184 protein-coding genes and 1 tRNA gene (1 of these 185 only partly in view) are annotated in these 215,081 nt (G+C 47.4%); 134 read left to right on the forward strand and 51 right to left on the reverse strand.

Features of this window, described 5'->3' with window-relative positions; all coding sequences use genetic code 11:
- From VLX91_02975 to VLX91_03015, 9 genes are all read left to right on the forward strand, one after another.
- Positions 1–720, forward strand: partial view of a sugar ABC transporter permease gene (locus VLX91_02975; protein ID HUI29154.1) — the 3' portion only. 180 nt of this gene lie to the left of the window's left edge; the window shows 720 of its 900 coding nt (coding positions 181–900); the start codon falls outside the window, past its left edge; the stop codon is at positions 718–720.
- Between the two features lie 50 nt (positions 721–770).
- Positions 771–2,258 (forward strand): MFS transporter, encoded by a 1,488-nt coding sequence (locus VLX91_02980; protein ID HUI29155.1) that lies wholly within the window; start codon positions 771–773, stop codon positions 2,256–2,258.
- 205 nt (positions 2,259–2,463) lie between these two features.
- Entirely contained in the window at positions 2,464–2,964 is a 501-nt protein-coding gene (locus VLX91_02985; GenBank protein HUI29156.1) for a hypothetical protein, read from the forward strand.
- A 103-nt stretch (positions 2,965–3,067) separates the two neighbouring features.
- Complete coding sequence (locus VLX91_02990) at positions 3,068–3,907, forward strand: alpha/beta fold hydrolase (GenBank protein ID HUI29157.1); 840 nt, start codon at positions 3,068–3,070, stop codon at positions 3,905–3,907.
- 103 nt (positions 3,908–4,010) lie between these two features.
- Complete coding sequence (locus tag VLX91_02995) at positions 4,011–4,328, forward strand: hypothetical protein (GenBank protein HUI29158.1); 318 nt, start codon at positions 4,011–4,013, stop codon at positions 4,326–4,328.
- Between the two features lie 102 nt (positions 4,329–4,430).
- Entirely contained in the window at positions 4,431–5,177 is a 747-nt protein-coding gene (locus tag VLX91_03000; protein HUI29159.1) for a hypothetical protein, read from the forward strand.
- A 162-nt stretch (positions 5,178–5,339) separates the two neighbouring features.
- A complete protein-coding gene (locus VLX91_03005; protein ID HUI29160.1) occupies positions 5,340–5,630 on the forward strand; it encodes a hypothetical protein in 291 nt (96 codons plus the stop codon).
- Positions 5,631–5,795: 165 nt separating this feature from the next.
- Positions 5,796–6,257 carry a DUF6790 family protein gene (locus VLX91_03010; protein ID HUI29161.1) on the forward strand — a complete coding sequence of 154 codons (462 nt, stop codon included), beginning with the start codon at positions 5,796–5,798 and terminating at the stop codon, positions 6,255–6,257.
- 155 nt (positions 6,258–6,412) lie between these two features.
- A complete protein-coding gene (locus VLX91_03015; protein HUI29162.1) occupies positions 6,413–6,931 on the forward strand; it encodes a transposase in 519 nt (172 codons plus the stop codon).
- A gap of 83 nt (positions 6,932–7,014) precedes the next feature.
- Here VLX91_03015 and VLX91_03020 read toward each other — a convergent pair whose 3' ends face one another.
- Positions 7,015–7,293, reverse strand: coding sequence for a hypothetical protein (locus VLX91_03020; GenBank protein HUI29163.1), 279 nt, complete (start codon positions 7,291–7,293; stop codon positions 7,015–7,017).
- 361 nt (positions 7,294–7,654) lie between these two features.
- Between VLX91_03020 and VLX91_03025 the strand changes: the two genes are divergently transcribed.
- The 5 genes from VLX91_03025 to VLX91_03045 all read left to right on the forward strand — a co-directional run bounded on the left by VLX91_03025 (position 7,655) and on the right by VLX91_03045 (position 13,436).
- Entirely contained in the window at positions 7,655–8,746 is a 1,092-nt protein-coding gene (locus VLX91_03025; GenBank protein HUI29164.1) for an ATP-grasp domain-containing protein, read from the forward strand.
- Between the two features lie 63 nt (positions 8,747–8,809).
- A complete protein-coding gene (locus VLX91_03030) occupies positions 8,810–9,874 on the forward strand; it encodes an ATP-grasp domain-containing protein (GenBank protein HUI29165.1) in 1,065 nt (354 codons plus the stop codon).
- Positions 9,867–10,346, forward strand: a complete 480-nt coding sequence (locus VLX91_03035) for a GNAT family N-acetyltransferase (protein ID HUI29166.1) — start codon at positions 9,867–9,869, stop codon at positions 10,344–10,346. The genes VLX91_03030 and VLX91_03035 overlap by 8 nt, the downstream gene beginning before the upstream one ends.
- A gap of 3 nt (positions 10,347–10,349) precedes the next feature.
- The gene (locus VLX91_03040) at positions 10,350–11,585 is read left to right on the forward strand and encodes a KamA family radical SAM protein (protein HUI29167.1); all 1,236 of its coding nucleotides are present in this window, start codon (positions 10,350–10,352) and stop codon (positions 11,583–11,585) included.
- An 81-nt stretch (positions 11,586–11,666) separates the two neighbouring features.
- Positions 11,667–13,436 (forward strand): glycoside hydrolase family 13 protein, encoded by a 1,770-nt coding sequence (locus VLX91_03045; protein ID HUI29168.1) that lies wholly within the window; start codon positions 11,667–11,669, stop codon positions 13,434–13,436.
- A gap of 12 nt (positions 13,437–13,448) precedes the next feature.
- On the opposite strand, the gene VLX91_03050 is transcribed toward VLX91_03045, so the two are convergent.
- The 5 genes from VLX91_03050 to dnaG are packed head-to-tail and all read right to left on the reverse strand — an operon-like array spanning position 13,449 to position 19,125.
- Positions 13,449–14,348, reverse strand: a complete 900-nt coding sequence (locus VLX91_03050) for a DMT family transporter (GenBank protein ID HUI29169.1) — start codon at positions 14,346–14,348, stop codon at positions 13,449–13,451.
- Between the two features lie 31 nt (positions 14,349–14,379).
- Positions 14,380–15,780: a polysaccharide deacetylase family protein gene (locus tag VLX91_03055; GenBank protein HUI29170.1), complete on the reverse strand. Its 1,401-nt coding sequence runs from the start codon at positions 15,778–15,780 to the stop codon at positions 14,380–14,382.
- Positions 15,777–16,943, reverse strand: coding sequence for an NAD(P)/FAD-dependent oxidoreductase (locus tag VLX91_03060; GenBank protein ID HUI29171.1), 1,167 nt, complete (start codon positions 16,941–16,943; stop codon positions 15,777–15,779). Before VLX91_03060 ends, VLX91_03055 begins: the two co-directional genes overlap by 4 nt.
- Complete coding sequence (locus VLX91_03065; GenBank protein ID HUI29172.1) at positions 16,940–17,164, reverse strand: 4Fe-4S binding protein; 225 nt, start codon at positions 17,162–17,164, stop codon at positions 16,940–16,942. Before VLX91_03065 ends, VLX91_03060 begins: the two co-directional genes overlap by 4 nt.
- 56 nt (positions 17,165–17,220) lie before the next feature.
- Positions 17,221–19,125 (reverse strand): DNA primase, encoded by a 1,905-nt coding sequence (gene dnaG / locus VLX91_03070; GenBank protein HUI29173.1) that lies wholly within the window; start codon positions 19,123–19,125, stop codon positions 17,221–17,223.
- A 214-nt stretch (positions 19,126–19,339) separates the two neighbouring features.
- Between dnaG and VLX91_03075 the strand changes: the two genes are divergently transcribed.
- The 10 genes from VLX91_03075 to VLX91_03120 all read left to right on the forward strand — a co-directional run bounded on the left by VLX91_03075 (position 19,340) and on the right by VLX91_03120 (position 35,127).
- Complete coding sequence (locus VLX91_03075) at positions 19,340–20,035, forward strand: hypothetical protein (protein HUI29174.1); 696 nt, start codon at positions 19,340–19,342, stop codon at positions 20,033–20,035.
- Complete coding sequence (gene nadD / locus VLX91_03080; protein HUI29175.1) at positions 20,035–20,631, forward strand: nicotinate-nucleotide adenylyltransferase; 597 nt, start codon at positions 20,035–20,037, stop codon at positions 20,629–20,631. Before VLX91_03075 ends, nadD begins: the two co-directional genes overlap by 1 nt.
- A 180-nt stretch (positions 20,632–20,811) precedes the next feature.
- The gene (locus VLX91_03085; protein ID HUI29176.1) at positions 20,812–22,323 is read left to right on the forward strand and encodes a tetratricopeptide repeat protein; all 1,512 of its coding nucleotides are present in this window, start codon (positions 20,812–20,814) and stop codon (positions 22,321–22,323) included.
- A gap of 116 nt (positions 22,324–22,439) precedes the next feature.
- Complete coding sequence (locus VLX91_03090; GenBank protein ID HUI29177.1) at positions 22,440–22,754, forward strand: DUF3467 domain-containing protein; 315 nt, start codon at positions 22,440–22,442, stop codon at positions 22,752–22,754.
- 245 nt (positions 22,755–22,999) lie between these two features.
- Positions 23,000–25,099, forward strand: a complete 2,100-nt coding sequence (locus VLX91_03095) for a hypothetical protein (GenBank protein HUI29178.1) — start codon at positions 23,000–23,002, stop codon at positions 25,097–25,099.
- Between the two features lie 14 nt (positions 25,100–25,113).
- A complete protein-coding gene (locus tag VLX91_03100) occupies positions 25,114–26,625 on the forward strand; it encodes a DUF5723 family protein (protein HUI29179.1) in 1,512 nt (503 codons plus the stop codon).
- A 155-nt stretch (positions 26,626–26,780) separates the two neighbouring features.
- Positions 26,781–30,035, forward strand: coding sequence for an ATP-binding protein (locus tag VLX91_03105; GenBank protein ID HUI29180.1), 3,255 nt, complete (start codon positions 26,781–26,783; stop codon positions 30,033–30,035).
- Between the two features lie 98 nt (positions 30,036–30,133).
- Positions 30,134–32,767, forward strand: coding sequence for a [protein-PII] uridylyltransferase (gene glnD, locus VLX91_03110; protein HUI29181.1), 2,634 nt, complete (start codon positions 30,134–30,136; stop codon positions 32,765–32,767).
- Positions 32,764–33,612, forward strand: a complete 849-nt coding sequence (gene murI / locus VLX91_03115) for a glutamate racemase (GenBank protein ID HUI29182.1) — start codon at positions 32,764–32,766, stop codon at positions 33,610–33,612. The genes glnD and murI overlap by 4 nt, the downstream gene beginning before the upstream one ends.
- Before the next feature lie 87 nt (positions 33,613–33,699).
- Positions 33,700–35,127, forward strand: a complete 1,428-nt coding sequence (locus tag VLX91_03120) for a hypothetical protein (protein HUI29183.1) — start codon at positions 33,700–33,702, stop codon at positions 35,125–35,127.
- A 36-nt stretch (positions 35,128–35,163) separates the two neighbouring features.
- Here the strand turns inward: VLX91_03120 and VLX91_03125 are convergent, their stop codons facing one another.
- Genes VLX91_03125 through VLX91_03145 form a run of 5 tightly spaced genes read right to left on the reverse strand, consistent with a single transcriptional unit; the run spans position 35,164 to position 41,568 of the window.
- The gene (locus VLX91_03125) at positions 35,164–35,637 is read right to left on the reverse strand and encodes a GNAT family N-acetyltransferase (GenBank protein ID HUI29184.1); all 474 of its coding nucleotides are present in this window, start codon (positions 35,635–35,637) and stop codon (positions 35,164–35,166) included.
- 49 nt (positions 35,638–35,686) lie between these two features.
- Positions 35,687–37,948, reverse strand: coding sequence for a UvrD-helicase domain-containing protein (locus VLX91_03130; GenBank protein ID HUI29185.1), 2,262 nt, complete (start codon positions 37,946–37,948; stop codon positions 35,687–35,689).
- Positions 37,949–37,970: 22 nt separating this feature from the next.
- Positions 37,971–39,356: an argininosuccinate lyase gene (gene argH, locus VLX91_03135; GenBank protein ID HUI29186.1), complete on the reverse strand. Its 1,386-nt coding sequence runs from the start codon at positions 39,354–39,356 to the stop codon at positions 37,971–37,973.
- Positions 39,357–39,358: 2 nt separating this feature from the next.
- On the reverse strand, positions 39,359–40,318 hold the full coding sequence (locus VLX91_03140; GenBank protein ID HUI29187.1) for an aminotransferase class IV: 960 nt from the start codon (positions 40,316–40,318) through the stop codon (positions 39,359–39,361).
- An 8-nt stretch (positions 40,319–40,326) separates the two neighbouring features.
- The gene (locus VLX91_03145) at positions 40,327–41,568 is read right to left on the reverse strand and encodes an argininosuccinate synthase (protein ID HUI29188.1); all 1,242 of its coding nucleotides are present in this window, start codon (positions 41,566–41,568) and stop codon (positions 40,327–40,329) included.
- Positions 41,569–41,737: 169 nt separating this feature from the next.
- Between VLX91_03145 and VLX91_03150 the strand changes: the two genes are divergently transcribed.
- The 5 genes from VLX91_03150 (at position 41,738) to VLX91_03170 (ending at position 49,254) form a co-directional block, all read left to right on the forward strand.
- Positions 41,738–42,016, forward strand: coding sequence for a hypothetical protein (locus VLX91_03150; protein ID HUI29189.1), 279 nt, complete (start codon positions 41,738–41,740; stop codon positions 42,014–42,016).
- Positions 42,017–42,028: 12 nt separating this feature from the next.
- Positions 42,029–42,805: a hypothetical protein gene (locus VLX91_03155; protein HUI29190.1), complete on the forward strand. Its 777-nt coding sequence runs from the start codon at positions 42,029–42,031 to the stop codon at positions 42,803–42,805.
- A gap of 120 nt (positions 42,806–42,925) precedes the next feature.
- Entirely contained in the window at positions 42,926–43,894 is a 969-nt protein-coding gene (locus VLX91_03160; protein ID HUI29191.1) for a PhoH family protein, read from the forward strand.
- Between the two features lie 154 nt (positions 43,895–44,048).
- Complete coding sequence (locus VLX91_03165; GenBank protein HUI29192.1) at positions 44,049–47,975, forward strand: DUF2334 domain-containing protein; 3,927 nt, start codon at positions 44,049–44,051, stop codon at positions 47,973–47,975.
- On the forward strand, positions 47,968–49,254 hold the full coding sequence (locus VLX91_03170; GenBank protein HUI29193.1) for a glycosyltransferase: 1,287 nt from the start codon (positions 47,968–47,970) through the stop codon (positions 49,252–49,254). Before VLX91_03165 ends, VLX91_03170 begins: the two co-directional genes overlap by 8 nt.
- 87 nt (positions 49,255–49,341) lie before the next feature.
- On the opposite strand, the gene VLX91_03175 is transcribed toward VLX91_03170, so the two are convergent.
- The 5 genes from VLX91_03175 to VLX91_03195 all read right to left on the reverse strand — a co-directional run bounded on the left by VLX91_03175 (position 49,342) and on the right by VLX91_03195 (position 53,574).
- Complete coding sequence (locus VLX91_03175) at positions 49,342–49,734, reverse strand: transcriptional repressor (GenBank protein HUI29194.1); 393 nt, start codon at positions 49,732–49,734, stop codon at positions 49,342–49,344.
- Positions 49,735–49,763: 29 nt separating this feature from the next.
- Complete coding sequence (locus VLX91_03180) at positions 49,764–50,369, reverse strand: DUF3501 family protein (GenBank protein HUI29195.1); 606 nt, start codon at positions 50,367–50,369, stop codon at positions 49,764–49,766.
- A 64-nt stretch (positions 50,370–50,433) separates the two neighbouring features.
- Positions 50,434–51,717: an anaerobic glycerol-3-phosphate dehydrogenase subunit C gene (locus tag VLX91_03185; GenBank protein ID HUI29196.1), complete on the reverse strand. Its 1,284-nt coding sequence runs from the start codon at positions 51,715–51,717 to the stop codon at positions 50,434–50,436.
- A gap of 61 nt (positions 51,718–51,778) precedes the next feature.
- Positions 51,779–52,204, reverse strand: coding sequence for a rubrerythrin family protein (locus VLX91_03190; protein HUI29197.1), 426 nt, complete (start codon positions 52,202–52,204; stop codon positions 51,779–51,781).
- Positions 52,205–52,605: 401 nt separating this feature from the next.
- Positions 52,606–53,574, reverse strand: a complete 969-nt coding sequence (locus VLX91_03195; protein HUI29198.1) for a phosphatase PAP2 family protein — start codon at positions 53,572–53,574, stop codon at positions 52,606–52,608.
- A gap of 197 nt (positions 53,575–53,771) precedes the next feature.
- Here VLX91_03195 and VLX91_03200 point away from each other — a divergent pair, with 197 nt between their 5' ends.
- The 3 genes from VLX91_03200 to VLX91_03210 all read left to right on the forward strand — a co-directional run bounded on the left by VLX91_03200 (position 53,772) and on the right by VLX91_03210 (position 57,144).
- Positions 53,772–54,695: a DUF362 domain-containing protein gene (locus tag VLX91_03200; protein ID HUI29199.1), complete on the forward strand. Its 924-nt coding sequence runs from the start codon at positions 53,772–53,774 to the stop codon at positions 54,693–54,695.
- Positions 54,692–56,302, forward strand: a complete 1,611-nt coding sequence (locus VLX91_03205; GenBank protein ID HUI29200.1) for a 4Fe-4S dicluster domain-containing protein — start codon at positions 54,692–54,694, stop codon at positions 56,300–56,302. The genes VLX91_03200 and VLX91_03205 overlap by 4 nt, the downstream gene beginning before the upstream one ends.
- Before the next feature lie 317 nt (positions 56,303–56,619).
- Positions 56,620–57,144: an outer membrane beta-barrel protein gene (locus tag VLX91_03210; protein ID HUI29201.1), complete on the forward strand. Its 525-nt coding sequence runs from the start codon at positions 56,620–56,622 to the stop codon at positions 57,142–57,144.
- Between the two features lie 75 nt (positions 57,145–57,219).
- Here VLX91_03210 and VLX91_03215 read toward each other — a convergent pair whose 3' ends face one another.
- Positions 57,220–58,374 (reverse strand): tetratricopeptide repeat protein, encoded by a 1,155-nt coding sequence (locus tag VLX91_03215; GenBank protein ID HUI29202.1) that lies wholly within the window; start codon positions 58,372–58,374, stop codon positions 57,220–57,222.
- A gap of 166 nt (positions 58,375–58,540) precedes the next feature.
- Here VLX91_03215 and VLX91_03220 point away from each other — a divergent pair, with 166 nt between their 5' ends.
- The 14 genes from VLX91_03220 to VLX91_03285 all read left to right on the forward strand — a co-directional run bounded on the left by VLX91_03220 (position 58,541) and on the right by VLX91_03285 (position 77,357).
- Positions 58,541–60,370: a homocysteine S-methyltransferase family protein gene (locus VLX91_03220; protein HUI29203.1), complete on the forward strand. Its 1,830-nt coding sequence runs from the start codon at positions 58,541–58,543 to the stop codon at positions 60,368–60,370.
- A 63-nt stretch (positions 60,371–60,433) separates the two neighbouring features.
- A complete protein-coding gene (locus VLX91_03225; GenBank protein ID HUI29204.1) occupies positions 60,434–62,209 on the forward strand; it encodes a vitamin B12 dependent-methionine synthase activation domain-containing protein in 1,776 nt (591 codons plus the stop codon).
- Positions 62,210–62,215: 6 nt separating this feature from the next.
- The gene (recN, locus tag VLX91_03230) at positions 62,216–63,952 is read left to right on the forward strand and encodes a DNA repair protein RecN (GenBank protein ID HUI29205.1); all 1,737 of its coding nucleotides are present in this window, start codon (positions 62,216–62,218) and stop codon (positions 63,950–63,952) included.
- Positions 63,949–65,421 (forward strand): cysteine--tRNA ligase, encoded by a 1,473-nt coding sequence (gene cysS / locus VLX91_03235; protein HUI29206.1) that lies wholly within the window; start codon positions 63,949–63,951, stop codon positions 65,419–65,421. Before recN ends, cysS begins: the two co-directional genes overlap by 4 nt.
- Positions 65,418–65,597, forward strand: a complete 180-nt coding sequence (locus VLX91_03240; GenBank protein HUI29207.1) for a hypothetical protein — start codon at positions 65,418–65,420, stop codon at positions 65,595–65,597. The genes cysS and VLX91_03240 overlap by 4 nt, the downstream gene beginning before the upstream one ends.
- 38 nt (positions 65,598–65,635) lie before the next feature.
- On the forward strand, positions 65,636–67,024 hold the full coding sequence (locus VLX91_03245; protein HUI29208.1) for an amidohydrolase family protein: 1,389 nt from the start codon (positions 65,636–65,638) through the stop codon (positions 67,022–67,024).
- A gap of 90 nt (positions 67,025–67,114) precedes the next feature.
- Positions 67,115–67,891, forward strand: a complete 777-nt coding sequence (locus VLX91_03250) for a YjbH domain-containing protein (protein ID HUI29209.1) — start codon at positions 67,115–67,117, stop codon at positions 67,889–67,891.
- 346 nt (positions 67,892–68,237) lie between these two features.
- Positions 68,238–69,245 carry a hypothetical protein gene (locus tag VLX91_03255; GenBank protein HUI29210.1) on the forward strand — a complete coding sequence of 336 codons (1,008 nt, stop codon included), beginning with the start codon at positions 68,238–68,240 and terminating at the stop codon, positions 69,243–69,245.
- A 115-nt stretch (positions 69,246–69,360) separates the two neighbouring features.
- Entirely contained in the window at positions 69,361–70,857 is a 1,497-nt protein-coding gene (locus VLX91_03260) for a hypothetical protein (protein ID HUI29211.1), read from the forward strand.
- Positions 70,858–70,865: 8 nt separating this feature from the next.
- Positions 70,866–71,561 (forward strand): hypothetical protein, encoded by a 696-nt coding sequence (locus tag VLX91_03265; protein ID HUI29212.1) that lies wholly within the window; start codon positions 70,866–70,868, stop codon positions 71,559–71,561.
- A 141-nt stretch (positions 71,562–71,702) separates the two neighbouring features.
- On the forward strand, positions 71,703–74,030 hold the full coding sequence (locus VLX91_03270) for a penicillin acylase family protein (protein ID HUI29213.1): 2,328 nt from the start codon (positions 71,703–71,705) through the stop codon (positions 74,028–74,030).
- On the forward strand, positions 74,027–74,779 hold the full coding sequence (locus tag VLX91_03275; GenBank protein HUI29214.1) for an NAD-dependent deacylase: 753 nt from the start codon (positions 74,027–74,029) through the stop codon (positions 74,777–74,779). Before VLX91_03270 ends, VLX91_03275 begins: the two co-directional genes overlap by 4 nt.
- A 10-nt stretch (positions 74,780–74,789) precedes the next feature.
- Complete coding sequence (gene pyk, locus VLX91_03280) at positions 74,790–76,205, forward strand: pyruvate kinase (GenBank protein HUI29215.1); 1,416 nt, start codon at positions 74,790–74,792, stop codon at positions 76,203–76,205.
- Positions 76,206–76,463: 258 nt separating this feature from the next.
- A complete protein-coding gene (locus VLX91_03285; protein HUI29216.1) occupies positions 76,464–77,357 on the forward strand; it encodes an SPFH domain-containing protein in 894 nt (297 codons plus the stop codon).
- A gap of 65 nt (positions 77,358–77,422) precedes the next feature.
- On the opposite strand, the gene VLX91_03290 is transcribed toward VLX91_03285, so the two are convergent.
- From VLX91_03290 to ilvB, 15 genes are all read right to left on the reverse strand, one after another.
- Complete coding sequence (locus VLX91_03290; protein HUI29217.1) at positions 77,423–78,520, reverse strand: hypothetical protein; 1,098 nt, start codon at positions 78,518–78,520, stop codon at positions 77,423–77,425.
- 75 nt (positions 78,521–78,595) lie between these two features.
- Positions 78,596–79,003, reverse strand: coding sequence for a c-type cytochrome (locus tag VLX91_03295; GenBank protein HUI29218.1), 408 nt, complete (start codon positions 79,001–79,003; stop codon positions 78,596–78,598).
- A gap of 133 nt (positions 79,004–79,136) precedes the next feature.
- Positions 79,137–80,441, reverse strand: a complete 1,305-nt coding sequence (locus VLX91_03300) for a hypothetical protein (GenBank protein HUI29219.1) — start codon at positions 80,439–80,441, stop codon at positions 79,137–79,139.
- A gap of 17 nt (positions 80,442–80,458) precedes the next feature.
- Complete coding sequence (locus VLX91_03305) at positions 80,459–80,995, reverse strand: spore maturation protein (protein ID HUI29220.1); 537 nt, start codon at positions 80,993–80,995, stop codon at positions 80,459–80,461.
- On the reverse strand, positions 80,992–81,939 hold the full coding sequence (locus tag VLX91_03310) for a nucleoside recognition domain-containing protein (GenBank protein HUI29221.1): 948 nt from the start codon (positions 81,937–81,939) through the stop codon (positions 80,992–80,994). Before VLX91_03310 ends, VLX91_03305 begins: the two co-directional genes overlap by 4 nt.
- Positions 81,940–82,168: 229 nt before the next feature.
- The gene (locus VLX91_03315; protein ID HUI29222.1) at positions 82,169–83,233 is read right to left on the reverse strand and encodes a 3-isopropylmalate dehydrogenase; all 1,065 of its coding nucleotides are present in this window, start codon (positions 83,231–83,233) and stop codon (positions 82,169–82,171) included.
- Between the two features lie 71 nt (positions 83,234–83,304).
- Complete coding sequence (locus VLX91_03320) at positions 83,305–83,871, reverse strand: 3-isopropylmalate dehydratase (protein HUI29223.1); 567 nt, start codon at positions 83,869–83,871, stop codon at positions 83,305–83,307.
- A 58-nt stretch (positions 83,872–83,929) separates the two neighbouring features.
- Positions 83,930–85,225 (reverse strand): 3-isopropylmalate dehydratase large subunit, encoded by a 1,296-nt coding sequence (locus VLX91_03325; GenBank protein ID HUI29224.1) that lies wholly within the window; start codon positions 85,223–85,225, stop codon positions 83,930–83,932.
- Between the two features lie 38 nt (positions 85,226–85,263).
- Positions 85,264–86,823 (reverse strand): 2-isopropylmalate synthase, encoded by a 1,560-nt coding sequence (locus tag VLX91_03330; protein ID HUI29225.1) that lies wholly within the window; start codon positions 86,821–86,823, stop codon positions 85,264–85,266.
- A gap of 41 nt (positions 86,824–86,864) precedes the next feature.
- Positions 86,865–87,095 (reverse strand): hypothetical protein, encoded by a 231-nt coding sequence (locus VLX91_03335; GenBank protein HUI29226.1) that lies wholly within the window; start codon positions 87,093–87,095, stop codon positions 86,865–86,867.
- Between the two features lie 35 nt (positions 87,096–87,130).
- On the reverse strand, positions 87,131–88,747 hold the full coding sequence (gene cimA / locus VLX91_03340) for a citramalate synthase (protein HUI29227.1): 1,617 nt from the start codon (positions 88,745–88,747) through the stop codon (positions 87,131–87,133).
- Positions 88,748–88,788: 41 nt separating this feature from the next.
- The gene (gene ilvC / locus VLX91_03345) at positions 88,789–89,844 is read right to left on the reverse strand and encodes a ketol-acid reductoisomerase (protein HUI29228.1); all 1,056 of its coding nucleotides are present in this window, start codon (positions 89,842–89,844) and stop codon (positions 88,789–88,791) included.
- 37 nt (positions 89,845–89,881) lie between these two features.
- Positions 89,882–90,052, reverse strand: a complete 171-nt coding sequence (locus VLX91_03350; protein ID HUI29229.1) for a hypothetical protein — start codon at positions 90,050–90,052, stop codon at positions 89,882–89,884.
- Complete coding sequence (gene ilvN, locus VLX91_03355; protein ID HUI29230.1) at positions 90,049–90,540, reverse strand: acetolactate synthase small subunit; 492 nt, start codon at positions 90,538–90,540, stop codon at positions 90,049–90,051. The genes VLX91_03350 and ilvN overlap by 4 nt, the downstream gene beginning before the upstream one ends.
- Entirely contained in the window at positions 90,537–92,270 is a 1,734-nt protein-coding gene (gene ilvB, locus VLX91_03360) for a biosynthetic-type acetolactate synthase large subunit (GenBank protein HUI29231.1), read from the reverse strand. Before ilvB ends, ilvN begins: the two co-directional genes overlap by 4 nt.
- Positions 92,271–92,961: 691 nt before the next feature.
- Between ilvB and VLX91_03365 the strand changes: the two genes are divergently transcribed.
- From VLX91_03365 to VLX91_03440, 16 genes are all read left to right on the forward strand, one after another.
- On the forward strand, positions 92,962–94,533 hold the full coding sequence (locus tag VLX91_03365; GenBank protein ID HUI29232.1) for a bifunctional response regulator/alkaline phosphatase family protein: 1,572 nt from the start codon (positions 92,962–92,964) through the stop codon (positions 94,531–94,533).
- A 15-nt stretch (positions 94,534–94,548) separates the two neighbouring features.
- A complete protein-coding gene (tsaE, locus tag VLX91_03370) occupies positions 94,549–94,998 on the forward strand; it encodes a tRNA (adenosine(37)-N6)-threonylcarbamoyltransferase complex ATPase subunit type 1 TsaE (protein HUI29233.1) in 450 nt (149 codons plus the stop codon).
- A 2-nt stretch (positions 94,999–95,000) separates the two neighbouring features.
- Positions 95,001–95,732: a tRNA (adenosine(37)-N6)-threonylcarbamoyltransferase complex dimerization subunit type 1 TsaB gene (gene tsaB / locus VLX91_03375; GenBank protein HUI29234.1), complete on the forward strand. Its 732-nt coding sequence runs from the start codon at positions 95,001–95,003 to the stop codon at positions 95,730–95,732.
- Positions 95,732–96,571, forward strand: coding sequence for an acetyl-CoA carboxylase, carboxyltransferase subunit beta (gene accD, locus VLX91_03380; protein HUI29235.1), 840 nt, complete (start codon positions 95,732–95,734; stop codon positions 96,569–96,571). The genes tsaB and accD overlap by 1 nt, the downstream gene beginning before the upstream one ends.
- 7 nt (positions 96,572–96,578) lie before the next feature.
- Positions 96,579–97,484 (forward strand): arginase, encoded by a 906-nt coding sequence (rocF, locus tag VLX91_03385; protein HUI29236.1) that lies wholly within the window; start codon positions 96,579–96,581, stop codon positions 97,482–97,484.
- 5 nt (positions 97,485–97,489) lie between these two features.
- A complete protein-coding gene (gene panC, locus VLX91_03390) occupies positions 97,490–98,356 on the forward strand; it encodes a pantoate--beta-alanine ligase (GenBank protein ID HUI29237.1) in 867 nt (288 codons plus the stop codon).
- A 77-nt stretch (positions 98,357–98,433) separates the two neighbouring features.
- Positions 98,434–99,087 (forward strand): CoA pyrophosphatase, encoded by a 654-nt coding sequence (locus VLX91_03395; protein HUI29238.1) that lies wholly within the window; start codon positions 98,434–98,436, stop codon positions 99,085–99,087.
- 66 nt (positions 99,088–99,153) lie between these two features.
- Positions 99,154–100,971 carry a hypothetical protein gene (locus tag VLX91_03400; GenBank protein ID HUI29239.1) on the forward strand — a complete coding sequence of 606 codons (1,818 nt, stop codon included), beginning with the start codon at positions 99,154–99,156 and terminating at the stop codon, positions 100,969–100,971.
- Between the two features lie 57 nt (positions 100,972–101,028).
- Complete coding sequence (gene gap / locus VLX91_03405) at positions 101,029–102,042, forward strand: type I glyceraldehyde-3-phosphate dehydrogenase (protein ID HUI29240.1); 1,014 nt, start codon at positions 101,029–101,031, stop codon at positions 102,040–102,042.
- A 220-nt stretch (positions 102,043–102,262) separates the two neighbouring features.
- Positions 102,263–102,937 (forward strand): hypothetical protein, encoded by a 675-nt coding sequence (locus VLX91_03410; GenBank protein ID HUI29241.1) that lies wholly within the window; start codon positions 102,263–102,265, stop codon positions 102,935–102,937.
- Between the two features lie 40 nt (positions 102,938–102,977).
- On the forward strand, positions 102,978–104,171 hold the full coding sequence (locus tag VLX91_03415; protein ID HUI29242.1) for a phosphoglycerate kinase: 1,194 nt from the start codon (positions 102,978–102,980) through the stop codon (positions 104,169–104,171).
- A 129-nt stretch (positions 104,172–104,300) separates the two neighbouring features.
- Complete coding sequence (locus tag VLX91_03420) at positions 104,301–105,218, forward strand: rhomboid family intramembrane serine protease (GenBank protein HUI29243.1); 918 nt, start codon at positions 104,301–104,303, stop codon at positions 105,216–105,218.
- A 92-nt stretch (positions 105,219–105,310) separates the two neighbouring features.
- The gene (gene ispG / locus VLX91_03425) at positions 105,311–106,435 is read left to right on the forward strand and encodes a flavodoxin-dependent (E)-4-hydroxy-3-methylbut-2-enyl-diphosphate synthase (protein ID HUI29244.1); all 1,125 of its coding nucleotides are present in this window, start codon (positions 105,311–105,313) and stop codon (positions 106,433–106,435) included.
- A gap of 94 nt (positions 106,436–106,529) precedes the next feature.
- Positions 106,530–106,874, forward strand: a complete 345-nt coding sequence (locus VLX91_03430) for a histidine triad nucleotide-binding protein (GenBank protein ID HUI29245.1) — start codon at positions 106,530–106,532, stop codon at positions 106,872–106,874.
- A gap of 6 nt (positions 106,875–106,880) precedes the next feature.
- Positions 106,881–107,144: a hypothetical protein gene (locus VLX91_03435; GenBank protein HUI29246.1), complete on the forward strand. Its 264-nt coding sequence runs from the start codon at positions 106,881–106,883 to the stop codon at positions 107,142–107,144.
- Between the two features lie 46 nt (positions 107,145–107,190).
- Positions 107,191–108,276, forward strand: coding sequence for a type II CAAX endopeptidase family protein (locus VLX91_03440; protein ID HUI29247.1), 1,086 nt, complete (start codon positions 107,191–107,193; stop codon positions 108,274–108,276).
- Between the two features lie 80 nt (positions 108,277–108,356).
- Here the strand turns inward: VLX91_03440 and VLX91_03445 are convergent, their stop codons facing one another.
- Both VLX91_03445 and VLX91_03450 read right to left on the reverse strand, forming a co-directional pair.
- Entirely contained in the window at positions 108,357–110,060 is a 1,704-nt protein-coding gene (locus tag VLX91_03445; GenBank protein HUI29248.1) for a SpoIIE family protein phosphatase, read from the reverse strand.
- A 196-nt stretch (positions 110,061–110,256) separates the two neighbouring features.
- Positions 110,257–111,126, reverse strand: coding sequence for a hypothetical protein (locus VLX91_03450; GenBank protein ID HUI29249.1), 870 nt, complete (start codon positions 111,124–111,126; stop codon positions 110,257–110,259).
- 243 nt (positions 111,127–111,369) lie between these two features.
- On the opposite strand from VLX91_03450, the gene VLX91_03455 reads away from it, so the two are divergent.
- The 9 genes from VLX91_03455 (at position 111,370) to VLX91_03495 (ending at position 122,210) form a co-directional block, all read left to right on the forward strand.
- Positions 111,370–111,453, forward strand: a tRNA-Leu gene (locus tag VLX91_03455).
- Between the two features lie 492 nt (positions 111,454–111,945).
- Positions 111,946–113,190, forward strand: coding sequence for a site-specific integrase (locus VLX91_03460; protein HUI29250.1), 1,245 nt, complete (start codon positions 111,946–111,948; stop codon positions 113,188–113,190).
- A gap of 235 nt (positions 113,191–113,425) precedes the next feature.
- On the forward strand, positions 113,426–113,899 hold the full coding sequence (locus VLX91_03465; GenBank protein HUI29251.1) for a hypothetical protein: 474 nt from the start codon (positions 113,426–113,428) through the stop codon (positions 113,897–113,899).
- Between the two features lie 205 nt (positions 113,900–114,104).
- Positions 114,105–114,701, forward strand: coding sequence for a hypothetical protein (locus VLX91_03470; GenBank protein HUI29252.1), 597 nt, complete (start codon positions 114,105–114,107; stop codon positions 114,699–114,701).
- Positions 114,702–115,013: 312 nt separating this feature from the next.
- A complete protein-coding gene (locus tag VLX91_03475; GenBank protein HUI29253.1) occupies positions 115,014–115,802 on the forward strand; it encodes a hypothetical protein in 789 nt (262 codons plus the stop codon).
- 415 nt (positions 115,803–116,217) lie between these two features.
- A complete protein-coding gene (locus tag VLX91_03480; protein ID HUI29254.1) occupies positions 116,218–116,553 on the forward strand; it encodes a hypothetical protein in 336 nt (111 codons plus the stop codon).
- Positions 116,554–117,280: 727 nt separating this feature from the next.
- Positions 117,281–118,648 carry a tetratricopeptide repeat protein gene (locus VLX91_03485; protein HUI29255.1) on the forward strand — a complete coding sequence of 456 codons (1,368 nt, stop codon included), beginning with the start codon at positions 117,281–117,283 and terminating at the stop codon, positions 118,646–118,648.
- Positions 118,649–118,666: 18 nt separating this feature from the next.
- Positions 118,667–120,925 carry a T9SS type A sorting domain-containing protein gene (locus VLX91_03490; GenBank protein ID HUI29256.1) on the forward strand — a complete coding sequence of 753 codons (2,259 nt, stop codon included), beginning with the start codon at positions 118,667–118,669 and terminating at the stop codon, positions 120,923–120,925.
- A gap of 352 nt (positions 120,926–121,277) precedes the next feature.
- Positions 121,278–122,210 carry a DUF72 domain-containing protein gene (locus VLX91_03495; protein ID HUI29257.1) on the forward strand — a complete coding sequence of 311 codons (933 nt, stop codon included), beginning with the start codon at positions 121,278–121,280 and terminating at the stop codon, positions 122,208–122,210.
- A 156-nt stretch (positions 122,211–122,366) separates the two neighbouring features.
- Here the strand turns inward: VLX91_03495 and VLX91_03500 are convergent, their stop codons facing one another.
- Positions 122,367–123,485 carry an SGNH/GDSL hydrolase family protein gene (locus tag VLX91_03500; protein ID HUI29258.1) on the reverse strand — a complete coding sequence of 373 codons (1,119 nt, stop codon included), beginning with the start codon at positions 123,483–123,485 and terminating at the stop codon, positions 122,367–122,369.
- A 360-nt stretch (positions 123,486–123,845) separates the two neighbouring features.
- Between VLX91_03500 and VLX91_03505 the strand changes: the two genes are divergently transcribed.
- From VLX91_03505 to VLX91_03520, 4 genes are all read left to right on the forward strand, one after another.
- Positions 123,846–125,360 carry a tetratricopeptide repeat protein gene (locus tag VLX91_03505; protein HUI29259.1) on the forward strand — a complete coding sequence of 505 codons (1,515 nt, stop codon included), beginning with the start codon at positions 123,846–123,848 and terminating at the stop codon, positions 125,358–125,360.
- Between the two features lie 109 nt (positions 125,361–125,469).
- Positions 125,470–126,795: a serine hydrolase domain-containing protein gene (locus VLX91_03510; GenBank protein ID HUI29260.1), complete on the forward strand. Its 1,326-nt coding sequence runs from the start codon at positions 125,470–125,472 to the stop codon at positions 126,793–126,795.
- Positions 126,796–126,899: 104 nt separating this feature from the next.
- On the forward strand, positions 126,900–127,538 hold the full coding sequence (locus VLX91_03515; GenBank protein HUI29261.1) for a DUF998 domain-containing protein: 639 nt from the start codon (positions 126,900–126,902) through the stop codon (positions 127,536–127,538).
- A gap of 59 nt (positions 127,539–127,597) precedes the next feature.
- Positions 127,598–127,828, forward strand: coding sequence for a hypothetical protein (locus tag VLX91_03520; GenBank protein HUI29262.1), 231 nt, complete (start codon positions 127,598–127,600; stop codon positions 127,826–127,828).
- Between the two features lie 120 nt (positions 127,829–127,948).
- Here VLX91_03520 and VLX91_03525 read toward each other — a convergent pair whose 3' ends face one another.
- From VLX91_03525 to galB, 3 genes are all read right to left on the reverse strand, one after another.
- Positions 127,949–130,660, reverse strand: a complete 2,712-nt coding sequence (locus VLX91_03525) for a PAS domain S-box protein (GenBank protein ID HUI29263.1) — start codon at positions 130,658–130,660, stop codon at positions 127,949–127,951.
- Positions 130,657–131,259, reverse strand: a complete 603-nt coding sequence (locus VLX91_03530; GenBank protein HUI29264.1) for a hypothetical protein — start codon at positions 131,257–131,259, stop codon at positions 130,657–130,659. The genes VLX91_03525 and VLX91_03530 overlap by 4 nt, the downstream gene beginning before the upstream one ends.
- A gap of 309 nt (positions 131,260–131,568) precedes the next feature.
- Positions 131,569–134,019, reverse strand: coding sequence for a beta-galactosidase GalB (galB, locus tag VLX91_03535; GenBank protein HUI29265.1), 2,451 nt, complete (start codon positions 134,017–134,019; stop codon positions 131,569–131,571).
- A gap of 325 nt (positions 134,020–134,344) precedes the next feature.
- Here galB and VLX91_03540 point away from each other — a divergent pair, with 325 nt between their 5' ends.
- Complete coding sequence (locus tag VLX91_03540) at positions 134,345–136,021, forward strand: AMP-binding protein (GenBank protein HUI29266.1); 1,677 nt, start codon at positions 134,345–134,347, stop codon at positions 136,019–136,021.
- Between the two features lie 115 nt (positions 136,022–136,136).
- On the opposite strand, the gene VLX91_03545 is transcribed toward VLX91_03540, so the two are convergent.
- Entirely contained in the window at positions 136,137–138,953 is a 2,817-nt protein-coding gene (locus VLX91_03545) for a TIM-barrel domain-containing protein (protein ID HUI29267.1), read from the reverse strand.
- 197 nt (positions 138,954–139,150) lie between these two features.
- Here VLX91_03545 and VLX91_03550 point away from each other — a divergent pair, with 197 nt between their 5' ends.
- The 14 genes from VLX91_03550 (at position 139,151) to VLX91_03615 (ending at position 156,904) form a co-directional block, all read left to right on the forward strand.
- Positions 139,151–140,647 (forward strand): DUF362 domain-containing protein, encoded by a 1,497-nt coding sequence (locus VLX91_03550; GenBank protein ID HUI29268.1) that lies wholly within the window; start codon positions 139,151–139,153, stop codon positions 140,645–140,647.
- 90 nt (positions 140,648–140,737) lie between these two features.
- Complete coding sequence (locus tag VLX91_03555) at positions 140,738–142,216, forward strand: DUF362 domain-containing protein (GenBank protein ID HUI29269.1); 1,479 nt, start codon at positions 140,738–140,740, stop codon at positions 142,214–142,216.
- A gap of 161 nt (positions 142,217–142,377) precedes the next feature.
- A complete protein-coding gene (locus VLX91_03560; GenBank protein ID HUI29270.1) occupies positions 142,378–144,957 on the forward strand; it encodes a two-component regulator propeller domain-containing protein in 2,580 nt (859 codons plus the stop codon).
- A gap of 605 nt (positions 144,958–145,562) precedes the next feature.
- On the forward strand, positions 145,563–146,081 hold the full coding sequence (locus VLX91_03565; GenBank protein ID HUI29271.1) for a hypothetical protein: 519 nt from the start codon (positions 145,563–145,565) through the stop codon (positions 146,079–146,081).
- Positions 146,082–146,094: 13 nt separating this feature from the next.
- Positions 146,095–146,730 carry a hypothetical protein gene (locus VLX91_03570; protein HUI29272.1) on the forward strand — a complete coding sequence of 212 codons (636 nt, stop codon included), beginning with the start codon at positions 146,095–146,097 and terminating at the stop codon, positions 146,728–146,730.
- A 10-nt stretch (positions 146,731–146,740) separates the two neighbouring features.
- Complete coding sequence (locus VLX91_03575; GenBank protein HUI29273.1) at positions 146,741–148,201, forward strand: hypothetical protein; 1,461 nt, start codon at positions 146,741–146,743, stop codon at positions 148,199–148,201.
- Between the two features lie 204 nt (positions 148,202–148,405).
- Positions 148,406–148,642: a hypothetical protein gene (locus VLX91_03580; GenBank protein ID HUI29274.1), complete on the forward strand. Its 237-nt coding sequence runs from the start codon at positions 148,406–148,408 to the stop codon at positions 148,640–148,642.
- 153 nt (positions 148,643–148,795) lie between these two features.
- A complete protein-coding gene (locus VLX91_03585) occupies positions 148,796–149,794 on the forward strand; it encodes a hypothetical protein (GenBank protein ID HUI29275.1) in 999 nt (332 codons plus the stop codon).
- A 250-nt stretch (positions 149,795–150,044) separates the two neighbouring features.
- Complete coding sequence (uvrB, locus tag VLX91_03590; protein HUI29276.1) at positions 150,045–152,081, forward strand: excinuclease ABC subunit UvrB; 2,037 nt, start codon at positions 150,045–150,047, stop codon at positions 152,079–152,081.
- Positions 152,078–152,791: a ComF family protein gene (locus VLX91_03595; protein ID HUI29277.1), complete on the forward strand. Its 714-nt coding sequence runs from the start codon at positions 152,078–152,080 to the stop codon at positions 152,789–152,791. The genes uvrB and VLX91_03595 overlap by 4 nt, the downstream gene beginning before the upstream one ends.
- A 48-nt stretch (positions 152,792–152,839) precedes the next feature.
- Positions 152,840–153,808, forward strand: coding sequence for a M28 family peptidase (locus tag VLX91_03600; GenBank protein ID HUI29278.1), 969 nt, complete (start codon positions 152,840–152,842; stop codon positions 153,806–153,808).
- Positions 153,809–153,813: 5 nt separating this feature from the next.
- Positions 153,814–154,665, forward strand: a complete 852-nt coding sequence (gene prmA, locus VLX91_03605) for a 50S ribosomal protein L11 methyltransferase (protein HUI29279.1) — start codon at positions 153,814–153,816, stop codon at positions 154,663–154,665.
- Entirely contained in the window at positions 154,662–155,603 is a 942-nt protein-coding gene (locus tag VLX91_03610) for a Ppx/GppA phosphatase family protein (GenBank protein HUI29280.1), read from the forward strand. The genes prmA and VLX91_03610 overlap by 4 nt, the downstream gene beginning before the upstream one ends.
- Positions 155,600–156,904, forward strand: coding sequence for a hypothetical protein (locus VLX91_03615; GenBank protein ID HUI29281.1), 1,305 nt, complete (start codon positions 155,600–155,602; stop codon positions 156,902–156,904). Before VLX91_03610 ends, VLX91_03615 begins: the two co-directional genes overlap by 4 nt.
- A gap of 76 nt (positions 156,905–156,980) precedes the next feature.
- Here VLX91_03615 and VLX91_03620 read toward each other — a convergent pair whose 3' ends face one another.
- Both VLX91_03620 and VLX91_03625 read right to left on the reverse strand, forming a co-directional pair.
- The gene (locus tag VLX91_03620; protein HUI29282.1) at positions 156,981–157,268 is read right to left on the reverse strand and encodes a hypothetical protein; all 288 of its coding nucleotides are present in this window, start codon (positions 157,266–157,268) and stop codon (positions 156,981–156,983) included.
- Between the two features lie 221 nt (positions 157,269–157,489).
- Positions 157,490–158,656: a cysteine desulfurase family protein gene (locus VLX91_03625; GenBank protein HUI29283.1), complete on the reverse strand. Its 1,167-nt coding sequence runs from the start codon at positions 158,654–158,656 to the stop codon at positions 157,490–157,492.
- A 164-nt stretch (positions 158,657–158,820) separates the two neighbouring features.
- On the opposite strand from VLX91_03625, the gene VLX91_03630 reads away from it, so the two are divergent.
- The 4 genes from VLX91_03630 to VLX91_03645 are packed head-to-tail and all read left to right on the forward strand — an operon-like array spanning position 158,821 to position 163,141.
- Positions 158,821–159,504 (forward strand): Crp/Fnr family transcriptional regulator, encoded by a 684-nt coding sequence (locus VLX91_03630; GenBank protein ID HUI29284.1) that lies wholly within the window; start codon positions 158,821–158,823, stop codon positions 159,502–159,504.
- Complete coding sequence (locus tag VLX91_03635) at positions 159,501–160,367, forward strand: PHP domain-containing protein (GenBank protein HUI29285.1); 867 nt, start codon at positions 159,501–159,503, stop codon at positions 160,365–160,367. Before VLX91_03630 ends, VLX91_03635 begins: the two co-directional genes overlap by 4 nt.
- Positions 160,367–160,822: a 6,7-dimethyl-8-ribityllumazine synthase gene (gene ribE, locus VLX91_03640; GenBank protein ID HUI29286.1), complete on the forward strand. Its 456-nt coding sequence runs from the start codon at positions 160,367–160,369 to the stop codon at positions 160,820–160,822. Before VLX91_03635 ends, ribE begins: the two co-directional genes overlap by 1 nt.
- 60 nt (positions 160,823–160,882) lie before the next feature.
- Positions 160,883–163,141 carry a hypothetical protein gene (locus VLX91_03645; GenBank protein ID HUI29287.1) on the forward strand — a complete coding sequence of 753 codons (2,259 nt, stop codon included), beginning with the start codon at positions 160,883–160,885 and terminating at the stop codon, positions 163,139–163,141.
- Between the two features lie 45 nt (positions 163,142–163,186).
- Here VLX91_03645 and VLX91_03650 read toward each other — a convergent pair whose 3' ends face one another.
- Positions 163,187–164,629 (reverse strand): hypothetical protein, encoded by a 1,443-nt coding sequence (locus tag VLX91_03650; protein ID HUI29288.1) that lies wholly within the window; start codon positions 164,627–164,629, stop codon positions 163,187–163,189.
- Positions 164,630–164,977: 348 nt separating this feature from the next.
- Here VLX91_03650 and VLX91_03655 point away from each other — a divergent pair, with 348 nt between their 5' ends.
- From VLX91_03655 to VLX91_03680, 6 genes are all read left to right on the forward strand, one after another.
- Positions 164,978–166,171 carry an aminotransferase class I/II-fold pyridoxal phosphate-dependent enzyme gene (locus tag VLX91_03655; protein HUI29289.1) on the forward strand — a complete coding sequence of 398 codons (1,194 nt, stop codon included), beginning with the start codon at positions 164,978–164,980 and terminating at the stop codon, positions 166,169–166,171.
- Positions 166,172–166,217: 46 nt separating this feature from the next.
- The gene (locus VLX91_03660) at positions 166,218–167,336 is read left to right on the forward strand and encodes a hypothetical protein (GenBank protein ID HUI29290.1); all 1,119 of its coding nucleotides are present in this window, start codon (positions 166,218–166,220) and stop codon (positions 167,334–167,336) included.
- 17 nt (positions 167,337–167,353) lie between these two features.
- Positions 167,354–168,277 (forward strand): branched-chain amino acid transaminase, encoded by a 924-nt coding sequence (locus VLX91_03665; protein ID HUI29291.1) that lies wholly within the window; start codon positions 167,354–167,356, stop codon positions 168,275–168,277.
- A 63-nt stretch (positions 168,278–168,340) separates the two neighbouring features.
- Positions 168,341–168,886, forward strand: a complete 546-nt coding sequence (locus VLX91_03670) for a cyclic nucleotide-binding domain-containing protein (GenBank protein ID HUI29292.1) — start codon at positions 168,341–168,343, stop codon at positions 168,884–168,886.
- A 9-nt stretch (positions 168,887–168,895) separates the two neighbouring features.
- Positions 168,896–169,366, forward strand: a complete 471-nt coding sequence (locus tag VLX91_03675; protein HUI29293.1) for a universal stress protein — start codon at positions 168,896–168,898, stop codon at positions 169,364–169,366.
- Between the two features lie 148 nt (positions 169,367–169,514).
- Entirely contained in the window at positions 169,515–170,690 is a 1,176-nt protein-coding gene (locus VLX91_03680) for a redoxin domain-containing protein (GenBank protein HUI29294.1), read from the forward strand.
- 23 nt (positions 170,691–170,713) lie between these two features.
- On the opposite strand, the gene VLX91_03685 is transcribed toward VLX91_03680, so the two are convergent.
- Positions 170,714–172,027: a sigma-54 dependent transcriptional regulator gene (locus VLX91_03685; GenBank protein HUI29295.1), complete on the reverse strand. Its 1,314-nt coding sequence runs from the start codon at positions 172,025–172,027 to the stop codon at positions 170,714–170,716.
- Entirely contained in the window at positions 172,024–173,892 is a 1,869-nt protein-coding gene (locus tag VLX91_03690; GenBank protein ID HUI29296.1) for an ATP-binding protein, read from the reverse strand. The genes VLX91_03685 and VLX91_03690 overlap by 4 nt, the downstream gene beginning before the upstream one ends.
- Before the next feature lie 293 nt (positions 173,893–174,185).
- Between VLX91_03690 and VLX91_03695 the strand changes: the two genes are divergently transcribed.
- The 10 genes from VLX91_03695 to VLX91_03740 all read left to right on the forward strand — a co-directional run bounded on the left by VLX91_03695 (position 174,186) and on the right by VLX91_03740 (position 184,628).
- The gene (locus tag VLX91_03695) at positions 174,186–174,551 is read left to right on the forward strand and encodes a hypothetical protein (GenBank protein ID HUI29297.1); all 366 of its coding nucleotides are present in this window, start codon (positions 174,186–174,188) and stop codon (positions 174,549–174,551) included.
- 267 nt (positions 174,552–174,818) lie between these two features.
- Entirely contained in the window at positions 174,819–177,494 is a 2,676-nt protein-coding gene (locus VLX91_03700) for a cytochrome c3 family protein (protein ID HUI29298.1), read from the forward strand.
- Positions 177,454–177,846 (forward strand): hypothetical protein, encoded by a 393-nt coding sequence (locus VLX91_03705; protein HUI29299.1) that lies wholly within the window; start codon positions 177,454–177,456, stop codon positions 177,844–177,846. Before VLX91_03700 ends, VLX91_03705 begins: the two co-directional genes overlap by 41 nt.
- Before the next feature lie 77 nt (positions 177,847–177,923).
- Positions 177,924–178,475: a cytochrome c family protein gene (locus tag VLX91_03710; protein HUI29300.1), complete on the forward strand. Its 552-nt coding sequence runs from the start codon at positions 177,924–177,926 to the stop codon at positions 178,473–178,475.
- Between the two features lie 255 nt (positions 178,476–178,730).
- A complete protein-coding gene (locus VLX91_03715) occupies positions 178,731–180,011 on the forward strand; it encodes a hypothetical protein (GenBank protein HUI29301.1) in 1,281 nt (426 codons plus the stop codon).
- Positions 180,012–180,022: 11 nt separating this feature from the next.
- Positions 180,023–181,282 carry a cytochrome c3 family protein gene (locus tag VLX91_03720; GenBank protein HUI29302.1) on the forward strand — a complete coding sequence of 420 codons (1,260 nt, stop codon included), beginning with the start codon at positions 180,023–180,025 and terminating at the stop codon, positions 181,280–181,282.
- Positions 181,283–181,284: 2 nt separating this feature from the next.
- Positions 181,285–182,181: a CxxxxCH/CxxCH domain-containing protein gene (locus VLX91_03725; protein ID HUI29303.1), complete on the forward strand. Its 897-nt coding sequence runs from the start codon at positions 181,285–181,287 to the stop codon at positions 182,179–182,181.
- A gap of 245 nt (positions 182,182–182,426) precedes the next feature.
- A complete protein-coding gene (locus VLX91_03730; GenBank protein HUI29304.1) occupies positions 182,427–183,221 on the forward strand; it encodes a TIGR01458 family HAD-type hydrolase in 795 nt (264 codons plus the stop codon).
- A gap of 30 nt (positions 183,222–183,251) precedes the next feature.
- Entirely contained in the window at positions 183,252–183,875 is a 624-nt protein-coding gene (gene upp / locus VLX91_03735; GenBank protein HUI29305.1) for a uracil phosphoribosyltransferase, read from the forward strand.
- Between the two features lie 24 nt (positions 183,876–183,899).
- Complete coding sequence (locus VLX91_03740) at positions 183,900–184,628, forward strand: methyltransferase domain-containing protein (GenBank protein ID HUI29306.1); 729 nt, start codon at positions 183,900–183,902, stop codon at positions 184,626–184,628.
- Here VLX91_03740 and VLX91_03745 read toward each other — a convergent pair.
- Complete coding sequence (locus VLX91_03745; protein HUI29307.1) at positions 184,625–185,362, reverse strand: VIT1/CCC1 transporter family protein; 738 nt, start codon at positions 185,360–185,362, stop codon at positions 184,625–184,627. The two genes, VLX91_03740 and VLX91_03745, sit on opposite strands and share 4 nt — an antisense overlap.
- A gap of 225 nt (positions 185,363–185,587) precedes the next feature.
- Here VLX91_03745 and rplM point away from each other — a divergent pair, with 225 nt between their 5' ends.
- The 6 genes from rplM to frr all read left to right on the forward strand — a co-directional run bounded on the left by rplM (position 185,588) and on the right by frr (position 189,540).
- Positions 185,588–186,028, forward strand: coding sequence for a 50S ribosomal protein L13 (gene rplM, locus VLX91_03750; GenBank protein ID HUI29308.1), 441 nt, complete (start codon positions 185,588–185,590; stop codon positions 186,026–186,028).
- A gap of 12 nt (positions 186,029–186,040) precedes the next feature.
- A complete protein-coding gene (gene rpsI, locus VLX91_03755; GenBank protein HUI29309.1) occupies positions 186,041–186,439 on the forward strand; it encodes a 30S ribosomal protein S9 in 399 nt (132 codons plus the stop codon).
- Between the two features lie 174 nt (positions 186,440–186,613).
- On the forward strand, positions 186,614–187,381 hold the full coding sequence (rpsB, locus tag VLX91_03760; GenBank protein HUI29310.1) for a 30S ribosomal protein S2: 768 nt from the start codon (positions 186,614–186,616) through the stop codon (positions 187,379–187,381).
- Positions 187,382–187,482: 101 nt separating this feature from the next.
- A complete protein-coding gene (tsf, locus tag VLX91_03765) occupies positions 187,483–188,088 on the forward strand; it encodes a translation elongation factor Ts (protein ID HUI29311.1) in 606 nt (201 codons plus the stop codon).
- Positions 188,089–188,214: 126 nt separating this feature from the next.
- On the forward strand, positions 188,215–188,952 hold the full coding sequence (gene pyrH, locus VLX91_03770) for a UMP kinase (GenBank protein HUI29312.1): 738 nt from the start codon (positions 188,215–188,217) through the stop codon (positions 188,950–188,952).
- Positions 188,953–188,982: 30 nt separating this feature from the next.
- Positions 188,983–189,540, forward strand: coding sequence for a ribosome recycling factor (gene frr / locus VLX91_03775; GenBank protein ID HUI29313.1), 558 nt, complete (start codon positions 188,983–188,985; stop codon positions 189,538–189,540).
- A 94-nt stretch (positions 189,541–189,634) separates the two neighbouring features.
- Here the strand turns inward: frr and VLX91_03780 are convergent, their stop codons facing one another.
- Positions 189,635–191,128: an ATP-binding protein gene (locus VLX91_03780; protein ID HUI29314.1), complete on the reverse strand. Its 1,494-nt coding sequence runs from the start codon at positions 191,126–191,128 to the stop codon at positions 189,635–189,637.
- Positions 191,109–191,792 (reverse strand): response regulator transcription factor, encoded by a 684-nt coding sequence (locus tag VLX91_03785; GenBank protein ID HUI29315.1) that lies wholly within the window; start codon positions 191,790–191,792, stop codon positions 191,109–191,111. The genes VLX91_03780 and VLX91_03785 overlap by 20 nt, the downstream gene beginning before the upstream one ends.
- A 207-nt stretch (positions 191,793–191,999) precedes the next feature.
- On the opposite strand from VLX91_03785, the gene VLX91_03790 reads away from it, so the two are divergent.
- The 4 genes from VLX91_03790 (at position 192,000) to VLX91_03805 (ending at position 196,177) form a co-directional block, all read left to right on the forward strand.
- Positions 192,000–193,679, forward strand: a complete 1,680-nt coding sequence (locus VLX91_03790; protein HUI29316.1) for an aldolase/citrate lyase family protein — start codon at positions 192,000–192,002, stop codon at positions 193,677–193,679.
- Between the two features lie 129 nt (positions 193,680–193,808).
- Positions 193,809–194,588, forward strand: a complete 780-nt coding sequence (locus tag VLX91_03795; protein ID HUI29317.1) for an enoyl-CoA hydratase-related protein — start codon at positions 193,809–193,811, stop codon at positions 194,586–194,588.
- Complete coding sequence (apt, locus tag VLX91_03800) at positions 194,588–195,109, forward strand: adenine phosphoribosyltransferase (protein ID HUI29318.1); 522 nt, start codon at positions 194,588–194,590, stop codon at positions 195,107–195,109. The genes VLX91_03795 and apt overlap by 1 nt, the downstream gene beginning before the upstream one ends.
- Before the next feature lie 171 nt (positions 195,110–195,280).
- Positions 195,281–196,177: a phosphoribosylaminoimidazolesuccinocarboxamide synthase gene (locus VLX91_03805; GenBank protein ID HUI29319.1), complete on the forward strand. Its 897-nt coding sequence runs from the start codon at positions 195,281–195,283 to the stop codon at positions 196,175–196,177.
- Positions 196,178–196,188: 11 nt separating this feature from the next.
- Here the strand turns inward: VLX91_03805 and VLX91_03810 are convergent, their stop codons facing one another.
- Positions 196,189–197,190 (reverse strand): glycosyltransferase family 9 protein, encoded by a 1,002-nt coding sequence (locus VLX91_03810; GenBank protein ID HUI29320.1) that lies wholly within the window; start codon positions 197,188–197,190, stop codon positions 196,189–196,191.
- Between the two features lie 114 nt (positions 197,191–197,304).
- Between VLX91_03810 and VLX91_03815 the strand changes: the two genes are divergently transcribed.
- The 13 genes from VLX91_03815 to VLX91_03875 all read left to right on the forward strand — a co-directional run bounded on the left by VLX91_03815 (position 197,305) and on the right by VLX91_03875 (position 209,092).
- A complete protein-coding gene (locus VLX91_03815) occupies positions 197,305–198,846 on the forward strand; it encodes a hypothetical protein (GenBank protein HUI29321.1) in 1,542 nt (513 codons plus the stop codon).
- A 2-nt stretch (positions 198,847–198,848) separates the two neighbouring features.
- On the forward strand, positions 198,849–199,526 hold the full coding sequence (locus VLX91_03820; GenBank protein HUI29322.1) for an MBL fold metallo-hydrolase: 678 nt from the start codon (positions 198,849–198,851) through the stop codon (positions 199,524–199,526).
- Between the two features lie 84 nt (positions 199,527–199,610).
- Entirely contained in the window at positions 199,611–200,717 is a 1,107-nt protein-coding gene (locus VLX91_03825; protein HUI29323.1) for a VWA domain-containing protein, read from the forward strand.
- Between the two features lie 261 nt (positions 200,718–200,978).
- The gene (locus VLX91_03830) at positions 200,979–201,680 is read left to right on the forward strand and encodes a T9SS type A sorting domain-containing protein (GenBank protein ID HUI29324.1); all 702 of its coding nucleotides are present in this window, start codon (positions 200,979–200,981) and stop codon (positions 201,678–201,680) included.
- 48 nt (positions 201,681–201,728) lie between these two features.
- A complete protein-coding gene (locus VLX91_03835; protein HUI29325.1) occupies positions 201,729–202,091 on the forward strand; it encodes a hypothetical protein in 363 nt (120 codons plus the stop codon).
- Between the two features lie 487 nt (positions 202,092–202,578).
- A complete protein-coding gene (locus VLX91_03840; protein ID HUI29326.1) occupies positions 202,579–203,274 on the forward strand; it encodes a hypothetical protein in 696 nt (231 codons plus the stop codon).
- A 74-nt stretch (positions 203,275–203,348) separates the two neighbouring features.
- Positions 203,349–203,915 carry a transposase gene (locus VLX91_03845; GenBank protein HUI29327.1) on the forward strand — a complete coding sequence of 189 codons (567 nt, stop codon included), beginning with the start codon at positions 203,349–203,351 and terminating at the stop codon, positions 203,913–203,915.
- Between the two features lie 69 nt (positions 203,916–203,984).
- The gene (locus VLX91_03850) at positions 203,985–204,413 is read left to right on the forward strand and encodes a hypothetical protein (GenBank protein HUI29328.1); all 429 of its coding nucleotides are present in this window, start codon (positions 203,985–203,987) and stop codon (positions 204,411–204,413) included.
- 15 nt (positions 204,414–204,428) lie between these two features.
- On the forward strand, positions 204,429–204,752 hold the full coding sequence (locus VLX91_03855) for a hypothetical protein (GenBank protein HUI29329.1): 324 nt from the start codon (positions 204,429–204,431) through the stop codon (positions 204,750–204,752).
- Positions 204,753–204,838: 86 nt separating this feature from the next.
- Complete coding sequence (locus tag VLX91_03860; GenBank protein HUI29330.1) at positions 204,839–205,147, forward strand: hypothetical protein; 309 nt, start codon at positions 204,839–204,841, stop codon at positions 205,145–205,147.
- A gap of 363 nt (positions 205,148–205,510) precedes the next feature.
- Positions 205,511–206,827 carry an ATP-binding protein gene (locus VLX91_03865; protein HUI29331.1) on the forward strand — a complete coding sequence of 439 codons (1,317 nt, stop codon included), beginning with the start codon at positions 205,511–205,513 and terminating at the stop codon, positions 206,825–206,827.
- On the forward strand, positions 206,817–207,800 hold the full coding sequence (locus VLX91_03870; protein ID HUI29332.1) for an O-methyltransferase: 984 nt from the start codon (positions 206,817–206,819) through the stop codon (positions 207,798–207,800). The genes VLX91_03865 and VLX91_03870 overlap by 11 nt, the downstream gene beginning before the upstream one ends.
- Entirely contained in the window at positions 207,797–209,092 is a 1,296-nt protein-coding gene (locus VLX91_03875) for a site-specific DNA-methyltransferase (protein ID HUI29333.1), read from the forward strand. The genes VLX91_03870 and VLX91_03875 overlap by 4 nt, the downstream gene beginning before the upstream one ends.
- Before the next feature lie 124 nt (positions 209,093–209,216).
- Here VLX91_03875 and VLX91_03880 read toward each other — a convergent pair whose 3' ends face one another.
- A complete protein-coding gene (locus tag VLX91_03880; protein ID HUI29334.1) occupies positions 209,217–209,477 on the reverse strand; it encodes a hypothetical protein in 261 nt (86 codons plus the stop codon).
- Between the two features lie 288 nt (positions 209,478–209,765).
- Between VLX91_03880 and VLX91_03885 the strand changes: the two genes are divergently transcribed.
- Complete coding sequence (locus VLX91_03885) at positions 209,766–213,017, forward strand: PDZ domain-containing protein (GenBank protein ID HUI29335.1); 3,252 nt, start codon at positions 209,766–209,768, stop codon at positions 213,015–213,017.
- 147 nt (positions 213,018–213,164) lie between these two features.
- On the opposite strand, the gene VLX91_03890 is transcribed toward VLX91_03885, so the two are convergent.
- Together VLX91_03890 and VLX91_03895 are read right to left on the reverse strand one after the other, a co-directional pair.
- Positions 213,165–214,112 carry a CPBP family intramembrane glutamic endopeptidase gene (locus tag VLX91_03890; protein ID HUI29336.1) on the reverse strand — a complete coding sequence of 316 codons (948 nt, stop codon included), beginning with the start codon at positions 214,110–214,112 and terminating at the stop codon, positions 213,165–213,167.
- 9 nt (positions 214,113–214,121) lie between these two features.
- Positions 214,122–215,081 (reverse strand): hypothetical protein (locus tag VLX91_03895; protein ID HUI29337.1); only part of this gene is annotated, 960 nt, incomplete at its 5' end.

The raw sequence follows: 215,081 nt of genomic DNA on the forward strand, positions 1-215,081 counted from the left end.
GATAGATTGCTGTCGACTTCATTGAGAGTGATTCCCGCCGACGCTTCGTTCCACTCTTACAAAGTTTTATTCACCCAGACTCCCTTCATACATTGGTTCTTTAACTCGGTTATTATTGCCGTCGTCGTGACATTGACCGGAGTGGCGCTTGCATCGACTGCCGGTTACGCCTTCAGCCGATTCGATTTCTACGGGAAGAAAAGTGCGATGGTCGGACTTCTTGTGACTCAGATGTTTCCGCCGACGATGCTCCTTCTGCCGATGTATATCATGCTTCTCAAGCTGCACTTGATAAACAGCTACTTAGGGATAATTGTCATTTACACTTCGACTGCGCTGCCGTTTTGTGTCTGGCAGATGAAGGGATATTATGACACCATTCCTTTCAGCCTTGAAGAAGCCGCGCGAATCGACGGATCGACCCGCTGGGGAGCGTTTACGAAAGTTGTGCTGCCGCTCGCGGCCCCAGCCCTCGTAATAACCGCGCTTTTTTCATTCATGACCGCGTGGGCCGAGTACGTCGTTGCGGCTCAGGTGCTCCAGGATACGAGTCTGTTCACTCTTCCTCTTGGATTGAAACAATTCGAATCGAGCATGTCGACGGAGTGGGGCCTTTATGCGGCGGGTTCTTTAATTATTAGCATTCCCGCCGTAGCTTTATTTTTATTCCTGAGTCGATGGTTGATCTCCGGACTGACGCTCGGCAGTGTAAAAGGATGACAGACAGGTTTAAGCTGATGGCTGACCGCTAAATCAAATTTGGTAAATACATGAAAAAGCCTCGATTGAGTTTCTGGCAAATATGGAACATGAGCTTCGGGTTCATGGGAATCCAGTTCGGCTTTGCGCTTCAGAATGCGAACGTCAGCAGGATATTTGAGACGCTCGGCGCGAAGATAGATGCCATTCCGATTCTATGGATCGCGGCACCGATCACCGGCCTGATCGTTCAGCCGATAATCGGCCACATGAGCGACAAGACGTGGAACAAACTCGGCAGGCGGCGCCCGTATTTCCTGACCGGGGCGATCCTGGCTTCCGCCGCTTTGTTCATCATGCCGAACTCGCCGGTCCTTTGGGTTGCGGCGGGAATGCTCTGGATCATGGATACGTCGATAAACATTTCGATGGAGCCTTTCAGGGCTTTCGTCGGCGACATGCTGCCGTCGGAACAGAGGACCATCGGATTTTCCATGCAGAGTTTCTTCATTGGCATCGGAGCTGTCGTCGCTTCTGCACTTCCGTATATCATGACGAACTGGTTCGGCGTGAGCAACACTGCGCCGGAAGGGATGATACCTGTGTCCGTCAAGCTGTCGTTTTACGTTGGTGGAATAATCTTCTTTGCCGCAGTTTTGTGGACGGTAATTCGCTCGAAAGAATATCCGCCGGAGGAATTGAAGAGATTCAGCGTGGAAGGAGGAATGCCGCGCCGGGAAACAAATCCGATTGCTCACTCGAAATTTCTAAAAAACGGAATCGTCTGGACGATCATTGGCATTCTGCTGTTTCTGATTTTCTTTTATTTCATATACATGGATTACGGGCTCGGAGTTTTCTTTGGAGGCATAGCGGCGTTCGGATTATTACAGATTGCTGCGGGATTGATCACTAAGAGAAACGGCGCAGAGACCGGCCTGGTCGTCGTCATGAACGACCTCTTCAAGATGCCGAAGACGATGGTGCAGCTTGCGTACGTGCAATTCTTCTCGTGGTTTGCACTCTTTGCAATGTGGATATACACGACTCCGGCAGTTGCGCATCATATTTACGGCGCGACGGACACAGCCTCGGCTTTGTACAACGATGGTGCGAACTGGGTGGGCGTTCTCATGTCGGTATATAACGGCTTCGCCGCAGTCATGGCATTTGTGCTAGTCTGGCTCGCGAAGAAGACGAGCAGGAAGAGCGTCCACGCCATCAGTCTGCTGTGCGGCTCGCTCGGCCTAATGTCGTTCTATGTGATCAAAGATCCGAAGCTCCTCCTGGTTTCGGAGCTCGGGATCGGGCTGGCGTGGGCGTCGATTCTCGCGATGCCTTACGCGATACTTACAGGCTCGCTTCCCGCGGAGAAAATGGGGACGTACATGGGGATATTCAATTTCTTCATCGTCATTCCGCAGATCACAGCGGCGGCAATACTCGGTTTCTTCGTGAGGAGTCTGTTCCGTGGTGAGGCGATTTACGCTTTGCTGCTCGGCGGGCTGTCGCTGGTTGCGGCGGCGCTTCTTGTGATGAAGGTCGAAGACAGGGCGTAACAGAATACCGGAGTTTATTCCTTACCGGGCGTTGCGTCGTCAATGGTACAGGAGAAACAAACCTGTTGCGACAATTCCCCGCTGATGCGGCATCTTCGACATGAACTGACGCTATGATATTGATTGCCAGGACCGGTGACCGTAAACGGTCATAGAACCTTTGCACCATGGAATCGTCAAGATGTAGTAAAGGAGGTTGTCGAACATGCAAACGACGTTACCTTGCAGATGGAACCTCGCGACAGGAAGCCGTATTTTTTCAAGCGTGCTAGTTTTCATCGCTGTCCTTCTTATTCCCCTTGTGTTCCTCGGTTGTGATGATTACAGCTGGGTAAACCCGGTGGATGGAAGCGGAGATGATGGAGGGGTGCCATACTTTGACAACTCGGATAACGCTTTCTATTATGAGTATGACGCGACCGATTACAGTTCCAGCGCGACGTATTCTCTCACATTCTATTCGAACGACGTAACCTGTTCACTTGCGGTGGACAATTACGAATCGGGAAGCGTTACCGTGTCCGTCTTCGACGGCGGTGGAATTGCCTGGAGCGATCGGGTTTCATCCGGAGTGAATGAGTCGATGAATGTCTACGTGCCGACTCAGACGTATTGCACCATAACGTATGACGATTTTACGGGACATGTGAGTTTCTCCTGCACGGGCAGTGCTTACGTTGTCGCCGGCAATCGCGAAAAAACTTGAATTGTGGGAGGAGAATGTTAAACTAGTAAAACCAAAGCAAGAAGAAACTGTGCTGAAAATATAAATCCGTTAATAACAACACGATCCTGATTAGAATATTTCTATGAAGAGATTTTATTCCATCCTTATCATTCTGACATTTACGGCAGTGAAACTGTGGGCTGGCAACAATGAGATAAAGACCCAACACATCTCGTTTTCCTGTTCGATAGATGGGAAGAATTATCGCCTTGAAGCCATGCTCTATTTCCCTTCGGATTCCGGGAATCAACATTCGTTGATAATCATGACGCACGGGAGAAACGGACCGAATCCGCCGATCGATAAGCGGGAGGTTTTTAGATATCGGCCTCTATGTGAGGCACTGGCGAACAAAGGTTTTGTGGTGATGATGCTTGTGCGTCGCGGGTATGGTAATTCCGAAGGTCCGGATTGCGAGTATCTGGAGACTGCCGAAGAATCCGGTCTAGCAGGCGCGCAGGATGTGAAAGCCGCGGCGGACTATATGAGCACCGCACCTTATGCATCAAATGGGCGCGTCGTGGTCATAGGCCAGTCGCAGGGCGGTTGGGTGGCACTCGCGGCATCCACACTAGGAATCAAAGGAGTCCTCGGTACTGTAAATGTTTCAGGAGCTACGAATTTTCGACGTGCATCCGGGTTTTCAATAAGGTCTTCCATGGTTGAGGACCAGTTGGATAATTCGGCAGCGGCATACGGCAAATCATCGAAAGTACCGACTCTCTGGATCTATGCGGAAAATGATAATCATTTGCCTGCGACTGTAAAGAGATGGTTTGATTCATATAAGCAGGGCGGCGGTCGAGGAGAGCTCGTGATCAAACCGGCTTATGGAGACAACGGACACAAGATTGTCGGTGAACCCGATCTTTACATTGACGACATCCTGAATTTCTTCAAGGAGATCGGTTTCAGCAAATAAACTCTTTAAGGACACAGGGGATCCAGAGTTTCCGGCAGGCTAGATACGACATAGTTTTGTTGAACAGATTCCCGGGACGGAGACGCAGGTTGTCGGGAAGACGATGCAAGTAGTTCGGACGACGGTGCAGGTCGTCGGGATGAGGACGCAAGTAGTCGGGAAAGAGATGCAGGTAGTTGGGACGAAGATGCAGGTAGTTCGGACGGAGATGCAGGTAGTTCGGACGAGGATGCAAGTAGTCGGGAAAGAGATGCAGGTAGTTCGGACAGAGATAAAAGTAGTCGGGACGACGAACCTAGTCGTTGGGAAAGCCGACCTAATTGTTGGGACGACAAACCTGGTCGTTCGGACGACGGCGCAAGAAGCCACGGGGAGAAGATTGATTATGTGGAGTGGGGGGATTAGATTTTTGGGGAGATGAAAGGCGTGGGGATGGAAGAAAGGAAGGCTCATTCAAGCCTAATCAATACAATTCGGTAGACTGCTTGAAATAAATTTGACAAAACCATGAAAGGGCAAAATCATGAAAGTAATCACTCTCTCATTTCTCCTGACTCTGACCCTCCTGATCAGTCCGGAGAGGAGCTTTTCGCAAGCACCTGATTCGACATCCGCTTCGTTAACTTTTGGCAATGCGCTGCAGTTCCAGCTAATCGGGGGCGTGGGACTGAACTACCTCGGTGAGTTGAATTCATCCTCTTACTTTCGCATCGGCGCCGATTTGTCTTTGAGTCACTCGAACCAGTCAGGTTCTCAGAGTAACTCTGAGGTGGAGAGCTACGCTCCGCCGTCGGTCAACTCCGATACCATTGCTACAAATCCTGACCAGACATCGAATTCATACGGTATCACCCTGTCGGGCTTGTATGTTCGGAAACTGGCAGAGTATCGAAATACTATTCTCTACCTTGGGGCCGGCCCGGAAGTGACTTATTCATGGACGAAGTCGTCGGATGATGAACCGGGGACGAGGACAAGCGGGGGCGTGAGTGCTTCGGAGGGAACCGATAATGAGAGCACGAACAAAACCGCCGGGATTGGTCCGGTGGCCGTCCTGGGTGTAGGAAGCAAAATTATCGAGCAGGTCAGTCTGACCGCCGAAATCGGAATCTCTGCTCTCTACGAATGGAACTCGTCTTCATCGGGATACATCTACAGCTTAGACCAGCCGTCTTATCAATACACAGAGAGGTCCAATAGCAGCTCGCATATCACCGGCTGGGTCATCTCGCTCGCCAATGTGAGGGTCGGAATCCTCATTGGACTGTAGTCGATTTATTGCGGTTGGACGCAATTGACCGCGGCGGCGGGGTGGTTGACTAAATGGTGGAGAGGGAGTAGACTTTCTAAGGAGAAAATGCGTGGGATGCAAAAGGGAAGCGCATATGATCTTATTCAATTCTGTGAGGCGACCGTATGAGAAGAGTAATCAATGATAACACCTGAAGAAATCGTTCCGACGCTTGAAAGCATACTCGCGGATGAGGCGGTGTTTATCTCCAAGCTTCAAATGATGAAGCCTCGCAGCAAAACCTCCGACGAGGTGAGGGAACTTGAGGAAGAGGTTTTTCCGATCTGTGAATCCATGACAGAAATGGTAGAGGCACTGGTCTCAAACAGGCCCGACCCGAAGCCCATCGGCGATAAGTTTAAGATTGCGTTCAATAACGTTGGAGTTATCTATGAGCTTCTTACCGGTCTCATCGACAAGCCGGCGAAGTGAGATGATGTATGCCGGTGTGGAGTCCGGATTTGCGATGGCGTGGGCGGGATTTCCATCCGGAACAGAGATCGGCGGCCTGTCAGGAGAGAACTCCTGCTTTCACGTCTAAGAATGTGAGAAATGGATTATGCCAACTTTCAGAATAAATAACATCACGAGGAAAGCATGTACATACTAACTGTTGTTTTGCTGGCATTCGTATTTCCAGTTATCTCTATTCTCACAGACGTATTCCTTTTCAAAAGCGCATCGAGTACTATGTACCTCGTCGGGAAGTGGTTCGTGTTCTGGGGAGTCGGGATTAGATTCTTCACTGCAGGGCTGCGACAGTCGATAACTCCGAGGTTCACGGCGGAAAAAATATTCGGGTTCAAGACCGATGAACCGCTGGTATTCGTGCAGGAGCTAGGATTTGCAAATATATCGTCAGGATTGTTGGGCATCCTCACCATCTTTGATGGCAACTGGATCCTACCCTCAGCAATCATCGGCGGCTCCTTTTATGGTTTGGCCGGGATAAAACACCTGACAAGAAGCGGAAGGAGTTCCACTGAGAATGTAACGACGTATTCAGATCTTCTGATGTCTATTATCCTTCTGGTGTATGTTGCCAGGTCTATAATCTGAAGAAGTATCATGAGCAGAGCTCATTCTCAAATGTTCTCCGGAGATTTCCATCCAGGCCGGGAACCGGCAGGTTGTCGGGAGGGAACTATTGATCACGCGATTAACGGCGCCATATGAAATACGATCCTGACAAACATCACCGGCGGTCAATTCGATTGAAGGATTACGATTATTCGACTGAAGGTGGGTATTTCGTTACAATGTGTGTTCAGAACCGGGAATGTTTGTTCGGCGAGATTGTCGATTCGGAAATGAAGACGAATCGGTTTGGAGAGATCGTTAGAGAATGTTGGGATGATATCCCGAAGCGTTATCAAAACGTTGCGATAGATGAATTCGTCGTGATGCCAGATCATGTGCATGGGATAATTATCATTGAAGATTCGGGAGGGGCAATTCATGAATTGCCCCGACTCGAACAAAGAAAAGATGAATTGCCCCGACAAACAGACAAAATGATGCAACGACGACAGATGTTATTGCCGAAGATTATCGGAAGATTTAAAATGAATTCAGCAAAACGAATCAATGAAATAAGAAATTCGCCTGGTGAGCGTGTATGGCAGCGGGATTATTACGAACACGTCATCCGCAATGAGGGAGAATTGATTCGTATACGTGAGTATATCTCCAATAATCCGGCACGGTGGTTACAAGATGAAAAATCCGTGTGATCGATTCTCATGGTATGGTCGGATTTCTTTTCCGACTACGAACCGGCAGCGCGTCGTGCCGAAATGCTTGGGTTCCAATTTTTTTACCCTCTTCTTATTTCTTTCCCCATCTCCCTCAGCTGCTGCGCAACTTTTGTTGCGACACTCTCGATTGTTTCTCCGTTTGTTAGTCTCACACCTGATACTCGCACCGCTTCATCGATCGTCGGTATTGTCCCCATCAGGTAGCGGTATATATGATAACCGAGCCTGTTGTTGTCATTGAATTCTCTCGTCGAAAATTGCTCCGCAATTTTATAAGCGACCGCCTCCAAGCTGTCGTCTGCGAATTTATTTACCTGCGCCGGCGCTTTCGATGTCATTTCGTCTCCGTCTTTACTGTAAGTTAATGGCGGCGCGTTACATCTTCAATGATCGTCATGCATGCAGTGAGAAGCGAGAGGCAAGAGGTCGGGGGTAAAATGCTGAAGACAAAATGTTGAGAGAAAACATTTGATGCTCCGCCAACTCTTCTGATATCTTCCTGCTGGCCTCCTTCTCCGACACCCGATCTCTGGCTCCCTGCGTCTCGTCTTCGTCGTCAAAAAGTGTACCACTTTGCTTGACAATTAATAATAAAATCTTATATTTAACACAAGGAATGATCGCTTCATTGACATACAGGTTGCCCGACCGACAAGCTCGGCGGACCAAGTTGAAGTCGAACCAGTGTCGGAAGACTTTATGAACGTTGCTCTTGCCTTCAACGTCAAGAAAGAGAGCACCATCGAAGTCGAATCCGCCTCTTCTCCCTCCAGTCCTGTTCCACCATCTCCAAATGAAATCTCCCCTCAAATCGAAGTTGATTCCGAAAAAAAAGTCATAGATAAATTTGCCGAGTGGGATACTCAAGAGACAATAGATGCGGTCGCACGCGCGTTGTCCCTGTACCACGATGTTACCCTTGTCGAGGCGGACGAGAATGCCTACGACAAACTTCGTGACGGAGATTTCGACATAGTCTTTAATATCGCCGAAGGAATGAACGGCGTCAGCAGGGAAGCGCAGGTTCCGGCCATGCTTGAGTTCCTCGGGATACCCTACACCGGCTCCGACCCTCTCACCCTTGCGATGTGCCTTGATAAATCGAGGACAAAAGAGATTTTAAGCTATCATGGGATCCCGACCTCAAAATTTGTGGTAGCAAATTCGTTCGGGGAGGCGGCGAAGGCATCGCTGCGTTATCCCCTCTTCGTCAAGCCGCTCCATGAAGGTTCGAGCAAAGGAATTTACAACTCATCCTATGTGGAGAACCCGGCAGCTCTCCAGCGGGAAGTTGAACGGATACTGAATGATTACGAGCAGCCTGCGCTCATAGAGGAATACTTGCCCGGGAGGGAATTCACCGTCGCGCTCCTCGGTAACGGGAATGAGTTGAAAGTTTTGCCGCCGGTCGAGATAAGATTTGATTCGCTGCCGTCGGAAGCTTTGCCGGTATATTCTTACGAAGCAAAATGGTTGTGGGACACGAGAGAATCTCCGATTGAGGTTTTCAAATGTCCGGCACCAATCGATGATTCTTTGAGTGCAAAAATAGAATACGTCTGCAGGAAAACGTTTGAAGTTCTGAACTGCCGTGATTGGTCGAGGATAGATTTGCGCCTGGATGGTTCGGGCGAACCGAACGTAATAGAGATCAATCCTCTCCCGGGAATCTTGCCGGATCCTGAAGAGCATTCCTGTTTCCCGATGGCTTCAAGAGCCGCGGGTTTGGATTATGATCATATGATGAACGCAGTTCTCGATGCGGCATTGAAAAGAACAGGTAAATTATAGCGGAGATGCAAGATGCGATGTCGCTATAATTCGTTGTATTTGTTGAACTTATAGAGGCGGCTCATGCCAAGAAAAAAGAAGGTGTGCGTTATCTATGACGAGTCAGCTTTAGACATCACGTCTGAACTGGAATTGGCCTTCAATGGAAAAATAGCTGCAGAAGCGAAGGCTGCTTTGCTCGACACATCAACGACAAGCGTCGTCGAACAGGTCGACACCGTTGCTGCGGTGCTGGCTGAGGCGGGTTACAACGTTTCGACGATCATCACCAGCCCGGATATGAACCAGCTTATCGACAAACTTCGCGAAGAGAAGCCGGACCTGGTTTTTAATCTATGCGAATCTATCGAAGGTGACTCGTTCCAGGAGATGAATGTCGCGGGTCTCTATGAACTGCTGCGCATACGATATACCGGAAGCAATCCGCTGACACTCGGAAGCTGCCTGAACAAAGTCAGAACGAAAGAAATTTTGACTTTCCACAAGATAAGTGTGCCACCATACAGGGTTTTCAATTCCGCCGATGAAGTGGCGCGGAAGAAAATAGGTTTTCCCGCTATTGCGAAACCGATCCATGAAGATGCCAGCATCGGAATTTCGAATTCGTCCGTCGTATACGATCGCGACCACCTGCAGACTTTGCTCGCCGACATGCTGAAGAAATTCGATCAACCGATCCTTGTAGAACAATTCATAGACGGCAGGGAATTCAATGTTGCAATTGTCGGAAACGATGAAGTCGTTGTGCTCCCGACATCCGAGATAGATTTTACCACGATGCCTCAGGGGTATCAGCACATCGTCTCTTACGAAGCGAAGTGGATCCCTGATAGTGTGGAATACAAGTCGACGGTTCCGATTTGTCCCGCCAAAATAAGCAGGCGGCTCGAACAAAAAATTCAGAACACTGCGATCAAAGCTTATCAGGTGATGGGCTGCAGAGACTACGCCAGGGTTGACATGCGGGTTGACAAGACAGGAAATGTGTTCGTACTGGAAGTGAATCCGAATCCTGATTTGTCGCCGAGCGCTTCCGGGTTTGCACGCAGCGCCGCAGCCCTCGGCTGGTCATACGGCCGGCTCATAAACAATATTGTGCAATCAGCATTTAAGAGACGGCTTGGTTAGAATCCGACCCACCATCCGGGAAGACTACGAATCTATCCTGGATATCCTCAAGAGGACAGACTACTTCACGGCTGAAGAAATAAAAATCGCCGATGAACTGCTCGGCTCCTTTTTTACGCAATCTCTCGAAAGCGGATATTGGACTTACACGGCGGTGAATGACAAAGTTGTCGGGTATATATGTTACGGCCCTGTTCCGTTAACCGATGGCACTTATGACGTCTATTGGGTAGCGGTCGATCCGGCTCTTCAAGGACAGGGAATTGGAACGGAGCTGCTGAACTTTGCCGAGGATGATATATCGAGGCACAAAGGGAGACTGATAACCATTTATACAAGTTCACAGGAAAAGTATCTTCCCACACGGAGTTTTTATTTGAAGCGGGGTTATCACGAAGGCGCCAGAGTACGCGATTACTATCGGCCTGCGGATGATCTCGTAATATATGTAAAACAAATTTCGGAGGACTAATTTATGGAACTGTGGCAGCAGATGCTGAGGCAGAGTATAGACAGCGCTGATGACCTTGTCAAAAAATTCAACTTTGATCAAGAGACTGCCGAAAGGCTCAACAGCCTTTTCCACATCAGGATCAACCCGTACTATTTAAATCTCATTCGATATCCCGGCGACCCTATCTGGCTTCAATGCATGCCCGATGGGAAGGAGCTTGAAGACGACGGATTGCCGACGGATCCTCTGAATGAGGACCACGATAGCCCGGTTCCAAGCATTACCCATCGTTATCCCGACAGAGTTTTATTTCTTGTGACGAGCCAGTGCTCCATGTATTGCCGCTTCTGCACAAGAAAGAGGAAGGTCAGCGATTCGACGAAGATCAGCATGAAGTATATCCAGGACGGCCTGGACTACATCATGGCGCACAAAGAAGTTAGAGACGTCATTGTCTCCGGCGGCGACCCGCTCATGCTTACCGACGTGATGCTGGAGAAAGTGCTGAAAGGACTCCGAGAAATTCCGCATGTTGAGATAATTCGCGTTCATACCAAGATGCCGTGTGTTCTTCCGCAGAGGATTACGCCGCAGCTTGTCGAGATGATGAAGAAATATCATCCGATATATGTGAATGTCCATTTCAACCACCCGTGGGAGTGCACGCCCGAAGCGAAACAGGCATGCGATCTTCTTGCGAATGCGGGTTTTCCACTCGGCAATCAAATGGTGCTGATGAAGGACGTAAATGACAACCCCGATGTTGTGAAAGAGCTCAATCGCAAGCTCCTGACGATGCGTGTGAAGCCGTATTATATTTATCAAGCGGATATGGTGAAGAGCACGAATCATTTTCGTACACCGATACGTGTCGGCCTGGAAATCATGGACAAACTGCGCGGACACACTTCGGGACTCGCGGTTCCGTATTTCGTGATCGATGCTCCCGGCGGGGGCGGAAAAATTCCTATTCTGCCGCAGTATGTTCTGTACCATGATGATGAGAAGATGGTGATTCGCAATTATAAATACGAGGTCTTTGAGTACGCCGAGGCGAAAGACGATCAAGAGCCGGCTCGCGCCGACAACGATCGTCGGTTCTTGAGGAAATCGCCTGTCATCATCAGAGAAAGGAAGCGGCGAATTTCTCAGCCAAAAGCTGATCCGCCTAAGGCGGGGAAGCCAAAGGCCAGACAGAAAGTAAAAGTGGAATTGGATAAGCCGGTCGTCGAAGAGCCGATCGGGGAAAAGCAATAAATCTGCGAGTAAAAAATTCAGAAAACCTTGCGAAGTATTAAAACCTTCGCAAGGCTTAATTCTTGGGGAAAGGATCATCGAATGAATCGTCTTCTAATATCGCTTGCTGTCTCTGCAATCTGGGTCGCAACAGCAAATGCTCAAGTTCCCGATTGGGCGAGGAAAGCTGTGTGGTACCAGATCTTTCCGGAGCGGTTCCGAAACGGAGATTCAGAGAATGATCCAACTATGAAGGATGCACAGGTCGGCGGACGCGAGTGGAGTGTTTCCCCATGGATGAGCGATTGGTACGAGTTGCAGCCCTGGGAGAAGAAGTTTTCAAACAAGTTTTATGACGTCGTTTTTGACAGAAGGTATGGCGGTGATTTGGAAGGGGTCATGGATGAACTGCCGTACTTGAAAAAACTAGGCATCAACGCGATCTATTTCAATCCTGTTTTCGAGTCGCCTTCACTCCACAAATACAACACCGCGACGTACATTCACATCGACCACAACTTCGGTCCGGATCCTGGGGGTGATTTGAAAATCATGTCCGAAGAGAATCCCGGCGATTCATCGACATGGAAATGGACCTCTGCGGACAAAGAATTCCTGAAACTCGTGAAGAAAATCCACGAGATGAGAATGCATGTGATCATCGATGGAGTATTCAACCACGTCGGCACCGATTTCTGGGCTTTCAAGGATGTCGAGAAAAATCAACAGCAGTCTAAGTTCAAGGACTGGTTTGTGGTGACAAGCTGGAACGACTCGGCGAAAGGGACGAAGTTCGATTACGCCGGCTGGTGGGGGCTAAAGTCATTGCCGATTTTCAGAAAAGATACCATCACCGGACTTGTCCATGGTCCATATGAGCATATCATGGCGATCACGAAGCGGTGGCTGGCTCCCGATGGGAATCCTGCGAACGGTGTTGACGGATGGCGACTCGACGTCCCGAATGAAGTGCCGCACGCTTTGTGGAAAGACTGGCGAAAGCTTGTGAAAAGCATAAAACCGGATGCGTATATTTCAGGCGAAATATGGGACAATGCTGCACCATGGCTGCGGGGTGACGAGTTCGACGGAGTCATGAATTACATGTTTGCGAAGGCGGTGATGAAATTCTTCATCGACAGGAAGATGGCAATCACGCCGACGCAGTTCGATTCCACTCTTCAAGCGCTCAGGAATTCATACCCGGACAGCATCGATTACGTCTTACAGAATCTTGTTGACAGCCATGATACCGACAGGCTTGAGTCGATGATAATGAATCCCGACCGCGACTTTAACGCCGACGATAGTCCGAGGAATAATCCGGCGTACGTCATTTCCAAGCCGGATGCTGCAGCAATTCAGCGGCAAAAGCTGATCGCACTTTTCCAGATGACTTATGTCGGTGCACCGATGATTTATTACGGCGATGAAGCCGGAATGTGGGGGGCGACCGACCCCGATGACAGGAAGCCGATGCTGTGGCGAGATTTGAAATATGAGGACGAGAAGAGCAGCCCTGCGGACGGAGTCCGAAGAACAGAGGATAAAAATATTTTTAACAAAAATCTTTTTGACTATTACAGGAAATTGATCCGTGAAAGGGAATCGGACCCGGCATTAACGATCGGCGGCTACACGACCCTCATTGCAGACGATCAAAAAGAAGTATTTGTGTTTGAAAGGGAATATGAAAACCGAGTAGCAATCGCCGGCTTCAACCTGTCGGAGGAGAAGCAATCTGTGGACGTGAATTTGAACGTAGGCAGTAGAATATTCAACGACGTGCTGAATTCAAAGAGCATCACGATAAAGAATCACGAGCTTCATATTGAGATGGAACCTAGGTGGGGTGTACTACTGGAGAACTAAGCAGTCTTCGGACTAAGATTTTTGTCTCTTCTGCAAATCCGTCTGTGTAATGATTACCCCTCCAATCGTGACGAGCGCGCCGAGCGCAAACGGCAGTGCGATGCTTTGCTTCAAGAATATGTAAGCCATGATGGCGGTGATCACCGGCTGCCCGTTCGTGAAGACAGCCACCCTGCTGGCCTCGATCTTTCCCAGCGCATAGTACCATAATAAATATCCTGCAATTGAAGTCCCGAGCGATAGGTAGAGAACCTGCAGCCACTGGCCACCCGACAGCGAAGTGTACCTGTATCCTATGGAACAAAATATTCCGACAGGGGCGTACATCGCTGTTCCGATTAGGGCGGTGAACATAGTGGTCGTGATCGCGCCATACTTCACCACCAGCTTCCGACCGAGCGCCGTGTATGTTGCCCAGGCGATTACTGCTGTGAAAATGAAAGCGTCCCCTTTCATGTGCGAGAATTCGAAGTGATATGAAGCTCCATTGAACGATACGTTTGACAAAACCACGACGACCACACCTACGAATGCCATCCCTGTGCCCAAGATTTTCATAAATGTAATTTTTTCATTCAGGTATCTTCTCGAAAGAACCATGACGAAAATCGGCGTCAGTGCATAAAGCAGCGCACCTTCCGTTGCGGTCGTGTATTTCATCCCATAGAGAAATCCTAATTGGTTCAGCGAGACCGAAGTAAAACTAAGAAACAGGAGAAGCGCCAGATCCCGGCCTCTGTACTTGAACGGCAGTCCCGCATAGAAAAAGTATAGCAGGTAAACAAATCCGGAGATGATGGTTCTCAAGAATGTGAGATTTGGCGGAGGGATCGTTTGTGTCGCAGCGTTTGCAATTATATAATTGCCTCCGGAAAGGAGAAGCTGGATGAAGAGAATTACGTATGGGTTCACGTAGACACAAAATTCTGTGCACGTCTACTCATCAGCGGAATTGTTCTATTATTCCCGAGAGTGAGTCCATTCTGAATCTGTCGTTCTCTGCTTCGGATAAGAGCCGGCTGTAAATTCTTTTGTAGCCCGGAAAGTCGATGGGATCTGCCAGAGAATTGTGGAAGAGAATCGAAGCGGCCCCGTGTGCAGCTTTGGTTTCATCCACGAGCTTTTTCATCTTGTCATAAGTTTCATTTACCGGCTGGCTTCGATTAGCTGAGAATGTGCCGTCCATGATCATTAACGGTAATTCGGTCACTGTAGAAATCCTGTCTTTCTGAAAATCATACAGGGGGAAAGGGAAGGCGATGCTGTTACGGAAACCGGCTTTTCGAGAAAAGCCGAGAGTGCTGTCATATTTTAGTCTTGCGTTTTCCCAGATGCCGACGGTTTTGCCTGCGGTAAATTTCAAATAATGCTGCCTTACCGAATTGATCTCCTTCCCAACCAGGTTTTCGAGTCTCGTCTTTTCAAGGATGAGTTGTTCGCCCTCTATGTAAGTGCGCATGCTCGGATGGATACCGATGTCGAAGCCATGATTCATCAGAGAACGCATGAAATTTCTAAGCGAGCGAGAGCGGTAATGGTAATTCATGTCTTCTCTCGCAGTCGCACCCGTCTTGATGAAAAATGTCGACTTGAGTCCTGAACGGAGTTCGGTTTCTCTCAGAAATTTCAATCCGTTTTTCGGAGGATCATACCCCGTCATAGCAAGAAGCGGACGGAGAAATTTCACGGCGCGCTCGTTCGGCGTGAGATTTTCTTTGTTAAGTATGGCATGTCCGAAAATGTTTCGCTTTATCATCCTCAAATTGAGCGAGCTGGTATAATCAACATCGTGGGTCAAGGCGATTCCATGATCGGCGTCCGCATACTTCTTAAGCTCTATCCCGGTATCGAAAAATTTCTCCAATTTTTCTTTCAAGAATATCGAGTAATAATTCACCGCGGGATAATCTAAAATGCCGAGCTTGTCCTGCAGCGAATCCATCGCACGAAGTCTGTCGAATTCATCTCTCTCAAGACTGATCAGATCCTGGAATTCGGAAGCAAGCATGAAAGCTGCGGCGGCGATATCGAAGTCAATGGCGGCACCCGAAACCGGAAACAACTTCGGAAGTCTCTTCCTCTCGAATTCAAGCCATTCAAGATGAGAAATGTCCGGGAGTCTGGAATGTTCGATGCATTCTTCAAACTCGTGAGATGCCCTTAAATGGAATATTTTATTTTGACTCGACGGTGATTCTTTGCCATAAAGGATGGTAATGGAGTTGTCCTTGACTTCATCGGAAAAAATAACTTCTACACGGAGAGGCTGGAACAGCAGAGTAAATCCATATTTTATTTTTTTCGTGATGCGTTCATCGACATTGAGGACGACATCTATTTTCATGCGAAGAAGAGTTTCATGACGTCGACGATCAGCATCGGATGTTTGATCACCGCCTGCTTGAACAGGTTGCCGAGAGTCTGCTGAGCTTCCGGCAGCCTCGTGATTGCATCGGCTATCGAATCGAGGTCGCTGTCTCTGAATTTATAAATTACCTTTTTGATTTTATAATATCTGTCATGGCGGCCGCCGAGTGAATTTTTCCACTCTTTCTCATACTGTTCCATCAAGGACATATCGCCTTTCCTGATAATTTCTGCCGCAATTTTCCCAGCGATCCTTCCGCCGATCATGCCGCTGATTATCCCTCCCCCCGAAACCGGATTGACCTGGTGCGCGGCGTCTCCGACCAGCATCAGCCCGGGCATTGCCATTTTCTCGAGCGACTCCGCACACGGAACGCCCCCGGCAATCTTTGTGAGAATCGAAGCATTCGGAAAGTTTTCCTGCATGAATTCTTCAAGAAATTTCAGAGCGTGTTTTTTCCTGCTTTCGTCTGCCGCCACACCGAGCCCGATGTTTGCCGTCTTGTTTCCTTTTGGAAAAACCCATAAGTAACCGCCAGGCGCGTACCTCTGTCCGAAATAGAAATAGCAAGTGCCCTCTTCAACATCGACGTTCGCTGCCGTGACCTGTGCGGCTGACTCCATGTCGTGCATCGAAACGGTGGTGTCTATCCCTGCCCACCTCCCGATTCTCGACTCTACGCCGTCTGCGCCTATGACAATTTTGCTTTTGATAGTCAACCGTTCACCATGGTATTGCACCGAAACGCCGGTCACCGTACCGTTATTTCTGGTGATCCCATCCACGTACGCCTTTGTAACGACTTCAGCTCCGTCGTCTGCAGCAATGCGCGCCAATTCATAATCGAATATTTTTCTGTTCAAAATATATCCGACGCCATCGATGTTCGGCTTGACGACTTTTCCATTAGGGGCGACGAGTTTGAAGTCTTTGATTTCTGCCGCGATGAATTTCTTGTCGGGCTGAAGAAATTGGATAAGGCCTTCGTGGTCAACCGCCTCGCCGCACCGAACGGGCACACCGACCTCACGGTCCTTTTCAAGCATGAGAACTTTTGCGCCGCCTTGTGTTGCATATCTCGCAGCCGTCGAGCCGGCCGGACCCGCACCTACAACGATTACATCATAAGAATCTTTCATGCGACAAGCCCGGCCTGTGGCAATTTCCCGGGGTGCCGCTTCACCTTATCGCGGTTGAACTCAAACACTTCAAAAGGACACGCCCACTCGCACTTTCGGCAGTCGGTGCAGATTTCGTGAACGATCGATATACGGCTCTCGCTGAGGTCGATGCAGTTTTCCGGACAAACGCCTACACAGCAGCCGCATAAGTCGCACTTATCTTCGTGTATCTCTATCATTTCCAAGCTCTTATTTGTTTGGTCTTAGCCGTTGGATGACAGCTAACGGCTAAAAGCTACTTCTTCAGACTTTCAAAATACTGTTCTAAAAGATTTTTATCGCTGTAAGTTTCGGAAAGAAATTGTTTCCTGTTCACGAGTTCCTGATATCTCGAGTCAAACTCTTCCGTAGACAGTCCTCTCTTTTCAGCACCGGTAATCTTAGAATTTAACAATTTAAGTTGCTGCTCGATTTGTTCAAGTTCGAAAGAGATAAGAAGCTGCGAGATCCACTTAAGATAATCGGGCGTCTCACTGCTCGGCCTGATTTCTTCCCACCAAACTTTGCTTCTCTGCGTTGTAGAGAAAGCCAGCTGGGCAAAGGACTTGCGCATGTCCTCGTCTGCCAATTCATCGATCACAGATCCCATCTCTTTCCCGGAAAATCTTGCGTCGATGATCTTCTGGATAATCTCTTTGCTGATTGGATTCTGAATGTCAAGTCTATCGATCTGATTTGCGATGACCTCCCACAACGATTCATCGACGCTTGCCAGGAGACTGATCAAGTCCCTTTCGGCAGTCGATAGCCGATCGCTGACATTCGACCGTCGAGAAGAAATATCGGGTTCATGGTCGCGCATGAAGGGCTGAGATTGGATCGCCTTCTTCTTTTTCAACTCCTGATAAATCGCGTCTTCTCGTAACTCGAATTTCGCGGCGAGGTCTTTCACGTATAAGTTTACTTTGATTGCATCTTTTATTTTTGTTAAGGATTCTACGATGGAATGAACGATGGTGATCTGGCTTCTCGAAGATCCTGATGCCGCGGGTCCCTTCGGTCCTTTCGGCAGACGCTCGCGTCGCTGAAGTAGCGTCGCTTTGAATTCCACGACGTTCATTGCATTTTGAATTAGTCGCATGAATTCTTCGCTGCCTTGAGAGAGGACAAACGTGTCAGGATCTTCGCCTGCCGGAAGCTCTACAATGAAAACGTCCATTCCCTGTTCGAGAAGGATGTCGGCTCCGCGCATTGAAGCGTCCTGTCCCGCAGTATCGGCATCATAAACCAGGTAAACATTTTTGGTGTAACGCGAGATATATTGTATCTGTTCGACAGTCAAGGCCGTTCCGCTCGAGGCAACGACGTTTTTTATTCCGGCCTGGTGAAGGGCAATGAGATCGGCGTATCCTTCCACGAGTATCGCTGCGTCTTTTTCGATTATCGAGTCTTTCGCCTGATAAACCCCGAAGAGGGTCCTTCCTTTGATGTAAGCGCTGGACTCAGGCGAGTTTATGTATTTTGCCTTCTCCTCGCCTTTCAAAGTCCGGCCGCCGAAAGCGATTATTCTTCCGCTCGGCGATTGAACAGGGAACATGACGCGGGCCCGAAATCTATCGTAATATCCGGAGCCGTCCTGCCGCCTGAGAATCAACCCGGACTTCTCGACCACCTTCTCGTCCATTCCTTTTTTTTTCAGATAGTTAAGGAGTCCATCCCATCTGTCAGGTGCAAAGCCAAGCATGAATTTTTCAATTGTGTCGTCGGTAAATTTTCTTTTTTTATTCAAATATAAGAGCGCATCTACGCCTTCGTCCGAGCGAAGCATATCTCTGTAGTACCTGCAGGCTTTTTCATTGATATCGAGGACCTCGTCGACCTCGTTTTGCTTTTCGCTGTTGTAAGAAGGAAGGGTGATGTTCGCCCGCGCGGCGAGCTGTCGCAACGCTTCGCCGAAAGAAATCTTTTCGTACTGCGTCACGAACGTGAAGACGTTCCCTCCGACTCCACAGCCGAAACAATGGTACAATCCCTTTTCCCTGTTCACGGTGAATGAGGGAGTCTTTTCATTATGGAACGGACAGAGCCCGAGATAATTTTTCCCGCGCTTCTGTAGTCGTACGTACTGCGAGATGACATCAACGATGTCAGTAGCCTGGCGCACTTCCTCGACGACACTTTCCGAATTGAGTCTTGCCATCTCTTCTCTTGTGAATGAAAAACGAAAAGCAAAAGGTTGAAAGCCTCTCACTCCTTACCGATAATGGAACTTAATTAAGCGCATACTTAGATTCAATTCTTAAGAGAGGAACAAGAGGCTTCACGAAGACATGTCATTTGCAATAAGTGAGCAACTGGAAATTTTTCATTATTCACTTTGCACTTCTCACTTTTCTTGAATAACTTTTTACAGCATGATTGAAAGATCGGTTCTTATTGTCTCGCGGACGCCGCTGCCGAAGGAAGTCCGCACAAATCTTGTACCACCATTGACGTATGAGGAAGCAGCAGAACTTCATGTGTCACTGCTTTACGATTTGGTGGAACGTGCAATTTCGCAGTTCCATGTTCACCCATATATTTATTTTGATCCGGCAGACGCGCGGGCTGACTTTGAACATATCTTCAGACATGCCGGATTTGAGTACAAGCTGAAGCCGGCTATCGGTAACAAGCTTTCCGACAAAATCGGCAACGCAGTAGACAACATTTTTTCCGACGGCGTCAAGAAACTGATTTACATCGATCTGGATGCTGCCCTGATTCCGAACCAGGCTATCAAACATGTTTTTGAATTACTGAGCTTAGACGACGACGTTGTTGTGCTGGCGCCCGATACGGTCGATCAGCTCTATATGATCGGTTTGAAAAAGCCTCATGTCCAAATTTTCGACGCGCTGAATGCCAAAGACCCGTTCGAAGTCGCAATGAAAATTTCCGCTCCGCTATCATCGATGATGTTTACCCTGAATAGGTTCCAATGTATCCGCGACCTTGCCGGCTTGAGAAAGATCTATAAATCCTTTGTGAGCAACGGCCAGGTGGTTGAGAATGCCCGCCGTACTGCGAACTTTTTGCAGGGACTGAAGGAAAAATTCGGCGAAATCTAATGTCCGAAGGATCCTCCGCAAGGGTAGGCATTCTCGGCGGCACTTTTAACCCACCACATATTGCCCATCTTATCGCAGCCGAAAGTGCGACCGAGCAACTGAGGTTGGACAAAATGCTTTTTGTCCCGGCGGCGATTCCACCGCACAAGTTGAATGAAAAAATAATCCCTGCCAATGTACGCTTGCAAATGGTGAAGCTCGCGATAAAAGGTAACCCCAAGTTTGAAGTTTGCGATATTGAGCTCAAGAGGAGCGGAGCATCGTATTCAATCGATACCATAATTGAATTGAAAGGAAAATTTCCGGACGATAAGTTCTTTCTCGTAATAGGAATAGATCTCCTTATCGATTTTTATTCCTGGAAGGATCCCGAGAAGATTTTGGATAAATGCGATGTCGTTGCGATGAATAGACCTGGTTTTGCGCTTGAGTCTGTCGACCAGGGATTGCTTCGACGCGTCGAGGTATTGAGTGTTCCTGGTCTGGACGTCTCTTCTTCAGACATCCGCAGACGTGTGCACTCGGGCCGGTCGATAAGATTCCTGGTTCCGCAAGCCGTGGAAGAATATATCTACGCTAACTCCATATATCGGTGAACGATATATCTGCCGAGAAATCAAAACCAAAAATCGAAATGAAGCCTTGATCCGGCCAACTCCGAATCTTCTGGCCTCGAGGCCCGGCTCCAGCACTCTTACTGCCTTGCATTGTAAATCCATGACCGGAATTTTATATTAATCAGTGTCATTTAGCATAACTTTCAAATGGAGTATTCGATGAAAAACTACAGAATATTGGCAGTCATGGCTGCCGTTATCGCTGTCTCATTTGCGTTCATTGGCTTTCAATGTTCGTCCGCGGAATTGACAAGCGCAAAGCTATACATTCAAAACAGTCAGTGGGACAAAGCGGAAGACCAACTTCAAAAGGATTTGAGCACCAATCCGCAAGACGAAGAGGCGTGGTACTGGTTAGGCTACGTGCGCGGAGAGAGGCAGAAGTATACCGGGATGATGGAAGCGTTTCAGCATGCATTAAAGATTTCGGACGAGAACAAGCAGAATATTACTGACGTTAGGACACATTATTGGGTGCAATTGTACAACCAAGGGACAAAGTATCTGCAAACCGGCAGAGATACCAGCACCAACTACGGCAAGGCAATTTCAGCGTTTGAGAATGCAATCGTAGTAGAACCTGATAGCATGTTGTCGTATAAAGGGCTTGCTTATTCCTATCTGAACATGGCGCTGAACGACAGTGCTGTGGAGCCATTGATGGTCTTATGGAACAAAGATAAAGACCAGGACGCGGCGAAATTTTTGAGCGAAGTTTATTACGAAAAAGGGCAGAAGCTGAAACAGGATTTTGAGGATAGTAGCCAGGATAAGTTGAATACACTGAAAAATCTGAACTCTATAGTAGAAGGAGTAAGTGAAGAGGAGGTTGCAGCCACAATAGGTCAGCCGGATCAGAAAATTTCAGCTTCTGCTCAAAAGGGAAAGAAAAAATCTCCAGGAACTTCCACCCAGGAAGAGAAATGGATATACAAAACGTACGGACTGACGCTGACTTTCGATCAGGACATGTTGAAGACGAAGAAGGTTGACTTTGCTTACAACCCAGGCATCGATTCTACAAAATATCTTCAAGCGATTGATCAATTCAAAAAGGCGCTGGATGTGCTCGTGCCTGCCACGAACATCTACCCGGACGATCAGGATCTGATGACAGTGCTCACGAACTGCTACATTGCGGCGGACATGACAGAGCAGGCAACGGAGACATTCAAGACTGGCGCCATGAAAAATCCCGGTAGCTCCGATTTCCAATACAACTACGGAGTTATCCTGTTGAGAGGTAATGAATTTGAAAAAGCCGTTGCCCAATTCAAAAAGGCGATCGATGCCGGCAATGCGACGCTGGAACAACTGAAAGACAAACTTGCCCATCCTGATTCATCGGCAAATGCGCCGAAACTGAATCAAAATGTGGAAAGGACGCAGTCCACTATCTGGAACGCGACCTACAATCTCGGCGCAAGCTACGTCAATTGGGGAGTTCACATCCAAAACAGCACTGCGAAGAACGGCGACCCCGATTCGCTACGCAAGGCAGTCAGCGCAAAATTTGAGCAGTCGATTCCGTATTTAGAGAAGTACTCCACTTATAAAAGCGATGACCCCAATCTCTGGGAATTGCTTGCAAAAGTTTATGCTTTCATGAATAATACTCAGAAGGCACAGGAGGCGATTCGAAAGGCCGATTCATTAAGGCAAGTTCACTGACCTATCGTCGCCGTTTTTGTTTTAATGCCGCCGTGGTTTCAACCCGTTGTTCAGACGGCGGCATTTTATTTTGACGGTTTTTTCGAAAAGCACAAGTGTGAATTAAGGAGTGGTTAATGCCTGAAGAAAAAAATGTTCCGCAGCAGATCAACATCGAGCTCGGTGAAAAAGAAGCGGAAGGGATTTATTCAAACCTCGCAATCATCTCTCATTCGCCTGCAGAATTTATTATCGATTTCACTCGACTTTTGCCGGGCGTGCCTAAGGCGAAAGTGATGGCAAGAATTATCATGACCCCACAACATGCAAAGATGCTTCTGGGGGCCCTCCGGGAGAATGTGGAGAAATACGAACGCAGTTTCGGCGAGATAAAAGTATTTGCTGGACCTGTGCCCAATGCACCGTTCGGATTTCAGCCGCCGGGAGCTTGAAGAAAAACATCAGAAATTATGAGATTGAGAAGGAAAGAGAGCGGTTTTTACCCGAACTTCAAACCCTCTTATGCTTGGGAATCATATTGATAATGCTCACTTGTTGATTGTCGTTGTGACCTGAAACATACTGTCGGAATGTTTTGTTAGTTATCCTGATGCGTGTGCTGGCGAAAATGTGTGTTTCAGCGGGAGCTAATGAGGAGAGAGGCTAAAATACTTTTACTAAAAATAAGGAGAAGTTTATGAAGAAGGGAATTGTATTACTTTGTTTCGTTGGTTCTCTTCTCGCATTTTGGGGATGCTCGAAGTACAGGGTCGGGAAGTTTGTGATGCCAACCTGGGATACGCAGTTTTCGGCACCGATATTTAACCGGACATACACCCTCGGTGAAATTTTGTATAAAGATTCGGTCAAGGTTTTCGACGGGGACACGACGCACATCTATACGACCCCGCCAATCGACGCATTTACGATTTCCGGATTCAAACAAATTAGCGGCGTGCAGATAGGCACAGATTTAGGAATTAATGCGGTACCGCCCGTCACTCAAACACAAACCCTTACCAATTTCAAGATCGATGCGAATGATTCCCTCAATTATACTGTCGCGAACCCTGTGCCCTCGGGGACTACGGGTCCTGTTCCCGCGATCCCTCCCACGACGACTTCTCTTTCGCCTGACCATTTCTTTACAAATTATAACTCGGCAACACTGAGCAACGGCTTACTGCATATCTCTATTACAAATGGTTATCCGGCTACGATAAATTTTGACAGCGGCAGTGTAAATCTTCTGGACGCTTCCGGCAATCCGCTCCCAGTTTTCGGGCATCCGTTATCGTTGGCTCCCAACGGTGGAAGATTCGATACCGTCTTGAACATAACGGGTCGAACGCTTTCGAGTCATCCGCAAATATCCTTGACATATAACTCGCCAGGAGGCGGCACCTCAACTTACCAATCGAATAATTTGTTGAACATATTTGTCGGGTTCCTCGATCTGCGAGTGTCTTCGGCGAATGCCATCATTCCACCTCAAAATCCGATTATCATAAACCAGGCCATCGTTCTCGTCGATCTAAATAAATTTATCAAGGCCGATATCCAATCCGGTTCATTCACACTGAGCATGAGGAACGATCTGCCTCTCACATTGCCGGTTCAAATAGTTTTTCGCAGCTTGACGAGACAGAACAACCCCAATGATACACTGAGAGTCAATTATACTCTGCAGGCTTCAAGCAGCATGGACAACATAACGATTCCGCTGAATGGCTACGAGCTCAACACGGCAGATTCGCGCGGCAACCCCAGCGATTCAATCCACTATACCGCCACGTTTCAAATTCCGGGTTCGAACGGGAATTTTGTAAACATCAGCACCTCGCAAACTGTAAGGGCAACGTTCAGCATGTCTGATCTTGTCCTGAATTCTTTTACCGGTGAGGCACACCTAAAGGGTCCACTCACGCTCGCTAATGACACGCAAAAAATCAACCTTGGCGATCTTAAATCGAAGTTTCATGGAGGTATAACATTTCTGGGAGATTCGACTAAACTTAACTTGCAGATGACCAGCGTCGGCTTCCCGTATCTCGCGCACATAAGCATGAAACCCGGAAGCGCCGAATATCCTTCTCTGCTCTCAGATTCGATTGTAGTCGACACTGTTATTTATCCGGGTAAGGTAAACACGATAGCGGTGGGAAGAGAATTTGCGAATGCGCTCAATTCGTTTGCGGTCCGGACCAATACGCTCCCGGATGAATTTTTCATCAACGGCTACGTCATAGTGAATCCGGGCCCGACTGTCCCGTATCTCTCATCTTATTCGATAGGTACAATAAAGAGCACTGACTCAGTCAGCGGCACAAATCTCATTTTGATGCCGTTTTATTTAGGGATATTAAACTCTTCTTACGTAGACACCACTACCAAACCTGTCTTCGATTCTTCAACGAGTGCCAAGATGAGCAACGTGGACACCGCGGCAATTGTTTTCGAAATCAAGAACGGGGTGCCGCTGCAATTGTCGTTGAGGACGCAGTTCATAGATACGTTGACAGATTCAGTCACCCAGTTTGACAGCATAGTTGTTCAGGCTCCGCCCGCGGCGGATTTCAATCAGGATGGTACGGTCATAGCTCCCCAATTCAGTAAGAGCACGATCAGCCTAATGTCGAACCAGGCGAAGCTGTTCGGGCGGTCATACATGAGATTCGATTATAATTTTTCAACTCCGCTCGGCTCCACGCCTGTTCCATTCACGAAGAACAATACTATCTCCTTGAAAGTGTATGGGAATTTCCACTTCAGGGTAGATAAGAATACGTTTAAGTGAGGAGGGAAAACAACATGAAAAAGAATACGATGTTTTTCGCTCTTCACGCCCCGACCGTGTTGAAAGCAAACCTTTCGCTTTTCATTCTTGTATTCACATTCCTCGATGTGAACGCTCAGCAGATTCCCAGCGCAAGACTGACCGCACTTGGAGGATTATCCACTGCCGTTTCGACCGACATCGATGCGATCGGAACAAATCCTGCTAACTTGATGGAAGTCTCGAGGGGAAAGGTTGTCTTTGAGCTTATTCCGTTTTCTATCAAAAGCGGTTCTGATTTCTTGAACTTAGATCTTTATAACAATTACTTCACCGGTACGGGCCAGGTTGACAGTACCGGCAAAACGATAGGAAAGTATCTCTCTGAATCCGACAAGCAGAATATACTCGATGCGTTTCCTAGCGGAGTCGGGAATGTTCGCACAGACGAAAACATTCGTTGGCTCGGCGTTTCTATAAGGAATCTGGTCTTTGCACTAGGATTTTCTGTTGATGAGAAAGTCGGTGCGCAGGCGGCGATTCCGAATACCTTTGCTTCATTTGCCTTGAATTTGCCAACTTGGGGATCGAACTACTCATGGAACGATCTGGCTTTGAAGTCTTTTTGGTACAGGACTTACAACGTCGACTACGCGATGAAACTTCCTGATGTCATTCCAATTCCTAAACAGATAGCGAAGGATTTCAACGTTGGGATCGGGCTAAAATATGTGACGGGGTTCAGTTATACTTCAATGCAAAGTACTAATACGTCGCTCTATGCCGATTCTGCGAATGATTCTTACTCTTACATAGTCAACATGGGGTTCGATGCTAAGAGAGCAGGTTTGATGAGCAGCGTATTATCAAAAGCGTTTAAGAGCAATGTCCCTGACACGGTGGTACACTTCAATCCGTTCGCGCCCCAGGGGACAGGATTTGGAGTTGACATTGGCGTTAACGGCATAGTGATGAATTTCATAAAGGTCGGGATAAGTTTCACCGATATCGGTGCTATCTCTTGGTCGAAGAAGGTTGTTCTAACCCATGGCGACACAACGATTACTTTTTCAGGATTCACTCCGGCCTACAGCGATTCTGCAGGTTCTACGAGTAATCTTGACAGCATAAACAATGTGTTCAAAAATTATTTCAAGAATAGAGACATAGCCGGTTCAAGTTTCTCCACGTGGCTTCCTACAAAATTGAACATAGGCGCTTCGGCGCAATTGGATGATTTATTCCCAAAAATTCCCGGTCAGCTTTTGGTTGCGATTGATTATCATCAAGGCTTCAACAATCAATTTAATAATTCGACTACTCCTGAGTTCGTGCTCGGCGCTGAGTGGAGGCCGATCTATCCATTTCCTATTCGGACTGGACTTGGTCTCGGAGGTGCTTACGGGTTCAGATGGTCAGCCGGATTTGGATTCAACCTTTGGGCATGGGACTTCGACATCGGAATCGGTACTCTCAATGCGATTGTAGCTCCTAATGCAGCAAAGAATGTTTCGGTCACGTTAAGCATTTTGAAATTTAGAATTTGAATCTGAATTAGCTCATAGTTTATAGTTATGTGCGGTTAACTTAGTGCTGTCAACTATGAGCTAGTTCCTGTCCCACCATATCCCTCGCACGGGATCTTCGACTTGATTACACATTCTCCACGGTGTATTATTCTACCGAGAGCGCCTATTAAATAATGATTATTGCTGCGGACATACTGGACTTCTTGTTTGTCTTCCTTCCGGTTGCACTTCTGACTCATCTCTCCTTCAGGATTGGACTTGCACAGGGGAGATCCAGAGGGGGTACATCTCTGTTTGTAGGCAGTTCCATCGTGCTGTTTTCATCATTGTTTAAGGTTTACTTCGACGTCGTGTTTGGAAGTGCAGATGCACTCTGGATATTCATGCTGACGTTTGCAACCTCGACAGGATTAATATTTGCATTCATCGGCACGAGCCGCGTTTACTTCTTTCTTCTGTCAACTAGATCGCGGGAAAAGAGATCGGTGACAAGGGAAATAAAGATCGCGCATATCGGGTCGATAATCTATGTCATAGCTTTTGTTCTGCATCTCATGCTCCTCGGCGGTTCGCCCTATATACGCTTCGGTGCCATATGCTATGTAGTAAACCAGGTCATGCTCTTTGGAATGGTCTTTCTTGTCGCGGAATTTTTCAACGTTGCAGAGAAGCCATCATCATCTGTGCAAGCCAAGCTAACCAGAGTTCTTTCAGCTTACTATCTACTGGAGCCTTTGATCTGGCTGACAGTGGTTTATTATACCAAGAATTTTTACCTGCCAGAGATCCCGAGGATCTTTATCAACATTATAGGTGCAGCAATTTCTTCCGTCATTGCGCTAATTATTTTGCGATTTGTACGGCAGTATCTTCCGATGACGCTGAAACGAATAAAAACGACCTATTTAGATATGCTCAGGGTCAGTGTGTTGCGCGACTTGTACATCATAGGAAGCGGCTTGACGATTTTTATATTCGTGATACTGTTGGTAGCAGAATCATTCTATGAGAATCTCAGAATTACTGCGCTTAAAAGTTACGCCGAGTCGAGATTTTCTTTGACGAAACTGACTACCGAAAGGATGAGATCCGCTTTGCAGGAGATTGCCTCGGATCTGCAGCGGACGTTAGAATCAAACGGCAATAGATTGTTTTTAACCGGCATCCAGCGTGACAACGACTATATCGATGTTGTCGGCAGCGCAAACAAAAAGGGAGAAATCACTTTTATTCGGAAGGTCAAATCTCGCGCGTATGATTCACAAGCAGTTGCGCTGTTAAAAGAAACTCTCGTTAGTATTCATGATAGTGCAGCGGCTTTTTCTGCCGTCAGGCAATATGAAGGAGGCCCTGAATTATTCGCCCTTGTGAAGGGAGACGACGGTCCGACTTCCGCCCTATGCAGTTTTGCAGTTATCAATATTCCTAAGATCCTTTTGGAAAATGCGATCGACACTAATGATTTCGGCGATCGCTATCGGCTTTTGTCAAGGGATTTCAGAATCGCATATTCGCCGTTTCAGGAGGAGGCCGGCTTAGATTTTCAGAAAGTAATCCTCGGGAAAAAGAATTTGAACGCAGACGATCTTTCAGAAAAACTTAAAGCTTTGTCTAACTCGAATTTTAGTGGCTATGAAATTCTGAGGGGAAAAAACAACGCGGGCGTCGGTGAATATTATTTGCTTATAACTTCTCCTCTGAAGTTCGAGAACAATGAATGGATACTTGCCTGGATGGAGCGCGAAGGACGAGTGTCCCGGCTCTCCCAACCGACAAATTCTCTCTTGATTCTCGCGGGCTTGCTGGTAATTGGCCTTTTCGGGGGCGGGGTAGTGTTGATCTCTGTGTCATTCCGCTGGTCGCTGAGGCTCGAAAAGGAGGTACAAAACAAGATACAGGAGCTGCGCAGCTCCGAAGATAGGTACAGGCGTATAGTAGAAAATCCGTACATCGGCAGCTTCATTATGGTCGACGGTCGTCTCATTTATTCAAACGGCCGGCTTGCAGACATCCTGGAAACCGGAGTAGAGCAGCTCACAGGAAGCGACCTTTCTCCTTTCTTAGAGAGCAGGGATTTTAAGTCTTTGAAAGGTATTTTTGATTCGATCATCTCCGGCGAGAAGTCCGGCGGCAAATGGCAGGTCGAAGGCAAGACGAGTTCGGGCAGGATCATATCGCTGTCCGGATATTCCAGCATAATAAACATCGGGAATAAGCAAGGGGTTCAGTCCCTCGTCGTGGATAATACGATTGAGCTGCATGAAAGAGAGAAACTGGAACAATTTGAAAAATTGGAATCCATGGCAACGTTGGCGGCAGGGATCGCTCACGACTTCAATAATATTCTCCAGGTGGTTCTCGGCTCGTCTCAACTTCTTCAACACAAGCTTGGCGATCCGGATCTGATAAGATACGCGGAGAACATTACCAATGTTGCAGTAAGAGGGAGCGACTTGTCTAAGAGGCTCCTTACATTCAGCCGGCAAAAGGGTTTAGAGGAGCGGAGGATATTCGACGTCAATTCTATTATTACTGAATCTCTGCGCGTGTTCGAGGAAACATTTCCGAGAACGATAAAGATCGAGACTCAACTAAGTTCCGAAGCTGTTTACGTCGATGGGGATCAGAGCCAAATACAACAGGTGATCTTCAATCTTGCCGTGAATGCTAGAGACGCAATGCCTCACGGTGGGACGCTCACGCTCAAGACCGAGATTCGTGAAGTATCTCCTACCGAAGGAGAGATATATCAAGTTGCGTCGGGTAGGTACGTTTTCTTGATGGTGAAGGATAATGGTGAAGGTATTCCGCCCGAGTTGATGTCGAAAGTGTTCGAACCGTTCTTCACGACCAAAGAGCCCGGTAAGGGCACAGGATTAGGATTAAGTGTTGTCTACGGAATTGTCCGTTCTCACAGGGGATTCTTGAAAGTTTACAGCGAATTGAAAAGGGGAACCGTGTTCAATATTTATTTTCCCCTTGCGACGCTAACTGAGAAAAAGATATCTCCGCCGAAGCAGGTAAAGGAATCAACCGTACCTCGCGGAGAAAGAATATTGTTCGTCGATGATGAGGAAGGAATCAGGGAAGCCGCACAATTCTTATTGGAGCAGACAGGTTACAAGGTCGTCACGGCGAAAGACGGCATGGGTGCGATCGAGATATATAAAAAGGAGTGGGCGAGAATAAATCTCGTTGTGCTAGACCTGAATATGCCGGAACTTTCGGGCAGGGAGGTATTCGACAATCTTTTCATCATCAATCCAGAGGTGAGAGTTTTGATTTCCACCGGCTACATAACGCCTGAAGAGAGAGCCGGTCTAAAAGGAGTTGTGGAATTGATCGAGAAGCCTTTTGGCTTCGACCAGCTCATCGAAAAGGTGAGGACTGCGCTGGACCAAACTGAAATCAATCAAGGAGAATTGTAAGAAGCTCCTGATCTCAATCACCGGGCCGCAGGTGTCACGAGCACCATTCGGGACTTATTTCCTTTGTCGATTCTATCCCGTTTCATATATTTTACTATATGAGAGAGAAGGTCGTTTCCGCAATAGAAAGACTGAGTGCGAGAAGGGATGAATCCAAAGCCCTTCACGTTGCCCACGGTGACAGCACCGCAGTTTCCCTGCTTCTTACGGGCGCCGTGGATGAGGCTATTGCGAGCGCGGTAGAAGCAACCGGTAGCGGGGAAAAAATTGCTGCGGTTGCGGTCGGTGGATACGGCAGGGCAGAGTTGTGCCCTCATTCGGACATTGATATTACTTTCATCATTACAGGCGGCATTGATGCCAGCTTCCTTGCTCAAAGGGTGATGCACTTCTTGTGGGACATGGGACTCAATATCGGCCATTCTGTCAGGAACGTCGGGCAGGTTCTGGATACTTATAAGGACGACCATGATAGTTGGGCTGCAACGCTCGAGTATCGGTACGTTGCGGGAAATAAGACGATTTTTCGGAGCTTAGACTCTGCAGTCCGTGATTTCATAACGAACAACAACGATCGCAGCTTTGTAAATTCTACTCTCGATGGCATAGTGGTACGGCACAATAAATACGGCAAGTCAACTTCGCTTCTCGAGCCGAACGTAAAGAAAAGCGCCGGAGGCTTGCGAGATCTTCAAGTTCTTCTGTGGTTGTTCCGGTCGATATACCCCGATTTTCTTCCTGTTGCGGATTTTTCCGCACCGAAGCTGGCTCTGTTGGATTTGCTTGACAAACTTCTGGAAAAAGGATTTATTAACCATCTCCAATATACTCATACTCGTGATGCGTTCGAGTTTGTTCTCAGGACGAGACAGAGCCTGCATTACCAATCGTCCAGCTTGAATGATCTCCTTGACTTTGAAATACAGAAGAAGGTTGCTGTCGACATGGGCTATGCAAGCGATGACCACACAAGAGCTGTTGAGAATTTCATGCGTGATTATTTCCGTCATGCCCGCAAGATATACAGGCTCAACCAGGTCCTATCCGATAAAATAAGGGCCATGCTGAATCCGCAGCGCTCTGAGGCGAAGACTGTAAGTCTTGATCACGATTATTCACTCACCGGTGACAAAATTTCTTTTTGCAGAGGCGTCCACAAAGACGCTATTTGCCTGTTTAAGGCATTTCAGCATAAGGCGGCCACAGGCTTTCACTTCGATGAAAATGTCCACGAAACCTTGGCACAGGAGCTTGACGTTTTTAGCGATCCGGGTTTTAGAACGTCAAAAGAAGCAGCCTCCATCTTCGGGTCCATCTTGATGTCGAACGGGAATGTCGCCTTCACCTTGAAATCCATGAACGAGCTGGGTGTGCTTGGGCGCTACATTCCCGAGTTCGGAAGGCTTATCGGTTTTTTCCAACACAACGTTTACCATTATTACACTGCCGATGAACATACTCTAACGGCCATCGAGAATCTTGAAAGCATCGGCGAGCGCGATCCGATTCTGGGTGAACTTCTTAGAAGCGTGTCGAGACGCGACGCGCTGTATCTCGGTGTGATATTTCATGATATTGCGAAACCGATTTCGATCGGAAGGCATGAAATTGTGGGGGTGGAGGTTACAGAGAAGGCGCTTTCACGCATAGGATTCAACGACATAATTGACGATGTCTCTTTCCTTGTTCTGAATCATCTGAAAATGGAACAGGTCGCGTTCAGAAGAAACATCGGCGATCCGGAAACCGTTTATGCGTTCACAAGAATTTTCTCGAGCGATGAACAATTGAAGATGCTTTACCTCCTTACCTATGCGGACTTGAGTGCGGTCAATCCGGGAGTCTGGACAAAGTGGAAGGCACAATTGCTACACGAGCTTTATAAGAAGTCACTCCGCATAATTGACGAATCGCTGGACGCGGAAGGAATCGTTTCGCTGCAGGAAGAGCAGCGTGGACTGCGTGAGCAGGCTATTATTGATAAAATGCCTTCAGGGAAATATGACGCAGTAAGGAAACATTTTGATTCAATAAAAAATGATCTGTATGCCATTGTGTTTGAAGACAAGGAGATCGTCGATCACATCGAGGCGATAGAGTCGACTCTCGATAATGCAAATATCAGTTTCAGTCAAAACGAGGATTACACTGATGTCACCATCATTGCTCGCGATGCTCCTTTCCTGCTTTCGCGGTTCTGTGCATCCCTCAGTGCAAATGACGCAAACATAGTTGACGCAAATATTTTTACCAGGGATGACGGAGTCATCATAGACCGCTTCAAAGTCTTCGACAACATTACAAGAAAAAATCTAGCCGATTCGCAGATGAAAAAAATAGAATCGGACTTGCGGGCGATTCTTGCCGGACAATCCGATCCTGAACGCCTCTTCGAGAGGCATCGGATGAGATGGCAAAGGCGATTGAAGAATGAAATAAATCCAAATATCAAGGTTGCCGTGCAAAGTTCGGAGACCAACGATTTTACACTCATAGAAGTTTTCGCGCCGGACTCTCTTGGTTTTTTGTATAAGGTCACATCCGCGATCTCCTCCGCCGGCCTGAGCATCCATTTTGCGAAGATAGCTACGAGGGTTGACGGTATAGTAGATACGTTCTATGTTCTGCGTAACGACGGAACAAAACCTTTACAGGTCGAGCTTGATTCTCTCAGGGGAAGCATTTTACGAATCATAAATGAGTCGATACAATCCGAGTTGATCTTTAAGTGAATCCTCCCGAAGATCAAATTTTGCAGCCGGACTCACCAATAGGCGTTTTTGATTCCGGGATCGGCGGACTTACCGTAGTGCGCCAGTTGATCAATCTGTTGCCGCAGGAGAATATAATTTATTTTGGCGACACGGCGCGGGTTCCGTACGGGAATAAATCACAGGATGTAGTCAGGGAGTATGCAGTTCAGGACACGAGATTTTTGCTTTCTAAAAAAGTCAAGATTATTGTCGTTGCGTGCAACACTGCATCAGCCGTCGCCATGGATGTTGTCAGCGCTCGCTCTACTGTCCCTGCTATTGGAGTCATTGAGCCTACGGCGCGAAAGGCCGTTAAGCTTTCCGGTACACGCGGGGTCGGAGTAATCGGAACTTTATCGACAATAAATTCCTGTGCCTACTCGACCGCGTTAATGAGTCTTGGAAAAAATATCAGTGTCATGGCTCAGGCATGTCCTCTCTTTGTTCCGCTGGCGGAAGAGGGACTATTTGATCATCCTGCAACGAACATTATCGCGAGTGATTATCTCTCTCAATTCGTGGGAAAAATTGATGTCATGATTCTTGGCTGCACGCATTATCCTTTGCTTCGCGATGCGATTGCTCGCGTATTGGGAAGCGAAGTCAAACTGGTTGACGCCGGAGAGGCAACCGCAAAAGCGGTCAAGGAGCTTCTTTCCTTGACGAAAATGTTGAACCAGCAGAAATCAAAACCTCGTTACGAGTTCTATGTGAGCGACTTCCCCCAGAAGTTTAACGAGATCGCCGAAAGATTTCTAGGAAGAAAACTTGAGTTTGCCAGGAAAGTACAGGTTTATTCCGACGGTATAATAGCTCCGCAATAAAGTCAAAGAATTAAAAAAGGAATATACGATTTTGGCACGAGACAGCTTGTGGTCTATGGGTCGTTAAGAAAATTCGCCTTTGTTCTGATGGCCCTTTCTGCAGTAGGGTTTGCATCATACTGGGTTGGCCTCCATGGTGCCTACTACGCAGATGACTTCAAGCTTGTCTTCCCGAACCCATCGAGCAAGATATTCTATTTCTTTTCGCATCCCAATCCGAATTCTTCATTTTATCGGCCTCTAGAATGGATGGTCGTATCTATAGTCCAGTGGCTTGCGGGTATGAATACGTTCCCGATTCATTTGATTATCCTCATATGCCATATCGCCCTCTCTTACCTCGTGTTTATAGCTGCATTTAGACTGACGGAGTCTCAGCCAGTTGCGTGGCTTTCTTCGGGGTACATGCTGCTGTCTCAGGCAAACGCCATGGCGGTTTTGGGAAATGACATGCTATCACAGGTTTGCGGCACTCTTTTCGGATTTATTTCTATCTGGTACTTTTACAGAGTTTGCATATTCATCGATGAGCCACATAGACAGGGTCGACTTTATTTATTTAGTCTGTTCTGCTTTACAATTTCATTATGGTTCAAAGAAACAAGTGTGGGTTTTGCCCTTGCGTTAACTCTCATGCCTTTCATGGCGAACGCGAAGAGGTGGAGTCGGAATTTTCTGCGGTCTGTATATCACCTATCACCGTTCTACATAGTTACGGCGGCGTATGTAATGGTTCATTTTTCCGTAGTAACGCGTCAGGCTGCGGATAGATATGAGTTTCACTTTGGATTAAATGTCTTGAAAAATTTATGTTTGTCCATCTTGTCAGCGTTTCTTCCAACCTCATCGGTTGCGACTTTCGTCGCTTACTCACAGCATCATTTCTTTTCCTTGTCTTTAATCGTGATTGCCGCATTGGTTGTTTTCTCGTTGTTTCTTGTTGGACTCATCAGAGCCGGACTAACGACGCCAGTGAAAATCCTAATTGCCGTTTCGTTGGCAAGCCTTTTTCCGATGCTTCTCTTCAAGCACATGGGGGAATTATATGTGTACAATTCCATGCCGGCACTCGCCATTCTGTTTGGGCTTGGCATTGAGAATTTCTATCAGCGCTATTTGAAAAGGCGTTCTGCAAAGATCGGAGGAGCGCTGTTAGTTGGACTGCTGTTCTTGAGCCATGGAGATGCCGACTTTGAAAAGGGCAGGATGGGCGTGATCGATGGGCAAAGGGCGGCTGAACTCATCAATGAAATACAGCCTTTCATCGATAAAGTGTCCTATGATGGTACACTGGTCCTGCTTAATCCGACTGCTCATGGTCCTCGGTATTCAATTTTCTTGATGGATGGATTTAACGTCTTGATTTATGGGACCAATATTCTCAATCAGGTTTCAAATAGATATGACATGCATGTCTGGATTATGGATGAAGGAAGCCGTGAGAGTCAGTCCCTTCCCTCTGATGCGCTTGTTCTAACCCTTACGAAGAATCATGTGCAAATGTTAAATCGTTGAAAACGTAACCCCAAGAAAGCTCTCTATCTTGCTTCGTCACAAAATCAGTTCCATAAATATCGCACCGGGAATCGGATTTTCACGATAAGGACTGATCTCCACAAAACCCAGCAAACGGTAGAGTGAAATAGCTTCTTTCATCTCCGGAACTGTGTCAAGCCGCATTCTTGAGTAACCGATGTCTCGTGCTGCTTTGACAACTTCAATGGTCATTTTCTTTCCGATCCCCTTTCCCCTGAAGTCGGGACGAAGATAAAGCCTTTTCATCTCGCAGACGGAATCGTCGATCTTTCGCAGCGCAACGCAGCCGGCCAGCTTATTTTCTAAGAAGGCCAAGAACAAGCGTCCGGATGGCGGGGCATATTCGCCCGGCAGTCCCCTCAATTCTTTGTCGAATCCCTGGAAGCATAAGCTGAAGTTCAGCGATTTTGCGTATTCTGCAAAAAGTTGTTTAGCGTCCTCGACAAATTGCTTCTCTTCAGGCAGAACCATCTCGAACCTTAAATTCATATCCGATCTTCTCCCCTGTCCCATTAGAAAAAGGCAAGGATGAGGTCGATCATTTCACAATCCGCAAGTTTGCGTACCGCACCATCAGTTGCTTTTTCTGGTTTGCGCTGAAGAGGACCACGACCCGTTCGTTATCTCCCTTTCCGTGCACCTCGATCACCTTACCCTGTCCGAAAAATTGATGTTGAACTATCGAACCTACTCTTATCGGCGGAAACTCCGGCTCTTTCTTCGTTTCTTCTTGCTGGATTGAACTCTCACCTGCATCCTGCACGACGTGATCCAGCGTCGGAAAAATAGGGCTGTCCGATTGTATCCCTTGGGGAAACGAAATTGTAGTTTCCCAAAGATACCGCTGGGCGGAAGGTCTGCCGCTATGCTCTTGATCTAATAATTCCGATTCAATCTCCGATAAGAAGCGGGAAGGTGATTGAAAGGAGATTTTACCGAAACGATAACGCTGCCTTGCGTGCGATAAGTAGACTTTTCTCTTTGCCCTTGTTATTGCAACATAGAACAAGCGCCTTTCCTCTTCAAGCTCGTCCTGATCTTTCGACGAAAGGGGGAATAGTCCTTCCTCAAGACCGCTAACGAACACCACGGGGAACTCCAATCCCTTTGCGGCATGAACCGTCATCAGCGTAACAGAATTCCGCTTTGTATCCCACCGATCAACATCGGCTACCAGCGACACCTCTGCAAGGAAATCCTGTAGTGTCCCTTCGGGGTTCTCGCCGTGGAATTCCTCAATCCCCGCAAGAAATTCCTGTATATTCTCGAGGCGATTTTGAGCTTCGGGTGTGCTTTCATCTTTCAACGTTCTGATAATCCGCGTCTCATCGGTCAGCGAACGAGTCAGTTCGCTGATCGATAGTTCGTCTCTGAGCTTTGAGTATTTTTCGATCAGTTTGCCGAACTGCTTGAGTTGGTTTTTCTGACGCGGCTGGATCTCGACAATCTCGTCAATTCTGATCAGAGTTTCCGTGAGAGTGATCTTGTTCAGCTGCGAGAAACTACGGAGGTAATCGATGGTGACATCACCGATGCCGCGCGCGGGGAAGTTCACCACTCGAAGGAACGACTCATCGTCTGAAGGATTGACGATCAGCTTCAGGTATGCAAGAATGTCCTTGATCTCTTTCCTTCTGTAAAACGCCACGCCCCCGACTATCGTATAAGGGATTCCTCCTCTGTTGAAAGCCTCCTCCATGGCACGCGATTGATAGTTTGTCCGAAAAAGGACGACAAAGTCCTTCAATTGAAGTTTATCTTTTATGCTCTCGTCTCTGATCTTTTGTACGATTTTGTACCCTTCATCGCGGTCACTTTCGCACTCAAGAGCCGTGAGTTGTTCTCCTTCGTGATTTTCCGTCCATAGATTCTTGTCTAACTTCTTTTTGTTGTGGATAATGACCGAGTTGGCTGCTTTCAGTATTTTTCCAGTCGAACGGTAGTTTTGTTCCAGTCTGAACACTTTGCACTTCGGGTAATCGACCTGGAAATCGAGAATATTCTGCACATCTGCACCGCGCCATGAATAGATGCTTTGAGAGTCATCACCGACGACGCAAAGGTTCTTGTGCCTCTCTGCGAGAAGTTTGAGCAGGATGTATTGAGCCCTGTTTGTATCCTGGTACTCGTCGACTAAGATAAAACGGAATTTGTTCTGATATTTGTCAAGAGAGGCGTGATCGTGATTGAATAGGAGAATCGGCTTGATCAAGAGGTCGTCGAAATCCATCGCGTTGTTTTTTTTTAACCTGTCATCATAGATGGAATAGACTTGGGAAACAACCTGTTCCAGTCTGCTCTTGGCCAGTTGGTCGAACTGCGATGGAAGAACGAGATTATTTTTTAGTTTACTGATCTGCCATCTGATTCCCGCCGAAGGAAAAATTTCTTCGGAGTAATTGTTTTCTCGAAGAATCTGCTTGATTGCTTTCAGTGAATCTTCTTCGTCATAAATTGTGAAGTTCTGGGTATAGCCGATCTTCTCGGCTTCCATCCTGAGAATTTTCCCGAATAGGGAATGAAAGGTCCCTATCCAGTTATAATGTTTCTTGCTCTTTTCTTGATCAGCGTCAAGTAATTTCTCGATGCGTGTTTTCATCTCGTTCGCGGCTTTGTTCGTGAAGGTGAGGCAGAGAATGTTATGGAACGGGACCCCGATGGAGACGAGATAAGCTACACGATAGGTGAGGACTTTAGTCTTGCCGCTCCCTGCGCCTGCAATTACCAGTTCAGGGCCCTCAACAGTCTTTACCGCCTCAATCTGTGCAGGATTAAGGTCTGAGAGAAAATTACCTTTCATCTGTATTCGCTGGGTTCGTGCCTTAGGAGGATTTCTCCGCTGCGAGAATTTTCTCAGCCAGCTCTATCTGTTCTTTTACTCGTTTTAAATTTGTGCCGCCGTAAACATCGCGCCGGTTCACGGAACGGACCGGGTCAAATACTTCGAAATATTTTTTGTCGAACAACGGTGAGATCTCTTTTAATTCCTTCAGCGAAAAATCGCGCAGAGATTTGTTTTTATCAATGCCGGATAGAACGAGCCTGCCGACAACTCTGTGGGCATCTCGAAACGGTACGCCGCGTTCGACGAGGTAATCCGCAATATCCGTGGCATAAATTGAATCGTCGACCTTCCGCAATAAATTTTCCGCGCGCACTTTCAGAGTGGAGATGACACCGGTGAAAATCTTTAATGATGAAATGATGGTGTCGGTAGAATCGAAAAGCGGTTCTTTGTCTTCCTGCAAATCCTTAGAATAAGTCAAAGGCAGCCCCTTTTGCATCATCAATATGGAATTTAAATTTGAGATCACTCGTGATGCCTTCCCACGAATCAATTCAAGTGAGTCAGGATTTTTCTTCTGCGGCATCATGCTGCTTCCGGTTGAATAAAGGTCGTCCAACTCAATGAACCCGAATTCTATGGAACTCCACACGATTAAGTCTTCGGCGAATCTGCTAAGATGGACGAGCGTTTGAGAGATTCCGAACAAAAATTCAGCCATGGAATCTCTGTCGCTTACCGCGGCGATGCTGTTCGGAGAGAGATAGTCGAAGCCAAGCTCCTGTTTCAGCACTTCTCTGTCAAGCTTGACAGTTGATCCTGCCACAGCACCGGAACCCAAAGGCAGCACGCATATTCTCTTTTCAGCATCCGTGAATCTGCAGAGGTCGTTTTCTAGCATGAAAAATAATGACATGAAATAATGACCAAGGCTGATGAGCTGTGCCTGCTGCAAATGAGTATATGATGGCACAATTTCAGCAGCGTTGTTCCTTGAGAGAACCAGAAGAGAAGCCTGCAGATCCCTGATCGCCCCTTTGATTTCGCCGACAGCTTTGCGAAGGTAGAGCCGTTCGTCGGTCACCACTTGCTCGTTCCGGCTTCTCCCGGTATGAATTTTTTTCCCGATCTCACCGACTTTCTCGACGAGCCTTCTTTCGATTGCAGTATGGATATCTTCGTCTCCAGGATTGAACTTGAATTTCTGCGAGATGAATTCCTTTTCAAGTTCCCCGAATGCTTTTCTTATTTTTGCTGATTCTGGTTTTGAGAATATTCCGGCTTTTGTAAGTGCAGTGGAGTAAGCCCGGCTCGCCTCGATTTCTTCTTTCCAGAGTCTCTTGTCAAAAGGGAGCGAATCATTGAACTCCTCCATCAATTTGGACGCGCTTTTCTTGAACCTTCCGCCCCAGAGTTTTGCCATGGTTAGTTGTGTTTGAGAGGGGTTAAATATTTTCTGTTTGATCTGATGTCTTTCTGGAATAATTCATAAAGACTTCTCCAAACCCTCCCGGGCTTTCCATCACCGACGGTTCTGCCGTCATATTTTATAACTGGTGCTACAAATAAGGAAGTGCTCAGGAAAAGAATCTCGCTTGCGTTGTAGGCCTCGGTCAGCGGGATGTTCTCTATGCTGACCCGGCTGATAGTTTTTTTCTTTTGAAGATCGGGCGCAAATTCCAGTGCACGTACCAAACTTGTCCCACGCAGAATTTTTTCCTGTGGAGGAACTCTGAGAACACCGTCTTTGCCGATGACAACGACGTTCTTGTTCGAGCCCTCGGTGATGTTGCCGAAGCCGTCGACTGCAATAGCAGAGTCGGCGCCGCTGTTCCTCGCCGCGAGTTCCATCAGAGCGTTCGAAAGATAATCCACGGACTTCACCTGCGGGGAAATCGGTGAGTGCATTCCGGTCGGACTTGTTACGGCAACCATGCCTGTTTTATAATAACGCTCCGGCGGTGCGGACCATTTGTCGAGCAGAATATACAGATTTGGTGAAATTGCTTCATGAGGATAAACGCTCATGCTCCCGTGGCCCCTTGAAAGGAAGAATCTTGCTATGAAATTCTTTTTACCGGAGAGAATCCCGAGTTCTATCGAAAGACCTTTCAACTCCTCCTGTGTAAATGGCGGCTGTATACCTATGGATTTCGCGGAGAAGAAGAATCGTTCGATGTGCTGGTTAAGCAAGTAATAATTTCCGTCGATGCAGAGCGCGTTGTCAAACACACCGTCGCCCCGGTGAACAATGTGGTCGTCGATTGGAACCGACATTAAAAACCGGTCGCGCGTAAATCCGCCTAGAAAAGTCGAATAAAAAACATAGAAATTTTCGGAACCTGAAATTTCCCTTCGCGGATCAGAATATTTAATTTCATTCAAGGGGGACTTCATCTCTGTTCCTTCGTTATCGCGATATGCAGGGGCGGCTTTCCATGAACCTCGGAATTTACTTTCATCGAAAGGCCGAATAAGTCGATGAATCCCTCCGCTTTCTTTTGATCGTAAATGTCATCCTTCGAAAAAGTGGCCAGATCTTCTTGATAGAGCGAATAAGGGCTCCTTCTGCCGGCGACGATGATATTGCCCTTGTAGAGCTTCAATCGGATCGTACCGGACACGAAGCGCTGCGTGGAATCGAGAAAAGCATCTATTGCTTCTCTCAACGGGGTATACCACTGGCCGTTGTAGACCAGCTCGGCGTATCTTTGTGCAATCATATCCTTGTAATGTAAGGTATCTTTATCGAGCACAATATGTTCTAGTTCGCTGTGAGCGGCGTAGAGAATTTGGCCGCCCGGAGTTTCGTAGACTCCGCGTGATTTCATTCCGACTAATCGGTTCTCAACAAGATCAACTCTTCCGATAGCGTTCTTTGCCCCCATCTCGTTAAGTTTCTCGACAAGTTCGAGCCCGTCGTGCTTCCTGCCGTTCATGCCGACAGGGACTCCGCCTTGAAATTCGATTTCTACGTATGTCGGTTTATTAGGTGCTTTCTCCGGCGATTTCGTTCTGATGAACATGTCGGCCTTCGGCTCATTCCAGGGATCTTCAAGGTCGCCCCCTTCATGGCTGAGGTGCCAGAGGTTTCCGTCTCTGCTGTAGATTTTTTTTAGTGTCGCTTTGATCGGGACGTTATGCGATTTTGCATATTCGATTGCGTCTTCTCGTGAACGGATTTTCCATTCTCTCCATGGTGCAATGATCTTCAGGTGGGGGGCGAAAACCTTATAGGTGAGTTCGAATCTTACCTGGTCGTTCCCTTTTCCCGTACACCCGTGCGCTAGCGCATCTGCTCCCTCTTGTTCCGCAATCTTGGCTTGGTATTTAGCGATAAGAGGCCTTGCGATCGACGTCCCGAGCAGATACTTCCTCTCATATATTGCGTTCGCTTTAATAATCTTGAACAAAAAATCTTCGACAAATTCCTTTCTAAGGTCGAGAAGATAAAACTTGTCGGCTCCGGTTTTTTTTGCCTTCTGTTCCAGACCTTCTAGCTCCTCGTCACCCTGCCCTATGTTTGCCGCAAAAGCGATGACCTGGCATTTGTAAGTTTCTTTTAGATATGGAATAATAATGGAGGTATCAAGCCCGCCGGAATAAGCAAGCACTACCTTTTTGACGCTGTGCAATTCAATTCTCCTGTTTTGAAAATGAAATTTACTAAATGACAGATTTAATTAATATTTATATATGAAAAAAAATTAAGATATTTTTTGAAGGTAAAATGCTTGACTAAGAGCCATGATTCCATTAAACTTAAAGCAACAAAAACCTCGAAAACCTGGAAAGGAGGAAAAAATGAGAAAATCGATGCGTGCAGTTCTCGGGCTCATGGTTGCATCATTGATTATTGCAGGGTGCACAAAGTATGCTGACAAAGATCAGGTGCAGCAAATGACCGATATGAAGAACCAGATTTCTTCACTCCAACAGCAAATTCAAACTGCACAACAGCAAAATTCAGATCTCAAGAAGCAAATTTCAGACAAGCAAGACCAGATGAAAAAATTGCAGGACAACGAGCAGTTCTTACAGCAAAAGCTGCAAGCCGCTCACCCTGACACAACACAACATTAAAAGGAGCCATAGATGAAAAACTTTATGTTATTGGCAGTAGTCGCGATGTTATTCGCGATTTCCTCTGTGGCCTCCGCACAGGATACCACACAACAGGAAATGAAGTTTGACGACTGGCAGGCTCAGATGACAAGTCTGACTGCACAGCGTGATTCGTTAAAGATGGTGCTAAGTGGTCTCGATTCTAATAATGCCGCTTTGAAAAGTCAATTGGCAAGTCTTGATCAACAGTACCAATCCGAGATGCAGAAATATTTGGGCATGTTGGGCGTTACGCAGGCAGATATGACTGCATTTGATCAAGCGCTTACTACACTTGCGGGACAGATTGACAGTTACAACAAGATGGCGGATCAAGATCTCTGCGCTCATCAAACCGAAGTTAAAGCCGTTGGAACTCAGCTTGATTCGATGAAGGCGAGCAAGATGGCGCTGGCTGCGGAGTTTTACTCACGGGTTCAAGACCTTGCAAACAGCTATGCCCAGCTGCAGGCAAGAATTGCCAATTGCGCTGAGATGGCGATGAAGACCTACACGGTCGGCACATGGGCACGAAATCGCGATTGCCTGTGGAATATTTCTAAGAAGCCGAAGATCTATGATGATCCTTGGAAATGGCCGAAGATTTACGTAGCCAATCGTGATCAGATAAAAAATCCCGATCTCATTCATCCAAAGGAGATTCTTAAGATTCCGGCAAACGGGCCTCTGAGCAAGGAAGAAAGCGCTGCGGCTAAAGCATACTACGCCAAAAAGGCGAGAATGTCGAGAACTGGCACGGGAGAATAGACTTTCCTTCTGAGAAGGTAATTAGACGGTTAGTTTGAATCTTTATCACTGCGCTTCTGTTAGAAAATTCTTCGAACAGGAGCGCTTTTTATTTTCCCACCAAAAAGATTTCATGATCCGATGGATATTGTAGAGAAACGTATAAAAATGTCGGGCGTCGATGCGCTTTCACTCCTGGGTATCAACGATTCGAACCTGCAAATCATTTCCGACAGGTTCGATGCCAATATCGTGGTACGAGGCGACAGCATATTCATAAAGGGTGAAGAATCGGAAACAGATCGAGTTGAGAAAGTTTTCAAAGAGCTGATGTACGTACTGGACAAAACCGGTTCTTTGAAATCCGACGACGTCGTCACAGTCGTAGAGCTTGTTTCCGGTGAAGGCTCAAAGCAGGAGCCCGGCGATTCACAGGAAGTCGTGGTGCTGTCAGCCAGGAACGATCTCATCAAGCCTAAGACGCCTGGACAAAGGCAGTTTGTCCGGGCCGTAAAAAAGAATGATGTGGTTTTTGCCGTCGGACCTGCCGGAACGGGAAAGACTTACCTTGCGGTCGCCATGGCGATTGCCGGACTGAAAAACAGGGAGGTTCAGAAAATTGTCCTGACTCGTCCGGCGGTCGAAGCCGGCGAGAGCCTCGGCTTTCTCCCCGGTGATCTGAAGGAGAAAGTCATACCATATTTGCGTCCGCTGTACGACGCGCTCGATGATATGCTTCCGCAGGACAAATTGAAATTGTATGTCGAGAAAAATGTTGTTGAGATTGCGCCGCTTGCCTACATGAGAGGGCGGACTCTAAACAATTCTTTCGTGATCCTGGACGAAGCACAGAACGCCTCCAGCATGCAAATGAAAATGTTCCTGACGCGGCTCGGGGTCAGCTCGAAAGCGGTCGTCACCGGCGATATCACACAAATCGATCTTCCTCAGAAGAGCATGAGCGGACTCGTGGAAATCCAGAAGGTGCTCAAAGGAGTTAATGGGGTCAGCTTCGTTTATCTCGAAAAGGCCGACGTTGTCAGGCATAAACTTGTCAAAGACATCATCGACGCTTACGAGAAGTACAATAGTTGGGACGGCAAGGACTGAAGCCGATTAAAAGCTTATAATTTGAAATTTATCCAGCGGACATCTTCCGGGGAAATCTTTTGAGACTCGTATTTAGCAATGAGTTGTTTTATATTGTTTTTTGATTTTCATTTCGGAACACAATCATAGCAGTAAGTTTTAGAAAACTGAAGTAATGACCAGGAAATTTATTTTTGCCGCGATTTTTTTTATCTATGCCACTGCGCTTGCAGGTAATCGAGTATTAATTGTCTATGAGGGGAAAGACAGCACCGGCAACCCTGCAAAAGGAGACGGACTTCAGTTGTACCAGCTTCTCGGACATTTCGATCTTGAGAAAACTGTGGTAGCCGCTGATGATTACAAAGCGGGTGAAGCAAATAAATATGACTATCTCTTCTTCACCGGATTTTCTCCGAACTGTATTCCTCCCGATAAGTTTCTTGACGATGCTTACAATTTCAAGGGGACGCTGATTTGGCTCGGCAATGGAATCATTGCGATGAATGCCCGTCACGACCTGCAGGAGAAATATGGATTCTTCCCCGAACAGCTCGATTCTACAACAGGTTATTATGCCGTGATAACGGCCGACAGGAATTTTAAGTTCACAAAAGGCGATCACTATCTCACAATAATTTCCGTGACGCAGCGCAGCAAAGTCGAGATATTGGCAAATGCGGTATCCCCGGGACACGTTACCTCGCCATACGCCATTCACTCCGGCAATCTGTATCTCTTCGGTGATTCTCCTTTCGCTTTCATGGGTCCGACGGACCGATATCTGTTCTTTGCCGAGAAGCTTCATGATATTCTGCAGCAAGAGCACAACGAATTTCATCCTGCGCTCATCAGGATAGAGGATGTCCATCCTATGGAGGATCCTGACAACATTAGAAAAATCTCCGATTTACTTTACAGTGAGGGGGTACCGTTCCTAATTGCCGTGGTGCCTTTTTACATAGACCCGTCCGACAACGAACGGGTCGCGCTTTCCGATAAGCCGGACATGGTCGACGCGCTGAGGTATGCCGAAGCGCACGGAGCGACGATAGTCATGCACGGCGACACTCACCAGTACCATGGTGTCACCGCGAGCGATTTCGAGTTTTGGGACGAAGCAGGCAATAGGCCGATAAGGGATGACAATGCGGGATATGTTCAGCAGAAACTGGAAACCGGGATTGAAGAGTTAATGCGGAACGGGGTCTACCCGCTTGCATGGGAAACGCCGCATTATGGCGCATCCGAAGTCGACTACGCGGCGATAGCGAAAGTCTTTTCCACGACAGTCGAACAGCGGATTGTGATGAACGATCTGGATTACAGCCAATTCTTTCCATATGAGATCTACCAGGATATGTACGGTGAAAAGATTATTCCGGAAAATCTTGGCTATGTTCCGCTTGGGACGGACAAAGAAGAACGGCAGGGAGTGCAGGATATTTTAACGGCCGCCAAGGCGAATTTGTATGTGAGAGACGGTTACGCCACGGCATTTATCCATCCATTCATGCCGATTAACCTGCTGAAAGAAATCGTCGATGGAGTTCGTGATCTCGGCTACACATACATCGATCTCAGGGACAGCAATAACGTCGTGAGGCTTCCGGATAGGTCTATAGTCTCCGGCAACGCGTCCATCTCATGCTCGATCGAAGATGAATATTTCAAGGAAACATACATTAATGAAAAGGGCGAGCATGTCAGGCTGGATATAACGTCGAACCGAGTGACCGGCGACGTGAAAAGAAATATTAATCTAATGCCAGGCTGGATTTATGCCGCCGAGCCCATTGAGTACCGTGAAAAAGAATTGAGCCTCTTCGATAGAATAGGGATCATGGTACACGATTTTTGGAAGAGTCTATTCCCCGAGAAGAAAGTAATAACCCCGGCGGTGGCAGCGATTATATGGGATTCGACTGCGGCGGGCGGCGCCTTGCGTGACGAAGAAAGCTTTGTGACGGTGCTGAACAGCGTCGGAGTTACGATCGATACTCTTTCGGTCAGTGATCTTTCAGCCGCGATGGATTACAATCTTTTGATTGTGCCGTATTCATCGGCGGAGCGGCTGTCTGATCCCTTGTACGATGCTATTGAAAAATTTGTGTCGAACGGAGGAAGGCTAATCACAGACTCGAAGAATCCGCTCGCGGAGGACATCGGCGTTAACTTCAGCAAGAGCATAACCAGAGTGGAAAAAGTACGAGATGCGCTCTTTCCGGAAGAGCTGTTAAGCTGGGGAACGTCCGAGACGGCGCACCGAATTGATGTGCAGGAAAGCGACGAAATCGTCTGCCGGAATGCCATTAATGACGCGCCAATTGCAATAGCAAGGAAATATGGCAAGGGGGAATTCATTTCTCTTAGCGCTCGTTTTGATCCCATCACAGACGCAGGATATTCAAGGTTCCCTTATTTGGTTGATTGGATCAAGAGCTATTTCGATTTGTATCCCGTACTGCAGCGAGACCACATTGAAATGTACTTTGATCCAGGCCTGCGCCGCACGACAAGTGTTGAGACACTCGTGAAACAATGGGCGAGCAAAGGAGTCCGCGTAATCGATGTAGCAGGCTGGCATGAATATCCGAAATTCATGTACGACTACGACAGGCTGATCCGGCTCTGCCATGCCTACGGTATTGCGGTTTATGTTTGGATAGAGCCCCCTCAAATCAGTCAGAGATTTTACAATGAGCACCCACAGTGGCACGAGAAAAATTACAGAGGCGAAGACGTCAGACCGGATTGGCGGTATCCGCTTGCTATGACCGACACCGCCTGTCTTCGTGCGGCTTCAGATTGGGTATATAGTTTTTTGATTTCGCATGACTGGGATGGAGTTAACATCGCCGAGATATACTTTGGCGGTGAAGGAGCGCCGGGAAATCTGCAATTGCTCACTCCATTCGGCGTAAGTGCGCGTGAATTGTTCAAGAAAAAATACGGCTTCGATCCGGTGCAGTTGTTCCAGCAAGCTTCTCCGCATTACTACAAAACTGCTCCCCAGGATTGGACAAGCTTCGTCGATTTCCGTGCTTCACTCGTGACCGAGCTGACTTCTCACTTCCTTTCACTTGCGACTGGTGCTTTTCAAAATAAACCCGGTGCACAGATTATTCTGACGATCCTGGATCAAAAGACTTTCCCTGATCTAAGGGCATCCATCGGAGTTGATGCGGACCAGATAGTGCAGCTGAGACAGAAATATGATTTCGCCCTGCAGGTCGAAGATCCGCAGTCAAATTGGAACACCGATCCACGAAGGTATGTAGGAATCGGCAACACCTACAGGCGACTATTGGGACCTGATTCGTCTGACTTGATGATCGACTTGAACGTTTATTCGATGCGTGATTCGAGCTATACCGGCGTTTTCCCGAGCAAGACACCAACTGGAACCGAATCTTACTTGCTTGTTAATTCTGCTGCTAAAGTTGCTCCGCGAGTGACGATTTATGACGAGGCGACCGTGCTTCCGCAGGACCTCGCCGATTTTCCTTATGCTATTTCTCCACAAGCGAATATGCAAATCACAGACGGCGGTTACGAAATCGACGCGCCATATTCCACTTCTATCAGACTCAGTGCCGGAACAAAATATATCATCGTGGATGGGGAGACGGTCTTTCCATACCAGCCCGGATATTTTGCGATACCTGCGGGAAAACATCTCATCAAGATTCATGAGGCTCAAGTCAATCCTTTTCAGGATGAGACCATGGATTCTCATATCGAGGCCGCTTCGTGCAATATCTTGAGCGAACGAACCCTGCAGCGTGGAGTGGAATTCACCTATGAGTCTCCGGCTCGCTGCGCAGTGTCTTTTGGGAAAATGCCTTTTGCGGTATTTGTTGACGACCATGAGACTCCATTCTCGGTCGCAAGAGAGGAGCAACATTACGGAATAATTTTGCCGGCCGGCCAGCATAAAGTTCTGGTAATACTGGAAAATGCAGTTTCGTACGGTATAGACATCACAAGTCTCTGGTCGTCAGCGCTGATAACAATCTTTGGTTCGTTTGCCGGAGGAATACTCGTGGTCTTGTATTTCATTTACAAAGTAAGGAGAAGGAGAGCCTTCGCGCGTGTATGACTTTGTTACCACTCTGTTAGGCGGATTTTTCGTCCTATCGGTAATTCTGATCTGGTTCATGATAGCATACCAGCTTGTACTTACGATTGCCGGATTTTTTCATAATTGGAGCTCGGCAAAGGAGAAGAAGGCGATCGACGGAATGACCCATCTGCAATTTCCAAAGGTATGCATTTTGATTCCGGCGCATAACGAAGAGAGAGTCATTGCGAAAACAGTCGAAGCGATGATGAAGTTTGATTACCCGTACGAGAAATTAGAAATTCTTGTCGTCAATGACGGCTCTTCGGATAGGACCGGAGAAATTGTTGAAGATCTCGGCAAGCTGGATAGGCGCATCCGGTGCTACAGTGTTCCAAAAGGCGAGGGTGGGCGAGGGAAGTCCTGTGCATTGAATCTCGGCTTGAAGCAGACCTATGCAGAGGTTATCGCAGTCTATGATGCCGACAACCAGCCGCTTCCGGATGCGTTGAAATATCTCGTTGCAGAGCTGCTTATCCATCCTGACTTGGGAGCGGTCCTCGGTAATTTCCGCACAATAAACAAAGATAGAACATGGCTTACGCGATTTGTTAGCATAGAGACGCTTAGTTTTCAGGCAATCCTTCAAGCCGGCAGATGGGTAATGGTGAAGGTATCCACTTTGCCGGGTACGAACTTCGTGATATGGAAACATTTGCTCGATGAATTGAACGGATGGGATGAAGAAGCGATAACGGAGGATTCCGAACTCAGTATCAGAGTCTATATGAAAGGTTATAAGATAAAATACATCCCATTTGCGATAACGCTTGAACAGGAGCCGGAAACTATCTCGGTGTGGACAAAACAGCGAACAAGATGGGTCAGGGGAAACAATTACGTGGTCGGGAAATTTATAAAAGAAATTCCGCAGTTCCAGAACAAATTTCTTGCCTTCGAGGTAACCTATCTTCTTTCTCTTTATTACATCTTCCTTTTTGCGATTGGAGTCAGTGATTTAATCTTCATACTCAGCGTTTCAGGTGTCATCGCGATTCCGCTCCCGGGTCCTTACACCACCGTTTGGATTCTCGCCATAGTCCTGTTCATTTTCGAGATATTTCTCGTCCTTTCTTACGAGGGACAGGACACGTTCAAAAACTTTGTGCTGATTCTCATCATGTATTTCACTTACTGCCAATTCTGGATTTACGTCGTGGGAAGAGCCATCTATCTCGATTACATAAAACGCGAGAAGAGAACGTGGTCGAAGACAGTCCGGTTCGAAGTGGAGGAACCGACGGAGACATTAAAGTGAAAAATATTGCCCATCGATGGTATGATTAGTTTGCTGATACAAGCTAAATCGCTTTGAGCCCCAACGAAACGCGGAACTGCCCGAAAACTATTCCTTTGCCTGGCAGTTCGGGCACACTCCGTAAAAATCCATCTTCACGCTCTCAACTTTATATCCGCGCGGCAGCTTGAAATCGGGAGACTCGACGCGTTTTTCTTCTATGTCGAAGATTCCGTTGCATGACCTGCAAATGAAATGGAAGTGGTCGTCTTTGTTAGCATCGAAATGGAGCTGCCCGTCGGAGAGCACCTCGCTGATGTCTTTCGATTCGACCAGCTGGTTGAGGTTTCGGTAGACAGTCGCCAGGCTTATATTCGGCATCTCTTTTCTCACTTCATGGAACACCCAATCTGCAGTAGGGTGTATCTTGGTCGATTTGACAACTTCAAGAATTTTTTCGCGTTGACGGCTGCGCTTTCTCTGGTGTAGATCATTTAGCATTGGTATCATCTTTATTTAGAAACATTGAATCAATTCCATACGTTCACAGAATCACCCTGTGTAAAATCTTTCAAGAGGGACTTCCTCATCTCATCCGGGAAATCAGCGGCGGCATTGTAATTCGGATGTCGGATGACCACACGAGCCATGATAGAGGACTCGGTCAATGCCTTAATATCTTCCTGCGATAACCTGAACTTGACGTACTGAACTGCGCTGATGCGGTCGTCGCTGAACTGGCCCTCTTCGAAAATCGCGGGAATTTCTCCTGCTCCAACCTGAAGAAAAACAGAATTCTTATTCATGCCGACAAGCGAATCGAGAACAGGCTTGATCAGGTCTTTCTCGTCGACCTCTACGAAAAGCGTCGCGCTCAATTCATTATCGGCTGGGATGAGCTCGTTGTAAGCTTCGATTTCCGAGTTTATTTTTTCTTCGTCGACGATTCTTTCGATCCGCATCATCTCTTCAATCTGAAAGGTGACCGTATATCTGTTTTCAAAAGTCAAAGTTATCCTATCGCCGACTTTCAATCTCCTTTCTTTTTTCATCGCGATGATTTTATTCCGGAAATTATTCCTGATCTTTTCGTATTCTAGAATGTTCTTGATGTCGCTCAGTTCAATTTTCTTCATGGTTTACCGTTGATTACTGATTACGTAATAGCCTCCATTTTGCATCGTCCCATTCGGAGATATTTCATACTTTAGGGTTCTCATCGAGCCCATACGCGTCGCGCAAAATTTGAATAGGATGCCTTGGCTTCTTGCCTGATCCTTTTTCGATTTGAAGCTGGGCTAACGGACAATCGCTGGCTGCCGTGGACCCGTTCGTGAATTTCTCGAACAAGCGTCTGCCGACGTCGAGTGAAAGTTCAAAATATTCTTTCTTTAAACTCCATGTCCCGTCATGCCCGGAGCACTTAGCAACGATCTCCACTGTCGTCCCGGGAATAAGTTCAAGCACGTCATGTGATTTGTAGCCGATGTTTTGTGTTTTTAGATGACAGGGAAGATGGTATGTGATGTCTCCCTGCGGATTTTTGAAATCTTTGGAGAATCTTCCCTCCTTGTCGAGCTTTGCCAGATACTCCATCATATCATAGGTGCGCGATGCAACGAGCCTCGCATCCTCATTGCCTAGGAGCATCGGATATTCCTGCTTTATCAGGTAGCTGCAGCTTGGACCAGGGGTGACAACGTCGTACCCTTTCTTTACGTAGTCTATGAGTATGGTGATATTGTGTTCGGCATTTCTTTTTGCATTGTCAATGTCGCCGCCGTCCAGAAAAGGCATCCCGCAGCATTTCTGCGGCGGCACTTCAATCTCAACATCGTTCTTCTCGAGAACTTCTATTGCGGCTTTGCCGGTGTCGGTATCGTTGTAATTCACCGAACACGTGTGGAAGAAAACAACTTTCTTTTTTTCTTGATCATCCAGCCTTGGCCCTTGTGTCTTCGTTTCCTTGTGTCTTTTGTACCATGAAGCAAAAGTCTCGCTTGCATATTCCGGAAGATTTCTGTCCCGATGTATGCCGATCGTCTTCTCCATCAGAAGGCGGAGCGATTTGTTCTTGAGTGTCCAGTTTACGAGCGTAGCTATTTTCGTCGATATGCCCCCGAGGAAATCTGTTCTGCTGAGGAGCCTGTCTTGGAGCGAGACGCCCTTTGTTTTCGCTTGTATTGCTTTTCCCCTCAGCATAAGCCGAGGAAAGTCGAGCATATAATTGTGCGGGGGAGTGTAAGGACATTTGGGGTAGCAGAGTTTGCAGTCGTAGCAGAGATCCACAACTTCTTTTGTGTTGCCTTCATCGAGTTTCTTGACTTCGCCGTCAAGCGCGTCTATTCGATCGAAGAGGACTTCGAAAGACGGGCATAAATTGTAGCAGAGTCTGCAGCCGTTGCAAATTTCGAATATGCGCTCAGTTTCCTTCGCAAATGCTTCCTTATCGTAAAAATCCCGTGAATTAAAATCGAATGCCATTTTAATGCCTCAGAGTTTTAAACCTTGCGAAGGTTTCGGGACCTTCGCAAGGTTAGTCGGATTACTTTCCGAGAGTGTCGAGTGCCTTTGTGAATCTTCCGGCATGAGATTTTTCGGCTCGTGCGAGAGTCTCGAACCATTCCGAGATCTCATCGAAGCCTTCCGCACGTGCGGTCTTCGCGAAGCCCGGGTACATTTCGGTGTACTCATAGGTTTCGCCTGCAACTGCAGAATTTAAATTCGCCTTCGTATCGCCGACTGCAACGTTGGTCACCGGATCGCCGACTTCCTTCAAGAAATCGAAATGTCCGAACGCGTGTCCGGTCTCGCCTTCCGCCGTGTCGCGGAAAACGCCTGCAACATCGGGGTATCCCTCGATGTCTGCCTGTCGGGCGAAGTAAAGATAACGGCGGTTTGCCTGCGATTCGCCTGCAAATCCTTCCTTGAGATTGTCGAAAGTTTTCGTCCCTTTGAGTGGTTTAGGCATCGTGTTTCCTCCTGTTTCATTTAGTTATGATAATAAGAATCATTCTCAATTTATTCCAAAGGAATCAAAATGTCAAGAGAAAAATGATTGACTCCTTATATAAAGCAAAAATATCCCGTCCACTTTTTTTCTAGTATATCGGTTCATTTGAACCTGGTTTGTTAAACTTCAAAGACTGGAAGATTTCCGTCCTGTTAGACTCTGCTGACTGAATCGCCTGATTAAGACCGTTCAGATACGATGTCTGCCGTCTATGAAATGGTTGAGGAAAGGAAAAGAAATAATCCAAACCGAGGTTAAAGGAACGATTTTATTTAGAAAAATTCTTCTGATCTGAAACTGTGGTACTTTCTCATGTTAGAGTCATTAATTAGACGTTACTCATTTATTTCCCGTTGGTATTAAAACACAAATGAGATCGCAGCCAGCGGGATGCTTTCCCGCGACATGTCACTTGTAGAGCTTGCGCCTGTTGAGGTTCGCGAATTGTAAATTCTCCGATAATATTTGCCGACCGTAGAGCCTACGGCGTATGACATTAGAGCACCGGCAACTGCATCAGAGAACCAATGCATCCCGCCCCTGTTGACGGATGATACGCCAAGCATTGTGTAGGCAACCCAGGTATATCCCGCGACTTTAACCCAGGTCTTGTCAGGATAGTAACTTGTCAAAGCAGAAACGACTGCCATAGTCGTCGCAGTGTGGCCGGACGGCCATCCCCAGAATATTCCTCCGCGCAAAAATCCGAATCGAAATGTTTTGCTGAGGTCTTCCATGTCGTCGTTGCGCCACCAGGCTGGATTGGGTCTCCCGGTGATCGCCTTCAAAGCCGAGTTATACATGAATTCGATTAGACTTGCCTGAAGTACTGCAAAAGATGCTCCCAGAGTTTCATTGTCGTTTTTTATCTTTGCATAAACAAACAATCCACCGCCCGTCGCAAATGGAAGAAGTTCCCCGGTGTACACGATCGGTCGGGTCCACCTGCCATATTCTTCATGCTCGTTGAAAAAATGTTCTACGTCGTAATCGACATTCGTTGTGACTAGCAAAGCAGTCGCGGCAACTGCAGTAAGATGAAAGTAGATGTTCCTGCCTTTGAAGCTATCCAGGATGTTATTCCCGAAGTTGCCGAAGAGATTGAGGCTTTGGTTATTGCCGCCTTGACCCGCAGTGTCAGAATGCGGCGGCAAGAGTATAAAACACGGGCAGAAATCTTCGGCCGACAAGCTGACGGATGACATTTTTCCCCATCCTGATACCTCACTCGAGCTTCTCATTGTGATAAACTGCCCCCTTACTCCAGTCGATAACAGAAAGAGCGTGAAACATGCAGTTATGGTCGACAGACAAAGATTTCTTTTCATCAATTTGATTGGTACAATTTTTGTAGTTGATTTGCTATAAGCGTTGCTTATGAAAGATAATACCAACCGACCAATAATTGTGAATTTCTGCTCCAAATTTTTAATTCGTGATTCAAGATTCGGTGGTGTCGTCAAAATCTCCGAATGAATGACACAATGTCAATTCCTATAAGATTGTAAATCGCTGGAGGTAGTTCATGGATCGCCGGACATTTGTAAAAAAGAGCTTTGGTGCTTCACTCGCATTCGGAACGCTGATCAAATCAGGAAAAATCTTTCCGACCCGAAATTTCGAGGAAGGTTTTGTCCCGCTTCCATATGATCTTGTCGCCATAAAGGGTGGGGAACCCGATACGATGTTCGATGAAGGGATAAAAGCCCTTGGCGGAATGAAGGCATTCATCAAGAAGGGGGACCGCGTCGTGGTCAAACCGAATATCGGCTGGGATGTTCCGCCGGAGCGAGGCGGAAACACGAACCCAAAATTGGTCGGGAGGATCATCAAGCTTTGTCTCGATGCCGGCGCGAAAGAGGTCAGCGTGGTCGACCACCCCTGCGACGAATGGCAGCGATGTTACTCGAACAGTGGAATAGCGAAGTCGGTAAATGATGCCGGCGGAAAAATGGTCCCGGGCGCCAGCGAAAAATATTTTCATCCGGTTAGTGTGAAAAATGGCAGGACTCTTACCTCGTCTCAGGAACACGAGGTGATCCTTGAGGCAGACGTCTTCATAAATGTGCCGATCCTCAAGTCGCATAGTGGTACACGTGTGACTGCCGGCATGAAAAATCTAATGGGGAATGTGTGGGATCGCGAAACCTGGCACAGGTTGGATGTCCACCAGTGTATCGCCGACTTCTCGACCTATCGCAAGCCGGCTCTGAACGTTCTTGATGCATACTTCGTGATGAAAGAAAACGGTCCTCGCGGAATATCGACAGATGATGTTGTGACTATGAAGGCACAGCTGATTTCCGCGGACATCGTTGCCCTGGACACGGCGGGAGCAAAACTTTTTGGTGTGAAGCCTGAAGATGTGCGCTATATTGCGCTAGCTTCCGATATGAAGATCGGCAGAATGGATCTTGAAAATCTCAACATAAAGCGGATTTCAATGTGACAAAGGCGGGCTGGAAAGCAGCCAGGAAAATTCGAGTCGCCCTCTCCTTATCGGTTCTAAGTTTAGTTAGCCTGATCTTCCTTGATCCATGGCACATAGCTCCCAGGCAAACAGCGGTTTATCTTACGGCACTCGAGATTATCCCCGGGCTTCTTAAACTTGTCGTCGCAGGAGGAATTGTCTCAGGAATCGGGTTTGCTGCGATAGCCTTGATTACACTTTCTTTCGGACGCGTCTACTGTTCGACGGTTTGTCCGGTCGGCACTCTTCAGGACATCACGATCCATTTTGCTAAAAAGATCAATCGACAGAAGCGTTTCAAATATTACAGTTCACCTCAGTGGCTGCAATATTCTATCGCTCTCATCGGCATAGGCTCTATGCTGCTTGCGGGCAGCATGATCATTGGCGACCTTCTTGAGCCGTTCAGCAACTATGGAAGACTGATGACGAATATTGCGTTGCAGCCGCTTCTTCTGCTGAACAATTTGCTCGCGGCCATATTTACTCATTTCGAAGTCTACTTCTTCTACGACATTCAATTACATGTTGCGGAGATCGGGACGCTGCTATTTACTTCCATTTTCTTTGCGACAGTTATATACCTCAGCGCTGCTAAGGGCCGGTTTTTCTGTAATTCGTTTTGTCCGGCGGGCGCAATCTTGAGTTTGATCTCGCGTGTTTCAATATTCAAACTTGTCATCAAGAGTGAGTTGTGTAATGACTGTGGAGCGTGTGACAGAGTCTGCAAAGCCGAATGTATCGACAGCAGCGCGAGACGGATAGATTTCAGCATGTGCGTCAGCTGCTTCAATTGCCTTCGCTCGTGTCCGACCAGCGCAATCGAGTATTCCGTGGCACTGAAGCCGCGTTTCAAATCTGCGAGAGTCGAGCCTGCCACGACCGACCAGGTTCTTCAATCGAGGAGGGAATTGCTGCGCAACATTGGGATTCCCGCTGCAGCCTTGCTCTTGGCTCCGGGAATTGTAGAAAGTGGTTTTCTCCCTTTACCAAAGGGATCACTGCAAATCGGGACGAATAAACGACAAACGATTTCTCCGCCTGGTTCGCTTGGTGTTGCACATTTCACGGACCTATGTACGGCGTGCCATTTGTGCGTTGCATCGTGTCCATCGAATGTGTTGAGACCGTCATTTTTGGAATATGGGATGGCGGGAATGTCGCAGCCGGTGATGGATTATCAAATCGGTTACTGCAATTACGATTGTGTGATCTGTGGAGAAGTATGTCCGACCGGAGCTATTCGAAAATTATGTCCGGACGATAAGAAACTGGTGCAGATCGGAAAATCGAAGTTCAGCAAAGATGACTGCATCGTGGTCTCGAAGAAAAAAGACTGCGCCGCCTGTTCGGAGCACTGCCCGACAAAAGCGGTACATACTATTCCTTACGAAGAAGGCTTGTTCCTGCCGGAGGTTGACGATGAAATCTGCATCGGATGCGGAGCGTGTGAGCATGTTTGCCCGGCGACACCCCGGAAGGCAATTCATGTCGACGCGAATATAGTTCATCAGACAGCTAAGAAGCCTAAGATTCAACAAATGCCGAAAAAGGTGCAGAACCCGGCCAATGATTTCCCGTTTTGAAGATGGAGCGTCGGACTTGTTCGTCGTCACCTATAAGAGGAAAAAAGTGAAAAGACGATTGATTGAGTTGATATAAGTTTAAAATTTTATTAGAATCTAATGGTCGAGTGGTGAGAGATAGCGAATTTTCTGTGGCTTTGGTTATCTTAAGCAGCAAGGGATTCCGGAAGATAGGAACGATTTCGAAAGCGAATTACGAGTGTGAATAGGGTTTTATCGTCGTCTCGCACGATGAAACGTCACACACGGTTTTGCTTGGGTCAGTTTTTATTTGTTTATTTGTGAGTTACACAAAATAATTTCGGAAGGAGTAAAAAATGAAAACACTTCTTGTAATACTTCTTTTTCCTGCCATGGCTCTTTGTCAGGGATTTTTGCCCAGGTGGGAATTGTCGCTCTCCGGCGATGTGAATTCTATAAGCTCGAACAATTCATATGTCTCCTTTGATTTTCGCTCGGGATTCTACCCGATACTTGGCGAAGGACTTTCTATAGAGCCGGAATTGTCTTACGGGCGAACAAAAGGAATAAACGCGGCAGACATAAGTGGAAACCTTTCTTACGGCGTTGAGATGGGATATTGGCCTGTCGTCCCGTTTGTTCTGCTAGGTTATGGCTTGGGTGATGGGATCCCGTTTTACGAACCGATGACAAGAGCAACAAAGAACAGTACCGACGTTTCCGTTTTAAATGTGGGGCTAGGTGCGAAGGTAATGGCTTTCGGAGGACGAGGCCTTATCAGATTAGAATACCGGTATCAAGGATTTAGCGAGAATTTTTCCGGATTCACTGGTCATGTGTATGGTCGTCGGCTTCTCCTCGGCATTGCCATTCTTTTGTAGAGGATGAAACATTTCTGATTTTGTCAACAGGATGGGTGGGAGGTTTCCTGCCCATTTTTTAGACGGGGACTCTGCCTATCTTACTCCGAGATTTTCGAGTCTCTCTCTTGCTTCTTTTGAAAGCTGCGGGCTGTCGGCTTTGTTTGCCACCCATATGTATTCACGAATAGCGTCTTGCGAATCGTTTGCCTTCTCGTAAAGCCGTCCTATACTTAAATGGGCTTCCGAAACTTCGCTAATTGTTACGTAATGATCGATCAATTCACCGTAGGTTCCCATGGCGTTTCCGTAATCGCCGAGCTTTTCGTAAGCATCTGCCAGTCTGAAATAGATCTTCCCTACATAAAGTGAATCCCAGTGTGACAGATGCCATGTAGGTAAAATCTTTATCGTCTCTTTGCACTTCTGTACAACCTCTTGATACCGGTTCGCCTCCGTAAGCGACCATAAAATTCTGTCCACATAGTATAGAGTGGCTTTCGGAAACTGGGAGATCAATTTGGAATATACGGTTGATGCGGAATCGAATTTCAATTCTCTTTCATAAAGTTCGCCGAGGATGTTGTCGGCTTCGTACTTCGCGATCGAGCCTTTCGAGCTGACAAGAGTCAATAACTCGTATGCCATGTCCCTTGATCCGCTTTGCCCAAGGAAAAAGAGAAGAGGCTTCAGATACCACGGCAGCACACATGTGTAGTAATTGAACAATGCCCCGCTGAAATAGGCGTCGTACCATCTTGGGCAAATCGATATGAGCTTTTTATGGTAGGACAAGCCTTTATTCCCTTCGCGGGCGGCCTTCCACTTGTCACCTTTCGCGGCATCGAACTTTGCAAGGACACCGAGACTGAAGCCGGCATAAAACAGCGCCGTTGTATCGGATGGATTCTGAGAGAGCTGCACCTCTGCGTCATCTATGACCCGCCCGATCGAGTTGCTGAACTGTGCCTCGACGTTTTGGTCTGCGGCTCCGACGCTGTCAATGAAAATCACCTCTTGCCATAACACGAAAGCCCGGAAGAATTTCCACTTTAAAGATGCGGTATCTTCGCTTGCAAGATCATCGACGAATGTCAGTGCATGATTGAACTCACAATTATACGTAAGGTTAATGATGGTGTTCGTCCTCGAAGAGTCATTTTCGATTTTCTCGCGGGCATCAACGCGGAAGGAGACAAGAAGTGCGCTCGCTATTAAGAAAAGAAACGCGCGAATGCGACAACTCAACATTTGTTATTAATTAAGATATTTGCATGAACCTGATGTTAGGAAGAAGTTATGTTGCCGTTAAGTTAGAGGGGAGTGGATCTGAACGGAACTAGTGTTTTATTTGAATTTCCGCGCTTCTAAAGCTAAATTGGATAAAAACAGAGCGTCTGAGCAAGAGGCTCACCAAATGACCGGTAAAGAACTTCTAAACATTCTTAAAGATAAGGTACTTGTGTTCGATGGTGCAACAGGTACAAGCCTGCAAAATCAGAATCTGACTTCTGCCGATTTCGGCGGCGAGAAGTACTCAGGCTGCAACGAGTATCTCAACATCGTCAAGCCAGAAGCGACTGAGAAAGTGCACCTCGGTTTCCTCGAAGCGGGCGCGGATATAATAGAGACTAACTCATTTGGTGGTACATCGATTGTCCTCGCAGAGTACGGGCTTGCGGAGGAATCGTACGAGATAAACAAGCGCTCCGCCGAGACTGCACGTAAAGCCGCAGATAAATATTCCGGCAAGGGCCAGAAAAGATATGTCGCCGGTTCGATGGGTCCGACTACAAAGCTCCCCTCGCTCGGACATATCGAGTTCGATGCGATGCGGGATTCTTATAAAGTCCAGGTGAAGGGGCTTGCCGATGGCGGAGCAGATTTATTGATCGTCGAGACTTGCCAGGATTTGCTGCAGACCAAGGCGGCGCTTGCTGCGATACAGGAATACCTGGAAGAAACGGAGCGGGACATCGCCGTCGTCGCTTCAATCACCATCGAGACGATGGGAACGATGCTGATGGGGACGGAAATCTCCGCCGCCTTGACAACGATCGAGCCATACGATATTGTCACCGTTTTCGGAATGAACTGCGCAACCGGCCCGAAGGAAATGGAAGAAAATGTCCGCTACCTCTGCGAGAATTCTCCGAAGCCGGTTTTCGTGATGCCCAACGCCGGACTCCCGGAGAACATTGGCGGGCAGGCGTGCTACCATCTTACGCCGGATGAACTCGAATTCTGGATGAAAAGATTCGTGAATGAATTTGGCGTAAGCATGATTGGCGGATGCTGCGGCACCACGCCCGAGCATATAGCGCGGCTCGTTAAGATTGCGTCTGAATCGAGACCGAAGAAAAGGGAGTATAATTACGCTCCATCGGTGTCTTCGATCTATTCGAGCGTAGCGCTCCATCTTGACCCGCCGCCTGTAATTGTCGGCGAGCGCTGCAACGCGAACGGCTCGAGAAAATTCAAAGAGCTGCTCCTTGCCGAAGATTATGACGCCATGGTGCAGCTGGCGAAGGAACAAATGAAAGAGGGCGCGCACATACTCGATTTGTGTGTTGCCTATGTCGGACGGGATGAAGTCCGCGACATCAAGGAAGTAGTGAAGCGGTTCAACACGCAGGTTGCACTGCCGCTTATGATAGATTCGACGGAATACAGGGTGATAGAAGAAGCTTTGAAACGATACGCCGGAAAAGCGGTCGTCAACTCCATAAATCTTGAAGACGGCGAGGAGCGCATGCGCCATGTCCTGCCGCTTTGCAAAAGATACGGAGCCGCGGTGGTGGCGCTGACAATCGACGAATCCGGAATGGCAAAAACCAGGGAGAAAAAATTTCAAGTGGCAAAAAGAATCCGCGATCTTGCGATCAATAAATACGGAATGCGTGAGGAGGACTTGATTTTCGACACGCTCACGTTTACTCTCGGCTCGGGCGACGAAGAATTTCGGAAGGCGGGTATTGAAACCATCGAAGCGATCAGGATGATCAAGAAAGAATTTCCGAAGGCGTACACGCTTCTCGGTGTCTCGAATGCTTCGTTTGGACTGAACGCTCACGCAAGACATGTTCTGAACTCGGTTTTCTTGCATTATGCCATTGAGGCAGGGCTCGATTTATCAATCGTGAACGCTCAGAAGATAATGCCGCTGTACAAGATCGACGAGCGCGGGAGGGAAATTTCCCGCCAGTTGATTTTCGATGAGAGAAAATTTGAGACTGTAGAAACTTAATGCCGTGCAATTTCCCGGGCGCAGCTTTACTTTCTTAGCAATCAAAAATATTTGTTAGATGTAATGGCCGAACTTAAATGCACATACGATCCGCTTATCGAGCTTATGAGTTATTATGCGAATGCCAAGGCCCAGGCGAAGAGGGATGACGGAGAATCGCTTTCCTTAGAAGACAAGCTCAAGAGGCGCATCGTCGACGGTGACAGAATTGGAATCGACGATGATCTGAAACGGGCATTGGAAAAATACTCTCCTCTGCAAATCATAAACGAAATTTTGCTTGACGGTATGCGGACTGTCGGTGATCTGTTCGGAAGCGGGCAAATGCAGCTTCCGTTCGTTTTGCAGTCGGCGGAGACGATGAAGACTGCAGTCAATTTCCTCGAACCTTTTATGGAACGCGTCGAGGGGATGCAGAAAGGCACCATGGTGCTCGCCACCGTGAAGGGCGATGTTCATGACATCGGCAAGAACCTCGTTGATATTATTCTGACGAATAACGGATACAAAGTCATCAATCTCGGTATCAAAGTCCCGATCGAGCAAATCATCGAAGCTGCGGAAGCGAACAAGGCGGATGCGGTCGGGATGAGCGGCTTGCTCGTCAAGTCCACTGTCGTGATGAAGGAGAATCTTGAACAGATGCGGCAGCGAGGGATAAGAATTCCGGTCGTCCTCGGCGGCGCGGCGCTGACTCGCAGGTACGTCGAGCAGGATCTACGCAAAATCTATGATGGCTACCTCTCTTATGCCAATGATGCGTTTGATGGACTGCACTTCATGGAGGAGATTAAGTCAGGGAAAATCGACGTCGCGGAGTTAAAAGATGTCGAGACTTCATCTACCTCTCTGAACAAGTCGCTTGAACTGAACAACAAGGCAACTGCGGCGGACAAAGGAAGGGGGGCAGAACATGGACCTGAGATCCGGAATTTAATCCCGACCGGAGTTCTACAGTCGGGACGGAATTCGAGGGTTAAAAAGGATGTCCCTGTTCCGACGCCTCCATTTTACGGCAGTGCGGTCGTCAACAGCATGAAACTTGAAAAGATCTGGGAATATTTGAACGAAGTCGCTCTCATACGCGGTCAATGGCAGTTTTCGAAAAAAGGAAAAAAGGAAGAAGAATATAATAAACTTCTCGAATCGGAAGTCTACCCTGCACTTGATGAACAAAAGCTCATTGCCAAGAGGGAGAAGCTTTTTGAGCCGAAGGTTGTCTACGGATATTTCCCGTGTCAGTCTTCAGGCGAGGATCTTGTGATCTATCGTCCGAAGGATGAAAAAGATCTTTTTACCAAATGGAAATTTAAGCAGGGCAACACAAGAGATCTGGTTGAGTGGGTGCGATTTAAGTTCCCAAGACAGAGTGATGATAGGTTTCTCTGTATATCGGATTATTTCAGATCGGTCGATTCGGGAACCTTCGACGTTATCGCGATGCAGGTTGTGACGATCGGTGCGAAGGCGAGCGAATACACGAAACATTTGTTTGAAGATGGGAGTTATCAGAATTATCTTTATCTCCATGGACTCAGTGTCGAGAGTGCAGAGGCGCTTGCCGAATACTGGCATAAGATTATAAGAACCGAACTTGGAATTCATTCTAATGACGCGACGGAAATGAAGCGGCTGTTCGCACAAGGGTATCAGGGTTCACGCTACTCGTTCGGTTATCCGGCTTGTCCGAATCTTGAAGATCAGGCGAAACTTTTCGAGCTTCTGCATCCGGAAAGAATCGGCGTCACGCTCACGGAGGAGTTTCAACTTGTGCCCGAACAAAGCACTACCGCGATAATAGTCCACCATCCTGAAGCAAGATATTTTATTGTCAAGTAAACGGCGATGCTCAGAAACCTTTCAATAAAGAATTATGCCCTCATCGACGAGCTCGATCTCGAGTTCGAGACCGGCCTGAACATAATCACAGGAGAGACCGGTGCCGGGAAATCCATCATCATCGACGCGATGAACCTAATTCTCGGCGAGCGTGCCACCTCAGAAGAAGTTCGCAGCGGGGCCGACAAAGCAATCGTCGAAGGAGTCTTCACGATTTCCGGAAATAAAAAAGTTCAACGCTTGCTCGAAGGTTGCGAGATAGAATGCGGCGACGAGATCATCATCAGGAGAGAAGTAAACCAGAAAGGACAGAGCCGTGCGTTTGCCAATGATACCCCGATTCCAATCTCGCAGCTGAAACAACTCGGCGATTTTCTCGTCGATCTCCATGGCCAGCACGAGCATCAGTCCCTCTTGCGGCCGGAAACACACATCGATCTTCTAGATGATTTCGGCGGGCTTGACAATCTCATAAAGGATTTCCGTGTATCATATCACGAATTGAATTCAGAGCTCGATGAGGTTAAAGGTCTGATCTCGAAACGGGATGCCCTCAAAGAAAAAAAAGAACTTTACGCATTCCAGATCAAAGAGATTGATGCCGTTAATCCCGTGCCTGGCGAAATGGATAAGCTCGAAGCGGAACTTAAAATCCTGGAGAATGCTGAAAAGCTTTACGAGTCGACGACGAAATTGTACGAGATCCTGTACGACAGTGAAAGCTCGATCCACGACCAGCTTGTCGTCGTCAGGAACCAGCTTGAGGATCTTTCACAGATCGATAAATCATTCGAAGCACCAAAGGAAGAGAGCGAGAGTGCGAAAGCCGTCGTCGATGAGATAACGAGGTTTGTTCAGAGTTACAGCAGCAAAATTGATTTCAACCCGCAGAGGCTGGAAGAAATCCGCGAACGCCTCGGTGTGCTCACCATGTTCAGGAAAAAATACGGAGGCTCGCTCGAGGCGGCAGTTGAATACAGGGAGAAAATCGGAAAAGAATTCGCACTGGCGGAAAACTTTGATGAGGAAATTCAAAAGCTGGAGTCGAAGGTCGAATTTGCACGGGCAAAGGTTTCCGAAATTGCAGAACGGCTTTCCACGAAACGGCGTGAGGTCGCAGATCGTATAACGAAAAGTATCGTAGGGGTACTGGCCGAAATCGGAATCGAGAAAGCGAAATTTGATGTTGAGATCGCAAACAGGGAATATCATGGCGGTGAAGCAGCGTTGGCTGCAGATGCAGTTTGCGACAAGCCTTTTGCGAAGCTCGGGAGAGATTATTACGAAACGACGGATAAAGGTTTTGATATCGTCGAGTTTTTCGTATCCACAAATGTCGGAGAAGAGCCGCGCCCGCTTGCGAAGGTGGCATCAGGAGGAGAGATCTCTCGGATAATGCTCGCATTAAAGACGATTCTCGCAAAGAGCGACCGGCTTCCGCTTCTGGTTTTCGATGAGATCGATACCGGCATCAGCGGAAGGATCGCAGCGAAGGTCGGAAGAAGTTTGAAGAACCTCTCAGGATTTCACCAGATAATTACCATCACTCATCTTCCTCAGATCGCCGGAATGGCCGACGTCCATTTCAGGGTAGAAAAAATCGTGAAGGGAAAACGTGCAGTTACGCGGGTGAGCAAACTGTCCGACGAGGATCGGGTGCTCGAAGTGGCGAAACTCCTCAGCGGCGATGACGTTACGCAGGCAAGCATATCTGGGGCGAAAGAATTGATCGGGATGAAATGACTACTGATATTTATCTCTACAACACTCTCACTCGGCAAAAAGAAAAATTTGTCCCCCTTGAAAAAGACAGGGTCGGAATTTATGTGTGCGGGCCGACGGTATATAACGACTCGCATATCGGTCACGCTAAGAGCTATGTTTCCTTCGATGTAATAGTGCGATTTCTACGATTCCTCGGTTACAAAGTCACCTACGTGCAGAACATCACTGATGTCGGCCACCTCACCGATAATGCTGATGAAGGCGACGACAAGATCGAAAAAGTCGCCAAGAAGGATCGGATAGACCCGATGGAAATTGTGGAGACGTTCATGCGGAGCTATTTTGAAGACATGGACAGGCTTGGCGTCGAAAGACCGAACATTTCTCCGAGGGCGACGGGACATATCGTGGAACAGATTGAAATGGCAAAAGTTCTGATCGAAAAAGGATGCGCGTACGAAGCCGGCGGCAACGTGTATTTCGATATTACAAAATTTCCGAGCTATGGAAAACTTTCCGGGAAGAAACTTGAAGATCTTGTTTCCGGGACGCGGGTAGAGCTGAGGAGCGACAAGAGGAATCCTTCCGATTTTGCCTTGTGGAAAAGGGCTGAGACCGGCCATATCATGAGCTGGCCCTCGCCGTGGGGCGACGGCTTCCCCGGCTGGCATCTTGAGTGCTCCGCGATGAGCATGAAATACCTCGGCGAGACTTTCGATATTCACGGAGGTGGAATTGACAACCAGTTCCCGCACCACGAGTGCGAAATAGCACAGAGTGAATCTGTCACCGGGAAACAATTCGTACGGTATTGGCTTCATAATAATTTGGTGACTGTGAACGGGATGAAGATGAGCAAGTCTCTCGGAAATTCTGTTATGTTGAAGGACGCGTTTAAAAAATACGATCCGGTTGTTCTGAGATTTTTTATTCTTCAGAGCCACTATCGAAGTCCGCTTGATTATTCGGATGAAGCCGTTGCAGCTGCAGGCAAGGGACTTGAACGACTGACAAACGTGGTACGGCAGCTCAAGGAAGCAATCGCGGAAAGCAGGATGCCGCTGGATTTGAACAACCTTCCGGAAGAGCCGGTAAACATGAAGCGATATTATAATGAGTGGCTTGCCGCGATGGCAGATGATTTTAATACACCTTTAGCGATCGCTTCACTGTTTGAAATGCTGAAGGATGTAAACTCGTTCCTGGCATCGGGGAACAGGCCAAACGAAGAATTTGCAGGAACGCTGCTATCATTCCTAAATGAACTTGCCGGCGGCGTGCTTGGAATTTTATCCCCCGAAAGTCAAAGAACTCACGATGTGGAATTAGAAGAAAAGTTGATTGAAACGTTGATTAATCTTCGTGCCGATGCGAGAAAGGACAGGAATTTCAAATTGTCTGATACCATCAGAAACGAATTGCAGAAGATCGGTGTGGTTCTCGAGGATAAGAAGGACGGTACGACAATTTATAAAGTTCAGAAATGAGAGATCGTGATTTCATAGAGAATGGCGTTGTCGCTGATAAATGGTCCCAACTTGATTATATTGTCATGGATGTTAAAGGCAGTGTCGGCGCCGCGACAAATAGAGAAAGTCTTCAATACGCATTGCACAGAAATGATCCGGGTATGTTCTGCGATGCGAAAAATATTTATGAATAGGTTGCCATGAGTGCGAGAAGCCATTTTCCGGAGGAGGCATGAACACAACAAAAATCATCGCCGGCGGTTATACGTTCACATGTAACGAGCGAAAAGATGCCGGCGCATATAATATAGCTGTTCGAGCTAACCTTATCGTCGATCTTTCCAGGGACCTTGATGGTCTGAAGCGAAAGTATCCTGAGGCAGAGATAGAGGACGTTGAGGGAAAAATCATACTCCCGACCTTTTTTAATTCGCATTTCCATCCGGAAGCGATCGTATGTCGATCCGTGGAACCCAGGGACCCCATCTCTCAGTGGCGAGAGGACTCACTGCTTAATGTGGAATTATCGGTTGAATCGCAGAACGAGGCCTTTTTTGAAAAGCTGTACCATCTTGCGTTTTTCAGCGCACTGCAGTGCGGAGTCAGCGGGATCGCGTTTTCTTTGATCGGTGACGAAGCCGGTGCTCGGGGAATGTACTCTGCACTGAAGCTTGCGGGCATCGATGCGGTTGCTTTTGCCGAAAGTGATTCACAAACTTCTTTTCTCAAAAGAGTGGTGGACAAGCATCTCAAGTACGGCGGCTCTGTTCCTTATCAAAAAGATCTAACGCTCTTCGGGTTAAGCGCAGTAGCGCGCATCAATTCTGAATCGCCCGGCTGGATCATGGCACATGCGGACGAGAGTGAGGATGACGTTGTCATAACTAGGTCGAATTTCAATTCTGGACTTATCCAGCTCTTGAAGAAGAGCAAACTGTTGGGAGCGAACACGATTTTAGTCGGACTTAACGGTACTCAGGCGAATTCGTTGAGAGCTGCAAGGAGTGAAGATGCAAAAGTTGTCCTGACCCCGACCGAGCTTTCATTGCAGAATTTCAGGTCTATCAGAAATGTTTTTGAAAAGTTTGCAATCGGTTCGAATTGGAAAACTCCTGGACTCTTTGAAGAGATGAAGCGACTCTTAGAGTTCGGAGTAACGCCGCACGAGGTGCTCGTTTCCGCTACTCGATACGGCGCTGACATGTTCAACATGGGCTCAAAATCCGGCAGCATAGAGATTGGAAAGCTGGCAAATTTCACGTTCGTTGACACGAGAAAGTATTCGGCGAGAAGGATAGAGAAGTTCTCTCTGGATGAAGCGGCCGCCGCGTTTATTGAGGATTACACAGATTCCGATGTTTCGGACGTCATGCTTGAAGGCGAGTTCGTGTGTAAGGACAGAAAATTGCTGCTGTACAACGGCGACGAGTTAATGCAAGAGGGAGCGGATTTGGTTGAAACCGTTTTGAAGTACAAGGAAACGATTGTTTCCGAAGTGAAGTATTCGTCGCCGAAAGCTCCATCGACACGGGAGGAAGATACCACGGAGATGGAGACCGATAACGGAAAAGTAGAACTGCCGAAAAATATTCGGAAAGTATTTGGAGAGGATGAATTTTGATCGGAATTCAATGGAGTGAGAAATCAAAAAGGTTAGACACATAATTCATCAATCCAAATCTATTTATTCGGTACTGAAAAGGAGAAGCTGATGAGAATTATCATCACAACAGTGTCATTATTTTTAATATGCTCCATGGCGTCTGCGGGAAACATCAATGGAAGCGCGGGAAGCGACGGGCAAGTTGAAGCTCGATACTTGATCGATATGCCTACCGCCGGAATATTGCATAACGGGATGATCGGAATGGATGTTAATTTCTATGAACAGAGCGGTCTGTTGATGTCGCTTGAGGCTGGGGCATTTAATCGACTCACTTTCGGACTGAGCTATGGTGGTACTAATATTATCGGGTCAGGTTCAGTGGACTGGAACAAGCTGCCGGGAGTGAACATACGCTTTCGCGTAATTGACGAGACGGCGGATTTTCCGGCTATTGCTATCGGCTTCGATTCGCAGGGAAAAGACCCGTATGTTTCAAGGTATGATCGTTACCTGTACAAATCTCCGGGTTTTTTTGCGGCTGGGTCAAAATATTTTAACATGCTTGGTTACTTCGGCCTGCATGGTGGAATAAACTATTCGCTGGAAAACAAAGACGGCAACAAAAACATAAATTTTTATGTCGGCGCCGATAAGACGATAGGGAGTGATATCTCCGTAATCGCAGAATATAATTTCGGCTTAAATGATAACCTGACCGACACCCTTCGCCTGGCGCACCCGGGACCAGGCTACCTTAATGCAGGCGTGAGGTGGAGCGTCGGAAACGGATTTACCGTCGAGTTCGATTACAAAAACTTGTTTGATCTGAAGAAGACAGAGAGCGTTCGTACGGTCCGGATTGAATATGTCCAGACGATGTAAAGAGTAACACCCGGACTTCTCTTCACCTGTCCAAATCGATATGATTCGGGGCATCCGCAAGGTATTTGGATCTTAATCGGGGGGTAATTGTTTGCAACTTCTTATAGCATCCACTCGTCTATGAAGGTGTAATTAAATTATTTTAAGGCTTCGAAAGAACCTTGTTTTGAATGGGTTTGTTAATGAAATTGACGTGAGATAAGCAGGATGAACGCAGCATTGACAACAGCTTGTAGATTTGTCGGGGAAAAAATTCAGAATGATTTGGAGTTGAATAGACGGGAACTGACGCAGGAAATATTAAGCGTCAGACGGAATTTTGCGTCAAAAAAGTGAGGTGAGTGTTATGAAGACGAGATTATTTCTAATAGCAATTTCATTTTTGACCGCTCTCAGTTTGTCGAGTTGCTATACTGAGTTTGCGGCTACTGGAGATGGCGGCTACAGCTACTCAAGTCCACCATCGAACTATTATGACAGCTCATACGCCGCCACGTCTTACGATACAACTGGAGCGCCTATTATCAATAATTACAATTACTATGGCTACGGCTATCCGTACTACGACGGTTATTATGATAACTGGTGGACTCCGAGCCCGTGGTGGTGGCATTCCAATTTCTGGTTAAGTTTTGGCTGGGGAACGAGTCCATGGTACACTGGCTGGTGGGAACCTTATAGTGGGTACGGTTACAATGGTTATGGGCCATACTATAATGGTTACGGACCGTATTATAATCCTTACTACTATTACAGTCCGTATTATCCGAATCGATACGGATACGTATATCAGCCTGGGAATCCAACCGGAAGAGTCAGACCTCTGACTGATACGCGGACCGGCAGAGAGAGCTATGGTGGCGGCACGACAGTCCCGTATGTTCAGCCTGTCGGAACGGCAAACGTAGGCAATGCAAATTCAACTTCTAATACTTCGACTAACGCGAACCAATCGCCTAACACAAGAACGCGGACTTCAACACCTTCGTCCACGGGAAATAATTCCAGTACCCCGACCAACCAGCCGAGAGTTCGGAGCACCGATTCGCAGCCGCAGCCTCGAGTTAGAGACAACGGAAATGGCCGCGGCAATGATCAAGGAAATCAGGGCCGGTCACGCGGTCATTCCGCATCCTCCTTCAGGGTCATTCGTGGACGGCAGTCGTCCGCCGGGTCTATAACACGAGGAAACCAGAGGCCTGTGCAGAGAGAATATACCCAGCCCAGAAATGAACCGCAGACTCGATCCGTGTATGCGCCGCGGTACACGATGAGTACGCATTCAGGATTCGGATCCTCACCGACGAGGACTGAAGGATCATCAAGGTCCAGCGGAGGAAGAACAAGGCGTTGAACCTGATCAGACTTGAAATCCGGTATTGAGAATCGAGAAGGTTTTTTGTCGATAGAATAATTAGAAGGCCCAGTCGTTCTTAAAAACTCTGTACTTTAATTGAAATGGGAATAGCATGAAATGCGGAATCGCCGTTCTTACGGTTTTCATCCTCACGTATCTTGATGCTTCTGGACAAGTTCCGGAAGACGCACTACGGCTCGGGCAGTCCGGTTACGGGGTTAGTGCGCGATCAATGTCAATGGGAAATGCGATGACGGGACTCGCGCAAGGATTTGACGCTGCTTTTTACAATCCGGCAGGTCTGGCACAGTCTCGTCAGTCGGAAGTGACTGGCGGTCTGAATTTTCTCGGCTACAATAATGATGCTTCATATTATGGAACAGGCCAGAACGCCTCCAGTTCACAAACGGATCTTTCAGATTTAGGTGTCGTGTATCCATTCCCGACAACGCGGGGAAGTTTCGTGATTGCGCTTGGATACAACAGGTTTAATGATTTTAATACGGCTCTCGGAACTAACGGATACAATCCTAACAGTTCGATAATTCCAACCCTTTTCAATTCCGATGCTAATTATGATGTACCATTCCAGGTTGGCCTCGACGACGAGGTTCTGGACACATCCACAAATCCTGCAACCATCTACATAACCCGGATGCTCATACAGAAGAACGTCCAGCAGAGTGGAATCAAGTATGAATCAGGCGGAATGAACAACTGGTCGGCAAGTGCCGCGGGAGATATCGCTGAAAACTTCTCGGTGGGGCTGACGCTCAACCTGATAAGCGGCTCCTACAATTTCACGCAGACCTTCACGGAGACCGATCCAAAAGGACTCTACTCTGTTGATACTCTTTCGACCCGTCCCGGCGCCGTCGGCTTTGAAAGTTTTGCCTATAATCTCAGGGACAATCAGGACATCAGCGGCTGGAACGCGAAGGCGGGATTTCTTTATAGGTTTGTCGACGGAAGCGGAGACGTAATCGGCAGGTTTGGACTGAGTATCACCTTCCCATCTTTTGTTACGGTGACCGATAATTTTTCCGATGCGGCAAGTGCCACTTTTCTAACAGGCACAGTTTATAGCTATCCTGCTCCCTCAGTTAATACCAACAGCAGCAACAACTACGATATTACAACGCCGTTCAAGTTTAGCATTGGAGGATCAGGAGGAAACAATCAGCTGACCCTTTCCGCTGAGATAGAATATACCGACTGGACTCAGCTGGAGTTTTCCAACTCGAATCTACCGGGGGATTTCATTAGCGGCCTGAACGATTCGATAAAGGCGAACTATCGTCAAACTGTGAACCTGCACGGAGGGGTGGAAGTAGCGCTGACAGACCCGCGGTATTCGCCGTTTGTTCCCTTTATTCGGGCGGGATTTTCTTATCTCCCGTCGCCTTACAAAGGGGATGGCGAACAGCAGGCTCAGAAGCTCGCCAGCGGCGGAATTGGTTTCAGAATTCAGAACAGTGTCGATTTGGACCTGGCGTATCAATACGGCTGGTGGAACTACGATCATCACCAGCTTTACGATGCGTCCAGCATCCCGAGTGAAAAAATCACCAGCACGAACTTCATGTTCACTTTCAAATATAATTTCTGAGGTGTATCATGGTACATAGAAAGAGTTTTGTCCTGTTGATTTCGCTTGTGGTGGGGATTACTGTGTCCGCCCGGGCGCAGGAGATCAAAAGCGGAATCTGCCCCGCAAATGTTAATAATCGTTATTATGATTTCGATGGCGGGGACAATTTTGCGGCTGCGGACGGTTTCAATAATCCTTTCATGGAACGCACTCGCTTCGCCGCACCCCAATATTTTCCCGTTATGATAAACGCCACATCATTCGGCGCCGGTGCAGTCGGGACTTTCCCGCTTTCAGATAATTACATTCTGCGGACTTCGGTCGTAGATCTTTCTTCAGCGTCACCCTTTGGACTTGCGGCGCAGGGTTCGGCGGGCATTTTGATGCCGATTGAATTCGGGTTCAGAATACCCCTCATTCATTCGATGTTGGGGAAGATGGATTATTCGTTATACGGTGAAACTACTGCCGGTCTCCTGCTGGGCATGGCGTATCCCACCGGTGGATCTTTCCTCGACTATTCGATTCCAAATTCCCGGTTTTCTTCCGGGGCTTCTGCATATATAGGACTCGGAAACACTCTTCGCTTTGACAGGTATGTCGGTCTGTATTTGAACGGAGGAGCCGGATACTTCGATCTGTTCTCATCGACTTTCATGGCGCGGCCGAATTATCTTTATCCTTCAGTCTCGATCGGCTTCTACTTTAACCTTGCCCCGTAAAAGGGTTAAGTTTCCATTTTACATTAGTTCTCCGTTCACTAAATTATTTTAGTGAAACGACTTAGATTTTTTCTCGCCATATTTTCACTCGCTCTTATCATTATTCTGGTCAGCATTATTCTTCTTTTAAGGAGAATAGGGATGTCTTCACTGCCGCAGCAGGATGGAACTGTAGAAGTCCACGGCATCGGGAATAATATCGAGGTCGCAAGGGATACTCTCGGCGTCCCATATATCATGGCCAGATCAGATTCCGATGCGTACTTCGCTCTTGGATTTGTTCATGCTCAGGACAGACTTTTCCAAATGGAGATGTACAGAAGATTGGGGGAAGGAAGATTAAGCGAAGTGTTCGGGAAGAAAACGGTCGCGGTAGACGAACTCTTTCGTGCGCTGAGATTCTCGGAGATGGCAGATTCAATTTATAGGTCAAGCTCATGGATCAGCAGAGACATTCTTCGGTGGTACTCAAACGGAGTGAATGCATATCTTTCAAGCGCAAGAACATTTCCTGCCGAATTTGCCCTCCTTCAATTCGAACCGTCCGAGTGGGCTCCGAAGGATTGTATCGTTGTAGCTCGGCTGATGGCGTGGGAATTGAACATTTCGTGGTGGACGAAGCCGGCGTTCGGGGAAATCTTTGACCGGCTGGGTAAAGACACTGCAGCGCTTTTAATACCTGGATTTAATTTGACACCTAAGGCTTCGCACGGTTTTCACAGAAAAATATCAACCGCATTGAATAATTTTATGGACTTAAATTCGGAGGCGATGAGTTTTGTCAACGGCTCCCGGTCTCCCGACGGTTTCGGAAGCAACAATTGGGTCATCTCCCCGAAAAGGACAAACACGGGCTCTGCCATTCTTTGCAACGACCCTCATCTTGCGCTCAGTCAGCCGGCAAAGTGGTATTTTGTTTCGGTAAGTTCTCCGGAGATGCACGTTATGGGTACAACGCTTCCCGGGACGCCCGGAATTGTCATAGGGAGAAATGACGATATATCATGGGGGATGACAAACGTCATGGCCGATGACTGTGACTTCTACGCTATCCAGTCCGACTCGACGGATACCGACTACTATTGGTATGACGGCAAATTAATTTCTTTTCAAACCACAACAGATACGATAAGAATAAAGGACGATGTGCCGCTTGTCTTCACGATGCGCACTACTGTTCATGGTCCGGTAGTTAGTGACGTCATTTCCAAATCGTACGAATCAGGTGCATTGCGCACCGATGCCGTGCGGTCATCCGAAGCGGTTGCTTTTCGGTGGAATGCTTACTGGCCCAGTGATGAAACCAGAGCAATATATCTTATCAACCGGGCGAGAGATTTTTCCGAATTTCTAAATGCACTAAGATACTTCGGGACTCCTGCGCAGAATTTTGTTTATGCAGATACGAAAGGAAACATCGGATTCAAGGCGGCGGGAAATATTCCGCTGAGAACTTATCCAATGCCGTTTCTTCCGCAGGACGGGGGATCCAGCAAATTTGTCTGGCAGAACTTTATTCCTTTCGATTTGCTGCCGGGGAGTTATAATCCGTCTCCGGCCTTTATCGCAACTGCGAACAATGAGATTACTCCCGATAACTTTCCGTATTACATTACGAACTTATACGAACCGTCTTCGCGCATCGACAGAATTACTTCTTTTATCTCCGGTCATGATACTATGACGGTCGCTCTTTGCCGGCGGCTCCAGCTCGATTATCAATCGGAGCTCATGTCTTTGCTGAATGAAAAACTTCTTGCGGCATGTGACAGCGAGAAATATTTTCCCAGGGAATTGATTTACCTCAGAAACTTCGACGGCAACATCGACTCCAAGAGCACGGCAGCTTCGATTCTCAATGAAGTCTACGTTGAAATTATGAAAAACCTGTTCGAGCCGATTCTTGGTAAATCTCTTTATCAGAGATACGTTCTTATCAGTAATGTCCCCACGCGGGCGCTTGAAAATATGCTGAGAAATTCCGACGACGTCGCGAGGTTGTATGGTGTCACAAACGGAGACAGTCTGATGAATCTAAAACTTGCCGAAAGTTTGGAAACGACGCTTGAAAATTTGCAGAGAGAATTCGGCCGCCAGCCCATCAATTGGATGTGGGGAAAAATTCATACGCTCGAATTGAAGCATCCGATGAGCGCCAATTCGCTGATCAGGAAACTTTACGACCTGGGGCCGTTTCGAAGAGGTGGTAATAATACGACCGTGAACAACGGCGAGTATTCGATCGACGCCCCATTCGATATGCTGGTTGGCCCTTCGATGAGAATGATCGTCGACATGAGCAGGCAAGGGATCTATTTCAGTTTGCCGGGCGGCGAATGCGGTCAGCTCTTGAGTGCTCACTATTCCGATTTCTTGGAGGACTACATCATCGGAAGGACGAGGTTCTTCCCGATGCGCTTGTCTGAACGTGAGATCTTGCACAAGCTGGAATTGGTCGCCGTACCATGATACTTGAAGATGACGTTCTCCATTCTCTTTGTTCCGCAGGAAATGTTGTTGCGTTGACAGGAGCGGGAATCTCCGCGGAGAGCGGTGTGCCTACGTTCAGAGGTGCAGACGGGTTGTGGAGCAAGCTCAAGCCGGAAGAGTTGGCAAATTTCGACGCGTTTTTGAGGAACCCGGAGCTTGTGTCCGAATGGTACAAACATCGAAGAGAGGTTACAAGGGTGGTGAAACCGAACGCTGCGCACTACGCGCTCGTAGAGATGGAGAAGATCTATCCGCATTTCACTCTCATCACCCAGAACATTGATAATCTGCATCGGCGGGCCGGTTCTGTCAATGTTGCGGAACTCCACGGGAACATCGAAAGAAATTATTGTCTCGGCTGTGGAAAAAGATATGACGGGAAGGATCTCGACGATAACAGCCCATTCAGGTGTTCGAAGTGCGGCGGCTTGATCAGGCCCGACATAGTCTGGTTCGGCGAGATGCTTCCCCTTGACCAATGGGAAATTGCCGAAAAAGCTTCCGAGAATGCTGATGTCATGTACGTCATAGGGACCTCAGCGGTCGTTTATCCTGCCGCACAGTTGCCGATGGCCGTGAAAAGAAACGGCGGAGCAGTTATCGAAGTCAATATAGAAGAAACTCCGGTTACTGAATTTGCAGACGCATCGTTTCACGGTCCGGCATCTGAAATTCTGACGCAGATTGTCGAGAAGATAAAGGAGAAAATTTCTGAAGAACCAAAATAGAAAAACAAAAATCGTCTGCACACTGGGTCCTGCATCCGACAACCATGAGATGATAAGTAACCTTGTCGAAGCCGGTGCAGATGTTTTCAGATTGAATTTTTCGCACGGCACACATGAGGAGCACTCCCGTCATATCGAAATAATCCGCGCGCTTGAAAAGGAAATAGGGAAGAGATTAACCATCGTTCAAGATCTCCAGGGACCAAAAATCAGAGTTGGAGAGTTAAAACAAACTCTGGAACTCAAGAACGGTGAAACTGTAACTCTCGCCATCCAGCAAACCGGGGCTCTGACCGGAGACGATGTTGTCGATCGGAAAACGATTCCGGTGACGTACGAGGGATTGATCAAAGATGTTGTCGTCGGGGATAGAATTCTGATGGATGATGGGCTCTTGGAGTTGAAGGTGAAATTGATAGGTGCGAGAAGTATAGATTGCATTGTAGTGAATGGTGGGCCGCTCGGCTCGCATAAAGGGATCAATTTGCCGGGAGTTAGGGTGAGCATCCCTTCAATGACCGGGAAGGATGAAGATGATTTGAAATTCGGCGTAGGAAAGAACGTCGATTACGTCGCGCTTTCGTTTGTCAGGCATTCCGCGGACGTTCTTAGACTGAGGAGACTCCTTGAGCAGCTCAAAGGAAACCAGGGAATAATCTCTAAGATCGAGAAGCCGGAGGCCGTTGACGATATAGATGCAATCATAGAAGCAAGCGATGCAATCATGGTGGCGCGGGGAGACTTAGGGGTAGAGGTTCCGATTGAAGACGTGCCGATAATTCAAAAAACTATAATTCGTAAATGTAATGAGTACGGAAAGCCGGTCATTACTGCCACTCAAATGCTCGACTCGATGATACGTGAGCCGCGCCCGACCAGGGCAGAGGCAACCGACGTCGCCAATGCAGTATTCGACGGCACTGATGCAGTGATGCTCAGCGGCGAAACTGCGGCGGGCAATTTTCCTGTCGAAGCGGTGAAGACCATGGTTTCCATTGTGGGTGCAGCGGAATCTCAAACAAATCTTGTCGAACGAAAATTGAATTACAAAACCGTTCGCGATGATTTCACCGATGCAATTGCGGAAGCGGCATGTTCACTTGCAAATTATATCGACGCATCGTTTATCGTGACAATAACGAATACTGGGACGACTTCCCGTGCTTTGTCGAAGTACAGACCGGGAGTTCCGATCTACGCTTTGACAGAAAGCATAGATGTTGCACGGAAGCTTCACCTCATTTGGGGAGTAATTCCAGTCGAAGTCGAATCGCTCTCTGAGACGGATGCGATGCTCTCCACTGTAAGCTCAATCTTGAAATCGAAATCGCTTGCGTCAAAGGGAGACACTTATGTTTTGACCGCCGGGACACCGCTGTTGGCGCGTGGCACGACTAATACCCTGAGGATCGAAGAAATCGTTTGAGGCTTCGAAAGGGATCCTTGGACCGGCTGGGAATCGGGCGTGCAGTTGATTCCGCATTCAATTAGTTTGATTTTCGAATTTCGCCCCATTAAATTTTCACGTTGAATCGGTGATTCAACGGCAACATAAATTCGGTTCTTGGAGGAAGCGAGTCAGCTCGGTGTGGCAAATTAATTCAATGGAATTCTTTTCGTCAGCAGATGAGCAAAGATATTCACTCGGCGAAATCCAAACAAAATAGCGAAAGGAAATCTGGCCATGGAAGATCAAGTCAGTTGGGAAATGTATGAAATCCTTGCGGGAGTCATTGTTTTTGTTATTTTCTTGTTGGGAGTAAGGATCATCAGGCCGACACATCGCGGGCTTATTGAACGCCTCGGCAAATACAAAAAATTCGCGGAACCGGGTTTTCACTGGATCATACCCGTGATCGACAGGATGATTAAAGTAAATATCACGGAGAAGATGGTCGGAGCGGAACCACAAACAGTAATAACTAACGACAATCTCAACGCGACCGTGGATGCGCAGATTTATTACAAAATCAAGGAGGATGAAGATAGCGTCAAGAAGAGTCAATACAATGTGAACAGTCTGGAATATCAAATCGTCAATCTTACGAGAACTACATTAAGGAACATAATCGGAACACTGACGCTGAAATCCGCTAATAGTGAGCGGGGCAGAATTAACAAAGAGCTTATCGACATTCTGGTCAGCGAAACGGGGAGTTGGGGTATCGACATCCTGAGGGCCGAATTAAAGGAGATTGATCCGCCTGAAGATGTTCAGGAAACGATGAACAAGATCGTGAAGGCAGCTAACGAAAAACTTGCAGCGGTTGATTATGCCACTGCTGCCGAGACGACGGCTGATGGTGAAAAACGTGCGGCGATCAAGCGGGCTGAGGGAGTAAAGCAATCGCAGATATTACAGGCGCAGGGTGAAGCTGAAGCGATTAGATTGGTTAACGAAGCCGCGAATCAGTATTTTGTAGGAAACGCGCAGCTGCTGAAAAGGCTTGAGACCGTTCAAGCATCGTTGCAGCAGAATACAAAGATCGTCGTGCCGGCAAATCAAGAATTGGTGAACGTTATTGGAGATATGGCTGGGATTCTTCCGATAAAAAAGGATGGCCCTGGAAATAAGTGATGCGTGAAGAGAACTTGCCGGTAGATATCACCGCCAAGTTCTCTGAGGGAACAGGCGCAGGTAATCTAAAAATAAATGTGCGACTGGATCAGCGCCTCTGTGAGTCTCCCGCTGGGCTTGGCGTTGCCCTGGTTATCTAGATTTAACCTGACTTGCGGCATAAGATCGACGTGAGGGAGAGGGTAGATGTTTACGCCGACAATGTATCTCTCATAAGTTGGTCCGCCGATGACCGTTCTGAAATAATCAAATCTTCCGGTAGCGGTGAGTCCATTCATAAGGAAATAAGTCGCTTCAACCAGGGCGGCGTTTGATTTCGCGTCGGCGAGTCCGGGAAGCGAGTTGGCCCAATCCCACTCTCCGAGAACGGTCAGTCGGCCGCCTATTCCTGCGCCAGCTTGCAGGCCGTACATGTTCATCTGTCCTGCGGTGTATCCCGAAGCCCCGATCATGAAATTTCCTTTCATGAGATATTCCACTTTTCCAATCAGGGCTTTCTTAGAACTGAAATCGAAATTGCCGTTGAAGAGGTCGCTGTTGGTGATATCAGCAGTTATGAACAAGTCACTGAATCGTGAGCCGATTTCTATGCCCAGGTCTCTGTAGTCTGGTCCAAAAATTAATCCCACGGACTGGAGTCCTTGCAGCAGACCAAAATTTCCGCCGCGAGTATAAGCCGTGTGATCATCAAGTCTGATTCCATACGAAGGTTCAAAGGCTCCAACCTTCACGTACGAATTATCGGAATTGAATTTGTAAAGTCCATAAGCCTCGTAAGCCGCGTTTGCAAAATCGTATTTTACGAAAAGATTTGTGGAGGTAAAAAGTCTGAACAAAGAATAGATAGAACCTTCCATAGACTGGAAAGTGGTTGTCTTCTGGTTGCCGTCGAAGAGATATTGAAATCTGACATCGGCGCCGAGAAGGATGTAGTCGTTCAGCTGAGGATTAAAATTGTAGTCGGTGCTATCGCCGTGGGCGGGGACCAGACGCAGATGGTCGTCTACGAAATCCGAACCTCCGAAATTGTTCCTGAGCTCTCCTCCTGTTGGATTCACATGACAATTCGTACACTGCATTCCTGTCAATATCGAAAAGCGGGGAAGTGCTAATGTAGAACTCACGAAAGTAAGAAATAGTGCCGCTACCAACAATGATTTCATTTTATCTCCTTTGCTTGAGCCTCGTCACGGTTGAAGTAAACCTGACAGGTTTTCATTTCGCCGGTTTTTTCGAGTTTAATCTCCGCTCTTGAATCCTCCCTCAGGTTCGCTTGCCGGTTCCTTGTGCCCCTGGTGACATGTGTAGCATGTCGGCTGTTTTGCATCGGGATATGCGAAATAGTCGTTCCTGACTTGTACGAGCATCTTCAGCATCATTCTTGCTTTGCGCTTTGTCGGTTTTTCGTCGCTGGCAAAATTATCCGTGTTGTGGCAGTAGTCGCAGTCGACGCCGAGACTGGTCTTGACCATGTTCATCCAGCCCTTCAATTCTTCCTTCGATTTTACAAACTTCAAGACCTGAAGGTTCTTTGCAAAGGACGGTTGCGATTGTGGTCCAGCATAAGCCATGGTGCGCTGGATCAAGAGCCCTGCTGCCCCGATCAAAATTATCGCGAGTATGGTGACAAAGGATTTTCTCTGCATATTATCTCCGATTTTTCCTTTACCTAACATAGAAAATCCTTGCCACTGTTCCAACATCTGCTGCTGAATTGAGGTGCGTCACATGACGAGAGGCGGCAAGCAAGCACCATAAAATATCCATGAGTGATGCAAATTAGAAAGAGAAATTAAACATTACCCGCGGCTCAACCCTTTTCTGAACCTGATAAGTGCCGTTTACCGGGATAAATGTCCAGTAGTAATTGAAGCCGACAGTCATGAACGGATACGGTTTGTAACCGAAGAACGCATAGAGTAACGATCGCGAGTCCAGTTTAAATGCATCTTTAAGAGTATTGTCGGTATGTCTGTCGTAACCGGCGCTCAAAGCTATGACAGGGATGACATTCGGGAAAAGTGTTTCAAGATGAAGCAGACCGCCTTGTGGATCATGGTCGATACCGCGATAGTCACCAAGGATTTCGAACTGTCCGAGAATCATAATGGCAAGTTGTCCGTACCAGCCGTGGGATTTTTTTGTGTTGTCAAGTTGCAGAGCTTTGCTGCCTATGATGTTTCCCAGATTGTCGGTTTGATATCGATCCAATTCATAGAATTGATCGAAATATTCAGGAATAAATCTGTCGCCGATCCATTGATGCTCAAGTTTTGCAGTCGCGGTCACGATCCCGAGCCCGTGAAAAGTTCCAAGGATACCTGCGGCATTTCCGTGGCCGAAATGAACGAACTGTGCGTAGTCATAATAAAGATCGACATCAACAAATGGTATACGGAGAACAGGTAGTCCTGCGTCAAAGCCGTATTCCGACATGGCGCCGCTTGTAAAGTTTAGTGCGCTCGGCGGAATTATGGTGTAGGAGTTCTTGTTTTGATCTGTTACATAAGTTGCTCCCAGTTCAAATCCTCCGATGATAGGAATTGCGCCAAGAGTCGTGAACTTCAGCGGTCTAACGTAGGCTCTTCCTCCCATCACACCGGGTGCTTGGAAATCGCCGTAGATCGCTTCGAATCCGAATCTTGTGAAGTCAATATCGAGTTCGGCTCCCATTCTTCTGTCGTCGAAGCTCGCGCTGTTGTTGTAATCATACATGATCAGACCATGGCCGAGTGTTGCCATTGGTAATTGGCCGACCTGAGCATAGAGAGGATCATGCTTTTGTCCCCAGCTGACGTATCGAATTATTTTCCGGTACGCGCCGTCCGACCAATCAACTTTTCTGATCATGCCGGTTTTGCTGTCAACGCGCAGCGTTAGATCGAGTCCGACTCCGATTTTGCCGAACTGCAGATCTGGCATTACACCAATCATGTAATAGGGTTCACCGTCAATCCATGAGACGCCCAATCCTCCGGAAACCTGACTCTGGCCGGGTGCGAGCATCGGCTTCGGATACTCTTGTGCAAAAGAAAAAGATGAGAGTACTGTTAGAGTTGAAATTGTCAAGATAAGTGTTTTCATATCGACCTCATAATTAATTAACCGAATAAGATCCTGCAAATAAACAAAGCACCAAGCATTCCGACTACATCCGCGATCAATCCGGCAGCCACAGCATGCCGTGTTCGGTAGATGTTTGCCGCACCAAAATATACTGCAATTACATAAAAAGTTGTCTCGCTGCTGCCATACATTGTAGAGACTAGAACGCCAATAAATGAGTCAGGTCCATACTTTTTCATTATGTCGCTCATGAGTCCCAATGAGCCGCTTCCGCTCAGCGGCCTTAAGAGCGCCATGGGCAGAGCTTCGGGCGGCATTCTGATCAAGTGTGCGATCGGCGAGAGCAAACCGACCAGGATGTCCATCGCGCCGCTCGCCCGGAAAATTCCTATTGCCACAAGCATCGCAACGAGGTAAGGAATTATTTTTATCGCCACCTCAAAGCCGCCCTTAGCGCCTGATACGAACGATTCGTAAACGGGGACCTTCTTCTTCGCGGCGTAAAACACAAAGCCTGCGACAATTAATGGGATCGCAATTATCGATACGGCTTCCAAAATCTCTTTGATCAATTTGTTTCCTCTTTAGAAGCGGCCGGTCCGGAGGTGCCGTCAAATCGATACACCTTCAGTCTCTGAAGAATTTTCGCGGCAACGACACCCGCAATCGTCGCCAAGCCTGCACCGAAGAATGATGTCATGAGGATGACCGTCGGTTCTTTTGAACCAAGCGCGGCACGCACTGCGATTGCAGTGGCCGGGATAATTGTCAAACCAGCGGTATTTATGGCGAGAAAAGTCACCATCGCATCCGTTGCCGTGCCTTTTCTGGGGTTCAATTTGTCCAGCTCGTCCATTGCTTTCAATCCGAGAGGTGTGGCAGCGTTGTTAAGTCCCAGCACATTTGCCGCAATGTTCATTATCATTGCTGCGATAGCCGGGTGGTCGGGTGGAATGTCGGGAAATAGTCTTGTCATGACGGGGCGCATCAGCCGCGCGATAATCTTTATAAGTCCGCTGTCCTCGCCGAGTTTCATTATGCCGAGCCAGAAAGCCATCACTCCGATTAAGCCGACTGCTATTTCAACCGCCGTACCACTATAGCTAATGACGGCATCGAGGACTGCCTTCGTTTTTACGAGCGAAGTTGAAGGCAAAAGTATCAGGAGGCCTGAGCCATTTTTGCCTGTGATCTGGGCGGTGATCTGCTTTTCGTCACCGGCTGTTTTTGCGATCGTTTTCCAGAGCTGTGGGGCAGATTCATCCAACTTTATCTGAATTGACTTAGCTTTTAAGGTTGCGGGAAACATGAGAGTATCTCTTGACTCGACATTTATCCCGTAAAATTTCTCGTAGTAATCCTTGCTGAATGCGATTCTGCCTCCCGCGGTCGTATCATACTTAAGCTCGAATTCTGCACCGTTATGATACCGGTTCGATGCCGAATCATATATGTCATTACCGGCAGCCGTGAGAACTCCGATGATTACCAGGCCTATCCAGACGTAATTAAGCATTTAGGTGCCTGTTGATCTTTCCGCGGAATAAGTAAAGTAGGTGAATAATATGAAGCGGTTTCCGTCAGCCACAATGGATTCGAGCTGGCATTCCCGGAACGAAGCAAGTATCAAAACCATGATGGATTAAATATAAAGAGTGAGAGTGGTGCTTTCAACAAGTAAGCTTAAAGTGAAAAATTGATGGCTCATGATATCGGTCGCGAACCATCAATTGACAGTTATTGGTTCACAGGCCTTTGGCTACCAGGTCGCCGACTTCAGCAGTGGAATAGCCCATTCTTCCGGCGCTCATGCTTTTCATTTTCTTTGCCGTCACGTCCATGAGGGAGCGTTCGATTGCTGATGCTGCTTTTGTTTCGCCGAGGTGTTCCAGCATCATCGATCCGGCACAAACCGATGCAAGTGGATTGATCACGTTCTTGCCGGTATATTTCGGCGCAGACCCGCCAATAGGTTCGAACATGCTCACTCCCTCGGGGTTGATATTTCCGCCAGCTGCTATTCCCATCCCGCCTTGAGTGATGGCACCGAGATCTGTTATGATATCGCCGAACATATTGTCGGTCACGATAACATCGAACCATTCAGGGTTCTTCACCATCCACATGCATGTTGCATCCACGTGGTAATACTCGCGCTTTATATCCGGATATTCCTTCTCGCCCATTTCATGGAACGCCCGTTCCCAGAGATCGAAAATATAAGTCAGCACATTTGTCTTCCCGCAAAGCGCAAGTGTCTTTCTTTTGTTCCGCTTGCGTGTATATTCAAAAGCATAGCTAAGGCAACGGTCGACTTGAAAGCGGCTGTAGACCGCGCTCTGAACGGCGATTTCGTTCGGGGTGCCTTTCATGGTTATCCCGCCGGTACCGGTGTAAATGCCGCCGGTATTTTCGCGCACCACTACGTAATCTATCTGTTCGGGCCCTTTGTCTTTTAGTGGTGTTTCCACACCAGGATAGAGTCTGACCGGGCGAAGGTTGATGTACTGATCCAACTCAAACCTGAGTCGAAGGAGAATTCCTTTTTCAAGAATGCCAGGCTTCACATCGGGATGGCCGATGGCCCCGAGAAATATGGCATCGAATTGCCTGAGTTCGTTGGCGGCGGAATCGGGAAGAACTTCACCGGTTTTCAGGTACCGGTCTCCGCCGAAATCGTAATGCGTATAGTCCAATTTGAAATTGAATTTTGCCGCCGCAGCATCCAGCACCTTGATGCCTTCCCGGACAACTTCCGGGCCCGTTCCATCACCTGGAATCACGGCAACCTTATAGGTTTTTGAGTTCACTCGCGTCCCTTTCACATTTCTTTAGAGGTTGATTTGTAAGAAAAAAAAGTTTTGCCGGAAGGCAAGGAAGTTCAGGCCCTGATCATGCCGATTTTTCTGGCATAAGAAAATAGTCCGCCGGAATTGATGATTTCTGCTGCGTCTCCGAGGGCTCGCAAGGCAAACGATTTTCCTGAAGTCGAATCGGTGATAATGTTCTTTTCTAAATCGATGGCAATCTCGTCGCCTGTTTTGAAGTGAGCAAAAATATTTTCAACGGATTCAAGCGGCATTATGAAACCGCCGTCGACTGAATTTCTGTAAAAGATTCGGGCGTAGGTCTGCGCCACCACAGCTTTCACGCCCGCGACCTGCAAAGCTAATGGTGCGTGTTCTCTCGAAGAACCGCAGCCGAAGTTTTTCCCCCCTACGATGATATTGAATATCGACAAGTGAGTACCGTCTTCCACGAACTTAATTCCGCCACGCGGGAGTCCGGATTTCTCTTCCGGAACTCCACTCATTGCATATTTTCCGAAGAGTTTTCGTTCTTCAGGGGAATGAGTGTCATAAACAAGATGTTTAGCCGGAATAATTTGGTCCGTATCGATATTGTCGCCAACCACATAAACTTTTCCAACGATTTTGTTCGGTTGCATTATTTCTCCACTAAATTTTAGAATTAAGCCAACAGCTGAATCCAATGGCTAATTGCTGTTAAATAAATTTTCTCGGGTCTGTGATTTTCCCGGTTAGAGCTGAGGCTGCTGCGGTCAATGGAGATGCTAAGAATACTTGCGCCTTCTTCGAACCCATTCTGCCGGGGAAGTTGCGGTTAGTTGTCGAGATGCAGACTTCTGCGCCGTTCAAGCGACCGAACGTGTCATCGGGACCGCCGAGACATGCTCCACAGCTTGCGTTTCCGATTCTGCAGCCTGCTTCTTCAAATATTGTCTTTAGGGACTTGCCGCTCAACTTTGTCTCGTTCAAGCCCCGGGTTATATCGGTTGTGGCTGGAACGATGAAAGTATCAACAACCGTTTTCTTTCCCGCCAGGATTTTTGCTGCTGCAAGAAAATCCGTCAGTTTGCCGCCGGTGCATGAGCCGATGTAAACCCTGTCGACTTTCACGTTAGATAAATTCTCTGCCGGCTCGACGTTCTCAGGTGAATGTGGTTTTGCGACGAGTGGAGGAAGTTTGCTAACGTCGTATTTTCTCTCAGCAACAAATTTCGCATCTCGGTCGTTCTGGACGTTCGTGAAAGTTTTATCGGTCCTCGCTTTGACATACTCGTTTGTCTTCTCGTCAGGCGCTATGACACCATTTTTCCCGCCTGCTTCGATGACCATGTTGCAGAGTGTCATTCGTTCTTCGATGTTCAGACTGTAGACGGCATCGCCCGCGAATTCCATCGCCTGATAAGAAGCACCATCCACGCCTATGTCACCGATGATTCTGAGGATAAGGTCCTTCGCCATCAGATATTCGGGCATTTTACCATCGAAGACGAAGCGCTGTGTCTGCGGGACTTTGACCCAGAGTTTGCCGGTGCCCATTATGAAAGCGGCGTCGGTGTTGCCGATCCCTGTCGCGAATTCGCCGAAAGCGCCGGCGGTACAGGTGTGTGAATCCGTTCCGAACAAAACTTCTCCAGGACGGGTGAAACCTTCTTCGGGAAGTGCAATATGGCAGACGCCTTTGTAATCCGGCGTGCCGACATCATAGAAATTCTCGATCTGTTGCTCTCTCACGAAGTCGCGGAGGAAAACGATGTTTCGTTTCGCGTGCTGATCCTCCGTGAAAATATAATGATCGGGGATTACGACGACTTTATCGCTGTCCCAGAGCTTCGCGTTTTCACCGAACTCCTTTTTGAAAATTGAGATTGTGCCGGGTCCCGTGACATCGTGAGTCATCAGCACGTCAACGTTAACCCATACGTTCTCGCCCGGAGTCACCTTATCTCTGCCAGAATGGTTGGCTAGTATTTTTTCCGTTATTGTCATTCCCATTTTATATGAATCCTGAATTTTAGATTATAAATTTTGAATTAGATAGCATCGACTTGATTATTCACCGGTTTTCCTATCGGAGCCTTTTTGTTTTTTGCCGATACGGCCCGGTTTGTCGCCTGCAAATATGCCTCTACGCTTCCGGTAACGATGTCCGTGCTCGCGGCGTGTCCTGTGAAAATCACGTTGTCGAAGATGACTTTTACAAAAACCTCGCCGACGGCATCTCCGCCCCATGTTACCGATGTTATCGTGTAATCCACAAGCTGGCCGCACATCTTTGTTATTCTCTCTATTGCATTGAATGCCGCATCGACCGGACCATCTCCCGTCGCCGAATCGCAATATGTCTCCTTGCCGTCGGTCAGTTCCATCACTGCAGTCGATTTGACTCCGGTTCCGGTCATCACCTGCAAGCTTGAGAGGGAATAGCTGAACTCATCGTGCTCGGATTCGTTGTTAAGAATCGCGATCAGGTCCTCGTCCAGGATTTCCTTCTTCTTGTCGGCCAGCCGGGTGAATTCCTTATAAACATTTTCTATTTCATCTGGAGACAGGGAATAGCCCAGTTCTTCGAATCTTTTCTTCAGCGCGTGTCTGCCGGAATGCTTGCCCAGGACTAAAGTGGAATGCTTGATACCTACAGACTCCGGCGTCATGATCTCGTATGTCATACGGCTTTTTATCATGCCGTCCTGGTGAATGCCTGCTTCGTGAGAGAATGCATTTGCTCCCACGATCGCTTTGTTCCGCTGTACCATCATGCCCGTCAATGTCGAAAGAAGTCTGCTTGCCTTGTATATCTCTTCCGTATTTACATCGCACCGGAACGGGAAAATCTCGGGTCGCGTCCGTATGGCCATGACAAACTCTTCCAGCGAGGCGTTGCCGGCACGTTCGCCGATGCCGTTGATGGTGCATTCAACCTGCCTCGCTCCATTTAGTACTGCAGCGATCGAATTTGAAACCGCCAGGCCAAGGTCGTTATGGCAATGCACGCTTAGAATCGCCTTGTCAATATTTCTTACTCTTTCGCGAACAGTCTTAATCAGGTTTCCATATTCGAAAGGGATCGCGTAACCTACGGTATCGGGTAGATTGACGACGACCGCGCCCGCGTCAATCACCGCCTCGATGATTTTGCACAGGTAATCCAGGTCGCTCCTGCTTGCATCCTCACAGCTGAACTCAACATCCTTAGTCAGTTTTTTTGCGTACTCGACCGCCTTCACCGATTGCTCGAAGACCTCTTCCCGAGTTTTCTTCAATTTGTGCTTAAGATGGATGTCACTCGTTGCGATAAAAGTATGTATCCGCGGCTTTGAAGAGTATTGAATTGCCTCGAACGCCCGGTCGATGTCGAGGGGCGTCGCCCTTGAGAGAGCGGCTATGGTCGGGCCCTTGATAGTCTTTGCAATTTCCTTGACTGCCTCGAAATCTCCTTCGGAGGCGATCGGGAAACCTGCCTCGATGATATCGACTTTCATCGCCTCGAGCTGTCTTGCCATTCGTAATTTTTCCTTTGTGTTCATGCTGCAACCGGGCGACTGTTCTCCGTCGCGCAGGGTCGTGTCGAAAATATAGATTTTGTCTTTCATTTTCTTTGATGCCTTCCTTCCTTTGTCAGGATAAGCCTGGTTCACTGAAACATGCTGTTAATTGCATCGGTGATGTCGTTGTTTGCTTTCAATTGTCTGAGATGCTTTTCGATCTGGAGGTAATGTTCGTATTTTTGGCTCGCTAGCGAACGAAACAGACGTTTGGTATCGATATCGTCGGAGACTTCAGCCTGATCGTTGTACTCCTTGATCGTTTCCATTTCGCTGTTCAGGGCTCTCTCGAGCATTTCAATTCGTGTCTGGGCTTTCATTTTGCCATCTCCATTTCACTTTTTCCCGTTCTCTACTATTTGTCGATGGAGTATGCGGGATGCCGCAAAGCGGCATTTTTTTTCTTTTCATTATCCTTCATCATCTTATAGACTATTGAGTCCACCAGCGCTTTCCAGCTGGCTTCGATGATGTTTTCAGAAACTCCAACCGTGTTCCAGTTGGATTCCTCGTCCGCTGTTTCTATTAAGACTCTGACTTTAGCGCCTGTGCCATCTCCGCCGTCGACGACTCTGACTTTGTAATCCGACAGTTTGGTAGTCGACAGGTGCGGGTAGAATTGGAGAAGCGCCTTTCGCAATGCGTTGTCGAGCGCATTGACCGGTCCATTTCCTTCGGCGGCGGTGTGTTCGATTTTGTCGCCGACTCTCAGTTTTATGACTGCCTCGGTATGCGTAATTCCTTCGTTCGTGTTCTTCTCGATAATTATGCGAAGCGCCTCGAGTTCAAACGGTATTTCTGCTTTTCCCGTATCCTTTTTCATCAGGATTTCCAACGAAGCATCGGCATCTTCAAACACATAGCCATCATTCTCGAGCGACTTTAACTCGTTTACGATCGCGTTGACTTGTCCGTTGCTTCTGGATAAATCGATCCCTAATTCCTCTGCTTTGTAGAGGACGTTGCTCTTACCCGACAAGTCGCTGACAAGAACGCGCCGGGAATTTCCGACGAGATCAGGTTCGATATGTTCGTAAGTTCGCGCCGATTTCATCACGGCGCTTACATGCACTCCGCCCTTGTGTGCGAAGGCACTTTGTCCGACGTAAGGAAGATTTTTTCTCGGCTGCAGGTTTGCTACTTCGCTTACAAATCTCGATAACTCGGTCAGAGTCTTCAACTTTGCCTCAGGCACTAACGGATGTCCCATCTTGAGCTGCAGATCCGGTATTATGGAACAGAGATTTGCATTTCCACATCTCTCTCCGAAACCGTTGATCGTGCCCTGTACCTGTACGCATCCTCCGCGAACGGCCGCAAGCGAATTCGATACCGCAAGCTCGGAGTCGTTATGTGCATGTATTCCCAGCTTCGTATTGACGGACTCCCTGGCATTCTTCACGATAGCTTCGACTTCATTCGAAAGTGTTCCGCCGTTTGTATCGCACAGGACTATGAAATCTGCGCCGGCCGACTCAGCAGCCCGAAGCGTTTTTAACGCGTATTCGGGATTAGACTTGAAGCCGTCAAAGAAATGCTCCGCATCATAGACGACTTCTTTGCCGCTGTCCTTCAAGTATTTAACAGTGGCCGAAATTATCTCGAGATTTCTTTCGTGTGTCGTTCCCAGGGCGGTAGTCACGTGCATATCCCAGGACTTCCCAAAAATTGTAACGACAGGCGTCTCTGATCTTAATAGTTGAGCGACGTTTTCGTCCGAATCCGGGGAGGCAGATGCCCGGCAGGTGCTTCCGAATGAAGCCAGCTTCGCATGTTTTAGTTTTGTCGTCTTCATTCTTTCGAAGAATTCCATATCCTTTGGATTCGATCCCGGCCAGCCTCCTTCGATGTAATCCATGCCGAAGGCATCAAGGCGGTGTGCTATTTTGATCTTGTCTTCGACGCTGAAGGAGATTTCTTCTCCCTGTGTGCCGTCGCGAAGTGTCGTGTCGTAAAGATAGATCTGCTCCATATCAACCTCAATTTTTGTCTTCAGTGATCATATAATCTTAATTATTTTTTCCAATTCTGGGGACGAAGCGAACGAACGGCAGCACCTGCCGTCCACATTTCCGAATCATGAATTTCTTTCAGTTCCTTATTCAATAATTCTCTGTAATTTGGACCGCCGGTCGATTCCAGAACGCGTTTCGTTTCGGAGCCGCTGGCAACAGCTTCATACAGTTGTTTAAATACCGGAACAACAGCAGCTTTAAATCTCGGAAGCCAGTCGAGTGCGCCGCGCTGAGCAGTCACGCTGCAATTTGCATACATCCAATCCATGCCGTTCTCGTCGACCAAACGTATCAAACTCTGTGTCAATTCTTCGACTGTTTCATTGAACGCTTCACTTGGAGTGTGACCATGTTCTCTCAGCACGTCATATTGAGCCGACATAATTCCTGCAAGTGCTCCCATCAAAACCCCGCGTTCGCCGGTTAGGTCGCTGTAGACTTCCTGCTTGAATGTGGTCGGGAATAGATAACCGGAACCGATCGCAATTCCGATTGCCAGTGTTCGCTCGGTTGCATTTCCCGTCGCATCCTGGAAAACTGCATAGCTTGAATTGATACCTGATCCTGCCAGGTAATTGCGGCGTACACTTGTTCCTGATCCTTTCGGAGCAACCATTATTACATCGATATCAGCCGGTGGAACGACTCCTGTTTGCTCTTTATATGTAATGGAAAATCCATGCGAAAAATAAAGTGCTTTCCCCTTCGTGAGAAACGGTTTCAACTTCGGCCAGATCGCTCTCTGTGCAGCATCGGAAACCAGGTATTGGATGATTGTTCCTTTTTGCGCTGCTTCCTCGATCGAGAACAACGTCTTGCCCGGAACCCAGCCGTCTTTAACGGCTTTGTTCCAATCGTCTTTAAACTCGTTAGCCTGACCGACAATCACGTTAAACCCGTTGTCGCGCATGTTTAACGATTGTGCGGGACCCTGAACACCATAGCCTATGACAGCAATGACTTCTTTCTTTAATACTTCTTTTGCTTTTGCCAGTGGGAACTCATCGCGTGTTACAACATCTTCAATGGTACCACCAAAATTGATTTTTGCCATTTCTACTTTCTCCTTTTATAGAATATGTTTTATGATTTCACAAATGCATGACGCGACTTTTGATGACGAACAGCTTTACCATCGGTCCCATCATCTGCTTCTGCCTCTCCTTGCGGAAAGGCGAAGAGACTAGAGAGGCACCGCGGTACTCAATGCTCGCTTTTCCTGCTGAGCCCTTTACTGTTAACTCTCCTACAACCTTTTTCATACCGTTCCCTCGAACTCGCGTTTCAATGCTACTTGACCTGTCCGGGCGATTTCTTTTATGCCGAAAGGCGCAAGCATCTTTATCATCGCGTCGACTTTTTTCTCGTTACCGGTTGCCTCGATCGTCAGAGAGCGTGGACTTATATCAACTATTTTAGATCTGAAAATCTCGGAGATCTGCATGAGCTCAGGACGAGAATTTCGGTTCGCCGCTACCTTGATTAGTATCAGCTCTCTTTCTACGAATCCCTCATAGGTGAGATCCGCCACTTTCGTGACGTCGATAAGTTTGTTAAGCTGCTTGATAATCTGTTCGATGACATCGTCGTCACCTTTCGAAACGATAGTTACTCGTGCTACAGAATCGTCTTCGCTTGTACCGACTGAGATGCTGTCGATGTTGTAGCCGCGTGCGCTGAATAACCCGACAATCCTGTTCAAAGCGCCGAATTTGTTTTCGACCAGGATGGAGATAGTGTGCTTTTTCACTTCACCGCCTCCGCCTGAGACTTTGCCAACTTCAATTCCTTGACCGACTTTGGATAGTCAACCATTTGCGTGACGCTTGTGCCGGCAGGAATCATCGGGAAGACGTTGTCTTCCTCCATGGTCTTGAAATCAATCAACACAGGGCGGTCATTTATCTTGAAAGCTTCCTTCAAGATTGGAACAACTTCGTCGGTCTTATATGTTATGAATCCTTTCGCACCGAACGCATCCGCAATTTTCGCGAAGTCGGGATTTGTGCCGAGGGATACATGGCTGTAGCGTTTCTTGTAGAACATATCCTGCCACTGCCTGACCATTCCGAGATAACCATTATCCAGTATTATAATTTTGATTGGGAGTTTGTTTCCGACTGCGGTCGTGAGTTCTTGAATATTCATCTGGAATCCACCGTCGCCGCTGATACTGACAATCGGCCTGTCTTTCACGCCGAACGCCGCTCCGATTGCGGCGGGAAATGAGAACCCCATTGTTCCCAATCCTCCTGAGGTAATGTTCGATCTGGAGTTTTTGAATTTATAAAATTGTGCAGTCCACATTTGATTCTGTCCGACATCGGATGTGACGATAGCATCGCCGTTTGTCAACTCGTAAATCTTCTCGATCACATATTGAGCGCGAATCTGGTCGCCATTTTCGTACCGTAGTGGATGTTCAACGGCCCATTCTTTTATTTGATTGAGCCACCCTTTAGTGTCCAGCGGCTGCACAAGCGGAATTAACCTTTCGAGAACATGCCGAACGTCGCCGACTATTGGAACGTCAACTTTTACATTTTTTGCAATTGCAGATGGGTCGATGTCGATGTGGATTTTTTGAGAGTTGGGGGAGAAGGTTTTGGGATTGCCGGTAACACGGTCGTCGAACCTCGCGCCGATCGCGATCAGACAATCACACTGGTCAACCGCGGTATTTGAATACCACGTTCCATGCATTCCTAACATTCCCATTGATAATTCATCGTCAGCAGGGAAGGCCCCTAATCCCATCAACGTCATAGCCACGGGCGCGTTTAATTTTTTTGCCAGGTTGTACAATTCCTTTGAGGCATTTGAATTGACGACGCCACCGCCCACATATAACACCGGCTTCTTCGATGAATTTATAATTTCGACGGCCTTGTTGATTTGTCCCATGTGCCCGAAATAAAATGGATGATAACCCCGAAGTTTCACTTCCTTTGGATAATTGAATGCCGTCCTGGATGCCATGACATCTTTCGGCATATCGACGACAACAGGCCCCGGCTTTCCGGTGGACGCGATGTGGAATGCTGCCTTTATGGTCCATGCAAGCTCGCGGACGTCTTTAACCAGGAAATTATGTTTTGTGATTGAGCGGGTAATTCCGATTATGTCGGCTTCCTGAAAAGCGTCGTTGCCGATGAGGTGAGTCGCAACCTGCCCGGTGAAAACTACGATCGGCACAGAGTCCATGTAAGCATCGGCGATGCCCGTCACCGTGTTTGTCGCGCCCGGTCCCGATGTTACGAGAACCACGCCGACATTACCTGTCGCCTTTGCGTAACCCTCAGCCGCATGCACCGCGCCTTGTTCATGCCGCGTCAGAATATGCTGGATATGTGACATGTCGTGCATCGCGTCATAAACACCGATTACCGCGCCGCCGGGATATCCGAAAATATATTCTACATTTTCTTCCATCAGGCATTTGACGAAGATCTCGGCGCCTGTCAATTCATTGCTACTCATTGTTTAAATCTCCTTTTGCCGAGGACATTTCTTCACGAAAAGAAATCCATCGGTCATTTTTGGTTTACGGAATCTGCCTCATCTTGTCGTCCAAGAATCTCGGACGGATTCACATTTAAGTTTGTCAGCCTCACCCTCGGCATAGTTCTCAGCTTCAGGTTATTCCCTTTACGACAATGTGGTTTTTAAATTAGGCTTGCTTCTGGGGAATAACCTTCGGCTATTTAGCTAATAATGCCGAGAAGTATATTCCCCCCGCTAAGGAGGAGGAGAATAAGGATTGATACTACAGAAATGAGGCTAAGAATGGACAAATCGACGGACTCATACAGCGGCAACGAGACGCATTCCGCTGTCATGCCAACTGATCGATATGTAGAGTCGCTGTCGTTCATTTTCTTCACTTTAATAATACGGAATTGTCGGACAGATGTCAATAGTTTTATCGGAAAAATTTTAGAAAAATAAAACTATTCGGGGTTTATTGATGGTCGTTTGGTCCGGAAGCTTTGTTTGGCAGCGAGCCGATTCTGAATCTTTTGACAACGAAGTCGCAATCGGAGCATTGGCGACGGGGTTTGTTTCTTAGTCTGCTCGTTGATAACTTTTCATGCTTGAGGAATTAACTTCAAAAATGGAGCCGCAAGGCTCATGATGGGAAAGAGAAGCTAGAATAATTACAGGAGAAAAAATGAGTGGGGAAAAACGAAGAATACTATGGGTAGATGACGAAATAGAGCTGCTGAAGCCTCATGTGATCTTTCTTAAGGATAAAGGTTTTAATGTCGATACCGCCACTAACGGCCAGGATGCAATAGAACTGGTTAAGCAAAATTTCCGCAATGAAAATTACGACTTGATCCTCCTTGACGAGATGATGGCAGGGATGGGAGGGTTAAACACGCTTGAGGTCATAAAAGGAATTGCGCCGGAAATACCGGTTGTAATGATAACCAAAAATGAAGCCGAGTCGCTGATGGAGGAAGCCATAGGTCAAAAGATCAGCGACTATTTGACGAAGCCAGTAAATCCAAGCCAGATACTTTTGACGGCAAAAAAAATCATCGATGGCCATCGGATTGCCGGAGAGCGTGTCTCCAGAGATTATGTCGCAGAATTTCGAGAAATATCCGCTCAACTGGATGGAGACGTCTCGTATTCTGACTGGATCGACATTCACCAGAAGCTAACCCGTTGGGAAATGGAAATCGATGAGCATCCTGAAATCGGATTGAAGGATTCTCTGATGGATCAAAGGAAAGCCGCGAATGCTTCCTTCGGCAAATACATCGACAGGGTTTACAGGGACTGGGTGACCAAGAAGACCGACCGCCCGAAGCTTTCGCAGGAGGTTTTCGAGACTTTTGCCATTCCTAGGATGAAGCCGGGCAAATCGGTCGTGTTCATCGTAATCGACTGCATGAGGCTGGACCAATGGCTGATCATGGAAGAATTCCTCCGCGATTACTTCGCGATCAGCAAGCAGTTCTACTATTCACTTCTACCGACGGCAACGCCATATTCTCGCAACGCGATATTCAGCGGGATGTACCCGCTGGAGATGGAGAACCGTTTTCCCGAGATTTGGGACAAAGGGAATTCCGACGACGACTCGAGCAGGAATCGTTTCGAGAAGGAACTGCTCACGGATTTGCTTCAGAGAAAACGATTGAGGGTAGAGCCGAAATATGTTAAGATCATCGATCCTGATTTCGGTAAAAATATTGTGTCCAATGTTTCGAGCTATGCACGTCTGCCATTGACTGCCATAGTCGTGAATTTCGTCGACATACTGGCACACTCCCGGTCCGATTCGGACGTCCTGAAGGAAATTGCACCTGATGAGAGCGCATATCGTTCGCTGACGAGATCGTGGTTTCAGCATTCATATCTCTTGGATCTTTTCAAGGCACTTGCCCAGACAGATGCAACCGTGGTTGTGACGACCGACCATGGAAGCGTAAGAAGCATGCGGGGCTCGAAGGTACTTGGAGACAGGGAGGCATCGACGAACCTGCGATATAAGTTCGGCCGCAATTTGAAGTGCGACGACAGGCAGGCTATCTTTGTCAAGAACCCGGAGGACTATATGCTGCCGAGGCGCGGCGTCACGATAAACTACATAATAGCCAAGGAAGATTTCTATTTTGTCTATCCGACCGACTATCATAAGTATCTCGAGCAATACCATGATAGCTTTCAGCACGGCGGAATTTCCCTCGAGGAAATGATTCTGCCGGTTGTGTTTCTTGATCCGAGATAAGATTTACCCCCGGACATGGAGATCTTGATTTCAAAGAGCGAGGAAGAGACTATCAGGCTCGGGAGCGAATTTGCAAAGAAGCTGAAATCAGGTGGCGTTGTCGCTCTTTACGGCGACCTCGGTTCCGGCAAGACTCAATTTGTCAAAGGAGTCTGTCGTTTATTCGATGTGAAAGAAGTTGTAAACAGCCCGACTTTTACTATCGTAAATGAATATCATGGCACAATGCCGACCTCAAAGGAATCTATTCGGGTTTTCCACATAGATTTGTACAGATTAAAGAATATAGAAGAGATTTTCGGGATTGGTTATTATGAATATCTTGAGTCGGGCGGAATCTGTCTGGTCGAGTGGGCCGAAAAACTCGACGGTATTATCCCGGAGGAACGGTTTGACGTTAAATTTTCCGTAGTTGATGAAACGACCCGGGAGATTACTCTGGCTGACGTCGGCGGCAGGAATTGATCATGCGTAGAATACTTGCCATCGAAACCGCAACCAAAGTCTGCTCGGTCGCAGTTGCCGATGAGTGTGAAGTGCTCGGAGAGTTTTCGCTTTTCGTTCCACAAGTTCACGCCGAGCGCCTTATAGTAATGACAAGCAATTTGATCGAGAATTTGAGACTCACATACAGTGATCTCGATGCGGTAGCGGTTTCCATTGGTCCGGGAAGTTTTACGGGATTAAGAATCGGACTGAGTGTGGCGAAAGGAATAGCTTATGGACAGGACAAGAAGCTGATCGCGATCCCTACACTGGAGGCTATAGCCCGGCTGCTTCGGGATCGTGCCGGCCCGGAGAAAACGATTGTGCCGGTGCTCCGCGCACGCGCAGACGAGTTTTATTATTCATCATTTCTGGTGAAGAATTCGGAATTGAAAATGAGAACGGGCTACGGAATAGCCGATGCCGACTCGATTATCGCGGAATTTTCTTCGGAGACCTTCTTCATCGGAGAAGGCGCCGTGGAATTATCGAAACATGAAGGCGCGAAGAAAAAATTTGGAGCCGGGCGATTTATAGATATTCCAGCTTCCGCCAAAGAAGTTGCGCTTGCTGCGCAAGTGAAACTTGAGAGAGAAGAATTTGACGACGTAGAATCCCTGGTGCCGATGTACCTGAAGGATTTTATCGCAATCAAGGGGAAATCGTTTCCGAACGGGATCCATTTGGACAATAAATTATTGGAGAAGATCTGATGTCGTGGTTCAAGCGTTCAAAACAAAATATCGTGTCCGCAGAAAAAAAGGATTTGCCTGAAGGGTCGTGGGTGAAATGTGAGAAGTGCGGCGAGATGCTTCACAAGTCCCAGCTCGAAGACAACCTGTGGACCTGCAACAAATGTAATTTCCATTTCAGAATCGGGAGCAAAGAGTATTTCCAGATTCTGCTTGACAAGAAAACGTTTAAGGAAACCGACAAGGGTTTGAAATCGAACGACCCTCTAAAATTTGTTGATACGAAATCTTACAAAAAAAGGCTGGACGAAGTTCGCAGGAAAACCGGCCTTGTAGATGCAGTCAGAACCGGAACCGGTGAAATCAGCGGACATAAAGTTGTCATTGGCTGCATGGATTTCCAATTTATCGGCGGAAGTATGGGGTCTGTTGTCGGAGAAAAAGTTGCACGATCGATTGACCGCGCTGAGAAGTACAAGAAACCGCTGGTATTGATTTCTCAAAGCGGCGGTGCACGGATGATGGAGGCGGCCATCTCACTTATGCAGCTCGCCAAGACGAGTGCGAGACTGACCCGACTCCATAAGGCGCGTGTACCGTATATTTCCGTGCTCGTCGATCCGACAACGGGCGGCGTTACGGCCAGCTTTGCCATGCTTGGTGATTTCAACATTGCCGAACCCGGTGCGCTGATCGGATTCGCCGGGCCGCGCGTCATCAGGCAGGCCGTCGGAAAAGATCTGCCTGATGGCTTTCAGCGGTCGGAATTCTTGCTCGACAAGGGATTTGTCGATCTTATCGTTCACAGAAAAGAACTGAAGTCGAGGCTGACGCAGCTTTTGGAATTATTAGAATCGTGAGATTCCCATGATAATTAGAATCGTCGGCGTTCCTATGGATCTCGGGGCCGGAAGACGCGGAGTGGACATGGGACCTTCGGCGCTTCGGATAGCGGGACTCGCGGAACGACTTCGAGAGATAGGTCATACGGTTTGCGACGATGGGGATATTCCGGTCAAAGTTCCCGAAAGTCAGGAAATGGGCGACAAGAAGTTAAAGTATCTTCCCGAAATAGTCCGCGTGGCTACTATACTGGCACATAAGGTCGAAGATATCATGGAGCATAAGGAATTCCCGCTTGTTCTTGGAGGCGATCATTCAATAGCGATGGGTACTATTTCGGGTTTGTCAAATTACGCGACGAAGCACAATCTGCGCTTCGGAGTAATATGGATCGACGCGCATGCCGACATGAACACGGTCGAGACAACTCCTTCCGGCAACATTCACGGGATGCCGTTAGCCGCCGTCCTCGGGGAAGGCGCTCGCGAACTGACAACCATCGGCGGCGATTTCAGAAAAGTTGATCCTAGAAACGCAGCCCTTGTCGGAGTGAGAGATGTGGATACTGCAGAAAAGGAAATCGTCAAGAGGACTGGAATCGCGCATTACACCATGGCTGATATCGACAAATACGGAGCGCACAAGATTATCAACAAAGTGTTGAAAGAATTTAGAGAAAGAGTCGACTTGCTCCATGTTAGTTTTGACATAGATTCGGTCGATCCGACCGTAGCTGCCGGCGTCGGGACTCCCGCGCCGGGAGGCCTAAGTTATCGTGAAACGCATCTGATAATGGAAACTATCGCGGATTGCGAGTGCATGAGTTCGCTCGAAGTAGCAGAGGTGAATCCGATTTTTGATGTCAAGAATCAATCTTCAGCGTTTGCTGTGCAAGTGATTGCCTCGGCGCTTGGGAAAAAAATAATTTAGCCGCTGTGAAGACAATTGCCGGTATAATTGAGATGCAGGCCGTTTCAGACAAGCTGCGGCTGGATGGAAGGAAGATCGGCTTCGTTCCAACGATGGGAGCCTTGCATGAAGGACATCTGAGTCTTGTCGATCATGCCAGGGAGCTCTCAGATGTTGTCGTCATGTCAATCTTTGTCAACCCGACGCAGTTCGGTCGCGGAGAGGACTTCGAACAGTATCCCCGCGATCTGCAAAAAGATCGGAGGCTTGCTGAGTCTCGCGGAGTCGATTATATATTCGCTCCGTCAGAAACGGAAATGTACCCCGAAGAACCTCTGACGTATGTGGAAGTACAGAAAGTTTCCCAGTTACTCGAAGGTGAATTTAGATTGGGGCATTTCAAAGGCGTCACAACCGTAGTGGCAAAGCTGCTCAATATCGTGAAGCCGCGTGTCGTCGTGTTTGGCCAGAAGGATGCGCAACAGGCATTCATCATAAAAGAAATGGTGAAGGATCTGAATTTTGACCTGGAGATTGTCATCGCGCCGATCGTACGGGAGAAAGATGGGCTTGCGATGAGTTCAAGAAACGTTTATTTGTCGCCGGACCAGAGAAAGAGGGCGACCGTGCTTTACCGCTCTTTGAAACTTGCCGAATCGATGATAACCGGTGGAGAGACAAACCTTGTCAAGGTGCGCGCGGCAATGCTTAAGCTGATAAACAACGAGCCGGATGGGAAGATAGATTATGTAAGTTTTGTCGATCCCGCCAACTTTGAAAAGGTTGAAAACGCCGAGATGCTCACACAGGTCCTTTCATTGATAGCCGTTCGATTTGGACAGACGAGGCTGATAGATAACATGCTGGTGAAGGTTGTGAAAAACTTGGAGTGATGGAATTTCGTTGGAACATGTCATCTTGCCGGAATAAGGATTTGTTATTTGATTCGTAGTTGGTTTTGGAAGACTTGATGAAAGTAAATGAACTCGACTCGCTTATAGAAAAGCTGCCTGAGTCACCTCGATTCGAAGGTGAGGAGGAATATTCGATCTCGGCGGTACTTCTCCTGCTGATCACCATCAACGAGGAGCTGCACATTTTGTTCGAAAAACGTTCGGCAGCAATAAGACAGGGTGGAGAGATATCTCTTCCCGGCGGGCGATTGGACGCCAATGACAGAGCGTTCGAGGAAACCGCAATCCGCGAGACGACAGAAGAGGTCGGAATTCCTGCTGATCGTATTCGGATAATTGGTAAACTCGATTCGGTATTCGCACCGATGGGTGCGCTGGTGCATGTTTTTGTCGCTGTGTCAGACGTGAGACCGGATGATATTCAAGCTAATCCTGGAGAAGTTGAAAAGACATTCTTGATTCCCGTGTCATTTTTTCAGAAGAATCAGCCGGAAGAGTTTAAAGTTATGACTGAAGTGCATCCGGCCTACATAGATAAAACCACCAAGAAGGAAGTCGTCCTTTTCCCGACGAAAGAGTTAGGTCTTCCCGAACGCTACTGGAATTCGTGGGGCGGATTCAAACACAATATCTTTGTTTACCGCACCGATGAAGGAACGATATGGGGAATTACAGCGCGAATTGTTCGGGATTTCATTAGAAAGCTTTGAGCTTTACTTTCTTATCCTCGAGCTGACTCAAAAGAATTCTTGATTGAAAAACCACTTGGAGAGAATATGAAACACATTCCGCAAAAATATTTTGTCATTAGCATTGCTCCTCTATTGTTTTTGTTTGGCTTTGGTCGAAGTGCCTCGTTTGCCCAGGGCAACGGCGGCTGGCAGCATTTGAACTACGCGATCTTCTTCACGTCCAGGGATGTGGATAGTCTTCTCGTCGATTCGGTGCAATTCCATAAGACCATGAACTACTTTGGGCCGGTCAAACCACGAAGAGTTTACCTTGACGGAGAGGGGCGTGATGGAGGAGTAAATGTCCCGCTCCTGCAGAGGATTGCTGCGAGGTTTCGTGCCATGGGTATCGACCCGGAGGGCGCGATGGTTCCGACGTCGCGGTTTGGTCCCTCGGTCTACAATAATCCGGAGGACCTCGAGTCGCTCAAAGAGCGAATGCAGGGACTCGCTAAAGTCTTTGATGAGATAATCCTTGATGATTGGCTTTTCACGGTCGCCACCGATTCCGCGAGCGTTGCGGATCGTGGCAGCATGAGCTGGCCGGAGTACCGGACAAAACTGCTTCTTGAACAAACCAAGAAATACATTATCGATCCTGCGAAGGAAGTAAATCCCAAAGTCAACATCATCATAAAATATCCGAACTGGTACGAGGGATTCGGAGAGAACGGATACGATATTTATAACGAGACCCGCCAGTTTGACAAAATGGCGGTCGGCATAGAGACTCGCGTGCCGGAAGCTCAGCACCAGCACATACCGATTTACAGCGGCTATGTTTTGCAGAAATGGGAGTCGAGCGTCGATCCTTCAAAATGGGTTGGCTCATGGCTGGATAATTATGGAATGAAAGGAGCGTACGACGATTACAACGCACAGGTGTGGCAGGCGATCATGGCACAGTCTCCGGAGATAATTCTATGGTGTGCGGGACAACTCTGGCCGACAAATCCTTCAAGCGACGTCTATCCTCATTTTACCAAGGAGCTTCCTGAGTTCAACCGTGTTGCAGGAATGCTTCAAGGCATGCCGCGCGGAGTGCCAATCTACCTGCCGTATGGTTCCGCCGGTGAGTATAATATTTTTGGATACCTTGGAATGGCTGGAATCCCGCTGAAACCCGTCGCCGAATTTCCCAAGGAGAGTCAAAGTGCAATCTTTTGTCTTAATTCATTAAAGGATACCAGCCTCGCTGATGAAATGCTCGGTCGATTGCGCGAGGGCAAAGATGTGTTTATGACTTATAGTCTGTGGAGGAGATTGCGCCGCACTGAATTCAAGAATACCTTGAGTCTACTTGATTACAACGGCATTGCTACTTCGGATAAATTTGGTTTGTTGGACTACGGGTACAGGGAGAGAACCGTAACGGCGGACAGGCAATTTACTTTTCCCGGCGTCGAAGCCACGACCTGGCCTGAAAGCCGTGACGTTACACTTTCAAGCCGGGACTATGATTTCTCTGTCTTAATGAGAGTTCCGTACCTCAAAGGAACGCTTTATGTCCTGAACATGCCGGAAGATTATTACGACCTCCTTGAGCTTCCGACCGACGTTCTAAATGCGATCAGAAGATCGTTTGTCATGGACCTCGGAGTTGAATTTGACGGACCGGGACACATCGCTATGTACCCATTTGGCGATAAACAGTATGTTCTCTACAATATGAGCGACACGGAAGCGCCGGTCAATCTCAGGTTTTATAAAGAAGTTCCCGGATCCGGCTGGAAGAATCTTGTGAGCGATGAATCGCTGGAAGTGAAGCAAGATACTTCCCTCGTTCGTTTCAGAGGCCCGGTTATAAGTGAGGTTTCTCTCGAGCTAAAGCCGTATGGGATAGCCGTCGTACAGGCTCCTTAAATTGCATCTTAGGTCGTATCTGGTTAAATTTTTATGAAAAAAATTTGGAGGATTTAAATGGCAATTAACGTCGGCATTAATGGTTTCGGCCGAATTGGAAGAAACTTATTTAGAGCTGCATACAAAAACAAAGATATTAATATCGTAGCAGTAAATGATATTACAGATGCGAAGACCCTTGCGCATCTTCTGAAATATGATTCTGTTTTGGGAATTTTTGCCGGAGACGTCGCGGCGAAAGACGGCGAGATCGTCGTTGATGGAAAACCCGTGAAAGTTCTTTCTGAGAAGGATCATCACAACCTGCATTGGAAAGACCTCGGCGTCAGCGTTGTTGTTGAATCGACAGGCCTGAAGCATTTCACGAATGGCGATGAAGCGAAAACACATATTGCCAACGGCGCTAAGAAGGTGATCATATCCGCTCCAGCAAAGGTGTTTGATCTGACAGTTGTTCTCGGCGTCAATGATAATCTCTACGATCCGAAGAAACACAACATACTTTCAAATGCGAGCTGCACCACGAACTGCCTTGCACCGGTCGTGAAAGTCTTGAGAGATTCTTTCGGAATAAAGAAGGGGTTGATGACGACGATCCACTCTTACACGAACGATCAGCGCATCCTTGACCTTCCGCACTCCGATCTGCGACGCGCTCGTGCCGCCGCTCTCTCGATGATTCCTACTTCGACAGGAGCAGCGAAGGCAATCGGTCTGGTCATGCCCGACTTGAAGGGCAAGATGGACGGCTTTTCGATGAGAGTCCCAACGCCGAATGTCAGTGTCGTCGACGTTGTTGTCGAAGCCGACAAGGCGACGACCAAGGAAGAAGTTAACAAGGCACTCAAAGCCGCTTCTGAATCAGGCCCGCTGAAAGGAATCCTTGGCTACAGCGAAGAGCCGCTTGTCTCCATCGATTACAAAGGCGATCCGCGCTCTTCTATCGTCGATGCACTTAGCACCATGGTCATCGTCAATATGATAAAAGTTATATCATGGTACGACAACGAGTGGGGCTATTCCAACCGCGTAGTCGATCTGGTGAAAAAAGTCGGCTTGATGCTCGACTAGAACGAATGAAATTAGGTAGGTCGACCAAAGACGGTCGACCTACTCTCATTGAATAGGCGGTGGGCGGCTGGTCCGGAGGAGCTCCTTCGGAGAAGTATCTCCCGGTCGATTATTTGCACAAGTGTTCGGGATCTTGTGAGCGCCTGGCGTCATCCGGTCATTCAAATAATTTCCCACGGGACTTTGCGGTGATCGATGTTTTAATGATTTAGGATGGAAATTGAACCTGTTTTTTATCTTCTTGCCTATCGTGTTTGCTCTTAACCAAGATGCCGCCCAAAGCACATATACAGCGAGGGAGGTATTCGAAAAGGGGAAGGTGCGGGCAATGGAAATCGACAGCAGTCTGAAACATGTCGATGTACAATTCATGCAGGAAATAGAATTCAAATCCCGCGGCGGAGACAAGGACGATCTTGTTTTCAATATTACCGTCAGGCGTGGAAAATTTGAGCGGCAGATTGTTTCTAGTACCGTCGTGAACGGCGATCGATTCAACGGCGGCTATGATGCTTTCGATAAGATGTTCCTTCTATCGGAATATTTCGATGAAGACGGCAAGACCTTGAGTTCGTGCGAGTTTCAAGATCAGGATTGCAGCAACTGCTATGGAATAAATTTTACTTTTTCGAAATCTTCGGATCTGAGCGATCCTCTCAACGTGGTCTCCGCGTCGTTTACTGCCGATGATTTTAGTCCGATGACAATCGACGAGCAGATAACGGGCTTGCCGCTCGGCGCGGAATTCGATAACGACGTAAAAGTCACTTACGACAAGAACTTGAATATGTGTTACCCCGAAAGCATCGTGATGCGTGTTTACGCGCACCTATTTTTCTTGAAGGGCGAAATCGCGGTAGTAACTATCAAGAATAAAGATCTGAAAAGAATTTAAGCAAACACGCAGAGTCTTTGCGTCTCAACAAGGAGAAAAAATGGAAACAACTTTCAACAAAAAAACTATCGATGACATTGATGTAAAAGGCAAGAAAGTTCTGGTCAGGGTTGATTTCAATGTACCGCTGGATGAGAATAAAAAAGTTACCGATGATAAGCGAATTGTCGAATCATTGCCGACGATCAGGAAGATTTTGAAAGACGGCGGCATGCCGATCTTGATGAGCCATCTCGGCCGTCCTAAGGGCAAGCCGAAGCCGGAATTCTCGCTTGCTCCGGTTGCGAAGAGATTAGGCGAACTTTTATCTTCTAATGTAATAATGGCCGCCGATTGCATAGGGGCCGAGGCAAAGAAGGCTGTTGCATCCGCGAAGCCGGGTGATGTGGTTCTCCTTGAAAACCTTCGCTTCCATGCTGAAGAGGAAGCAAATGACGAAAACTTCTCCAAGGAGTTGGCTTCGCTTGGCGATGTTTATGTGAACGATGCTTTCGGGAGCGCTCACCGCGCGCACGCTTCGACTGAAGGCGTGACCCGTTTCTTGAAGCCCGCGGTCGGCGGTTACCTCATGCAGAAGGAATTACAATATCTCTCGCAGGCAGTCGAAAATCCAAACCGTCCTTACGTCGCGATCATCGGCGGGGCGAAGATCTCCGGCAAGATCGATGTCATCAACAACCTTCTCGGCAAAGTAGACGCTCTCATCATAGGCGGCGGAATGATGTTCACTTTCTTGAAGGCGATGGGGAAGGAAATCGGCAATTCGATTTTGGAAGCCGACAAAGTTGATCTTGCAAAAGGGTTGGTGCAGAATAAGAAGCTTCTTTTGCCGGTAGATTGTGTTGTTGCCGATAAATTTGAGAACACCGCCGCGAAAAAAATCGTAACCGTAGATGCGATCCCGCAAGGCTGGGTTGGGATGGACATCGGTCCCAAAAGCATCGACCTTTTCCGCAGTGAGATAATCAAATCCAAAACTGTAGTCTGGAACGGACCGATGGGCGTATTCGAAATGGATAACTTCGCCGCAGGCACGAAAGCTATCGCCGATGCGCTCGTTGAGGCAACAAAGAAGGGCGCTTCGACAATTGTCGGCGGAGGCGATTCAGCCGCAGCTATTGCCAAATTCGGCCTGGAGAAGAGTGTTTCGCACGTTTCGACGGGAGGCGGAGCCTCTTTGGAATTCCTCGAAGGAAAGATTCTTCCGGGCGTCGCGGCGCTTGATAATAAATAAAGACCAGGATGAAAAGTGAAGAGCCAGGATAAAAATGGAGAAAGTTTTCAAAAATTCAGGATTGACTTTTCACTTATGTTGCCGTGAAACGGATGGAGACGTGAAATTGTTCAATAAAACAGAGAGAATATGAGTTATTACACGAATTACTCCGGCTATTACACGCCTCCGTCGAGTTTCAGATTCTTCCCGAAGGGGATGAAATTCCTCCTCGTAGCTAACGTCGGCATTTTTATATTCCAGCTTTTTCTCCAGTTCGGATTGAGGATCGGCGACGTTTACCTGTACAATATTTTTCTCGGCGTGCTCGCTCTTGACCCGATCGGCCAGGGGTTCATGCCGTGGCAGCTGGTCACATATATGTTTCTTCACGGCGGGTTCTTTCACATTTTTTTCAACATGCTCGCACTCTGGATGTTCGGAGTCGAGCTGGAAAACGTCTGGGGGACACGAAGATTTCTTACCTATTATTTTCTTTGCGGCATCGGTGCGGGGCTTTCGAACTTATTCATCGCGCCGCTGTTCACGATTCCAGGTCCGACCATAGGTGCATCGGGGGCAATTTACGGAATCCTGATCGCCTTCGGGATGCTGTTCCCCGAAGCGCCGGTATTCATTTATTTTCTTTTCCCGATCAAGGCGAAATATTTCGTCGCGATTTATTTTGGGATGGAATTGGTTTACGGCGTGTCGGGCTCACAGGACGGAGTGGCGCACTTCGCGCATCTCGGCGGTGCCGTCGTCGGATTGGTCTATCTCATGGCGTATAGAAGATCGATCCCTGCATTTGACAGAATAACAGACTCCCTTAAACGGACTGCGGGCGGGATCCAGCAGAGGCTTCGAACCAAGAAATCCTTCGGAAACAGGGAAATAATTTCTGATGTCTACTTTGAAGAGATGAAAAAAAAACCGGGCTCAGACGAGAACAAGTTCGACCAGGATAAGCTGGACGAGATACTTGACAAGATCAGCGCATCCGGGTATGATTCGCTGACCGAAGACGAGAAGAAAATATTGTTCAATGCGAGTAAGAAACTGAATTGAAAACAAGAAACTAGAAGTGAAAAGCGGTCAGGTAAGGAGACAGAGCGATTTGATTTTTGACTTTTCACAACTAACCGATTTTTGAGGATACGATGATAGATTTGCCGGTGATTTCAGAAAAAACAGAAACACATGTCCAGCACGAAGTGAGGTTCCCGCTTCGAAAGTCTCGGAGAGTTCACATAGGGAATGTGCCGGTCGGCGGCGGTGCGCCGATCTCTGTACAGACCATGACGAAGACAAAGACCTCCGACGTAGATGCAACCGTGAAACAAATAATCGATGCCGCCGATGCCGGATGTGATATTGTGCGTGTTACCGTGAACGATAAAGAAGCCGCTGCAGCGATCGGAGAAATAGTCAGGCAGTCGCCGATTCCCGTTGTTGCGGACATCCATTTTAATCACGTCTTTGCATTGAAAGCTCTTGAAGCAGGGATCGCGAAGGTCAGACTGAATCCGGGCAACATCGGAAGCGTCGACAGAATCCGTCAAGTACTGAGTCTTGCGAAGGAGCGCAAGGTGCCGATAAGGATCGGTGTTAATTCAGGCTCACTCGAGAAAGACATCCTTGAGAAACACGGTTACCCGACCGCCGAAGCACTTTATGAAAGCGCAATGCGGCATGTCGGGATTTGTGAGGAAAACGATTTTCACGACATAATTATTTCCGTGAAATCAACCGACGTAAGGTTGATGATCGAAGCTTACAGGTTGATCGCACAGAGAACCGAGTACCCTCTCCACCTCGGCGTAACCGAGGCAGGACCGACCCGTATCGGCACTATAAAATCTTCGGTTGGCATCGGGACGCTCCTCGCGGAAGGAATCGGCGACACGATAAGAGTTTCCTTGACAGACGATCCGCCGAAGGAAGTTGAAGTCGGCAAGGAGATACTGCGTTCGCTGGGACTCGCGACGAGGAATGTTGAGCTGATTGCATGTCCGACATGCGGGAGACTTGACGTCGATCTTTTTTCGATCACGCGCGCGCTTGAAGACAGGCTGGCCGGAATGAAGAAGCCCGTGAAGATCGCGATACTGGGATGTGTTGTAAATGGTCCTGGCGAGGCGAGCGAAGCGGACATCGGTGTTGCCTGCGGAAAAGGTGTAGGTATCCTGTACCGCAAAGGCGAGGTGGTGCGCCGCGTCAAAGAAGAAGAGATCGTGAATGCGGTCGTCGAAGAGGTCGAAAAGTTTCAGCCGGAAACCAATTAAGAATTTCAAGATTAGTCAAAGTCAATCTCGGCCCGGTCGAGCGGCGCCCTTGCCATACTTAGAATTTATAACTCAAGACTGAGAATTCTCTAAATTGGATTGCGTTTTTTGCAAAATAGCAGAGGGAAAATCCCCGGCAGATTTTGTTCTAAAAGACGGCGACGTCTTCGCAATCAGAGACAGGCATCCCGTTGCTCCCACTCATATTCTGATCATTCCTAAGAAACACATTTCAAGTCTGGTGGAGCTGGACCGCGCCGGTGACTCCTCCCTGATTTCTAAGATGATCTCGACCGCTGTCGAGGTCGCGGAAAAAGTTTCGCTATCGGAACGAGGGTTCAGACTGGTTTGGAATTGCCGGACGGAAGGAGGCCAGACAGTCGATCATATTCATATTCACCTGATCGGCGGCAGACAGATGAAGTGGCCGCCGGGGTAATGGAAAATGAATCGCGCGATTTTTGTCGTTTGGTTTCTGCCGCTCATTTTCATGGGAATTGCTTTTTATGTCCTGCTCGACAGTGACGTCTCATTGGGGGTGAAGGTCGCGTTCTCGGTTGTTCCGTTTTTGATCTGGATGTTTGGCGGAATTGCCATATACCGTGAATACCGCGAACAGGAAAAAGAACGGCGCAAAGAGGATGAGATTCTTCGGGAGGCAAAAAGGATTCTCGATGCAAAGAACCACCACGAAGAAAAGCAGGAATGAAAGAGCCTAAAATACAGTGATGGAGCAGAGAGCGGAGGGCTGAAGCGTGAATTCCAATTTTATCGGCGCGTACTGGTACATTTTTGTTGCTCACGCTATTGCGTGCGCCGTCCTCTCGGCGTTCATTGCGAAGTTTAAATGGCGGGATCAGGGAAATTGGTTTGTGTTTGGACTGATAGGAGGAATTTTCGCGGTCATCGTCCTGCTTGTTGTGAAGAAACTCAGAGAACCGCCGAAGAACAATCTTCTCCTCGATGCGGATCATCATCTAAGAAGCGGTTGGCGCGTCCTGTTGTATTTCGTAACTATCATTGTCGTGTATTATTTGCTGGCGGTTCTTGCAAACCAAACGCGTGTTGTCCCGCCCCAGTCGCTCTTATTCCTTTTTTACATTGCTGTTGTTCTGGCCACTGTCCTCATGTTGAGGTTCGTCGATAAAAGAAAGTTCATCTCCATCGGGTTTCCGTCTCACGGCAAGATCTGGAAAGAGATATCATTAGGATTTTTGATAGGGTCGCTGTTGATCGGAATTGTTGCTGCGGCGGAATTGTCTGTAGGTGCGTTGAAGTTGACGATACGGCCAGGTGTGGGGGTTGTTTTGCTGCTACGAAATTTCAGCCTGAGTTTTATCTTCTTTGCCTATTTTGCTATAGGTGAGGAACTAATCTTTCGCGGCTATCCGTTCCAGGCTCTCATTCAGGGGATGGGACAGGTCGCCGCAACGATTTTGATGTCGATGATTTTTGGGATTCTTCATTTAGCCAACCCCGACGCCAATTTTTTTTCCACGGTGAATACCGTTCTTGCCGGAGTGCTCCTCAGTGTGGCATACTTGAAAACCAGAACGCTCTATTTCCCGTTCGGACTCCACTTTGCGTGGAATTTCGTGCAGAGTTTCTTGCTGTCGCTGCCTGTAAGCGGGCTTTTGACAAATCGGACCCTCTTCATTCCGACGGATTACGGCCCCGACTGGCTCACAGGCGGCCGCTACGGTCCCGAAGCAGGCATTGGCACCACGGTCGTCATGGCAGCAGCGATCATGTATTTTATTTTTGAAAAACGAATGAGACCCGCTTATGACTATGTCGTGCTAAGTGCAAGAGTTGCAGTGGAACAGGTACAGCCCAAGTAAAGACTCATCTATAATTTCCCCCGGGAGAATTCCGTCGGGACTTTTCCCGATCAATGGATGATGTTTTAGAGGATTGAGTGCTAGTTCTTTCTTTTTACTACCAATAGTGTCATGTCATCGAACTGCGGCGTATCAAGGACATGTTCGTTCACTGCCGTGAAAATGGCATCAGCAATCTCCTCAGCCAGCGAGTCGGTGCATTCCTTTACGATACATTCAAATCTTTCTTCGCCGAACCTTTCACCTTTGGAGTTAACCGCATCCGGCATCCCGTCGGAGTAAATGATGAGAACGTCGCCCCTGTTGAATTGGACGACTTCTTCTTCGTAAGGAAAATGATCTACGACGCCGAGCGGGACGCCGCCTGTTTTTAGCCTGATGGCCCGCGATCCATGAAACAAAAGAGGTTCCTCGTGTCCTGCATTTGTGTATCTGAAGAGATTTTTTGCGGCATCGAGAACGCCGTAGAATAGAGTCACGAATTTTTCCTCTGAAATCGATCCGAAAAGGAGATCATTGGAATGCTTCACGCAATTGCTGGTTGAAGAGTCGAGCCGCGAATAAGCTCTGACAGTTGCCTGTACATTCGCCATCAATAACGCTGCGGGCATTCCTTTTCCCGAAACGTCTCCGAGCGAGATTGACAGGTTCCCATTTCCCAATTCCTGCAAATCATAAAGATCTCCGGCGACCGATTTTGCCGGTATCGAACGAGCAGCGAATTCATACCTCTCAACCTGGGGCAGTTTTTCCGGCAGCAATCCCACCTGAACGGCATGAGCCGCAGAAAGCTCTTTTTCAAGCGCAATCTTGTTGTGCTCTTCTTCGTAAAGGCGCGCCTTTTCAATTGCGATAGCGGCGTGGATGGATAATGCATTGATCGCATTTTCGTCGTCCGAAGTAAACGTGCCATTATTTTTGTTCAAAAGCTGGAACACTCCGACGATCGCGCCGTCCTTGTTCATCATCGGCATGCATAGAATCGTCTTCGTCCGGTATCCGGTTTTTTTATCCACCTCCGGATTAAACCGCGCATCCAGGTAAGCATCCGGAATGTTCAACGTGTCGCCAGTCGCGCCGACATATCCCGCGATTCCTTTTCCCAGCGGGAGGTGTATGTCTATTGCCTCCGGAGCTTCGAAGACTTTCGACCAGAGCTCGTGTTTTTTCCTGTCGACGAGATAGACTGTGCCGGTTTCGCCATCCACTATTTTAAGCGCGATGTCCAGAATCACTTTGAGCAGCTCGTCCAGATCGAGAGCGGAGTTAATTAATTTTGAAGCTTCGATTATCTGCTCGAGCTTTTCAACTTCCGCAGCAAGATGACCGGTGTTCTGTTCAATCTCCCGCATGAAGTGATGGTTTTGAGATCTGAATCTGAGCAACGACACTAGAAGGAGCCTTAGTGCGAATGGATGACTCTTTTCGAGAAGCCAGTTAAAGTCCTCCTTGCCGAGAGCGTAGGTTATGCAATCGTCAACGGCCGATACTCTCCCTGTCCGCGGGCGGCCGTCGATAAGTGAAGTCTCCCCGAAGAAATCGCCCGGATGAAGAAGGGCGATTCTGTACTCATCGCCGAATTTCGTTTGCCGCGTTACCTTGATTCTCCCCTCGTAAATGAGATGGAGTTCGGTTTCTTCGCAGCCGTCTTCCGTAATTACTTGACCGGTGGAATATTTCTTCTCTTTCAGTCGAGGCTTGATGAAATCGAAGTGCTCATCCAGAATATCCTCGAGAAGAATATTGAGCCGTAAATGCTCCAGAACTTCTGCTTTTAGGCTCATACCATGTTATCCATTTGCAATGAAAATAACATATTGGAAATGCAAAGCAAATGTCTGAAGTTACTTACCAGAAATTCTCATGTTGAGATAGGAGGAATGTGATCTGCCGATGATGGACGCGAGGTTGTACCACTCGACCACTTATTCGCCGAGCAGATCGCGCGAGAAATTGCCGACTATTTGGTTATTCGATATGTTATTCGCCTGTCTGTGTTCCGGGATTGGCAAGTTTGACTTTTAGCCAGAAGTCTATCTGTTTGGGCTGCTGTTGCTGCTCACTATAATTCCTCCGCCGTTCTCCGCCACCCCGCATCCCTTCGCCGCTCGTGTCGCCCGGTCCTTCTCCATTCCCCTCACCGCCGCCGGGGTTCATTCCTCCGCCCTCGCCTCCGCCTTCACCGCGCATTCCTCTCCCGCGTCTTTCCGTTCCTTGTCCTTCAAATTTTCCCGATTCGAATCCTATCCCGACGTTTTGTCCGTTTGCGTTGAGCGCATACGGATGGTCCGGCGATTTGTGAAGGGGTACTTTCAATTCATATATGAGGCCGCCCGTGCTGCGATTAATCTGCAGTTCGATTCCTTTTGCATCGGCGATACTGAGGCGAACAGGCCCGTTCTCGTTCACGCCGAGAATTTCAAGCTCGTTCGCCGACAGGTCTTCGAAACTTGGATTTTGATTCTGGGATTCATCGGGACTATTGTTATCGCTCCGTTGCATAGATTCTCCTCTTGCGGCTCGCCCCAGCGGAAAGTGAATGCCGAATTTCTCGCCTGTTCCGCCTGAGGGATCGAGCCACACTGTCAAACCGAGTCCCATGATCTGGAATACCTGCGGGCGGTTTGTCGCTTTGAGAATTATGTACATATTGCTGCTATCGTTTCTCACGCCGGCGGTCAACTGTGCATCCGGAATGTAGAACATAGTATCTTCCCAGTCGTTGTCCTTTCCGTCGATGACAGTCTGGTTATTGTTCCACGAGCTCTTCACAAGGAGCGTGCTCGTACACCCGCCCAATATGAACGCGGCAAACGCAAACAAAATCGGAAGGTATTTAAACAGTTTCATCAAGTTTCTCCTAGGTTTTCAAATCAAAATAGATCCGTCTATAGTTTACATTTTGACAAAAGATACTTCCCGCTGGTTTAATAAACAGGGAATCTATTTTTGGCCTGGGCACAAGCGCCATTGAATTACAGGATCCCCTCCGCTATCTTTAAATACTAAAGCCTGTCGCCATCGAGCCGATGTGTTTCCCTCGGAGCGGCGTACCATGGTACAGCAAGTTTTTGAAATAGTCGAATAAAGTTTGCCCGGGTGGCGAAATTGGCAGACGCGCTAGATTCAGGGTCTAGTGGCCGCAAGGTTGTGCAGGTTCGAGTCCTGTCCCGGGCACGAGAACTCAAAGAGATTTCACGGATTTTTTGTTCCGCTTATTTTCCACCGTCCTTCCTCCCATCTCCGAGGTGCCATTTCGTTACGGGTGATTTACTTTTCTCGAGCATCCTTGCCACTGGGAGAATTTTCTTTCGGTTAAGAAAATTTATGGTTGTCTTGGATCAACGGCGCAGGATTTGAGGGTCTTGAGACCGAGGCTGCTTTCCTATTTGCAATGTCTGGTAAATTCCTGAATGGCGTTTTGAATTGTGTGGATTCTTATTTTCTTCTTGAGTGGAAGGTGTTTTGAAATTGATTTTTTTGATTCAGATGTATTGCATGTGAGTGGTGCGTTGCGGGGGGGAAGTTCGGGTTGAATAATAGACTCTTTCTTTCAATGCGGGACAACTAAATATTATCATTCATTAGCATGGTTGGATTACCTGCGATGGGAAAGTCCATTCCTGAAGTCAGAGAGTATATGTCCACGCATGGTAATTTGACAATATAGTGGTTATTAGCTACATTTTTTGTCCGATGATCACGGGCAAATCAATATCATCACAGGGCGGCAAATCAAGAAGGGTGAGGTATGTAGGGGAGCTAACGGATAATTATTCCGCCGCGTCGTCAGGTCAGCCGCCATTCAAAACGGAACGAACTCGGACCGTACAAATTTTCTCAAGCGATGAAGGGAGGATTTTCGTCCGATTTCCATACGACCCTGAGATAAACACAGAATTGAAAAAAATCGTCGGCCACCGATGGCATCCTGCAGAGAAATATTGGAGTTTTTCCTCCAGTATTAGCAACTATACGAGGCTGCTCAAAATCTTTGAAGGAAAGGGAGTTGAGATCGATCCTAATCTGAAGTCTCGTTTTGGTGCAGACAAAGAAAGTGAAGAGGCTATGCAGGTCAAGCCAAAAGTGATCGATGATGTAGAAAGACTCAGCCAACTTATGCGGGTCAGAAATTATTCGAATAAAACCATCAAATCATATTGTAGTTGCATCCGTCATTTTGGCGACTATGGTGTGTCTCGCCAGATGGAACATGCAACGCCCGAGGAAATACGCGGCTATCTATTCCATCTCGTGAATAATGAGGGATATTCACCGACATCGCTCAATCAGGTGATAAACGCGCTCCGTTTTTTGTATGTCGATGTATTCAATAAGTCGTTCATCCTTGGGAAGGTCCCACGTCCCAGGAAGGAACGCAAGTTGCCAGATGTTCTAACAAAGGATGAAGTTCGTGATGTTTTGCATTCTACATCGAACCCCAAACACAGACTTCTCTTAATGTTGATATACTCAGCGGGATTACGTGTCGGCGAGGCATCACGATTAAGGCTTGAAGATATTGATGCCAGGCGAAAGATGATACATCTTCGTGCGGCAAAGGGGAAGAAGGATCGCTATACTTTGCTCTCAGAGAGAGCGATGGACGAATTGCGGGAATATCTCAAGGTCTATAAGCCGATAAAATACGTTTTTGAAGGCGAACATGCAGGGAAACCTTTAGGGATCCGGAGTATGGAACGCGTTTTTGAAAGGGCGGGAATAAAGAAACATGTGTCTGTACATACTCTTCGTCACTCGTTTGCAGCGCATTTATTAGAGCAGGGAACTGACCTTCGTCACATTCAGGTCTTGCTCGGTCACGCAAGTTCTAAGATGACAGAAATCTATACTCATGTTAGCAAGAGGGCTATTGAGGGTATACATAATCCATTGGATGACATCGAGTTATGAAAAAGTCAGATTATTCAGACATAGAAGGAAAAAACGACACTATGTTCGTTTTTCCAATAGTTAACCGAAACGGCGCAGATTACTACCATCGAAAGGAAATAAAATGAAATTGACTCTATCTTCTCTACTGCTATGCTTCACACTAATTACAGTTTCATCATGCAAGAAAAGTAATCCTACAGGTCCTTCCAACGGTCAGCAAATCCTTCCACTCGCGTTGGGAAATACTTGGTTAATGCAATACACAGTTTACGATACGACGGGAATAGTAGAAGGTATGATTTATGATACCGCTAAAGCTGCTACAGATAGAACCATTTCTGGAGTCACATGGTACCGCATCACCAGCAAGGTCTTCGGTGGATTCATAGCAAACGAATCCGATGGACTTTGGACATATGATTCTTCATCAGGAGGATCGTCACTCGTGTTCAAGTACCCTGCAAATGTCGGAGATAATTGGGACGCTGTGATGAATACTTCCATAGCCTATCAGGTCACTGTTCAATCGGTCAATGCCACAATAAATGTTCCTAAGGGTACTTACACTTGCTATGATTACAAAATGCTTCTCAACTCTCAACCAGGGTTGGAAGTTTACCTGTCCCCGGGAATAGGCTTCGTGGCCATGGAAGTCTATTCGTTCACGAAATCGGGTCGGTCGTATAAGCAAGCCTACGGAGAACTTACTTCTGTCACGCTCAAATAGTGCGAGTTCAGATTATGTGCGCCGCATCGGCTAACAGCCAGAAAGAAGACGCTCGATTATTATATACCATGGTGCTCGCTTCATCGCCGGCGCCCGCGGTCTGGACGCTTCGCGGCAGTTATAGCGGGCGTGGGCGACGACTTCTTTTTGGTGGACGTTATCTGCCACGTAGCCCTTTTAGTCATAAACAACTTTGGGTGTTGATGTGACACGTAAATCCGTCTGGTGCGACAAAGACGTTCTGGAACTTGCCATCGCGGACATCTACGCTCTTTCGGAGCAAGGGAAAACTATAGCCGAGATTGTCACAACACTCTCCCCGAGATTCATGGAACGAGAAATCAAAGAGCTTATTGGATACATCTCAGGTATGAGTACTCCCGACCGCCACAATGGACTGAAGCTTGCTTTAAAAGCCTCGTTATGGATACTCCTTTTCTCAAAGCTTCTCGCAGCTTCATCTTTTCCCATTCACCTAGAGACAACGTTATATTTGAAATTGTTTTCCTTCATTTTGATTCCAAGTCTCAATCTGTTATTGCTATTTGCCGTGTACAAGGAAACTTCGACATGCTACGAGTTAGCGCTCATCTTCCTTGCTTTGAGCCTGCAGGGACTCGCCGATCTAGATTTTGGACCTGGCCTCGTGATCATATTCATTCAGATATTCGTTCTCCTTGGGTATCTCACGGGAATCTATTCCTCGTTCAGACTTTTCCGCATTTTTCCCTATCACTTTCTTAAGACTTATAAGGTTACCAAGAAGCTAGGCCTGGAATTCTCTAAAGCGGTGATCCTATGACGGGCTACGCGGCAGATAACAACGGCAATCACGACGCTCGATTATTGTATATCATGGATGTCGCTTCATGCCGCGCACACAGTAGGCTACAAGGGGTGCGGCGCGAACTTTTTCTCGCCACACGTTAGGCGTCATTGCGGCACCTTATGGGTTAATCTGACATCGAGAGAAACATGACAGCATGATCACATAGCTATCCAGAATGTATTTTCCATGAAGCAAGAAAACAACATGGCACGTGACAATCTTAGCGCTCATTGAAACAACCACGTCAAGATACATTGATAGACAGAGTTTGAATGAAAGGAATCTATGGACACAAATCGTCCTAGCGTACTGCGTTTTTGGCTCCTGACTATTCTGATGATGTGGGTCTCTCATGTCATCGCGTATTTTTGTCACGAGTATTCGCATTCCTTTGTTGCATGGCTATTCGGTTTTAAAACAAATCCATTTGCAATTGAATACGGTGGGTTTAACATAAGAAATGTCTTGCTTCAGGTCCAGGTTGATGATGATGTCAGTTATCGAGCGATCCTCGCTCAGGGCCATGGGCATATTGCGGCCCTGATTGCATTCGCGGGTATGGGCTTTGGAAATGGATTGCTTTATTTGTTCTCCCGCTGTCTCCTTCGCAATGAGAAAGTTCGTATCCATGCCCCATTATTTTTGTTCAGCTTCTGGCTTTGTTTTATGAACGTTGCCAACTTCTATGATTATGTCCCGATCCGTACGTTCACCACGCACGGCGACATAGGCTACCTTTCACAGGGTTTAAGTATTTCTCCGTGGTTGATTCTTATTGTTTTGGGATATCCGACGGTATGTGCTATATGGCACTTGTTTGCAAGACTATTACCGGACACGTATCAGCTTCTGCCGCGTGGCTCGAAGGTTCAAGGAACGATTTTAGTCGCGGTATGTGCGTTTATTATGTTCGACTATTTTGGAGCCTCTGGTCTTTTTGGTTATGGTGAAGTCTCATCCACACTCTCAGGTATTTCAATGCTATCGTTCCCAATGGTTTTGGTCATTTGTTGGCCCGCCCGTAAATCAGGATTTTTCACCACACACGGTGAATTGGATTCTGGTCATTACTAGGGGGATCATCAGTGGACAGGCCGCAACGAACGCCTAACAGCGGCAACAATGACATTCACACATAAGATATTGAATAAAGGAGTTCACTCAACGCCGCGCTCATATTATATTGAGTTGGTCGGCGGCGCTGCATTGTTGCCGCGGACGTTATCTGTCATGGACGCCCGCGTCGTTAAACGAGTGAGCCATGATGAAAACGAAAAGGAAATTGGAGGAAAACATGAAAGCGTCAATTATCCTTTGCTTGCTTGGCGTCCTATGGTTCAGATGCTCCCATAGCTTGGTTGGCCCAAGTTCGAAATTGGTATTTCTTGACGGAATATTAAATTGATAGTTGTGAAGCCGATTGTCGATAAAGCCCAGGAGTAGATTTCGATTGCTTCGTAGATTATTTCGGATATTACTTAAGTATGGCATGCCTTTGACTCTCGTCCTAGGTCTGTCTATGGCATTTTTTGGCTATCTCACTCCGGGCCAAACGGCAAGAATCGTAGGGACAAACTATGGAGACCAGACGCCTCTTCTTGTCGCTTATAGTTTCAGAGACGACGGGCTCGTGAGTCGAACGTGGACCTCATACATCCTGCTGCCATCGGTAACTGCCGATCCCAAGATTGTCACAGTTCAAGAAGAGGACGGGCGCTTCGTGGCTATTCACGAGTCGGTGAATTTTTTCTATTCGCTGCTTCTATGGTATTCAGCAAGCATAATCGGCACATGGTGGTTTTGGTTTAGGAAAAGGAAATATTGAGCAAACGAGTTATGCGCGTTGAACGGCGCCTTCGGTTTGCTTTGAGGAACACCCGTTCGATCAAAGATCTGAAGAAAAACAATGTGAATCGAAGGATTCACTCCGGACCCGTATAATCAAGGTGTTGGTGGAGTCCTTCACAGCCTGTCTGCTTTCATCCAGGGATCACATGCCAGGCAGCGTCGATTTCTCCTGTGAAGTCTCCCGTTCGCTCGCTGCAGGTTAGCATCTTGGTCGGATGTTCATCACGGTGGGTTTTCTAAATGCTCTGGTATTTCGCCGGATGATCCGGTCAATCGCCTTGTGGTTGACTTCGGTAGTCCTAAGGAACCTCCTCCTCAATTATCTAAACGATCACACTTGAACTCTGACGCGCCCCATCACATGCGATGGTACAAGGTGCCTCTTGAGAAGCAGCTGTTACTTTAAGCTTTCTCTGACGCTGAGGGTGTGACAAACACTGTGCCATGACAAGATTGGCATTTCTATTCGTACTTGGTCTGCCCATTTATCATTTGGGCAATCTGTTTCTCACTGCATTGAGAAATTCATTTCCCAACTGCACCAATGACCGTTTAGATTACAATGGTTTGAGGGGAGAAAGAATGGCATTTTGATTGCATAGTATGCCTCGTTGAAAATGTACCCGTTGGCGAGAAGTACGCACGTAAAGCGTCACCATTTTATTTAAGCTCGTTAACGATAAAACTTTAAACAGGAGGCCAAAATGAAACCACTTCTAATTCTCTGTGCGCTTGTATGTCTTGCAAGCTGGGGAACTGCAATTTCACAAACAACGGAAAGTTTAAACACGGTGGCTGCCATGAGCGATATCGGAAAGCTCAGATCGATCGCTCAAGTGCATCGTGGAGAGAAAATCGGAGCGTCGGCTCAGAATCGCATAGGGATGATCTTCTACAGCCAGAAGAACAACGATGCAGCTGAACGGGAGTTCCTCATTACATACACTCAGCATACCGACCAGCGCGCAGAGGCGATGCAGGCGGCATACTACCTCGGTAAGATCTCGCTCAACAAAGAAGACCCGAAACAGGCGATGAAATACTTTTCAGAGTCTTTGTCATCGGGAAGCTTGGTCGGTGCCGACATCGATTGGGCAAGGTATTATCAGGTGAAAGCGATGTACCGATCTGAGGACCCATCGTACTTAACCACAGTTCGGAGTTATCTCACGGGGAGTCATGATTATTCCAAGAGGAACGATATTTCCGTGAGATACGACCTTGTGCGTTACCTGGCGAACAAGCATCAATACGGTCAGGCGCTCGAGGAGGCAAATACGATCGTTAATCTCTTCCCGAACGATCCGCTATCCATGAACGTCAGGTTCGAGGTTGGCGAGCTGTACTTCATGCTTGGAAGGCCGCAGGATGCCTTGAACCAGTTTAGCGCCATACTGAATACAGCCGGACAGGATCCGGTAGTCGGGGCGCATGCTCTGTACCAAATAGGCGTAGCTTACGATAATGAGGGAGATCTTGTAAACGCGAGAAGCACATATAGAAAAGTCATCGACGCATATCCGACTCAAACAAGATGGGTAAATGCGAGTGAGTTCGGTATCGCGATGATAGAATACAGAGAGGTCAAGCCCGGTTCGTCGCTCGATGCGGCATATGAGGCGCTCCATTCTTTCGTATCGAATCACCCAACCGATCACCATGTCCCGCAGGCATTGATGACGCTTGCCAGTCTGAACATGCAGCGAGGGAAGTACAGTGAAGCGGTGAGTGAATACGATCAGGTAATCCAATTTGATCCTTCCCTTATCCCGATAAAGTCCAAAGCATCTCTCCGTTCCAACGACGTAAATGCATTCAGAGATTTGGTTCTACGAGCGCACTTTGCGAAGGCAAGCTTGCTGCGCACACAGTTGGTGAAACCGGATCTTGCACTTGCAGAATACAATTTGATACTCGAATCACATCCGGAAAGCGAGGAGGCATTGTTCTGCAAGGCGCTTTCTCTTATTCAACTCGACAGAAGAGACGAGGCTCGCGGGATACTTAACAATTTGTCATCATCCGGTACAGATTACGGTAAGATGGCACAACAAACGTTGAAGACACTTTAAGGAAGGAGGGCTAAGAAAATGAAGAACAGAATTAATATTTTTATTTTCGCATTACTTTCGGTTGCGATGTTTTATACGAACGCCGAAGCATGGGGACCGACATGCACAACCTCGGCCACGTACCAACCGGGAACATATTATGTGGGAGATCTTATTTTGTTTGATGCAAGTGCCAGCTCACCGCTCGGCAATACCGGTGGAAGAACACCTTTTTGGGGATGGGATTTTGATTACAATGCAGGGTATGGGTTCACTGACGAGTTACCGACCTATACTCCGCAATGCTATCATGCCTTCTCTACGCCGGGGACTCACACAGTTGCTGTGAGATATACCGACGGCTATGGTACCGTGGGACAAGTTTTCACGATGACTATAACAATATTGAACTGGGACTGGACGACGGACCTGGCCAGTAACCTCTACTACGGTGGTGCCAGTCCTTTTCCTTACAGCACTAAATTACCATGGTTTGACAACTCACCATACCCGCCTTACATGAACATCGGAGAAGGGGCATACTCTCTTGGCAATATTGATTTCCTTCAATCTGAAGGCTGGACTCTTGTGTTTAAAAACTTTGGGACGACTGCATCCCTGGCACTTAGTGATTGTCCCTGTTTCATATTGTACAATCGGTACACCGGAGTTCTCCGATTTTTCTTCTGGAACTACCTGCTCAGTTATCAGAACTACGGCATGGTCAATTTGACAATTACGGGAGAAAACGCGACCCCTCTATTCACATTCAACAATGGTGTGCCGCAATTTTCAGACGGATATAAAGGGGGCCAGGACCTGCAGGACAACCTTAGCGTGATCACGCAATTGGTACATAACCATTGGGGTTTTGCCGATTTCAAGCTCCTGGGATATGATCCTTATATTAGCCAAAAGTACTGCAACCTGAATTTCCAAATATTCGGAGTTGATACGACCCACTTGACAATAAGTGGAGGTCTATCATTGAACGGCATCATCGGCGGTACCGCGAATTCGCTAAGTCTTCAGACATCAGGCGGGGGAGGCGGCCCATTAAGCGACATTAATTCGGCATTAGGGTGGGTGTCCAAAGAGGTTAAAAATGACACCACGTTGTGGACCGACCTTAAGGGTATTGATAAACAACTTACCAAAGGTTGGGCTACACAGGCGTTAAGCGACCTTTTGACTATAGGCGGAGGTATTCCCGCGCTGATCCCTGGCATCGGACAGATAGCAGGCCTTGCCACCAACTTTATTGGAATTCTTACGGGAAGTGGAAAAGGTAATCAGCTATCTGCTCCGGCCCCGATTACTTTGAAAGGGACTATTTCTCTTAGTGGAGATTCAAAGACCGTGTATCCTATTTCGGGTATTAATATTCCTCTTCCTGGATCGTCTGCCGCGATAGGTCCAAACGAAAATGTTTTGTACAATAATCCATTAGGCATTTTCAATGTGACTACGGAACCCACTCTTAGATACTGCAATCTTCCCGAGGATGTTATGACCAGCGGTTTTGGTGGTGAAGCTTTCGGTCCATTCGACGTCGGACTCGATCCAATCCAGATCCAGTATAATCCATGTTCTGGATTGAGTTTGGTGAATGCAAGTTTTGCAATACTTGACACGAATTATGGTCCGCAGACAGCGGGCTACCACCCCGTGGATAGTTGCGCATACATACAGTTTGTGCTTGATAAGTACCAGTATGAGTGTATTGCGGGCTGGGAATGGGGCCAGCCATGTGATATATTTTGCGGAGTCCCAACCGCGGAGGGCCCAAGTCCGTATTACAATGGGATAGGCGTGAGTCTCAAATTGAAATTCAAATATTTCAATTCCAGCACCTCCACATGGGATACTGTATATTTCCTCAAGACTTATCCTGTCAACATCGTTGCTGATACGAGTGTCTTCGATCGCCCAGCGTATTATGACAAGTCTGTGTACTCTCCACTACATGACTGGTCTATGAAATCTCCACGACCGGTTCGGGTTACATCGAATATCCCGTCTCAATATTCGGTCAAGAGCTATCCAAATCCATTTAATCCTACGACGAACATCAACTATCAGGTTCCTAAGGATAGCCGTGTTAAGCTGATGATCTATGATGCAATTGGTCGCGAGGTAACGACACTGGCAGACGGAACGAAGAAAGCGGGGTATTACTCCGCAACTTTCGACGGCTCACGTCTCTCAAGCGGAATTTATTTCATAAGGCTCGTAGCGCGACCTGCTGATGGTAGCAATATGGTCATCCAGACCCAGAAGGTTATGCTCGTGAAGTAACTTTAATTCTCAAACTCATGAGATTCATAAGGCGATTCCCAAAAGAAATGGAGTCGCCTTTCTTTTTGTGTTGCTGTCATACTTTTTCAGATAGCTCTCAAAGATTTTCCTCTTGATGCAATTTTCTCTCTCGCCTTCGTCCTTTCTTTTGTACCTTCTTTTCTATTGGTTGGGAAGAAAGAGTATCCGCTCAAAGGTGTTCTTGTTCTCAGCATTCTAAAACCCTTTTCAATTCTCCCTTCGCAGGGGATTGTGGTTGAAGGGGATACATCGTACCTGAAAGGCACACGTCATCGCTCCCTTCACGGTCTTGTGCAGAGACGAGAGAGTTAATTATATTCAGAACGACACCATGGAAATCTACGCTGGCACTGCAGGATGGAGCTACCCCGATTGGTACGGCCCCTTCTATCCGGAAAAGAAGGAGAAAGCGTTCTCGGAGCTGAAGTTCTACGCCGACTTCTTCGACTGCGTCGAGATCAACAGCACCTTCTATCGCCATTTCCCGCCGAGCACCGCCGAAAAGTGGCTCGCGGAAGTGAAGAAAAACCCCAACTTCGTTTTCATCGTAAAATTGTTCCAGCAATTCACCCACGGCAGCCGCCAGAAAGATAAAGAGTTTCTCAACAACAGAAGCGTCGTCATTGAATTCCTTTCGCCGCTCGTGGAACAGAAGAAACTTGCGGGGATTCTCGTCCAGTTCTCCGAATATTATAGGGAAAATGAAGAGGCGGAGGAATATGTTGCCCTGATCATCGATATGTTCCGCGATTACACGCTCTTCTTTGAGCTTCGCCATACATCATGGTACACGGCTCGGGCGAAGGAATTCTACAAACAGAACGGCGTCAATGTCGTCGCGATAGACCAGCCGAAGCTCAATGGCATGATCGGCTTCGATGCCGACGTGCTCGGGAAGATCGGATACGTGCGCATGCACGGTCGAAACGCGGAGACATGGCAGGCGGGGCGTGAAGCCCTTCGAGCAGGAAAGAGGAACGACAACGAGGATAGAAACGCCCGTTACAATTACCTCTACAATATCTCCGAGCTCGACGAGATCGAAGAAAAATTGAATAAAGTCAAGGAACGCTGCGAAAGAATGTATCTGATCATGAACAACCATCCGCTCGGGAAAGCGGTCGTGAACGCGCTGGAGCTTGTGAGGCGGCTTCGCGGAGATCCGACGGTGCGCGTTCCCTCCACCATCCTCAAGTATTTTCCAGAGATGGGAAAATTTGCAGAAAGAGTGGATGTGGGTCCGCTGGGAGATTTGTTTGAATGAAAGGCAATCAGTGACAACTATTCTCATTCATTACGGAACTGACCCCGCTGGTTAAACGTGGATTCCAGAGGCAACAACCGAAATGATGTGTGTGTTTGGCCCGTCATCGCGATGAGCGGCACCAGACGCCACGATGTGGCAATCCCGACATGAATCTCACCAGTTCATTCTGAGTTTTATCATCGGTACGACAATGCCAGCCATTTTGTTCGCACCGTAAACATTCGGATGTAGCTCGCACCCCCAGTCGTTGTCATTCATCATACTCCGCGGGATTTCGATAAAGAATACATCCCTGTCTCCAGTTTCCTTTTCCTGTTGAGCCTTCACAAGCTCACGAACGTACCTCGTACAAGGTTCACCGATCATCGGACCGGTTACGCAAAAGATGGTGACGCCCGGATAAAGCACGCGTACACGGTCGATCAATCGGCAGTACGCCTCCTCGAAAACGGTGCTGTCAGGGTGTGGTTCGGTTGAGAAATCATTGGTCCCGAGATTGATGACCACCGCTTGTGGAACCCATTTCGTGAAATCCCATGTCGAGGTCGAATCGGAATAGCAAATCCGATCGTAAAGCGCAGGCATCGGATTTACCGACGTCTTGTTTTTGTCGCCGTAATTTCGTACGACGCCTCTTCCTGAATAAGAAATCAAATGGTAATCCGCGTGCAATTCTCTTGCAGTGATCGAAGCGTATGACATGCATGCATCCTCGGTTTGAGGAGTGAAATGGCAGTTTGATGAATCTGCCATAACGCCGTAACCGCTCGTTATAGAATTGCCTATGAACTCGATTCGTCGGTCAGGACGCCTGTCAGGTGGCAGGAGTGTCGCGCCCTTATCAAGTACGAATCCCATGAAGGTACCCCTTCCGACAAGCGGCTCGGTTCTCTTCTGAATCATTATCGTGTGAGGCACCGAATCGGCAAGTCCGGACACGAGATGGTAGACCTCCGCATTGTCCGTGGTGAGGAGTCGCGGCGCGTGGTCATCTATTATAATTGCGTATTCATCCGTACTATCATGCAGTCTCAGAGAGCAGCCCGTACCAGTAAACTTTGCGCAGATGTAAACTCCAGCCCAATCGAAAGCAACTTTCTTTGGATTGAGAAAATCGAATCTGCCGATGTACTGAATGTTCGGATTATCGGCGTCGATGATACCGGTGTTCGTCGGTTCGGTCTTTGTAATGAATGGCGCGCATGAGCTCAGCTGGATGATTATCGCAAAACATGCCGCTTGAAGGATCGTAACATGGAATTTTATTTTCATGATGAAAGTTTTTTTGAACCTCTTTTGCTGAAATAAATTCACCGTAGACTCTGACTCGCGTGCATAAAAATTTCCGAAGAATATAATAGAAACGTCTTGTATAATTCCAATACTTTGCGCTTCTTACACGGCGGACGTGTCTCCATTTTCGTGACAAATTGCTAAGAGAGGGGATCTTCATGGATTAGCCTCTGTGAAAGCATCTGTCATGGCGAGTAGTGACGCCCGAGGTCACAACGCGGCGATCCGTGCACGAAGACCATGGATGGACGATTTGACATGACAGAAGAATATTGCTACCTTAGAAAAGTCTGCCAGGTCTGTACAGCTTTTGAAAATAATCTTGCAGGGAGGCGCTCTATGAAGTTCTTCGCATTGGCAATATTGTCTTTCGGTCTTTTGATTGTTTCGTGCTCGCGTAACCAGGGATCACCACCCTCGGCCGGCACTGTCAAAAGCTCACCACCGATACCTGGTCCGGACAAACTCGAGATCATGAAAATGCTTCGAAACGGCTCGTATGAGTCTCTCATGCGCGAGCTCGACAGCCTCGCGAGGAATTTCGAGAAAGACACACTGCATGAAGAATATTTTTGGCGTGCGTTCGACACGTTTGATGTGTCCGACACTTCGGTCGAGAAGTATCTGAACGAATGGATTCGTGAGTACCCGCAATGCGCAAATGCATACGCCTCACGCGCCATCTTCTACACGAGGGTTGGCTGGAGCATCAGAGGATATGATTGGGCTCGAAACGTTCCCGAGGAACATTGGAACGGAATGCAAAACTACTTCGAAAAGGCATGGTCGGATGCCTGCCATGGATTGGTGATCGACTCGCTCAACCTTCCTTGCTACGACGCCCTCATCACTATCAGTATGCACTACAGCGACAAAAATCTTACTGGAGCCATCTTCGATAATGCCCTGAAGGTCTATCCTGCGAGCTTCAATATATGGAAGTCATATATGTGGAGCCTCTTGCCGCGGTGGGGAGGATCTCATGAAGAAATGGATCTGCTGGCACAACAAAGTATCCGATACCTTTCATTAAATCCACGACTTAAAGTGCTGCAAGGGTATGTTGCTTTCGATGAGGGGTGGAATCTAGAGTATGACAGCAGTTATGCCTCCGCGATTGAAAAGCTTGATACTGCAATATCGTACGGAGAAAGCGCCGTCTTTTATGAACGCCGCGGAGATTGTTATTACGATTTGGAGAATTACGACCAGGCACTGATGGACTACGATCACGCCCTTCAATTGTCGCCTCAAGATCCGTGGACTCTCAGCTCAAAAGTATACGCGTTGTTTTATTCCGGGGATCTCGATCAGGCGCATGAGACCGCGAAGGAAGCTCTGGCGATCAGCCCTGCTGACAGCAACGTCAAAGAGGCTTATGAACTTGCTTGCGGGACGAAATCGGATGCAAACTTCCATCGGTCGAAAGGTTTTCGCATCATGAAGACGAGCAATGAGAACGAGACGGCTCTGTCTGAATTTGATCTTGCGGTAGAGGAGGACACGTCTAATTATTTAAACTATTACGCGCGTGGTTATTGTTACAGGTACCTCGGCCGTTACGATTCCGCGATCTCGGACTTCCGCCGTGTGCTTTCTTTGAAATCCGGATACCTCGATGCATACAGCAATCTTGGATGGCTTAACATGCAGCTGGGGAAGTATGATGATGCGGCGACCGATTATTCTGCCGAGATCGCAGCCACACCGGAATATTACAATGCTTATGTGGGGAGGGCATACTGCTATCACCAGTTGGGACGGAATGAAGAAGCGCTGCAGGATCTGAAGACTGCATGTGACTTAGGTTGCGAGCAGGCTTGTGAGAGTTACAGGAAGATTACGGGACAGTGACAGGAGACAAAAAGCAATCGCTGCCAATATTGAATGATGCTTGTGTCTGATGAAAACAGGCAATAACTTTATCCATCTAATGCGCAGAGAAAACTTGCTGGAAGCAAAAATGAAAACCAGAATCTCCATCGTCATCCTTATAACCATTTCATTCATCGGGATCGCATATCCCCAAAGCATCAATAAACCCAAGCTCGACTCCCTGTTCGATACATTGGCTCTGAAGAACAAGGCGATGGGAAGCGTGGCAATCTCAAAGAACGGAGTCTTGTTATACAGCAGGGCGATCGGTTATGCTTACATCTCCGACAATGAGAAAAAAACTGCCACGGTCCACACAAAGTACAGGATCGGCTCGATCACCAAGATGTTCACTGCGACCATGATCTTTCAGCTCATCGAGGAAGGGAAGCTTACACTCGCGACGACGCTGGATAAATTTCTTCCTTCAATTCCCAATGCCAAACAGATAACCATCGCGAATCTCCTTCATCATAACAGCGGGATACATAGTTACACCGACGATCCCGCTTACACGACCTGGAGGACAGAACCCAAAACTGAAGACGACATTCTGTCACTTATCTCCAAACACGGTCCCGACTTTCAGCCGGGAGAAAAATTTTCCTATAGCAACTCGAACTATTTCATTCTAGGATACATCGTTGAAAAGATCACCGGCGAATCCTATTCGCAAATTCTTTCGAGGCGGATCACGTCCAGGATAGGGCTTGTAAACACTTACGTGGGAGGAAAAATTGAAGTCGCAAAGGATGAGAGCTGTTCATACCAGTTCTCAGGGAGCTGGACTCATGCACCGGAAACCGACATGAGCATTCCAGGTGGTGCGGGATCAATCGTTTCGACGCCGGCTGACTTAACCAAATTCATCGAGGCACTCTTCTCGTTGAAGCTGGTATCGCAGAGCAGTATAGATCAAATGAAGAATATCACGGACGGTTGGGGGATGGGAATGTTCCAGATTCCATTTTACGAGAGAAGGGCTTTTGGACATAATGGCGGCATAGATGGGTTTGCATCGACCCTCTCCTACTTTCCGGAAGAAAGTTTAGCTGTTTCTTATTGTACAAATGGACAGGTATATCCGATGAACGACATCTTGATCGGCGTGCTGAGTATTTATTTCAACAAAGACTACACATTGCCATCGTTTATTTCTTTGAAGTCGGAAGACCTGGACAAATATTTGGGCGTTTACTCAAGCAAGCTGCATCCGTTGAAGATAACTTTCACGAAGACAGATTCTACATTAGTAGGTCAGGCCACCGGGCAATCGCAGTTCCCGCTCGAAGCGACGGAGAAGAACGAGTTCGAATTTCGGCAGGCGGGAATAGTGATACATTTCGACTCGACGGCGAGCGAGTTTACTTTGAAGCAGGCCGGCGGAAGCTATTTGTTCACGAAAGAAAAGTGATGCTTCCTGTCTCGCGCGGTGGGTAAGCAGGAAACTGATGATAGGTTAATTCTTCGATTCTTCCCTTGGAGTGACTGTGATGTTTTGTGAAGGCATGGACATAAATGAAAAATGAATTTCCCCTGGCAGCAAGAAATTGGGCGATGATCTCGATTGTTGGGACGATCATTTATGTTGTCCTGGACATAGTGGTACAGCTTCTCCCGCCGTATTACAGCGCATTCAGAGAGGCAGAAAGTCTTCTCGCCATCGGCCCTTACGGCTGCATCATGAACATAAATTTCTTTGTCAGGGGAATCCTCTCATTCTCCGTCATCATGGCGATCCGATCCAGCGTGAAAGGGTTGAGCCGGAGAATCAGAGGAACAATCTTCTTTGGTATTTGGAGCGTTGGCTCGTTCCTGCTAGGTGTCTTCAACACCGACACCATGGGAATGCCCCATCTTACATTTCATGGCACAATGCACATATTGCTCGCACTCGTGGCCTTCATTTGCGCGCCCGTGGGAGAAATACTCCTTTCGGTATCGCTCGGCAGAGTGAGGGCGGGACGAAGTGCCTTGTGGCTCGGAATACTTTCAGTGGTACTTCTTCTCGTGCAGTTCGCTTGCTTCCGCAGCGGTTATTACGGGCTTTTCGAGCGCCTGTTTATCGGTTTGGTGGTATTATGGGTGGCCGCAGTCTCCTTCAAATTGATGCGGTTGAAGAACCGGTTTCAGGAAGAAGCAAACCGCGCAGGGTGAATTGAGTAAGGTCTTGACGGTGCTGTCATAATGATATACTATTCGTAAATTGGAGTGATATGCGACTACCATGGTTCAGACGCGTCTGGATTTCATTTATTCCCATTTCTTTGCCGGGCTGGCTTATCTTTTCAGGCTTGGTGGTGTACGCCGTTTACAAGTTCAGGGAGATTGGCAGCCGTTCTCATTCGGCGAGCGACACGCTCATCAATTTTGCATTCTACCTCGTGATCATAGGCGTCGTGTACAACCTGATCGCGTACTTTACAGGGAGAGCGAAAAACCGCTGAAGATATGGCAAAACCGAGCGCCACTTCATCGCCTCCCTGCTGTTGTGGGAGTCATTGTCTCGTTTGCTCCGGTATGAATACAGTTTTCGCGCCTTTATCGGATTGAGGGCTCGCAGTTAGTCATCCGCCTTCTAGCGCCTGGCGTATGGCGCGCAGTATATCAGTCGGATTATACGGTTTCTGTATAAAGTCTCTTATTCCTTCCTTGAGTATCTTTGCTTTCATTCCCGGCTCTATGTAACCGCTTGAAAGGATCACACGGACATGGGGGTTCTCCTTAATGAGCCTGCGGTAAAGCTCATCGCCGCCGAACTTGGGCAATCCGAGATCAGAGATCACCAACGCAATTTCTTTCCCGTGTTTCCGATAGGCGGCAATTCCTTTCTCTCCGTCTTCCGCCGCCAGTACTGTATAGCCTTTCGGTTCAAGAATTTCTTTCAGTAGTTCTCGAAGCAATTCTTCATCTTCGATTACGAGGATGGTTTCATCGCCGCCAGGGACCTCGCCTGTCGTTGCTTCCTCAACTCGCGGGAGTTCCAACGTCTCGTCAGGCACAGGGAAGCAGCAATGGAAAGTCGTTCCTCTGCCAAGCTCACTATGAAAAGTGACAAATCCATTATGGCTCTCCATGATCCCGAAGACCAACGATAGACCTAGACCGGTTCCTTTGCCATGCTCTTTGGTCGTGAAGAAAGGCTCAAAGATGCGGCCCTGCGTTTGCTCGTCCATTCCTACGCCCGTGTCCGAGATCCCGAGAACAAGATAATCCTTGGCGGTAGCTTTCGGGTGTCTGCCGCTCAAAGCCTCTCCTGATTCACGACGAGTGGTGATTGTTAAAGTTCCGCCGTTTGGCATTGCATCGCGCGCATTCACACACAGATTGAGCATAACCTGATGAACTTGCGTGGCATCGGCTTCGATCAATGGAAGATCCTGGGCAAGAAGAGTCTTGACCGCGATCGTCTTGGGGAATGTCTCACGCAGCAGCTTGATAACCTCACCGACAAGATCGTTGAGCGAAACGGACTCGATGAGCACGTCAGTCTTCCTTGCGAAGGTTAGCATCTGTCTCACCAGACTGGCCCCTCTTGAAGTTGCCCTCAAAACTGCATCTATGTTCTTCTTCTGATTTGCCGGGACATCCAATCCCTGAAGCATCGAGGCATGTCCCATGATAATGCCAAGCAGGTTGTTGAAATCGTGGGCGATGCCGCTCGCGAGGGTGCCCAGACCTTCCAGCTTTTGTGCCTGGACGAGTTCGCGCTCCAGCTCGCGTCTCTGGATCTCGTTTCGCTTCAGTTGTTCATCTGCCAGCTTTCGGGCGGTAATATCGCGGATGATCATGCTGGTATGAGCATTATTCTGCTTATCCCGGAACAATGCACTTGATATTTCGACGGGAAAAGGAGAGCCATCCTTTCTAAACATGGTTAACTCGCCGGATGCTTTTCCTACCCTCGCGCGTTCTGCAAGCAGGTTCTCCAATCGCGGGTCGTTTACATCAACCAGACCGCCACGACCAACGGTGCGGATCTCTGCTTCAGTTCGTCCCAGCATCTTGCATGCCGCTGGATTTGCGGCCTGAATGCTCCCGTCGGGCGACGTTAACAGAATCGCATCCATACTGTTTTCAAAAAAGGCGCGGTACTTCTCTTCACTTTCAAGAAGAGCAGCTTCAGCGCGTTTGCGCCCGGAGATATCCCGCACGATGACTTGGGATGCTTTGGATCCTTGCCAATCGATGACGGCGGCAGCTACCTCAACTTCAACAGGGGTGCCGTCCAGCCGAACGTACTTTTCCTCCAGTAGGGGCACTGGCTGACCGGCCAATGTTTGATTTATGCGTTCGTGTACTTTCTCATGGTAATCACGATGTATAAGCTCCAATACCGGTTTCCCGATTAGTTGTTTTGGGTCGTCAGCGCCAAGCAGCCTGCAGAACGCCGTGTTAACAAACGCGATTCGGTTGTCGACGTTCACGAAGAGAGCGTCAGGCAAGAGTGTAACCAGTGTCCGGTAGCGCCCCTCACTTTCACGCAGATCCGCCTCTGCACGTTTGCGTCTGGTGATATCCTGGCCGACTCCGATGAGTTCCTTGTCTATGCCTCTTGCGTCTTGCCAGAGAATCCAGCGTACTTCACCATTTTTTGACCGCAGCTCTGTCTCATAAGGATTCTCGTGGACGGCGATCTCCCCGCTAGCTGCCCTTGCTACCTGCATTCTTGCCTCTTCTTGCCCTTGGGAATCCCGGCGAGTCAGAAGCCACCAGCCATTGCCAAGAATCTCTTCCGCCTCATAACCGAGGATCGTCTTGACAGACGGGCTTGCATATGTTATCCACCCATTTGCATCGGCGATCAGGATAAGTGAGTTGACTCTCTCCATGATCTTGTCGGACAAGTGCAGCCGCTCCTCTGCGTGGCGTCGTGATTCCTTTTCCTTTGCTTCGTCGATAGCGCGTTTAACGGCTAAAGAAAGCCTCGTTAATCGATCTTTTAGAACGTAATCGACAGCTCCCTGCTTTATAAGGTCAATCGCAATTTCTTCGCCGATGGATCCGGAAACGCAGATGAAAGGGACATGAGGACAGATGTCAGCGCATAACTGCAATGCTCCGAACGCATCGAACCCGGGTAATTTGAAGTCGCTTAAAATGACATCATACTTCTGGCTGCGAAGCATCGAGACATATTCTTTTTTAGTTTTTGCACAATCCATACTGATATCAAATTCAGCCTTGGCAAGCAGTTGGCTTATTATCTCCGCGTCTTGAGGTGAATCATCAAGATATAACACCTTTAATGGGATTTTTTCAGCAGATTTGTCTTTCATTGCGCTACGTCCTCTCCGGCATAGACGTGTCCATCCAGTATCTTAACGAGATCAATAATGTTTTTCTTTTCAGTGTCCGGATACAAATCGGTAAGATGGAGTGACAAAGCTTCATCCTTGCTGTATCCATAATGCGCGGCAAATGCGTTGTTGACTGCAAGAATGATGAGGCTGCTTAATTCACAGACTAGCATCGGGAATGATACTAATAAGAATTCGACTCTGCCCTTTCGATCAAGAATTGGCTGTACCATCCAATCATAGTAGGTCACTCCGTTTTCGGCCCTGTTGGCAGAGAAGTGCGGTCTAGGCGTAACTTGAACTGGCTTTCTTGTTCGTATCGCTTCATCAAGGAATTCTTTTGTGACAATGAGTTCATTCTCATAAGTTGAAAAGAAATCAAGGAAACGCTTCCCAATACAATTCCGGACATCTTTCCCGATTTCTGCGACTAACATTTCATCTAGCCGGACAATTCTGTAACGTGTGTCCAGGATGGAGAGGCAAACGATGGTTTGATTGAAGAAGGCTTCGATGACCTTGGTGGGGTAGGGTTGCGACCTGCGTTTAGATTGCCTGACTTTTTCTTGCGAATTCACGACCATTTCTCCTGAAGCGTTGCTTCAAAGACTGCCACGATCTTCGACAAGCTCTGACATGAGGCGGGGGTGCAACCACATACAAAATTCCCCCTTTAGTATCCTTCAGCTGTCTTTGCAACCGTAAAGTAATCACCACTTAAGAATAAAGCAACTGTGTGTCTTCAAGTCTTGGGCCTGACTAAACACTGATCCGCACGGTGTGGAGACTATGTACGAATGTAAACAAAACGGCACTTAAGATAAAAAAGCCCGGTTACTCTCGCCGGGCTTCTCGCTCGAACTTCAGTTCTCAAACTATCTGAAGATTTACTTTGCATCGATCACGACTGTTGATCCGTTTAAACCATCCGATGTTGCCTCGAGTTTGATTTGTCCGCTCTTCTCCGTTGACTGTACCACTACGAGTGCTAAACCGTTAAATGCTCTCCGGTAATCTGCTTTGAACGAATCGTGGTCCGTCTCGGAGCCGTTGTCAACGCCCGCTATTTTGCCCTCGCCTGAAATCTTAAAATGAATTAAGTTGTGCGCACCAGGCACCAATGTTCCTTTATCATCGAGAACCTTCACGGTTACGAATGAAAGGTCTCTTCCGTCGGCAGTGATTACTTTTCTATCAGGCTCCAGGACAATTTTCGTGGGTTGCCCGGCCGTTACGGCTGAGTCTGTCATGACTTCATTGCCTCTATGTCCTACTGCCTTCAGTGTTCCGGGTTCATAAGTGATTCGCCACATCAAGTGCAGCTCGTCACCGGTTTTCTTTTTTGTTCCGAGCGACTTGCCATTGAGAAACAGCTCGACCTCGTCGCAATTTGTGTAGACCCAGGCGTCGATCGTTTGACCTTGCTTCCAGTTCCAATGCGGGAAAAGATGCAGCACGGGCTTGTTTGTCCACTCACCCTGATACATATAGTAAACGTCTTTTGGGAAACCTGCGAGGTCCATGATGCCAAAATAAGAGCTGCGGGACGGCCAATCATAAGGTGTTGGCTCGCCGAGATAATCGAAGCCCGTCCAGATATACATTCCCGATACGAAATCATATTTCTTCACGAGACTCCATGCCTCTTCGTGCGTCGCGCCCCATGGTGCGCTGACATTGTCGTATGCGGAGACCGTGTTGTCGGGATTGCCCGCTGTAAACGGTAAGTCCCAGCGGATCGGCCAGCGTTTAATGCTGTCGGAAGGCATGTCGTAATGACCGCGTGTCTCCAGCGCTGAGGTGGTCTCGGAACCGATAAGTTTCTTGCCGGGGAATTTAGCCGGGAAGAGTGAGTACTCGTCCTGGCCGTAACTAAAGCCGACCATGTCCAGGGCGCCCGACCGTATCAAAGGATTGTCCGGAGTCCGATCGTTACAATTTGAGGTGATCGGACGCGTCGTATCGAGACTGCGGATTATACCGGCCAATTCTCTGGAAATATAGTCCCCACTGCTATCTTTGTGGTCCCACTGTTCGACGATTTCATTTCCGATGCTCCAGATGAAAACGCTCGGGTGGTTCCTGTCGCGCAGAACCATGTCCTCGATGTCTCTCCTATGCCATTCTGCAAAGTCAAGATGGTAATCGTATTTTGTTTTTCCTTTCATCCACATGTCGAAAGCTTCATCCATCACGATGAAACCCATCTTATCGCACAAGTCGAGAAGTTCGGGTGCAGGAGGATTGTGAGACGTCCTTAGTCCGTTGCATCCCATCGATTTCAAAATCTCAAGCTGCCTCTGCAGAGCGCGTGTGTTGATCGCTGAGCCGAGGCACCCCAGATCATGGTGGTCGCAGATGCCCAAGATTTTCAGGTGTTTGCCGTTCAGAAAGAATCCCTTTGCGCTATCAAATGTAAACGTTCTAATTCCAAATGTCGTTACATATTTATCAGTTATCTTACCCTCGGATTCTACCGTCGTAATGGCATCATATAAGACCGGGTTGTTGACCGACCACAGTTCGGGATTTTCAATGCCAAGACTCTGAGCGACTTCATAAGTGGAATCCTTTGGGATGACGACATCTGATTTTGTCGTCGCCACTTCCTTGCCGCTTCCATCCGTCAATATGGTGGTCAGGGTTATCGTTTCGTTTTGCTGTAATGCATTTCTGATTTTTGTCTTAACTGCGACTTTTGCGGATTGCCCGGTGACTTCAGACGCCGTGATGAATGTGCCCCAATGATCCACGAATACTTTTCCGGTCGTCACAAGCCATACGTTCCTGTAAATTCCTGAACCTGAATACCACCGCGAGTTCGGCTGCTGAGAATTATCCACGCGCACCGCCAACACGTTCTTATCATTTCCGTATTTAAGAAACGGCGTAAGTTCATATTGAAATGAGGAATATCCATAAGGACGTTTGCCCAGATAGTGACCGTTGATCCAGACTTCGCTGTTTCTGTACACGCCGTCGAATTGAATAAAGGTCAGCTTGTCTTTGTCGGACGTTGGAACGAGAAAAGTCTTTCTATACCATCCTATGCCGCCAGGCAAAGCGCCTCCACCGACTCCTGCTGGATTGTCTTTTCTGAATTGTCCCTCGATACTCCAATCGTGCGGCAGATCGAGCAACCTCCATCGTGAATCGTCCAGGCCCGGGTTCTGTCCGTCTTGCACATCGCCGAGGTTGAAGTGCCAGTCTTTGATGAAGAGTTCCGACGTCCGTTGTTGTGCGGAAGAGAAGGAACTGAGGATCAGTAACGATATCGAGGTGATGAAAAAGCCATAGAGCGATGGACCGCATTTGATCTTTGATTCTTGAATCTTCATTTAGAGTCTCCCTTTTTTGAGAATAGTGCCGGGATTACTTGCATAGACTTTTGATTGGCAAATCAATCATAAAATTACGCACATTCTCTTTTCAGACAAAATTCCCAGTCAGAGGAAATAATATGCTTGATTTCGCCCACCTGACAAGATAAATTTTGATCGTTGCTTCGTTGAGCAAAACGTACCATCTAAGAAGTGAAAGACTTTTTTCAAGGCTGCCGTGACTCAATCAGTTAATGAGAGAGAAGTTTTTTCCGCGATTGGGAATGCAATTTAAGAGCGTTATGGTATTCCGCAGCATAGCTAAATCTAAGGAGGTTCCGCAATGACAGTTGAACTTGACAAGTTTCTCAAGGCTCGTGAATTCCTGCAAACTCGCCGGGAAGATTATGAGTCGGCGTACTACGGATTTAAATGGCCGGACATAGAGAACTTTAATTGGGCGATAGATTATTTTGACAGTTACGCGGAAGGCAATAATGGTACTGCGCTGTGGATTGTGGACGAAAAAGGGTCCGAGTGGAAGTATTCGTTTGCGGAAATGTCGGAGAGATCCAGCAGGGTCGCCAACTTCTTGAAACGTCTCGGTGTGAGCAGGGGAAATAGGGTATTGCTCATGCTCGACAACCAGCCGGAAATCTGGGAAGTCATGCTGGCGGCGATAAAACTCGGTGCCGTCCTGATTCCTTCGTCCTTCCTTCTCACTAAGAACGACATCCAGGACAGGATACGAAGAGGAAGAGTGAAACTGGTGATTGCCACACCCGAAAACGTCGGGAAGTTTGACGGGATCGAAGGAGAATTCGTGAAGGTTGTCGTCGGCCCCAAGACTGACAATTGGATTCCTTGTGAGAATGCATACAGTTCGCTTGTAACATACAAGCCCGATGTACAAACCAAAGTCACCGATACTCTTTTCTTGTATTTCACATCCGGTACGACGGCCCAACCCAAGATGGTCCTCCATACGAACGGTTCTTATCCGATAGGACATCTATCGACCATGTACTGGCTCGGCGCCCGCGAGGGAGATCTTCACATGAACATCAGCTCGCCCGGTTGGGCAAAACATGCGTGGAGTTCCTTCTTTGCTCCGTGGAACGCAGGAGCCGGAGTTTTTGTCTACAAATATGCGAGGTTCATTCCAAAGGCATTTCTTGAGATACTAAGGAAGCACAAAGTGAATGCTCTGTGTGCTCCTCCTACCGTGTGGAGAATGTTGATACTCGAAGATCTAAAACAGAAGCCTGAATCCCTCCGCGAGCTGGTCAGCGCGGGTGAGCCGTTGAATCCTGAAGTGATCATGAAGGTCAAGACCGATTGGGGAATCACGATCAGGGATGGATACGGTCAGACCGAATCGACTCTCCAGATCGGGAACATGCCGGGCTCAATCGTGAAAGTCGGAGCGATGGGACGGCCCGCGCCGGGATATCGAATTGAGCTTCTCGATGCAGACGGTGCGGAGTCCGACGAAGGGGAAATTGTAATGAGTCTTGATCCGCGTCCGTTGGGATTGATGATTAATTATGCGGATGACATAGCGAGAACGAAGACGGTTATGTCGGGTGGGTACTACAGAACCGGCGACGTCGCGACGCGTGATCAGGAAGGATACTTCTGGTTTGTGGGAAGGGGAGATGACTTATTCAAGAGTTCGGATTATCGTATCAGTCCTTTTGAGATCGAAAGTGTGCTGATTGAATCGCCGGCCGTTGCCGAAGCGGCGGTCATTCCTGCTCCCGATCCTATCCGCGGGTTTATTCCTAAGGCATATGTGACTCTCGCTCCGGGATTCGAACCTTCGCTGGAGACGGCGAAAGAAGTTTTGGATTTCGTCAAGTCAAGGGTGGCACCGTTCAAAAGGCTGCGGCGGATTGAGTTCGTCACGGACTTGCCCAAGACGATCTCGGGGAAAATCAGGAGAGTCCAGCTCCGCTCACAAGAAGCAAACAAGGAGATGAAAGGCGAATTTGAGTTCCTGGCTGACGAGATGAAATAGATACTCGCAGATTATCCCAGGAATAGAGCGACGTCCTATCTTCATTTCTCCTTCTATCCTAGCTAGGATTGAGAACCTGTTGAAGCGTTTGTCACCTTTGCCTAATTCTGATCATTTAGTAAAGAGCCACTGTTTTCTTCCTGCCATCATACTTTACAACTTTGTCAGCCTTCTCCGTAGTATCCACTCCCGTTCCATGATTCGGCGAGACGACCACGATATTAAATGTTCTCGTCCTCATCATTCCTGGAAATTTGCCTTGGCGTTTACCGATTGTGAGAGTATGCGTGGAATCAGCCCACTTAAATTCGATCGTGGAGTAAATTCCCTTTTCATAATCGTAGTTGTCGTTCTCATCCTCGTAAAGAGTAAAGTTCGCATCCGCACCTGTGTAAACACGGAGCTCGATAGGATCGGCAAACTTTTCGGTTGAATATTGCATGAACGGTCCCATGGGAATAATCGAACCTGTCCTCACGAAAAGTGGAATCTTGCCGATGGGCGCGTCAGCAATGACGTCCCGGCCGCCTTCGTATTTTTTGCCGGTCCAGAAGTCAAACCAGCCGTCGCATTTCGGCAAATAGACTTTCGCAGCCTTCGGCCTGTCTTCATGGATTTGTTCCTTGGCAAATATCGACGGTGTCTTCCAGTAGAGTTCCATGTGGGCCGCACCTGGAGTTGCATTTTCGGTTTCAAGCACAAATTTGTACTCTGTTCCGGCTGTCAACGCTACGGTGTCAGTGTATTGCTCGACGCTGGTATAGACTATCGGAAGTTGTTTACCATCAAGAATGATCCTTTTTCGATCATAGCTTCTCAAGTGAAATTGATACTTGCCGGTCTCTTTCGGGATTAGTTTTCCTTCCCAACTTATCGAGAATGAAGAATCTGTAACATAGCTCGGTCTTCCTGTGGAATACCAATTAATATTTATGTCCGGTTCAACTTCTTGCTTTGTCACGATCATATGTTTGCTATCGCTGCAATATGTTGCGAGTATGCCCGCCTTGCCGTCATTTGTCTTAAAGTATTCCGGCCCGATCAGAACGCTTTGTTCAGGAGGTCGGTAATACATCCAATCTGTAACGGGTGTAACCATGATTGATGGGCCGAACATGAATTGGTTGTCAATGCCATAGGTCGTTTTATCTGATTCGAAATCCATCGGAAGTCCGCGCATCATGGTATATCCTTGACTCGTGACTTCCCATGCGAGCGAGTAAATATAGGGAAGGAGTCGGTAGCGCAGGTTGTCGAACTCAAGCATAGGCTCTGTGAATTCGCCGAATTCCCAGATCTCTCGCGGAGTTTCCGAGCCGTGTGCGCGGAATATCGGACTGAACGCACCGAACTGGAACATGCGCGCGTAGAATTCCTGGTACGCCGGATCCTTCCCGCCTCTGTTGAAGACGCCGCCGTATGCTCCGAGCACAAATGCTCCGATGTCGAATGTGTAGTAGGGGATACCTGCCATACAATGATTAATACCTGCTGAAATCTGGTCGCGATAAATCTTCCAGTCTGCACCTATATCGCCAGTCCATGTTGTGGCTGCATTTCGTTGCTGGCCGGCATATGTCGATCTCGTAAGTATGTAGAGGCGCTTGTCCGCGAACTCTTTTCTATATGTCGAGTACAAATCATCCGTCATCGCGAGCGAGAATGCATTCAAGTATCTTGCCCATGTTCCCAGATAATTATTCCCGACTCGTTTCATTTCGTATTCTGTGGAACCGACATTGTTGGCATTGATCAGATCAGGCTCGGTTGAATCGATCCATAGTGCATCGACGCCCTTTGACAGCAGGCCGTTCTTCAAATACTTCCAGTAAAGTCTGTTCGCACCCGGGTTGTACGCATCGTAATATTTAAACCCGCCCCAACCTATCGGCGAATAAAGGAAGCCATGCTTCTCCATGTCCTTATAGATCATGGTATTAGGTCCTAGGGCAGGCCAGATTGAAATCATGAAATGAAAATGCATGTCATGAAGACTATCGATCATCCCTTTGGGATGCGGGTACGTCGTCGAATCGAAAAACATTCCGCTCCAGTTCTTCGCGCCGCCCCAGTAATCCCAATCCTGAACGATATTATCGATTGGCATTTTCAACTCGCGGTATTTCCTCGCGATCTCCAATACTTCTTCGCGAGTTGCGTAGTGTTCTTTACTTTGCCAATATCCATAAGCCCACTTGCCATACATGGGCGCGCGCCCGGTGATCATGCGGTATCCCGCGATGACGCTGTCCATGTTGTCACCAGCGATGAAATAGTAATCAATGTTGTCCCCGACATCGGACCATAAGGACATGTTTTTCTTGCCGTCGTCGTTGAAAACAGTCTTGGAGTAATTATCCCAGAGTATGCCGTAGTTCATGGCCGAAACAAGAAATGGAGTGATCGCATTCGTGTTGGTTTGAACTAATGTGACTGTGTCGCCGCGGTAGTTCATGTAACCATGCTGGTCTGCGCCGAGGCCGTAAATTCCTTCATCGGAAGTAACGTTAAAGTCCTGTCTTACGTTGAACGAAGAATCTGTGCCGTAGAGGACCGGTTCCATGCCGCATCCATCTTCTTCAAGTATTTCCTTATCATTGGTGTCCGAAAATTTCACCTCGCCGTTTGTGAGTGAAATGATGGCTTTCAAGCGACTCGATGAAATCACGATACTACTGTCCTGCTTTTGATTTCCAACCTCTATCTTCTGTGGCTGGTTCATGATAACTGAAAGGCTTTTCTTCTTGTCAGTGCCTGCCGTTGACCACTTCTCGATTCTTAAGATGTTTGGTGCATAAAATTGAGCCTTTACATTTAGACCCTGGGTGGTTATGATAACACCGTTCGTGATTTGTTTAACACTTTTTTCCTGCGCAAAAGAAGTAAGTTTCAGCAGCACTGATAGGCAGATTATTATCCTAACTGATTTCATTTTGATCTCGCTTGCCAATTTTGGTTTCCCGGGCTAATGCATTCGGCAAATGCAATATAGACTATCGAAAGTGATTGAGCAAATGTAAGTGGATTGATACTAACAAAGTATGTAACTTTAAATACATCCGTTGTCATCGGGTCCAATTTTGTTCTTTTGAATTTCTAAACAACGTCATAAGATAATTAGGAGGCTTTGTGAGAAGAAAAATTGAGATACAACAGGAAGAAACGAATCCTTCGAGAAGAAGATTCATTAAGACGGTCGGCACAGCTGCCGCCGGTTTGCTCGTTGTGCCATATTTGAAGCCATCCGGAGTATTCGCTTACAACCATAAGAGCACCGCTTCATATCTTGCAACAGTCGCGATCACCAATACAACGGGATTTGCTGCCGACACGTACGTTTATGACGATGCCACGAACGGGGGTGTCAAGCAGAGGGTGCAATATCTTCTCGGCCAACTAAGCGGGATTTCCAGCTTGTTCAGCAGCGGTAAAAAAGTTGCGATAAAAATAAATTTAACCGGCGGTTCGGGGAACGCTACGAGCAAGGCGTTGGGCAGTTATACAATTATCCAGGCTATGTGGACTCATCCGGCAGTTCTTCAGGCAGTGGGCGAGTTCATTCTCAGCTGCGGTGTTAACCCTGGAGACCTTTACATCGTGGATTCTCTCTGGGATACGGGATGGCAGAGCTCGGGGTCGACAGCGCCCTTCGGTTCCAATGACAGTTTCGGCTACAAGGCAGTACAAACCGCCTTGGGATGTAACGTGGTCGATCTGAATGACACAACTGCGTCCAACATTACGCAGATATCGACCGGAAGCAATTACTTCCATTTTCCAAACTTAACCATGAACAAGATATTGCAGGGAGTCGATGTTTATGTTTCCGTTCCCAAATTGAAGCAACATTCGGCTGCCGGACTTACTTGTTCACTTAAGAATCAGGTCGGGACTGTTCCCAAATCGCTGTATACAATAACGGGCGACAACGGACGTAGGGGAAAACTCCACCATGCGACAAGCACCGGTACAGAGGGGAATTATTTGCCCGAATCCATTTGTGATCTTAATGCGGCCCGCCCTGTTCATCTCGCCGTGGTGGATGCAATAATGAATGCAACAGGCGGAGAGGGCTCCTGGTGTGCGAAATTTGCACCGTGCTCGACACATGCGTTGATCGCAGGGACGGATCCCGTTGCGACCGATAGCATTGGAGCGAACCTGATGGGGCTTGATTGCGAGGCGACGACTCTTCCGTTGCCTGCACCGATGACGGATGGTACCGTGACGGTCAATGCATGCGATAACTATCTCGATCTCCTGCGCACAAAAGGTGTTGGCACAAATCAGCTGAGCGAGATCAACGTCGTCGGGGACGGGAAGACCATGGCCGTTCGTCCGAATGCGGAGGAACAGCAGCCGGCTGGGTTCAAATTGTGCGCCAATTTCCCCAACCCTTTTAACCCGTCGACGATTGTCGTCTTCTACTTGCCGAAAGCCGAACATGTCACGCTCAAAATCTACGATATTACCGGACGTGAAATTGAGACCCTTGTGGAAGGATCCGTTCCTCCGGGTGAGCATCGTTTACACTGGAACGCAACCGGACTGGCAAGCGGAGTATATATATGCAGGATGCTGGCAGGAAATTTCTCTGAATCAATCAAGATGGTCTATCAGAAATAGCTCAACCGCAGCTTGCTGTCGAAATAAGTCGGACGAATCAATCTCCGAGAGTTCATCCGGGCTTTTTGAGAAACTGGTTTAGGAGGGTTCATGAAAAAGAAAGAGAATGAAATTATATCAGAAATGAATTCCTCGCGGCGAAGGTTCATAAGGAACGTTGGCACGGCGGCTGCAGGCCTGCTCGTGGTGCCATACCTAAAACCGTCAGGAGTTTTTGCTTACAATCATAAGCGTACATCGTCTTACCTTGCAACAGTCGCGATCACCAATACCAACCCGAAAAGTGGCCCTACGCCTGCCGACAGCTATGTTTACGATGATGCTAGCGGTGGTGTTAAACAAAAAGTGCAGTACCTTTTCGATCAGCTTGGAGGAATTTCCGATCTATTCAGTGCTGGGAAGAAGGTTGTAATAAAGATAAACTTGACGGGCGGATCAGGCTATGTAGGAAATTCAATGCTGAAAGGTGTTCCCATAACGGAAGCGATGTGGAGTCATCCTGTAGTCGTTCAAGCAGTGGCACAACTGATCATTGATGCAGGTGTAACTGCAAGCGACATCACCATAGTGGACAGTCTGGGAAGCGGAGACTCTTTCAGCAATTCCGCTTTTCAAGGTTATGTGGATGTTAAGAATGCCCTGGGATGCGGCTTAGTTGACATCAGCAAAGGCACTTTTGTCAATATCTCCACCGGCAGCAGCTACTTTAATTTTCCGTCTCTAACCATGAATCAGATTTTAAGAGATACTGATGTCTATGTCTCAGTACCGAAATTGAAGCAGCATGCCACAGCAGGTTTGACATGTTCGCTCAAGAATCAGGTTGGGGCAACGCCGCAATCATCCTATGAATTGCCAGGCTACACTTATCGGCGGGAACGGCTTCACCATCAAGCGGGCACTGACTCGGAATGGAATTATTTGCCCGAGACTATTTGTGATTTGAATGCCGCCCGGCCGGTCCATCTTGCTGTAGTCGATGGAATAAAAAACGCAAAAGGCGGCGAAGGAGCTTGGAACCCAAATTTTGTGCCGTTTCAAAGTCATGCGCTTTTGGCAGGAAAAGACCCTGTAGCGACTGACAGCATCGGCGCGAATGTTATGGGTCTGGACTGCGAAGCAGCGACTCTCACGTTACCGGGACCGTTGACGGACAACGGGGTTTCATCCACGGAGTGCGACAACTATCTTTATCTTCTCAACAACAAAGGTGTTGGCACAAACCAGCTAAATGAGATCAACATTGTCGGCGACGGGGCGAATCTGATTACATCGGTCCGACCAAATCTCGATACAACACAGCCTGCTGACTTCAAGCTCTGTGCCAATTTTCCCAATCCGTTCAATCCATCGACGATAATCGTCTTTTATTTGCCTCGAAACGAACATGTTACCCTAAAAGTTTTCGACGTCACTGGTCGGGCGATTGAGACCCTTGTTGACGGAGAGGTCCCTGCCGGCGAACACCGATTGCAATGGAGCGCGACCGGCTTGGCAAGCGGAATATATTTGTGCAGGATGGAAACTAAGGATTTCGCCGAAACGATAAAGATGGTTTATCAGAAGTAGGACGACTCCAGGGTATTGAATGTCACAAACTGCTGCTCGCTTCAAAATGAGAAACGATCAATGTATCCAACTCATTCAAAAAGCGAGTTGCAGTTTGGAGGCTTAAAGTTTTCAGCAATCCTTCCGATAATTCAATTGCGTAGATAATTTCTTCCAAGAGCGTGGATCGAATCGTGAGGTTTGCGGACAAATATTTTCCTGGATTTCTGCTGACAATTTTATTGTCGTGCCTCGAGATGTCTTCCGCCCTGGCTCTCAATCCGCACAAAACTATATCCCAGTACGGCCACAGTTTCTGGATTCGTGAAAATGGCTTGCCGGCAAATAATGTCAAGGCAGTTCTTCAAACACGTGATGGATTCATTTGGCTTGGTACGACATCAGGTCTGTTCTGCTTTGATGGCGTAAGCTTCAGTGAGGTGAGCACAATCCCGGAAGATCCAAAAATCCATGAATCGATATCTACCCTGTGCGAAACACGAGATGGGAGCTTATGGGTGGGGACTCAATTCAGGGGATTAAGACGCCTGAAGGATGGGCGAGTGTTTGTATATGGTTTGAACGAGGGATTTCGCAATACGAATGTTAGCGACTTGTTTGAAACTCGTTCCGGTCATCTCTTGATAGGTACGGCAATCGGGCTTTACTTGTTTGATGAAGAGAGGTTCAAACCGATTTTAGTTAATCCAAATTACGTCAGAGACATTGCGGAAGATTCACACGGAAGAATTTGGGTGGCTACTTATGACGGGATTAGAATCTTGGAAGGCAACCAATTCACTGTAATCAGAAGTATTACCACTGCAAACGGCTTGCCTACTAACACGGTTACTTCCATTTGCACCGATCGTAAGTCAAATGTGTGGGTTGGTACTTTTGAAGGATTGGTCCGCTGGAAGGACGGGAAAATCACGATTTACAATACGAACAATGGATTGTCGCATTATAATATCAACAAGATATATGAAGACCACGATGGTAATCTGTGGGTGGGAACACGAGGCGGGCTTGATCGCCTCTATGAAAAGAAATGGACGGCATACACAAGTTCAGACGGCTTAACTGACAACAACGTCCTCTCATTTGCGGAGGATCGCGAAGGGAGTCTTTGGGTCGGTACCTATAACGGATTAAATCAGTTCAAAGATGTCAGTATTACTACCTTTACGAAATCGGAGGGTCTAGCGGACGATCAGTTGTCCAGTGTCGTCGGGAGTCCCGATGGGAGTCTGTATTTTCTTAGCGACCAAGGGGCAAACGTTACCCGGCTGAAGGATGGTAAAATAAACATATATAACATTCCCGTGGGACCTGCTTTTGTCGCGCATGACAGTAGCCTTTGGATTGGTCAGAATGGTTTTCTCTACAACATCAAGAACGGAAAGCTTGTCCAATATGACGCTCGGTCGGGTTTACCGCACAAATGGATCTCTGCTTTCGATGAAGATGACAAGAGTCTCTTTATGTACTTAGATCATTTTGGCATCTTCAGGTTCATTGATGGCCGATTGCGTCCTTATCTGCTTGCAGATAGGATTCAGTATCCCGCGCCCGAAGAGTATATTGTTTGTTTTTATCGACAATCCGACAGCCTGATGTGGATCGGCACAACTGATTCGCTGGTGAAGATACAGAATGAAAAAATTACAGGTTTCACAACTGCAGACGGCTTGGCTGGCAACTGGGTCAGCTCTATATTTGATGACGGCCGGGGAAGTCTATGGATTAGCTCACCTCAAGGGGGGCTTACTCGCTACAGTGGAGGCAGGTTTACCACCATTAATGCTAAGATTGGCTTGTTCACTGACGAGATTTATTGTGTGCTTGGCGACAGCTATGGTGGCCTTTGGTTAAGTAGCCCGGTAGGAATCGGGTATGTTAGAAGACAGGAGCTTGATGATTACGCTGAAGGCAAAATAAATTACATACATTCAAAAGTTTATTCAACTGCAGATGGGATGAAGACGGATGAGTGCTTCGGTGAGTGGCAGCCGGCGGGCTGGAAGGCAAATGATGGAGGCATATGGTTCGCGACGAGAAAAGGTGCTGTCATGATAGACCCGAGGCAATTCAAGGAAAACAAGCTACTACCACCCGTGATAATAGAACAAGTAGTCAGGGATGGACAACCTGTTCCATCAAACGAATTCCTAAGTTGTCCGCCCGGCACAAAAGATTTGGAGTTCCATTATACCGCGCTGAGCTTTCTGGTACCAGGAAGAGTATTATTCAAATATAAATTGGAAGGATATGATCACGAGTGGATAGACGCCGGTACTCGACGGGCGGCTTATTATACAAACCTTTCGCATGGTGACTATGAATTTCAAGTGATTGCCTGCAACAATGATGGAGTCTGGAACGAAACCGGAGCGACCTTTAAATTCGAACTTAAGCCGCACTTCTATGAGACGTACTGGTTCTATGCGTCAATGTTTCTAACAGTGATCGGAATCGCGTTCGGAGTTTATCGCTTGCGTGTTTGGCAGCTATTGGAAAGAGAGAAGAAGCTCAATGCACGCATTCAGAAAGCGCTGGCTGACATAAAAGTCCTGGGTGGGTTGATTCCGATTTGTTCCAACTGCAAGAAAATCCGTGACGATAAAGGGTACTGGGAAAATTTGGAGAAGTACATACAGATTCACTCGGAAGCGCAATTCTCTCACGGAATATGTCCCGACTGCGCAGCGAAATTATATCCTGAGTTACTTTCGGAACTGGAGAAGAGGAAAAAGTCTTGATTATAAAGTTGGGATCTGAGAGGCCCAATGTCGTCACTGCAAATTAGTCTGAGATATTAGTTCCGGTTAAATCTGATTGCACGGATTCCTGTCCGAATTCTCAATTACGTTTTGTAAACACTTACGGGTAAAATTTCCCACACATTTGTATTAATTACCTACACCGTAGCTTCCTCAAGACTATGGTCCCATTTTGCGATCCTGTAACTTCCACCTCCGTAACTGGTTATAGTTGCCAGTTAAAATTGCCGAAATGCGATCCATTTGGTATGGAATTGGATACTTACTGTGCTGAGCTTTGTTAGGCAAAATTTTGAACGGTTGAAGGTTCATGATAGTGGATGAAGACTTGCATCGAGTTTTTGAAACGGATATATTTTCAACGAGAGTTGATACTTAGGAGTTGTCGTGGTGTCAGACTTACTGAATGGCATGAAGAGAGCGCGAATCTGTTATCGTGACGACGATGAGCGGTGAATTCATGACAATTAGATTTTCAATTCGGCTGACGTTCAATCTCTGGAAGACATGATGCAGGCGCGATTCGATTGATCTTTCCTGATCAAGTTGTCTTGCTGCGTTAGAGAACTAAGAAAGGAGAAAGAATGGGAACTGGACAAATGCTTTTGACGGTATTCGCTATCATTCTCTTGGGCAATATAATTCTTACCACTAACCGGGGAATCAGCAACAGCAGCCAGGTTCTGACACAAACCAGTATTGGGATCGACTGCGTGTCACTGGCAACCTCCACCATCGAAAAAGCACAGCGCTTGCCATTCGATGAGCACACCAAGGATTCCACATGGCAGAATTCGTTGACCGCGCTTACTCCTCCGGCAAGTCTCGGACAGGAGCACCCAGGCGACACGCTGAGTGATTATGACGATTATAATGGATATCCCGGTGGACCCAATGGCAGTCGGACGGAGACAGATCCTCTTCTGACAGGAATATACAAAGTCATGACTCAGGTGCATTATGTTACCCGCGATGCCAGCGGTAACTTCGTTATCTCAACCGGATCTGCAACCTGGAGCAAGCGGCTCGACATATGGGTGTGGAACACAGCCGACCCAACTGACACGGTCAAGATGACCGACATTTTCAGTTATTGGTATTAGATGAGGTGAGATCATGGGCAGTACGGTTCTGATCGACATAATAGGTTCTATGCTGATTGGCGGATTACTTCTTCTCGCTGCACTGAGAATGAATGACAGTGCCACGCGGAATACGTTTCAATCGCAGGAACAACTAACGGTTCAGCAAAATATGACTTCATTGATTCAGAACCTTGAATCGGATTTCAGAAAAATTGGTTATCGAGCAGGAGGATACGCGCCTCCGACTGACAGCTGTACGATTTATGCCAGGAACGATAGCATAGCGTTCATGAGCGACCTGAATAATGACGGCGGCCTGGACACTGTAATATGGTATTTTAGGCCGGGGCCTCTTAAGAATTGTCCTAACAAGAATGTGGGCATGCTCATTAGGAAGTACAAGGGTATCAACATAAACCAGGATAAGTGGAATGTTGACAGTGCTAACCTTGGAGTGACTTACTTTCATATTGATTATTTCGAGACGTTTGGGACCCAGTTGGACACCCTGCATCTGCCGTACACGATAGGTACAATACCTCCACCGGTACTGATGCAATTGACTTTGGAGGTTCAGCCGTCGTCAGCTTATGATACGGCATTCGTGAGCAATTTTGCGTACTGGACTCAGACAAGACTAGTATCAAGAAATCTTACGGGAAGATAGGAGGTATAAAATGGTCGGGAAAGCATCACTCATAGTCATACTTGGTTTCAGCTTATTATTCGGCGTTGCAAGCCAGTACTGGAATAGGACAAGCAATCGTGCAATAGAGAATCTCTCGAATTATTACGACTCTACGGTGGCGCACAATATTGCTGTGAGCATAGCGAATCTTGCAGTCGATTCTCTCTTCCAGAATACCGCGGATACTACAATGTCTGCGTTGACAGGTTACTTTCCTGTGCCAAGCGGGAAAAATGACGGGAGTTACAAGGCCGTGTTTTCAATGCAAACTGGCGCTGGGGGGATCAGGAACCCATACATTGTGGCAACGTCGTCGTATACCGGCTGGTTAAACAACAAACCCTATAGCATTAACGACACCGTCACGGTTCTTCTGTCCTATTTTGCATTCTCGAGATATGCGTTTTTCACTGGAAATGATAACGGTGTCTATTGGACGACAGGAGATACCCTTACCGGGCCCCTGCAGACAAATGGGAATCTTTATGTTGATGGTGTTCCGGTAGTCCATGGTCCCGTGACAATAGGCGGTACAACATACAGTAACCACCATGGAGCGTTGCAAAATCCGGTTCAAACGAATTTGCCGGACTCTTATGGCGACACACTCAAATGCAACTCATTTAGGCCTGGTGTAAGTGTTCCATTGCCGAAGGATCTCAGTGGTACCACAAAAGATGCCATTCCTGCGTCAATTTTTTCACAGTCTAATTATGCTGGGAGCAATTATGCCTATGATGTGTATTTGAAGTTTAATGCCGATGGGACCGTGACAGAAACCGACACAACCAGGCAGTTATCCCATGGGAATTGGTCAGTTGTGGCTAAGTCGGCAAACCAAAACATTGCGCTCAGTTCCCTGGTTAATCCGGCTACGAACAAGACTGTAATCGAAGTTAGCGACGGAGATGTCCATGTCTCTGGAGTTGTAAACGGAGATGTTACCGTCGTGGCAACGCAGGGTGCGACCCCGGGGGCAACGACCTACCGTAGAAGTTCGACCAATACTTCGAATCCATCTTTTAGTACTGGCGTTGACGGCAACGTTCTAATAACCGGTCCCATCACCTACAACAGTAACCCTCAGAGCAATCCATCCAGCACCGATATGCTGGGACTCGTCGCAAACAACGATGTCATGCTGACGTCTCAAAGCACTGATGGCAATATTACTATTGACGCGGCTATTTTTGCAATGGGCTCATTCACTTTTCAAGACTATAGCTCCGACAAGGGTACTACCAGTAACGGCACGTACAACACGTTTAAAGGGTACCTAAACGTCTACGGTTCAATATCACAAAATTCGCGCGGTGGTGTCGGCGCAATTGTAAACGGTACTGCGTACGGATATTTGAAGGATTACAAATATGACAGTCGTTTTGCCTGGATTTCTCCACCTTCGTTCCCCGGCACAACTCCTTTCCGGGTCATAGCATGGCGTGAGTGATTTTGTTCCGCATGTAGCTAAATGGCTCAGTGTTTCTGAGTTTTAGGTTGTTATTGCTTATTGGACTCATGAGAGTGTTGAAATATATCCATGGCAAGAGTTAGGTCAATATAGATTTGTCATTGTAAGTAGACCCACCGACGTAATGAGCTTGAGCATCAAAACAAAAAGCGACAAAGAGTTAAAAATGGCTTGTGAGGTACAATGGACAAAGAAATGAAAGTCGTTATCATGCGTCTTGTCATTGAACCAGATCCCAACAAACAACGTATCATCACCCCTGCCCGTGACATAGTAGCTCTGAAAGGTAACGGAGACACCAATATGTTTTGTGGGAAATGCAAGAATCTTCTGGCACAGGAGATCGACCCGATGAGAATCAAGGGAATTGTGGTTCAATGTTATAAATGCAAATCGTTTAACGTTGCTCCGCAGTCTTGAGAGTCCCGAGTCAAATCCACATCCAGTAAGCTGCGGTTCCCGTATCGTTTTCTCTCTCCAGGTTGTTTTCAAATCACACCGATGTTTATTACATTAACTGTCGGAATGATCTTTATTTGAGTGCCAATTTCAAAAAAACGGGAGGTAATTTTTATGAAGCGTTTTAGTATTCAACCTATTATCGTCACGATACTCATTGCGTTCGTCGCCGCGGGATTCGGCGGCTGCTTCGGCGGATACAATGTGATGGGACTTCACCTGTTTTCGATAAAAATCGAAGTTCGTGGTCCTAATAACGCCGCTCTTGTCGGCGCCGTTGTAAATTGCAGCTGCGGCGAAACCGTCACTATCGATACGACAGGCATCGCAACGTTGCACTTCTCAGATGTTGGTCCATATTACGTCTCGGTCGTATATCAGGATAGAGTCATCTCATCATACAATGTGTCTATCCCTTCAGATGACGGGAAGAAGTTGACGACCAACTATGCGCCGGCGACGGCCCAGCCGACAACCACGACCGAAACCGCTCCTCCTGTAGACAACAGCGGTCTCGCCATGATGATGACTCGTCTTTATCCGATCCTGTTCCAGTATATGTTCAGCGCGTACGGATATAACATGGAATTGAATCCTTATCAGCCCGGACAGTATACCGATTGGACTCTTACGGGCAAGAGCGGAAAACCTTTTGAGACCCGGAAAGCATTTCTGACCACGCTTCCGGATGGGAAAGAATGGTGGGGACTTACCTATATTTCAAACAAGGACTCCATAATAATGGAAGTGATGTTTTCCGAGAAGCACCAGTCGATCCGGCGAATGCGGCAAAAGTTTGGGAATGATACGCCGAAAGAAGTTCCTGTAACGGAAGGATGGTACACCGCACCGATGCAATTGACTCCCGAGTCAGTTGAAGGTGCAGTTGTGAAAAAAGGAGTGAGCGTTACCGTTCCGGCGGGATCATATACTTGCGATCAGATTGAGTTCGCAGTAGGCGCAGGGAACATGACCTTGAGAATGTGGAGAACGACAAGTGTGCCGGGCGGAGTCGTCAAGTATGAAATGGTTGACAAAGGCGGCGACACTATTTATACCGGTGAATTAAAATCCACTGGCACGGGAGCCGCGACTCAGCTAGGTTCATATTAAAAATAGTTTTCTCCGCAAGACGCTAGGTCGCAAAGAATTTTAGGTATCGTTTCACCTTGTTCTTTGCGACTTTTTTCAAATGGAATCGTTTCGGAACGGTTCATATCTGGATTTGATTCCAACCGGGGTTTGATTCTCCATCGCATCGCTGGTAAATTATCCCTATGCAGACCGGTGATCGAGAAGAAATTTATTTTCGCGTGAACAGCGCATCGTAATGAATTAGTTTTCGGCTTTTAGTCCATGAAGTATGAGCAATTTTAACATTGTGTCGGAATACAAGCCATCCGGGGATCAACCTGAAGCGATCCTCGAGTTGACCGAAGGAATACGGAACGCCCATAAATTTCAGACCCTCCTTGGGGTGACCGGTAGCGGTAAGACATACACCATGGCACAGATCATTCGGAACATCAATAAACCCACTCTTGTCATCTCACATAACAAAACGCTCGCCGCGCAGTTATATGGTGAGTTCAAACAATTGTTTCCGGAAAACATCGTCGAGTTCTTCATCTCCTATTACGATTATTATCAGCCTGAGGCGTACATTCCCCAGACCGACACTTACATAGAAAAGGATTCTTCCATCAATGATGAAATAGACCGTCTTAGACTCCGTGCGACAAGCTCTCTGCTCAGCGGGCGTAACGATGTCATTGTTGTGGCGTCCGTATCATGCATATATGGAATCGGCTCCCCCGAAGATTATCAGCACGAAGTTGTGTGGCTGCGAAAAGGCGAAAAGATGGGACGTCGGCACCTCCAGGAGATGCTGATAAAAAGCCTTTATTCAAGGAACGATGTCGAATTCCTGCGCGGAAATTTTCGAGTACGCGGAGACGTACTTGAGATATTTCCAGCTTATGAGATAGACGAAGCGGTAAGAGTGGAATTTTTTGGGGACGAGATCGAGTCGCTGAAAACTTTCGATCCTCTGACGGGGGTACCGGCTGCCGAAATGGACGAGGTATTCATCTATCCGGCAAGGCACTTTGTGACCAGCGAGGACAAGCTTGAATCGGCTGTAAAGAGAATTGAGAACGAACTCGTGGACAGACTGACCGAGCTTCGCGCACTGGGGAAATATTTGGAAGCACAGAGGCTGGAACAACGTACGAGATTTGATATCGAGATGATGCGCGAGGTGGGATACTGCAACGGAATAGAAAATTATTCGCGCCATATTACGGGAAGGGAACCGGGCCAGCGTCCTTATGTCCTGCTGGATTATTTTCCTAAAGACTTTTTGATGTTCATAGACGAATCGCACCAGACGATCCCTCAGCTCCACGCGATGTACCATGGTGATCGTTCACGGAAGATGACCCTTGTCGAATATGGATTCCGGCTCCCCTCTGCGCTGGACAACAGGCCTCTGAAATTTGAAGAGTTCGAATCGATGGTTAACCAGGTCGTTTTCGTCAGTGCGACGCCGGCGGAGTATGAACTCGAGAAAAGCCTCGGCGTAATTGTGGAACAAGTAATAAGGCCGACCGGCATCGTCGATCCTGAAGTTGAAATAAGACCCGTGAAAAATCAGATGGACGATTTGATTCAGGAGATACGGGAGCGGGTGAATATAAAAGAACGTGCTCTTGTGACAACATTGACGAAAAGGATGGCAGAGGATCTCACGGAATATCTCAGGAATTTGAACATCAGGGTGAGGTACATCCATTCGGATATCGATTCCCTTGAAAGGGTCTCGATTTTGCGGGACCTGCGTCTCGGTGAATTTGACGTCCTTGTCGGAGTGAATCTTCTCCGCGAAGGGCTCGACTTGCCCGAAGTTTCTCTTGTCGCAATACTGGATGCCGACAAGGAAGGATTTTTGCGTTCTGAAAAATCTCTGATCCAGACCGCCGGGAGGGCGGCGAGGAACATCGGAAGCAAAGTTATTTTATATGCTGACACGGTTACTCGAAGCATGAAAAAGATGATCGACGAGACGGAGCGACGCAGAAAAATCCAGTCGGATTACAATGTGGAGCACAATATCAAGCCGAGGTCAATATTCAAGACTGCCGAAGAAATTCGCGCCTCGACTGCTATCGCCGATGTTCGCGCCGAGAGCGAGGAGAAGACAAAGAAGCTCCAGCAGGCATCTGTCTCTGAGAAATCCGAAAAATACCTGACTGACCGGCAAAAGGGAGATTTGATAGAGAGGCTCACTAAAGAAATGTACCAGTCTGCGAAGGAGCTCGACTTCGAAAAAGCCGCAGAACTTCGAGACGAAATTCATAGACTGTCCCGCGAACGGGACCAGAGGTCGGCAAAAAATTGAAACCATTTCAGAGTCTGACCCGGTTCACGGAGGCACTTGCAGATTTCATCTATCCTCCCGCATGCTCAACCTGTTGGAGAGAGTTACAGCGAGGTGAGTACTACATTTGTCACAACTGCTGGAATGGATTCGAGCGGGTTTCGCCAACTGAGACCATCATTCAGACAATTGAAGAGAAATTTCTTGCCGACGGATGCATTGACAGAATTGATTCCGTTTTTCTTTTCGAGCAGGATCCACGCGTGAGGACCGCGATTCATCTTTTGAAATATTCGGGAGCCGAACGCATAGCGGATCGATTTGGCTTTTTCATGGCAAAGGAAATTGTGGCCGATGAGGAACTTTCAACGAGTGACATGATTGTTCCTGTCCCGTTGCACCCCGCACGGAAACGCGAACGAGGTTATAACCAGAGCGAGTTGATTGCAGGCAAGATCGGAGTCGAGCTGAGAATAAGAAATGAATGGCACTTATTAGAGCGAATCAGGCAGACTCAAACGCAGACTCTGTTTGATGCAGAGGGAAGAAAGAAAAACATCGCGGGCGCGTTCTCTATGGGCAAACATTTGAAAGTGGCCGTAAAAGGGAAAAATATTCTTTTGATAGACGATGTGATAACGACAGGATCGACAATAAGAGAATGTGCAAGGGTTTTGAAGGAGAATGGCGCAGCCAAGGTATACGCGGCATCGGCGGCGATAACGATATAGGGATTCGATTTATTTTGGATTTTCCCGCGATTTCCTTTAAACTTCAATATGAAACGAGTCCTTTTTTTTGTGGTAATGATGTCAATTGCATCTTCTTGTTCAAAAAAAACTGAGCAGGGACAATCTCAAAGTACGCAGCATGTTGCCCAGATTCCTTCTGTGACGATGCCGCAGTTCGACGGCAAGTCGGCTTATACTTTCTTGGTTAAGCAATGCGATTTCGGACCAAGGAATCCCAACAGCACGGGGCATGAAAAATGTCTTGCGTATTTGCAGCAGCAGTTCAGTCTTTATGCCGACTCGGTCGGTCTGCAAAGTTTTTCCGTCCCGGGATATGACGGTGTAGTCCTGCGGCTGACGAACGTGATTGCAAGTTTCAACTTGAAAGCGAAGACGCGGGTACTTGTTTCGGCTCATTGGGACACGCGGCCGCGCAACGATCGGGAAAGCAGCGGCCCCACGGACAAGCCGATCCTCGGTGCAAATGACGGCGCGAGCGGTGTCGCCGTATTGCTCGAGATGGCGAGGTGCTTTAAACAAAATCCCCCCCCCGAAGGTGTCGACCTTGTCTTGTGGGACGGAGAAGATTACGGAAAGGAAGGAAGCCTTGACTACTATTTTCTCGGCTCGAAATACTGGGCGGCAACGAAACCATTCTCGTATTATCCGATTTTTGCGATTAACCTCGATATGGTCGGTGACAAAGAGTTGACTCTTCCGAAGGAATATAATTCCATCCAATATGCGGGCGACGTCGTAAACCTCGTCTGGAACACCGCTGCGGAAATGGGAATGTCGCAATTTGTCGACCGCGTCGGTGATCCGGTTTCCGATGACCATTTATCGCTCGACAACGTCGGAATAAAATGTATCGACATTATTGATTTTGCCTATCCGGATGAGTCGAACAGGTACTGGCATACTCTGGAAGACACACCGGATAAATGCAGCGCGGAAAGTCTCGCTGCTGTCGGCAGAGTCATAATTCAAGTTTTGTACAGAAAAATTCCAATTTGAATTTTATGACAGATAATTATCTCCAACTAAAAATTTCCACCGACCAGCCCGTGAACGATCTGATTATAGGTTTCCTCAGCGATGTGGGTGCGGAAGGTTTTATCGAAGAGACGAACGAGCTCTCCTGCTACTTCGCAGACCGTAAATGGAATCCTTCGTTTCGTACCGACGTAAATGAATTTCTCATCAATCTGAAGAAGCAGGGAAAAATAAAAAATTTTTCCATTGAAGTCCTTGCGGTCCGCGATCAGGATTGGAACAGGGAATGGGAAGACTCGGTTGTGCCCGTTGAGGTGACAAACAATGTCGCTATCAAGCCGAGCTGGAAAGATTATTACGGCGATGCGAAGATTGTAATCGAGATCGATCCGAAGATGTCGTTTGGTACGGGACATCACGAGACGACCCGGATGATGATCGGGTTGCTGGAAAAATTCATAAAGGGCGGCGAAGCAGTTTTGGACATTGGAACCGGAACCGGTGTTCTCGCTATTGCAGCAGTAATGTTGGGCGCCAAGAAATGTGCTGCTATAGATAACGACGATTGGTCAATTGAAAACGCCCGTGAAAACATCGGCAGGAACGGCGTGGCGAACAAAATTGAATTGATGAAGGGGGATCTGGCTTCCGTGCCGTCTTCCGAATTCGATATAGTGGTCGCTAACCTGAACCGTAACACTCTTCTCTATCTCAGAGATGAGATATATGATCGCACCGCAAGAGGCGGGCGGTTGCTGCTCACGGGAGTGCTTACGCTTGACGAAGAAAGCATAATCAGCGCATACGCTCAAAAAGGATTTAAATCGGAGGAGATCATTCACGAGGCCGAGTGGTCGGCTTTGGTGCTCAAGAAATGAGGTATGCTTCGATAGACATCGGAACGAATACGATTCTGATGTTGATAGGAGAGGTAACAGGGGGAGGCGGGGAAGATTCGCTTAAGATTACTCCAATAAAAGATTTCTACAGTGTTCCGCGGCTCGGTAAAAATGTCTCCGTAACGGGAAGGCTCGATGAAAACTCAATTGAACTTGCGTTTAATGTCCTGAGAAATTATAAAGCGATAGCGGGTGAACATAAGGTCGACAGGATTATTGCTTCTGCGACAAGTGCTGTGCGAGACGCTGCAAACAGGGACGGTTTTGTCAGACGAGTGAGGAGCGAACTGGGGATCGAAGTTGAAGTGATAAGCGGTGAGTTGGAAGCGGAGATGGACTTCATCGGTGCTGTGAGCGGAGCGCCGGATCCAAGCCAGCAAACTCTTGTTATTGACATTGGCGGTGGAAGCACGGAGTTGAGCTATGGAAAAGGGTTCGAGCCCTCTCTTTCTCGAAGTATCGACATCGGAGCGGTCAGAGTCACTGAAAGATTTCTCCATCATAACCCTCCGATTCTGACGGAATTAAAGAAGGCGGCCGAGTTCATAACGGCCGCTTTGAATCAATTCCCGTTCACAAAAATAAATCCTCGCGTGATCTTCGGCGTAGCGGGAACTCCGACTACGCTTGCGTTGATTGCCCAGCGGAGACATGAGTTCGACGCATCGGCTGTCACAAACTACCCAATGACGACTAGAACACTTCGGAAAGTTTTTGATGAAATCAAAAGCAAGCCTTCAGGCGAAATACTTGAGCTTACCAAAGCGGCTGAGGGCCGAGCAGACGTTCTTGTTGCGGGTGCGTTGATCCTTTTGAAAGTTCTGGAAGTAGCCAATGCGGCAGAGTTTTTGACCACGGATCGCGGATTGCGGTACGGTTACCTTTTTTGTAAGCATAAAGGGCTTCTTGAAAAATGACGCTGTCGTCGCTCGCCGGACACGCAGTTGAACTTCTTGATAAGATTGTAAGGTCAGATCCGCCGGCGGATAAAATTATCTCAGAGTTCTACAGACAAAGGAGATATCTCGGATCGCACGACAGGCGATGGATAACGGAAAAAGTCTACGGAATTATCCGAAACTTCATACTTCTGCGGGAAATTGTTGAGGAGTGTTCCTCTGGCTTGAAGCCACTAAATGTTTTTCTACTCTACGAGATTCTGATCGCCGGGATGGAGCCGAACGAGATCAGCAATATTTATTCTCAACTTCTTGAGTCGTACAGGCTTGCCGGCAGCGAAATAGATCTTGAAAGTTTATTGAAATGTTCCGCGCGTCAATTGTCGGCGCTTAAGGACAACGAGTTTGCGTTGAATTCGTTTCCGACCTTTTTTCGCGCTGTCCTGCCTCCAAGTGTTAAAGATGAATGTGTCCAAATAATGCAGGCTCTGAACCATGAAGCGCGAGTTTGCATTCGTGTCGACACATCGAAGATTTCGCGAGACGAAGCAATAGACTCGTTTCGAATAGAAGGCATTGAAACGTCACCGTCTTATTTTTCTCCTCTCGGACTCTATTTACCGGGGCGGATCAATCTTAATACAGTGGCGCTCTATAAGAACGGTGCGATTGAAATTCAAGAAGAAGCAAGCCAACTGGTCGGGCTGATTGTTGAGCCGGGAAAAGGTGAGGTTGTAGTCGACACATGTGCCGGCGGCGGGGGAAAAAGTCTGGAATTCGCGTCTTTATCAGGAGGAATGTCGGAAATCCATGCTCTTGATGTTGACAAAGAGCGGATCGATAATCTAATGGTGAGGGCCGCGAGGAGCGGCTACGGAAACATTTCTTCGAGAGTTGTTTCGAGAGAAAGTTTTGACGGTATTGAGGAACTTGTAGGCTGTGCCGACAAGGTAGTGATCGATGCGCCGTGCAGCGGAAGCGGTACCATTCGCAGGAATCCCGATAAGAAATTTCGACTGACAAGAGAATCAGTAGGGAAAAAAGCCGCTTACCAGAAATTCTTATTAGAACATTACTCGCAGCTTGTCAGAGTCGGAGGATTGCTCTTCTACGTCACGTGCAGCATTTTTGAAGAAGAGAACCGCTCGGTCATCAAATCGTTTGCGAATTCAAATCGAAATTTCGAATTTGTCGAGGTGTCGAGCATCCTTACAGAGAAAAAATTTTCTGGCTTGATCGAAGATGGTTTTCTTTCGATATACCCGCATCGCGCAGACATGGATGGATTCTTTGTTGCAGTCATGAAACGCGTCGGCTGATCAGGAGAAACAATTGAAAGCCCACATCTTCGAGGGCTGTGGACGAAAATGATGTGGGCTGTTACTCACTCTGATCCTACGAAGAACCTTTCAGAGTCTTGACCAGATCTACCATGAGGATAATCAGCGCAAATGAGCCGACAATAGCAGGTACGTAATAGACATCATGGTAATTTAGTCCGGGGAACCAGCAACCAAACACCGGCGATCCTAGCCAGGCTCCGAGCCATCCCCAAATCACTGTTCCAATGAAAGACTCAATGCCGCTTCTTACCCGAGTCTTTAGTGCGAAATGGAGAATGAGAGAGACCACCACGCTGATCACCAGCAAGATGAGAAAGCTTATGAAATCCATCCCAATCATTTTGCCCTTCCTTTCATTTTAGATTGTCAGGATGAATAAATGATGTCCGGTCGGTCTCGCTTCACTGCGAAAAAACTCCCGCCGGTCGAAAAAAATTAACCAAAGTGATGAGCAAATACAAACCGGATTTTTTGCCTCGACTTAGCACTGCACGGGCGTGACGGAGATATGAAGAGGAAATCATGTCATTCTTTCGTGTGACAGATAGCTGAGTTTTCGATCTAATTCGGTTTTCTCTTTCCGATTCGGTTCACGATCTTCACAAATTTTTCTGCGGCAGTCGTTATGTCATCTTCGGTGGTGAACCTGCCGAAAGAAAACCTCACGGTCGCCATAGTTGTTTTGTCGTCCCTCCCGATCGCCTTAATAACATGAGAAGGCTGAAGACTCCCCGAACTGCACGCCGATCCGCTGGTCACCGCAACGCCTTCAAGATCCATATTAATTATGAGTGCCTCGCCGTCAATTTCATGTTCGCTGCTGTTAATCGACACGCTGAGAATGTTTGGCAATGAACTCTCTTCGGGAGAATTAATTATAACTTCAGGAATTTCGGCCGAAATTTTGTTTCTCAAGAGAAGATTAAATTCTGAAAGCCGCATTTGTTCTTTATCTGAATCTTGCGCGCATAGCTCACCGGCCTTTGCGAAGCCGACGGCGAGCGGAACGCTTTCCGTGCCGGGGCGGCGATTTCGTTCTTGCGAGCCGCCATGGAACATCGGTTCAAAGTCGATCCCTCTTTTGATATAGAGTGCTCCGATTCCTTTGGGTCCATAAATTTTGTGTGCGGTAAATGAGGCAAGATCGACATCGAATTTGTTAACGTCGAATCTTGTCTTGCAGAATGATTGAACCGCATCGGTGTGAAAAAGGACTCCTCTATCGTGTGCGGCCCCTATCAGCTCGGGCAAATTCTGAATCGTGCCTATCTCGTTGTTCGCATGAATTATGCTCACCAAAAACGTTTCATCAGTTATGGCATCCTCCAGCTCATCGCGCGAGACGAAACCCTTTGCATCCACCGGCAGGACGGTCACGTCGAATCCACTTTTCCTCAGCGACTCGGCTGCATTGAAAATGGCATGATGTTCAATTGAAGATATGATCAGATGTTTCTTGCCCGAATGCGAAAATTTCGCTGCGACTCCGAACAAGGCGGAGTTATCTGATTCTGTGCCGCCGCTCGTGAAGAAAAGCTCGGATTCTCGCGCGCCGATGAGACCCGCTATTCTTGCCCGGCTGTTCTCAAGCGCCGACTTCGCTTCTCTGCCAAAGCCATGAATGCTTGAGGCATTCCCGAATATTCCTGAAAAATACGGGGTCATTGCCTCAACGACTCGTTTATCCGTCGGAGTCGTCGCTGCGTAATCCAGGTAAATCCTTCTCATTTGTGCATTTCCACGAGTTTTCTATCATAAAATATAAAACCGTTTGAACGAATATTTAGTTCTTTTGAAAGGCAGGCTTTGTTGGCGTTGATTTTCTTTCGGTGCAGGTTTATTTTTGATGAAGCATTTGACAACTTAATTAACAAATAAGCAGGGAGCATCCTATGAAAGAGGCTATGGAGTTTTTGAAGAACGCTCCAATATTTGAGGAGCTTGAGGAAAGGGATTTCGCGAAAATAAGTGCTTGCGGCGTCAAAAAAGATTATAAAAAGGGTGAAGTGATTTTAATGGAGGAGGAAACAGGATCTGCATTATTTGTCATAGTTGGCGGTGAAGTGAAGGTCGTTCGCGTGGGAGATGACGGGCGTGAAGTCATTCTAAGTATCCTGGGTCCGAGCGATATATTTGGGGAGATGGCGTTGCTCGATGGGGAGACTCGCTCTGCCAGCGTCGTCGCACTGGAACAATCGGAGCTATTCATGATTCATAGAAAGGATTTTCTCGCCCTGCTGCACGAGTACCCGAGCATTGCAATATCACTCTTGAGACATCTTACCCTTCGTCTAAGGAGAGCAGATGCTTTGATCAAGAGTCTCTCTCTGAAAGACGCATACCATCGCGTCGGCTATGTTATACTTCAGTTTGCCGATGAACGGGGCAGGATCAAGCAGGGTAAAGTTGAAGTCGATAATCTGCCCATTCAACAAGAGATCGCAAACATGGCCGGTACTACGAGAGAGACGGTCTCTAGAACACTCAGCAAAATGGAAAAGCTGAAACTAGTCAACGTCAATGGCAACACGCTGGTCATACTGGATTACGAAGGATTTAGACGAAAATTTAGTTGAAAGAAAAAGTGGAACCACAATCCGGTATTTCCCGGACAATCGATCTTCACACCCATACTTTACATTCCGACGGGGCGTTGACTCCGCGCGAACTTATTGAAAAAGCGAAGTCAGTCGGCATCGAATTAATTAGTGTAACCGACCACGATTCCGTCGCCGGGTTGACCGAAGCACAATCTTGCGCAAACAAAATCGGAATCGAGTTTATCCCGGGAATTGAGATTACGTCGAGCTATAAGAAATACCAACTTCATTTTCTTGGTCTTTTTATCGATTACACAAGCAATAGTTTTAATTCGTTGCTTAGTCATCTGCGAGATGCAAGAGTGAGCCGCGCAAGACGAATAGTTGACAAGCTGAATAAGATCAAGATCCCGATAAAGTTTGAATCTGTTCTTGAGAAATCGGGCGTCCAGAATTCAATCGGGCGGCCGCACATTGCCAGCACGATGGTTGAAAAAGGGTACGCTGAAAGTTACGATGAAGTGTTCGACAAATATCTCGGAATCGGGAGACCGGCGTACGAAGCAAATTGCCCTTTCCCTCCAGCGGAAGCCATAAAGATGATTGCACAAGCCGGTGGCTTGAGTTTTATCGCTCATCCTTCGCATTATGTTAACGAGGATTTGTTGCGGCAGTTCCAGAAGCTCGGACTTGATGGAGTTGAAGTTGTTCATCCTTCTCATTCGCCGGACGAAACAGAATGGCTGCGGAATTTTGCGGACGGCAATGGCTTTTTGAAATGCGGCGGCAGTGATTACCATGGCGGCTTGAAGAACGACGACGCTAACATGGGGAAGTATTCTTCTGAAGAACGCTGGCTTGAATCAATGCAAAAAAAATTAGGCAGGAGAATCGTTTAGTGGCTATTCACGAGGGAAAATTAAACGGAAGTGGAATGAAGGTCGCGATCGTGGTCAGTCGATTTAATGGATTCGTGACGGAACGTCTGTTGTCGGGCGCAATGGACGGTCTTAACCGTCATGGGGTTTCCGAGAGCAATATCGATATTTACAGGTGTCCCGGCGCATTTGAGATTCCCGCAGTCGCAAAAAAAGTCATTGAACAAAAAAAGCATGATGCAGTAATTTGTCTCGGAGCGGTGATCCGGGGAGAGACGCCCCATTTCGATTACGTCGCCGGCGAATCGGCGAAAGGGGTAGGAAAACTTTCACTTGATTCCGTGATTCCGGTAATATACGGAGTGCTAACAACAGACACGGTCGAACAGGCGATCGACCGTGCGGGAGGAAAATCAGGCAACAAAGGCTACGATGCAGCAGTTTCTGCTATTGAAATGGCAAACTTGTTCAAATAATCCGCGTCCTGGCGGAAATGAAGGACGTGTTCCAGAAGAAACGAAGGATTAGCCTGATTTATGATTAGAAAATTGCCGGTTATCATCATGGTGTCCATGATGGGGTTACAAGCATCCGCACAAACTCTTATATGGAAGAATTTTTCTTCCATGTACAATGTGAATGGAATCACCATTTTCAATGGACATGTGTGGGCTGCCACTTCAGGCGGAGTATTTTCCTATTCGCCGGTGAGCGGCACTTTTGATGAGTTCACCACGACCGAAGGGTTGTCGAACATACAAGCGACCTCAATAATTTCCGACTCTGGAAATATCTTGGTGGGTGAAGGAGATGGAACCATCGATGAGCTCAACAGCTCCGGGGTGAGGTATAGGTCACAAAAGGACATCGAAAAATCCTCTGCGTTGTCTAAACGGGTCAGAAATCTGGCAGTTGCCGGAGACACGCTGTTTGCATGTACCGACTTTGGTGTGATTGTCATTTCAAGAAGCTCGTTCGGAATTCTTGATAGCTATCTGCACTTCTTTCCGAAACAAGCCACCGACACCGCAAATTCAGTTGCGATTTTTCATGGTGATATTTATGTAGCGAGTCCGTTTGGTCTGTCCTTTGCGCCGCGTTCTGCGACAGATCTTGCTGCGCCAGATTTCTGGAACGCGGTGCCGGACTCGATCGGATTCTCCTCCGGTGTGAGCTCGCTGGTGGTTTTCAACGGTTCTTTGCTGGTTGGAACGAACCATGGCATCTTTTATTCATCCGATGGAATCACTTTTCAGCTGCTCCCAGGCACAGGCACGATGAATGTTGTAACACTTGTTGACGACGGGAATTCGTTGTTAATAAATTCGCAGAACGGACTGTTCAAGTTGCTCCCTGATAATTCCATCTCCACGATCTACAGCGGCGGCGTTTCTTTGCACAATGTAGCGGCGTATGCCGACACATTAATTCTCGGCGGAACGTCGCTAGGATTACTTTCCATCGGATCTTCAGTTCAAACCATCGTGCCCCCTGGTCCGGCTACAAATTTTGTCAACCATTTGTCTGTTGACGCATCAGGAAATCTGTGGTGCGCGACCAGCTCAGATGACCATGGATGGGCGTTCATGAAATTTGACGGAACCAAATGGAAAAATTATAGTCTGAGTCAGACTCCGATCTTGACGACGAACCAATTTTTCCAGATCAGCGCGGTTTGCGGAAACAGAATTGTGGCAGGCGCCTGGGGCGGGCCTGGACCGAAACCGACTCCGAGGGGTGGGATAGCTCTATTGAGCAGCGATACGATAACAAAGGTGTTCAACAGTTCCAATTCACAGCTTGTCGGCATTTCGAATGACCCTACCTATGTCGTGGTGGGAGACGCTGCATGTGATGCAAATGGTAATATTTGGATGACCGATTTTGGCGCGTACAACGGGAACATATTGGCAGTCTATTCCCCTCAGGACTCTTCATGGTACACATTCAACAACCCTTATTCGCCGCCCGCCGGTTTTGTTTCAATTGCCGTCGACGGCTACGGGGGAGTGTGGGCCGGAGATCAGTTTGTAGATAATCAGGGCAATTTTGATGGAGTGTTTTATTATAACGCGAATGGAACCCTCGATGACAAAAGCGACGATCAAAGTTTCCCTATCGGAACAAGTGACGGACTCCTGAGCGATCAGGTAAATTCGGTGATGGTTGATAATGAAAATCAAGTATGGGTAGGGACGACTCTGGGCCTGAATGTAATCTATGACCCGACCGATCCGAGCTTGGTATTGTCAATTTACTCGATGCTGGATCAGGATATTCTGGGGATTGACTACGATGCCTTGGATAATAAATGGATTTCGACAGTGACTGGCGTATTCGTGTTATCGAAAGACGGCAATACGCAGCTAGCACAATACAATATCACGAATAGCCCGATTCCCAATGACAATGTGGTTTCTGTTGCTTGCGACAGAATTCACGGGATTGTGTACTTTGCGACGAACTACGGAGTAACTCAATTAAAAATGGGAGTGATACAACCGCAGACAAACTTCACCAAGATAAAAGTGTACCCCAATCCTGTGAAGTTTCCGATCAAGGACTATGTACGAATTGCGGGACTTGTCGCGGACAGCCAGATCAAGATTTTTTCCGTTGCCGGCAAAATGGTTAGTCATCTCCCCGGTCCGGCGGGAACCGTTCAAGGCGATATTGCTTATTGGTTTGGTACTGATGACGAGGGTAGACTGCTGCCGAGTGGAATCTACATAATAATTGCTTATTCTCCGGACGGTACCCAGAGCGCCGTAACAAAAGTAGCGATAGTCCGATGAATAAATGTTTCCTTTCCGCTTTCAGGAGTAACTCGATGTCGACCGCTACTGCCAATGTGCGCGATATACCTCCACGTGAGTGTCCTGCGTTGCGTTAATTCCAAACCCTGCCAAAGTGGCGTCATAAATTTTTTGAAGCGATACATCTAGGTCTGGTAATCGCACGTGTACACCCGTGCGGAGAATAATGAACTCAGGCTTTTTTGCTTTTAAATATTCTTCGGTGCTTTTGTTGTAGTTGTACCAGTCTTTGTCAACCAATCCACCCAAATCGTAAATACCGCATCCCGAGTACACCCCGATTATTCCTACATCGGGGGTGGCCACGTGACAATTCCCGGTGTTTAATTTATTCAACAGTTCGGCAATCTCCGTATAATGTTTTTGGAATCCTTCGTAAAATCTGTCTGCATCGGGTTTAACTATGAACGCGGTGAAAAGAGAATTATAAAATGCTGAACCGGCAATCAGGGCGACCCAGGCGAAACGTTTTGTCCCAGTAGAGAAATTCCATCTTTGTATTACACGACCTACAAAATCTACCGTGACAAGAATTACGAGCGGCGTGATCATCAGCGAGTATCTGGAGATGATTGCGACGTTTTTTAACATGTAGAAACAGAAAAACGAAAACGTCAAAATCATGAAAAGAAAGGTTTCTGAATTTATTCTCTTCGTGGTTATTAGTTTGGGATTTCTTGTCGGGAGGAGAAACATAGTGACCGCGACCAAAATAAATCCAATCTCAACGAGGTTTTCTGACAAAAGTAATTTTGCGTCCCGCAGCAAGGTGTAAATTTCAGTCGAAAAGAACGGATCTCCTGCCTTTGAGAGGAGTGTTGTCGGGACGATAGTTCCGTAGTATGCTATTGCAAAGGTCAGCCAGCACAATAGCGGCAGTGCTGACAAGATAATCTTGACGAAATCAAATTTCGTTTTCTGTTCTGCCAGGAGGTACGAGAAGAATATTAAGAAGACCAGACAGAACTCCGGACGTATCAACGGCGCCAACCCTAGGGGAAGATATACCGATCGTTTTGATGTGCCATCATTTTCTTTGTAAACGATGAAGGCAAGCAAAAGCATGAAGAAACATGCTGCAGGCGCTTCCATTCCGGTAAATGACCAGCGAAGAAAGTAAGCGTTCGCGGCCAACAAAAAAGCGGCAATTGATGATTCGATTGAACCGAAACGCAGTTTCGCGGTGTAATACATCATGACTATCGAAGCCGCTGCAAACCCGAGCGACAGTAGTCTGGCAGAGGCAACAAAGTTGTGTAGGATGAACGCAGTGGCCGCGATGAGCAGCGGCCAGAGTGGAGCAGTAGAGCCGTAGGTTTTGTTCCCGGCAAAACTGTACCCTTTTCCGCTTAATATATCCTTTGCGTATCCGATGTGAATGAAGGCATCATCGGGTATAAAATGGCGGTAGAGTAATAGTGCGGCGGCTCCAAAAACTAAGACGAGAGCGAACAGTGAGTTTTTCATATCTTCGGTTTTATTTATCTTAAAAGATCCAATATCAAAGTTATTATTTGTTGGGTGGCGATTCAATGATCTGCGGTGACTTCGCTACATTTCGAACTTTTGGAGGGTTTAGAATCAAAGAACTATGCTTTGCTGAGAAACCCGCAACATGGTACGAGGAAAGAATGTTCAGTGATATATGTTCCAGAAAATTAGACTTTGCGTTCCGGAGCAAGGGGCTGAAAAAAACGAAAACTTCGGCCCGTATTATTATTAAACAATATCAATAGTTGGCATTTTTCCGAACTGTCTTTTATATTAAACCGAATGGAAACGATTTCCACATCCACTCAAAGGAGGCAAACTCGATTGGACATATTTCAGAAATGTCGTGATTATACTTTAGCTGATGAAGTAAAAAAGCAAGGACTCTATCCTTATTTCCATGCTTTTGAAGAAAATGAAGGTCCCGTTGTCGTCATTGAAGATAGAAAAATTATCATGGCGGGATCGAATAATTATTTAGGCTTGACGACTCATCCGAGAGTACGCGAGGCAGCAAAGAAGGCTATCGATAAATACGGTACAGGGTGTTCCGGCTCCCGTTATTTGACGGGCTCGGTTACCTTGCATTTTGAGCTCGAAGAGCGACTGGCAAAGTTCATGGGCAAAGAGGCCTGCATGACTTACTCGACCGGATTCCAAACGGCCCTCGGAGTGATTTCAACTCTGGTTCAGCACGACGAGTATGTCATCTCAGACCGAGACAATCATGCCTGCATCGTCATGGGAACATTCATATCCAAGGGGCAAACCGCGGAGTTGGTTCGTTATAAACACAACGATATGGATCATCTTGAGACGGTGATTTCTAAAATACCGTTGGATGCTCCAAAGTTAATTGTGTCGGACGGTGTATTCTCAACATCCGGAGATATTCTGGATTTGCCTCGGATGGTGGAGGTTGCAAAGAAGTACAATGCTCGTGTAATGATCGACGATGCGCACTCGGTCGGTGTCATTGGAAAAGGTGGTCGCGGCACGGCGAGCTATTTCGGGCTGGATGGTGATGTTGATCTGACCATGGGAACCTTTTCTAAGACATTTGCTTCGCTCGGCGGTTTTGTCGTCGGCGAGAGGGCTGTCATAAACTACCTGCAGCATCATTCAGCTGCGTTCATATTCAGTGCGAGTCCGACGCCCGCTTCGGTGGCTGCGGCGATTGAAGCGCTGAAGATATTGGAAGAGCAACCGGAACTTGTTGACAAGCTGATAAGTAATGCAGATTATGTGAGACAAGGTTTGAAAAAGCTTGGTTTTAAGGTCCATGAAAACAAAACCGCGATCGTTCCTGTTATCATAGGCGATACGATGAAGACGTTACTATTCTGGAGAAAGCTTTTCGATGCCGGTGTCTACGCGAATGCATTTGTCAGACCGGGCGTCCCGCCAGGTATGGAAATGCTCAGAACAAGTTACATGGCGACGCACGAGCGGCACCACTTAGACAAAATAGTTGAACTTTTCGGAGAGATCGGAAGAGAGCTCGGCGTGATCGCATGATGGTCATCGGCACAAATTCTTGAAACCACATACAGAGAGGAAAGAGATGAGCGGAATTGACATAAAGCCCGTGCGCACAAAGAAAGACTTGATGGACTTCATAAAACTCCCTTGGAAGATTTACAGGAATGATCCATATTGGGTTCCGCCTCTTCTGATGGACAGGAAAAAACTCCTGGACACGAAGAAGAATCCGTTTTATCAACATTCCGAGATAGAAATGTTTCTTGCACATAGAAACGGAGATGTTGTAGGACGAAACGCAGCGATCATAAATTATAATCACAATAAATTCCAGGAAGAGGAAATCGGCTTCTTCGGATTTTTTGAGTCGATGAACGACCAGGAAGTCGCAAACACGCTTTTTGATGCAAGCAGGGATTGGATCAAGAAAAAAGGATATTCAGCGATGCGGGGGCCTATTAATCCGTCGACGAACGACGAGGTCGGCCTCCTGGTCGATGGCTTCGAAAGCAGCCCGATCATGTTGATGACCTACAACCCGAGGTACTACCTCGATTTATTCAATAACTACGGACTGAAAAAGGAGAAAGATCTTTTCGCTTTCCATGTGAACAAAGATCGCGTATTCACGGACAAGCTGGAACGGGTGGCGAGGATGATAACTCACAAGGAGGGTGTCACGTTTCGAAGCATCAATATGAAAAAGCTTGGCGAAGAGATAAAAAAAGTTAAGGATGTTTATAATGAAGCCTGGAGCAAAAACTGGGGATTCGTGCCGATGACAGATGAGGAGTTCGATTTCCTCGCCGAGGACTTGAAGCAGGTTGTCGAGCCTGAGCTTGCTATATTTGCCGAAGTCAACGGCAAGCCCGTGGGATTTGCACTTTCACTTCCCGATATTAATTACGCACTGAAATTCAACAAGAAAGGCCATCTGCTGCCGGGCATTTACCATCTCTTGACCAAAAAGAAACAGATAAAATGGATAAGGATCATGGTACTCGGCGTGATTCATAGCTACCAGCAGACAGGGATCTCGGCAGTATTGTTTTATGAAACGGCGAAACGCGCAGTTAAACTTGGATACCCCGACGGTGAGGCATCATGGGTGCTCGAGGATAATTTAATGATGAATCGGAGTGCGGAATTATTGAATGCAGAAAAATATAAAACTTACAGAATCTACAGGAAGGATTTTTGATCGGAGGTTTTTGAGAAATGCCAGTGAAGAAAGTTGAAAAGATATGGATGAACGGTAAACTTGTGAATTGGGACGATGCTAAGGTTCATGTGTTATCTCATGTAATTCATTACGGCTCAAGCTGGTTCGAGGGGATTCGCTGTTACGACACGGCGAAGGGGCCGGCAATTTTCCGGCTGGATGAGCATTTAAAACGACTTGAGAATTCGGCAAAAATTTATCGCGTGGATGCCCCTTACACAATAACGCAGCTCAAACAGGCAGCCATGGAGACGATAAGGGCGAACAAAATGAAAGCATGTTACATCCGCCCGATTTTTTTCCGCGGCTACGGCGATGTAGGAGTGAATCCATCCAACAATCCGGTCGATACGGTCATCGCGGTCTGGGAATGGGGGCAATACCTCGGCCATGAGGCGGTTCAGGACGGAATCGATGTTTGTGTTTCCAGTTGGCGTCGAGCAGCGCCGGATACGTTTCCGACGCTCGCAAAGACCGGCGGCAACTACATGAATTCTCAATTGATAAAATTAGAGGCGATGGCAAACGGTTACACGGAAGGTGTCGCCTTGGATGCCGATGGTTATGTGAGCGAAGGAAGCGGCGAAAATATTTTTGTCGTCCGAGATGGAATTCTTTATACGACTCCGCTGCATTCAGCAATCCTCGGAGGTATCACCAGGGCATCGGTGATCCAGCTTGCAAAGGAATCCGGCATTGAAGTGCGGGAAGAACAAATGCTCCGCGAGTTTCTTTATATTGCCGATGAAGTTTTCTTCTCAGGTACAGCCGCCGAACTCACTCCGATCCGTTCGGTAGATAAGATTAAGGTTGGAAACGGCAAGCCGGGTCAGGTCACACGGGAGTTGCAGAATAAGTTTTTCAACATTATTAGAAATGGAGAAGACACGCACGGCTGGTTGACGTTCGTGTACGACTGAGAAAGAGTGCTGATGGGCGATTTAAGGCTCTCAATTTTTCACCACTAACTTTGAATTTATTTTATGGGCGAGCAAGTATCGGTAGTTAGCAGCGTGTGGGAAAATTTTTTCCGCAATCATAAAAAGGATGATGATAATCTGGAAAAATTGCTTTCTGAAGTGCCGATTTTTTCTCAGTTGACTTCAAGGGAGTTGAGGCAAGTCAGCGGGATTGTGCACCGTCGGCAATATTCGGCGGGCGAGTATGTTTTCGCCCAGGGTGATCCGGGACTCGGGATGTACGTCATCGAAGAAGGAGAAGTCTCGATAATGTTCTTCGATGACGCGGGAAGGGAAAAAAAATTAGCGCTCCTCAAGTCGGGGGATTTCTTCGGCGATCTTTCGTTGCTTGACGAATCGCCGCGGAGTGCAGCGGCTATCTCGAAAACGGAATCGAAAATTATCGGTTTCTTCAGGCCCGATCTCATAAATCTTTTAAGCCGCTCACCGAAGTTAGGCACGAAAATCCTTTTTAAGCTGGGTGAAGTCATCGGTACTCGCCTGAGAGTGACAAACGAGCAGCTTGCTAAATTGAACGCGGAGCTGGAGAAGATTCGGAACAAAAAGTAGGGAGGTAACATGCCGACCGTCAGTTTAAAGAAAATTCTTGTTCCTCAGGATTTTTCCGATTATTCGTTGCACGCCCTGAAATATGCTGTCACCTTAGCAGGGTTGTTCAAATCCGAACTTGTCATAATTCACGTTGTGGAGCCGATAGTTTATCCCGCGGATTTCAGCTTCGGGCAAGTGAGCATTCCTGCGATGGAAGAAGAAATTCGAAAACACAGCGAAGAACAACTGAACGAGCTAGTCGCGAAGGAAATTCCGGACAGCATAAAAGTCACATCGATAATACGAGTGGGCAAGCCGTTTATTGAAATCGTCGATGTCGCCAAGTCTGAGAGCATTGACCTTATCGTTATTTCTTCGCATGGAAGGACAGGCATGGATCACGTCCTGTTCGGCAGCACAGCGGATAAAGTGGTACGAAAAGCACCATGTCCTGTCCTCACCGTCCGGCCCCATGAACATGAATTTGTAACGCCGTAAAGATTCTCGGCTTTCGGGAGTCAGACGCCCGAGAACAGGTTCGGCCAGGGCTATCACAAAGTGGTTTTTGTGACGACGCCGTGAAAGTTGTTGGGGTATGGGAACGAAGGCAATAGAATTGCCTGTTAGTTCTTCTAAAGGAACCTCGATGAAACTCCGATTGCCTTTTTCCCTTTGTGTTTTGCTCGCTGCACTCCTTTCCTTAAGCTGGAACTTCAGCAATCAAGATTGTTCAGCAGAAGGTCAAACGTACCAGCTGCCGCAGGAATCCCTGACAGACTTGAAAAATCGGGACATCAAGATGCCCACGTTGCCGTCCATCGAGGCGATGCATTGGTTCAACACCGGCGATACGCTGAATCTGAAAGGCAAAGTTGTCCTCGTGGATTTCTGGGATTACACCTGCGTAAACTGTATCAGAACCCTGCCGTATCTCAAAGAGTGGTACGGCCGCTATAAGGATGCCGGGTTGGTGATCCTCGGGGTCCATTCGCCGGAGTTTGAGTTCGCGAAGAAGAGGGAAAACGTAATGGCTGCAATTCAGAAATTCGAAATTGACTATCCTGTTGTGATGGACAATGAATTCAAAATCTGGGATCGATTTGGGAATCAATATTGGCCCGCAAAATATTTATTCGATAAAGGTGGGACACTTCGTTATATCCATTTTGGTGAGGGTGGATATGGCGAATTCGAAACGATGGTACAGAAGCTGCTGGAGGAGGCGAACCCGGACGCGAAACTTCCGGCTGTAATGGAACCGATACGGGCGACCGACGTTCCGGGAGCCGTTTGCTATCTCACGACACCTGAGACTTATCTTGGATATGCCCGAGGTTCAATCGGGAACAAGGAAGGATACTCGCATAATGAGACCGTATCATACTCCGAGCCGGGCAGCATCGACAAAGACAAATTCTATTTAGTCGGGAAGTGGGATATCGAACAACAGTTCGTACGTTACGTCGGCGGAGATGGCCTGGGGGATTCGATAAGTAGTAGGGGGAAATTGATAATTAATTACATTGCTGCCGAAGCAAACCTGGTTATCAGGCCCGACTTCAATTCTAACCCTGGGCGTCATGATCCTTTTAGGGTCTACGTGTACCAGGATGGGAAGCCCGTCGCAAAAGAAGACTGGTCAAGCGATTTGCGCGGAGATTCGGACGGCAGAACGTACGTGACAGTCGATGCCGCGCGAATGTATTATATCATCAAAAACAAGAATTACGGAAGGCATATATTGACTTTGCAGACGACATCTGATGAGTTCGCTGCTTATGCGTTTACGTTTGTGACGGCATGTCAGACCCCATCCAACTAGGAGCAAAGGATGCCGACGAACCTCTACAAACCGTACTTTTTCCTCTTCCGCCAAAGCGTTGCAGGATCGATCCCGAGAATCTTTGAAGCTTCCTCGACCGTCAGAGATTCATGTACCACTCTCGCGATATAATCTTTCTCAAGTTCATCGAGTGAAACAAGACGCTTGTTCTCCTTACTTTGGATCTCGTCGGGCAAGTGGTAGGGTTCTATTTTTCTTCCGTGGGCAAGGAGAACTGCGCGTTCGACCACATTTTCAAGTTGACGGATGTTCCCGGGCCATTGATAACCGGTAAGCATTTTGAACGCTTCGGAACTGACCTCAGGCTGGTTTTGCTTTCCGAATTTTTCGATGAAATGTTTTATGAGAATTGGTATATCGTCGGGTCGTTCACGCAATGAAGGGAGCTTTATGGTGACTCCGTTAATCCTGTAATAAAGATCATCGCGAAATCGTCCGGAGCCCAGGGCATCTTTAAGATCGCGGTTTGTTGCCGCGATGAACCGAACATCTACTTTTATTGTTTGCGAATCGCCGACCCTTTCAAATTCCCGGCTCTGGAGAAATCGAAGGAGCTTTGCCTGAGTCGTCGTAGGTATTTCTGTGATCTCATCCAGGAATACCGTACCGCCATCTGCCATTTCAAATCTTCCCTGGCGATCTTTTACTGCCCCGGTGAACGCACCTTTTACATGGCCGAACAGTTCACTTTCGAGGAGGCTCTCCGAAAGGGCGGCGCAGTTCACTGTAACAAAAGGACCGTCTTTGCGCGCGCTCGTATTGTGGATGAATCTTGCCATGACTTCCTTGCCCGTGCCGCTTTCGCCTTCGATCAACACGCTTATGTTTGTGTCTGCGACTTCGCGTGCAAGATTGAGCAATGAAAGCATCTGCGGATTCGTAGTGATTATATCTTCCGACGCCTGATATAAATTTAATTGCTGCTGGAGTTGCTTGAGTTGTCTTTGAAGTTTAAAGTTTTCATGTACTTTTTGAGCGAAGTGCTGCAGCTCCTGAAAGTCAAAAGGTTTCTGAAGATAATCGTAGGCTCCTTGCTTTATGGCTTGAACCGCGGAGTCAACTGAGCCATGCGCGGTTACGATCACCGCTATTATGTCGGGGAAAATTTTCTTAATTTCAGCCAGAAGCTGGATGCCATCAAGGGGATACATTTTCAAATCCAGGAATGCAATGTCAAATTGTTTTTGGTTGGCAATCTTCAGAGCTTCATCGGATCTTGACACTGCGGTGACCTCGAGCCCGATCGATTCCAGACAAATTTTCATCGTACGGAGAATGTTCGGCTCATCGTCTACCAGCAAAACATTTGTTTTCATGCCGAGATCTTTCTTTCGCCGACGATTCTTTTTCCTATCGGGATTGAAAAGGTGAAGACGGTGCCGATCCCGATTTGGCTTTCGACCCAAATCCTCCCGTCGTATAATTCAACTATCTCCTTCGCGATGGATAACCCCAAGCCGACGGAGCCGGGCGATGGGTTGGAGGAATCCTGCAACTGCACAAATTTGTCAAAGATTTTTTCCAGTTCGTCCTTTTCAATACCGCACCCCGTGTCTCGCACTGCTACAACCAGATTATCTCCGTTCATCGCTGCATCCACGATCACCGTTCCGCCGGCATCAGTAAATCTCAAAGCATTTGTGACTAGATTGGAAATTACCCATGATAACTGCTGATAATCAGCCAAGAAAACGGGAATTGCGCCGTCCGTATTGATAATGAGTCTAACATTTTTGTTTGTGAACTGAAGGAGAAGCGGCTGCACTGAAAACTCAATCAATGATTTCGTCTCAACTCTGTCTTCCTTTAGCTGTATTTTTCCCGACTCTATTCTTGAAAGTTCGAGCAGTTCACGCACTAATTTGGTCAAGCGTTCAGCGTCGTGTTTTCCCGCCGCAAGAAGCTCCCGCTGCTTCTTGTTGACATGACCGATATGTTCGTCCTTAAGTATGTCGAAAGTCATGTTGATTGATGTAAGAGGAGTCCGAAACTCGTGAGAGACCCTTGCCATGAAGTCAGATTTAACTTTGTCCAGCTCTTTAAATTGTGTGACGTCCTGTAAAATCAAAACCGCGCCGGAAATTTTTCCGGAGCTTGCCACGGTCGGGTTCAGCTTTATCCTGAAATATCTGTTCTCCCCTTCAAATTTTAATTCGAAGTACGGAGGTATGTCGTTTAAGTTTTCTCCGTGGAGACTGCGGTCTACGTACTTGGCAAGTTCCGAATTCTTGACGACATCCTGAAATTGTTTCCCGACCACCTCTTCTTCCAAGAGGTAAAACAGATCTTCCGCCAACTTATTCATCAACACAAGCCGTCCTTCTATGTCGACGATTATTATCGGATCGGATATTGTAGAAACTATCGTCTCGGATTTTTTCTTTTCCGAGATGAGTTTTTCAATGTTTATCTCTTCATACTTTTGAAGCCGCTCAGCCATCTTGTTGAACTCGTGTGCCAACTCTCCAATTTCATCTCGCGAATTTATGTCGGCCCTGACGTCGAGAAAACCGCGTCCGACTTTTCTGACCGTATCGATCAGCTTTTCTGCAGGTTCTGTGATATAGTGGGAAAACTGCCAGCTTGCTACTATGCTCAAGACTATTGCCAATGCCAACGCTCCGAGGACTGCGAGTGTCGCTTGATCTCCGGTGTCTGTTACTTTCGTGACAGTCTGAACCATAGCGCTGTTGTTTATGTCGAGCAATTGGAAGCATTCAATCTTAATCTTGTCAAGAAGGGGAAGGATATTGTTGTAATGATAATAAAGGGCAGCTCTGTCACGATCCCGATAAATAATGTCTTTCAGCGTATCGGTGTCGCTGGAATATTTTGAGTAGAGGGAGTCGATTCGCTCCAATATTTTTGCCCCGCGCTGCAAACCGTTGGAGCTGACCGCTTGTTGAAATGCCGCAAAGAAATTCTTCTGGTTCTCGTGGAATTGTATGTAGCCTGCGTCGCTGTAACCGCCGAGCATTAATAATTGCGCGCTGTTGTCTTGCTCAAGGCTTCTCAACATGCTTTGCGCGGCGATAACGTTCTGGTAATTCTGTCCGATCATTGTTGTGACGGCAGAAGTCAACTCATGAAAGTTATAGATCGACCAAACGCTGACGATCACGTTTATGATCACGAGGACAGTGAATCCAGCCGCGACTTTTGCTCTAAGAGTGCTGAACATATTTATTTATAAGTTTGCAAAACGGAGGATAATTATCAATGTTTGAAGATGCCGGCTGTTAATTCATTGCGTATAGCAAAAAAACGTGCGCTATGAGGGGGCGCTGCTGAAACATGAGGAAGGAGCGGTGAGTATGAAATGGCTCTGCGGAATTATTCCACCTAAAAACAAGGAATAATTACGCACGCGTCGCGATGTATATTTATTCAACTCCTTTTTCAGCCAAAAGTAGAGTCTTTTAAGTATCTGCACGATGCCAATCGTGGCATATGGCTTGATGAAATGACACTGTGATGAGAAAGTCTGAAAAAAAACATGTTTTAGGAATTGTCGCCGATGAAGATGCGATGTTCGACATTCTTGCTAAGTTCCTGACTAAAGAGGGATATGAGGTTGAACGGGTGATCCATGAAATCGGTGAAGAGGAAGATCTTTCGTTGATTATTCACGCTCCAACCAGGTCCTCTGATCGATCGAAGAATTTCTTCAAAAATCTGAAGAAGAAAAAAATTATCATTGCCCAATCTGGAGACGATGAGTACTCAGAAATCGACGACAATACGATTTTATTTTCGGAGCGTCCGCTTAATCTGAAGCAACTGAGTGACACGATAGAGAAGGCACTCTCAAGATCGAATCAAGATGTGACTGTTCACTGAATAAATGCAGTTGAGATATCGAAATTGAAAATAATTGCTGAAGCACCACATAGTGAAATGAGTTTTGGGCTGCTGATTTATATAAATGCTACTCGCTCAGGGGAAGGCACTGCCATACTTCGGCGGCCCAAAAAATTTTGTTAGAATTTCTTTTCTTTCCTCCTCCTGCTGCTGTCAGGGAAAAAATTTAGCGTCCCTGACAGCAGTCTCCTATTAACAAGGCGCGGAAAGTTTGCTCAAGTTGCACCAAATGAGTAATATTGCAGGATGAAGCATCTACTTATTTTGTCGTTCTCTGCCTCATTTCTTGGTCTAATAGGACCGGCATTCGGGCAGTCCAATGACGATTGCCTGACTTGCCACTCTGATTCCTCGTTGACAATGGAGAAAAGTGGAACAGCGGTTAGTCTTTATGTCAATGAGAAAAGCTTTAAGTCGTCCGTTCATGGGGACGCGTCCTGCGTCGATTGCCATGCGGGGTTTGATCCTAATAGCACTCCTCACAAAAAAGAAATAACTCCGGTCGATTGCGGCAGCTGCCACGATATCCCATTAGCAAAAGACACCAAACAAATGAAAGGACTGGCACACTCCAGGCTTCAATGTTTCGATTGTCATGGCAAACATGACATACAATCAACAGATAAAATCGCTGGAGACAGAGAATGTCTATCGTGTCATTCGGCGGAAAAGATTTTCCTTACATCTGCACATGCAAGAGCTGACATAAATAAGAATAAAATGGGCTGCGAATCGTGCCACGATAAGGCCCACGAGGTAATGGCTGTGACGCCGGGGCGATGGGCGGCTGAAGACACTCTTTGCGCTCGGTGTCACGGAGGAATTAATTCTGCAATCGAGGCAGGAGTCCACAAGAAGGCTTTTGTCAGCGGATCTTTGACTTGTGTGAGCTGCCACGCCGCGCACGGGACGCAAGTTTCTAAAGCAATCATCTCTCAGAACGCTTGTTTCAAGTGCCACACCGACAAAAGGCTTCTTGTTGCGGGGCGATTGTCAGGCAGCGAAATCTCTCTCGTGCAATCGTACGATCACAGCATACACGAGGAGTCGGTAAGAAAAAATGGGAAGGGTGCGACCTGCATAGACTGTCATGGCTCGCACACGATCAAACCTGCAAGCGATCCGGCGTCTCCGGTTAACCGTGCAAATATCGTCGCGACATGCGGAAGATGTCATGCAGACATCGAAACTCATTATCTGAATTCGTCGCACGGTCAGGGCTTCAAGAACGGGCTTGCTGTTTCTCCGGTCTGCACTGATTGCCACAATGAACATAGTATTAATTCGATAAGCGATCCAAACTCGCCGGTGAGCCGCGCTAATGAACCCAAGATATGTCTTGATTGTCATATTGGTAATGAGGCGGTGTTAAAGATCGTTGGGGTTTCGCCCGCCTTTCTGGAAAGCATAAAATACAGTGTTCATCTGGTTGCGCTTTCGAAAGGAAATCTAAAGGCTGCGACCTGCAGCGACTGCCACGGGGCGCATGATATGCTGCCCGCAGGAAATCCTCAGTCAAAAGTTTTCAGGAATAATATTCCCAGCACATGCGGACAGAGCGGCTGTCATCAAAATGTCGCCGCAAAATATTTCGATGGGATTCACGGCAAGGCAATTCTGGCGGGGAACAACAGCGCGCCGGTTTGCACGAACTGCCACGGCGACCATCAAATATTGGCCCCCAGCAATCCGCAATCCACGGTTTCAAACGGAAATATAGTTCAGGTTTGTTCTCAGTGTCACGGTTCCGTCAGCCTAACACAGCGTTACGGTTTGCCTCAACAGACAGTGGGGAGTTACCTGGATAGTTATCATGGACTCGCCACGCAGGGCGGATCGACGACAGTTGCAAATTGTGCGAGCTGTCATGGATCGCACGACATAAAGCCATCCTCTGATCCGACGTCGCCAATCAACAAGGCAAACCTTGCCGGAACCTGCGGAAAATGCCATTCAGGCGCTGATGCACAGTTTGCTTCTGCTGCTGTCCACGTCTTGCCTGCTTCCAGGAACGATCCGCTGCTTTATTGGATTTCTCAGATTTACGTCGTGATGATCGCAGGCATCATCGGACTTATGATTCTTCATAATATTTTTGATTTCACCAAGAAGGCAAAACGTAAGCTTAAAAAGCGGAGAAATCCATCATTCGAGCACATCCACTTTGAAGCTAGACTCCATACGAGAATGACAAAGTGGGAGATGGCCCAGCATTGGGGCTTGCTGATCAGTTTCACGCTCCTTGTTCTTACCGGATTCATGCTGAGATTTCCCGATTCGTGGTGGGTGAAATCGATCCGCGCTGTCGGAGGGGGAGGAGAAACCGTGTTTGAACTCAGGAGTCTTGTCCACCGGATGAGCGCAATCCTGCTGATTGCTACTGCTCTTGTCCACTTCTATTACATAATTTTTACAAAGAGGGGGAGAGAATTTATCCATGATATGATCCCGAGACTTAAAGATGCTCGTGACGTCAAGGATATTATAAAGTATTTCCTCGGGTTGGAAAATCAGCGGCCGAAATTCGACAGATTCAGCTACGTCGAAAAAGCTGAATATTGGGCCCTGATTTGGGGAACGGTGGTCATGGTGACAACCGGTCTGCTTCTTTGGTTCGACAATCTCTCGTTGGGGCTATTCACAAAACTTGGCCTTGATGCTGCGACATTAATCCATTACTATGAAGCGATACTTGCTTCACTGTCGATTGTCGTTTGGCATTTATATTTTGTTGTGTTTAACCCTGATGTTTATCCGATGAACCTTTCGTGGTTGTTCGGTACGATAACCGAAGAGGAGATGTTTGACGAACATCCCTTGGAATTAGAGCGGCTGAAAGAAAAAGAGGAAAGGGCAAATGAAATCGTCGTCGAAAACGGAAATGAGACCCCATCGACGGAAGATGACAGCGTCGAGCGGTAAGATCAGTTCGAGTTTGAAGAAACACTTTGAATCGCTGGTGACAACGAGGATCAGCATCGTACTCCAAATGATGTACGCGCATCCCGACGAATTGGTTGATCTTGAAAGCGGCGAGAAATATATTTGCAGTGTCTGCGACCGTGAATACAAAAGGTGCGAAGTCGAACTCGATTACAGATGTGAAGTTGCAAGAAAGCTTGAAACCGAATTCAAGGAGCTTGAGCTTGCCTTAAGCAGGCTGCGTGGCGGGAATTATGGATTTTGCGAGAGATGCTATAAATTTATCGGGAAAGAAGAACTTGAGAGAATGCTTACTCGAACCGTCTGCGATTCATGCGGCGGGCTGAGTTGACATGAAACAACCCTTGTAAGATAAAGCAGTACCATTATTGAAAATGCAGTAGCACAAATGAAAACGGAGGTAACATCATGAAATCTGTAGCGTCAGTTTTGGTGATAATTTTATTTTCGGCGATCGTGTCGATCGCGGCCGACAATAATCATCAATATGTCGGTGTTCAGGTTTGCAGCATGTGCCATAAAACTGACAAGAACGGTCAGCAGTTTCAAAAATGGCAGGCAAGCAAACATTCACAGGCAATGAAAGCCCTCGAGACTGCCGACGCTGACAAGATAGCGGCTGCCCACGGTGTGAAAGGAAAAGCCTCTGAAGCGAAAGAGTGCATAGAATGTCACCAGACTGCTTACGATGCGCCGGCTTCCTTGCTCGGCCCGAAGTTCAGCAAAGAAGACGGCGTACAGTGTGAATCGTGCCATGGTGCAGGCAACGACTACAAAGCGATGTCGACCATGAAAGACAAGCAAAAAGCGATTGCCGCAGGATTGACAGTTCTCTCGGTCGATGATGGCAGTGCCGAGAAACTCTGCGAAACCTGCCACAACAAGAAGAGCCCGACATTCAAATCTTTCGATTTTAAGAAGATGTGGGCCGAGATTGCTCACCCTGTTCCTAAGCAATAAGAAGTTTGTAAGTTCGGAAGAGAAGGAAGTGGAGTTGCTGGGAGGGCCGGCGTTGGCTGCGCCTGAGGTCATTATAGGCGAGGTGCATTGCGGCAGCGTCCTTCCGTTTACCCATTCGAACGACTTAACATCTTGTTTTTTCTTTGAGAACAAAAAGAGAGGTGGGCCGTGAAAAGTTTCTCTCATCGGTCAGCTATTCGCACTGAGCGCTCTGCTTTCAGCTGTCGGTTACCGGTTGATAAACAAGTGCTGTTGATGATATTTGCAGCCACTTTCCTTTTTGTTGATGCCTGTGCCCAGTCATTTAGCGGGAGATTCGTTACAACCTTTTATTCATACCAGCAGTACGATACCACCAATACGTCGAAGATAAGTCTCCGCGGCTTTGAAGCTATGCAACTAAATTTTGGAACGGGCGATTATCAATTACATACCTACATTCTAGCGACGAACGATTTCATAACAAGTCAACCAAACGATCCGCTGCTTCGAGCGGAGAATTTATACCTTGAGGCGCGCAACGTTGCCGATGCCGTTAATCTAAAGATCGGCAGGCAGCCGGTGTTTCAACAGGTGGGAATTTCTTCGTTTGATGGCTTGAGTGCCGATGCAAATTTCCTCGACAACAAAATTAGTCTCGTGGTTTTTGGAGGCTCGCTTCCTCCGGTTGATGAAAGGTTCAAGCTGAATTCTGATCTGAAAGATAACTTGGTGTCCGGCGCACAGGCGAGCTATTCGCCTTTTGAAAATTTCAGGATTGGCGGCGCCTATGTAGACAAGACATTTAAGCCGTCGAGCTACTACGCGCTCAGAAGAGACAGTATTGATGCGCCGAGCGACGTTCGTCAGGTATTGATAGACCCATCATCAGTGGCAAGTCAGTTCGTTTCCGGCGACGTTTTCTATTACACACAAGACGTTTCCGGATATCTCAGGCTGGATTACGACTTAAACTTTGAGGAGTGGAATCGTACCGAAGTTTCTTTTCGTTATTCGCCGATAACCGCCCTATCTGCCGATGTCGGATATTTTCATCATGATTCGAGGTTGCCATTCAACTCGATATTCTCAGTGTTCGACCATAGTGGTACTGACGAGTACGATTTTGGATTAAATTACTTTTTGATGAAAGATGTTTCTGCTTACGGCTCCGTCAATAAGATCTATTATTCCGGTGATAATTCAACCCAGTTTACAATTGGCGCGAACGTTTATTTGTTTAACCTGAACTTTTCTCACGATGATGGATTTGCCGGGAACCTGAACGGCGTAAGCGCGCAGCTCATCTATCCTTTCATGGACCGGAAGCTTATGCTGATTGCATCCGGTGAAATCACCGGTTATAAGATATTGCAGGCTGATTCTTTGCCCACAAGCCGCTTGTACAGCGGCTCGCTTGGCTTGACGTGCAGGCCCGTAAATCTTCTATCAGTTACCTTGCAAGCTCAATACTATCAGGATCCGGTTTACAGAAACGACTTCCGCGGGTATCTGCAGGTGAGCTACTATTTCTTCAGTAAATCAGGTATGCAGTGATGGAGGCGAGCATGAGACATCTTGTGGTCTTGGGAGTCGTTTTTGTCGCAGGACTTGTGACTACTTCAAGCTTGTTTGCACTGAAAGATTCTCCGGAATCTGACAACCAAAAGCTCATCAAATTTTCTCACTCTAAACACATAAACGATGTCGGCGTCGCGTGCGCTGATTGCCATACCGCGGTAATGACCAGTACAAAGGAGACGGATATTCTTCTTCCATCGATGGAAACATGTTACACCTGTCATGATCAGGCCACTACGAAGTGCGATTTTTGTCATACTTCTTCCGACAGTGCAACATACAAGGACCTTGTTCAAACGAGCGGTCCGGTTTTTTTCTCACACCAGCATCACGCGGGCGACTTGAAATTAAAATGCGAAACGTGCCATCAAGGGTTGGATAAAGTTGATTATGCGGAGCAGGACGCAAATGCTCTCCCAAAGATGGAACAGTGTGTAACATGTCATGGCCTTGTAGAAACGAATGTCAGGACGGACAAAGTTGATTATGTCGTGAAGGCGGCTCCTGGAGGGTGCGAGACCTGTCATAAAGACCTGACAAAACTAGTTCCGGCTTCTCATCGTGAGACAGATTTTGTGAGCCAGCACAAGAATTTCGTAAATGTGTCAGGGCCGCAAAATGACTGCAAATCCTGTCACAGCCCTGCCACTTGTCAGGAGTGCCATGATGCTTCAAACATGGCAAAGGATTTAACACCAGGACAGATCTATGTGCCGTCGACTCCGTCGCTTTCTCCATTGACGACGCACGATAAAACTACCGCGGAGAAAGTTCATCCCGAGAACTATCGGTTTACACATTCCATCGACGCAAAAGGCAGAGAGAGCAACTGCTATACTTGTCATGATGAACGGGCCTTCTGTGTGGGATGCCATACTTCAAACGCAAATGGTTCGAGGATAGAACCAGTGTGGCACGAAGGCGGGAATTTCATAACGTTTGGTGTGGGCAGCGGCGGCGGAAGACATGCGCAATATGCCCGGAAGGATATTGAAAGCTGTGCGAGCTGCCACGATGCTCAAGGAGCAGACCCGACTTGCATAACATGCCACACCGATCCTGACGGGATAAAAGGGAACGACCCCCGAACTCATGCGGCGTTTTTTATGCATGACGTTCAAGGAAGCTGGCACGACGACGCGGGAGCAGTCTGTTACACATGCCACACCGATCCGAATGCTCATCCAGGCGGCAAGCCAGGGATAGGGTTTTGTGGCTATTGTCACGGTAGTCATCCGGGAGACTGAAAATGAAAAAATATTTAGGCATTGGCCGTCTGTTATTTCCCGTCAATTCGATTGTTGTCCTCGGGTTGATTTTTAGCTCCTGCAGCAAACTGCAAAATAATGTTTTGGCACCTCCGCAATCTCAGTCCAACATTCACCCTGTGGGCTGGGGGACACAAGGTTCCGCAAACTTTCATGGAACTTACATCAGGAACAACAATTATGACATGACAACATGCACGTCGTGTCACGGCAGCGATCTTAACGGGGGCATTGCGAAGCGTTCGTGCTATGATTGCCACGGCGGGACTAACGGCACCCTTGCGTGTAATACATGCCATGGCAGTGCTTTGAATGCTGCGCCGCCAAAGGATCTATCCGGCGACTCTGTCACAACAAATCCGACGGTTGGTGCACATCAAAGTCACGTCGCGACGAACAATTTTTTTGCAAACGTTTCCTGCTCATCGTGCCACCTTGTTCCGGAGACCGCCGGTCCCGGACTACACCCGTTCGGCACCAAAGTTTCAGTTTTATTTTCCGGCGTGTCATTAACTCAGACAAATCTCCCGGGTTCCCGGTATTACGACAGCACCATGGCGACGGTGAAACCTGTGCCGATATTTAATTTTCAAACACTCCAGTGCTCGAACACCTATTGTCACGGCAACTTCAAGAACGGGAATAATTTTTCACCTAAGTGGACAGCCGTCGACGGAAGTCAGGATTCGTGCGGTTCATGCCATGGTTTACCTCCGCACGGTGCGATTAACGGGATTGTCCCGGTTTATCAAAGTGAAAGTGCACAGAATTGTTTTCTTTGCCACGAGCCAATGATGGGACAGACCGGGATTCAAGACAAGTCCTTGCATGTGAATGGAAAACTTGAGCTGTACGGCAATTCTCAAGATTCATGGTAGAGTGTTGTCGGTTTACCTGTGCCAATCAGACTTGAAGCGTGCGACCGCTGATTCTCGTCGAGAGCATTGCAGATGAGGGGAAGACGACGCAGGTCGTTTGGATGCAAAATGACTCGAAGAAAGTTGGCGAAATTACGCGGTCATGTTGCACTGTTCTCTCCGTAAATATCCATTAGCCTTCGTGCATCTTAAGCGACAAAATGTTACATTTGTGTCGGTTGATTCATCTTTAATTAGGAAAGAAATTGAACACACTCGATAACGTCAAGGGGTGGTTGATTGACCTGGATGGAACCCTGTTTGTCGGAGATTCGATACTGCCGGGAGCAAATGATTTTATCCGTAAGCTTCGATCTCAGAATAGAAGTTTCAGGATTGTATCGAACACGACTGTCTTATCGAGGAAGCAGATTGCACAGAAGCTGCAACGGCTCAATCTTGAAGTGGCAGTTAATGAGGTCTTTACCGCGGCGTCAGCGACAGCGGAATTGCTTCGTACCTTTGGCGGTGTTAAATGTTACCTCGTGGTGGCAAAAGACCTTGTTGAGGAATTCGATGAGATCGAGATTTCTGAAAAGAATCCGGATTATGTTGTTCTCGGGGACATCGGGAGCGAAATGAATTACGAGATAATGAATAGGGTATTCAGACTCGTGATGGGCGGTTCGGAATTAATCGCTTTGCAGAAAAATCGGTTCTTCAGAGATGCAGAAGGCTTGCAGATTGATATGGGTGCCTTTGTGGCGGGTCTCGAATACTCCAGCGGCAAACAGACAAGGATAATCGGAAAACCATCCCGACAATTTTTTAATCTTGCGGTCCATGATATTAGGGTACAAACCGGCCAGAGGTGGCTTTCCGGAGAATTCGCCATGATAGGAGATGACATCGAGGCCGACATTAAAGGCGCCATGGACGCAGGACTCATTGGAATACTGGTGAAGACCGGCAAGCATAATGACTCGTACAGCGAACATTTTGGGATCGTGCCGGACTGGTCTTTTGATTCTGTCAGGCAGCTGAGTGAGAGCCTCGGTTGAAATTTAAACCATTTCTAAACTTTCCGTGCTATGAAAAATCTTAATGTAATCGATCACCCCCTGATTAAGCGGGACCTGAGCATTTTGCGCGACAAGTTGACGACAAGCGAAGATTTCCGAATCGTTCTGAGGAGACTTTCGTCGCTGATGGTCTACGAAGTAACGAAAGACCTGCATGTGAATTCAAATCCGGTTGAGACTCCCCTGGAGAAGACGAATGGCTTCAAGATCGCGGACGAAGTCATTTTAGTGCCGGTGCTTCGTGCCGGACTCGGAATGATGGAGGCTTATTTGAGTTTTATTCCTAGTGCTAAGGTTGGACACATCGGTTTGTACCGTGACGAAACAACATTGAAACCGGTGGACTATTATGAAAAGCTGCCGCCTAATTTGTCAAAGAGTGCAGTGATCCTTATTGACCCGATGCTCGCGACCGGTGGAAGCGCTTCAGCTGCAATAAACTATTTGAAGGTTCGTGAAGCAAAGAATATCAGGATGAATTGTATCGTTGCCGCACCCGAAGGCGTAAGGCTCCTTGAGAAAGAACATCCCGAAGTGAAGATATATGCTGCAGTACTCGACCGTGAGCTAAATGAGAATGGATACATCTTGCCGGGCCTCGGAGACGCAGGGGACAGAATTTTCGGGACTTAATACTCCCCACCTTCCGATCGAGCGATGAATCAAGACGAGCACGTTCACAAGTCCGATGATGAAATCTCTCCCTTGAACCTTAATTCAAAGAGGCTCTTAAAGAACTATTACGACTGTTTCTATGAGTCCTCGGAATTTCAATATTACACCGAGAAAACCACAAGGCGATTCCTGAAAGCGTTGCTAAGAAAAGGTCGCGTTAAAACTGGTGCAGCTGTTCTTGATGTCGGATGCGGAACTGCTTTCTACACCGAACAACTCCGTATCATCGGATTCAATGCAATTGGGATAGACATCAGTCGGGTCGGGATATTGAAAGGGCATTCAAAGTATCCGTTCGTACCGCTGATCGTAGGTGATATCTCGGCGATGCCTTTGATGCCTGCGTCGTTTGACGTCCTGTTTCTGAGCGGCTGCAGCTTAATGAATATTCCGGATGTGCAAGCAATCCGGTCAAATGTTCTGCTTTTGATGAACTATCTAAACAAGAACGGTATTTTTATATTCATAGGTAAAAGTGATTTTTCAGGTGAAACTCTAGAGACCTCGGGGTGGATTAATCACACGTATGATGAGATATTGAGTTTTGTCGATAGGGAAAAAGTCAGGACGGATGGTCCTTACTTAACTAACATTAGGCTTCTGTCTGCGTTTGGTCCCTCAGTACTTAATAAAGCTTCTTCGTCCTTCATTAAAAAACTTCCCTTGAATCGCAAGTGGAGTTTTGTCTATTTCATACGCAGAAGAAGTTAGCTTTTGAACATTCTGCCGGCAAGAAATGTTGCAGCGGCAGCTAAACCGCCGATGGCCATGCTTTCGAGCCCGCTGCGAAGGAAATTCTTTCCAGTGACAATTGTTTTTGCGGCCCCGACGGCGAACAAGACGCTCAACGTGATTATAACGCTCGCGATCAAACCGGATGCCGGTTGCATGAATACATAAGGTAATACGGGCATGAGAGCGCCGAAGGCGTAGGCGCATCCAGTCGCGATCCCCGACTTTGACGGCGAAGTGGACGGATCGAGAGACAATCCAAGTTCTTCGTTCATCATGATGTCCACCCACCGTTTCCTGTCAGATGTTATGTGCGAGATTATTTTCTCGAGTATCTCGCCTTTGAATCCCTTCGATTCGTATATTTCTCTGATCTCCTGCTGCTCCACGTCCGGAAAATTGTCCAGTTCATATTCTTCACGACTCATCTCGCCCCGGTAATATTCGATTTGCGATTTCGTGGAAAGGTATGCTCCCAAAGCCATGGAGATTGTTCCACCAATCAGTTCGGCAAGCCCCGCAATTAAGATGACGCTGCTTTTCACTCCTGCGCCGTTCACCCCCGAGGCGACTGCAAATGCAGCGACAAGGCCGTCATTGGCTCCAAATACCAATTCACGGACGATGCCTCCCCCTGGAATGTGTGCCGCCTCGGTATGAATCGCAACATCTTTACCGCTGAGTATCCTTCCACGCCATGTCCATTTTGCCATAGTCTTATCCTTTTGTTAAGAATAAATTTATGACGAAAGTAGCAATCAAGAAAATGGAAAGTCTTGCTATATCTATCATGACTTTCGAGCTTGATGATTCTCATCTTCACTATACGCTGCGGCTCAAGCAAGCTCCACAATCGCCAGGGGTTATCCGGAATTCACACTTTATCTTGATTGGTTTGCTTCAGATTGCTATATTACTGTTCAAAATTGGAGAAAGAATTGTCATCTGATTATTCTACGAAGAGTTTTACTACCGAAGACGTAGAGAAAAAATGGTTCGTTGTGGACGCGGAAGGGAAGACCCTCGGAAGGCTTGCAACGAAAATAGCCGTCCTTCTTAGAGGCAAGAACAAAGCCAGATTTACTCCGCACAACGATACGGGGGACTTCGTCGTCGTCATTAATGCCGGAAAAGTTAAAGTAACGGGCAAGAAATCCGACACGAAGGTTTATTTCCATTACACCGGCTACCCGGGTGGCGCGACTTATGTGAAGTATAAGGAGCTCCTCGGAAGGAAGCCGGAGGCGGTCATTGAACATGCGGTAAAAGGAATGCTCCCGAAGAATCGGTTAGGATCAAGGTTGTTTACCAAGCTGAAAGTTTATGCCGGTTCCGATCATCCACACAAGGCTCAGAAGCCTATTGCAGTTGAAATTTAGTCAGGAGTTTTGATGGCTTCCATACAAAATACATCATTTGCAGTGGGAAGAAGAAAGACTTCCATTGCGAGAGCAAGACTTGTTCCAGGTACGGGAAAAATTTTTGTAAACGAGCAGCCGCATTTTGAGTATTTTCCTGTTGTGTCTGTCCAGAACGAGCTCTTTAAGCCGTTCGAAGCAACTGAAACCCAGGGGAAATACGACGTTCATGCAATTGTCGACGGCGGAGGGTTGAGTGGACAGGCCGGAGCGCTGAAGCTCGCGATCGCGAGAGCGCTGGTTAAAGAAGGTGAAGAGATGCGGGCACGGCTGCGCGCAGCAGGTGTGTTAACTCGTGACCCTAGAATGGTCGAGCGAAAAAAATACGGTCGCAAGAAAGCGCGCAAACGCTTCCAGTGGACAAAACGTTAATTAACTGAACAAATAAATAATCATACTCCCCGAGTCCGTCATATATCATGGTACGGACTTCCTGTTCAAGCTCTTAGAAACAGGGATTCACTCGGTGGTGTTCCGGTGCGATGATTTCAAAGCGGAATTCTGTGTGAAGATGACGGGAGTAGAAGAAAAACCAAAGGAAAGTCTATGCCAAGAGTAAGTTTAGAAGCCCTTCTTTCATCAGGCGCACATTTTGGTCACCTGACTCGCCGCTGGGATCCTAAGATGAAACCTTACATCTTCATGGAACGCAACGGCATCCACATTATAGATTTACGACAGACCCAGCAGCTCCTCGATGAAGCGTGCGAGGCAATGGCAAATCTTGCGGCCGATGGGAAGAAGGTTCTTTACGTCGGAACAAAGAAACAGGCTCGTGAGATAATCCGGCAGCAGGCCGAGCGTGCAGGAGTCTATTATGTCACCGAGCGGTGGCTCGGCGGGATGCTGACAAATTTCAGCACCATACGAAAAAGCGTACGCCGGCTTCAACACATTGAGAAGATGGAAGTGGATAATACCATCGAAAGCATGACAAAGAAAGAAGGACTTCATCTCAAGAGGGAAAAGGAGAAATTGGAGAAGACACTGTCCGGCGTCCGCGAGATGAATAAACTGCCCGGTGCCGTTTTTGTCATTGATATAAAGAAAGAACACATAGCTGTTGCTGAAGCGTCGAGACTCGGCATACCGATATTCGCTCTGGTTGACACCAACTGCGACCCTGATCCGATCACTTACTTGGTTCCATCGAATGATGATGCGGTGACAGCGATCGAGGTGATCTTGAAAGCCCTTACCGATGCCTACGTTGAAGGAAGTCAGCGGGCAAATGAAGCGAAGATGGAGGCTATGATGGAACAGTCGTCGAAGTCTTCGGATGCCTCATCTAAGAAACAAGAGAATGTAAATTGAAAACGATCCGTCAGTGGCGGAACATGACGAGTAAAAGTGCTGCATAGTGGCATCCCGCATATCCTGTTTTAACAATAGTGGGCGGGAAAGGAGAATAATTAATGGAAATAACTGTTGATATGGTGAAATCACTCCGCGAAATTACCGGTGCGGGAATGATGGAATGCAAGAAAGCTCTTCAAGAAGCGAATGGCGATGCTGAACAGGCAAAGAAAATTCTTCGTGCACACGGGGCGAAGGTCGCAGAGAAGCGCGCCGGTCGTGAAGCCAAACAGGGCGTTGTCGAGGCATATATCCACGCGGGCGGCAGAATAGGTGCCATGGTCGAGATCAATTGTGAAACTGATTTCGTGGCGCGCACAGACGAGTTCAAACAGCTTGCCCGGGATATCGCAATGCAGATCGCCGCGATGAGCCCGTTCGTCATTTCCAGAGAGGAAATCTCTTCGCAGATGGTTGAAAAGGAGAAAGATAATTTCCGCGCGGAAGCAAAGGGCGAAGGCAAACCCGATTCTGTCATCGAGAACATTGCGGAGGGACGCCTGGAAAAATATTTTCAGGAAGTGGTCCTTCTCGAACAAGCGTTTATCAAAGATCCTCAGCGTATGGTCAAGGACCTCATGATGGAAATGACGGCGAAAACTGGTGAAAACGTTTCTATCCGAAGGTTCCAGAGATTTGAACTCGGTGTCGATGGCGCAAAGTAATTCAACCGGCGGAGGTTCTGAATCTTCGCAAGATTTGTTGAAGTCGCGCATAAAAGGTCCGCCCTTTGATCATGGACGGACTTTTTTTATAATTGTATTTGAATATTGAATAACGAGGAGCAAGCAATGCCGAAGGCGTCGGACAGCGTGGAACTCAAATTTAAACGCATACTTTTGAAACTAAGCGGCGAGTCACTCATGGGGGAAAAAGGGTATGGAATCGACCCGGGTATTTTAGACCAATTTTCTAACGAGGTTAAATCGGTGCGTTCTCTCGGGGCCGAAGTCGGTATCGTCATCGGGGGGGGGAACATTTACAGAGGAATCGCGGCAGCCGCGGACGGGGTCGACAAGGTCGTGGGTGATCAGATGGGGATGCTTGCAACGGTGATTAATGCACTGGCACTGCAAAATATACTGGAGAAAAAAGGAGTCTATACAAGACTTATGAGCGCGATCAGCATGGAACAAATGGCCGAGCCTTTCATAAGGCGTCGCGCCATTCGTCATCTAGAAAAAGGAAGAGTAGTAATTTTTGGAGCTGGTACCGGCAACCCATATTTCACAACAGACACCGCCGCGGCATTGCGAGCCGTCGAGATAAGAGCGGATGTTATCATAAAGGGCACAAGAGTGGATGGAATTTATGACTCTGATCCCGAGTTGAACCCTAAGGCCATTAAGTATAACGAGATTTCTTACATGGATGTACTGAAAAAAGATCTTAAAGTCATGGACCTAACTGCGATAACTCTTTGCAGAGAAAACAAACTACCGATCGTAGTTTTCAATATGAACGTTCCCGGCAACTTGAGAAGGGTATTGTCCGGTGAGGCGATCGGATCAATCGTCCGTCATTTCTAGAATGAATTAACTAAAAATCTGGAGGATCCCATGCTGGAAAAGATTATCCATGAAACAGATGAAAAGATGAAAAAAGCTGTCGAGTTTACAAGACAGGAATTGTCTAAGCTCAGGTCGGGGAAGGCTACAGCGGCATTGTTAGATGATGTCAAGATAGAGTACTACGGCAAAAAGCTGCCGATAGCTCAAGTGGGTAGCGTGAGCACACCCGATCCGCACCTAATCACGGTTCAGCCGTGGGATAAATCCATTGTTCATGAGATTGAAAAGGCAATACTTGCCGCGAATGTCGGGCTCACTCCCTCAAATGACGGCACCGTGATCAGACTCCCGGTCCCGCCCTTGACCGAGGAGAGGAGAAAGGAACTGGTGAAGGTTGCAAGGAAATTTGTCGAAGATGGGCGAGTCTCAATAAGAAGTATCCGTCGAGACTCCAATGAGCATTTGAAAAAGGCGGAGAAAGACGAGCATGTTTCGGAAGATGAGCGCAAACGCGGCGAAACGGAAGTTCAGAAACTTACCGACAAATCCATTAAACATCTCGATGAAATCCTGAACATCAAAGAAAAAGAGATAATGGAGGTATAGGATTTCCAATAGTCAAAGTCTGAGGTCTTTTTGGCTGCCTTATTTGAAGGTGGTTATGCGTTTGGAGGTCGCCTGCTAGTCCTTTTTTGATTCGCTAGCCGGGCGAATCGGCCTCCAGCGACTCGGCTATCTCGTCCGTACGTACTACCGGTAGTCTGACTGTAACAATTGTACCTTCCTCTTCCTGGCTTTCTATTTGAATTGAACCGCCATGTGCCTGCACGAGAAATCTCGAAATCGAGAGACCCAACCCCGATCCTCTTCTTGTACCGCTTGCCGACCTTGATTTATCAGCGCGATAGAACCTATCGAAAACATGGGGAAGATCGCTCGATGGAATTCCTATTCCCGTATCGATTATTTCAAGCCTTGCAAACTTGTCTTCGGTCTTCTGCACCACTTTCACAGTGCCGTTAGGTTTTGAATATTTTATCGCATTGTCGAGCAAGTTAATGAAAATGCTGAGAAGTTTATCTCTGTCCCCCTGTACGAAAACCTCCTCACTCTCATGCCCCGAGCCGCTCTTAACTTCGTAGTTTACCCTGACACTATGCTGGGCGGCGTAGCCCGAGACTCGCGATATAGCGTCTAGAAGAAGTTCATCGATTCTCACCGGCTGCTTCAGGAGTGGAAGCTGACCGCTTTCGAGTCTGGCGATGGTCAGGAGATCATCAACAATATTAGTGATCCTCCTTATTTCCTCAACTGCGCTTTCAAGAATATTCTGGTAATCCTCGGGGGTCCTGGGATTTTTTAACGCCACTTCAATTTCGCCAAGCAAGATCGTAAGAGGGGTCTTCAGTTCGTGCGAGGCATCTGCTGTGAATTGTTTCTGGAGGTTGAATGCCTCCTCGATCCTGTCGAACATATCATTAAGTGTTCCGGACAAGCGTGAAATCTCGTCGTCAACTTTTCCTTTTTCGAGACGCTTGTCTAAGTGCTCTGCGGAAATCGACTGTGCCGTCCGTATTATCTTGTCGATCGGGTCGAAGGCTTTCTTCGCAACATAGAAACCTCCAAGTGCAGCCAGTAATATTGTCAGCGGCACCGAAATGAAAAGGAGGAGCCGAAATTGGAAGAGCGATTGATCAAGTGCCGCGGTATTCGAGGCGACCTGCACGAGATACCTTGGAATGCCGTTGTCGAGCACGGGGTAAGTGACCATTCGTAGTTTTCCATCCGTATTCAACCGCTTCGAGAACGAATTGTCAAGCGTCTCGAAAACCTGATGCTGACTCAGTGCTAGACCGAGAACCTCCGGTCCGACAGGCAATGCAAAATTCCTCAGGTTGGCGGACTTTATTATTATGTTTCCATCAAAGGACAAAACCTGTATGTACTTGTTTGTGCCGAACGGAAGAACAAAAGGACGCTGAGTCAATCCGGATATTATCTCCTGTTCCAGAAATTCGTCTCCCTTTATCAGTCCAACGACTTCGAGTGCGTCGTTACTCAGGTTGAGGTCGAAATTCTGCGCACTTTGCCTCGCATAAACCAGATACAATGCCGCAACAAAAACAGAGAGCGTAACTCCGAAGATAATTGCAAAAAGAAAAATTATTTTAGATCTAATCGACCGTATCTTCATCTTTGAGAACGTATCCTGCTCCTATGACTGTATGGATCAGCTGTTTCTTAAAATCCTTATCCACTTTTTGACGCAAAAGTTTGACATAGACATCGATTACATTCGATTCCATGTCGAAGTTGACATTCCATACGTGTTGAGCGATGTGAACCCTTGAGAGAGTTTTTCCATTATTACGCATGAAGTATTCGAGGAGAGCGAATTCCCTTGAGGTCAGCCTGATCTGCCTCCCGTCGCGCTCGACTTTTCGAGACACGGGATCGAGCATAAGTTCGCCGACCTGAAGGGTCGACGACTTATCCTGACTTTTCCTTCGCAACAATGCGCGAACTCTCGCAAGCAATTCCTCAAAGTGGAACGGTTTGGTGAGGTAATCATCGGCACCTGAATCAAGTCCGCGAACTTTTGCCTCGGTATCTCCTATCGCCGTCAGCATCAAAATCGGCGAGTCAATTTTCCTTCCGCGAATTCTCTGGCACGTCTGGACTCCATCCTGCACGGGAAGAAGTATGTCGAGGATGATCAAATCGTAATCATTATGAGATGCGAGATCCTCGCCTTGTCTACCGTCATAGGCGACATCCACCGCGTAAGATTGCTCCTCCAACCCCTTTTTTATGAAAGAGGCGACTTTCTTTTCATCTTCCACCACTAGAATTCGCAAAGTGTATTCCTTGAGTAATTAGTTCGAAAAAGGTACTGAATATCCATGAGATATGATTTGCAGCTATCTGTTTTAAAATATCTTTTGAGGATGTGAAAATCAATTATATGTAGAATAAACCAATGGTTTTGAGTTTCTCGTTTGTTGTGTGTAGATTTTTGTAAAGCGCTTCTAATAACAAATGACAGGTCACGGGGAGTTGGACTGATGAGGAAGATTCGGCCGTATTATTTTTCAAAACTTCGCACATCTGATTTTTTGTCGTTCTACATGAGGGTACGGAGCTGCGACGGGATTGTCTGTTTTGATTTTGAAGACAGCATAGATGATCCGGATAAGACTCTTGCAAGGAAGCTGAAAGAAGATCAGCGCAGTGCGGTCGTCAAGTTGTTGAAATCGATGAAGTTGGATGACGAGATGAACGGGATCGGCATCAGGGTTAATTCCTGCCGCTCGGAATTTATTCAGGAGGATTTGGACGCGATAAATTCCCTGAGAAATTTGCACTCGATATTTTTGTCGAAGGCGGAACACTCGCATGAGGTCGCACAGCTCATGAATAACTTGACGGCTGACGTTGAAGAAATAATACCGATAATAGAAACCAGGGCGGGTTTTGACTGCGCCGGAGAAATACTCTCATTTCAGAATTCGAAATTAAAGTCGATCGCTTTCGGTCATTGTGATTTCAATTTGAGCACAAATTGCTTTCCTTTTCATCATCAGGACTCGGCGGAATACTGGGAATGGATTTCCTTTCTCAATAGAAAGGCAAAGGAAGCCGGAAAAAAGCTGATCAACTCTGTAGTTCTGTCACTCAACGATGAGAAATTGTTTCAATGGGTTTTAAGGAAACTTACCGAATACCCTTCGGTCGAAGGGCAGGCTGTTTTGAGCATGAAGCAGACAGAATGGTGCTCGCGAGCACAGTTTGAGTTTTCAAACGTCGGTGTTGGCAGGTGGAAAAAAGCCCGCAAGCCGGATTTCGATATTGCGATCTCGGTTGTCGATAATTTTCAGAGCCACCGTTTAGAGGGAAAGTCTTTTGCCCTTGATAAGAACAGGACAGTGACCAGTCCTCAGGAGTATACCGCAGCAAGATCGTATCTAGAGCAATTCAATGCGGGCAAGAATATGCTTATAGTCGGAGGCTGTCTTCCGATCCAGTATAATATTCCAAAGGATAGAACGTACCACTATACTCTCGTGAAGCTCCTCGAGAAAAAACATCTTAAGTTTGACGTGGCAATCATTCGATACGAGACACTGTCGCGGTGTCTGGAAAAAATCATGACAGCGGCAAGAAATATTCGCATCGATGTGTTGATGTTTAATCTTCGAACCGAGCCTTTGGTGAGAATATCGAAGATACTCTATAAGTATGTTAATGATGAAGGAGATTTGAAACGCTCGTTGAATCTCCCTTATTTAGGAATATTGAATGCCGAAAGGTATGATCCGCTAAATGTAAAACTTCTCACTTCGGATACCGGTTCAAAAAGGAAGGAAAAGAAATGGAGGCATCTCTTAGTTGAGGCCAATTGCGTATTCGGAGCTTTGATTGGGAATAGATCCTTTGTATTGAGGAAATATGAAGAGTTGTTTCTGGGCATAAACAAGTTTTGCGTTGAGAATAATATCAAACTCCTGGTCCTTGGGCCGGCGACAAGACCATCTTCCGGATTTGAGAACAAGCTCGCCGAAGATGTGAACGACAGGTTTTCGAGAATTGCGGAGGTCTCGGGAATCTCTTACGTCGATGTCATGGGCACTCACGATGAATCGGGAAATGATCTGTTCTTCGAAAATGGAATACATGTTAGTCAAGCCGGACATGACAGGATGGCGAAAATGTTATTTGAGAAGATGCTTGGCGAAGTGCTGTAAACAATTCTCTTTTTGTTGCCCTCCGACATTTGTTACTTTGCCGGCGAATGATCATATTTTTAGTGAAGGTATCGTGGTTTGAGGTGTGAATAGAATCAATTACTGGAACATTTCTAAATGGAGCAATAGGTGGGCAAGAGAGTAGATTTGGTCGTAAAAGGCAAGATCGCGTATCTGATACTAAATCGCCCTGAAAAAAGAAATGCCATGGATGATTTAGCAGTTGAAGAGTTAACGGGATATTTCAAGCAGGCCGATTCCAACCAGAATCTCAGGGCGATCGTGTTCGGCGGAAAAGGCTCCGCATTTTCATCAGGAGCAGACCTAAATTATCTATTGAAGCTCTCTCAGAGTTCACAGTCCGCGAATCTCGATGACTCCATGGCGCTTAAGAATCTCTTGCTGTCGGTTTACACGAGCAGAAAACTTGTTTGTGCGGTCGTGAGGGGTCCGGCACTTGCAGGAGCTTTCGGGTTGGTCTTGTCGTGTGACATTATTTTCGCTTCGGAAAGAGCGAAGTTCGGATTTACAGAAGTGAAGGTCGGGTTTGTGCCGGCGATTGTCATGAAAATTGCACTCAGAAAAATGACGGAGCCGAATGTAAGGAAATTGGTTTTAACGGGAAGGGTAATTGATGCGGCAGAGGCACTCAGAATGGGATTGATACCGGAAATCATAAGCGATCACGAAATCGACTCGCACGTTGACGACTTCCTGAGAGAGTTCGTATCAGGCACGAGCAAAAAGGCGATCGAGCTGACAAAAGAAATGTTATCACAGGTGAAGGACCTGACTCTGGAAGACGCGCTGAAGTATGGCGCCATGATGAACGCGAAGGCGCGTTCCCTGGAGGATTTCAAAAAAGGTATTGAAGCATTTTTAAATAAAAAACATTTGGAGTGGGACTAGTGAATATCGAAAACAAGATCAGGACTGTGCCAGACTTTCCCAAGAAGGGGATCATGTTCCGGGATATCACAACTTTGCTCAAAGATAAAGATGGGTTTGCGTACGCGATTGAGAAGTTTTATGAGCATTATAAGAATAAACAGATTGATAAAGTCGTGTCGGTGGAGTCGAGAGGCTTCATTTTCGGGAGCGCGCTCGCATACAAATTGGGAGCTGGCTTTGTGCCGATTCGCAAGCCTGGAAAACTTCCCGCGGAGGTCATCCGGCAGGAATATCAGCTTGAATACGGCACAGACTCAATGGAGATACACAGGGATGCGATCCAGCCGGGCGACAGAGTATTGGTACACGATGATCTTCTTGCCACCGGCGGAACGGTTGCTGCCGCATGCAAACTTTTGGAACGACTTCAGGGAAAAGTCGAGGGGATATGCTTCCTGATCGAGCTGACTCCATTGAACGGCAGGAAAGCAATTCCGGATATAGATGTTTTTTCTTTGATCAAGTACGATGTAGATTGACCTTGTCGTCCTTGTCAAGGTCGACAGACCATGGCATTTGACGATGACCGGGTTTCTTTTAGATTCGGAAAATTGAACGGATTTCTTTAACTTTCACCTAGAACATTGAGGTTGGGTCTAATTAGTTCTATTGCAGTTCAGTAAAATTTATTTTTAAATTCGAGCGAGGGAATGGAAAAGGTAGTTCAGTACACCGCATACAGAGATCTCAAGCTTTTCCGCCGTGGAAAAGTCCGGGATGTTTATGAGCTTTCGAATTCACTGCTCTTTGTGGCGACCGACAGGATAAGTGCTTTCGACGTCATCTTGCCGAATGGGATTCCCTTCAAAGGCAAGGTACTCAACCAGATGTCGAAGTTTTGGTTTGACTTCACTCAGAAGATCATCAAGAATCATGTCGTCTCGGCGGATGTCACGGCTTACCCGGCAGAATGCTTGAAGTACGGCGGCGAGCTTGACGGCCGGAGCATGATTGTAAAGAAGACAAGACCGCTCCCGTTGGAATGCATTGTGCGCGGATACATAAGCGGCTCGGGCTGGCTCGATTACCAGCGAACCAAATCTATCTGCGGGGTCCTTCTGCCGGTTGGCCTGCGGGAATCGGAGAAACTGCCGGAACCGATTTTCACACCATCGACAAAAGCGGAAATAGGGGTCCATGATGAGAACATAAGTTTCGACAAGGCGGTCAATTTGGTGGGAAAGGATGTTGCCGAGAAAGTGCGCGATTATGCGATAGAAATTTACAGAACGGCATCATGGCACGCAGAGAACAAGGGGATCATAATTGCGGATACTAAAATGGAATTCGGCGCGGACGAAAATGGTGAGCTGGTTTTGATCGACGAGCTGCTGACGCCCGATTCGTCCAGATTCTGGGACATGGCACATTATCAAGTTGGAAAATCGCAGCCAAGCTTTGACAAGCAATTCGTTCGCGATTATTTGATTTCTATAAAATGGAGCAAGAAGCCGCCCGCACCGAATCTGCCTGACGAGATTATCCGCGTGACAAGCGAGAAATACCTGCAGGCATTGAGCGTGCTCGCGGGAATTACGCTCGGTTGAATCGTATGCGGTTATATGCCCAGCAATTCTGTCGCAGCTTCGTAAACCATCTGAGGCGTTGTTCCCAGCATGCAGCGGAAATGTTTTTTCGGGCATGATTCCTTCCCGATGTGTGAACATGGACGACAACTCAACCCGCTGACCTCCATGATTTTAGTCTCAACCCCGTAAGGGAAAAATCCTAATTCCTTCACGCTCGAGCCGAATATGGCAACAATTTTTTTGCCGAGCGCGTTCGCCGCGTGCATCAGGAATGAATCGTTCGTGATAACCAGATCTGCGTGAGAAAGCATCGCGGCACTCTCGAGCATAGTCAGCTTCCCGCTGAGACTGCTAACTCCGCCGGCTCTTTCGATGGCGCCGCATATCTCTGCATCTTCCCGCCCTCCGATCAGGACAACATGGTCCTGCACAGATATCATCTTGGCAAGCGCAATCCAGTTTTCAACAGGCCAGCGCTTCGTGAAATGCTTTGATCCGGGGCAAAGGAATATTGTCCTGTCTCCTCTGGAAGCCAGCGTTTCCCAAATTTCGTTGGTCTTCTCCTTCATGCCCGGGGGGAAAAAAATATCAGGCTTCGAAACCTGTGTTATTGTCTTGTCGTAGACCTGCGCGTATTTTAGAGCGACAGGACGTACCTCACGAAAGAGATTTAGTTTCATCTTTACGAGTGCTGCTCGCTTGAAAATCTCCTTTCTGATCGTTCCGATTCTTTTTGAAGTCCCCTTTCTCAAGTAAATGCTTCTGAAATTGTTCTGAAGGTCTAAAGTGGAGTCGAATCTTTCGCCGAGCAGTTGCTGTCTCAGTCTCTCGAGTTGAACGAGATCCGTATTTTCCTGAACTAAATGCACGGTGCTTATGTTAGGGTTATATTGAATAAGGTCGGAATAAATTGACTTTACGACAAAATGAATTTCGGAATCAGGTTCTTTTTCTTTTATCAACTTAAGGAGAGGCGAAGTAAGAATGATATCGCCCGCCGAGCTTAATCTTATCAGGAGCTTTTTTGACATTGGCATTCTTAAAAGTTATGAATTAGACGATGCAGTTTCAAATGTCGGGGAAAAAATTGGTTTGCATCTTGACTGAGACGAAAATAAATTCTCAGAAGACGTGAGAGGAGAATTATGAAGACATTGCCGCACACGATAGAGGAGCTCAAGAGATCCGGGTACAAAGTGCTGCCGGTGAAGGAAGAGATTAGAAAAAATCTTTCCGCGAAATTGGAAAAAGGAGAGGCGCTATTCCCGGGAATAATCGGGTACGAGAAAACTGTAATCCCGGCCATCATCAATGCACTTCTTGCCAGGCACGATCTTATTCTTCTCGGCCTGCGCGGTCAGGCGAAGACGAGAATTGCCCGGAGCCTCATCTGCCTCCTGGACGAATTTGTGCCGGTGATAAAAGGATGCGAGATAAATGACAATCCCTATAACCCGGTCTGCAAACGGTGTGTCGATCTCGTGAGCGAACATGGCGATGACGTGGAAATCGAATGGCTCCCTCCGGATCGGAGATACGGAGAGAAACTTGCGACTCCAGATGTGACAATCGCCGATCTCATAGGGGATATCGATCCGATAAAGGCGGCAGTGCAGAAGCTTCACTATTCGCACGAGGGTGCGATACATTTCGGAATCATCCCGAGAACGAATCGCGGTGTTTTCACTATCAATGAGCTCCCCGATCTCCAGCCGAGAATTCAAGTCGGACTCTTCAACATCATGGAAGAAAAAGATATTCAAATCCGCGGATTCAATGTCAGGATTCCCCTGGATGTTTTGATGGTTTTCACCGCCAATCCGGAAGATTATACGAACCGCGGCAATATTATCACGCCTTTGAAAGACAGGATCGACTCCCAGATTCTCACGCACTATCCGCACAGTATCGATGATGCGATGAAGATCACCGAGCAGGAAGCGTGGACCAGGCGCGGCAACGGAAGAGAAGTTGTGATGCCCCATTATTTGAAAGAGGTTATAGAGGAGATCGCATTCCAGGCACGCGGCAGCGAATTCGTCGATCAGAAGAGCGGAGTCAGCGTCAGGATGACGATCTCCGTAATGGAAAATCTCATCAGCAGTGCGGAACAGCGCGCAATTATCAACAATGAAAAGGTGATCGTCCCGAGAATATGCGACCTCCAGCAGGTTCTGCCGGGCATGACGGGGAAATTGGAACTCGTATTTGAAGGCGAGCAGGAAGGTTCCGTTAAGGTGAGTCGCGCGCTTATCGGCAAAGCCGTCAGAGAGACTTTTAAAAAGTATTTTCCGGACCCGCTGCAGAAAAAAATGCGCGGCGGACAAAGCGAGGAGATGAAGAAAACTGCGAGGCAGAGCGAGGTCACGAGTTACAGCAAGGAAGACGAGTATTCTCCGATTATCAACTGGTTCGAATCCGGCAACAAGGTTGAGGTCGCCGACGACATGGCATTCGACGATTACTATTCCCAGCTTTGCAAGGTGGCACACTTAAAGGATGTCGTGAAAAAACACATGAATGTCGATGAATCGAAGAGGTACGAATTTGCCACTTCGATGGAATTCGTTCTGGACGGCCTGCATCAATTTTCGAGGATAGCGAAGGACGATACGGAGAACGTCGTTGCATACAAGGATTTGGTCGGAAGTATTTTCCCGCCGAAGGAAAGGTTCGACGAAGATTAGAATTGTCTGAAGGAATTCATTCAGGTGGTTCACTCATGCTGATCGAGAAGTTCGAAGACGGTCCGATATGGACAACAGGTTATTTGTTATACGATCGAAGGTCGCTCGAAGGGGCAGTGGTTGACGTTCCGCTATGGTCGTCGGATAAAATGTATAAGCGGATCAAAGAACTTGATTTAGATTTGAGATTTGTCATTGCGACTCACGGACATTGGGACCACATTGGCGAAATGAGAAAGTTGAAAGCGCTGACCGGTGCGAGAATATGTGCCCACACATCCGACGAGTGGATGATGAAGGATCCGAATGGTTCTTTGATCCCTCCTCCGATACCCGTTGAAGCGGTGAACATCGATATCCCGCTGGAAGATGCCATGGAACTGCGGTTTGGCAGTTGTGTCCTGAGGGTCATTCACACGCCGGGTCATTCTGCAGGCTCAGTTTGTCTTTACGATGAAATTGACGGCGTGATGTTTACAGGTGATACTTTGTTCGCGGGTTCGATTGGGAGAACTGATTTACCGTCAGGCTCTTACGAAGAAATAGCCGGCAGCATCTCCAACAAAGTTTTTTCTTACCCGGAAGAAACGGGGATATTTCCAGGTCACGGTATGGATAGTACATTGAAAAAAGAGAGGGCAGAAAATCCGTTCGTGCAGGTGATGTTTGCTGAAAGGTAGGCTCATTTAGAATAGAGGTCGCAGCATGTTTTCGTATCGATCGTTTCGTGATGGACGTTTAATATGATGATAGAGAGGTAAACGATGAGATTCCGGTATTCGAAATGGACTGAAAGCTCGATGACAGATGAACAGCGTTTGCAGAGCATGATCTCTATGTTCAGTTATCTTCTGCTGCAAACGAGCGGCGATACTGAGGAAGCGCTCGAATGGATGAGGCAGCTGGGAAAGGAGTACGAGCTTTTCGATGAGGAGATGACCCTCGAGGAATTCATAAACAAGCTGAAGGAGCTCGGGTACATCGAGGACGCCAAGGATGTCGTGATACTGACAGCCAAAGGAGTGCAGCGAATCCGGGAAGATGCACTTCGCGAAGTGTTTTCGAATCTAAAGAAGAGTCCTCTCGGTTCCCATGAATCGCCTCATACCGGACAGGGCGTTGATCGCTTGAGCGAAACGAAGAAATATCATTTCGGCGACCAGCCGACCAACATAGATTTGACTTCGACCCTCACGAATGTCTTGAAGCACGACACGATCGAGAACTTCAGATTAGAGGAGGACGATATCGAGGTGTATGAAACCGAGCACATGACCAGCTGTGCCACTGTAGTTCTGATCGATATCAGTCATTCCATGATTCTATACGGCGAAGATAGAATAACTCCGGCGAAGCAGGTTTCGCTCGCGCTAGCCGAGTTGATACGCACAAAATTTCCCAAAGACCACTTGAATATTGTGGCCTTCGGCGACGACGCGAAGGAGATAACTCTTGCGGAGCTTCCGTTCGTCACTGTGGGACCATACCACACGAACACCCGCGCGGCTCTTCGGCTCGCGAGGAGTATTTTGCGCCGGAAGGGAAATGTCAACAAGCAGATCTTTCTCGTGACTGATGGCAAACCTTCCGCGATATTCGAAGACACAGGCCGGCTTTACAGGAATTCGTTCGGGCTCGATCCTCGAATTGTGAACAAGACGCTCGACGAGGCAGTCGCATGCCGGCGGGAGAAAATTGTCATAAGCACGTTCATGGTCGCCAAGGATCCCTACCTGATCAATTTTGTCGAGGAGCTTACGCAGGCAAATAAAGGCCGTGCATATTATTCTTCGCTGAACAAGCTCGGCGAATATATTTTTGTCGATTACATCCGCAACAGAAGGAAAAAGTTCAACAGCTCTCTGCCGTAGACCGAATTAGTTGGGGGGTGATGGGTTGAAGAGTAAGGGCGGCTGTCCATGGCAATAAGCCTATGTGTTCTCGTGGCAATGCGTACGAGAGTATTAGGTGTTAGACACAGTCTGTCTTACTTGCACTTGATGGATGCAAGCAATAAATTAAAGTGTCAGAATAATCAGGGTATTTGAAGGCCGGGGATGTTAAAGGCATTGCCACGGTGGCCGATAGGGATTGCTTTTCAGACTTCTTAATTCCAAAAAAGGAAAAGAACCATGAAGCATTCTTACATTTTTCTCTTGGCCGTTTTGATTTCGTCTCCTCTTTCCGCTCAAATGAGATATTACGTGTCGACCGACAGCGTAGTATATCATTACGGAGACAGCATTCACATCATGATCACCGCAGTCAACACCGGAAGCACCCCCGACACGTTATATCTGAGCGGATGCGACGTCAGTTACTACGTCGACAATTTCAGCCTCCTTGGACATCGGCCCTGCCCGCTGGTAATAGTCGGTACCGTGATTCCTCCTCATGATTCGGTTAGCTGGAGCGGGGCCCCCGAGTTACCGCCCTATCCGGTCAACAAGGACACGCTGCCGGCAGGCAGACATGCCATCGTCGGCCAGGTCGGCCGCTATTGGATCTCAGACACGCTTTGGATCACGGTGAGCTCATTGAATGCAGTGAGGCACACTGCCGGCAATCCTCAGACCTATACTCTTGAAAATAATTATCCCGATCCATTCAACCCTTCAACCGTCATTACGTATCAATTGCCCGTAAACAGCTTCGTGATGTTGAAGGTTTACGATGTTCTGGGGAGAGAAGTTCGGACACTGGTGGACAAACACCAGAGCGCGGGAAGGTACTTCTTGAGATTCGACGCCGCCAATCTGCCGAGCGGAATGTATTTCTACAGGCTGCAAGCGGGGACGTTCAGCGCGACGAAGAAACTTGTGGTGTTGAAATAACTCTCAATCTGCCGGAAAGCGTTTTCCGTTTGTCGGGAGGCTTTGAGCGTGGCCCTTCGCATTCTTGTTTTCGTTCGACGGCGTGGGGGCTCCTCTAAGAGTGAAAACGAAAATGTCTTAAACGGAGCTGAAACTCTCTCAAACATAGTTGAAACTTACCCAAACATTGTTGAGAACCACTCGCACAGAGTTGAAGCTTATTTAGATGCTGTTGAAAATGACCCGGGCAGAGTTGAAACTCATCCAGATGCTCTTGAAAGGTATTCGGGCAGAGGTGAAACTTACTCAGACGCTGTTGAAAACGACTCAGACAGAGTTGAAACTCACTCAGACGCTGTTGAGAACTGCCTGGGCGGGGTTGAAACTCACCTGGATGCTGATGAATCTTCGTTGAGCATTCCTCGGACTTAAATGGGCGTTGTTGAGATCCCCTTGGACGTTATTGAAAACTCTTTGTGCATAGGCGATGCCTGCTTGTGCACTTCTTGGAATTTTTGTTTTCTGATGTGAAAGTCGGTATTCCCTCTTGACATATAAATTATTTCGTCTAATTTGTATTTGATCTCAGAGGACAAATCCGATCCTGAAGAGGATGAAGGTGAAGATTTGTGGCGGGGATAGATTCAGGGAGTTGCAGTAACCCTTTTCCTGCTCAAGCACCATTCAAACTGAAACTGACTTGAAATGCTTCGATCCGGGAAGCATTTACCCGTCTTCACTTCCGGTGAGTCCTTCGTGGTCTTTGTAAAAAGTATGGATATTGTCTGACTCTTTTTTTGTAAGAACGCCGTATTCTCCCGCAAGGGAAGATATAGAATAAACAGAAGGAAGATGCACGATCCGTGGACCGACGAATACCGGGACGGCGTGCGCTTAAACAGAAAAGAGGAGAAGGGACATGCCTTACAGCATAGGGCAGGTAACGGAAGACGGCGACAATCTCCAGCTGACGATGCAAAATCACAGGGCGGAGATGATCGCAAAGGGCTTCAAAGAGGCTCGATTCCAAAGCTTCGACGACTCGCTTAATGCGGTGGTCAGGAAAAACTCTACGCAGAAAGCCGCACACTCGACGCTTCTGCAGAGCACTTCGGATCAGAACGATGCCATCGACGAAGGAGTGAAGATGGTGACGAAGATTCAAGACGCTGCAAAGTCGGCTTTCGGGAAAAACAGGACGAAACTGAACGAATTCAAGATCGGTGCGAAGAAGCCATATGTCGTCAGCAGGCTCGCCGCTCTCTTGGATTACCTCGCCGGCGTCTGCACAAAGTACCATGATGAGCTAATTGAGAATGGCCTGACCGAGGACGATTTCACTGCGATCACGGCGGCGTACACAAACCTTGTTTCGACAGATGCGGTGCAGGAGCATTCGAAGAAGCTGCGCAATGTAGCGACAGAAACGAGAGACGATGCCGTTGCCGCGCTTCAGGAGGAAATGTTCAAGGTAAGAAGCTTTGCTAAGGCGGCTTTTGCAGGTAACAAGGCAGTGCTTGAGGAGTTCAAGCCGATCAAGAAGGGAAAAGGGAGAGCGGCAGCGAAGCCTCCTGTTCCGGTTCCGGAGCCGCAGGCGGCAACACAGCCGAAGTAAACGAAAACAATATGAGGCCTCTCAACCTTGTCAAGGTTAAAAAACCTTGACAAGGTTAAGGCCATGGTGAGCAGATGCGATACGAGACCGATTCATATTACCATGTTTACAACCGTGGAGCACACTCCCAGCCGATCTTCTTGGAACAAGAGAACTATAGATATCTCGTTTCATTGTTCGAGAAGAACTCGGAAAGGTACGACACCATAGTAGCTGCATATTGCCTTATGCCGAATCATTATCACCTTGTGCTGAGGCAAAAACACGACGGTTCAATCGGTTCGTTTCTTAGAACGACGTTCAATACCTACACTCAAGCCATGAACAAGCGATTCGGAACAAGCGGTACGTTATTTCAAGGCCAGGCAAAGATAAGGCAAATCAGTACTGAAGCGTACTGTTTGCGAATTGTCCCGTACGTCCATTTGAATCCCGTAGCTGCAAAGCTGGTCAGTTCGGTAGACCGATGGCAATTCTCGAATTACCTCGAGTGGATCGGGAAACGAAAAAGTATCCTCATGGACATTGAATTGCGAAATGGTTATTTCCCGAATCCGGAAGATTACGAGATTTTTGTAGGAAATTATCAAACCGAAAGGGAACGTAAAGAACTCGGTGGGTTCTTGTTTGATGAATCTTGAAAACCCGGATCAAACATTGTCAAGGTTAAGAAACCTTGACAATGTTATTGGTTATAAACGGAGATGCATATGAAAAAGATAAATTTTAATCATTTCAATTTGCTGTTCGTGTCCATCTTCATTGCCGGGTGCGGGTTTCAGGCTGCAGTTTTTGACCAGGCGGCTTATGAGCATAGTGTTTCCCTCAAAGTCGATGCGCTTAACCTCATGGGTAAAGCGACGTCTCCTTACGATTCGTGCCGGACAGAGATTGAGGCCGTGATAGTTGAATTCCAGAAAGCCTACGAGTATGCAAAGGGACTTCCGAATAACGATGAGACCGTCAAGCAATATGAAATCATGATGGACCCGCAGCAAGCCTCGTTCTTCGGATTCCTCGCAAGGTGGGAATCGGAAGGACGGCTTGGTGCAACTTTCGTGGGCGATGCCAGGGCTGAAGTAAGCCGTCATTTCGATGATGTAATCGGACTGGAGAGCGGCAAGAAGAAGAAAACCTAAAAAGGAGCATCTGTCATGTCAGAATTCGATGATTTCTGGAAAGCTCTTACGGCAGGGATAGAAAATTTGGCCGTCGGGGCATTGAAAGATTACAAAGATCAAGTCGTGAAAGATGGTCAGGACTTTGCTAATGCACTGAAGGCAGATCTTACGTTGTGGACGACACAGCTTGCCAATCACGATATAACCGATAAGGATTTCGAGTGGCTGGTAGAGAGCAAGAAAGCCGAGGCAAAACTCCTTGCGCTCAAGCTGGAAGGGTTGGCAAAGGAAGCACTCAGTCGGTTTGTCGATGATCTTGTCAACCTGATTATTACTACGGCTGGAAAGTTTTTCTAGATGTTTCGGATCAAACCTTCAAACCTTGTCAAGGTTTCTTTTAACCTTGACAAGGTTACACAAGGTTACATTAAAAAGGAGATAAGATGGAATCGCGTATTGGATCAGTCAGCGAGCTGGCAGTAAAAATCGCACAGGATTCGGACCTCGCAGCAAAAATTAAGCAAAACCCGGCCGAAGCAATTGCCAGATTGGCGGCACCAGTGATTCAAACGGACGTTTGGATTTACCGTATGGTGGTCGGCTTTCTCGGGTTGGCCGTGCTGGCCGGGGTAATCGGTGCCATCATACTATCCATGGCGGGGAAGCCGACTCCCGAAGTGCTTGTTGCTTTAGGATCTGCTGCGGTAGGTGCTTTAGCTGGACTGTTGGCTCCGTCTCCGGCAGGCAAGTAATATGTCGGGAGACGGTTAATCTGTAGCATAAGACGGAAGCCCGGGATGGTTTCGCCTCTTTTTATTTGTCATTCGAGGGAGCGATTCGCGTGATGAGAATTGTTGGTTGAGTATTATCAGTATCGGTGAGCGAATAGGTGCATTGCCAATATGGAAATTCCACAGTTGCGCCATGATATAGAATCATTGAATTGCATAATCGGCGACGCTATATTTTACAAGACTCATTCATTAACTAAATGGCTTATGAAAGCAATATTTTGAGCCCCGGAAACTCAGGGAAGGGCTGGCTTAATAACATGGGGATATTTCACAGTGAATCATTGGCGGATTTGACTGATACCTGTTTGGAGGAAAAGAAGAATGGACACCGTTAGTTTTGAACCCACGAAGCAATTGTTTATCGATGTTCTTACGAAGGACATCAGTATTCATGATTGCGTTCTTGACTTGGCAGACAATTCTGTCGACTCATATGTTTGGCACAAATTAAGTCAGCGAAGGACTATCCAGTTAGGATTTGGCAAGGATGAGTTCCATGTTTACGATGATTGTGGAGGTATCCCTGCAAAGAAGGTAAGAGAGGAGGTGTTTCGTTTCGGGTTTTCGGATCTTAAAGCAAGGAGGTCCACGATCGGGTTTTATGGTATTGGTTTGAAAAGGGCGGTGTTCAAAATAGCAAGGGAAATTAGATTTGAAACCGATGATGGCAATAAATACACTCGTGTGGATATCAACGTTCATGACTGGGCCGAAAAAGAGCACGAATGGACATGGCCATTACATCCCAGCTCTGGAAAATCAAAACTGAAAAAGGCAGAGAAACCATACACTAAGATTGTTATGTCTGATCTAACAGACGAAGCAAAAGAGACTTTCGATGTAGCTTTCATAAATGATCTCAAGGAGACAATAGGTATTTATTATACCCGATTTATTCAGAATAAAATTACTTTTATGGTCGACAAAGAAAAAATCGGCCCGTTCGATCTTGGAATTAAGTATAGCAAAGAATATCCGCCTGCCAATCATATAGAAGAGTATGAGGGAGTGAAAATTCATATAACGTGTTGGATTCAGCCGTGGGAGGGACGTCGTACCGAGAAAGAACGTGGACGTCAAGGCTGGAACATTTTTATGAATGATCGGTTGGTTATCCATGATGACGCTTCGCCTAAAACTGGATGGTCAGGCGACGAAGGTCAGCTTCCGAAGATGCACAGCATCTTCAATCAATTTCGCGGTTTGGTTTTATTAGAATCGAAAGATCCATCAAAACTTCCCATAAATACTTTAAAAAACGATTTTCATACTGAAAATGTTGTATATAAGCATTTGTTGAGTGAGATGATTCACGCTGCACGTCCATTGGTAAATTTTCTATCCAAGAAATACGGCCGTGCAGATGAAATTGAAGCAAAAGCAGTTCAAACGGCTATGGGATCAGAGGGCCAATCCGAAATAGAGACTGTTTCAATCGATAAGCTTACGAAGAATCGTGACTTTAAGGTTACTTCTACTCCTAAAGCAAATGATGGGTTGGTGATGATTAGATATTGGAAACCGAAAGAACAAGTTGAATTAGTGAAAAACTATTTAAAAATAACAAAGAATCCTGACGTTGGAGTTAAGACTTTTGACTACTTTGTAAAGGTTGAGGGGCTAGAAAATGAAAAGTAGTAGCTTCGAGAGGATAAACTACACGTTGCGTCCTAAAAAACAAATTGAACGTAAAATCTTGATCGAATTTTTTCAGCAGGTTTCCAAACATTCAAGGGAGATGGATATATGTAAATACCACTATATCGGAATGGGTTCTATTTTCTATTATGATTTCATCCTATTCCATAAGTATTTACATATTAGACGAATGACTTCGATAGATGACAAAATCAACATCAAGAGATTCGAATTTAACAAGCCATATGATTTTGTGACCTTTCAACCCCAAAAGACGACAGATTTTTTTGGCGAAAATTCCTTAACTGACAAAGTAATAATTTGGCTCGATTATGATTACTCACTCTTCAGAAGATTGAAAGACGGAACGATACAAACAACCAACATACTTAAAGACATTGACCTGATTACACAAAGCGTCAAAAATAAGAGTTTCTTAATCATAACCATAAATGCAGGCTTTCCTAAACAAATAAAGGATCAGCTTACCGTGATCAGCCTTTTCAGAAAGTGGATGTCCAGGGAATTTAAATCTGGTGGAGAAATTGACGACGAGAAAGGTTTTCCTTTGGTCCAAAATATTATCCTGAATTTTATTGAGGAAAAACAAAAGTTTAATTCAACGAAATTCTACAAATTGTTCTCATTCAAGTATAATGATGGGGCTCCGATGTTCACCCTTGTCGGGGTTTTTGATGACTCGGATGCCTTTCAGAAATCAGTTGTAAATGAGAGATTTGTAAAGATAGATGACAGCATTGTTGATATCAACGTTCCTATACTCACTTATCGTGAGAAGCTTTATTTGGATTCACGTATTGAAGGTCTGTCGGAAAAGAATAAGGCACTTGATGACTTAAAGTTTAAAGAGGAGTTGTCTAAGTTAGAATTTGAGTTGGATGACAGCGGCCTTATAAAATCTTATTTGGAATTTTATCCCTACTACCCGCAATATTATGAAGGGGTGATATGAGGGGTATTCGGTATTTAATAGCTGATGCTAGAAAAAGTAAACAAATCTTCCTAAAACATGGATACCCTAAGCCTACTCTTATTCTGACTTCTCCACCTTACCATGATATTAAGAACTACGGGAATTCGAAAAATCAACTCGGTTTCAACCAGACGTATGAACAATATTTAAAGGACGTTGCTAATGTCTTTCAGCAGTGTTACGAAATATCGAAACTCAATGCGACATTCTGGTTGGTTGTGGATACAATCAGGAAAAACGGTAGTACCGTGACCCTGCCTTTTGATATAAACAATAAGCTGCATGAACTGTATAAGAACGATACTTGGAATTTGAAAGAAATCATAGTCTGGAACAAATACAAGAACACACCATGGCAAGCAAAGGGACGCCTAAAAAATCAATTTGAGTATATTCTTTTCTTTACCAAAGGGAGAAATTTCAAATACCGAATCGACAAAACACGAGAAATAACCGACTATAAGAATTGGTGGCTCACTTATCCAGAAAGATACAATTCTAATGGTAAGGTCCCGAGCAACATATGGGAATTCACAATCCCAATTCGAGGATGGGGAAATAGCCGCCAAGAACACATGTGTCCTTTTCCTTTCCCGCTCATAGAGAGAATATTGTCCATTTCATCTGACAAAGGGGACATGATTTTTGATCCATTTGTCGGTTCTGGATCGACCTTGGCTCTTGCGAACGAGATGGGAAGAAGAGCAATTGGTTTCGATGTGAATTCAAAATATAAGAGAGAGTTTGAGGAAGATGTTCTGGTGGGAGCTAGGTTATATTGGAGTAAGCGTAAACAAGAATTGGATACGGTCAAAAAGAAGATAAGCAAATTCAGATCCATCAATCTAAGCCTCAGGAAGCTAAAGGCTGGTTTTGAAATAATCGAAAATCAGCCACGGAATGTAAAGAGGCAATTCCTTTTCTTTGCTCTCTTTGCCACGAGAAGGCGTGCCCAGGCTGACCTTATCATGGTTCCAAAATCAGGAAATCAAAAGCAACTCAAGACCTCTGGGATTCAGCGGATGGCGAATGATATTTCTGAAATTTTTAGAACTAGCATAAGCGTTAAAACCATCAGCAAGCAAAGGTTCAACCATTTATTTCCACGACGCCAGTCTTTCTTCGCATACAACAAGGACCATATTTTTAAGTACTTATTTAAAATGCGATCAAAGGAAATTGTTAATGCAAACGGTACGATCAAACCAGGTCTTTTATTCTCAGATCTAAAGCTCGCTCTTGATCCAAAGAATGCATTAGAAAAACTGTAGAATCTTTTGTAATAATTCCTTTCTTAAAGACTAAGGTCTACCGTATCCATTTTTCTTTTCAACAAACGAATGGAAATCTTTTTCATTGCGGAGTCTCAATTTCGAGACGATCCAAACCACAGCCTCATCTCTTCTCCCCCGTATTGCTTGCGAAGTCATTCACGGCCCGCACCAGCTTGTCGATGTGTCCGCAGACCATGGTATCGAAGGCTTTGTATCCCTCGGGCTGCAGATTGAATGCTTCCGGATAACTCTTCGCGATGATTCTCTTGACAATTGGAGTCAGGTCGTTTTCCAACGTCTTCATTTTCCACTCTTCCTCCATGGCCTCATCCCAGGCTTTGTCAAGCTCTTTCTGTCCTTCTTCCGTAATATTCTCCACCATAAGCCTTGCCTCCTGAAGTTATGACGCTATTAATATAACATATTTGGTCAATAATAGGCTATAGTATTTCACCGCGGCTGTCTGTAACTTTTCAAACCAGATCGAGTAAATATCTGTTAGCTTATCAAACATACACTCTGAAAATATTGGAACAAGGATCAAGTAAAAACCACGGATTTCCACTGATTTCGTCGCTGCATCATGTTTGTATTCGTGATGACTTGTCCCTTTTATGTTACCCGTGTTCCATGTCTTGTTTCCCATCAATCAAAACCCTGAGGCAATAGTATGAAAAGAACAGCTTTGCTCTTTGCAGCATTAATGTTTGCCGGTGCAGTCCAGCAGGCGACCGCGCAAATAGACGCGAGACTACTTCAGTATCCCGCGGTATCGAAAACACAGATCGTCTTCGAATATGCAGGCGACCTGTGGGTGTCTCCGAAGGAAGGTGGAACGGCCAACCGGCTCACCACTCCTCCCGGAGACGAATTCCTTCCGCGTTTTTCTCCCGATGGATCGAAGATCGGGTTCACGGGCAACTACGAAGGAAACGTGGACGTGTATGTCATCCCGTCCAAAGGAGGAATGCCGTTACGGATCACGCACCACGGCTATCCGGACAGGATGGTCGACTGGTATCCCGACGGCAAAAATCTTCTGATCGCGACCTCGATGGAAAGCGGCAGACAGAGATACGACCAGTTCTATAAAGTATCCGCCGAGGGAGGAATGCCGGAAAAACTTCCTATTCCCTACGGTGAATTCGGAACTGTATCCCCCGACGGAAACAAGATCGCCTATACTCCGATGTCGCAGGCATACCGGACGTGGAAGAGATACCGGGGCGGATGGGCGGCGGACATCTGGGTGTATGATCTCGAAAAAGGGACGGCGGAGAACATCACGGACAATCCTGCAAACGACGAATTCCCGATGTGGCACGGCAGCACGATTTACTTTCTCTCCGACCGTGGCGAGAATGAAAGGGCAAATATCTGGGCTTATGATATTAATACGAAACAGACGCGGCAGATAACCGACTTCAAAGATTTCGATATCCATTTCCCGTCGATCGGACCTGACGATATAGTCTTCGAAAACGGCGGCAAGCTTTATCTCCTCGACCTTGCCACGGAAAAATATCACGAGGTCAAGATCGAAGTAGTGACCGACGAGATAACGTTGATGCCGAAACCGGAAAGCGTCGAGAAGATGATCGGCAGCTTCGCCGTCTCCCCCGACGGCAAGCGCGGAGTATTCGAAGCCCGCGGCGACATTTTTTCAGTGCCCGCAGAAAACGGGAACGTAGTCGATTTGACGAATACATCCGGAGCCTTCGAAAGATTTCCTGCGTGGTCTCCAAACGGAAGATACGTTGCATATTGGAGCGATCGATCAGGCGAGTACGAGCTCACGCTTAAGGACATGGAAAATCCCGCTGCGGAGAAGAAGCTCACTTCATACGGTCCCGGCTTCAGATACAATATTTACTGGTCGCCCGACAGCAAGAAAATAGCTTTCATCGATAAGGCTATGGACATCTACATTTATGATCTCGACAAAGACAAGACCACTAAAGTAGACAGAGAAGAATATTATTATGAGGGAGGTTTGGTTGGCTTCAAGCCATCATGGTCCTCGGACAGCCGCTGGCTTGCCTATGCAAAAGATTTTGACAACAGGCACACGGCGATCTATATTTACGACTCGAAAGAAGCGGAGGTCCATCAAGTTACGAGCGGCTATTACAACGATGACGCGCCCTGTTTCGATCCCGATGGGAAATATCTGTATTTCTTTACGAACAATACATTTGCTCCCGTGTACGGCGACATGGACAACACGTTCATCTACCCAAACTCAACGAGGATCGCCGCAGTTACTTTAACAGATACTCTTGCCTCCCCGCTCGCGCCGAAGGACGATACGACTTCGATCAAGAAGGATGAAGGGTCGAAGAAGGAAGAGCCGAAGAAGGATGAGGGAAAGAAGAGTGAAGAAAAAACGAAGGAAGTGCGAATCGACTTTGAAGGCATCGCGGAAAGGGCAGTTATACTTCCGCCTCCCGCCGGCAACTACAACAATTTAGAAGCGGTTTCCGGGAAAGTTGTTTACCTGAAAGGTCCGAACAGCGGATCGGCGGATAAGAAGAACTCGATCGGATATTACGATTTGGATAAGAGGGAAGAGAAGACAATCTCGGACGACGCGTCGAATTACATGATTTCAGCCGACCACAATAAGATCATGATCGCCAAGGATGGCTCATACTTCATCACAGACGTCGCTCCCGATCAGAAGCTCGAGAAGAGGATGCCGACGAGCCAGATGGAGGTGACGATCAACCCGCGCGAAGAATGGCATCAGATTTTCAACGACGTCTGGCGCTTTGAGCGAGACTACTTCTACGATCCGAACATGCACGGCGTCGATTGGAACGAGATGCGAAAGCAATACGGCGCACTGATAGACAACTGCATGACGCGGTCGGATGTCAACTACGTCATCGGCGAACTGATTTCCGAGATGAGCTCGTCGCACACCTACAGGTTCGGCGGAGACGTTGAGCAGTCCAAGCAGAGAGCGGTCGGATATTTAGGAATCGACTGGGAGCTCGCGAATGGAGCGTACAGGATCAAGACAATCATCAAGGCCGCGCCATGGGACAGCGATGTAAGGTCTCCGCTCGATCAGCCCGGAGTCAATGTGAAAGAAGGGGATTACATACTTGCCGTGAATGATGTTCCCATCGACGTGACAAAGGACCCTTATGCGGCGTTCGAAGGTCTTGCGGGAACAACTGTTGAATTGACCGTCAACAGCAAACCGTCGATGGATGGCGCGAGGAAAATCGTGGTTGAAACGATGACCGACGAAGCAAGACTCCGCCAGCTTGCGTGGATGGAGTCGAATAGAAAAATCGTTGACAAAGAGACCGGCGGCAAAATTGGCTACATTTACGTCCAGGACACAGGTGTTCCAGGTCAGGACGATCTTGTCAGACAATTGACGGCACAGTTCGACAAACAAGGATTGATCATCGACGAAAGGTTCAACAGCGGCGGACAGATTCCGGACCGGTTCATCGAGATGCTCAATAGAAAACCGCTCGCATTCTGGGCCGTAAGAGACGGAAAAGACTGGCAATGGCCGCCTGTGGCCAACTTTGGTCCGAAGGTGATGTTGATAAACGGATGGAGCGGCTCGGGCGGCGACGCGTTCCCGGATTATTTCCGCGAGGCCGGTCTCGGTCCGCTCATCGGCATGAGGACATGGGGCGGGCTGATCGGGATCACCGGCGCACCGCCGTTGATCGATGGCGGAGCGATCACTGTTCCGACATTCAGAATGTACATGCCCGATGGAAAATGGTTTGCCGAAGGACACGGAGTCGATCCCGACATAAAAGTTGTCGACGATCCAGCTCAGCTTGCAAGAGGAATCGATCCGCAGCTCGAGAAGGGAATTGAAGTCGTGATGCAATTATTGAAAGATCATCCGCCGGTGAAACCTGAGCGGCCGGCGTACGAGAAGAGATAGAAAAATTACCTCACCCTGATCCCTCTCCTTGAGGGGGAGGGAAATGGGTGGGGAAGTAATGCAACGTTGGATTCGATGTGGAAGCGAGGATTGTAGGAGAGGATTGCTGGCGGCGCGGTGGCGGGAACTGATTTTTATAACATGAAATCATTGTCCCGTTTCTGCAGCAAGCTCCTTTACCACAGAGTTCTTTTTGGTGGCCTGCCGGTACACGATCACAAAAACACCCGACAGAAGAATTGACGCGATAAATCCAAGAAACGGAGTCTCACCGGAGAGAAAAGCCACGACCGGATGTCCGTCCGGCATTTTATATAATGAAAGGACTGCGAGAAGATTGTTCGTGAAATGCGCCGCCATGCCGGGGAGAATGCTCTTGCTCCTGTAGTAGAAAAACCCAATGAGGATTCCCAGGAGGGAAAGTGAAATCAGGTTGATCGGCTGCATGTGATAAAGTCCGAATATTATTCCCGCAATAAAGACGCTCTTCATTCCCATCGTGCGCTCCAGCGTTCGCTGGAAATACCCTCGAAAGAGCGTCTCTTCGCAAATTGCAGGTGTGACGCACACAACGACGATCAGCCAAACGAACTCTCCTGTCGTGTATGATGTAAAAATTTGCGCGTCGATCTGTGCCAGGAAGTCCGGGAAGTTCAGCTGCTTCAATATGAATTCACCTATGAAACTGCTGACCGGTATAAATAGAATTGTGGTAATTACGGCGAGGAGTATCTCGCCAACCGGCACCCGGGTGAGCCTTATGTAAGAAAAGATTTTTTTCGTGTGCCAGTGCTTTATGAGCCAGATAGTCGGACCAAGCATGAAGACGAATTCACATATCATGACCGACAATCGAATCGGATTTTTTGTCGCCATGATCGTATCCTTCATTTCCTCCAGGAACGATCCGCCTTTATAATTCATTCCTCTGGAAAAGACCGCGATCGCAGCAACTATGTTCAGACCGTAGTAATAAATGATGCCGACGATAATCAGTCCGAGGATAGCTGCTGTGGTAAGACTCTTATTTGGCCGTTCCCACGAGCCGTCATACCCCTCGCTGATCATTTCCGGGACTTGAATATTCTCCGTCACGAATTCTTTCTACTGAATAATTTCCGGCGGAGTGTTTTGAATATCGATCGGCGGCGGTGCCTGCATGCCGGGGAGATCATGCTTCCTGGCACGCAGGTCGAAATACATGACCACGGTGAACACAGGCGTGACGAGGAGCGAAAATAAGGAACTGATGCCGATAGCGATTCCGACTCCTGGTCCTAATGACTTCATAGCCTGGTGGATTATCTGCGGATCAGGTTCACCCCCGGAGTTGCCGATCGCCGTGAAGATTCCTCTATAGAAGCTCCACATGCTCCCGAACGTAATCGGAAGAGAAACGATCGAGATGGCGAACTGTGACAGGATGGTAAGCAGGAGCAGGATGCCGAACGTTCGCCACCAATTCTCCTTTACGAGAAACCAGCTTTGGCGAAGCGCATCGAGCGGACTGAGGCTTTCCACCGCTACCGCCGTCAATGAAAAATACCACCTATAGGCTAAATAGATGATAACCGGAACGCCGGCAATAAGGAAGAGCGCGACCAGTATACCAAAAACTACTCCGCTGTCGATGACGACCGCGAAAGTGGATAAGAAGAAGCCGACGACCGCGGTACCGCCCCCAATGATCAAGAGTTTCAGTGCTGCCTGTCCGATTCCGTAAAGCCACTTCATGTAAAAAGTTTCCTTCATGGCTTCATTGAGTCCGACCTCCTCTCCAAGCATTTCTTTGCCGACGGTGTAACTGATGGTAATTTCCGCAAGGAGTGTACCGAGAGCGAGGATGAGTATGGCAACGAAGAACAGAGCCATCTCGCCGAAAAACTGCAGCATGAACGGTGAGCCCGGCTGCTCGTGGATAAGTGAGCCGTTGGATGGAAGTACCATATCTGCAATCGAGGAATAAAAACTGTTCGCCGCAATTATCAGGAGAATGATCGGTATCACGAGAAAAATTACTGCGGCGACGATATTCCGCAGAAACGTTTTTCCGATCAAGGTGAA

The sequence above is a fragment of the Candidatus Acidiferrales bacterium genome (assembly GCA_035515795.1).
Lineage (GTDB): Bacteria > Bacteroidota > Ignavibacteria > Kryptoniales > JAKASW01 > JAKASW01.

Coding starts and splice junctions, on each gene's coding strand:
- VLX91_03870 (HUI29332.1), top strand. CDS start 206,817: ATGAAAAGTAGTAGCTTCGAGAGGATAAACTACACGTTGCGTCCTAAA.
- VLX91_03680 (HUI29294.1), top strand. CDS start 169,515: ATGAAACTCCGATTGCCTTTTTCCCTTTGTGTTTTGCTCGCTGCACTC.
- VLX91_03180 (HUI29195.1), bottom strand. CDS start 50,369: ATGAAGAAAATTGAACTGAGCGACATCAAGAACATTCTAGAATACGAA.
- VLX91_03540 (HUI29266.1), top strand. CDS start 134,345: ATGACAGTTGAACTTGACAAGTTTCTCAAGGCTCGTGAATTCCTGCAA.
- VLX91_03825 (HUI29323.1), top strand. CDS start 199,611: ATGAGATTCCGGTATTCGAAATGGACTGAAAGCTCGATGACAGATGAA.
- VLX91_03160 (HUI29191.1), top strand. CDS start 42,926: ATGGATATTGTAGAGAAACGTATAAAAATGTCGGGCGTCGATGCGCTT.
- VLX91_03200 (HUI29199.1), top strand. CDS start 53,772: ATGGATCGCCGGACATTTGTAAAAAAGAGCTTTGGTGCTTCACTCGCA.
- VLX91_03885 (HUI29335.1), top strand. CDS start 209,766: ATGAAAAGAACAGCTTTGCTCTTTGCAGCATTAATGTTTGCCGGTGCA.
- nadD (HUI29175.1), top strand. CDS start 20,035: ATGTCCGAAGGATCCTCCGCAAGGGTAGGCATTCTCGGCGGCACTTTT.
- VLX91_03520 (HUI29262.1), top strand. CDS start 127,598: ATGCGACTACCATGGTTCAGACGCGTCTGGATTTCATTTATTCCCATT.
- VLX91_03270 (HUI29213.1), top strand. CDS start 71,703: ATGTCTTCACTGCCGCAGCAGGATGGAACTGTAGAAGTCCACGGCATC.
- ispG (HUI29244.1), top strand. CDS start 105,311: ATGATAGATTTGCCGGTGATTTCAGAAAAAACAGAAACACATGTCCAG.
- VLX91_03100 (HUI29179.1), top strand. CDS start 25,114: ATGAAAAAGAATACGATGTTTTTCGCTCTTCACGCCCCGACCGTGTTG.
- pyrH (HUI29312.1), top strand. CDS start 188,215: ATGCCGAAGGCGTCGGACAGCGTGGAACTCAAATTTAAACGCATACTT.
- VLX91_03860 (HUI29330.1), top strand. CDS start 204,839: ATGGAATCGCGTATTGGATCAGTCAGCGAGCTGGCAGTAAAAATCGCA.
- VLX91_03010 (HUI29161.1), top strand. CDS start 5,796: ATGTACATACTAACTGTTGTTTTGCTGGCATTCGTATTTCCAGTTATC.
- VLX91_03585 (HUI29275.1), top strand. CDS start 148,796: ATGAAGCGTTTTAGTATTCAACCTATTATCGTCACGATACTCATTGCG.
- VLX91_03150 (HUI29189.1), top strand. CDS start 41,738: ATGAGAAAATCGATGCGTGCAGTTCTCGGGCTCATGGTTGCATCATTG.
- VLX91_03575 (HUI29273.1), top strand. CDS start 146,741: ATGGTCGGGAAAGCATCACTCATAGTCATACTTGGTTTCAGCTTATTA.
- VLX91_03500 (HUI29258.1), bottom strand. CDS start 123,485: ATGAAAATAAAATTCCATGTTACGATCCTTCAAGCGGCATGTTTTGCG.
- VLX91_03580 (HUI29274.1), top strand. CDS start 148,406: ATGGACAAAGAAATGAAAGTCGTTATCATGCGTCTTGTCATTGAACCA.
- prmA (HUI29279.1), top strand. CDS start 153,814: ATGACAGATAATTATCTCCAACTAAAAATTTCCACCGACCAGCCCGTG.
- VLX91_03705 (HUI29299.1), top strand. CDS start 177,454: ATGAGACCCCATCGACGGAAGATGACAGCGTCGAGCGGTAAGATCAGT.
- VLX91_03695 (HUI29297.1), top strand. CDS start 174,186: ATGAGAAAGTCTGAAAAAAAACATGTTTTAGGAATTGTCGCCGATGAA.
- VLX91_03485 (HUI29255.1), top strand. CDS start 117,281: ATGAAACCACTTCTAATTCTCTGTGCGCTTGTATGTCTTGCAAGCTGG.
- VLX91_03620 (HUI29282.1), bottom strand. CDS start 157,268: ATGATTGGGATGGATTTCATAAGCTTTCTCATCTTGCTGGTGATCAGC.
- rpsI (HUI29309.1), top strand. CDS start 186,041: ATGGCTTCCATACAAAATACATCATTTGCAGTGGGAAGAAGAAAGACT.
- VLX91_03465 (HUI29251.1), top strand. CDS start 113,426: ATGCAATACACAGTTTACGATACGACGGGAATAGTAGAAGGTATGATT.
- VLX91_03665 (HUI29291.1), top strand. CDS start 167,354: ATGCCAGTGAAGAAAGTTGAAAAGATATGGATGAACGGTAAACTTGTG.
- VLX91_03805 (HUI29319.1), top strand. CDS start 195,281: ATGGAAAAGGTAGTTCAGTACACCGCATACAGAGATCTCAAGCTTTTC.
- VLX91_03350 (HUI29229.1), bottom strand. CDS start 90,052: ATGAAAAAGGTTGTAGGAGAGTTAACAGTAAAGGGCTCAGCAGGAAAA.
- glnD (HUI29181.1), top strand. CDS start 30,134: ATGAGAGAGAAGGTCGTTTCCGCAATAGAAAGACTGAGTGCGAGAAGG.
- recN (HUI29205.1), top strand. CDS start 62,216: ATGCTCAGAAACCTTTCAATAAAGAATTATGCCCTCATCGACGAGCTC.
- VLX91_03000 (HUI29159.1), top strand. CDS start 4,431: ATGAAAGTAATCACTCTCTCATTTCTCCTGACTCTGACCCTCCTGATC.
- VLX91_03845 (HUI29327.1), top strand. CDS start 203,349: ATGCGATACGAGACCGATTCATATTACCATGTTTACAACCGTGGAGCA.
- VLX91_03225 (HUI29204.1), top strand. CDS start 60,434: ATGGCCGAACTTAAATGCACATACGATCCGCTTATCGAGCTTATGAGT.
- VLX91_03715 (HUI29301.1), top strand. CDS start 178,731: ATGATATTTGCAGCCACTTTCCTTTTTGTTGATGCCTGTGCCCAGTCA.
- VLX91_03880 (HUI29334.1), bottom strand. CDS start 209,477: ATGGTGGAGAATATTACGGAAGAAGGACAGAAAGAGCTTGACAAAGCC.
- VLX91_03435 (HUI29246.1), top strand. CDS start 106,881: ATGAATCGCGCGATTTTTGTCGTTTGGTTTCTGCCGCTCATTTTCATG.
- VLX91_03810 (HUI29320.1), bottom strand. CDS start 197,190: ATGTCAAAAAAGCTCCTGATAAGATTAAGCTCGGCGGGCGATATCATT.
- VLX91_03105 (HUI29180.1), top strand. CDS start 26,781: ATGATTATTGCTGCGGACATACTGGACTTCTTGTTTGTCTTCCTTCCG.
- VLX91_03420 (HUI29243.1), top strand. CDS start 104,301: ATGAGTTATTACACGAATTACTCCGGCTATTACACGCCTCCGTCGAGT.
- VLX91_03245 (HUI29208.1), top strand. CDS start 65,636: ATGAACACAACAAAAATCATCGCCGGCGGTTATACGTTCACATGTAAC.
- VLX91_03830 (HUI29324.1), top strand. CDS start 200,979: ATGAAGCATTCTTACATTTTTCTCTTGGCCGTTTTGATTTCGTCTCCT.
- VLX91_03395 (HUI29238.1), top strand. CDS start 98,434: ATGAAAGTAAATGAACTCGACTCGCTTATAGAAAAGCTGCCTGAGTCA.
- cimA (HUI29227.1), bottom strand. CDS start 88,747: ATGGAGCAGATCTATCTTTACGACACGACACTTCGCGACGGCACACAG.
- dnaG (HUI29173.1), bottom strand. CDS start 19,125: ATGGCAAGACTCAATTCGGAAAGTGTCGTCGAGGAAGTGCGCCAGGCT.
- VLX91_02980 (HUI29155.1), top strand. CDS start 771: ATGAAAAAGCCTCGATTGAGTTTCTGGCAAATATGGAACATGAGCTTC.
- VLX91_03510 (HUI29260.1), top strand. CDS start 125,470: ATGAAAACCAGAATCTCCATCGTCATCCTTATAACCATTTCATTCATC.
- VLX91_02985 (HUI29156.1), top strand. CDS start 2,464: ATGCAAACGACGTTACCTTGCAGATGGAACCTCGCGACAGGAAGCCGT.
- frr (HUI29313.1), top strand. CDS start 188,983: ATGCTGGAAAAGATTATCCATGAAACAGATGAAAAGATGAAAAAAGCT.
- VLX91_03790 (HUI29316.1), top strand. CDS start 192,000: ATGAGGAAGATTCGGCCGTATTATTTTTCAAAACTTCGCACATCTGAT.
- VLX91_03295 (HUI29218.1), bottom strand. CDS start 79,003: ATGCAGAGAAAATCCTTTGTCACCATACTCGCGATAATTTTGATCGGG.
- upp (HUI29305.1), top strand. CDS start 183,252: ATGAAAAATCTTAATGTAATCGATCACCCCCTGATTAAGCGGGACCTG.
- VLX91_03210 (HUI29201.1), top strand. CDS start 56,620: ATGAAAACACTTCTTGTAATACTTCTTTTTCCTGCCATGGCTCTTTGT.
- VLX91_03060 (HUI29171.1), bottom strand. CDS start 16,943: ATGAAAGATTCTTATGATGTAATCGTTGTAGGTGCGGGTCCGGCCGGC.
- tsf (HUI29311.1), top strand. CDS start 187,483: ATGGAAATAACTGTTGATATGGTGAAATCACTCCGCGAAATTACCGGT.
- VLX91_03285 (HUI29216.1), top strand. CDS start 76,464: ATGGAAGATCAAGTCAGTTGGGAAATGTATGAAATCCTTGCGGGAGTC.
- VLX91_03075 (HUI29174.1), top strand. CDS start 19,340: ATGATTGAAAGATCGGTTCTTATTGTCTCGCGGACGCCGCTGCCGAAG.
- VLX91_03475 (HUI29253.1), top strand. CDS start 115,014: ATGGACACAAATCGTCCTAGCGTACTGCGTTTTTGGCTCCTGACTATT.
- VLX91_03875 (HUI29333.1), top strand. CDS start 207,797: ATGAGGGGTATTCGGTATTTAATAGCTGATGCTAGAAAAAGTAAACAA.
- VLX91_03240 (HUI29207.1), top strand. CDS start 65,418: ATGAGAGATCGTGATTTCATAGAGAATGGCGTTGTCGCTGATAAATGG.
- VLX91_03065 (HUI29172.1), bottom strand. CDS start 17,164: ATGATAGAGATACACGAAGATAAGTGCGACTTATGCGGCTGCTGTGTA.
- ilvC (HUI29228.1), bottom strand. CDS start 89,844: ATGGCAAAAATCAATTTTGGTGGTACCATTGAAGATGTTGTAACACGC.
- VLX91_02995 (HUI29158.1), top strand. CDS start 4,011: ATGCAAGTAGTTCGGACGACGGTGCAGGTCGTCGGGATGAGGACGCAA.
- VLX91_03250 (HUI29209.1), top strand. CDS start 67,115: ATGAGAATTATCATCACAACAGTGTCATTATTTTTAATATGCTCCATG.
- VLX91_03445 (HUI29248.1), bottom strand. CDS start 110,060: ATGAGCCTAAAAGCAGAAGTTCTGGAGCATTTACGGCTCAATATTCTT.
- rocF (HUI29236.1), top strand. CDS start 96,579: ATGATAATTAGAATCGTCGGCGTTCCTATGGATCTCGGGGCCGGAAGA.
- VLX91_03610 (HUI29280.1), top strand. CDS start 154,662: ATGAGGTATGCTTCGATAGACATCGGAACGAATACGATTCTGATGTTG.
- VLX91_03660 (HUI29290.1), top strand. CDS start 166,218: ATGAGCGGAATTGACATAAAGCCCGTGCGCACAAAGAAAGACTTGATG.
- rpsB (HUI29310.1), top strand. CDS start 186,614: ATGCCAAGAGTAAGTTTAGAAGCCCTTCTTTCATCAGGCGCACATTTT.
- VLX91_03325 (HUI29224.1), bottom strand. CDS start 85,225: ATGGGAATGACAATAACGGAAAAAATACTAGCCAACCATTCTGGCAGA.
- VLX91_03045 (HUI29168.1), top strand. CDS start 11,667: ATGAATCGTCTTCTAATATCGCTTGCTGTCTCTGCAATCTGGGTCGCA.
- VLX91_03815 (HUI29321.1), top strand. CDS start 197,305: ATGAAGACATTGCCGCACACGATAGAGGAGCTCAAGAGATCCGGGTAC.
- VLX91_03190 (HUI29197.1), bottom strand. CDS start 52,204: ATGCCTAAACCACTCAAAGGGACGAAAACTTTCGACAATCTCAAGGAA.
- VLX91_03255 (HUI29210.1), top strand. CDS start 68,238: ATGAAGACGAGATTATTTCTAATAGCAATTTCATTTTTGACCGCTCTC.
- VLX91_03215 (HUI29202.1), bottom strand. CDS start 58,374: ATGTTGAGTTGTCGCATTCGCGCGTTTCTTTTCTTAATAGCGAGCGCA.
- VLX91_03185 (HUI29196.1), bottom strand. CDS start 51,717: ATGGCATTCGATTTTAATTCACGGGATTTTTACGATAAGGAAGCATTT.
- VLX91_03275 (HUI29214.1), top strand. CDS start 74,027: ATGATACTTGAAGATGACGTTCTCCATTCTCTTTGTTCCGCAGGAAAT.
- VLX91_03030 (HUI29165.1), top strand. CDS start 8,810: ATGCCAAGAAAAAAGAAGGTGTGCGTTATCTATGACGAGTCAGCTTTA.
- VLX91_03720 (HUI29302.1), top strand. CDS start 180,023: ATGAGACATCTTGTGGTCTTGGGAGTCGTTTTTGTCGCAGGACTTGTG.
- VLX91_03130 (HUI29185.1), bottom strand. CDS start 37,948: ATGAAAGGTAATTTTCTCTCAGACCTTAATCCTGCACAGATTGAGGCG.
- VLX91_03165 (HUI29192.1), top strand. CDS start 44,049: ATGACCAGGAAATTTATTTTTGCCGCGATTTTTTTTATCTATGCCACT.
- VLX91_03725 (HUI29303.1), top strand. CDS start 181,285: ATGAAAAAATATTTAGGCATTGGCCGTCTGTTATTTCCCGTCAATTCG.
- tsaE (HUI29233.1), top strand. CDS start 94,549: ATGGAGATCTTGATTTCAAAGAGCGAGGAAGAGACTATCAGGCTCGGG.
- VLX91_03565 (HUI29271.1), top strand. CDS start 145,563: ATGGGAACTGGACAAATGCTTTTGACGGTATTCGCTATCATTCTCTTG.
- VLX91_03650 (HUI29288.1), bottom strand. CDS start 164,629: ATGAAAAACTCACTGTTCGCTCTCGTCTTAGTTTTTGGAGCCGCCGCA.
- VLX91_03570 (HUI29272.1), top strand. CDS start 146,095: ATGGGCAGTACGGTTCTGATCGACATAATAGGTTCTATGCTGATTGGC.
- VLX91_03310 (HUI29221.1), bottom strand. CDS start 81,939: ATGCTTAATTACGTCTGGATAGGCCTGGTAATCATCGGAGTTCTCACG.
- VLX91_03855 (HUI29329.1), top strand. CDS start 204,429: ATGTCAGAATTCGATGATTTCTGGAAAGCTCTTACGGCAGGGATAGAA.
- VLX91_03120 (HUI29183.1), top strand. CDS start 33,700: ATGGCCCTTTCTGCAGTAGGGTTTGCATCATACTGGGTTGGCCTCCAT.
- VLX91_03365 (HUI29232.1), top strand. CDS start 92,962: ATGAGTGGGGAAAAACGAAGAATACTATGGGTAGATGACGAAATAGAG.
- VLX91_03400 (HUI29239.1), top strand. CDS start 99,154: ATGAAACACATTCCGCAAAAATATTTTGTCATTAGCATTGCTCCTCTA.
- VLX91_03600 (HUI29278.1), top strand. CDS start 152,840: ATGAAACGAGTCCTTTTTTTTGTGGTAATGATGTCAATTGCATCTTCT.
- VLX91_03685 (HUI29295.1), bottom strand. CDS start 172,027: ATGAAAACAAATGTTTTGCTGGTAGACGATGAGCCGAACATTCTCCGT.
- VLX91_03290 (HUI29217.1), bottom strand. CDS start 78,520: ATGAAATCATTGTTGGTAGCGGCACTATTTCTTACTTTCGTGAGTTCT.
- tsaB (HUI29234.1), top strand. CDS start 95,001: ATGCGTAGAATACTTGCCATCGAAACCGCAACCAAAGTCTGCTCGGTC.
- VLX91_03025 (HUI29164.1), top strand. CDS start 7,655: ATGAACGTTGCTCTTGCCTTCAACGTCAAGAAAGAGAGCACCATCGAA.
- VLX91_03005 (HUI29160.1), top strand. CDS start 5,340: ATGATAACACCTGAAGAAATCGTTCCGACGCTTGAAAGCATACTCGCG.
- VLX91_03260 (HUI29211.1), top strand. CDS start 69,361: ATGAAATGCGGAATCGCCGTTCTTACGGTTTTCATCCTCACGTATCTT.
- VLX91_03335 (HUI29226.1), bottom strand. CDS start 87,095: ATGAAAGCCCAGACACGAATTGAAATGCTCGAGAGAGCCCTGAACAGC.
- VLX91_03690 (HUI29296.1), bottom strand. CDS start 173,892: ATGTTCAGCACTCTTAGAGCAAAAGTCGCGGCTGGATTCACTGTCCTC.
- VLX91_03515 (HUI29261.1), top strand. CDS start 126,900: ATGAAAAATGAATTTCCCCTGGCAGCAAGAAATTGGGCGATGATCTCG.
- VLX91_03055 (HUI29170.1), bottom strand. CDS start 15,780: ATGAAAATAGATGTCGTCCTCAATGTCGATGAACGCATCACGAAAAAA.
- uvrB (HUI29276.1), top strand. CDS start 150,045: ATGAGCAATTTTAACATTGTGTCGGAATACAAGCCATCCGGGGATCAA.
- VLX91_03545 (HUI29267.1), bottom strand. CDS start 138,953: ATGAAATCAGTTAGGATAATAATCTGCCTATCAGTGCTGCTGAAACTT.
- VLX91_03490 (HUI29256.1), top strand. CDS start 118,667: ATGAAGAACAGAATTAATATTTTTATTTTCGCATTACTTTCGGTTGCG.
- VLX91_03155 (HUI29190.1), top strand. CDS start 42,029: ATGAAAAACTTTATGTTATTGGCAGTAGTCGCGATGTTATTCGCGATT.
- VLX91_03020 (HUI29163.1), bottom strand. CDS start 7,293: ATGACATCGAAAGCGCCGGCGCAGGTAAATAAATTCGCAGACGACAGC.
- VLX91_03630 (HUI29284.1), top strand. CDS start 158,821: ATGAAAGAGGCTATGGAGTTTTTGAAGAACGCTCCAATATTTGAGGAG.
- VLX91_03480 (HUI29254.1), top strand. CDS start 116,218: ATGCCTTTGACTCTCGTCCTAGGTCTGTCTATGGCATTTTTTGGCTAT.
- VLX91_03450 (HUI29249.1), bottom strand. CDS start 111,126: ATGAAACTGTTTAAATACCTTCCGATTTTGTTTGCGTTTGCCGCGTTC.
- VLX91_03675 (HUI29293.1), top strand. CDS start 168,896: ATGCCGACCGTCAGTTTAAAGAAAATTCTTGTTCCTCAGGATTTTTCC.
- cysS (HUI29206.1), top strand. CDS start 63,949: ATGACTACTGATATTTATCTCTACAACACTCTCACTCGGCAAAAAGAA.
- VLX91_03265 (HUI29212.1), top strand. CDS start 70,866: ATGGTACATAGAAAGAGTTTTGTCCTGTTGATTTCGCTTGTGGTGGGG.
- ilvB (HUI29231.1), bottom strand. CDS start 92,270: ATGAGTAGCAATGAATTGACAGGCGCCGAGATCTTCGTCAAATGCCTG.
- VLX91_03040 (HUI29167.1), top strand. CDS start 10,350: ATGGAACTGTGGCAGCAGATGCTGAGGCAGAGTATAGACAGCGCTGAT.
- VLX91_03700 (HUI29298.1), top strand. CDS start 174,819: ATGAAGCATCTACTTATTTTGTCGTTCTCTGCCTCATTTCTTGGTCTA.
- VLX91_03330 (HUI29225.1), bottom strand. CDS start 86,823: ATGAAAGACAAAATCTATATTTTCGACACGACCCTGCGCGACGGAGAA.
- argH (HUI29186.1), bottom strand. CDS start 39,356: ATGGCAAAACTCTGGGGCGGAAGGTTCAAGAAAAGCGCGTCCAAATTG.
- VLX91_03085 (HUI29176.1), top strand. CDS start 20,812: ATGAAAAACTACAGAATATTGGCAGTCATGGCTGCCGTTATCGCTGTC.
- VLX91_03850 (HUI29328.1), top strand. CDS start 203,985: ATGAAAAAGATAAATTTTAATCATTTCAATTTGCTGTTCGTGTCCATC.
- VLX91_03645 (HUI29287.1), top strand. CDS start 160,883: ATGATTAGAAAATTGCCGGTTATCATCATGGTGTCCATGATGGGGTTA.
- VLX91_03175 (HUI29194.1), bottom strand. CDS start 49,734: ATGCTAAATGATCTACACCAGAGAAAGCGCAGCCGTCAACGCGAAAAA.
- VLX91_03710 (HUI29300.1), top strand. CDS start 177,924: ATGAAATCTGTAGCGTCAGTTTTGGTGATAATTTTATTTTCGGCGATC.
- gap (HUI29240.1), top strand. CDS start 101,029: ATGGCAATTAACGTCGGCATTAATGGTTTCGGCCGAATTGGAAGAAAC.
- accD (HUI29235.1), top strand. CDS start 95,732: ATGTCGTGGTTCAAGCGTTCAAAACAAAATATCGTGTCCGCAGAAAAA.
- VLX91_03780 (HUI29314.1), bottom strand. CDS start 191,128: ATGAAGATACGGTCGATTAGATCTAAAATAATTTTTCTTTTTGCAATT.
- VLX91_03415 (HUI29242.1), top strand. CDS start 102,978: ATGGAAACAACTTTCAACAAAAAAACTATCGATGACATTGATGTAAAA.
- VLX91_03505 (HUI29259.1), top strand. CDS start 123,846: ATGAAGTTCTTCGCATTGGCAATATTGTCTTTCGGTCTTTTGATTGTT.
- VLX91_03625 (HUI29283.1), bottom strand. CDS start 158,656: ATGAGAAGGATTTACCTGGATTACGCAGCGACGACTCCGACGGATAAA.
- galB (HUI29265.1), bottom strand. CDS start 134,019: ATGAAGATTCAAGAATCAAAGATCAAATGCGGTCCATCGCTCTATGGC.
- VLX91_03095 (HUI29178.1), top strand. CDS start 23,000: ATGAAGAAGGGAATTGTATTACTTTGTTTCGTTGGTTCTCTTCTCGCA.
- VLX91_03865 (HUI29331.1), top strand. CDS start 205,511: ATGGACACCGTTAGTTTTGAACCCACGAAGCAATTGTTTATCGATGTT.
- VLX91_03670 (HUI29292.1), top strand. CDS start 168,341: ATGGGCGAGCAAGTATCGGTAGTTAGCAGCGTGTGGGAAAATTTTTTC.
- VLX91_03220 (HUI29203.1), top strand. CDS start 58,541: ATGACCGGTAAAGAACTTCTAAACATTCTTAAAGATAAGGTACTTGTG.
- VLX91_03555 (HUI29269.1), top strand. CDS start 140,738: ATGAAAAAGAAAGAGAATGAAATTATATCAGAAATGAATTCCTCGCGG.
- VLX91_03525 (HUI29263.1), bottom strand. CDS start 130,660: ATGAAAGACAAATCTGCTGAAAAAATCCCATTAAAGGTGTTATATCTT.
- VLX91_03495 (HUI29257.1), top strand. CDS start 121,278: ATGGAAATCTACGCTGGCACTGCAGGATGGAGCTACCCCGATTGGTAC.
- VLX91_03125 (HUI29184.1), bottom strand. CDS start 35,637: ATGAATTTAAGGTTCGAGATGGTTCTGCCTGAAGAGAAGCAATTTGTC.
- VLX91_03195 (HUI29198.1), bottom strand. CDS start 53,574: ATGAAAAGAAATCTTTGTCTGTCGACCATAACTGCATGTTTCACGCTC.
- VLX91_03090 (HUI29177.1), top strand. CDS start 22,440: ATGCCTGAAGAAAAAAATGTTCCGCAGCAGATCAACATCGAGCTCGGT.
- VLX91_03840 (HUI29326.1), top strand. CDS start 202,579: ATGCCTTACAGCATAGGGCAGGTAACGGAAGACGGCGACAATCTCCAG.
- VLX91_03300 (HUI29219.1), bottom strand. CDS start 80,441: ATGAAAACACTTATCTTGACAATTTCAACTCTAACAGTACTCTCATCT.
- VLX91_03740 (HUI29306.1), top strand. CDS start 183,900: ATGAATCAAGACGAGCACGTTCACAAGTCCGATGATGAAATCTCTCCC.
- VLX91_02990 (HUI29157.1), top strand. CDS start 3,068: ATGAAGAGATTTTATTCCATCCTTATCATTCTGACATTTACGGCAGTG.
- VLX91_03320 (HUI29223.1), bottom strand. CDS start 83,871: ATGCAACCGAACAAAATCGTTGGAAAAGTTTATGTGGTTGGCGACAAT.
- VLX91_03615 (HUI29281.1), top strand. CDS start 155,600: ATGACGCTGTCGTCGCTCGCCGGACACGCAGTTGAACTTCTTGATAAG.
- VLX91_03745 (HUI29307.1), bottom strand. CDS start 185,362: ATGGCAAAATGGACATGGCGTGGAAGGATACTCAGCGGTAAAGATGTT.